The sequence below is a fragment of the Sphingosinicella sp. LHD-64 genome (assembly GCF_031157375.1).
GTDB lineage: Bacteria > Pseudomonadota > Alphaproteobacteria > Sphingomonadales > Sphingomonadaceae > Allosphingosinicella.
Map to the genome: position 1 here is coordinate 570001 of NZ_JAVIFV010000003.1, position 217937 is coordinate 787937.

Genomic DNA, 217937 nt, shown 5'->3' on the forward strand with positions numbered 1-217937 from the left:
GACGCGCGCCGACGTGGCGGATCCGGTCCATCTCGAGCCCTGGATCCAGTGGTATTCGCTCCATACCGGTCTGTCGTTCGACCAGCACCGCGTCTTCCACCTGACCGAGGGGGCGAAGGCCGGTCATGACGATCTCTGGCGCGTCGCACACCGCGGCGGCCGCACCGTCGGCAGCTTCGCCAGCATGAACACCCGTCCCTTCGATTTCGCGGGCGGCTTCTATGTCGCCGACCCCTGGTCGGAGGACGGCAATGCGGCACCGGCCGAGCTCGACATCTACAGCCGGTTCGTCGGCAGCAACGTCCGGGAATATTCGAATCCGAACCGGCGCCTGACCCTGGGCGACAAGGCGCGCTTCCTCGCCTTCATGCTGCGCCGGGGCCTCAGCGCCGGCACGGTCGCGCGGATCGTGGCCCAGCTCACCGCCGAGCGGCTGAAGGACCGGCGCCTGTCCTGGCGCCGCGCCGCCCTGCTCGACCGGCTGCAGTTTGACGTCTTCCGCCACTACCAGAGGACCCGCCGGCCGGACTTCTCGACCTTCTTCATCAACAGCACCGCCCATTTCCAGCACAGCTACTGGCGCCACTTCCAGCCCGAGGCGTTCACGGTGAAGCCGCCGGCCGCGGACCTGGCGCTCTACGGCGACGCGATCCTGTTCGGGTACCAGGCGATGGACGCGCTGCTGGGCGCGTTCATGGCGCTGGCCGAGGAGACGGGCGCCATGCTCGTCTTCATGACCGCGCTCAGCCAGCAGCCCTATCTCGACGCCGAGGAGAGCGGCGGACGGCACTTCTACCGCCTGCTCGACGTCGAAGGCCTGTTCCGGCGGCTGGACCTGCCCTTCGCCAATATCGACCCGACGATGACCCACCAGTATCTGGCGACCTTCGCGCGCGACGCCGATCTGGAACGGGCCCGCGCGGCCCTCGGCGGCTTCCGCATGGCGGACGGCCGGGTGCTGTTCGATTTCAACGCGCGCACCGAAGGCGGGCTCTATTTCTCCTGCGACCTGCGCAGCGAGGTGGCCCCCGACGCCCGCATCGTCGCCGGGTCCGGCGAGACGCTGCGGTTCGGCGACCTCCTCTACAGGATCGACGCGACCAAGAGCGGGCGGCACCATCCGGCCGGCGCGCTCTGGTTCGCGACCGGCCGGCACCGGCGCTTCGCCGATCCCGTCTCGATCCTCGACATCTTCCCGACCGCGCTCGACCTCATGGGCGTCGACCGTTCCGGCGCCGAGGGCCGGACCGGTACCTCCTTGGTCGGGCTGCTGCGCTAGACGCTCTGGATATAGTCGAGCATGGCCGCGGCCTCCTGCTCGATCTTGTCCATCCGGTATTTGACGAGGTCGCCGATCGAGACGATGCCGACGATCCGGCCGGCCTCGACGACCGGCAGGTGGCGGATGCGCCGCCGCGTGATCAGCGAGAGCGCCCCCATCACCTCCTTGTCGGGCTCGACGGTGATCGCCGGCGCGGTCATGATCTGCTCGACGGTGAAGTCCAGCGCCGCCGCGCCTTCCTTCTGCAGGCTGTAGATGATGTCGCGCTCCGACATGATGCCGACGACCGCGCCGTCGCGAATCACCGGCAGCGCGCCGATTCGCCGCTCGGCGAGGATCACGATCGCATCGCGCACCGGCGTCGTGCAGCTGACGGTGAGGACCTCGGGTCCCTTGGTGCGGAGAATCGCGGCGATGGTCATGGGCGCGGTTCCTCTTCGTCCCGGCGGCCGGACATGCTCCCGACTCGCCTCTTGATGATCCCACGAGGCGGGGCCAAAGGGAAGCCATGCCCCGCCATGACCCCGTGCCGCCCCGCCGCGGGCCCGACTACGAGCGCGCCGCGGTCGCCTGGGCGAAGTACCGCAAGTTCATGGCCCGGATGATCCTGCTCTCGGTGATCGTCGCCGGCCTCGCGATCGCCTGGCTGGCGCTGAGCGGCGAGCCGCTCAGGCTCCATATGGTGATCGCGACCTTTGCCGGCGTGGCGCTGATGGTGCTGGTCGGGACCGGCCTGATGGGCCTGGTGTTCCTGTCGAACCGCACCGGCCATGACGAAGACGCCGCCCATGGAGGACAGGATGACGACCGGCACATCTAGGCGCGACCCGATTCTGCGCGTCGCCCCCCGGCCCGGCGACATCAACGCCAACGGCCACATCTTCGGCGGCTGGGTCCTCAGCCAGATGGACATCGCCTCGGGCATCGTCGCCGCGCGCGAGGCGGAAGGCGCGGTCGCGACCGTCGCGATCGATTCGATGGAGTTCATCGCCCCGATCCTCCTCCACGACCTCATCTCGGTCTATGCCGAGGTCGAGCGGATCGGCCGCACCTCGATCGCGATCCGCATCGAGGTGATCGCCACCCGCGACCGCGGCCGCGAGGAGGTCAAGGTAACGGAAGGCCTGTTCACCTTCGTCGCGCTCGACGAGAATCACCGGCCCCGGCCGGTCAAGCGCGACGCCTAGGGCCGCGGCGCGCTGAAGCGCAGCTCGGCGCTGCCGTTGGCCGGGACCTGGACCGTCCAGAGCGGGCGGCCGTTGCGCCGGCCGAGCCGCGTGCGCGACTCCACCTCTGCTCCGTCCGCCATGACCTCCGCTTCGAACGCGATCGGCGCGGCCAGGTCGTTGGTGACGGTCACGACATAGTCGCGCATCGCGCGGCCGCCGGCCTTGCGCAGGGTCAGCACCGATTCGGTCCTGACACCCGGCGCCTCGCCGAGGTCGATCTCGACATCCTCTCCCACCGCGCGGTCGGCGAGTGTCCCCTGCCCGATCAGGATCGGCCGCGCACCGCGATCGGCGAACAGGCGAATCCGGCCGGCGGGAAGGGGAAGGCCGAGGCCCTCCTGGGTCCGGTTACGCGTCACCAATGTCCGCCGGGCGGCGCCGGCCCGGTTGCTGTCGTGAAGAGAGAGACTTTGGCGGTAGACGGTGCGGACCTGCACGCCGCCGCGCTGGAGCAGGGCGACCTGCTTCTGGCTGCGTGCCGCGACGGTGACCGGCTCGGGGATGCGATAGAGTTTGAGGTCGCCCAGCTCCTCCTGCTGTGCCTGCATTACCGCCCTTGCGGCGGGCGCGGGCGGCGGCGGCGGTGGGGGCGCCATGGCGTAGGCCGCATCCACGGGAATCCGCGACCCGGTGACCACGATATCCTCGCGATCGAACGCCTCTTCCGGAATGTCGCTGGTCGTCCCCTGGGGCCAGCACTGCAGGTTGAGCGGCGGGCCTTCGGAGGGCGGCACGCGCACGTCGGTGCGGTTGAGGCGACCGGCGACCGCCTGGGTATCCGCCGCGACGAAGCTGGTCTCGTCGGTGCTCGCCAGGGTCAGCCAGGCGAAGAGGTCGATCCGGCTGCCGTCCTCCGAGAGACTGGCGACATAATCGGCCTGCCAGTCGAAGCCCGAGGCGAGATAGGAGAGCGTGACCGTCGCGGTGACCGGCCGGGCCGAGCGTGCGCGGACCGAGAGGGTGGGACGGACCGACAATTCGGCGGGAATGGACTCGTAGACCGGCGTCTCGTTGAGGCCGGTGCAGCGCAAGGTCTCGATCCCGCTCTCGGTTTCCAGCATCACGGCGCCGGCGGCGCCCGAGCGCACGATCGCCTCCTGCTCGCGCACCGCGCCGGTGGCGCGCGAGGTCCGGCGCAGGTGGACCCGGCGGCCCAGCGAGCGATCGAGCAGGGTCGCCGGGGAGAGCAGGTAGGCGTCGCGGTTGCGTTCGACGATGCCTTCGGGAAGGCCGGTGACGATCGCGCTCTGCGGCAGGATGCCGCCGGCGACGCCCTCGAAGCGGATGTTCGATTCGCCGGCGGGGATCGCGACCCGGCGGGTCTCGCTGACCAGGGCGAAGCCGTTCAGCCATTGGAGGTCGGGATCGCGATCCGCCGGCCGGCCGGGATCGCGATAGACCGTGACGTCGACGCTGTCCGGCATCGGCGAGGCGACGATGCCCTGCCCTGCTGCGGACGCCCCGAGCATCAGCAGCGAGAGAAATCCCAGATCGCGGAGCGCCCGCACGCGAAGCCTCAGAATCGCGTGTCGAAGGTCGCGGTGACGGTCGCCTCGCCATTGGCGGGGATGGCGACGCGCCAGAGCGCCTCGTCGGCGGAACGGCGCTGGCTGGCCTGGCTCTCCTCGGCGATGCGGGTGTCGCCCCAGAGGCCCGCCTGCAACAGGTCGACGGTGACCGCGTCGGGCCGGGCATTGGTGAGGGTGTAGCGCATCGTGGTGCGCCAGCGGCTGGCGTTCACCCGTTCGCGCCGTTCGACCACCGGCTGGACCTTCACGTCGAAGGCCTGGCCGGTGACGAGACCGAGCTCGGAACCCATCGGCGTGTGGCCGATCGGGCTTTCGCCGACGAACTGGGGATTGCCGCGCGCGTCGCGCTGGTAGACGCGGACCGTGCCGGCCGGCAGCGCGTCGCCGAGCCCCTGGTCGCGCGACGAGGAGAAGCGCAGCACGGTGTTCGCGCTCTGCGCCTCGTCGAACGTGCCGAGCCAGGCATTGCGGAACTCGTAGGCGCGGCTGGCCGGCGTGTTGGCGACGTCGAGGAAGCTCACCTGCTTGGTCTGGCGGTTGGCGATCGTGGTGCGCTCGGGCAGCGGATAGAGATAATAGTCGCCGAGCCGCTCGCGCTCCGACGTCTCGGTGCCCGGCTGGCGGATCGGCCCGGCGCCGCGGCGCCGCGGCACAGCGCCGCTCCCACCGCCCGGCTGACCGGCGACGAGCAGCACGTCGGCATTGGTGTAGGGCGTGCCGCTGGTGTTGGTGAGGGTGATCCAGCCCTGCACGTCCATCCGCCCGGCCGTCTCGTCGAACAGGGCGACATAGTCGGCCTGCCAGCCGAGGCCGGGGGTCAGATAGGTGAGCGTGACCGGGCGGCGCCCGCCGCGCTCGCTCTGCACCGTGACCGAGAGGGTCGGGCGCGCGCGCAGATTCTCCGGCACCCGATCGAAGATCACGCGGACCGGCAGGCCGTCGTCGCGCAGCACTTCGATCCGCTCGCCGATCTGGAGGACGACGCCGCCGTTCGCGGCGAGCACCCGCGCCCGCTCGCGCGTCTCCTGGCCGTTGGCCGGGTTGGTGCGCACCAGCGTGATGGTCTCGCCGACTGCCTTCTGCATCAACGCGGCGGGCGAGAGCAGGTCGAAGTCGAAATTCTGCTCGACGATGCCAAGCCCCTCGCCAGTCAGCGTGACCGTCTGCGGCTGGATCTGGGCCGAGACGTCGGGAAATTCCTGGCGCGAGCGGCCGGCGCCGATGGCGAGCTGGCGGGTGTCCTGCACCAGCGCGAGATCGCCATTGTAGATGGTGACCGAGACGTCGCCCTGCGCGGTCTCGGACGGCGGCGGGATTTCGGCCCGGATCTGGGCGAAGGCCGGCCCGGCGGCCAGCAGGGTCGAAAGCAGCAACGCGACACGCATAAAGCAACGCTCCCCCGGATCAGTGTCCGGATGGAGCGTCCTACAGTCTCGCTTGCGGGTCAATGAACGAGATGGCGTTTCTCAACAGCCACTCCGTCACCCTGAACTTGTTTCAGGGTCCAGCACTCCAACCGCGCCGCTGTCTCGGAACTGGATGCTGAAACAAGTTCAGCATGACAGCCTGAGACAATTAGGCGGCGGGGGCGATCTCGTCCTCGCCGCGCGGGCGCCGGGGACGGCGGGTCCGCGCCGGGCGCGGCGCCTCTTCGGCCGCCTCGTTCTCGTCATGGCTGGCGCCGTTGGTCGCCGAGATCGCCGGCGGCAGGACGTCGAGCGCGATCCGCTCGCCCCCACCGTCATTGGCGTCGCCATGCTCCTGGCCAGCCGCCTCGCCCTCCTCGCGGCGGCCGCGGCCGCGGCGGGCGCGATACTCGCCGTTGCGGGGCCCGCGCTCCTCGCGGCGCGGCGGCGCCTCGCGGCGGGGCTCGTCGCCCTCGTCGGAGTCCTCCGCGGCCTCGGACGTATCGGCAGCGTTCAGCTCCTCCTCGCCCTCGTCCTCGTCGCCATAATCGTCGCGCTGCCGGCGCTGCTCCTCGAAGCGCGCGCGGTTCTCGTTGAGGACGCGGAAATAATGGTCGGCAAACTGGAGGAAATATTCGGTCTGGACGCGATCGCCCTGCATCTGCGCGTCGCGGGCCAGGCCCTTGTACTTCTCGAGCAGCTGGGCGGCGTTGCCGCGCTGACGATTGTCCTGGCGGTTGCCGGGATTGGGATTGCTGCCGGGCGGACGACCGCCGCCCCCGCGACCGCGCCTGCGGCCGCCCTGACGATTGTTGATCAAACGAAAATCCTCACCAAGGGTGGTTTCACTCTCACCTCGGCCGGGCCCTTCCCGGCCAGCTTCACTTGCACGACCCCAGAGGGCTGAACCCGCACCTCGAGGGGCACGAGTCCGGACACCTCACCAAATCGCCCTGCCAAGCGACCAAGCAATCGGGGGTCGGCGACGTCAGGCCCTCACGCATCCTGCTGTGGTTGGCCCCGTCCCTGGACCCCTATGTAGTCAGGCCGACGGCCAAATCCAAGGGGAAAAACGCCTCACTCCCGGTTCGCCACCAGAATGAGGCAACGGATCACCCCATTAAGGTCTCCAAGTGACGAAACCGTGAATCTACGGTAGCCGAAAATCGCCGTCACGGCCGCCTCCTGCCCGGCCCCGATTTCGACGCAGGCGACGCCGCCGGGCGCGAGCAGGCGGGCGATCTCGGGCGCGAGGCGGCGATAGTCGTCGAGGCCATCGGGGCCTGCATAGAGCGCCTCGGGCGGTTCCCAGTCCGCCACGCCGGCCGGCAGCGGCGCCGCCGATTCGATATAGGGCGGGTTGCACAGGATAAGGTCGAAAGGGCCGTCGATCCCTTCGCCCCAGTCACCCAGGTGCAGATCGGCACGATCTGCAAGGCCGAGGCGCTCCGCATTGCGCCGGGCGTAGGCCAGCGCGGTCTCGGACCGGTCGATGCCGAGACCGCGCGCATCGGGCCATTGGTCGAGCGCGGCGAGCAGCAAGGTGCCCGGTCCGGTGCCGAGATCGAGGATCGTGGCCGGGCGGCCGGTGCCGAAATGGTCGATCGCCGCCGCGATCAGCGTCTCGCTGTCCGGCCGCGGCACGAGCACGCCCGGGCCGACCTCCAGCTCGATCGTCCAGAAGGCGCGCCGGCCGAGGATGTAGGCGACGGGTTCGTGGGCAAGGCGTCGTTCGAGCAGGGGGCCGAATCCGGCAGGCGCCTCGGCCCGTGTGTGAGCCAGCAGCAGCACCTCGCGCGCCACGCCCAGCGCGTGCGCCATCAGCAGCTCGGCATCGAGCCGCGGCGTCGCGGACACGCTTTCGAGCCGCCGGGCGGCGTCGCGAAGCGCATCCTGGACGGTCATTGCGCCGGGCGGATCAGCTGCGATAGCGCGCGGCGATCTCGGCAAGGCGCGCCCGGATCTGCGCCTCGGCGAGCCAGCGGCCGTTCACCATCACCCCGGCGCGGCGCCGGACGTTGGCGACGTCGGCGAGCGGATCGGCCTCGAGCAGGATGAGGTCGGCGCGCTGTCCCGCCGCGACGGTCCCGGCCTGGCCCTCTTCGCCGAGGAAGACGGCAACGTTGCGGGTGCCGGTGGCGAGCGCCTGATAGGGCGTCAGGCCGGCCGCGACGAGGACGCGCAGCTCGTGATGGATGGAGAAGCCCGGCACCTGGAAGATCTGCGGCGCGTCCGAGCCGAGCAGCAGGCCGGCGCCGGCGTCGTGCAACGCACGGATCACCCGCCCGCGCAGCTCGGTGAAGCGCTGCGCGGTCGCGGCATCGTAGGCGGGCTGGGCCTGCTGGCTGTTGCGCGCCTGGACCCATTGGGCGCGCATCGGGGGCGGGACATAGGCCGTTTCCGGGCGCGCCAGCAGCTCTTCGGTGGTCGGGCTGGCGAGCAGCACATGATGGATGAGGCTTTCGGTCGGCACGTTCCAGACGCCCGCGGCGCGGATGCGCTGGGCCAGCGCGGGGATGCGCGCCGCGTCGACCGCCCCGGCATGATAGATGCCGAAGAAGCCGCCGGGCCCGGCCGGTGCCGCGCCTTCGGGCAGCAGCGCGGTCACGAAGTCGTCGAGATGGTCGACGGTCGCCTGACGGACCTCCAGCGCGCGCGCCAGGCCCACATCGACGGGGACGTGGCCGCCGAACGGGATGCCCGCCGTGCGCGCCGCCTCGGCGATCGCGTCGTAGCGCGCCCGGTCGAGACCGGGGTGGATCTTCAGGAAATCGTAGCCCGCCGCCTTCTGCTCGGCGACCATCCGGCGTCCGTCCGCGGGCGTCGCGACGCTGTTGCCGTTGAGCGAGGGGCCGGACGTGTAGATGCGGGGCGATACGATTTCGCCGCGCGCGGCGCGCTCACGCAGGGCGAGGTGGTGCGGGGCGCCGAGCATCGAGCGGGCGAAGGTGATGCCGTTGGCCGCGTAGAGGAACAGCACGTCCTCGGTCCATTGCGCCTGATCCGCCTGGGGCGGGACGTGCGCGTGCATCTCGGCGAGGCCGGGCATCAGGTAGCGGCCCCGGCCCTCGATCCGCGTCGCGCCGTCCGGCACGGGGGTGCTCGCCGCGGGGCCCATCGCCGCGATCCGGCCGTCGCGGACGACCACCGTCTGGTCCGGCAGATGCCGTTCGCGGTCCATCGGCACGACGGTGACGTTGGTGATGGCATAGGTGCCGGCCGATTGCGCCATGGCCGGCGGGTCCGGCAGCAGGCCGAGCACCGACAGGATTGCGATGATCGCGTATTTCAGCACCGGCCCTCTCCTCTTGCTTCCCGGCCAACCTGCCACGGACGGCCCGCGGCGGCAATCGGTGCCCAGGCTCCAGGGCGCGATCATCTTAAGCTGCATCGTCATTGCGAGCGCAGCGAAGCAATCCAGTGCGGCCTTCGAGTCAGGCTGGATTGCTTCGTCGCTTCGCTCCTCGCAATGACGAGATGTTTCAGGCTAAGCTGATCATGCTCTAAGGCACCCTAGGTGTCGTCGAGGCTCGCCAGCCGCTCCGCCTCGTCCTCGGCGATGAGGGCGGCAACCAGCTCGTCCATCTGGCCTTCGAGGATCTCGGGGAGGCGGTGGAGGGTGAGGTTGATCCGGTGGTCGGTCACCCGGCCCTGCGGGAAATTGTAGGTGCGGATGCGCTCGGAGCGGTCGCCCGAGCCGACCATCGAGCGCCGCGCGCCGGTCCGCTCGGCGTTCAGCCGCTCGCGCTCGGCCTCGTAGAGGCGGGTGCGCAGCACCTTCATCGCCTTGGCGCGGTTCTTGTGCTGCGAGCGCTCGTCCTGCTGGATGACGACGATTCCCGACGGAATATGCGTGATCCGCACCGCGCTGTCGGTCGTGTTCACGCCCTGCCCGCCCGGACCGGACGAACGATAGATGTCGATGCGCAGGTCCTTTTCGTCGATCTGGACGTCGACCTCCTCGGCCTCGGGCAGCACCGCGACGGTCGCCGCGGACGTGTGGATGCGCCCGCCGCTCTCGGTGACCGGCACGCGCTGGACACGGTGGACGCCGCTCTCGAACTTCAATCGCGCGAACACGCCCTGGCCGGTGACCGAGGCGATCGCCTCCTTGAAGCCGCCCAGCTCGGCCGCGGTCGCCGAGACCATCTCGAAGCGCCAGCCGCGGATTTCGGCATAACGCTGGTACATGCGCAGCAGATCGCCGGCGAACAAAGCCGCCTCGTCGCCGCCGGTGCCGGCGCGGACCTCGAGCATCGCCGGGCGCTCGTCGGCGGCGTCGCGCGGCAGCAGCTTCAGCGCCAGCGCCCGCTCGGCCGCCTCGAGCTGCACCTTGTTCTCGACCAGCTCCTCGGCGGCCATCGCGCGGAGCTCCTCGTCCGCCTCGTGCGTCATCTCGGCGAGCGACGCCGCCTCGTCGCGCAGCCGCCTGACCTCGCGCGCCGCCTCGGCGACCGGCTCGATCTCGGCATAATCCTTGGAGAGCTTCACGAACGACTGCGGATCGAGATCGCCCGCGGCCATCGCCGTCTGCAATTCCTCCTTGCGCGCCTCGATGGCGGCAATGCGTTCGGCGGAGATGCGGGTCATCGCTTGTCGTCGCCGAGCAGCGGGATGTCGTTGAGTGTGTCGCCCATGCCCTCTTCGTACATTTCGACGGCCTGCTGGGCAGCCTCCGCCACCCATTGCAAGTCGTCCACAGCTGCGACTTCCTGGCGGCCGGTCGCCATTTCCCTGATCGTGACCGTGCGGTTCGCGACCTCGTCACCGCCGACGATCGCGACCAGGAAGGCGCCATCAGCGTCGGCGCGCGTCATGCGCCGCTTGAGATTGCCACGAAACGCCATGTCGGCGCGCGCACCTTTGGCCCGAAGACGCGTCAGCACGGTGCGGGCGTAGGATTCATACTCGGCGCCGACCGGGACGACGGCGACGCCCAGCCGCGTCTTCAACGGCGTCTCAATCATCATCGCCAGCCGCTCGATCCCCGCCGCCCAGCCGATCGCCGGCGTGTGCGGGCCGCCGAGGCTTTCGACGAGGCCGTCATAGCGGCCGCCGGCGAGAACCGTGCCCTGTGCACCGAGGCGATCGGTGACGAATTCGAAGGCAGTGTGGCGGTAATAATCGAGGCCGCGCACGAGGCGGGCGTTGCGCGTCCAGGCGACGCCGGCGGCATCGAGGCCGGCGGTCACCGCGGCGAAGAAGTCGCTCGCCTCCGCCGTCAGGAAGGCGTCGATGTCCGGCGCACTGTCGGCGATCGGGCGGTCCCGCGGGTCCTTGCTGTCGAGGATGCGCAGCGGGTTCTTGTCGAGCCGGGCGAGGCTGTCCTCGGAAAGATCGCCGCGATGCGCCTCGAAATGCGCGACCAGGGCGGCACGCCACGCCTCGCGCGTCGCCGCGTCGCCCAACGTGTTGAGCTGGAGCGTGATGCCCCCATCCTCTTTGGCGCCGATGCCGAGCTCGTTGAGGAGCTGGTCGGCGAGGACGAGCAATTCCACGTCCGCCGCCGGAGCGTCGGTGCCGATGATCTCGGCGTCGAGCTGGTGGAATTGGCGGTAGCGGCCCTTCTGCGGCCGCTCGTAGCGGAACACCGGGCCCCAGGTGGCGAGCTTCAGCGGCGCGTGCTGCTGCCAGCCTTCGGAGAGATAGGCGCGGCACAGGCCCGCGGTGAATTCGGGGCGCAGCGTGATCGAATCCCCGCCTTTGTCCTCGAACGTGTACATCTCCTTGGAGACGACGTCGGTGGTCTCGCCGATCGAGCGGGCGAAGACTTGCGTGTCCTCGAACACCGGAATCTCGACCCGCTGGAACGCGTAGAGCCGGCGCACGCGATCGAAGACCGCGGTGACCGCGTGAAAGCGGTCGGCCTCCTCTCCCCAAATGTCCTGGGTACCCCTGATCCGTTGCGGACCCTTGCTCATCGGCGCGCCCTTTAGCAGTTTTGCGCGCCGCGGGAAGACCTGCATGATTTTTGTGCAGGTGCGAAGAAACGGGGTTCGACTCCCGCCGTTCCGGGCGTATAGGCGCGCCCATCATGAACATCGACCTCATCCCCGTCGGCGACAATCCGCCCGAATCGATCAACGTCATCATCGAGGTGCCGACCGGCGGCGAGCCGGTGAAGTACGAGTTCGACAAGAAATCGGGCGCCCTGTTCGTCGACCGCATCCTGCACACGCCGATGCGCTATCCGGCCAATTACGGCTTCGTGCCGCACACCTTGTCGCCGGACGGCGACCCGCTCGACGCGCTGGTGATCGCGCGCTCGCCCTTCGTGCCGGGCTGCGTCGTGCGCGCCCGCCCGATCGGCGTGCTGAAGCTCGAGGACGAGCATGGCGGCGACGAGAAGCTCATCTGCGTGCCGGTCGACAGCACCTTCCCTTATTATTCGGACGTCGGCGAGCGGCAGGACCTGCCCTCGATCGTGCTCCAGCAGATCGAGCACTTCTTCAAGCACTACAAGGACCTCGAAGAAGAGAAGTGGGTCCGCATCGGCCAGTGGGGCGACGCCGCCGAGGCGCGGGCGATCCTCATCGAGGCGATCGAGCGGGCGAAGGGGAAGGCAGCGGCCTAGCCCGTTGCCTCTTCCGTCATGCTGAACTTGTTTCAGCATCCAGCGTCGAGCCACCGTACGGATGGAGAGCTGGACCCTGAAACAAGTTCAGGGTGACCTAGGAACGTAAGAGCGTGGATGGACTGGACGATTTTCGTCCGTCTTATATGACTAAGGCTCCCGCACTCCGACGGAGCCCCTGATGCGCAGCCTTCTCCTCGCCGCGACCGCCATTGCCCTCGCCGTTCCCGCTTTCGCCCAGGTCGAGACGAGCCGGCCGCAGCCGCTGCCGGTCGCGCAATCGGTGCCCGAGGCGCGGGATATCGCCTATCCGGGAACGATCCGGCTGGAGGTCGACGCGACCGACACGGCGCGGGGCATCTACCGCGTCACCGAGACAATTCCCGTGGAATCGGGCCGCGTCACCCTGCTCTATCCGCAATGGCTGCCCGGCAATCACGCGCCGCGCGGGCCGATCAACAGTATCGCCGGGATCACCATCACCGCGGGCAACCGTACGCTCGCCTGGCGGCGCGACCCGCGCGACGTCTACGCCTTCCATGTCGACGTGCCCGAGGGTGTGCGCTCGATCCGCGTCCAGTTCCAGCACCTGTCGCCGACCGCCGGCAATCAGGGCCGGATCACAATGACGCCCAACCTGCTGAACCTGCAATGGGAGAAGATGTCGCTCTACCCGGCCGGCTATTACACGCGGAACATCCCGGTCGAGGCGAGCGTGACGATCCCCGAAGGCTGGACGGCGGCGACCTCGCTCGACGTCGCCGCGCGCCGCGCGAACCGGATCAGCTACCGCAGCGTCCCCTACGAGACCCTGGTCGATTCCCCGATCTTCGCCGGCCGCTACAGCCGGCGCGAGCGGCTCGCCGAGGGGATCAACCTCAACCTCTTCGCCGACCGGCCGGGCGACCTCGCCGCGACCGAGCCGCAGCTCGCCGCCCACCGCCGCCTCGCCGAGCAGACCCTCCGCCTGTTCGGCGCGCGCCACTATGACGAATATGAGTTCCTCGTCGCACTGACCGACGATCTCGGCGGCATCGGACTCGAGCATCTGCGCTCGTCCGAGAACAGTCATCCACGCACCTATTTCACCGAGTGGGACAAGGGCTCGGCCGGCCGCGACCTGCTCGCGCACGAATTCACCCACAGCTGGAACGGCAAGTATCGCCGCCCGGCCGACCTGTGGACGCCGACCTACAACGTGCCGATGCAGGACAGCCTGCTCTGGCTCTACGAGGGCCAGACCCAGTTCTGGGGCTATGTCCTCTCCGCCCGCTCGGGCATGATGCCGGCCGAGGACGTGCTCGCCGACTTCGCCCGCACCGCGGCCTTCTACGACACCGTCCCCGGGCGCAGTTGGCGGCCGCTGCTCGACACCACCAACGATCCCATCGTCCAGTCGCGCCGGCCGCAGCCCTGGTCGAGCTGGATGCGCGGCGAGGACTATTATTCCGAAGGGATGCTGATCTGGCTGGAGGTCGACGCGCGGTTGCGCCAGCTCTCCGGCGGACGCCGCTCGATCGACGATTTCGCCCGCGCCTTCTTCGGCCAGCGCGACGGCGACGAGGGCATTTCGACCTACAGGTTCGAGGACATCGTGCGGACGCTCAACGGAATCGCGCCCTACGACTGGGCGACGTACCTGCGCCAGCGGGTCGAGCAGACCGGCCCCGCGCCACTCGCCTGGATCGAGGCGGCCGGCTACCGCCTCGTCTACCGCGACACGCCGCCGCCCTATTTCACCGCACGGGAGCGCGACCGGAAGATCCTCGACCTCACCTTCACCATCGGCATCACCGTCGGCGAGGGCGGCGTGATCGGCGGCGTCGCGTGGGATTCGCCCCTGTTCAACCAGGGCGTCACCACCGGCTCGACCATCTTGGCGGTGAACGGCGAGGCCTATTCGAACGACCTCTTCAAGGAGGCCATCACCGCGGCGCGGGGCGGCCGCACGCCGATCCGCCTGCTGATCAAGCGCGACGACCGCTACCGCGAGGTCGCGCTCGATTACCATGACGGCCTGCGCTACCCGGCGCTGGAGCGGACCGGCTCCGGCCCCTCGACGCTCGACGCGCTGCTGGCGCCTTTGCCTTGAGCGATATGTCAAAAACCCTCGCTCATCCTGAGTAGGGACTGAGCTTGGCGAAGGCCCGTATCGAAGGACCTGTTGGATGCGCCCTGCGTCCTTCGATAATGAGCAGGCCGGATTGTCCCCCGGACAATCCTGAAGCATGCGGGGCATGCTTCACCTGCTCATGGTTCGACAAGCTCAACGGCTACTCAGGATGAGCGGAGGGAAGATTTCACCGCAGCGCCTCCAGCTACCCAGCGATCCCAGCCCAGCATCGCGCCGCGCGCGACCGCCTCGAGCGCCTCGCGGCGGGCACCGTCGCGGGCCAGCACCGACATGCCGGTCTGCACGCTGAGATAGAAGGCGGCCGCGCCGGCCGCGTCGAAATCCGCCGGCAGCTCGCCCTCGGTGACGGCGCGGCGGAGACGGTTTGCGAGCTGATCGAGATTCTCCCGCCGCCGCGCCCTCAGCTCGCGATGGACCGCATCCCCGTCGTCGCAGCCATGCTGCGCGCCCAGCACGATCAGGCAACCGGGCGGATCGGCGGGATCGGAAAAGGCAGCGGCCGTCGCCAGCAGCAGATGCTCAACCGCGGTCCGGGCATCTGGAATCTCGTCCAGTTCTTTCCAGAAGCCGCCGCCCGCGCGGTCCGAGTAATGGGCCAGCGCTTCACGGAACAGGCCTTCCTTGCTGCCGAACGCCGCGTAGAGGCTGGGCGCGTTTATCCCCATCGCCTCGGTCAGCTCCGCGAGCGAGGTGCCTTCATAGGTCTTCGTCCAGAACAGCCGCATCGCCCGTTCCAGCGCCTCGGTGCGGTCGAACCCGCGCGGCCGGCCACGTTCCGCCATCTGCGATCCTTTCTGTAGTGTTCGTTATATATTCCTCTTGACCCGCGGGACAAGCCACCGATATCTGTAGCGAACACTACAGATATGGAGATTCGCATGACTCGTCTGACTGGCAAGCGCGCCCTCGTGACCGGGGGCAGCCGCGGCATCGGTGCCGCCATCGCGCGGCGGCTGGCGGCGGAGGGCGCCGACGTCGCGCTCACCTACACCGCCTCGGCCGACGCCGCCGAACAGGTGGCCGCACAGATCGTGAAGGGCGGCCGCAAGGCGCTCGCGATCCGCGCCGACAACCGCGACGCCGCCGCGGTCGAAGCGGCCGTCAACCAGGCCGCCGAGGCGCTCGGCGGCCTCGACATCCTCGTCAACAATGCCGGCATCTGGGCGGCCGCGCCGGGCGAAACGCTGAGCCTCGAGGCGTTCGACGAGACGATCGCGGTCAATCTGCGCGCCGCCTTCGTCGCGGTCCGCGCCGCCCTTCCGCACATGGGCGAAGGCGGGCGGATCGTCGCGATCGGCAGCAACCTCGCGATCCGCGCCCCGCATGAAGGCCTCGCCGCTTATGCCGCCAGCAAGGCCGGGCTCGCCGCGATGAGCCAGGCGCTGGCCCGCGACCTCGGCCCGCGCGGCATCACCGTCAACACCGTCCACCCGGGCTCGACCGACACCGACATGAACCCCGCCAACGGCGAGCATGCCGGCCCGCAGGTCGCCCTGATGGCGCGCAAGCACTATGCCGATCCGGCCGAGGTCGCCGCCGCCGTCGCCTTCCTCGCCGCGCCCGAGGCGCAGTCTATCACCGGCGCGGCGCTCACCATCGACAATGGCCAGAACGCGTGACCGGCACGAAGCCGGGCGCCGCGCTCGCGCTCGGCTTCGGGGCGGCAGTGGTCGTGGCGGCGGAGTTCGTCGTCATCGGCCTGCTGCCCGCGATGAGCGCCGATCTCGGCCTCTCGCCCGCCGAGGCAGGTTGGCTCGTTACCCTGTTCGCGCTGGCCTCGGCGCTGCTCGGGCCGATGCTGGTCGCCGCGACCGTGCGCCTCAGGCCGGCGCTCGTCATGGCCGCCGCGCTCATCCCGTTCGCCGGCAGCCTGCTGCTCCTGCTCTTTCCCGATTTCCTGTTCGTCGCAGCGTTGCGCGTGGCCCAGGGCGCGACGCTGCCGCTGTTCATGAGCATCGCGACGGCACAATTGGCGGCCGCGCAGGGCACCGGGCGCGGCGTGGCCCTCACCTATATCGGCGTGACGATCGGCGGCACGCTCGCCCCGCCGCTGGGCGCGTTCGCCGCCGATCGCATCGGCTGGGAGATGGCGATCGCCGCGATCGGTGCGCTGGCGCTGGGCGCCGCCGCGGCCTCCTTCGCCGTCGGGGGCGACACGCCGACGGACCGGCCCGGCGCATCCTGGCGATTGCTCGCCCGGCCGGCGATGCGCGCGCACCTCCTGCTGTCGGCCTTGCTGTTCGCGACGATGTTCTGCGGCTTCAGCTACAGCGCGCTGCTGCTGGCGCGCCACAGCCTCGATCCGGCCGGCGTCGCCATCGCCCTGTCCGGCTTCGGCCTGGCCGGCCTCGCGGGCAACTGGCTTGCCGGACTGGCGGCGCGCTGGTCGCTGGGCGCGAGCCACATCGTGGCGGCCGCGACGGCCGGCGCCGCCATATGGCTTGCCCTGTCCGCCGCATCGAGCCCGCCGGCGCTCGCTTCCCTGATGCTGCTGTGGGGCGCGGCGCACGCCGCCGGCTTCGTGTCCTGCCAGGTGCGCGTGATGGCGGCCGCACCCGAGGCGCCGGGCTTCGCCGGCGCGCTCAACATCTCGGCCGCCAATCTCGGCATCGCGGCGGGCAGCTTCCTCGGCGGCCTGGCGCTCACGCAGGCCGGACCCGAAGCGCTCGCCGCCACCTGTCTCGCGCTCGCGCTGCTCTCGATCGCGACGGTGCTGTGGCTTCAGCGCGCCGCGGCCAGCGCTTCCAGCGCGGCGCCGTCGACCCGCTGCACCGTCCATTCGTCCATCGGCCGCGCGCCGAGCGATCGGCAGAAGTCGATCGCCAGCTGGTTCCAATCAAGCACCGCCCATTCCAGCCGTGCGCAGCTCCGCTCGACAGCCAGCTGGGCCAAACGAGCCAGCAGCGCCCTGCCCGCGCCGCGCCCCCGTGCCTCGGGCGTCACGAACAGGTCCTCGAGATAGAGGCCCGGCTTTCCCTCGAAGGTCGAGAAGGTGTGGAAGAACAGCGCGAAGCCGACCGGCGCGCCGTCGGCTTCCGCGATCAGCACCTCCGCCTTCGGCCGGTCGCCGAACAGGTGGGCCGCCAGCGTGGCGCGATCCGCGCGGACCTCGTGGGCGAGCTTCTCATAGTCGGCGAGCGCCAGGATGAAGCCGTGGACGAGATCGAGATCGGCCGGAACCGCCTCGCGGATGCTGAATGTGCCGGTCATCTTCCCTCATCCACGGAAATTGCGCGCCATCACCCGCGCGATCGCCGGATTCGCGAGGGCCGCATCGGCCGCAGCGGCGACCCGCGGCGTCTGGGCGTCGAACCACTCCCGCCGCGGCCGCCAGTGGACCATCGCCGCGACATAGATGTCGAGGGCGGACAGCCGCGCGCCCAGCACATGCGGGGCGCCGACCTCCGGCTCGAACTGGCGCCAGAGCTGCTTGCGCCAGGCCAGCGTCGATTCGACCAGGCCGGCCGCGTCCTTCGACCAGCGCGCCGGATAGTCGCCATAGGTGAAGGTCGGATAGACGTTCGCCACCATCCAGACGAGCCAGCGCAGGAAGCGCGGCCGCTCCGGCGCGCCCGGCGGGGGCGCGAGCGGCGCCTCCGGCACGATGTCGGCGAGGTGGAGCGCGATCGCCGCCGTCTCGGTCATCACCGTCCCGTCGGCGAGCAGGAGCGCCGGCACCTGCGCCAGCGGATTGACCTCGATCAGCCGCGCGCGCGCCGGCCCCGGCTGGTCGAAGCCGGCCACATCGACGAAATCATAGGGCTGTCCCGCCACCTCCAGCATCGCCTCGGCGATGGTCGAGCCCCAGCCGGGCACGCCGAAGAGGGTCATGCGGGTCACTGGCCGATCTCCACCGCGGGGGCCTGCGCGCCGCCGCCACGGCGCGCGGCGGCAAGGCAGGCGGCGACGATCATCGCGGCGCCGAGCAGGGTGAGCGGCTGCACCGGCTCGGCGAAGACGAGGAAGCCGAACAGGCTCGCCCAGACGAAGGCGGTATATTCGACCGGCGCCAGATATTGCGCCTCGGCCCGCGCATAGGCCCAGGACAGGCACATCAGCGAGAAGAAGGCGAGGGCGGCGGCACCCATCACCGCCGGCAGCTCGGCGACCGGCGGCATTTCGGCGAGGACGGGCGAGGCGAGGAGGAAGCAGCTCGTCATGATCGCGCTCATGAAGAAGGCGACCTCCATCGGCTCGGCGACCTGCGCCTGCTGGCGCATCAGGATGATGTTGTAGGCATAGAGCGCTGCCGAGGCGAGGATGGCGAGGGCGCCGTGCAGCGCCTCGGGGCCCAGCTCCGCCTCCGCCTGGCCGGCGAGGATGACGAGCACGCCGGCGAACCCGAACAGCGAGGCGAACACGGCCCGGCGCGCGATCTTCTCCTTGAGGATGACGGCGGCGAGATAGAGCGCGATCAGCGGCGCGACGAAGGCGAGCGCCACGCCCTGCGCCAGCGGCACGCGCGCCAGCCCCCAGAAGAAAAGCAGGGCCATCACCGCCGAGAGCACGCCGCGGATGAGATGGAGGCGCAGCACCGCCCGAGCCGGCCAGCCCTTGCCCAGCGCGAAGAACACGGCGCCGCCGAGCACCGCGCCGGCCATCGTCCGCCACAGCAGCGCATTGTAGGTGCCGATCGCCAGCACGAGATGCTTCATCACCGCGTCCATCGTCGAGAAGAGCGCGATGCCGAGCGTGGCGACCGCGAACGGGATGGCGACGGACGCAGGCGGCGGGGCGGGCATGGACGGCCCATAGCCAGGCCGCCCTGGCCTGGCGAGCCGCATTCGGCGCGCGGGGCTATTCGGCCGGCTGGGGCGCGCCGCGCCGGAACTGCGGCCAGGCCTCCCTCAGCACCCGCACCGCCGAACGCAGAAACAGAAAGGCAATCACCCCCGCCACCGCGATGTCGGGCCAGGCCGCGCCGGTCCAGGCCACGCCGCCGGCTGCGACCAGCACGCCGACATTGGCGATCACGTCGTTGCGCGAGCATTCGAAGGTGCTCGACAGGTTCACGTCGTCGGCCCGGAACCGCCAGAGCAGCCGCAGGCAGGCGAGATTGGCGACGAGCGCGATGCCGCCGAAGACGAGCATCAGCGTCGTCTCGGGCGGAACCCCGTAGGCCAGCTTGACGCCGATCTGTCCGAGGACCGCAAGGCCGAGGACCAGGATGAACCCGCCTTTCGCCAGCGCCGCGCCGGCCCGCCAGCGCGCCGAGCGGTCGAGCGCGTAGAGGCTGAACGCGTAGACGAGCGCGTCGCCGAACATGTCGGCCGAATCGGCCATCAGCGCGGCCGAACCGGCGACGAGGCCAGCGGTGAACTCGACGACGAACATCGCGGCGTTGATCGCGAGGACGACGATCAGGACCTTGCGGACGTCCGCACGCCGCGCCGCGGCCGCGGCGACCTCGGCCTCCTTGGCATGGCAGCAATGGGCGCTCATTCCGCCGCGGCGGCGATCCCGGCGTCCGCCGCCTCGATCTCCGCCGCCTTCGCCTCGACCAGCCTGACGATATGGTCGATCATGTCGGCGTCCTGGACATGATGGTCGGTGACGCCGGAGAGGTAGACCATATGCTTGCCGTTGCCGCCGCCGGTGATGCCGATGTCGGTCTCGCGCGCCTCGCCCGGGCCGTTGACGACGCAGCCGAGCACCGAAAGCGACATCGGCGTGCGGATATGCTGGAGTCGCTCCTCCAGCTTCTCGACGGTGCGGATCACGTCGAAGCCCTGCCGCGCGCAGGACGGGCAGGAAACGACGCGGACGCCCCGGTTGCGGATGCCGAGCGCTTTGAGGATCTCGAAGCCGACGCGGACCTCCTCCTCGGGCTCGGCGGAGAGCGAGACGCGGATCGTGTCGCCGATCCCGAACCAGAGCAAGGAGCCGATGCCGATCGCGCTCTTGACCGTGCCGCCGCGCTGGCCGCCCGCCTCGGTGATGCCGAGGTGAAGCGGGCAATCGACCGCCTCGGCGAGCTGCTGGTAGGCGGCGACGGCGAGGAACTGGTCGGACGCCTTCACCGCGACCTTGAATTCGTGGAAGTCGTGATCCTGGAGCAGCTTGATATGGTCGAGCGCGCTCTCGACCAAAGCCTCCGGGCAGGGCTCGCCATATTTCTCGAGCAGGTCCCTCTCGAGACTTCCGGCGTTGACGCCGATCCGCATCGAGCAGCCGTTCGCCTTGGCCGCGCGCACCACCTCGGCGACCCGCTCGGACGAACCGATATTGCCGGGGTTGATCCGGAGGCAGGCCGCGCCGGCGTCGGCTGCTTCCAGCGCGCGCTTGTAGTGGAAATGGATGTCGGCGACGACCGGCACGTTCGCGGCGCGGGTGATCTCGCGCATCGCCGTGGTCGATTCGACGTCCGGGCAGGAGACCCGGATGATGTCGACCCCCACCTCCTCGCACCGCCGGATCTGGTCGATCGTCGCCTTCGCGTCGGAGGTCGGCGTGTTGGTCATCGTCTGGACGGTGACCGGCGCGTCGCCGCCGACCGGCACATGGCCGACCATGATCTGGCGGGACGGGCGGCGCGTGATGTCGCGCCAGGGGCGAATGGACATGGCGCGCATATAGAGGGTTGACGTGCCGAGGCCAAGCAAGGGACATTCGGCGCTCGCCATGCGTTGCCCTGTCCCAGGCCACGGGAGATGCCGTCATATGCGCCCCTCGTTCCGAATCGCCGCCCTCGCCCTTACCGCCTTGCCGGCCGCTGCGATCGCCCATCATGGCTGGAGCAGCTATGACGCGACCCGCACGATCACGCTTACCGCGCCGCTGACCGACGTCGCGTGGCGCAACCCGCACGGCACCGCGCGGGTCGCCTACCGGAATCAGCAATGGGACGTGGTCCTCGCCCCGGTTGCCCGGATGGAAGCGCGCGGACTGACCCGGGAGATGGTCGCGCCCGGCAACCGCGTCACTTTGGTCGGCTATCCGCGGCGCGACGGCACGCGCGAGATGCGGATCGAGCGGGTGATCGTAGGGCGGACGACGGTCGAGCTGCGCTGAGCGATAGACCGGCCGGTGGACTGGCTTGCCGCGCTCGCCGAGGCTGTCCAGGCCTCCCAGTTGGGAATCTGGGCGGGGGAATCGCCGCGCGCCTATCCGCTCGCCAATCTCGTCCATATCCTCGGCCTCGTCATGCTGGTCGGCGGGATCGGCCTGGTCGATCTCAGACTGGCCGGGCTCTTCCGGGCGCTGCCGCCCGAGGCGCTGTCGCGGGCGCTGACGCCGGTCGCGCTGACCGGCCTCGTACTGATGATCGGCAGCGGCACCGTGCTGTTCGCGGCGGACACGGCGGTCGCCCAGTCGCCGGTGTTCCGCTGGAAGCTGCTCCTCATCGCCGCCGCGCTCGTCAACGCCGTCGCGTTCCGCCTCCTGTGGCGACGCCGGATCGGGACCTGGGCGGAGCGGCCGCCGATTGCGGGACGCGCGATGGCGACACTGTCCTTGATGCTGTGGCTCTCGGTCGGCACCTGCGGCCGGATGATCGCCTACAGCTGACGCCGCGGCCGACACTTGCCGGACCATCCCCTTCCTGTAGGGAGGACGGATGATCCGTTCCGCCCTGCGCACCGCCGCCCTCGCCGTCCTTCTCGTTCTCGGCCCGATCCCCGCGTTCGCCGGGCAGGCGCAGCAAGACACCGAAAGCCGGATCGCCGCCGAGACGTATCCGATGGCGGTCTTCGTCACCGGCGCCGGCGTGGAAACGCCGCACGGCTTCGCCGCCGGGATGGCCGATGCGCGGGCCGGGGGCGCGCTCACCGTCGACACGCCGATGCGGATCGCGAGCAACACCAAGACCTTCGTCGCCGCGACCGTGCTGCGCCTCTGGGAGCAGGGACGGATCGATCTCGACGCCGCGATCGGCCCGCTGCTGACCCCGGCGCTCGACGCGCTGCTCCGCGCCGACGGCTTCGCCACCGACCGGATCGCCGTCCGCCAGCTCTTGAGCCACAGCGCCGGCCTCTACGACCATGGCAGCGATCCGCGCTTCATCGAGGCGGTGCTGGCCGATCCCGCCCATGTCTGGACGCGCGAGGAGCAGGTCCGCGCCTCGATGACCTGGGCTGATCCCCAGAGCCAGCCCGGTACCGAGTTCCGCTATTCGGACACCGGCTACATCCTGCTCGGCGACATCGTCGAGCGGATCACCGGCAAGAGCCTGGCGCAGTCGGTGCGCGAGCAGCTCCATTTCGACCGGCTTGGCCTCGCGACGACCTGGTGGGAGATCGCCGAGCCGGCGCCCGCCACTGCGACCCCGCGCTCCCGGCAGGCGCTGGGCGAGACCGACGCGACCGACGTCCACGCCTCGATGGACCTCTATGGCGGCGGCGGCCTCTTGATGTCGCCGCGTGACCTCGCGACCTTCTTCGCCGCCCTGTTCGAGGACCGGGTGTTCGACCGGCCGGAGACGCTGCGCGAAATGCTGTGGCAGGGGCCGCATCGCGGCGCCGAGGGGTACCGGCTCGGCATCTTCGTCAAGCAGATCGGCGGCCGCGACGTCTACTGGCACAGCGGCTTCTGGGGCACGCTCGCTTATTACGACCCAGCCACCCGCACCGCGATCGCCGGCATGAGCGCCAACCAGCAGGGCTTCCGCCCGCTCCGCACGATCGTCGAGGACATGATCGCCGCGCAGGCCGTGATGCCGGTTCCGGCGCCCTAAACTAGCGAGCATCCGAACCAGCATCAGAGTCGTCATTGCGAGGAGCGGAGCGACGAAGCAATCCAGACCGGCTCAAAAGCTGTACTGGATTGCTTCGCTTCGCTCGCAATGACGGACAACTTGGATCGACCGTCCCTTACGACCAATCGACATTCAGCATGAAACTCCCTCTCCCCAGCGGGGAGAGGGTTGGGGTGAGGGGGTTCTGCCTCCGAGAATGGTCCCAAATGCCCGACACCCTCACCCTGCCCTCTCCCTCAAGGGAGAGGGTACAAAACTGAATGTCGATCCGTCCTAGTCGAACGGCCGGTCGATCGAGGGCGGCGGCACGCTGAACCAGCGCGGGCCGCCGTCGGTCATGTAGAAGCAGTCCTCGAGCCGGATGCCGAACTGGCCGGGAATGTAGATGCCGGGCTCGTTCGAGAAGCACATACCCGTCGCAAGCGGCGTCGTCTCGCCATGGACGAGGTTGATCGGCTCGTGCCCTTCCATGCCGATGCCGTGGCCGGTACGGTGCGAGGTGCCGGGAAGCCGGTAGCCCGGCCCGTAGCCCCAACGCTCGTATTGCGCGCGCACCGCATCGTCGACGCTTCCCGCCGGGCGGCCGATCTGCGCCGCGGCGAAGGCGATCTCCTGGCCCTGATGGACCTGATCCCAGACCCGGCGCTGCGCCGCGGTCGGCTCTCCGTAGACGAAGGTGCGCGAGATATCGGAGGCATAGCCCTCGACGTTGCAGCCGCTGTCGAGCAGCACCACCTCGCTGTCGCGCACCGCCTGCGGCTGGCCGGAGCCGTGCGGATAGGCGGCCGCCTCGCCGAGCAGGATCAGGGCGCCGGGGCCACGACCGCCGAGCGCGGTGACGGCGGCGACATACATCGCCTCGATCTGCGCCGGGTTCATCCCCCGCTCGATCCGCGGGTGGATGTGGCGGTAGGCGGCGACAGTGATGTCCGACGCATTCTGCATCAGCGCCAGCTCGGGCGCGGTCTTGATCATCCGACAGGAACGCACGACCGGCGCGCCGGCGCGGATCTCGACGTTCGGCATGACCTGCCGCAGGCCGTCGACCGCGAAGAAGCGCACCGTCTCCTCGATTCCCACAGGCCCGGTGAGGCGGCGATCGCGCAGGAACTGGGCGACCCGTTCCAGCGGATTCTCGTGCTCGTTCCAGACGCGGACCTCGGCCGGCACCTTCAGGCTCTCGCGGACCGACGGCTCCTCGAAATGCGGGGTGACGACGCAGGGCTCGCCCTCGCGGGGGATGATGAGCGCGGTGAGGCGTTCGCTGCGCCACCATTGCACGCCGGAGAAATAGGTCATCGACGCACCCGGCTCGATCAGGATCGCGGCGAAGCCCTGCTCGCCCATCAGCCGCTGCGCCTTGGCGAGCCGACGGGCGAACTCCTCGCGGCCGATCGGCACGACGTCGCCGGTCATCGGCTGCAGGCTGGCGGCGGTTTCCTGCGCGAAGGCCCGATAGTCCCTTAGCAGACCCACACCGATCGCGGCCGCGCCCATTGCCATGAAGCTCCGCCTGCCGATCCGCATACCGCTCCTCCTCAATCCGTTCGGGCGCGTTGGTAGGGCGGCGGCATCGCGCTTGGCAAGGCGCCGCGACTGTCCCGTTCCGGTTCGGTTCGATGTTAACCTCGATCAGGCCTTCGAAAGCCGACGGCGCCCGTCTAGCGCTCGGGCGTGACCGACGATCCCGCCGGACTGCGCCCCGTGCCCCGCCATTACGGCCTGGACTGGCTGCGCATCGGCGCGTTCCTGGCGCTCATCCTCTACCATTGCGGATGGCGTGGCTCCGGCCGCTCATCGGCCTGCGCGCATTGCCCCGGCCGGCCCGCGAGGATCAGCGCCCGGCCAGCGCCTGCTGAACCCGCCGCCGGTCGAGCAGCCCGAGCGCATCGGCCTGGAGGCGCGCGAGCAGTCCCGGGTCCAGCGCGTAAAGCCGCGCGAGCAGGGCGCCACGCGCGCCGACGGGCGCCGACGCGATCGCGCCATTGAGGCCGCGCAGGGCCTCGCGCTTCTTCCACAGCGTGCGCGCCTGCGCCTCGAACAGGTCGTGCAGCGCCGGTCCGGCAAAGTCCCGCTGCCGGGTCAGCAGCAGCGCGGTGCGCGCGGCATCGGCGACGGTGCGGCCGGTGACCGGATGAAGGAAGCCGCCGCGCAGCCCGGCCTTCGCCACCCGCGCCCCGCCGATCCGCCAGAAGGCCGCGAAATCCCCGCCATAGGGCAGCGGCCGCGCCACCATCCGCTCCGCTTCGACCTCGGCCCCGGCCCAGCCGCGCTTGGAAAGATAGCGCTCCAGCCGGCCTTCGGCCTGGGCATCGGGCTGGCTGTGCTCGGCCACCACGACGTCGCCAACGGTCAGCCGGTCCGGCGCCAGCGGGATGCACTGGGTAAAGCCGAGTCCGTCGACAGGCTCGCCGGTCGCGTCGACCAGCACCGGCCGGTCCACCTTGTGCGGCGCCGCCATCCGGCAGTCGCGCTCGAGCCGGGTCTCGTAGAGCAGCTCGAGCATCGACAGATTCGCGGCGCCGCGCGCATCGATCGCGCCTTCGGCCTTGATCGTCTCGCCGCCGTCGAGCACCAGCGCGTCCTCGCGCACCGCCACCACTTTGGTGCCGAGCCGGTACTGGTCCGGCTGCAGCGTCTCGATCATCGCGCGGTGCAGCGCCGCGGCGCCGAACGCCATGAGGTCGCCCTTCAGCTTCCGGCTGAATCCCGGAAAGGCGACGTAGAAGCCCGGCCAGCGCCGCGCGGCCAGCGGCGCGACCAGCTCCGCCTCGTCGGTCGCCAGCTCGACATCGAACAGCAGCCGCTCCCGCGACCCGCCGAACGTGTCGCGTTCCTCGACGATCAGGATCGGCACGTCGGGACGCAGCCGCGCCATCGCGAGCGCGGCCAGGCAGCCGGCCGTACCGCCGCCCGCGATCAGGATGCCGTCCCGTTTCCCCCTCGGCATAATCCTCCGTCCTTAGCCCAGTCCGGTGTCATGACGCCATGCCATGCCGCGAACCGCGCCATTTTGGGACTGTGCGGCCCCGCGGCTTCGCGTATAAGCACAAAGCGTGAACGACGCACCCGACGATCCCCTGCCCGCGCCCGACGCGATCCGCAAGATCATCCATGTCGACATGGATGCCTTCTATGCGTCGGTCGAGCAGCGCGACAATCCGGAGCTCAGGGGTAGGCCGGTCGCGGTCGGCGGCCAGCATCGCGGCGTCGTCGCGGCGGCAAGCTACGAGGCGCGGAAGTTCGGCGTGAAGTCGGCCATGCCTTCGGTCACCGCCAAGCGCCGCTGCCCGGACCTGATCTTCGTCAAGCCGCGCTTCGAGGCCTATCGCGAGGTCAGCCACCGGATCCGCGCGATCTTCGCCGATTACACGCCGCTGATCGAACCGCTCAGCCTCGACGAGGCCTATCTCGACGTGACCGAGGACCTCAAGGGCATCGGCATCGCCACCGAGATCGCGAAGGAAATCCGCGCCCGCATCAGGGCCGAGACCGGCCTCACCGCCTCGGCCGGCGTCTCCTACAACAAGTTCCTCGCCAAGCTCGCCAGCGACCAGAACAAGCCCGACGGCCTTTGCGTCATCCCGCCCGGCAAGGGCGAGGCGTTCGTCGCTGGCCTCCCGGTCCGCCGCTTCCACGGCGTCGGCCCGCGCACCGCCGAGCGGATGGCGGCGCTCGGCATCTCGACCGGCGCCGATCTCCACGCCCAGAGCATCGCCTTCCTCGCCCACAATTTCGGCTCCAGCGGGCAATATTATTACAATCTCGCCCGCGGCATCTGCCATCGCCAGGTGAAGCCCGACCGCCCGTGGAAGTCGATCGGCGCCGAGGACACCTTCTTCGACGACCTGCGTGAGGAAGCCGCCCTGGTCGCCGAGCTCGACCGGATCAGCCACACCGTCTGGCGCCGCATCGCCGAGAGAGGAATTACCGGCCGCACCGTTACTTTAAAGGTGAAATATCAGGACTTCCGCATCAAGACCCGCGCCCGCAGCCTCGACCGCCCCGTCGCCGGCCGCGAGGAATTCCTGGAAATCGGCTGCGCCCTGCTCCGTACCCTCCTGCCCCCCGAAAAAGGCATCCGCCTGCTCGGCCTGACGCTCTCGAACCTCAGCGAGGGCGAGTCGTCCGATGGGCCGCGTGCGATGGAGCTTCCCCTGCCGCTGCTGACCGGCTAGAAGCGATCCATTCCCCGGGGGACCGCGCGAAGCGGTTGAGAGGCAGCTAGTCCGCTGCGACCCGCCGAACCTGATCCGGCTGACACCGGCGTAGGGAGGGAGCGGCTGCAAACGCTCTCCCCCGCATTTGGAGAGACGACACATGGCCGACATTCCCGCCCGCACCGAATTGAAGGTCACCACCGGCCCGATCCGCGGCTCCCGGAAAATCCATGTCGGCGAGCACCGCGTCGCGATGCGCGAGATCGACCTCGAGCCCTCGTCGGGCGAGCCGCCGCTGCGGGTCTACGACTGCTCCGGCCCCTATACCGATCCCGCCGCGAAGATCGACATCATGGCCGGCCTGCCCGAGCTGCGCCGCGACTGGATCAGGTCGCGCGGCGACGTCGAGGAAGTCACCCAGCGCGAGGTCCGACCCGAGGACAACGGCCAGCTCGGCCCCGACCGCTCCGGCGGCGTCCAGCCCTTCCCCAACGTCCGCCGCAAGGTGCTCCGCGCAAAGCCCGGCGCCAACGTCAGCCAGATGCACTACGCCCGGCGCGGCATCATCACGCCCGAGATGGAATATGTCGCCGTCCGCGAGAATCTCGGCCGCGCCCAACTGGCCGAGGCGTTTCCGCGTGATGGCCAGGATTTCGGCGCCGCCATCCCCGATTACGTCACCCCCGAATTCGTCCGCGACGAGGTCGCCCGCGGCCGCGCCATCATCCCCAACAACATCAACCATCCGGAATCCGAGCCGATGGCGATCGGCCGCAATTTCCTGGTCAAGATCAACGCCAATATCGGCAATTCCGCCGTCGCCTCCGACGTCGCGCAGGAGGTCGACAAGATGGTCTGGGCGATCCGCTGGGGCGCGGACACGGTCATGGACCTCTCGACGGGCCGCAACATCCACGACACGCGCGAATGGATCATTCGCAACTCCCCTGTCCCGATCGGCACCGTCCCCATCTACCAGGCGCTGGAAAAGGTCGGCGGCATCGCCGAGGACCTGACCTGGGAAATCTTCCGCGACACCCTGATCGAGCAGGCCGAGCAGGGCGTCGACTATTTCACCATCCACGCGGGCGTTCGCCTCCCCTACATCCCGATGACCGCGAAGCGCGTCACCGGCATCGTCTCCCGCGGCGGCTCGATCATGGCGAAATGGTGCCTCGCCCATCACCGGGAGAGCTTCCTCTACGACCGCTTCGAGGAGATCTGCGAGATCATGAAGGCGTATGACATCGCCTTCAGCCTCGGCGACGGCCTGCGCCCCGGCAGCATCGCCGACGCCAATGACGAGGCCCAGTTCGCCGAGCTCGCCACCCTGGGCGAACTCACCCAGATCGCCTGGCGCCACGACGTCCAGGTGATGATCGAGGGCCCCGGCCATGTGCCGATGCACAAGATCAAGGCCAATATGGACAAGCAGCTCGAGGCCTGCGGCGAGGCGCCCTTCTACACTTTAGGCCCGCTCACCACCGACATCGCGCCGGGCTACGACCATATCACCAGCGCGATCGGCGCGGCGATGATCGGCTGGTTCGGCACGGCGATGCTCTGCTACGTGACGCCCAAGGAGCATCTCGGCCTCCCCGACCGCGACGACGTCAAGGTCGGCGTCGTCACCTACAAGCTCGCCGCCCATGCCGCCGATCTCGCCAAGGGCCACCCCGCCGCCAAACTGCGCGACGACGCCCTCTCCCGCGCCCGCTTCGAGTTCCGCTGGCGCGACCAGTTCAACCTGTCGCTCGATCCCGACACCGCCGAGCAATATCACGACCAGACCCTCCCCGCGGAAGGCGCCAAGACCGCCCACTTCTGCTCGATGTGCGGCCCGAAATTCTGCTCGATGAAGATCACCCAGGAGGTCCGCGACTTTGCGGCGAAACAGAATCAGCCGGCGGACGCTTTCCTCGCCGCAACGCCGCTCCCGGAAGCCGAAGCGGAGGCGGGCATGGCCGAGATGAGCAAGGTGTTCCGGGAAACCGGCAGCGAGCTCTACATGGGCGCCGGCGGGCGGGAGCACGACTGATCTGGCAGGAGGGCCGGAATGAGCGGGAAATTCCGCGAGAAGGGCGGCGAAATCTACCTGCCGGCGACGCAATGACGTCGGCCAGCGTCCTTGAAGCCATCGGCAATACGCCGCTTGTGCAGCTCCAAAGGGTTGTGCCGTCGGGCTGCGCACGTGTTCTGGTCAAGCTGGAAGGAGCGAACCCGACCGGGAACATGAAAGACCGGATGGCGAAAGCCGCCATCGAGGCGGCGGAAGCCGACGGAAGGCTCCGGCCGGGCGACACGGTCGTCGAGTATACGGGTGGCTCGACGGGCGCGTCGCTGGCGCTGGTCTGCGCGGCCAAAGGCTACCGGCTCAAGATCGTCACTTCGGACGCGTTCAGTGAAGAGAAGACGCAGACCACCCGGGCGCTCGGCGCCGAGATCATCCTCATTCCGAGCGACAACAGGAAGATCACCGAGCCGCTGATCAGGCGGATGATCGACACGGCGAGGCAGATCAGCCAGGAGCCCGGACATTGGTGGTTCGACCAGCTGAACAACAGGGATGCCGCGACCGGCTATCATGCGATGGGCGAAGAAATCTGGAAGCAAGCTGGCGGAACGGTTGACGCCTTCGTGCAGTCGGTGGGTTCCGCGCATTCGCTCAACGGCGTGACCAAAGTGCTGCGCGCGCACAATCCCGGTCTCCACGTCGTCGCCGCCGAGCCGGCGGAATCAGCCGTGTTGTCCGGCGGAGCGAAGGGCTCGCACCAGATCGAAGGAATCGGCATCGGGTTCGTTCCGCCGCATTGGAGGCCGGAAGACGTCAACGAACGGGAATCGGCGACGACCGAGCAAGCTGTCCGGATGTGTCGTCGCCTGGCCCGCGAGGAAGGCATCTTCGCCGGCACGTCGTCGGGGCTCAACGCCATTGCCGCGCTTCGCCTTGCCGAACGTCTCGGCTCCGAGGCGACCGTTGCAACCATCATGATCGATTCCGGGCTCAGATATATGAGCACGGACCTCTACCGGGTTGAGCGATAACGACCGGCGCCAGTTTGGAGGCACGGCCTGGGGTGCGCCACTCCTGTACCGCCTCACCTTGGTGTGTGATAGTTCACTGGTGAACGCGAAAGAGGCTCTGGCGAAAGCGGAGACCGGCATGGCCGCGATGAGCAGGGTGTTCGGGGAAACCGGCAGCGAGCTCTACATGGGCGCCGGCGGGCGGGAGCACGATTGAGCGACAACCGGAACGGAGAGAGCAACATGGCCAAGATCACCATCGGCAGGCCGGAAGACAAAGCGCGGCTGCTGCAGACCATCGTGCTCGGCTTTTCCGCCGATCCGATGGCGCGCTGGGCCTCGCCGGACCCGGCGGTCTATCTCGACCGGCGCGTCGAGTTCTTCGACGCCTTCGGCGGCGCGGCCTTCGATCACGGCACCGCCTTCGTCGCCGACGACGGCGCGGCGGTCGCCACCTGGCTGCCCCCCGGCGTGGAGGCGGACGGCGAGCGCATGGCCGCGATCATGGACGAACAGACGCCGGAACACCGCAAGGCCGAGATGGACGCCCTCTTCGCCAAGATGGCGGAATTCCACCTCGAGGAGCCGCACTGGTATCTGCCCCTGATCGCCGCCGATCCCGCCCGTCAGGGCGAGGGCCTCGGCACCGCCTTGATGGAAGCCGCTATTCGCCGCATCGACGCGGACGGCCGCCCCGCCTATCTGGAAAGCTCGAACCCGCGCAACATCTCGCTCTACGAACGCTTCGGCTTCCAGCGCATCGGCGAGATCAGGACCGAGACGTCGCCGGTGCAGACGCCGATGGTCCGGCGGGGGAGGGCGTGACGCGCTGAGCCGAGCGCAGCTCAAGGAACCGGCAGCGAACTCTACATGGCGCCGGCGTGCGGGAGCATAATTGGGGCTTTCGAGATGCCGGAGATGAGCGGGAAGTCCACGAAAACGGCGGGAGATTGCCAGCCGCCGATCAAATGATCAAACATGGGAGTTATGTCAAAAACCGGACTCATCAAAACCATCCTTGTTGAACTCCGAAAAGCCCAGCGTGAGCCTTGGGTGCCTCCTCCAGCCGGACCTGTAAAGAAGATCAGATTCCCTCCGGGGCTGCCGTTGGAAGGTGGGAAGCACCTCCGCGCGACTGACAAACTACTGAAGGCCGCCGCAGCCTACTCGGCTATCCATGTGGCATCTAAGCCCGACCTACGCCTTCGCTTCAAAATCGAAGAATTCGAGCAACTCGTTTGCCGCGCATTCGGTAGCGTTCTAGCGAGCTTAGACCTCGACCTCACTGATGAAGCGCTATGCTCTCTGATCAAGGAAGGTGTGGACCAATATATTCGGGATCTGATCGAAAAAAGGGGAGAGCGGATCGAGTTCACCGCGGGATGTCACCTCTTCCAGCCCTGCGAAGTGTACCCGATCCGAGTCGGGCCGGTCTCCTTTGAAACAAGGGATCAATGGGTCGAGCGTGCACTTCAAGATCATAAGATTTCTGCAGTCACAGCTCGACGACTCCGCGTCACGTGGTCGCCCCGGCGCTTGAGCAAGCGCAAGGCTTCTCTAGATTTCCATGCGGAGAAATCTGTTCTGGGAGCTATTGGGCCGTGCGATATCATTTGTTCGGTAGCCACCCACGGTCTTTCGGCAAAGATGATACGTGAAAAGGCACTTCTGGCATCACGACTAGCTATGACGGCCATCGCCACGATGTGGGCGCGTCCCTCGCAGGGTCTAGAATGGATGAACCTGCTCTATGACCGGCACCTACCTCATAGGCAGTACGTTCTTTTTGCGGAAAATCGCTACGCAGGCTCAAGCTCCTCCATTTCGCAGATGCCGTCTGGCCGCTGGACGGACGCAGAACTAGTCGATGAGGTGCGTAGATATCAGACTCTGTTTGATCAGTTCGGTGAAGCTCTGTTCAACTACGTCCAGCCCGCTAGGGGGGTAACGCGACCTACGATGATGAACGCGCTATTCCTAAGTTTATGGTGGCATCACGAGGCTTGTCGAGAGTCATCAGATCAAATGGCTACTACTAAATTTGCAGCCAGCATGGACGCGCTTGTTTCTGGGCAAGATGCTCAAGCAATCATGATATTTATTGAGGCACAGCTAGGCTTCAAGCCAAAAGACCCGATGATGAAGGATGGTCAGTCTACAAGGGCGATTATTAATGAAATATATAACAGTCGAAGAAGTAGGCTGATTCACGGATCAAGCTCAGACTTCGCACATGATTGGTCCTCTGTACGATCTGCGGCCGAATCCATTAGCAGGCTGTGCTTGGTTAGCGCCGCCGACTGGATGAGATCAAACTCCGAAATTGATGATCTCAAGCTAATGTCTTCTATAGAGATTACTATGTCATGTTGACCAATCACGTCGCTGTTTACCAGAAATGTATATTTTCTCCAGTTTATATCCCTCGTACACATGCACTACGCGATCTACCACAAAAATATGGTGATCTTCTCCATCTATAAAATCTACAACCTCGCCAATGCGAGGGATGATTTCCATTTCAATTTTCAAATCGTGCGAAATGCCGCTGTGCCTCATCTCGACATACGTCATCGTAGAACTCCTTAGCAGAATCCCAGCTTGCCGGCGAAATAGGAGCTGTCAATCCATTCCGGGAATGCAGTCATTCAGGGGACACCATTCAGGGGACACGACACTTAATTGCCGAATCACAAAGCTGCTCCGTTGCAACCTCACTACCGAGTAGACGTTCTCTCTAGGCCCACCCGGAGTCACCCAAATGAACCTCCAGAGATTCTACCCCTCCCTGCTCGTCGCCGACATGGCGGCGGCGGAAGGCTGGTACACGAAGCTGCTCGGCCGCGGGCCGGATGTCCGGCCGATGCCGACCCTGCTGCACTGGGAGCTCAGCGACGCGGGCGGCCTCATGGTCTCCAGCAGCGAGGAGATCGCCGCCCGCGGCACGATCTTCCTCTACGTCGCCGATCTCGCGGCCGAACGCCGCCGGCTGGCGGGCTTGGGGCTCGAACTGGGCGACGACATAACCGGCGACTATTCGACTTTGGCCCAGGTCCGCGATCCCGACGGCAACCGCGTCACCCTCGCCTCGCCGCCCCGCAACGCCTTCCCGAAGGCCTGAGCGCGTCGGCGAGGGCCGCCGCGGCTACTGATCCATCGCCGCGTGCATGCGCTTTTCGATGACGTCGTGCCCCAGCTCCTCCTGGAACTCGGCGACCTGCCAGGAGAAGCCGAACGGATCGGTCAGGATGCCGGACCGCTCGCCGAAATAGCGGTCCGCGACCGGCTCGTTCTCCACCGCGCCCTGCTCCAGGGCGGCGGCAAAGGCGCGGTCGGCGTCGGCGACGTAGAGCTTCAGCATCAGGCCGTTGCCGCGCGGATCGCCGCCGGTCGCCTGATCCGGATCGCTGGCGCCGTCGAAGACCATGATCCGGCTGTCGCCGATCTTCATCACCGCGAGCAGCAGCCGGCCCTTCGCCTCGCGCCGGAAATCCTCGGTCGCGCCGAACGCGTCGGTGAAGAAACCCATTGCCGCCGCCGCGTCGTCGACGCGCAGGATCGGCATGATCGCATGATAGCCTTCGGGATAGATCGACTTGTCCATGGGCCACCTCCTTGCGGCGCCAAGGAAAACGGATCGGCCGACGAGAGGTTTCCCCGCCGAGGTCACCCGCTCGAGCCGAGCGGGAGCCGCGAGGGGATCGACCGACGGCGGCCCGTGCCGAAGACCGCCTATCCCGCGTCACAATCGGCGGTTAGGGGAGCGCCATGCATTTCGATCTGATCCAGTCGCTCAGCCTCGCCGGCGATGCGGGCACGCCCAATGACGACCGCGCCGGCGCCGGTCACGCTCGTGCCTGGGTGATCGACGGCGCGACCGATCTCGGCCCGCCGGGGCTGATGGGCGCGCGCGGCGGGGCGGCCTGGCTGGCGAGCGCGGCGCACACCGCCTTCACCGCCGCCGGAGACGCGCCGGTCGCGGCGATGTGCGAGACGGTCGCGACCCGCGTCGCCGAGGCCTATGAAGCGGCGCGCACGCGCGATCCGCTCGGCCGCTGGGAACTGCCGATGGCCGCCTTCCTGGCCGCCCGCCTCGCCGGAGACAGGCTGGAAGCCGCCTGGCTCGGCGACTGCGTCGGCCTGCTGCGCAGCGGCGACCGGATCGCGCGCCTGGGTCCGGCGCGCGCGGCGAAGGACGCGGAGGCCGCGCAGGCTGCCGGCATGGCCGAACACGGGCTGGGCGCCGTCAAGCGCAGCCCGCCGATCCTCGAGGCGCTGCGCACCGCGCGCAGCCGCCCCGGCATCGCGGTGCTCGGCATCGAGCCGGAGGCGCTCCGCCGGCTCGAAACCGCGCATATGCCCTGCGCACCCGGCGACGAGCTGCTGTTGATGACCGACGGTTTCTCGGCGCTGATCGACGCCTATGGCGCATTCGACGCGGTGGCGCTCATGAATGGGCTGGCCGAACAGGGCCTTGCGGCGCTCGGCGTCCGCCTGCGCGGGATCGAGGCCGCCGATGCCGCCTGCACGCGCTTCCCGCGTTTCAAGGTCTCGGACGACGCGACGGCCCTGTGGCTGCGGATCGGCGGCTAGCCATGGCTTGCGCCCGGCGATGCTTGCAGCTTGGTGCGAACCGCACTAGGCAGCCCGACCCCCGGACAATCGAGGAGCGCCCATGACCGCGACCGACACCCCCGTCACGCACGAAGCCGGCCCCTTCTACCACGGCACCCGCGCCGACCTCGAGGTGGGCGGTCTGCTCAGCGCGGGCTTCACCTCCAACTATGCCGAGCGCAAGCTCTCCTGGATCTACTTCTCCGCCACCCTCGACGCCGCGATCTGGGGCTGCGAGCTGGCCAGGGGCAGCGGCTGCGAGCGGATCTACATCGTCGAGCCGACCGGCGACTATTTCAACGACCCCAATCTCACCGACAAGAGGTTCCCCGGCAACCCGACCAGATCCTACCGCTCGCGCGCGCCCCTGCGCATCGTCGGCGAGGTCGCCGAATGGGAGGGCCACGCGCCCGAGGTGCTCCAGCACATGAAGGACAGTCTCGCGCGGATGGAGGCCGAGGGCGGCGCCGAGATCATCGACTGACGCGCCTGCCGGTGGGTCGGCCCGGCAGCACGGGGATCGCCTTGTTGGCGGATCGCCGCCAATCACCCTTTTGGGCGATACCCGCGCCCCTGCTTTCGGCCTAGGCTCCTCCCGAAACGGCGATGGGAGCACGCCATGCCCGGCAGGGCGCGCCGACCGCCGCGCGAAAGGGGGAAACATATGCGCTACGCACTGACCTACGGCACCCTGTCGGGCCTCGCGATCCTCGCGACGATCCTGCTCGGCCTCACCATCGCGCCGCGCGACGGCTTCTTCACCTCCGAATATTTCGGCTATCTCGTCATGCTGATCGGGCTCAGCATGATCTTCATCGGCATCAAGCGCTACCGCGACGTCGAGCAGGGCGGCGTGATCCGCTTCTGGCCCGCGCTCAAGGTGGGGCTCGCCATCGCGGTGGTGGCGGCGCTCATCTACGTGCTGTGCTGGGAAATCTATCTCGCCTCGACCGGCTACCGGTTCATGGACGATTATGTCACCGGGCTTGCCGCCGACCGGCGGACCGCGGGCGCTTCGGAAGCGGAGATCGCCCAGTATCTCGCCTCGATGGAGTCGATGCGCGAGCTCTACCGCAACCCGGCGGCGCGGATCGGCATCACCTTCCTGGAGATCTTCCCGGTCGGCCTGATCGTGGCGCTCTTCTCCGCCGCGGTGCTGCGCTTCCCGAAGGTGCTGCCGGCGCGGCAAGCAGCCTAAGGCCACTTATCGTCATTGCGAGCGTAGCGAAGCAATCCAGTACAGCCTCTGACGCAGTCTGGATTGCTTCGTCGCTCCGCTCCTCGCAATGACGAGGAAGGCCAGCAGGCGCTATCGCGTGCCCTCTCGCGCCCGCGCCTCGGCAACCATCTGCGCCACGCTTTCGAGCAGGGCGCGGGCGTCGTAGACGATGCCGTCCTTGATCGTCCAGCGCACCCCGCCGACCCGTTCGACCTGCTGGGTTTCGGGGTTCAGCCGCATGTGGCCGGTGCCGTAGAGCAGCTTCAGATTCTCCAGCGGATTGCCAGGGACGATGACCAAGTCGGCGAGCATGCCTTCGCGGACCATGCCGAAGGGCGGCGCCTCGCCTCTGGGCTCGTAGATTTCGCGGGCGCCCTCGATCGTCGCCGAGCGGATCACCTCGAGCGGGGCGAAGCCGGCCTCCTGCAGCATCTCCAGCTCAGCCACATAGGAGAAGCCCCAGGTCTGGTAGATGAAGCCGGGATCGGAGCCGACCGTGACCCGCCCGCCCATGTTCTTGTAATCGTTCATCAACCGCATGAAGGGCGAATAGAAACGGCGCCAGGCGACCTCGTCCGCCGTCGTCCAGTCCCAGAAATAGGAGCCGTGATTGACCCGGCTCGGCTGAAAGAAACGCTGCAGCGACGGCAAGGTGTAGCGCTCGTGCCACTCGGCGGTACGGGCGCGCATCACGTCGCGGCCGGCCGAATAGATATTGAGCGTCGGCGAGAAGGTGACGCCGCGATCGAGCTGGCGCTGGAGATAGGCCTGCCATTCCGGTCCGCCCGGCGCGGCGATCTGGTCGGCGAGGCGGGCGACCTGGCTGAACCGCCATTGCTCGTCGAACATGTTGTAGGCGTTGGGATAGGAGGGGAGCCGCCGGTCGCGGAGCAGCGATTCGAAATGGCCGTAGAAGTGGGTGATGCCGCCCATCCCCATCTCGCCGGCGACCTCCGCATTGACCTCGGCAACGCCGCCCTGGCTGAGGTGCGTGACGGTGCCGAGATGGAGCCGGCGCGCCTCCTCGAGCGCGGCGCGCATGACGGCGGGCGGATGGTTGAAGAACTTGATGCCGTCATAGCCCTGCCCGGCGGCCCAGCGGACATAGGCGCGGGCCTGCTCGGCGGTGTTGGCCTCGCCCCGGTCCCAGCCCTGGCCGAGCACGATATAGGCGAAAAGGCGGGGGGCGAGGATCGTGTTGTCGCGGCTGCGCTGGCGGTCGGAGAGCGCCATGCCGTGCGGGTGGCCGTAGAAGCCGACACCGCGCACCGTGGTGACGCCATGGGCGAGCCAGAGGCGGTAGCCATAGGTCGCGTTCGGCGCCTTGTCGGGGTCGCCATTGTGGCCGTGCGTGTCGACGAAACCGGGGAGGACGTACATGCCGGTCGCGTCGATCTCGTGATCGGCATCGCGCGGCGCGCGATTCTGCGCGAGCGGTAGGCCGGGCGTGCCGGCGCCGCGGATGCTCTCGATCCGGTTGCCGGCGACGACGATGTCGACCGGACCCATGGGCGGCGCGCCCGAGCCGTCGATCAGCATCGCGCCGCGGATGACCAGGCGGCGGAACGGGCCGGCGCCCTCGCCCGGCTGGCGGTCCGCCACCCGCTCCATCTGTGCTTCGGCCTGCTCCTGCGCCTGCAGCGCCGGCGACAGCAGCATGGCGGCCGCCGCGAGCGCGAGCGCGATCCTTCCCGGTTTCATGGCAACTCCCCTGTTCGTCTGATCTCTTCGTTAAGCCGAGCCTACAGCGGCATTCATGGCCTATTCAATGCCGTCTGCTATTGCGCTTGCAGGTTTTTCCGGGAAGATCGAGTTCACGAAGTCATGCGTTTTCTGCTCCTTATCCTGGCCGCGGGCCTGACCCTTTCTGCGCCCGCCGATGCGCAGCGGCGCCTCAGCGCGCAGCGCGGCGGCGAGCAGGATGCGGCCTATCGCGCCACCCAGCAGGGCGAGATCCTCTCTCTGCCCGAGATCCGTTCGCGCGTGCGGATTCCCGGCGCCGACTTCATCGGCGCGGAGTTCGACGGGCGCGTCTACCGCCTCAAATATATGCGCGGCGGCGAGGTGATCTGGATCGACGTCGACGCGCGCACCGGCCGCGTCATCGGCCGGCAATAGCCGATTCGGCGCCCCATGGCCTTGGCGTAGCCGCGCTGCTATTCCCATATCCGAAAGATGAACGACGACGACCGTGCCGCCATGCGGCGCGGCCGGCCGGGGAAGGAAAGAGCATGCGGGTACTGATCGTCGAGGACGAGCCGAATCTCGGCCGGCAGCTGCGCGCCACGCTGGAGGGCGCGGGCTATGCCATCGACCTCGCCACCGACGGCGAGGACGGCCATTATCTCGGCTCGACCGAGACCTATGACGCGATCATTCTCGACCTCGGCCTGCCGGAAGTGGACGGCCTCACTGTGCTCGACCGCTGGCGCAAGGACGGGATGAAGGTCCCGGTGCTGGTCCTGACCGCGCGCGACAGCTGGTCGGACAAGGTGGCGGGGCTCGATGCCGGCGCCGACGACTATCTCGCCAAGCCGTTTCAGACCGAGGAGCTGATCGCACGGCTGCGCGCGCTCATCCGCCGCGCCTCGGGCAATGCGAGCTCCGAGCTCATCGCCGGCGACGTGCGGCTCGACACGCGCTCGGGCAAGGTGACGCTGAACGGCGAGCCGGTGAAGCTGACCGCGCAAGAGTACAAGCTCCTCTCCTATCTCATGCACCACAAGGGCAAGGTGGTGAGCCGCACCGAGCTGATCGAGCATATCTACGACCAGGATTTCGACCGCGATTCGAACACGATCGAGGTGTTCGTGACGCGCATCCGCAAGAAGCTCGGCCCCGACGTCATCACCACCATCCGCGGCCTCGGCTACAGCCTCGAAGAGCCGAGGGGCTAAGGCTCCATTCATGGCCGAAGCGTCAGGGCCGCGTCGGCAATGAAGCTTATCGAAACCCTCCGCCGATGGTGGCTGCGGCGCTCGGCGCGGCGCACCACCGGCTCGCTGACCCGCCGGATGATCGGCATCGCCTCGCTCTGGGTCGCGCTGCTGCTCTGCGTCGGCGGGCTCGCGCTCGACCGGGTGCTGACCGCGGCGATCACCGACAATTTCGACGCGCAGCTCGATTATGTGCTGACCTCGATGATCGCCTCGTCCGAGATCGGCCCGGAAGGCGAGGTGCTGTTCAACCGGCCACCCGCCGACCAGCGTTTCCTCGAGCCCTATTCTGGTCTCTACTACCAGATCAGCGGCGAGGGCTTCGATCCGTTCCCGTCGCGCTCGCTGTGGGACCGGCGGCTGCGGGTCGGCCCGGCCTACAGCGACAGCGGCATCCATCTCTACGACAGCAGCGAGTTCCCGATGGAACGGTTGCGCGTCATCGAGCGCGACGTGCGGCTGCCGGGCTCCACGGTGCGCTGGCGCTTCCAGGTCGCGCAGAACCGGGACGTACTCGACGACCAGATCGGCGTGCTGCGCAAGACGCTGGTGCGCTCGTTCGGCATATTGGGCCTGGGCCTGATCGCGCTCGGCGTCCTGCAGGCGATCTACGGCCTGTGGCCGCTCCGGCGGATGCGGCGTGCGATCATCGCGATCCGCTCCGGCCAGAAGGCGCGGATCGACGAGCCGCTGCCGAGCGAGCTTACCCCGGTGACCGAGGAGCTCAACGCGCTGCTCGACCACAACGAGAAGCAGGCCGAGGAGGCGCGGCGCCATGCCGGCAATCTCGCCCATGCGCTGAAGACGCCGCTTACCGTCATCACCAACGACGCCACCGCCCACGCCCCGAACCTCGCCAATACGGTGATTCGCGAGGCGCGCACGATGCGCCGTCAGGTCGACCACCATCTCGCCCGCGCCCGCGCGATCGGCCGGCGCGCCAATGCCCAAGCCCGCACCGAGGTCTGGCCGAGCCTCGAATCGGTCGAGCGCGCGGTGAGCCGGCTCTACGAGAACGTCACCATCGACATCAGCGGCGACCGGCACGCGATGGTCCGGGTCGAGCGGCAGGACCTCGACGAGATGCTCGGCAACCTCATCGAGAATGCCGCGAAATATGGCGGCGGCCGCGTCTTCGTGACGGTGAAGACAGCGCCCGACGGCATCGAGATCGAGGTCGAGGACGACGGCCCCGGCATCCCCGAGGCCAAGCGCACGGCGATCTTCGACCGCGGCGCCCGCCTCGACACGGACAAGCCGGGCACCGGCCTCGGCCTCGCCATCGTCCGCGACGTGGCGGAAATCTACGACGGCTCGGTCGCGCTGGAGGAGAGCGAGGACCTGGGCGGGCTGATGGCGCGCCTTCGCCTGCCGATCGCGGAGATGACGGCGCTGATCCTGCCGGGCGGGCGGCGGTAGGCTCGTCTTGCATTGTCTGTCGGTAAGACGTATCTTACCGACATGAACGCGCAAACGAAGATGTCTGCCAAAGGCCAGATCGTTATCCCGAAAGAGCTGAGGGAACGCCTTGATTGGGCCACGGGCACCGAACTCGAAATCGAGGAAAGTGCCGGCGGACTCATCCTGCGGGCCGCCCGCAAGGACCGGAAGAGGCTCTCTCTCGAAGAGTTTCGCGCCCGGCGCCCGAAATATGAGGGACCGCCGCTGACGCTCGAGGAGATCGATCGGCGAGTGGAACAGGCGATGGCTGAGCATTTCAAAAAGGAGTATCGGATCAAGCGATGATCGCCGCCGATACCAACGTCGTGCTGCGGCTGGTTCTTGGTGATGATCCGGGCCAAACGGTTTGTGCCGAGACATTGCTTGCACGAGGGATATTCGTCCCGCACGGCGTGCTTATGGAGGCCGAATGGGTCCTGCGCAGCGCCTATGCGCTGGAGCCGGAGGTCATTGCCGACGCGCTCGCCGATCTCATCGATCTCGCCAGTGTCCATGTCGACCGTCCTCATGATCTTGCGTGGGCGCTGGACCGCTATCGGCGCGGCGCCGATTGGCCGGACATGCTCCACCTGATCGCATCCCGCGGCATGGACGGCTTCGCGACGTTTGATCGAGAACTTCCGAAGCGGGCCGGTGCGAGTCCGCCGGTCCCGATCGAGTTGCTCAGCGCCTGATCCCTTGCCTTTCCGGGTCGCCCGGCGCACAGCGCGCCCGTCATGAGTGCCAGCGTCCATCCGCTCGTTCCCGGCCGCGTCCCGTCGCTTGATCCGATGATCCAGCTCGTCGCCGCCGATCTCAACCATGTGAACGCGGTGATCCTCGATCGCATGCAGAGCGAGGTCGCACTGATCCCGGAGCTTGCCGGCCATCTCATCGTCGGCGGCGGCAAGCGGATGCGGCCGATGCTGACCTTGGCCTGCGCCCGGCTGCTCGACTATGGCGGCGCCCGCCATCACAAGCTCGCCGCCGCGGTCGAGTTCATCCACACCGCCACCCTGCTCCACGACGACGTCGTCGACGGATCGGGCCTGCGGCGCGGGCGCCGCACCGCGAACATCATCTGGGGCAATCCGGCGAGCGTGCTGGTCGGCGACTTCCTGTTCTCGCGCAGCTTCGAGCTGATGGTCGAGGACGGCAGCCTCAAGGTGCTGAAGATCCTGAGCCGCGCGTCCAGCGTGATCGCGGAAGGCGAGGTCAATCAGCTCACCGCCCAGCGCCAGATCGAGACCGACGAGGATCATTATCTCGAGATCATCGCCGCCAAGACCGCCGCCTTGTTTGCCGCCGCCTGCCGGATCGCCGCAGTGGTCGCCGAGCGCGACGAGGCGACCGAAGAGGCGCTCGATGCCTATGGCCGCAACCTCGGCGTCGCCTTCCAGCTGGTCGACGATGCGATCGACTATGCCTCCGACGCCGCCACGATGGGGAAGGGCGTCGGCGACGACTTCCGCGACGGCAAGGTGACGCTGCCGGTGATCCTCGCCTATGCGCGCGGCACCGACGCCGATCGCGCCTTCTGGCGCGAGGCGGTCGGCGGCCGGCGCACGACCGACGAGGACCTCGCGCACGCGACCCGGCTGCTGCGCGGCTGCGGTGCGCTCGACGATACGCTCGAACGCGCCCGCCATTACGGCCAGCGCGCGATCGACGCGCTGGGGCCGTTCCCCACCGGCCGGGCGAAATCGGCACTGGTCGAGGCGGTGCAGTTCGCGATCCAGCGCGCCTACTGATGAAGCGCGTGCCGCCCCGCGCGCCGATGAAGAACGGCTTCGACCGGATCGGGCCGTTCCACCCCTATGTCGCCTTCGGCGCGATCCTGCTGCTCGACCTCGCCGCCGCGATCCTCATCTTCCTCGCCCTTGCCTGGGTCGCCGACCGGATCGAGGAGACATTCTGGCCGGGCGGCACCGACTGGGTGCAATTCGACCTGTGACGCGATAGGGGAGCGGCGGTGAGCGCCCTCCCGATCCACGACGTCCTGCCCGATCTGCTCACCGCGCTGCGCGACGGCAGCAACGCGGTGCTCGTCGCCCCGCCGGGGGCCGGCAAGACCACCGCGGTCGCGCCGGCGCTGCTGGGCGAGCCGTGGTGCAGCGGCGAAATCCTGCTGCTCTCGCCGCGCCGGCTCGCGGCCCGCGCCGCCGCGGAGCGCATGGCTGCGCTGGCGGGAGGGCCGGTCGGGGACACGATCGGCTACGCGACCCGGCTCGACACGAAGCGGTCGGCGAGGACGCGGATCACGGTCCTGACCGAAGGCATCTTCCTCAAGCGCATCCAGGCCGATCCCGAGCTCGCCGGGGTCTCGGCGGTGCTGTTCGACGAGGTGCACGAGCGCAGCCTCGACAGCGACTTCGGCCTGGCGCTGGCGCTGGACGCGCAGGCGGCGCTGCGCCCGGATTTGAGGCTCGCCGCGATGTCGGCGACGCTCGACGGCGCCCGCTTCGGCGCGCTGATGGGCGATGCGCCCGTGATCGAGAGCGAGGGTCGCAGCTTTCCGGTCGAGCTGATCCACATCGGGCGGACGGCCGAAAGACGGATCGAGGATGAGATGGCCGCCGCGATCCGGCGCGCGCTGGCCGAGAGCGTGGGCGGCCTGCTCGCCTTCCTCCCCGGCGTCGCCGAGATCGAACGCACCGCCGAGCGGCTCGAGCCGCTGCCGGCGGGCGTCGACCTGCATCGCCTCCACGGCAGCCTCGATCCGGCCGCCCAGCGCGCCGCGATTGCGCCGGCGCCGGCCGGCACGCGCAAGCTCGTCCTCGCCACCTCGATCGCCGAGACCAGCCTGACGCTCGACGGCCTCCAGGTGGTCGTCGATTCCGGTCTTGCCCGCCGCCCCCGTTACGACCGCGCCGCCGGCCTCTCCCGGCTCGTCACCGAGCGCGCCAGCCAGGCCGCCGTCACCCAGCGTGCCGGCCGCGCCGGGCGGCAGGGGCCAGGGCGGGCCTATCGGCTGTGGGAGGAAGCGGCAACGCAGAGCCTGCCGCGCTTCGACCCGCCGGAAATCCTGGAGGCGGATCTCTCGGCACTGCTGCTCGACTGCGCGATCTGGGGCGTGTCCGACCCGCGCCAGCTGCGCTGGCTCGACCCGCCAGGCGCCGCCGCAATCGACGAGGCGCGCAGCCGGCTGACCAGCCTCGGCGCGCTGGACGAGAACGGGCGGCCGACAGCGCTTGGTCAGGCGATTGCGGATTTGCCGCTTCCGCCACGTCTATCCCATATGTTGATCGAAGCCGCAGCACGGGGCTGGGGAGAAACGGCGGCGCAGGCGGCGGTGCTGCTCTCGGAGCGCGGCCTCGGCGGGACCGACGCGGACCTGGACCTGCGGATCAGGCGGTGGCGCGGCGAAAGAGGGAAGCGCGCCGAGGCGGCAAGAGGGTTGGCGCGGAATTGGCTCAACTTTGTCCGTTCGTCCCGAGCGCAGTCGAGGGGCGCCGGCACCGACTCAGAGAAACGCCCCTCGACTTCGCTCGGGACGAGCGAGGTGGGTGGATGCATCGCCCTCGCCTTTCCGGACCGACTCTCGAAACGCCGCGATTCCTCCGGGGCCGACTGGATCAGCGTCGGCGGGCGGGGGTTCCGGCTCGACCCGGCCTCGCCACTGGCGCGCGAGGACTGGCTGGCGGTGGCCGAAGTCGGCGGCGTGGCGTCAGGCGCGCGCATCCTTTCCGCCGCAGCGATCGACCAGGCGACGGTTGAAACCCTCTTTGCCGATCGCATCCGGACCGGCGCCGACGTCACCTTCGATCCCGCGACCGGCGGTGTCCGTGCCAGCCATGGCCGGCGGTTGGGCGCGATCCTGCTCTCCGGCGGACAGGACAGCCGTGCCGATCCGGCCGCGGTCGAGGCCGCCTTGCTCGACGGCGTGCGGACCCACGGCCTCGGTCTCCTGCCCTGGAGCGAGGGCGCGCGGTCGCTGCGCCGCCGCGCCGGCTTCGCCCGGCGCACCGATCCGGCGATCCCGGATATCTCCGACGCGGCGCTTGTCACGAGCCTCGACGACTGGCTTCCGCTGCTCCTGCCGGGGCGGCGGCGTCTCGCCGACATCGATCCCTCGGCGCTGTCCGGCGCGCTCGATGCGTTGCTCGGCTGGGAGGGCCGCAAGGCCGTCGACCGGCTCGCACCCGGCCATTTCGAAACCCCGGCGGGGAGCAGCCATGCGATCGACTATGAGGCGGAAGCCGGCCCGACCGTCACCGCCCGCGTCCAGGCCTTCTTCGGTCTGTCCGAACATCCGCGAGCGGGCGACACGCCGCTCGTCCTCGCCCTCACCTCGCCCGCCGGCCGGCCGATCCAGACAACCCGCGACCTGCCCGGCTTCTGGCGCGGCAGCTGGGCGGCGGTCGCGAAAGAGATGCGCGGCCGCTACCCCAAGCATCCCTGGCCGGACGATCCCGCCGCCGCCGATCCGACGCTCAAAACAAAAAAAGCAATGCGGCGTTCAGGAACCGGCGATCATCAGGGCTGAAGACATGTCCATTCCCCGCATCCTCTGCGTCCTTGCAGCCCTGCTAGCGACCTCGCCGGCGCTCGCGCAACGCGTGGAGACGGGCAGCCCGCCCGAACGCGAATCGACGCTGGTCGTCTATGGCGACGATCCCTGCCCGCAGTCGTCGGAGGAGGAGATCGTGATCTGCGCGCGCCGTCCGGAGGAGGAGCGCTATCGCATCCCCGCGCCGCTCAGGCAGACCGAGCCGACCGAGGTCGCCTGGGGCGCCCGCGTCGAGGACCTCGAAAATGCCTCGCGGGTCGGGCGGCCGAACAGCTGTTCGGTCGTCGGCGTCTACGGCCAGGGTGGCTGCACCCAGCAGATGATCCGCGACTGGTATGCGGAACGGCGGAGCCGGCGCTCGCAGCCCTGAGCGTGAGGGATGCCGCGGCCCTGAAAAGCGCGCTAGAAGGCCGGCGTGGCCAAGCTCTATTTCTACTATGCCTCGATGAACGCCGGGAAATCGACCACGCTCCTGCAGGCCGATTTCAACTATCGCGAGCGGGGCATGCAGACGATGCTGTATACAGCCGCGCTCGATGATCGCGCCGGACACGGGATCATCGCCTCGCGGATCGGGCTGGAGACGGAAGCGCATTCCTATGAGCGCACCACCGACATCCGCCGCGAGGTGGAGGAAGAGCTGAAGAAGCGCGAGCTCAACTGCATCCTGATCGACGAGGCGCAGTTCCTCACCCGCGCGCAGGTCGTGCAGCTCGCCTCGATCTGCGACGAACTCGGCATCCCGGTCCTCGCCTACGGGCTCAGGACCGATTTCCAGGCGAACCTGTTCGAGGGGTCCGCCCACCTGCTGGCGCTCGCCGACACGCTCGTCGAGTTGAAGGCCGTTTGCGATTGCGGGCGCAAGGCGACGATGAACCTGCGTGTCGATGCGGATGGCCGCGCGGTGAAGAGCGGTGCGCAGACCGAGATCGGCGGCAACGACCGCTACGTGTCGCTCTGCCGGCGCCATTATATGGAGCGGATCGCCGAGGTGGACGGCGAGCAGATGCGGCTGACCCTGACCCGCGCCGCGGCGGAATAGAGATGCACGGCTGGCTGGTGATCGACAAGCCGGTGGGGATCGGCTCGACCCAGGCGGTCGGCGCGGTCAAACGCGCGCTGCGCGAGGGCGGCTATCCGAAGGTGAAGGTCGGCCATGGCGGGACGCTCGATCCGCTGGCGAGCGGCGTGCTGCCGGTGGCGCTGGGCGAGGCGACCAAGCTTTCGGGCCGGATGCTGGATGCCGACAAGGTCTATGACTTCACGATCCGGTTTGGCGCAGAGACGGATACGCTCGATCTGGAGGGCAAGGTAATCGCCACCTCCGACGTGCGACCGACGGTCGCCGAGGTCGAAGCCGTGCTGCCGCGCTTCACCGGCCCGATCACGCAGGTGCCGCCGGCCTATTCGGCGCTGAAGGTGGATGGTCAGCGCGCCTACGATCTCGCCCGGGCAGGCAAGAACGTGACGCTCGCCAGCCGCGACGTCACCATTCACCAGCTCTCCATCAGTCATTCCAGCGAAAGCTGGAATCTCACTTCGCCTTCGACGGCTTCAGATAGAGAAAAGAGAGATTCCAGCTTTCGCTGGAATGACGACAGGTTGAATGAGATCACTCTCTCCGCCCGTGTCTCCAAGGGCACCTATATCCGTTCCCTCGCCCGCGACATCGCCCAGGCCTTGGAAACCGTCGGCCACGTCACCATGTTGCGACGGACCAAGGCCGGCCCCTTCACCCTCGGTGCGGCGATTTCACTGGACAAATTGAGTGAAGCCGCTAAGGGCCGCACCCTTGAACAACACCTCCTGCCGCTGACGGCAGGGCTGGACGACATCCCGGCTCTTCCCGTCACCCCCGATCAGGCAGGGGCGCTCCGTCAGGGGCGGACATTGATCGGGATCGCCGCCAAGCCAGGGCTTCATCTTGCGACGGACCGGGGCATTCCGGTCGCGCTGGTTGAGCTTAGCGAAGAGGGTCTTCGCGTGGTGCGCGGCTTCAACCTGTGACTTATGAAGGAGTGAAACGATGTCGGTGACCGCCGCGCGCAAGCAGGAAATCATCAAGGACAACGCCCAGAACAAGGGCGACACGGGCAGCCCCGAGGTGCAGGTCGCGATCCTCACCGAGCGGATCGCCAACCTCACCGAGCATTTCAAGACCCACGCGAAGGACAACCATTCGCGCCGCGGCCTGCTGATGCTCGTCAACAAGCGCCGCTCGCTGCTCGACTATCTGAAGCGGGAAGACGAAGCGCGCTACACCGCACTCATCGCGAAGCTGGGCCTTCGCAAGTGACGCAATCGTTCGGCCCGCCTCGGCGGGCCGTTTACGTATTGCGTCATCCCGGCCCTTCGGCTGCCTGCAAGCAGGCGCTCAGGGTAAACTCCAGCGAAGCTGGAAGCCGGGATCCAGTCAAATGACCAGCGCGAGAGCGCTGTACTGACTGGGAACTGGACCCCGGCCTTCGCCGGGGTGACGGAGGAGAGGCAATCCGGCCGAACCTCCCGGGCCAAAACCGGCCCGTACACAGGCACCGGGGCGCATACGGCGCGCCGGATGAAGGAAACCACATGTTCGACATGAAGAAAGTAGACATCGAGTGGGGCGGCAAGACCCTCTCCCTCGAAACGGGCCGCGTTGCCCGCCAGGCCGACGGCGCGGTGCTCGCGACCCTCGGCGAGACGGTCGTCCTGTGCGCGGTGACCGCCGCACGCAGCGTCAAGGAAGGGCAGGACTTCTTCCCGCTGACCGTCCACTATCAGGAGAAATTCTCGTCGGCCGGGCGCATCCCGGGCGGCTTCTTCAAGCGGGAGCGCGGCGCCACCGAAAAGGAAACGCTGACCAGCCGCCTCATCGACCGCCCGATCCGTCCCCTCTTCCCCGAGGGTTTTTATAATGAAGTCAACGTGATCGCCCAGGTTCTCTCTTATGACGGGGAGAACGAGCCGGACATCCTGGCGATGGTCGCGGCCTCGGCGGCGCTGACCATTTCGGGCGTGCCCTTCATGGGCCCGATCGGTGCCGCGCGGGTTGGCTACAAGGACGGCGACTATATCCTCAACCCGACGCTGGACGAGGTGAAGGAAGGCGATCTCGACCTCGTCGTCGCGGCGACCAACGAAGCGGTGATGATGGTCGAATCCGAAGCGAAGGAGCTGTCGGAAGAGGTCATGCTGGGCGCGGTCATGTTCGCCCACCGCGAGAGCCAGAAGGTGATCGACGCGATCATCGACCTCGCCGAGCAGGCCGCCAAGGACCCGTGGGAGCTGGCAGCTCCGGAGGACCAGAGCGCCGCCAAGCAGCGCCTCCGCGACCTCATCGGCGCCGATCTCGCCGCGGCCTACAAGCTCACCGACAAGCAGGCCCGCCAGAACGCGATCAACGAGGCCCGTACCAAGGCGCGCGAAAGCCTCGCCGACCTCGCCGAGAGCGATCCGGCCGCCTATCTCGGCACGCTGAAGCTGGTGAAGAAACTTGAGGCCGAAATCGTCCGCACCGCCATCCTGAAGGACGGCCAGCGGATCGACGGGCGCACCACCACCCAGATCCGCCCGATCGAGGCGATCGTCGGCTTCCTGCCGCGCACCCACGGCTCCGCTTTGTTCACGCGCGGCGAGACCCAGTCGATCTGCACGACGACGCTCGGCACCAAGGACAGCGAGCAGATGATCGACGGCCTGACCGGCCTCTCCTACGAGCGCTTCATGCTCCACTACAACTTCCCGCCCTATTCGGTCGGCGAAGTCGGCCGCTTCGGCGCGCCGGGCCGGCGTGAAGTGGGTCACGGCAAGCTGGCGTGGCGGGCGCTCCATCCGGTGCTCCCGACCCATGACGAATTCCCCTACACGATCCGCGTCCTCAGCGACATCACGGAGTCGAACGGCTCTTCCTCGATGGCGACCGTCTGCGGCGGCTCACTCTCGATGATGGACGCCGGCGTGCCGCTGAAGCGGCCGGTCTCCGGCATCGCGATGGGCCTGATCCTTGAAGGGCAGGACTTCGCGGTGATCAGCGACATCCTCGGCGACGAGGACCATCTTGGCGACATGGACTTCAAGGTTGCCGGCACGTCCGAAGGCATCACCACGATGCAGATGGACATCAAGGTCGCCGGCATCACCCAGGAGATTTTCGAAAAGGCGCTGCACCAGGCCAAGGCCGGCCGCGCCCACATCCTGGGCGAGATGGCCAAGGCGCTCGACCACACCCGCGAGGAGCTTTCCGCCCACGCGCCGCGGATCGAGACGATGCAGATCGACAAGGCGAAGATCCGCGACGTGATCGGCACCGGCGGCAAGGTGATCCGCGAGATCGTCGCGACCACCGGCGCCAAGGTCGACATCGACGACGAGGGCGTGATCAAGATCTCGTCGTCCGACCTCAGCCAGATCGAGGCGGCCCGCAAGTGGATCGCCGGGATCGTCGAGGAGGCGGAAGTCGGCAAGATCTATTCGGGCAAGGTGGTCAACATCGTCGATTTCGGCGCGTTCGTGAACTTCATGGGCGGCAAGGACGGCCTCGTCCACGTCTCCGAGATGAAGAACGAGCGGGTCGAGAAGCCGACCGACGTCGTCGCCGAAGGCCAGGAAGTGAAGGTCAAGGTCCTCGAGATCGATCCGCGCGGCAAGGTCCGCCTGTCGATGCGCGTCGTCGACCAGGAGACCGGCGAGGAGCTGGAAGACACCCGCCCGCCCCGCGAACCGCGCGAGCGCGGCGAGCGTGGCGACCGTGGTCCCCGGCGTGACGGTGAAGGCCGTGGCGATCGTGGCGGCCGTGGCGGCGACCGCGGCCGTGGTGGCCGGGATCGCGGGCCGCGTCGTGACGGCGAAGGCCGTGGCGGCGAACGCGGCGAAGGTCGTGGCGATCGGGGCAGCGACCGTCCCCGCCGCGACAATGACGGCGGCGACAACGGGCCCGAGCCTGAGTTCGCGCCGGCGTTTTTGACGCGCGACGACGACTGAGAGTGGCGGCCATAAGGCCGCTTCTTGGAGTGACTGAAACGAGAGGCCCCGCGAGCGATCGCGGGGCTTCTGCGTTTGCTCAGGCGGGACGCTGTCCCCGTATCGCCTCGCGCGCTCGTACGCTGCGCCTCACCTGCGCCAGCGCGTCCGCGAGATTGGAGTAGCGATAGCCCTCGACCCAGTAATGATGGCTCGTCGTTCGCGTGATGCCGTTGCGCTCCATCACCGCGCGGTCGGGATCGGTTTCCGGCACCTCGGCCGCGAGGGCTCGGCTGCCCATGGTCGTTCGCGCTGCCATCCTTCGTCTCCCTTTCATTGCTGCCCCGTCGGCGGACGCGCCGCCTCGCGGCGGTCGGCGGCGCGGATATCGACATCGGCCTGCGTCCGGCCGCGCTGTTCCGCGGACGCCCTCAGCGCCGCGTCGTCATTCCGGTTACCGATGTTGTCGAGCGACGCCCCGGTCGCCGGCTCCGGTTGCACTGGCGCCGTGCCGCAGGCGGCAAGCCCGGCCAGCGCGAGGGCCACCATGCCGGCGCGGCGCAGGCGGGCGGCCGGACCGGGGCGGGCCGCGACGGCGGTCATGGACTTTCGAAGCCGCGGTCCGGATTCTCGCTGAACAGGCGATCGCGCTCGGCGCGGGCCTCGCGCTTGCGCAGCGCGACGACGGCGGCACCCATCCTGGTGCGGCTGTTCCGCGCCTCGCGGCGCTCCGCGGCGAGCGCCTCTTCGCCCCAGGCGATGGCGGCATTGGTCGCGATCGCCCTCACATTGGCGAGCTCGGCGACCGCGGCCCGGTCGCGATGATAGGCCTCCTGGGTGCGGCACAGGCTGGCGGACGGATACATGCGAATCTCCTCTCGAACGGGTGGAAAAGCGCGTCGCGGCAGGCGATCAGCCCTTCGCCGGATTGGGCATGATCCCCTTGAGCGACGGCTTCGAGACGTTCGACTTGGGAACCGCCTTTTTCGGCTTGCGAGCTTCCTTGTTGCCGCGTTGCTGGCCCTTCGCCATGTCGTTGCTCCTCATTGCTGTGGGGTATGTCGGTCCGGCCGGACGGGGGCGGCAGCGGCTAGCGCCGCGGCTCGCCGGCTGCGCGCCGCGATGCGTCGGTCTGCTGGCGCAGGACGCGGGCGCGATGCTGGTAGGTGTTATGGTGCTGGCCCATCAATCCGCCGCTGAAATCGGCGACGAACCTGGCGCGCATGGCGGCAAGATCATCGCTCTCCACCCGATCACGGGCGACCGGCGAGACATCGCTGGGGGTGATGACGCCGCGCGCCGGGGCGGCGGCGAGCGTATTTTCGGGAGTCGCTGTCACGATTCTGCTCCAACTTCAGGCGGGAGCACGCGCATCTCTCAGCCGCTCCGACGCCTAAGGCCAAGAGGAGCGATTGTCCTCATATGGGGGTGGCACGATGGATTTACCAGCTGGGCGCCGCAGAAACCGCCGGAGGCACAGTTGCGTCACTCCTGCAGCCGCCAGGGGAGGCCCGGGAGCTTGACCATGGCCCGGCCGCACTGCGTGCAGCGGCTGACGAAATAGCCGCCTTCCCAATGGCTATGGGCGGTATCGGGCAGGTGCCGCCCGAGCCAGTCGTGCAGGCTCATGCGTCGTTGCCGACGACGGGGACGCGCTTCGTCGCGGCGACGGCTTCGGGCAGGCTCTCATAGCGGAAGGGCCCGACCAGATAGTGCGTCGTCGTCACGGGCGTGATGCCGAGCCGCGCCAGCTCCGCATCGTCCAGGACGAGGGTCAGTTTGGGAGGCGGGTCCATCGGATATTCGTCTCTCCGGTTTGGAAGATCGGGCGATCGGCAACCCTAGGGCGCAGCGTCCTGCGGCACCGGCGGCTCGCCGGCGCCCGCGTCCTCGAGGCGGCGGCTTTCCACGAGGAGCGCGCCCTCGACCGCGATCAGCCCGACGTCGCTGGCGATCGCGAGATCGAGCGGGCGGGCGCGGAGCAGATCGTGGTGGGTGTTGAGGAAAGTGCGCACCGCGTCCGTCCCCGGCAGTGCAGACTGTGCCGCCTTCACCACGCGGCCCTGCCGTTCCTGCTGCGCCGGCGACAGCCGCGGAATGGCGCGGGCGCTCTTGAAGCGCATGGTCATGCGCCCTCCCGCACGGCCTGGTCCCGGCCCTGGGGCGGCGGCGCCCATGGCCCGCGGAAGATCGAGCCTGGCCGGGCCGGCTTCGACGGGGGTTTGTCGCGGGGTCCCTCCTTCGCTTCAACGACCGATCCGTTCTCGACCATCAGGAAGGGGCGGCATTGCGCCGCTGCGATGGCGCAGCGGCCGGCGCGATCATAATGGGCGAGACGCGCCTCCGACGTCGCCGCGCCCCGCGCCATTGCCAGCGCCGCCCGCTTGCGGCCGATCCAATATGCCTTATCCATGAAATTCACCTGTACCGGTGCAAGCGAGAGTACGTCGCATCTCTCTGTCACGGGGCGCTTGCGGAAAATTGCTCAGGTGATGCTCGCTGCCTACCAAATATCCGGAAAAATAGCGACACAAATCAGGGTAAGGGGTTTCGGGTCTACGACTGGCGGCATCTGCCCGTATTTTTCGGAGACCCATCCCATGAACGCCTCTCGAGAGGCGAGCAACGATCGAAGTGGCCGACAATTTCATTGAAATTACACACATATCTATCTGTATCGTGAGAGCTGACGTCGCCTGCGAGCGAAACTGAAGCCCCCGGCCCTTTCCCTTCGAGCTTTATTGGCCCCGTGCCTCTCACGCGGGGCAATTCTGACATGCGAAAAGGCCGATCATGACTATCGGCACCGCGAAATTCTTCGACACCGACCGGGGCTTCGGCTTCTGGATTCGGTCCGAGGACGACCTGCTGAGCCGGCACGCCAAGGTTCTTCGCGCGGGTTGACGTTGCCGCGCAACGTCGGCTTCGCCTCGGCGGCGGCGCCTTGCACTCCGCACTCCCGGCCCTATCTTGCCCACCACCATGAAATTCATCGCTTTCCATTTCGCGGCGGCGTTTCCGCTGGCCTGACCGGCCCGAGCGGAACCCTTTTGCCACGAGACGCTGCCGCGTCGGCGCGAGGCCGGACGCGGGCGGCGCGACATATGGAAAGCATAATCATGCACGATGCACATGAAACGCGCGCGCTGAGCGCGGCCGAGATCGAGTCCTTCATCGCCGACGGCTTCGTCCGGATCGACGACGCCTTTCCGGAGGCCCTGGCCGGGGAGGCGCGGGCGATCCTCTGGCGGGACATGGGGCTGGACGCGGACGATCCCGCAGGCTGGACCCGGCCGGTCGTCCGGCTCGGCCATTACAGCCAGGAGCCGTTCCGCGCAGCCGCCAATACGCTCACGCTCCACGCCGCCTTCGACCAGCTCGTCGGCGCGGGGCGCTGGCTGCCGCCGGGGGCGATCGGCACCTTTCCAGTGCGCTTCCCCTCGCCGGACGATCCCGGCGACACCGGCTGGCACGTCGACATGAGCTTCGGGACCGACACACCCGACTTCATGGACTGGCGCGCCAACGTGGCGAGCCGCGGCCGGGCGCTCTTGATGCTGTTCCTGTTCTCCGACGTGGGCCCGGACGATGCCCCGACGCGCATCCGTGCCGGATCGCATCTCGACATCGCCCGGCAGCTGGCGCCGGCCGGGGAGGAAGGGCTGACCCTGCGCGAACTGGCCGCGGACGGCTTCGCGTCGTCCGCCTGGCGGCCGGAGGCGCTGGCGACCGGGGCGGCGGGGACGGCGTATCTGTGCCACCCCTTCCTGGTCCATAGCGCGCAGTCGCACCGGGGGTCGCGGCCGCGCTTCATGGCGCAGCCGCCGCTCTTGCCGCGGGAGCCGTTCGTGCTGGACCGGGCCGACGGGGGCTATTGTCCTGTCGAGCGGGCAATCCTGAAAGGCATTCGGGAAGGCTGACACGGGAGGGGCCCCGCGCGCGATCTCGAGCCCTTCTTGCGTTCCCCGGGGAACGCGGGGCCCTGACCGCGCGTGAGGCCCGTTGGGGTCTGGGCGGCGGGCCCGTCCGGCGGTAAGATGCGGCCATGACCAGCCTCATTTCCGTCGATCGCAACACCATTCGCCACGATGCCGCGCGCGGCGGCGTCGGATTCCGCTATTCGGACGGCGCGCGGGCGCGCAGGGCCTTCGTCTCCGATGCCACGGTGGCCGGCCTGCTCCGCGTCCGGGCCCTCACTGCCGCGCAGGCCGAGGGCTTCATCCGCAACATCGCGCTCAAGCTCGCCCTGTTTCTCGCCAACCGGCGCGAGTCCAGGCCGAACGAGGAGGTGCAGCTGAGCCTGGACGACCTCAGGCAGATACGCTGAGGGCGTTGCCGCCCGCTCAATGTTTCCGCAGCAGGCCCTCGAGCAGGGCCTTGAAGGCGGGAATCGCCTTGCGCGAGGCGGCCGCCGGATCCTCGGCATTGGCGATCCACAAAGCGGCGTCGGTCGAGGCGCCGGAGACCAGGCGGGCGGTGACGTCCGCGTCGATGTCGCGGCGGACCACGCCGTCCGCCTGGAGCTGCTCGAGATTGGCCCGGATGCCGGCGATGCAGCCCGCAGCGCTCGGCCAGATCGACGGATCGCCGAGCACGGCGGGGCCGTCGCGCAGCAGGATGCGCTGCACCTCCGGATCGAGCGCCATCCCGACATAGCCGATATTCTCCTCGACGAAGCCGTTCCAGCGGGTCGGCGCGGCGGTGGCGATCGCCGCGAGACGGGCCGCCATCTCCGCGTCGATCTCGCGTACCACCGCTTCGAACAGGCCCTTCTTGTCGCCGAAATGGTGGTAGAGTGCGCCGCGCGTCAGGCCCGCGGCAGCGGTGAAGTCGTCCATCGAGGCAGCGGCATAGCCCTCTTCGCCGAACGCCTTGCGCGCCGCGGCGATCAGCTTCGCGCGGGTCTCGGCGATCATTTCGGGGCGCGTCCTGCGGGACATTCGATCCTCCAAAAAATTGCGAAGCTCGATTGACATACGCGGCGTATGTCACCATCTCACTCGCATACATGATGTATGTATGTTGTCAGGACGAAAGGTCAAATCCATGACCAATCCCTATCGCGAGATCTTCCGGGCGCCGGGCACCAAGGGCTTCGCCGCCGCCGGCTTCGTGGCGCGCCTGCCCATCGCCATGGCGCCGATCGGCATCGTCACCATGCTGGCCCAGGCGCGGGGCGAATATTGGCTCGCCGGCGCGGTCGCCGCCGCCTTCACCCTCACCAACGCCGTCGCCGCGCCCCAGATCTCGCGGCTCGTCGACCGGTTCGGACAGAGCCGGCTGCTGATCCCGACCGCATCGGTCTCCGTTCTCGCCTTCATCGCCCTGATGCTCGCCATCCGGTTCGACGGGCCGATCTGGACCTTGTTCGTCTCGGCGTTCCTCGCCGCCGCCATGCCGAGCATCCCCGCGATGGTGCGGGCGCGGTGGACCGAGATCTTCCGCGACCGGCCCGAGCTCAACACCGCCTTCGCGTTCGAATCCGCCGCGGACGAGCTGGTCTACATCGCCGGCGCCTCGCTGTCCGTCGGCCTCAGCGTCGCCTTGTTCCCCGAGGCCGGGGTGCTGGCCTCCACCCTCTTCCTCGCCGGCGGGATGAGCGCGTTCGTGGTCCAGCGCGGCACCGAGCCCAGGGCGCGCACCGCGGATCTGAGCGCGCACCGATCGGCCATCACTCTCCGGTCCGTCCAGCTGGTCACCGCTGCCCTGATCTTCGTCGGCGCGATCTTCGCGACGGCGGAGGTGACGACGGTCGCCCTCACCCGCGAGCTCGGCCAGCCGGGCGCGGCCAGCCTGGTGATCGGCGTCTACGCCGCCGGCTCGTTCATCGTCGGCCTGATCCTCGGCGCGCTCAATCTCAAGGCACCGCTGCACCGCCAGCTGCTGATCGCGCTCGGCGTGCTGCTGGTGACGACGCTGCCGCTGCTGCTGGTCGGCAGCGTGCCGGCGCTGACCGCGGCGATCTTCCTGAGCGGCGTCGCGGTCTCGCCGACCTTCATCACCGCCTTCGGCCTGATCGAGCGGCGGGTGCCGGCCGAGGTGCTGACCGAGGGCGTGACCTGGGTGATGACCGGGATCGGCATCGGCATGGCGCTCGGCGCCTTCCTCGCCGGCTGGGTGGTCGACACGTTCGGACCGCAGAGCGGCTTCTGGGTCTCGGTGGCGGCGGCGAGCCTTGCGCTTCTCATCGCCCTGCTCGGCCAGCGCGAGCTAGCCGGGGCGCGGGCTGTCTAGACCAGCTCCAGCGACGCATTGACCAAGTTGAACGACGCGACCAGCAGGAGCGCCCCGAACAGCAGCTCGATCGCCGGCCGCTGCCGCTCGTACCAGCGGCGGCTGGCGGGCGCGGCGAGCAGCGCGGTCACGACCGCATACCAGCCGAGCGAGACCACTCCGACGATCGCGACCAAGGCGGCGATCAGGGTGCCGCCGAGGACCGGCGGGAACATCGTGGTCAGCACGCTCGCGAAGAACAGGCCGGCCTGCGGGCTTGCGATCGCGGTCAGATAGCCGGCGCGGAAAGCGGTGAGCGCGTCCGTGCCGGTCGCCCTGGATGGGCGGCGACGCAGCGCGCGGTGGATCAGCTGGTAGCCATAGGCCGCGAAATAGAGCGCGCCGGCGATCCGCATGGCCGGCCCGAAGACGCGATCCTGAGCGAGGACGGCCGCGCCGGCGATGGCGATCAGGCACCATGTGCAGTTGGCCGCAGCCGTGCCCGCCGCCGTCCTCATCGCGATGGCACGCGAATGCGCGAACGTCGCCTCGCTGATCCGGACGAAATTGGGGCCCGGGATCGCCACCTGCATCAGCCAGAAGCCCGCAAAGACGAGCAGCAAGGCAGGGATGGACTCCATGCCGGCGCTCTCGCATGGGCATCCGGACAAGGAAAACGCGGCTTTCTGCCCTCCCCCATAAGCATTACTAATGGGGCATGGCCTTGCCCTCCGCCTATCCGCCCATGGCGGCGCTGCGCGCGATCGAAGCGGCGGTGCGGCTGGAAAGCTTCACGGCTGCGGCGCGCGAGCTGAACCTCACCCAGTCGGCGATCAGCCAGGCGGTGAGGCAGTTCGAGGACCGGGCCGGCATTGCCCTGTTCCGCCGGACGCCGGAGGGCCTGCGCGCCACCCCCGGCGCGAAAGCCTATGGCGCGGCCCTCGCACAGGCGCTGGCGGCGATCCGCCAGGCCGGCGAGGCTCTCATGTCGACGCCGCGGCCGCTGGTCGTGGGCTTCGTCCGCTCGCTGCTGCACAGCTGGCTCACGCCGCGTCTCCCGGATTTCATCGCACGCCATCCGGACGTGGTGACGTCGATCATCGGGCTGGGGCGCGACCTCGACGAGGCGCGCCAGTGCGACGTCGCCCTGGTCATCGCCGATGACGGCGCGGCGCCGGAGGACGCGATACGGTTCGCGCGGGAGACGCTGGTCGCGGTTGCGGATGCCACGTTGGCGCAACGGCTCGGCGGGTTCCTGGAGGATCGACCCGATATCGATATCCCGTTGCTGGGCACGACATGGCCGCTCTGGCGGCAGGCGGCAGGCATCGGTTCCGCGGCGCCGGGAAAGATCGTCCAGTTCCGGGAGATCTCCGCGGTCCTGAACGCGGTCCGGATGGGACAGGGCATCGGCCTGCTCCCGCATCTCGTCTGCGACGATGCGATCCGGCGCGGCGACCTGGTGGAGGTGTCGAGAATCGCAGTGGATCGCGGCCGATCCTACTGGCTGCTCGCGTCGGATCACCCGGCAAGTGCAACCTTTGTCGGGTGGCTGACCTCAGCCCGCTTGACCGGGCCGCTGTGACGTGGCGCGCGCCCCGCTTCTCGGGCATGATGTAGGTCTCGTCCCGGCTCGGGACCGAATGATGTTCATGCGTGATCAGCCATTCACCGTCGCGCTTTACGAGGCCGACGGTCAGTCGGAAACGGAACGAGCCGCCGGTCGTCCCATCGCAATGGACGATGCAGCTGGAAGGCGACGCGGTAGCGCATTCCGGCGCGCTATTGAGCCCGCTCGCGCGCCGCGGCGCGGCGACGCTTCCAGGCGCTGTAGCCGAGCCGGCTCGGGAACATGACGATGCCGGTGAGGATCACGACCAGCGCCAGCGCGGTGGAGATGATCAGCAGCGGCGTGTTGAAATCCTCGCGGTTCTTGAAGTCCATGATGTGGAGCGACCAGAGGAAGTCGAACGCCCGCCACAGGGTGGAGCGCCGCGCGGTCACCGTGCCGGTGTCGGCGGCGACGTAGAGCGCCCGGTTGGCGCCATCGTCGAAACGGACCCGCCAGGCCGGGAGCGCGCCGCGATATTCCGTGGAGTTCTCGGTGACCGGCTCGACGCCGGCGGCGCGTGCATCGCCGGCATGGTCCGCCTCCGCGATCGCGACGGCGAGCCGGGCCGGAACCGGCGAGAGCTGGCGCCCGCTGGCGAGATCGTAGAGGCGAGGACGGGCCTCGCCGGCGGTGACCAGCGCGACCGGCCGGCCGAGCATGGTTCGAAGCTCGATCCGCTCGCCGGGCGCGGCATTGGCGGCGGCGACGCGCTGCAGGCCATCGGCGGCCGCGCCGATCGGGATCGGCACCGGCCGCTGCTCGGCGATCATATGCTCGCTGCGCACCCGTTCGATCGGCGCGACCGCGAAGAACAGGCCGCTCGCGAACCAGAACAGGATCTGGATCGCCATCAGGAGCGCCAGCCATTTATGCACCTTGCCTGCGATCCGCACGGCTGCCGACATAGGAATATTCCCCCTGATGATCGTTTAGTGCGAGGCGAAGACGCGCCGTTGCCCGTCCCGCCGGAAGAGCAATGTCTGGTAGGGCTCGCGGCGGTCGCCCATCTCCATGCCCGGCGAGCCGATCGGCATGCCGGGGACGGCGATGCCGGCGGCGTCGGGCCGCTCGGCGAGCAGGCGGCGGATGTCCTCGACCGGAACATGGCCCTCGACCGCATAGCCGCCGACGCTGGCGGTGTGGCAGGACCTCAAGTCGTCCGGCACGCCGAGCTCGCGCGCCGTCGGGGTGACGTCCTCGACGTCGGTCACCGTTACCTCGAAGCCGGCGGCGCGCAGATGCTCGACCCAGGCGCCGCAGCAGCCGCAGGTCGGCGTCTTCACGACGGTCACGGTTTGCGCGGCCGCCGCCTCGGCGCAGGCCGCCAGCACGAACGGCGCGAGCGGCGCCAGCAGCATCGCGCGTCTGGAGATACGCATCGGTTCGTCTCCCTATTGGTGGTTCATGCTGTTCATGTCGTGCCCGGCATGGGGGTCCGGCTCCTGCCTCGCAGGCGCGGGCGGGGCCGGCCGTTCGGCGACGGGGGCCGCGTCGGTCGGTGCGCCGGGGCCGGCGGGCGCCGGTTCGACCGTGTCGAGGGTGGTCGCATTGACCTCGGCGGCGCCGGCATTGGTCTCGTCCGGCAGGTCGCTGACGAGGTTCACCTCGGGCGGTTCGATCATCATGTCGTTGAGCTGCGTGTTGTCGGCGCCGCTTTCCCAGCAGCCGGCGAGGGCCGCGGCGAACGTCGCGACAAGGAGGATGTTGAGGTTCTTCATTCTCTGTCTCCCGGGAAAATCGGTTTTTCGGTTCAGAAACGCATATGCTCGAGGCCGTGGGTGAGGATGCCGCCCAACCCGCCCTGAATGAAGATGGCAAGGCTGATCGCGCCGGTCAGTGTCACCATCGCGCCGCCGCTGACTGTATCGCGCCGCCGCCAGGCCCAGAGCGCGGCGATCAAGCCGGCGGCGGCGATCGCTGTGCCGATCCAGCGGTGCCAGGCCTGCACCGGATCGGTGTCGCCGATCGTAAAGCCGGCGGAAATCCAGCCCATCAGCGCGGCGCCCGCCGCGGCGATACCGGCGAAGACGATGAGGCCCCGCGCGACCGCCGCGACGCCCTCGCGCCGGCGGGCGAAGCCGAGCAGCACGAACGCGGCCGGGAACAGGGCGATCGGGAAATGGACGGCGGCGGGGTGCATCTTGCCGAGCCAGGCGACGGCGCGTTCCGGCATCGTGCCGGGCAGCGCCTCGGCCATCTCCATCCCGCCATGATCTGCCATCGCCGCGGGCGGCGTGGCCTGACTGGCGGTCGAAGCGTTCTGCGCGGCCTCCACCTTGTTGTGATTCTTGTGCGCTTCGCCCGTTCCGGCCAGGCCGAAGAGGACGGACATGGCGGCGAACGCGACGAGAAGGGCGCGGATCAGAACCATGCGCGGAGGCCCAGCAGGAGGCTCCAGCCGCCGGCCTCCTCCCCGGTCAGCCGGCGGAAATCCGCGGTGTCGCCGAAGGCGCGCTCATACTGGACGCCGACATAGGGAGCGAATTCGGGGACGAACTCGTAGCGCAGGCGCAGGCCCGCCTCGACGGTCGAGAGGCCGGCGCCGAGCCGCAGCTCGGGCACGTCCTGAAGGTTGAACTCGAGCTCGGCGCTCGGCTGCAGGATCAGCCGCTGGGTGATCCTGAGATCGTACTCCGCCTCGAACCGGGCGGAGACGTCGCCCTTGTCCGAAACGAAGGCGGCACCGTCCAGCTCGAACCAGTAAGGGGCGAGGCCCTGGATGCCGAGCACGAGATAGGTGCGGTCGGGGCCGGGGTTGAAATCGGCGCGCACGCCCGCCTGCAGATCGAACCAGGGATTGAGCGCCCGGCTGTAGAGCGCCTGGACCTCGGCGCTTTCGACGCCCTCGCCGAATTCGCCTTCACCCGAGCTCTTGAGCCAGAACCGCTCGGTCGGCGAGCCGTACCAGAACTGCACGTCGTCCCAGGCAAAGCCGTCGCGGCCGTCGCGGATCTGCGCCTCCAGCCGGTCGATGGTGAAGCGCCAGGTGCGCCCGCCGCCATGCTCCGCCGCCACCGCCGCGCGGACCCGTTCCATGTCGGCGGGATCGAAAACGGTGTCGGCGGCATGGGCGGGGCCGCTGAGTGCGCCGGGCGGGGGAGGGGCTACCGGCGGGGCCGGAACCGCCGCCGGCATCTGGTGCCCCGCGTGGGGGTCGGCGGTTTGCGGTTGGGCCTGACCGGGCATTTGATGACCGGCATGCGGGTCGGATGCGGGCTGCTCGGCTGGCATCTGGTGCCCGGCATGGGGGTCCGAAGCCGGTTGCTGCGGCGATATTGGATGTCCGGCGTGCGGATCGACGGCTGGCGGCGATGCAGGCATCTGGTGCCCCGTATGCGGGTTCGCTTGCGCAGGCTGCTGCAGTTGCGGCTGCTCCGGGATATTGTGGCCGGCATGCGGGTCCGTCCGGGCCGGTTGCGCGGGTGGCATCCTGTGCCCCTCATGCTGCGCGAGCGCCGGGGCGGCGGTCGCAGCGAGGAGCAGGGCGACGAGGGGAGTGAGCCGGGTCATGCCGCGCCTCCGTCCAGCGGGCGGACGGTGACGGTGCGCATCATCCCCGCATGCATATGAAAGAGCAGGTGGCAGTGGAACGCCCAGTCGCCGGGTGCGTCCGCGGTCAGGTCGAAATCGACCGTGCCGCCGGGCAGCACGTTCACCGTGTGCTTGTGGGGATGGAAACCGGTGTGGCCGTTCACCAGCTCGAAGAAATGGCCATGGATGTGGATCGGGTGGGCCATCATCGTGTCGTTGATCAACCGCACCCGCACCCGCTCGTTGCGTTCGAACCGGAGCGGCTCCGGATTCTCGCTGAACCGCCGGCCGTCGAACGACCACATGAACCGCTCCATATTGCCGGTGAGATGGACCTCGACGGTGCGCGTCGGGGCGCGGGTGTCGCTGTTCGGCGCGACCGCCATGAGATCGCGATAGGTGAGCACCCGGTGGCCGACATTCTCGAGGCCGAGGCCGGGCTCGCCGGTGCGGTCCTTCGGCATCGGCGCGATCATGTCGACGCCGGGGTTGAGATCGACCTGCGGCGCGTTGGCGCCGTCGCGCATGTCGTGGCTCATCGCCGGGGCCTGGCCGGCGGCATCGCCGCCCGTCCCGTGGCCCATCGCGGCGTGATCCATGCCACCCATGCCCATGTCGGTCATGGTGAGGACCGGCCGCTCGCGCAAAGGCGGCACGGCGGCGCTCATGCCCAAGCGTGGCGCCAGCGTGGCCCGGCCGAAGCCGGAGCGGTCCATCGCCTCGGCGACGAAGGTATAGGCCTCCGGCCCATTTGGCTGGACGATCACGTCGTAGGTTTCGGCGACGGAGATCTGGAACTCGTCGACCGTCACCGGCCGCACGTCGATGCCGTCGGCCGCGACGACGCGCATCGGCAGGCCGGGGATGCGGACGTTGAAGATCGTCATCGCACTGGCGTTGATGATGCGGAGGCGCACCCGCTCGCCCGGATTGAACAGGCCCGTCCAGTTCTCGTCCGGTCCGTGGCCGTTGATCAGATAGGTGTAGGTCGTGCCGTTGACGTCGAGGATGTCGGTCGGGTCCATCCGCATGTTCGCCCACATCGCGCGGTCGGCGGCGGACATCTGCTGGTCGCGGCGCCCGGAGGCACGGCCGGCGAGGGTCATCCGGTTGCGGTTGAAATAGCCGCCCTCCTGCCAGAGCTTGGCCATGATTTGATGGGGGTGGAGGAAGCTCCAGTCGCTGAGCACGATCACATGCTCGCGGTCGTAGCCGACGGGATCGACGCCGGCGGGATCGATGACGATCGGGCCGTAATGGCCGGACTGCTCCTGCAGGCCGGAATGGCTGTGATACCAGTAGGTGCCCGACTGGCGGACGGGGAATTCGTAGGTGAAGGTTTCGCGCGGACGGATGCCGGGGAAGCTGATCCCCGGCACGCCGTCCATCTGGAACGGCAGCAGCAGCCCGTGCCAATGGATCGACGTGTCCTCGTCCAGCGTGTTGGTGACATGGAGGCGGACGTTTTGGCCCTCGCGGAGACGGACCAGCGGGGCGGGCAGGGTGCCGTTGACCGTGATCGCATGGCCGGTGCGCCCGCCGACGGTGAAGGCGCTGTGGCCGACGGTCAGGCGGATGTCGTCCCCGGAGAGAGACGGCAGGTCGGCGCGCAGGCCCGGCGAGCCGCTCTGCGCCCAGACGGGGAACAGGCCGGCGGCGCCGAGGCCGAGCGCGCCGCCGAGGAAGGCGCGGCGCGGGAGCAGGGGTTGGCGGGTCATCTTGCGTCCCCCGCCAGGCCTTCGAGGATCGGGCAGTCGGGGCGGTTGTCGCCCCGGCATGCGCTGACCAAAGTCGTCAATGTCTTCTCCATGTCCCTGAGTTCGCGGATCTTGGTGCGGATTTCGGCGATATGCGCCTGGGCGGCGGCGCGGACGTCGGCATTGGCGCGATCGGCGTCGCGGTAGAGCGCCAAGAGGTGCCGGCACTGGTCGATGCTGAAGCCGAGGCTGCGGGCGCGCGCGATGAAGCGCAGCTCGTGCGCTTCCCTGTCGCCATAGTCGCGATAGTCGTTGTCGCGACGCCCGGGCGCGACGAGGCCGATCTGCTCGTAATAGCGGATCGTCTTGGGCGGCAGGCCCGTGCGCCGCGATACCTGGCCGATGTTCATGGGGCTCTCTCCAGATCGAGGGTGCGGAGCCTCAGCGCGTTGCCGATCACCGAGACCGACGAGAGGCTCATCGCCAGTGCCGCCAGCATCGGGCTCAGCAGCAGGCCGGTGACGGGATAGAGTATGCCGGCCGCGATCGGCACGCCGAGCGCATTGTAGCCGAAGGCGAAGATGAGGTTCTGGCGAATGTTGGCGGTGACCGCGCGCGACAGGCGGCGGGCGCGGACGAGGCCGGTGAGATTGCCCTTCACCAAAGTCACGCCGGCGCTCTCCATCGCGACGTCGGCGCCGGTGCCCATGGCGATGCCGATGTCGGCGCGGGCGAGGGCGGGGGCGTCGTTCACGCCGTCGCCGGCCATGGCGACGGTGCGGCCCTCGGACTTGAGGCGCGCGACCGCGGCGTCCTTGTCCTCAGGCAACACATCAGCGATCACCTCGTCGAGGCCGAGCCGCCTGGCGACCGCCTCGGCGGTGCGGCGGTTGTCGCCGGTCAGCATGATGATCCTGAGGCCCTCGGCATGGAGCGCGTCGATCGCGGCGCGGGCCGAGGGCTTCACCGGATCGGCGACCGCGACGAGGCCGGCGGCCCTGCCGTCGACGGCGACGAACATGGCGGTGGCACCGTCGTCGCGATGCGCGTCGGCGCGGGCCTCGATGGCAGCGATCTCTGCGCCTTCCAGTGCCATCATCGCGGCATTGCCGATCGCGACGCGCCGTCCGCCGATCATGCCGACGATGCCCTTGCCGCTCACCGATTCGAAGTCCTCGACCGGTCGTAGGGCGAGGCCAGCCGCTTCGGCGCCGGTGACGATCGCATGGGCGAGCGGGTGTGCGCTCGATCCTTCGAGCGATGCGGCGAGGCTCAGGAGTTCGGCCTCGGCGAAGCCTTCGGCGGGCGCGACCGCGACGAGCGCCGGCCTGCCCTCGGTCAGCGTGCCGGTCTTGTCGACGACGATCGTGTCGACCGACGCGAACCGCTCCAGCGCTTCGGCATTCTTGATGAGCACCCCGTTCTGCGCGCCCTTGCCGACCCCGACCATGATCGACATCGGCGTCGCGAGGCCGAGCGCGCAGGGGCAGGCGATGATCAGCACCGACACGGCGGCGATCAGCGCGAAGGGGATGGCCGGCGCCGGCCCGAAGATCGACCAGAGGGCGAAGGCCGCGACCGCGACGAGCAGCACCGCCGGCACGAAGACCGCCGACACCTGATCGACCTTGCGCTGGATCGGCGCCTGGCTGCGCTGCGCCTCGGCGACCATCTGGACGATCTTCGCCAGCATCGTCTCGGCGCCGATCCGCTCGGCGGTCATGACGAAGGCGCCGTCGCCGTTGATCGCGCCGCCGGTCACGGCATCGCCGACGCCTTTCTCGACCGGGATCGGCTCGCCGGTCAGCATCGATTCGTCGAGCGCGGACCGCCCTTCGGCGATCGTGCCGTCCACCGGCACCGCCTCGCCCGGCTTGACGCGCAGACGGTCGCCGACCCGGACGAGATCGAGCGGCACGGTGCGCTCGCCTCTGGCGTCGATGAGATGCGCGGTCTTGGGGGCGAGGTTAAGCAGAGCGCGGATCGCCGACCCGGTCTGCTCGCGGGCGCTGAGTTCCAGCACCTGGCCGAGCAGGACCAGTGTCACGATCACCGCCGCCGCCTCGAAATAGAGGCCGACTCCGCCGTGCATGGTACGGAAGGCGACGGGGAAGATCTCCGGCGCCAGCGCGCCCACCACCGAATAGGCCCAGGCGATGCCGGTGCCGATCGCGATCAGGGTGAACATGTTGAGATGGCGGGTGACGAGGCTGCGCCAGCCCCGCGCGAAGAAGGGCGCGCCGCCCCACAGGACGACCGGGGTCGCGACCGCCAGCTCGAACCAGTCGAGCGTGCGGGGCGGAACGCCGTGCATCGTCTCGGGCCAGATATGGCGGAGCATCACGACGACGAAGAGCGGCACGGTGAGGATCGCCGACACGATAAAGCGCCGCCACATGTCGACATATTCCCCGGACGGGCCCTCGCTCAGGCTGAACGCCTTGGGCTCCAACGCCATGCCGCAGATCGGGCAGAGGCCCGGGCCGATCTGCTCGATCTCCGGGTGCATCGGGCAGGTGTAGACGGCCTCGTCGTCGCCCTTGGGGGCGGCTGCGCCGTGATGGCCGTGGCCGGCATGGGCGTCTTCGAGAAACAGCTCCGGCCGCGCCGAGAAGCGTTCGACGCATCTGGCCGAGCAGAAATGATAGTCCGTGCCGTCGTGATGGGCGTGATGCGGCGTCGCCCCCGGATCGACGCGCATCCCGCACACGGGATCGATCGCCGTCCCGCCCGCATCCGGGGCATGACAGAAGGAGGCGCCGGAAGGCGCGGCTGTGGCCGGCGTGCAGCAGGCCTTGGGGATGTGATTCGTGCTCATGCCAGCCCTGCTGGGCCTTCCAGTTACTGGAAGGTCAAGCCTGGTGACGCGCATGGCGGGCGGCGGGCCGAGGCACCGCCGCCCGGGGTCAGCGCGGCCTAGTGGCTCTGGTGCGCGGCGTCGCCGTCGCGGGCGGCGCAGCATTCGGCGGTGCGGCCGTCATGCTGGCCGGGCTGGTGCTGGCCGGGCTGGCTGTGGTCGCCCTGCCGGTGCTGGCCGTGGCCCTGATGCTGGCCCTGCTGGTGCTGGCTATGGTCGGCCGGCGGCTGGGCGGGGGCGGTCTGCGCCATGGCAGGCGCGGCGATCGCAAGCGCGACCGCGACAACGAAGAACTTCATGTCGAATCTCCTGAAAAACGATGTCGGTCCGGGATCGTTCAGGAGCGGGGCGGCGGGTCCGCGGCCTCGGGCTGGATGCCGTGCAGGGAGAGGAGCGGGCGCGGCACCACGGCGACCGGATCGGGCGACGCGAAGGCGATCTCGACGGCGCTTTCGGTCGCCACCGCGGCGCAGGCGACCATGCAGTCGATCGCCGACTTGCTCGGCTTGCCGGGCTCGGGCGCCGGCATGTCGGCGCAATGGCCGGACATCGCCATCGGCGCCGCAGGATGCGGCATCGCCGCCTCCGCCATGCCCATCCGCCCGAACGGCGCGGCGAGCAGCGCAAGGAAGACGAGCAGCGGCACAAGGCTTCGCAAAGTCACGTCCTCAACCTAGCGGCATCCGCGTGTCCGCGCAAATCAGGGGCCGATGTCGCGGCTACGCTCCCGCGCCGGGCGAGGCGGCCGGCTGGCGAGGCCGAGCGCGCGGGCGACGGCATCGTCCCAGCCGTAATAATCGAGCCGGTAGCGCACCCTGTCCCCCTCGACGAAGGCGGTCTGGTACATGAGCCGGACCGGGATCGGGCGGGGCAGCGGCACGAAGGCCTCGTCACCGCCGGCGCGGGCGCGGTCCCATTCGGTGCGCACGCCCTCCTGGTCCGCGATCATCTGGGCGAAGCCGAGCGCATCCTCGACGCGCACGCAGCCATGGCTGGCATGGCGGTCGTCCTCGGCGAAGAGCGGCTTGGCCGGGGTGTCGTGGAGATAGATGGCATGGTCGTTGCGCATGTCGAACTTGACCAGCCCGAGCGAGTTGGTCGGCCCGGAGCGCTGGACGATCCAGCCGTCACGCCATTCCATGTTGTTGCGGCGCAAATAGCCGGCGCCCTTCGGCGCGATCTCCTCGGCCTGGATCGAGCGCGGCACCGTCCAGGTCGGGTTGGCGACGAGGCGGTAGAGCGGCGAGCCGAGTTCGGGCGTCTCGTTGCCGGGCTCGCCGACGACGACGCGGCGGCGATCGGCGGCCCGGCCGTCGCGCCAGTAGGTGAGCATCGCGCTCGCCGTGTTGACGTCGATCCGGGTCGCCGGCGCCTCGCGCGAAAGCCAGCGGCGCCGTTCCAGGTTGATCGCCAGCGTGCGGGCGCGCTCGAACGCGCCCTCGTTGATCGCGGCGAGCGTGTCGCCGGCGATCACGCCATCGGCCGCCAGCCCGTAATCCTCCTGGACCCGTTTCACCGCCGCGGCCAGCTCCGGCGTCAGGCGGGTCACGGTCGGCTGACCCTCGGGCGGCTGGTAATAGCCGTCGGCGGCCAGGGCGGCGGCAATGTCGGGCAGGCGCCGGTCTGCTCGACCGGCGCGGATTTCGAGGCCGTCCGGAATCGGCGTGCGCCGCCGCGCGGTCCTGGCTTGCCGGTCGGCCGCGACATAGGCCTCGGACAGGCGGCGATACTCCTCGTCCCGCGGGGCCAGGCCGGCGAGCCAGGCGCGCACGCCGTTCGGGAGTACATGATTGAGGCCGGCCACGATGTCGGTGTCCGGACGGGGCAGCGCGTAGACCTCCTGCAGCCGGGTCGGATCGGCCCGCCCGCGTGCCAAAGCTTCGGCATAGCCGAGCGCGGCGAGGCTGAGCGCCGCCTCGCGCGCCGCCGGCGTTTCCGCGCGCCGGGCCTCGGCCAGGAACAAGCGGGGATCGAGTCCGTGGCGCGGCGCCTCGCCGATCGCCGCGACGAGCGCCTCCGCGGCGGTCACGGTCCAGGCGGGCTGCCAGTCGCGCGCCTCGTAGAAGCGGCGCACCTGCCGGTCCCGGACCGCCGCGCGCAGCGCGCCGGGGGCAATCTGGCTCGGCTGCACCGCCGCCACGCCATTGCCCCCGTCGCCATTGTTCTGACTGGCGCAGCCGCTCAGGACGAGCAGCGCCGCGATCCACGATCCACGCCTCACACACGCTCCACATACGCAACGAACATCAGGGCGGGAACGCGCGGGCCGGCGGAACGCTCCGATGGGCGGACTTAAGCCTTGCTTAGCCATTGCCGCGCATAGTCGCGGCACAAAGGAGAATTCCGTGACGAAGGCGCAGCTTGCGATCATTCCGGCCGCCGATGGTCGCAAGGCGGAACGACGCATCGTCAACCTCGCCGCGCGCTTGCGCGACCGTGGCACCAGCCTGATCGACATCGAGGTGATGAACCTCTCCACCGATGGCTTCATGGCGCACATATCGGCCGCCCTCGAAGTGGGCAGCCATGCCTGGCTGAAGCTCACCGGTCTCGAGCCCCAGAACAGCCGTGTCGCCTGGGTCGAGGAGGGCAAGGCGGGCTTCGAGTTCGTGAGCCCGCTCCATCCCGCGACGGTGCAGCTCGTCGTCGCCCTCGGCCGCAAATCCGCACCACAAAACCATTTCGGACCCCGCGGCCGCCGCTGAGGCACGAGTTGCGCGAGGCGGACGGACGAGTCCCACCACCTGGCATGATCCAGCATTTGAGGAAATGGTGCCCAGAAGAGGACTCGAACCTCCACGACCTTGCGATCGCCAGCACCTGAAGCTGGTGCGTCTACCAATTCCGCCATCTGGGCACGGGGTAGGCCGCGCGAGTTAGGGGGCGGCGGCGCGCTTGTCAACGCGCCTCGCACGCTTGCCAAGGCGGCGCGGACCCGGCAAGGAATCCGCGAACCGATCCCTTTCAAGGCTGCACCCATGACGGCAAAGACCGACCGGCTGGTCACCCTCTTCGGCGGCGGCGGATTCATCGGCCGCTACGTCGCCCAGGCGCTCTATGCCGAGGGCGCACGCGTGCGCATCGCCGCGCGCGAGCCGAAACGCGCCTATTTCCTGAAACCCCTGGGCGGGCTCGGCCAGACCCAGTTCGTGCGCGCCGACATCACCGACCCGGCCTCGGTCGCGGCGGCCGTGACGGGGGCCGACGCGGTGGTGAACCTGGTCGGCGTGTTCAAGGGCGACCTGAAGCGGGTGCATGTCGACGGCGCCCGCAATGTCGCAGAGGCCGCGGCCGCCGCGGGCGCACGCGCGCTGGTCCACATCTCGGCGATCGGCGCCGATCCGAAGAGCGAAAGCCATTACGGCCGGACCAAGGGCGAAGGCGAGGCGGCGGTGAAGGCCGCCTTCCCGACCGCGACCGTCGTCCGTCCCTCGATCGCGTTCGGGCCGGAGGACGATTTCGTCAACAAGTTCGCCCGCATGGCGCAGCTCATGCCGGCGATTCCGGTGCTGCGCGGATCCTGGCAGGTGCAGCCCCTGTTCGTCGCCGATCTCGGCAAGGCGATCGCCGCGGCGACATCGAATGCCGGCACGCATGGCGGCAAGATCTACGAGCTCGCCGGCCCGCAGGTCATGACCATGCACCAGCTCAACGAATGGATCGTGCGAGCGACCGGACGCAACCGGGCGGTGTTCGACATTCCCGACGCGATCGGCAGCATGATCGCCCGCCTGGGTTTCCTGCCGGGCGCGCCGATCTCCTGGGACCAGTGGCTGATGCTGCGGCAGGACAGCGTCGCGAGCGGCGCGCTGCCGGGCTTCGAGGCGTTCGGCCTGAAGCCCGCGCCGCTCTCCGCGGTCGCCGAAAACTGGCTCGCCATCTATCGCCGCCACGGCCGGTTCGCGGCGCCATCGGCGCCCTAGTTCATTCCGGCAGGAAGCGGCGGACGACGTCCCGCGCCAGCCGCGCGGGACGGAGCGTATCGGCGTCGAGGCAGCACCAGCTCGACTTCACCTCGGCCAGCACCTCCTCGCCGCGCTGGATCAGCGTGCTGAAGAAGGCACGGGCGCCCTGCACACCCTCGGCGACCACGGTCGCGACGATCGCATCGTCGAGAAAGGCGGGGCGGCAGTAGGTGATCTCGTGCTTGAGCGCGACCCACAGATGCTGGGCGACCGCCTCGGCCGGCGCCATGCGCTGCCAATAGGCGATCACCGCCTCCTGCACCCATTCCAGGTACACCGCATTGTTGACGTGGCCCATGAAGTCGATGTCCCCGGGCTCGATCGCCAGGGCATGGATGTGGGTCGGGGCGGGGGCGGCACTCATCGTCGTCATTGTCATCTAGCTGACAATCATGTCAATAATACGACGCTAGAACCAGATGAGCAGGGCGACTCCCAGGCCCACCCGATAGAGCACGAAGACCAGCATCGAGGCATGCCGTAGGAATCGCATCAGGAAAGCCATGGTCGCGAAGGCGGCGACGAAGGTCATCGCACCGGCGAGAAAGGCGTCCCACTGCATTTCGGCCGTCGCGCCGGCGAGGTCGAGCACCGCCAGCGTCCCGGCACCGGCAACGGCGGGGATGGAGAGGAGGAAGGAGAAGCGGGCCGCCTCGACCCGCTCGTAGCCGAGGAAGCGCGCCGCGGTCATCGTGACGCCCGAGCGGCTGGTGCCGGGTATCAGCGCCAGCGCCTGGGCGAGGCCGACGATCAGCGCGTCCTTGAGGCTCATATCCTCATAGGTCTTGTGCCGCGGGCCGATCCGGTCGGCGAGGCCGAGCAGGAGGCCGTAGGCGATGAGGTTGCACGCCACCAGCGTGGTCGAGCGGAACGTGTCCAGATAGCCGCCCTGTTTCAGGAAATAGCCCAGGGCGACGGCCGGGATCGTGCCGAGGATCAGCCACCAGAACAGCCGACGCTGCGCCGGGGCCTGGCCGATCCCCACGGTCGCGAGCCCGCCCCGGGCGAGCCCGATCACCTCGCGAAAGAAGAAGAGAATGATCGCCAGCAGCGATCCCACATGGACCGCGACGTCGATCATCGGCCCCTGATCCGGCATGTGGGTGAAGAAGGGAATCAGGATCAGATGTCCGGAGGACGAGATCGGCAGGAATTCGGTGACGCCCTGAACGATGGCGATGATCAGCAACTGCAGGAACGTCATGAAGGCGCCTTTTCCGGTTCCCGGCGGGTCTTAGCAGGGCGGGCGGCCGAGGCAACATGACAGATCGGCGTTCAGGTCGAGGTCATGGAAGCGCGACCAGAAAGGCGCTATATTCGGCGCGTTGCGTGCACGGCGCGCCGGTTCCGCGTTAAGGAGACCATCGTGAACAAGCTCCTCATCGCCTGCGTCTTCGCCGCGCTCGCCGCGCCGGCGTCCGCGCAGGACCTCCATGACGGCGATCTCACCCGCAATCTGCCCTCGTCGCGCGACGTCGAGGCGATGGCGCCGGCAATTGACCGGATGGCCGGCGCGCTGATGACCGTCGATGTCGGACCGATGATGGACGCGGTGGACCCGCTCGCGCGCCACCCGGGCTACGGCGTGCCCGGCCGCACGCTCGGCGCGCTTGGCCGGCACAACGATCCCTATTTCGACGAGCGCGTGCGCGGCGCCATCTATGGCGGCACGGCGCAGGCCGGCGCGATGATGGACGCCTTCGCGGCGATGCTGCCGGCGCTCCAGCGCTCGCTCGACGAGGTGCAGCGCGGGATCGGCGACGCGGTCGACCAGTATCACCGCCGCGGATATGCGTCCGATCGCGGTTACGATGATGACGGGCCCTGGTACGAGGACTGATCGTCCGCAAATGACCGGTGGACTGGCGCGGCGTCTCCGCTAAGAAGCGCCGCATCCATGTGGCAGCTTTACCAATTCCCCCTCTGTCCGTTCTCGCGCAAGGTCCGGCTGATGCTGGCCGAAAAGGGCGTCGCGCATGATCTGGTGCGCGTCTCGCCCTGGCTGCAGGACGACGAGTTCACCGATCTCAATCCGGCCGGCGAGACGCCGGTGCTGGTCGAGGCGTCGAAGGGCGTGGTGCTGATCGATTCGGGCGCGATCTGCGACTATTTCGAGGAGACGCTCGACAAGGCGCCGATGATCCCGGGCACCGCGCTCAACCGCGCCGAGATCCGCCGGCTGGTCGCCTGGTTCGACGGACGGATGCACCGCGAGGTCGTCGCGCCGCTGATGGAGGAGCGGATGAAGAAGCGGCTCGTCCACCGTGCCTCGCCGGACACGGCCGAGCTCCGCAAGGCGATGACCGCCTGCAACGGCCATCTCGACTATCTCGATTATCTGCTCGACCATCGCCGCTGGCTCGCCGGCCCGGCGCTGACGCTGGCCGATCTCGCCGCGGCGGCGCAGCTTTCGGCCGCCGACTATCTGGGCGGCGTCGACTGGCGCGGCCACAAGCAGACCGCCGACTGGTACGCGGTGATGAAGTCGCGCCCCAGCTTCCGCCCGCTCCTCGCCGAGCGGATGGAGGTGATCCAGCCGCCGGCGCATTACGACAAGCCGGATTTCTAGCGACCTTTTCAGAGTTTCGGGCCCGATGGTCGTGGTCGCCGCCGAGCTCAGTGGCGCGCCAGGATGCGCTGCATCTGATCGATCTCCTCGCGCTGCGCGCGGATGATCTGCCGGCAGAGCGCAATGATCTCCGGATCGCCGAGTGAGGCCTCCCGGCACATCAGGATCGCGCCGGAATGGTGCGGGATCATCGAGCGCAGGAACTGCGCGTCGCCGATCCCGGCCTGACCACGGATGCCGAGAAAGGCGAGCATGAACAGCAGGGTGAAGCCGGCATGAAGGGCGAGATTGAGCCCGGTGTTCCTGTACATCTGTCGCATCATCACCAGCATCAGCACGGCCATCGGCGCGACCATCATCAGCGCCATATAGAACATGTTGAGATTGTTGTATAAATCGCCCGCACCATCGACCATCGCGAACATCACGAGGTACATGATCGCAGTGCTGAGAACGAGGTTGAGCGCCAGCATGGCGTAGTGCGACTTCATCTTCCTCTCCGGGTTGCGATGAGGCCCCGCCGTCCGGACAAGCGCTTGGGGCGCAGCGACGGTTCCGCGGGTCGCCCCTTCCGGCTATGCAGGCGCCATGACCAAGCCCGTTCTCTACGACTACTGGCGCTCCTCGGCGAGCTACCGGGTCCGCATCGCGCTCAACCTCAAGGGCGTCGATTACGACCGCGTGCCCATCAACCTGCTGGAGAACGAGCAGCAGGCGGACGACTATCGTGCCCGCAACCCGCAGGGCCTCGTTCCGACGCTGGAGATGGATGGGCAGCGGCTGACCCAGAGCCTCGCCGTCGCCGACTGGCTCGACGCGACGATTCCCCAGCCGCGCCTCCTCCCCGCCGACCCGGCCGACCGCGCCCATGTCCTCGCCCTCGCGCTGACGATCGCGGCGGACATCCATCCGGTGAACAACTTGAGAATCCTCAAATATCTCACGAAGCTGGGGATCGATCAGGGCGCACGCGACAACTGGTACCGTCACTGGGTCGCCGAAGGCTTCGAGGCTCTCGAGGCGCTGGCCACGCCACACGCCGGCACCTTCCTGTTCGGCGACACGCCGACCCTGGCCGACATCTGCCTGGTCCCGCAGATGTACAATGCCCGCCGGTTCGAACAGGATCTTGCGCCTTATCCGACCCTGGTCCGCGTCGATGCGGCGGCGACCGCGCTGGAGGCCTTTGCCGCCGCGCACCCTGACAGGGTGGCGCCAGCATCCTAGGCCAGCTCGATCGCCCCCTCGAGCGAGGCCGCGACGGCCTGCGTGAACGCCGCCACGCGCGGGGTGCGGCGGAAATCGGCGTGGGTCAGCACCCAGACCTCGGAGGCGATCTCCGGAATCGGCGGCGACAGCGGCGCGAGGCCGTCGGCCAGATAGGTCGGCAGCACGGCACGGCCGGCGCCGGCGCGGCAGAGGTCCGCCGCCGCGCGCATACTGTCGGCGCGGATCGCGACCGGCTGGCCGATGGCGTGCTGCGCCAGCCAGCGCGCGGAGGGAATCGCCGACAGGCTGCGGTCGAGCCCGATCCAGCGGTCGGGCGCGCCCGGCGTGGCATAGATGCGATAGTCGAACCGCGCCGCCCGCCGCCCGACCAGCGTTTCGGGCGGGCTGACTGTTGGCCGGATCGCGACCTCCGCCTCGTGCCGGCCGATGTCGGCGAAGCTGTTTGATAGGGAAAGCTGGAGCGTCACTTCGGGATGCGCCTCGACGAAGGCCGCCATGGCGGCGCTGACGATCGCGCTCAATGAATCCGTCGTCGTCACCCGCACCAGCCCGGCCATGCGGACATCGGCGCCGCCGACCCGCCGGTTGAGCTCGGCGAGCCGCGCCCGCCCTTCCGCCGCCGCCTCGGCAATCTCGCGCCCGATCTCGGTCGGGCGGTAGCGCCCGTCGATCCGCTCGAACGCCGGCGCGCCGAGCCGGCGCTGCAGGTCGCCGAGCTGACGGTAGATCGTGGCGGGATGTGCGCCGGTGGCCGCCGCCGCGCTCCGGACGCTGCCGGCGGTCGCCACGGTCAGCACCAGATCGAGATCGGTCTCGTCAGCATGTCGCATGAGCGCGAATCATGATCGCATTTCTATCCATTTCGTCGCTTTAGCGCGACATCTATCTGAGCCCTCGAAGGAGGACCCCACATGCCCAGACTGCTTTTCATCGAAGCCTCGCCACGCGGCGGGCGCTCGTCGTCCACGGCGGTTGCAGCCCGTCTGATCGAACGCCTTGTCGCGACACAGCCGGAGCTTGAGGTCGACCACCTCGCCTTGTGGGACGAGGCCTTGCCCGAATTCGACGGCGCCACTCTCGCCGCCAAATATGCCCGCCTCGCCGGCCAGCCGCACGACGCCGCGCAGGCCGAGGCCTGGGCGGTCATCGAGCGGATGGTCGCGCGCCTCGCGGTGGCGGACCATGTCGTCATCGCGACGCCGATGTGGAATTTCTCGATCCCCTACCGGCTGAAACACTATATCGATCTCGTCACGCAGCCGGGCCTCAGCTTCACCTTCGATCCGGCGACCGGTTACAGTCCCCTGCTCGCGCCGCGACCCCTGCACATCGTCCTGTCGAGCGCCGGCGACTACCGTTTCGGCCCCAGCCGCGGGCGGCCCGACCTCGCCACCCCCTATCTCGCAGCGGCGCTCGATTTCATCGGCCTCAGCGATCCGGTGTTCGTCCCCGTCGGCCCGACGATCGGCGCACCGGACGAGGTAGCAGAGGGGCATGCCCGCGCGCTGCGCCAGGTCGACCTCGTAGGCGGGGAGGGCTGAGCCATGTCCAATGCCCTTGCCTGGACCATGCTCGTCGCGTCCGGCCTCATCGACGTCGCCTGGGCGATCGCGACCAAGAAGGCGGACGGCTTCCGCAACCCGGAATGGACGATCGTCTCGCTCGTCCTGCTCGCCGCCTTCGTCGTGCTGCTCACCAAGGCGCTCTCCGCCCTGCCGCTCGGCGTCGCCTACACCGCCTGGGTCGGGATCGGCGCGGTCGGGACGATCGCGGCGGGCATCATGCTGTTCGGCGAGCCGCTCCAGCCCGCCCGCCTCGCCTTTGCCGGCCTCGTCGTCATCGGCGTGATCGGCCTCAAGGTCGCGTCCACGTGACTCGCGTCGGCGCGCCCGAATCGCTAGACTGCCGGCAAAACCGGGAGAGCGAGATGGGACGGATCGACACCATGGCCCGCAGCATGGCCGAGGCGCATGCCTTGGCGACGGTCGAGATCCCGCCGATGCAGGACAAGGTGAGCCCCGAGGAATGGAAGGTCCGCGTCGATCTCGCCGCCGCCTACCGGCTCGTGGCCTATTTCGGCTGGGACGACCTTATCTTCACCCATTTGTCGGCGCGGGTGCCGGGGCCGGAACATCATTTCCTGCTCAATCCCTACCAGCTGATGTTCGAGGAGGTGACCGCCTCCAGCCTGGTCAAGGTCGACATGAACGGCGCGCCCGTGGAGCCGACGCCGTTCATCACCAATGCGGCGGGCTTCACCATCCATTCGGCGCTGCACATGGCGCGCGAGGACGCCCAGGCGGTGATGCACCTGCACACGCCCAACGGCCAGGCGGTGGCGGCACATGCCGAAGGCCTGCTGCCGCTCACCCAGACCGCGATGGTGATCCGGAGCGAGATCGCCTATCATGATTATGAGGGGATCGCGGTCGATCTCTCGGAACGGGAGCGGATCATCGCCGATCTGGGCGACAAGAGCGCGATGATCTTCCGCAACCACGGCACGCTGACCGTCGGCGAGACTGTCGGGGAGGCCTTCCTCAAGCTCTACTTCCTCGAACGCGCCTGCGAGGCGCAGGTGCTCGCGCTCTCCGCCGGTGAGGCCAATCTCAACAACCCGCCGCAGGGATCACCGGAAGTCGCCGCCGAGCAGGGCAAGGCGAGCCTCAAGGTCGGCGCCAACCTGCTCGCCTGGCCGGCGCTGCTCCGCAAGGCCTACCGGCTCGACCCGGGTTTCGCGACCTAGGGTCCAGGCGTCAGCGCGCGGCCTCGACCAGCGGCCGCTCCGTATGGAAGCGCGGCCGCCATTGGCGCAGTTCGCCCGCGAACACGCCGTTGACGATGGCCGGGTCGGCCGCCAGGATCGCCTGCGCCTCGGCAAGGTCGACGGCGCGAACGATCGCCATGCCGCCGTCCATCCCGACATAGCCGCCGCCGGCGAAGCCACGCCCCTCGCGCACCAGCCGGTCGTGATAGGCGGCGTGTTCGCGCAGGTCCTGCTGGCGCATCGGCACGCCCGGCCGCCAGGACGGGCCCGGGCTGAACAGGATCAGGAACAGTTCGCGCGACGGCGTCGCGGTCGCCTGGCCGGGGGACTGGGCCGCAGCCGGAAAGGCGGCCAAGGTCATTGCGAGTGCAAACAGAACGGCCTTCATCATTCCGCCTCCCACTTTTTGCCCGCCCTTGGGCACAAGGGCGGCATATTGCAATCGAAGTCCGGCCAAAATGCATCCGGACCCTGTCAAACGTCGGACTCCCTGGCCTGTTAGGACCCCCGGTACCGCTCCAGCCAAGCGATCCGGCGGATCACCTCGCGCTGGACGCAGCCGTCGGTGTTGAGGAGGTCGGCGGTCCCGCCGGTCCCACCCTCCCTGCAATGATCGAAGCGGACCCTCAGCCATGCGCGCTGCGCGTCGCGGAGGCGAATGCGGGCCGGCGCCGCGAGCCGCGTCATCCGGTCGCGATAGACCTGGTTCAGCCGCCGATCGAGCCGGGTATATTCCTGCGACGAACAGTCTCGCATGTCGACGGTGCTCACCGCCCGGTCGATGCAGACCGTCCAGGCGCGCGACAGGTAGCGATCGGCCTCGGCATCGCTGATCCGGAAGCCGGCATAGCCGCTGTCGGAGGACGCGACGGCTGCTCCCGCAAGACCGAACAACGCGACTGCGCCTGCGACGCCGAGCCTCGCACTATTCCGAAAGGGATGCCTCATGGCCATACCAGTCCTTCCTCAACCGCCGCGAGGCGACAAAGTAGAGCAAGGCGCTGAGCAGGTAAAAGCCCAAACCGTAGAGGATCGAATATCTGAGCGCGTCCTCGCCATAGGTCGCGGTCATCGCGTCCGACATAAACCCCAGGAAGAAGATGCCGAAGCCGATCCCGATCAGGTTGTTGATGAAGAGGAAGCTGGCCGAAGCGGTCGCCCGCATGTTGGGCGGGACGATATGCTGGACGGCGGCGATGACCGGGCCGAGCCAGGCGAGCGCCAGCATCTGGCCGATCACGAACAACACCCAGCCGATGGCGAGCGACCCGGCGAACAGGCCGGCGGCGAAGACCGGCGCGGTGATCAGGAAGCAGATGGCGGGAATGCGGGCATAGGAGCCGGGGTCCGACGGACCGGTACGGTCGCCGAGCCAGCCGCCGAGCCAGGTGCCGGCGACGCCGCCGACAAGCACGATCGAGCCGTAGAACCAGCCGACTTCCGAGAGCTCCAGATCGTAGCTGCGGGAAAAGAAGCTCGGCAGCCAGAAGATCAGTCCGTAGCCGAGGATCGAGCCGGAGGCGGCGCCGAAGGAGAGCAGCCAGAAGCTGGGCGTCCGGGCCAGCCGGGTGGCGACCTCGGCGAAGGGCGGCGCCGGATCGCTGGGGGCGCCGTCAACGCTGTCGAAGCCGCCGCGCACGGGCTCCTTGATACCGAACCGCACCAGCAGCGCCGCTGGGAGACCGGCTAGGCCGACGATGATGAAGGCCGAGCGCCAGTCGAGATTGCTGGCGATCCAGCCGCCGAAGAACACGCCGAGCGCCGATCCGATCGGGATGCCGAGCGAGAACAGCGCCAGGGCCCGCGCCCGCTTCTCCTTCGGGAAATAGTCGGAGACGAGCGCATAAGAGGGGGCCACGCCGCCCGCTTCGCCGATGCCGACGCCCATGCGGGCAAGGAACAGGTGCCAGAAATTCTGGGCGAAACCGCAAAGTGCGGTGAAGCCGCTCCACAAGGCCACCGACAAGGCGATGATCTTCACCCGGCTCCTGCGGTCCGCCAACCAGGCGATCGGAATGGCGAGGCCCGAATAGAAGAGCGCGAAGGCGATGCCGCCCATCAGGCCGAGCTGGCGATCGCTGAGAATCAACTCCGCCTTGATCGGCACCGCCAGCACGCCGATGATCTGACGGTCGATGAAGTTGAAGATGTAGGCGAGGACGAGGATGAGGAGGACGCGTCCGCCCGGGCTCGCCGCTTTCCTCGTCCCCGCCATATGAAGACTCCCAGGTGTTTGGATTGCGCCTCGCCCGTCATTGCGAGGAGCGAAGCGACGAAGCAATCCAGGAACCGCCGCGTCCGATGGATTGCTTCGCTGCGCTCGCAATGACGAAGCTAGAAGTTCATGCCGATCGACAGATAGACCTGTCGCGGGTTGCCGTAATAGGCGGTGAGCACGCCTTCCGCACCCAGTGTCGGATCGAAGCCCGGCACGTTGGCGGGCAAGCCGGCGCCCACGCCGTTGCCTTCAAAAGCACCCGTGTCCGGATCCTGATTGAGGAAATTGTAGCCGGACACGATATAGCGCTTGTCGGTGAGGTTGCGGCCATGGAGGCCGATCGACCAGCGGTCGTCATCCGAACGCCACACCAGGCTCGCATCCCACAGCGCATAGCCGGGCTGGTCGAGCCCCGGCGTGCGCAGCTCGAATTGCTGGCTGGCGCTGCGGTACGAGAGGGTGGTGATGAAGTTCAGCAGGCCCGGACCGACCGGCACGCCATAGTTGAGCGTGCCGCTCGCCGTCCATTCCGGCGTGTTCTGGATCGCCCGCCGATCGGCGACATCAATGCCGCGGGCATCGATGAACTCGCGATATTCGGCATCCAGATAACCGAGCGACCAGGAGAAGTTCAGCGAATCGCCCTCGCTGCCGAAATCGCGCGCGACGATCGCATTGCCCTCGAACTCGACGCCGCGAAAGCGCGCCTTGCCGGCATTGGTGGTGACACCAATGAAGGTCTGCTGCCCGCCGACCGTGGTGCCGATCGAGCCCGGCACCTGCACGTCGCGGTAATCGGCATGGAACAGCGCCAGGCTGAAGTTCACCCGCCGGTCCCAGAGCGACGCGCGATAGCCGAGCTCGTAGCTGGTTACCGTCTCCGGATCGAACGAGATGAAGTCGAAGATCTCCTGCGGGGTGCAGAGACCGCCGGTCGCGTTCCGGCACGCGGAGGTCTGGCCGCGCGGATCGAAGCCGCCGCCCTTGAAGCCGCGCGAATAGCTCGCATAGATCGTCTGGTTCTCGGCGGGCTTGAAGCTCACCGAGGCACGCGGCGTGAACTCCTCGAAGTCCGCCGTGCCGGTAAAGTCCGAAGTCGTGGCGAACAGCATCCCGCCGCCGCCGAAGAAAGGCGAACCGCCGCCAAGGAAGGTCTGCCTGAGGATGTCCGACGTGCGCTTGTCCCAGGTGTAGCGGCCGCCGACCGAGACGCTGAACTGCGGCGAGAGATCATAGGTGAAATCACCGAAGATCGCCGAGGTCTGGGTTTCCACGTCGCCGAAGGTCAGCGCGGTGACCCCGCCCGGCAGGCGCACGTCGAAGATCGTCTCCGCATTGGCGTCGAGATAGTAGAAGCCGATCAGGCCGTTGAAGGGCCCGCGATTGTAGAGGACCTGCAGCTCCTGGCTGGTCTGGCTGTTGCGATAGACCGCCGGCACGTCGACGTCGACCGCGGGCAGCGCGTCGAAGTCGATCGGCGTGTTGCTGCGGTCGCGGCGATAGGCGGTGATCGAGCGCAGCGTCCAGCCGTCGGCCGGCTGCACCTCCGCGAACAGGCTGACGCCCCAGGCACGCACGTCCTGCTCCGGATCGAGCAGCCCGCCACGGCTGTCATAGACGTCCTCCAGCACCGGCGTGCCGCTGACCAGGCCGGGGATCAGCCGGTGGCCGCCGCGCGGCTCGCTATTGTCCTGGGTGAGATCGCCCTGGATGCGGACGAAGAGGTTGTCGTCATTGTTGACCTCGACCGCCAGGCGCCCGGCCCAGATGTCGCGGTTGTAGTTTTCGAGGCCGGTGGTGAGATTGTCGCCGAACCCGCCGCGTGACAGGCGCGCGGCCGACCCGCCGATCCGCAGGAGCCCGTCGCCGACCGGGGTGCTGCCGGTCAGAACGAGGTCGGCCTGGTCATAGGTCCCGACGGTGGCGCGCACCCGAAGCTCCGGATCGCGCGGCATCCGGCGCGTCACATATTTGATCGCGCCGCCGATCGTGTTGCGACCGTAGAGCGTGCCCTGCGGACCGCGCAGGATCTCGATCCGCTCGACATTGTAGATGTCGAGGAGCGCGGCTTGCGGGCGATTGAGATAGACGTCGTCGACATAGATGCCGACCCCAGCCTCGAAGCCCGCGACCGGGTCCTGCTGGCCGACGCCGCGGATGAAGGCGGTGAGCGTCGAATTGGTGCCGCGCGAGGCCTCCAGCGTCACGTTCGGCGTGGTGTCGGCGATGTCGGTGATGTCGAGCGCGCCCTGCGCCTCGAGCTGTTCGCCGGAATAGACCGAGAGCGCGATCGGCACGTCGAGCAGGCTTTCCGCCCGGCGCCGCGCGGTGACCACGATCTCGCCCTCGTCGCTGTTCGACAGCGCGTCGCCGGCCGGCGGCGGCACATCCTGGGCACAGAGCGGGGTCGCGGCAGCGAGCGCGATCAGGGCGCTGCCGAGCTTCAGGCTGGAAAATCTGCGGGACATGATGCTCCTCCTCATCAATTCGTCGTTTCGGGGTTGCGGGCGCAGGACAGGCGCGCCGCGAAATCTCGCAAGGTACGGTTGAAGGCCTCGGGCGCCTCCAGATGCGGGGCATGGCCGGACGCGTCGAAGCGAACGGACCGCGCATCGGGCAAGGCCGCGACCAGATGGTCGGCGGTGTCGTCGCCATAGAGCCGGCTCTGGCCGCCATGGACGATCAGGGTCGGGTGGGCGATGCGGCTCAGGAGCGTCCGCACGTCCTGGCGGACGAGCGACGCCCAGACCGCGGCGATCGCCTCGGGATCGCTGCGGGCGAATTCGACGCCGGCCCATTCGGCGGCATCCTGAAGGTGCGCCGGCACCGGCTGGGCGAAGATGCCCTGCCCGGCGCCCCGCGCGAAGCTGTCGAAATCGTCGCGGATCGCGGCGCTGCGCGCCTCGCAGGCCTCGGGCGAGAGGCCGAGATCCCATTCGGCGTCGTTGCGCACCCGCGCGGTCATGTCGATCACCACCGATCCGACGAATCGCGCCGCCGCCGGCCCGGCGAGCACATGCCAGAGCACGGTGGCGCCGAGCGACCAGCCGACCCCGATCGCGTCCTTGAGATCGAGCGCGATCACCAGCTCGGCGACGTCGGCCGCCATCCGCTCGACCGTCGCAGTCGCGGCACCGGCGGCCGAATCGCCATGGCCGCGCAGGTCGAGCGTGACCAGCCGGAAGCCGTCGGCGAGCGGCGCCTGCTCCCGGAAGAAGCCGCCATGCGCCATCAGCCCGTGCAGCAGCACGAGCGGCGTGCCGGCTCCCCCTGAAGGTGCCGTGTCGCGATAGGCGATCCACGCCCCGTCCGATGCGGTGAAACCTGGCAAACACCCTCCCCCCGCCAGCGCGCCCCGGTTCGGAGTTCTTCGGCGTTCGGCGGACAGGTGGCGCGCCCTGAAAACTGAGTCAATATTCAAGTTGAAATCTGATTCAGTTTTCTGAAAAGTGTGGCAAGAAGGTTTCACTCCACATCTGTCCCCTTGAGGCACAGCCCGAATCCGCCGCTTGCATCGCGCCCGCGCCCGGCGTGAAAGCCTGGGCGATGCCGCTCGACCGACTCTGGATCGCCGCCAAGCTGGGCTTGTTCGCCGCGTTCGCCGGCGGCTTGATGCTCGCCGCCCCGCCCCTCGTGTCGGCCGACGCGCCGTCGGCGCCCACGGCCCGCCCGGCCCCGGAGCGCGCCGCCGCCCAGGCACCCGCGCCGGCGCAGCCCGCCAATCCGCGGTTCGGTGGCATGGAGATCGTCAGCGAGCTGGACATCCCCCACTGGCTGCGCCCGGGCGAATATGCCTGGAACCCCGAGGGCGCGCCGCAACGGGGCCCGACCGTCATCGTCGTCAACATCCGCGGCCGCGTCCTCTCCGTCTACCGCGCCGGCGTCGAGATCGGCCGCTCCAGCCTGATCTACGGCGCCGACAACAAGCCCACCCCGCACGGCACCTTCCCGATCCTGGAGAAGGACGAGGACCACTGGTCCAACCTTTACGACGCGCCGATGCCGCACATGCTGCGCCTCACCTGGGACGGCGTCGCCATCCACGGCTCGCCGGAACTCGCCGACGACATCGGCACCCACGGCTGCATCGGCCTCCCCCGCGAATTCGCGGCGTTGCTGTTCGATGTGGCGCGGGTGGGTGACCGGGTCTTGGTCTGGAACGGGACGAACCGCTCCCAGCCTATCTGACGCTATCCCGGACGCGGCACCGCGCCGGCGAGCTGGCCGATCAGCAGCACCACGCCGACCGCATAGCAGATCATCGCCGGCGTCGCGGTCAGCACCATGCCGAAGGCGCGGGCGGCCGCCCCTTCCGGATAGGCGCGGTAAAAAAGCAAGCGGCCGGCGGGGAACAGCAACGCGGCGGCGAGGGACAGGGCCAGCCAAGCGCCGCCGACCACTGCCGCGAGAACCAGATTGGCGCCGACCCCCAGGAAGGCCTGTTCGAGCGTGTTCTGGAGGAAGGCGGCACGGCGCGCGAGCTGCGGGCTGGGCGGCGCGATGGCGGCCCCGCCGATGTCGGCGGCGGAATGGAAGCGCCCGCTCGCGACCAGGCGGAAGGCGACGAGGACCGCCAGGAACTGCGGCAGGCTCGCCTGGAGCGCGAAGGCGATGCGGTCGGCCGTCCCGGTGGGAAGGGCGATGAGTCCGGGAAGCAGCGCGACCGCTGCCGTGCATGAGCCGAGGCTCAGCAGGATGGCCAGGCCGGCGCGACGCCGGATCGTCCGCTGTTCCGTTGCGAGGTCCATCCATGCCCCCTTCGGTCTGGATGCGCCCCGCCGGCTTCAGCCGTCAAGCGGCTTCACCGGCGTTCCTGCGCTGCGATCGGCGGAAGCAGGAACCGCAGCGGAATGTCGACCCGGGCACGCCAGGCTTCCTCGTTGTGCGCGGCGCCGGGGAAGTTGCGGCTGATCCAGTCGCGGTCCCGGACCCAGCTCCGCGCGGCGACGAGGCGGTCGATCCGGCCCTGATAGGCCGCATAATGGCGGTCGAGCGTCTCGCTGCCATGGTCGAAATAGAGACGGTGACGACCCGGACGGGGCAGCGCGGCGCGCAGATAGGTCTCGAAGGCGGTGGCGACGGCGTTCACGTCCGCGTCGCCGAGGCTTTCGCCGTCGGGCGGGAGGATCAGCGGCCAGTGGGTCGAGACCGCGCCCGCCGCGCCGAACACCTCGGGATATTCGGTAAGAGCATAGAGCGAGATGAGGCCGCCCATGCTTGAGCCCATGATCGCGGTGTTCGCGCGGTCGGGCGCGGTGTTGTAGCTGCGGTCGATGAACGGCTTCAGCGCGCGCACGATGAAGCGCAGATAGCCATCCGACAGCGGATCGCCGCCATAGAGGCCGCGCACCCGGTCCATGTAACCGGCAGGGAGGCGATCGAACGCCTTGGCGGGGACATATTCGCGCAGCCGCAGCGGTGTGTTCCAGATGCCGACGATGATCGTCCGGCGCATCGCGCCTTCCGCCATGAGGCGTGCAGCGGCCCCGTCCACGCCCCATTCCTGTCCGCCATAGCCGGTGCGGCCCTCGAACAGGTTCTGGCCGTCGTGCATGTAGAGCACGGCATAGGGCGGGCCGTCCGGATCATAGGTCGGCGGCAGCCAGACGGTCACGTTGCGCGGTGCCGCAAAGGACGACGGGAAGTTGCGATACTGCTGCAGCTGCCCGGTCACCTGGGCGGAGGCCGGCGCCATGGCCGCGAGCAGCGCGACGAGGAGGGCGATGAGCCGGCTCATCGGCCGAGCGCCACGAGCCGGATCGCCTGGCCGCCGCCCGGGGCGAGGCGCAGGGTCAGCGTGTCGGTGCTGGTGACGATCCGCTCCTCGATAGCTATGTCGCCCGGGTTGGCGCGGTAGTCCGCGTTCGGGCCGTCACGGTAGATCTGGGCGCGGTATCGCCGGCCCGGCGTGAGGAAGCCGAGCGAGGCGTTCAGGACGCGGCCCTCCTCGTCGGTGACGGCGCCGAGATACCAGTTTTCGCTGGCCCGGTCCTTGCGGGCGATCGTGACATAGTCCCCGATCTCGCCATTGAGGACAAGGCTTTCGGACCAGTCGACCGGCACGTCGCGGATGAACTGGAAGGGCCGCGGATTGGCCTCGTAATTCTCGAGCAGGTCGGCGGCCATCTGCAGCGGCGAATAGATGATGACATAGAGGGCGAGCTGCTTCGCCCAAGTCGTCTGGACGCCTTGCGGCGAGCGGGTCCGCATGCCGAAAATGCCGGGCGTATAGTCCATCGGCCCGGCCAGCATCCGGGTGAAGACCAGGTTCGCTTCATGCTCGGGCGGGTTGGAGGGATTGCCCCAGGCCGAATATTCCATGCCGCGGGCACCCTCGCGCGCGATGATGTTGGGATATGTGCGCCTGAGGCCGGTATCCTTGGTCGGCTCGTGGGCGTTGACCGAGATACGGTGGCGCGCCGCCGCCTCGATCACCCGCATGTGATGCTGGTTCATCGCCTGGCCCTCGTGCCAGGCGTAGAGGATGCGCCCGTCGGCTCCGCGCACTTTCGCCTGGCCGGCGTCGGCCACATATCCCGTCTTGACCGCATGGACACCGAGCCGCTGGTAGAGGCTGAACGCATCCTCCATCTGGTCCTCGTAATGAGCGGCGAAGCCCGAGGTCTCGTGATGGCCGATCAGCTGGACGCCGCGCCGGCGGGCATAAGCGGCGAGGCCCTCCAGGTCGAAATCCGGATAAGGCCGGGTGAAGCTGAACTCCTGGCCGTTGCCGAACCAGTCTCCGTCCCAGCCGACATTCCAGCCTTCGACCAGCACGCCGTCGAAGCCGTTCGCGGCGGCGAAATCGACATGGCGGCGGACATTGGCGGTGGTGGCGCCATGGCGGTCGCCCGAGGCCCAGGTCGCGCGGTCGAGATGCATCTCCCACCACACGCCGACATATTTCATCGGCCGCACCCAGGAGACGTCGCCGAGCCGGTTCGGCTCGTTGAGGTTGAGGATGAGGTTGCTCATCGCCAGCCCGCCGGCGCTGTCGGCGACCTGCAGCGTCCGCCACGGCGTCGGAAAGGGCGCCTGGCGCCGCACCTTGGCGCCGTCCGTCCCCGGCGTGAGCGCGGCGCGGAACCGGCCGTGGCCCATCGATGCGAGGTTCATCCCCGAATAGTCGATCAGCGCCGCTTCGTGGAAGGCGATATGGAGGCCGTTGTCGGTCCTGACCGTCATCGGGGTCTGGGCGGTGCCGACCGCGGAAATCGGGGTGCGGTTGTAGAGATATTCCTCGCGGTTCCATTCGAAGGCGGGGATCCACCAGGCGGTGCCCGGATCGGCGACGGCGAACTCGGTCAGCTCGTCCTGGATCTCGACATTGGCCAGGTTCGGCTGCTCGGGGAATTCGTAGCGGAAGCCGATGCCGTCGTCGAAGACGCGGAACACCACGTCCAGGCTGCGCGCGAGGCCGGTCCGCTCGGTGAAGCGGACGCGCAGCTCATTGTAGTGGTTGCGCACGAAACGGCGCTCGCCCCAGGGCTGCTCCCAGGTCTCGTCGAAGCTGCGGGTCGATTGCGAGTCGAGCGCGAAATTGCGTTCGAGCTTCGGCGCGTTGAGCAGCAGGAAGCCGAGCCGCGACGGGGCGATGATCTCGCGGCCGAGACGCTGGACCGAATAGCTCGGCCGCCCTTCGGGATCGAGCTGGAGCTCGGCGCTCAGCACCCCGCCGGGCGAGGCGATCCGCGCGACCGTCTCGGCCGAGGCCGGCGCCGCGAGCAGCAGCGTCAGGAGCGCAATCAGGCGTCCGATCATCAAAGGCCTCCATCCGGCTTGCAAAGGCGCGCGCCCTGCCCAAGAGTGCTGCAAATTTTGCAGCAAAGTTTGCGGGAATGAACGGGCGCACGACCAGGCTTCAGGACATCGCGGCGCTCGCCGGCGTCTCCATCTCGACCGCGTCGCGGGCGCTGAACGACAGCCCGTCGATCAACGCGCGCACCAAGCAGCTGATCTGGAAGCTGGCGCGCGAGCACGATTATCCGTTCCGCCGCTACATGCCGGCGGGGCCGATCGGCGCCAACGGCACGATCGCGGTGGTGGTGCCGCCGCCGCAGGGGCGCGAGGGGCAGCTCGACGATCCCTTCTTCCTGGAGCTGTTCGCCGGGGTCAGCGACGCGGCGCGCGAGCGCGGCTGCGACCTCCTGGTCAGCCATCTCCTGCCGGCCAGCTTCGCCGACCTGTCGGCCGCGATGACGACCAGCCGGGCCGACGGCGTCATTTTCCTGGGTCAAAGCTCGCTTCACCATGCGCTCAACCGGCTCGCCGAGAGCGAGGGGAGGTTCGCGGTCTGGGGCGCGCAGCTGCCGGAGCAGGCCTATTGCTCGGTGGGATCGGACAATCTCGCCGGCGGCCGCCGGGCGACGGCGCACCTCGTCCGGCTGGGGCGGCGGCGCATCGTCTATCTCGGCGACACCGAAGCACCGGAGGTGACCCAGCGGGTGCGCGGCCATGTCGAGGCGCTGGAGCAGGCGGGGATCGCCCACGATCCGGCGCTGATGGTGCCGGCCCATTTCACCGTCGAATCGTCCGAAGCATCGGTCGACGCCCTGCTGGCGCGCGGGGTGAAGTTCGACGGCATCGTCGCCGCGAGCGACCTGATCGCGCTGGGCGCCATCCGGGCGCTGCTTCATGCCGGGATCAGCGTCCCCGAGGACGTGTCGGTGATCGGCTATGACGACGTGCCGTTCGCCCGCTACAGCCGCCCGGCGCTCACCACCTTGCGACAGGACACGGCACGCGCGGGCCGCCTGCTGGTTTCCAAACTGCTCGACACCGGCGGAGGCGAGATGCGCTCGGAACGGCTGCCGACCGAGCTGATCGTGCGGGAAAGCTGCGGCGGCTGAGCGCCCCGTCATGACGCCTTGGCGATGAAGCCGCCGAGCGGCGTCAGCCGTTCCCCGGCGCCGGTGGATTCGATGGTCCGCCAGCGGGCCGGCAGCGGGTAATCGGCCGACTCATCGCCGAGGTTGAACACGCAGAGCAGACGGTCGTCGCCCGCTCCGCGATCGAACGCGACCAGCGGCGCCGGTACGTCCAGCATATGGGCGATGCCGGTCCTGAGCGCCGGCTCCTGCTTGCGCAGTGCGATGATCCGTCGGGCGAAATGGAGCATCGAGCCCGGATCTGCCTCCTGCCGGTCGACCGCGCGGGCGACGTGCGCGGCGTCGATCGGCAGCCAGGGCTCGACGATCGAGAAGCCGGCATGGGCTTCTCCCGCCCGCCACGGCATCGGCGTGCGCGCGCCGTCGCGGCCGTGCGTCTCGGGCCAGTTGGCGATCGCCTCCGGGTCCTGGAGCCGGTCGAACGGCACCTCGGCCTGGGGCAGGCCGAGCTCCTCGCCCTGGTAGAGGAAGATGTTGCCGCGCAGCGCGACGAGCAGCAGCATGGTGAGCCGCGCGACGGCTTCGGGGTCGCGGCCGGCCGCCCAGCGCGAGATGTGGCGCGGCGCGTCATGGTTGGAGAAGGCCCAGCTCGGCCAGCCCTCCCCGGCCTCGCCCGGCCAGAGCGTCATCGTCTCGCGGATCAGGGCAGGGGTCAGGCTGTCGGCGTAGAGATAGTTGAAGCCGTAGGCGCTGTGCAGCCGATCCGGTTCTTGGGTGAACAGCTTCATCTCGCGGTTCGCTTGCTCGCCGCCGACCTCGGCGACCATGAAGCGGCCGCCATAGCTGTCGGTGAGCGCGCGCACCCGGGCGAGGAAGGCCGGGATGTCGGCATGCGACTGGTTGTGGAGATGGTGCTGGAAGTCGAACGGCTTGCGGCGTTTGCCCGTGCCCGGCACGACCGGCGGATTGTCGGTCAGGGCAGGATCGTGCATCGCGAAGTTGATCGCATCGAGGCGGAAACCGTCGACGCCGCGGTCGAGCCAGAAGCGGGTGACGTCGAGGATCGCCGCCTGAACCTCGGGGTTGTGGAGATTGAGGTCGGGCTGGCTCGACAGAAAATTGTGCAGATAATATTGGCCGCGCCGCGCGTCCCAGGTCCAGGTCGGGCCGTAGAAGACGGACTGCCAGTTGTTCGGCGGCGATCCGTCCGGCTTCGCGTCCGCCCAGACGTACCAGTCGGCCTTGGGATTGTCGCGGCTCGCCCGGCTCTCGCGGAACCAGGCATGCGCGTCCGACGTGTGCGAATAGACCTGGTCGATGACGACCTTGAGGCCGAGCTGGTGGGCACGCGCCAGCAGCCGATCGAAATCCTCGAGCGTCCCGAAGATCGGATCGACCGCCCGATAATCGGAGATATCATAGCCGAAGTCGCGCATCGGCGAAGCGAAGAAGGGAGACAGCCAGATCGCGTCGACGCCCAGCGACGCGACATGATCGAGCCGCGCCGCGATGCCCGGCAGGTCGCCGACGCCGTCGCCGTTGGAATCGGCGAAGCTGCGCGGATAGATCTGGTAGATGACGGCGCCCCGCCACCAGTCTTCGGCGGCCGCTTCGGTGGACGGGATGGACTGAAGCTGATTCAACGCGCGTCTCCGGGCCGCAGCGAGCGGCAGATCACGAAATCGAGGGGCGGGATGTCGACCCGATAGCTGCCGGGGGCGCTCACGCGCGGGGCGCAGGTACCGTGCACCGCTTCGAAGCGGTCGAGCCCGGCCGAGACCCAGAGGTTGGCAGCGAGCGGAGTCGTGCCGGTGTTGAAGACGATCAGCGTCTCGCCGCCGCCGTCGGGCGCGCGGCGCGAGATCGCGAACAGGCCGGGGCCCTCGGTCGAGGTGTTGAGCACCCGCTGGGCGCCGCGGCGCAGCGCCGGATCGGCGGCGCGGATCGCGGCCATGCGGGAGATCGCGCGGTAGAGCGGGGCATCGGTGTCGAAATTGGCCTGCGCGGTGGTCGCGTTCGAGCCGACCAGCCGATTGTCGTTGTAGGAGGCGACGCGGCTCGCGAACATGTCCTCGCGCGCGTCCTGGTCGCCACCGTCGCCGGCGAAGCCCTGCTCGTCGCCATAATAGAGGGTCGGCACGCCGCGCGCGAACATGAGAAGCGCGTGACCGAGCGTGACGCGCTTCAGCACTTCGTCCTCGCTGGCCTCCGGATTGGCCTGGCGGACGAAATGGGCGAAGCGGCCCATGTCGTGATTGCCGAGGAAGGTCGGCAGGCGCCCCGCTGTCGCCACGCCGCCTTCGTAAAGGATGTCGGCCTGGAACAGGCGGGCGAGCCGCTCGGTCGGCGCGCGCCGCGCCACGACGTCGCTCACCGCCGACTGGAAGGCGAAATCGAGCACCGCGGGGAAGCGGTCGACCCGGATGAAGGTGGCGAGCGCCCCAGGGTCCGGATCATAGACCTCGCCGAAAATATGGAAGTTCGGAATACCCCGGGCGCGGGCCCGCTCGAGCATCGCCGGCACGAAGGCCTGCCAGAATTCCGGATTGACGTGACGCGCGGTGTCGATGCGGAAGCCGTCGACGCCGAAATCGTCGATCCACTGCCCAAAGATGTCGATCATGCCCTGAACGACGCGGGGATTCTCGGTGAACAGATCGTCGAGGCCGGCGAAGTCGCCGAAGCGGCTCGATTCCCCCTGGAAGGTGGTGTTGCCGCGATTGTGGTAGAAGATCGGGTCGTTCAGCCAGGCCGGCGATTTCGCGTGCTCCTCGCCGGCCGGGACATAGGGCTGCCAGGCGAAATCGGGCCGGGTCAGGCGGGCGAAATTCTCCGCCGTCTGCTGATCGACGCCGGCAAAGCCGTCATTGATCGCCGCGCCGTCCGGCCCGCCGCGCCGCGCATAGGGATAGTCGGCATGGCTGCGATAGGGGCAGTCGTGGGTGGCGCAGTCGCGGTAGCGGATGACGTCGGCGGTGTGATTGGTGATGATGTCGAGATAGACCTTCATGCCACGCGCATGGGCGGCCTCGACGAAGCGCCGAAGCTCCTCGCGCGTGCCGAGATGCGGGTCGACGTCGAGGAAGTCGGTGATCCAGTAGCCGTGATAGCCCGCCGACTCCTGTCCCGGCGGACCCTGGACCGGCTTGTTGCGATAGATCGGCCCGAGCCAGATCGCGGTCGCGCCGAGGCCCTGGATATAGTCGAGCCGGCGGGTGAGGCCGGCGAGATCGCCGCCATGATAGAAGCCCTTGTGGGCTGGATCGAAGCCGTGTTCGAGGCGCCCGCCGGCGATGCCGCCGCGGTCGTTCGACGGGTCGCCGTTCTCGAACCGGTCGGGCAGGACGAAATAGATGAACTCGTCCTCGGGCAAGCGCGCGCGGAACGACTCGGGCGCGGCCGGCTGGGCGCAGGCGGCCCCGGCGCAGCCGATCAGGCCCGCGAGCGCGAGGATGAGCGTCCGGCCTGTCCTGCCTCTCCGGTTTCGCGACTCGCCGATCACGCGTCCCCTCTCTCGCCTTCATCGCGCCGGACGGGGCCGGCTGGAAGATTTGCCGTTGTTTGCGATTATTTGCAATCGCTGTTCGCTCGTCAAGCCCGAACAGGGCCAGTTTAGGCATCCAGCGTATTATTAATTATATTTCAGTATGTTAGATCTAACCTGCAACATGAAGAACGCGATGATCTGGCGGCTGATCCAGCCCGTCTGTAATTTTTCACTTGCGAAATGTGTCATTCATTTGCAGTAATTTGCGAAACAGAGACCGCGAAGCCGACGCGGCGGTGAGGGAGGGCGGATGGCGGAAGCTGCACCCCTCGACAGTTTCAACGATGTCCGTGGCCGCGCGTGGTGAGGTGGCGCCGGACGACGAGACCAAACCGGCTGCGCCGGGCCAGTCGCCTGTCAGCCGCGAAAGGAGAGGGGGAGATGATGAATCCGTCCGAGTCGCGCCGGGCCCGCCTGCTGCGCAGCACTGCCGCTTTGACCATGCTGATCGGCGCGGCGACGCCGGCCTTCGCCCAGCAGGAGGCGCAGGATCCGACCCCGGCCGACGCCGTCGCGGCCCAGGGCGAGGACAGCGCGATCGTCGTCACCGGCTTCCGCGCCAGCCTCCAGAACTCGATCGCCGCCCGGCGCAACGCCGACATCATCCTCGACGCCGTTTCGGCCGAAGACATTGCCGGCCTCCCCGATGTCTCGATCGCCGAGGCGCTCGCCCGCCTGCCCGGTGTCACCTCGCAACGCACCGGCGGGCAGGCGAGCGCGATCAACGTGCGCGGCCTCAGCCAGGACCTCGTCTCGGCGACCCTCAATGGCCGCGAGCAGGTCTCGACCAGCGGCCTGCGCACGATCGAGTTCGACCAATATCCATCCGAACTGCTCAGTCAGGCGGCGGTCTACAAGTCGCCGATGGCCTCGCTGATCGAGGGCGGAATCGCCGGCAAGGTCGAACTCCAGACGGCGCGCCCGCTCGACCAGCGCGATCCGTTCACCGTCTCGGTCAACCTGCGCGGCAGCTGGAACGACCGGGCAGGCCAGAGCCCCGATGCCGACGAGTTCGGCTACCGCGCCTCCATCTCGTTCCAGGCCAAGCTGCTCGACGACACGCTCGGCATCGCGCTCGGCTATGCCCGGCTCGTCCAGCCCAATGTCGCGACCCGCTTCGTCGGCTTCGACTATACGCGCACCGGCACCAATGGCGGCGGCAACGCCGTCGACCTCGACAATGACGGGGTCCGCGACGGCATCCCGTTCGGCTTCGAGCTGATCCAGTTCGGCGGCCGCGAGACCCGCGATGGCGTGCTCGGCGTCATCCAGTACGAGCCGACCGAAAGCACCCGCCTGCTCATCGACGGCTATTATTCGCGCTTCCGCTCCGACGTGCGCCGCCGCGGCGTGCGCGCCTTCGGCACCCAGAACGGCAACACCGCGCTGGGCACGCTGCAGAATCCGATCGTCGAGAACAGCGCGATTATCGGCGGCCGCTACGTCAGCGGCAACGGCGTCGACGTCGAGCTGGTCAACCAGGACGAGAGCGACCGCGACGAACTCTACACGATCGGCGCCAACTTCCAGCAGGACTTCGGCGACCGGGTGACGCTGAGCCTCGATGCGAGCTATTCGCGCGCGAACAGCTACTTCGTCGACACCGGCGTCAACATCAACCCGTACCGGCGCAATCCGGACGGCACCTTCACCCGCCTGGGCGCGATTCCCGGCGCGCTGATCGTCGATTACCGGCTCAACGGGCTCAGCCTGCCCGATGTCGCGATCAATCACGATTTCACCGACCCGGAGCTCAACCGCTTCCAGGGCTTCTTCATCGTGCCGCGCGAGGACGATGACGAGCTGATCGCCTTCGCTGCCAACCTGCAGGTCGATCTCAACGGCTTCTTCCGCTCGCTCCAGGTCGGGGCGCGCTATTCGACCCGCAACGCCGAGCGAATCCGCACCTCGTTCAACTCGTTCGGGATCGCCAACAATGTCGCTATCCCCTCCGATCTGTTCCAGATCGCGGGCTTCCGGGGGCCGTTCGCCAATGCCGGCTTCCCGGACTTCCTCGTCGCCGACATCGATGGCCTGCTCGACGAGTTCGTCGGGCCGGACCGGGTGGCGGACCAGAGCTTCGGCTTCACCCGGGACCAGAGCTTCATCGTCGAGGAAGATGTCTGGGCGGGCTACGCCCAGCTCAATTTCAACTCGGTGGTCGGCGGCCTCAACTTCCGCGGCAATTTCGGCCTGCGCGTCGTCCACACCGACCAGAGTTCGACCACCTCGCTCGTCGATCCCTCCGTGCCGGGCGGCCAGACCCGGTACACGCTGACCACCGGCGACAGCTATCTGGACTTCCTGCCGTCGGCGAACCTGATCCTCGAGCTCGGCGAGGCGGACCGCCTGCGGCTCAGCATCTCGCGCCAGATCAGCCGGCCGCGCTTCTTCGATCTCGGCGGCGGCATCGGCATCAATCTGATCAACATCGGCGGCGGGGTTTTCCAACCGAGCGGCAGTGGCGGCAATCCGCGGCTCCGTCCGTTCCGCGCGAACATGTTCGACTTCGCCTACGAGCATTATTTCGGCAACAGTGGCATCCTCGTCCTCAGCGCCTTCTACAAGGATCTGAAGAGCTTCATCGTCGGCGGCACCGTCGACGAGTTCAATTTCCGCGAGGCCGGCTTCACCTTCCCGCCGCTCCCGACCAATGCGCCGCCCGGCGCGACGATCCTGGACAGCGGGCCGCTGTTCGCGCCGATCAACGGCGACGGCGGCTATGTCTACGGTTTCGAGGCCCAGTTCACCAAGACCTTCACCGAGCTTCCGGCGCCCTTCGACGGTCTTGGCGTCACGATGAACTATGCCTATTCGCAGAGCAGCCTCGACATTACCAACAACCTGTCCGGCAATACGTTGACGATACCCTTGCCGGGCCTCTCGAAGCACGTCTTCAACCCGACGATCTTCTACGACCGCAACGGCTTCGCGGCCCGCGTCGGCATCCGCTACCGGAGCGGCTTCGTCGCGCCGCAGTTCGGGCTCAACGAGCAGATTACCGACAATGCGCCGGAAACCGTCGTCGATGCGCAGCTCTCCTACACCTTCCAGGAGAACAGCGCGCTGCGCGGCCTGACCCTGTACCTGCAGGGCAACAACCTCACCGACGCGCCGACCCGCTCCTATTTCGGTCAGGAGGCACAGACCGGGACGTTGCAATATTTTGGCCGCCAGTTCTACGCCGGGGCGACCTACCGGTTCTGACAGCGATGAGCCGGGGTGGATAGCGATCACACAAAGCCGCTCATCCTGAGTAGGGACTGAGCAAAGTCGAAGTCCCGTATCGAAGGACCATTGGATAGGCCGTTCGTCCTTCGATACGCCGCGCCAAAGCTCAACGGCTACTCAGGATGAGTGGCCTAGTGTGACTGCATGTGAGAGGAGGTTCGATGGCCGGCAGCCAGGCTGCGCCCGCACCGAGGAAGCCCCTGCTCGGCTTCCTCGGGCTGTGGAACATCTCCTTCGGCTTCTTCGGGATCCAGATCGGCTTCGCGCTGCAGAGCGCCAATGTGAGCCGCATCTTCCAGACGCTCGGCGCGTCGATCGACGACCTGCCGATCCTGTGGGTGGCGGGGCCGGTGACCGGCCTGCTCGTCCAACCGGTGATCGGCTATCTGAGCGACCGCACCTGGGGCCCGCTCGGCCGGCGGCGGCCCTATTTCCTTGCCGGCGCGGTCCTCGCCTCGCTGGCGCTCATCGCCATGCCGCACGCCTCGGTCCTGTGGATCGCGGCCGGCCTGCTCTGGATGCTCGACGCCTCGATCAACGTCGCAATGGAGCCGTTCCGCGCCTTCGTCGGCGACATGCTCGACGAACGGCAGCGCACCAGGGGCTACGCCTTCCAGACCGCCTTCATCGGCGCCGGCGCGGTGGTTGCCTCCCTGACCCCGGCGATCCTCACCAACCTGTTCGGCGTCGACAACACCGCACCGGCCGGCGCGATTCCCGACGCGGTGCGCTACGCCTTCTACGGCGGCGCGGTCGCCTTTCTGGGCGCGGTGCTCTGGACGGTGCTGTCGACCCGCGAATATTCGCCTGAGCAGCTCGCCGCATTCGGCGAGACGGTCGAGCCCGCGCCCGTGCACGCCGATGCCGCGCCGCCGATCGGCTTCGCGCTGGCCTGCATCGTCGTCGGTGCGGCCAATGTCGCGCTCGTCGCCTGGCTGGGGCTCGACAAGCCGCTCTACATCCTGGGCTTCGGCCTCGCCGCTTTCGGACTGGCGCAGATCTACAGCAGCTGGCGGATGCGGCGGCACGCGACTCCGACCATGCTCGGCCAGATCCTCGGCGACCTGTGGACCATGCCGCCGACGATGCGGCAGCTGGCGCTGATCCAGTTCCTCTCCTGGTTCGCCTTGTTCGTGATGTGGATCTATGCGACGCCGGTCGTCACCCGCTACCAGTTCGGCTCGGCCGACCCGGCGACGCAGGGCTATAACGACGGCGCCGACTGGGTCGGCGTGCTGTTCGCCGTCTATAACGGCGTCGCTGCGTTCTATGCCTTCGTCCTGCCGGGGCTGGCGGCGCGATGGGGCCTCACCCGGCTGCACCTCGTAAACCTCGCCGTGGGCGGCCTGGCGCTGGCCTCCTTCGCGGTGATCCGCAGCCCCGATCTGCTGCTTCTGCCGATGGTCGGCATCGGCATGGCCTGGGCGTCGATCCTCACCGTCCCCTACGCGATCCTCTGCGGCGCGCTGCCGCAGGCGAAGCTTGGCATCTATATGGGGCTGTTCAACCTCTTCATCGTCCTGCCCCAGCTCGTCGTCTCCGCGGTGATGGGCTCGCTCTCCCGTCACCTCTACCCCGACGCGCCGATCGTCTCGTTCCTGATCGCCGGCGGCTTCATGGTCGCGGCCGGCCTGGCAAGCTTGCGGCTGCCGACCCAGAGGTCATGAATCCGACAGTTTTTCCACGTCTGCACGACAGCCTGTCACGGTGAACCCACAACGCTGGCGTGCTAGATTGGACAGGAAAGCAATCGTCGTCGCGCCACCGGAATGGCGCGGGGAGAGGACAGATGACCATTGATCTCGACCGCCCCTATGCGGTGTCCGAAGCGCAGATCGCCGCCTTCCGGCGCGATGGCTTCGTCCGCCTCAAGAATGTCTTCAACGCCGAGGAGCTCGCCCATTACGGCGCGGAGATCGCCCGGCTCACCATCGCGCTCAACACCCAGACGGTGCCGCTCGAGGAGCGTTCGACCTACGACAGGGCATTCCTCCAGATCATGAACCTGTGGGAGCAGGGCGGCCTCGCGCGCGAGTTCGTGTTCGGCAAGCGCCTCGCCCGGATCGCCGCCGACCTGCTCGGCACCAAGGGCGTCCGCCTCTATCATGACCAGTCGCTCTACAAGGAGCCCGGCGGCGGCATCACGCCGGCCCATGCCGACCAATATTACTGGCCGCTGGAGACCGACCGCACCGTCACCGCCTGGGTGCCGCTCCAGGCCGTGCCGCAGGAGATGGGGCCGCTCGGCTTCTTCGCCGAAAGCCAGCGGGTAGAGTTCGGCCGCGATCTCGGCATCTCGGACGAGAGCGAGCGCGCCATCACTGCGGATATGGAACGCCACGGCTTCCGTCTCGTCGACGCGCCGTTCGACCTCGGCGAGGTCAGCTTCCATCTCGGCTGGACCTTTCACCGCGCCGGCGCCAACCGCACCGATCGGCCCCGTTCGGTGATGACCGTGATCTACATGGACCGCGAGATGCGCCTGAAGGCGCCGAGCAACCATATGCAGCAGGCCGACTGGGAGCGCTGGTGCCCCGGCGCGAGGATCGGCGAAGTGATCGACACGCCGATCAATCCGGTCCTCTTCGAGCGCGCCGCGTGACGGCAGCGCCCGTCTCCGGCCTTGCCGCGCTCTCCGACGGCCGGGGCGGGTTCGTGCTCGACGAGATCGAGGTCGGGCCGCCGGGACCGGGCGAGGTCCGGGTGCGCATCGCCGCGGCGGGCCTGTGCCATACCGACCATGCCTCGCTCGGCTGGCCGGGGCCGCTGGTCCTGGGCCATGAGGGCGCGGGCCATGTCGAAGCGGTGGGCGAAGGCGTCGTTCATCTGACGCCTGGGCAACCGGTGCTGCTCAACTGGGCGATCCCCTGCGGCGCCTGCCCGCAATGCGCGGAGGGCGCCGCCGCCCTGTGCGACCGCACCCACGAGACCGATCCGTCCCGCTACGGCACCAGCCGCGCCCACAACGGCGCGACGCGCTGGCGGGGCGAGTCGGTCGCGCGGTCCTTCCACCTCGGCACCTTCTCGCAGCACACCGTCGTCCGCGCCGAAGCGGTGACGCCGCTGCCCGACGGCCTGTTGCCGGAACGGGCCTGCATCCTCGGCTGCGCGGTGATGACCGGGGTCGGCTCGGTCCTCAACGTCGCACAGGTGAAGCCGGGCGAGACGGTGGCCGTGATCGGTTGCGGCGGCGTCGGGCTCAACGTGATCCAGGGTGCCCGGCTCGCCGGCGCCGGCAGGATCGTCGCGATCGACCGGCGGACGGAAGCCCTCGAGCATGCCCGAGCCTTCGGGGCAACCGATGTCGTGGTCGCCCGCGAGAGCGATGCGGATCACGAGCAGGTGATTGCTGCGATGCGCGCGCTCACCGGCGGCCGCGGTGCGGATCATGCCTTCGAGGCGACCGGCGTCGCAGCGCTCGCCTTCCTGCCGCTCCGGCTCGCACGCAACGGCGGCAACGCGCTGCAGGTCAGCGGCGCACATGGCGAGGTCGCGGTCGCGATGCCGGATTTCTTCTGGAACAAGCGGTATATGGCGCCTCTCTATGGCGCCTGCGTGCCCGAGCGCGACTTTCCCCGCCTGTTCCGCTGGGCGGCCGACGGCCAGCTCCAGATCGACGCCCTCATCACACGCGAATATCCGCTGGAAGAGCTGGCAAGGGCGATGGACGACATGCTCGCCGGCCGCACCGCCAAGAGCGTGATCCGGATCGGATGAGCGCCGCGCCGTTCCGCACGATCGAATGCTCCGATCCCGCGATCGGCGCGGATGGCCTCACCTTCGTCACGGTCAAGAGCGCCGCGCTCGGCCAGCGGGCCGACATCACGTTCTTCGTGCCGCCCGAAGCGGAAGGGATCGCCGACGTGCCGCTCGTGCTGCTGCTCCACGGCGTCTACGGCTCGCATTGGGCCTGGGCGCTGAAAGGCGGCGCGCACCGGACCGCCGCGCGGCTGATCGCGGAGGGCGTGCTGCCGCCCGTCGTGCTCGCGATGCCGTCGGACGGCCTGTGGGGCGACGGCTCGGGCTACGTCGCCCATCTCTCGCAGGATTTCGAAAGCTGGATCCTCGACGAGGTGCCGGCCGCGGCCAGCCAAGTCTGCGCCGGCTGCACCGGACGGTCGCCGTTGTTCGTCGCCGGGCTCAGCATGGGCGGTTTCGGCGCGCTGCGACTGGCCGGCAAGCATCCCGGCCGCATCGCCGCGGCGGCCGGCCATTCCTCGATCACCGACATCGCCGAGCTCGACGCGCTGATCGAGGAGGATCGCCGCGGCTGGAGCGATGCGCCCGCCGACCGGACGGTGCTGACCGCCCTGCTCGACGCACCCGGGCCGCTGCCGCCGCTGCGTTTCGACTGCGGCCTCGACGATCCGTTCCTCGCCGGCAACCGCTGGCTGCACCATGCGCTCAAGGAAGCCGGCATCGCCCACACGTACAAGGAATCCGAAGGCGGCCACGACTGGCCCTACTGGTCGCGCACCCTGGCCGACACGCTGGCCTTCTTCGGCAGGATACTCAGAGGGGAGAAAGAGGCATGAGGATGAAGGCCTGGATCGCGGCGGCCTGCGTGGCGCTGGCGGCGGCTCCGTCCGGCGCTCCGGCGCAGGACCAGCCGGCGCCCGCCCGTGCCGCGGCGGGCGATGAGGTGTTCTACCACATCTTCATGCGCAGCTTCCGCGACGCCAATGGCGACCGGCAGGGCGATTTGAGGGGCCTGACCGGGCGGCTCGACTATCTCGTCTCGCTCGGCGTCACCTCGATCCTGCTGACGCCGCTCCAGCCCTCCCCCTTCTACCACAATTATTTCGCGACCGATTTCGAGGGCATCGATCCGGACTTCGGCACGATGCAGGACTATCTCGCCTTCATCCGGGCGGCGCACCAGCGCGGGCTCAAGGTCTATCTCGACCAGGAGATCCAGTATGTCGCGGAGGGCCATCCCTGGTTGACCGAGGCGCGCGGCAACCCCTCCTCCCCCTACAGCCGCAACATCCTGTGGAACCGCCCCGGCAATCTCGAGCCGGAGCCCTTCCTCAGCTACCCGGCCTGGGAAGGCTATGACGGCCGCTATATCGGCATCGCCATGGTCGACATGCGCCGCCCCGAGGTCCGGCGCTATTTCGAGCGGTTGTTCCTGTTCTGGCTCGATCCCCATGGCGACGGCAGCCTGCGCGACGGCGTCGACGGCTTCCGCATCGACCATATGATGGACGACCTCGACAACAAGGGCCGGCTCACCAACCTGTTCGCCGATTTCTGGCAGCCGATCTTCCGCGCCGTCCGGGCCCGCAACCCCCGGGCGCGGATCATCGCCGAACAGGCCGACTGGGGCTATGGCGACGACTGGCTGAGGCGCGGCGACGCCGATCTCGTCTTCGCCTTTCCGCTGCGCGGCGCGCTCACCCATCTCGACAAACGCGAGATCGTGACGGCGCTCGGCGAGATGGCGCGCCGCACGCCCGGGGGGCGGAGCCAGATCCTGTTTCTCGAGAACCACGACACCGACCGCTTCATGACGCTGGTCGACAGCGATCCGGCGCGCGCGCGCATGGGCGCCGCCCTCAGCCTGCTGCTGCATGGCGAGCCCTTGCTCTATTACGGCCAAGAGCTGGGGATGCGCGGCCGGACCCGCGAGGGCGGTTTTTCGGACGGGAACCACGTTCCGCTGCGCGAGGCGATGCGCTGGGCGCGCGACCTCGAGGCGCCGGGCTCGGCCATCTGGTATGCCGGCGACCGGCCCTGGTGGACCCGGCGCTACAATCGCAGCGAAGACGGCGTGTCGGTCGAGGAGCAGGCGGAGGCGCCGGACTCGCTGCTGAACTGGTATCGGACGCTGCTCGCCTTGCGGGCGCGGCGGCCGGAGCTGCGGTCGGGCGGTCAGCGCGTCCTGTGCGACGACGAGACGGCGATGCTGTGCATCGTCCGCGAAGCGGGCGCGGCGCGAACGCTGGTCCTCGCCAATCTCGGCCCCTCCCCGGCCCGGGCACGGCTGCCGGCCGATCTCGGCGGCGGCTGGACCGACCTTTTGCATGCGGGCGAGGCGATCGAGCCGGCGGCGCTGACGCTCGCGCCGATGGAAGTGCGTATCCTCGGCACCCGCTAGCCGCTGCGGCGTGCTAGACGGGCGGCATGACGGAGTCGCTGCCGATACGGCCGATCTGCGAGCCGGTGGAACTCGCGCCCGGCGCGACCGTGCTGGCCGAGCGCGTCGCCCACGGCACCGGTGCGACCGAGACGGATCCGTTTCCGCACTATCATGACGTGAGCGAGCTGGTCGTGTTCGGAAAGGTCGGCGGCATCTTCATCGCCGACGGCCGGCGCTACCCGCTCGCGCCCGGCTGCGTCGCCTACGTCCCCTCGATGCACCAGCATGATTTCGCCCTGGCGCCGGGCGCGCGCGACTGGGTGCTGATCCAGATCGATCCGGTCGCCGGCGAGGAGCTGGCGCGGCGGCCCGGGCTGGAGCGCCTGGCGCACCCCTTCTGCGCCCGCCCCGATCCGCAGCTCGGCGCCCGGATCGCGACCCTCGCGAGTTGGCTCGCCGATCTCGACACGACCGATCCGATGGTCCCCGGCCTGGTCGCGCTGCTCGCGGCCGCCGTGGTCCGCTCGCCGGCGATCGACGGCGAGCCGATGCCGGCTCGCGATGCCGGCTTCGAGCGGCTCCGCCCGGCGATCGAACGGCTGCGTGCCGATCCCGCCCGCCCGCCGTCGCTCGAGGAGGCGGCGCGCCTCTGCGGGCTTTCCGCCGCCTATTTCAGCCGCCGCTTCGGCCGGCAGCTCGGCATGTCCTGGGGCGACTATCTGCGCACCTATCGGCTCCATATGGCCGCCCGCCGCCTGCTCTCCGGCGACGCGGGTATCGCCGAGATCGGCTATGGCCTCGGCTTCGCCACGCCGTCCCATTTCGCCGCCACGTTCCATGCGCGTTTCGGGGTTAGCCCGCGCGCGTATCGGCGGGCGCACCGACGGCGGCGCTGAATGGCGCGCTATTGCAGGTTGACGCTGAGCAGGAAGCGGGCGCGGCTCTCGGCGGACTTGCGGCGAAGCTCGATCAGCTCGCGCTCCTCGGTCGCGTCGAGCATGGCTTCCAAAAGCCTGTTGAAATGGCGCCGCATGGCGAGGCGGGCGCCCTGGGCGTCGCGGTTGCGAAGCGCCCGGACGATCGCGCCATGCTCCTCGGCGCGGGCCTCGGCGTCGTGGCTGCACACCGCCTCGTGCGTCGCGCGGACCTGCGGCAGCTCGTCGCGCATCCGCCACAGCGTCTCAATCACATGGATGATCGCCTTGTTGCCCGAGGCGGACGCGATGGTGAGGTGGAACTCGCGGTCGGCCGCGCCCGATCGGTCGCTGTCGCCGTCATCCTCCTCGGCCATCACCCGGAGCAGCTCGTCCAGCCGCGCGAGGGAGTCCTCGGGGATGATCGGTGCGGCGATGGCGGCCGCCTCGGCCTCGAACAGCGAGCGCGCCTCGGTGAGCTCGAAGGCGCTGACATTCGGCAGCGCAGCATCACGGGCCCGCTCCGACTCGGTGATGTAGACGCCGGCCCCGGTCTTGATCTTGACCCGGCCCATCGCCTGGAGAGCGATCTCGGCCTCGCGGATGGTGACGCGGCTGACCCCGAACTTCTCGGCCAGCTCGCGTTCGCCGGGCAGGCGCGAGCCGGGCGGATAGGCGCCTTCGTCGATCAGACCGACGATCTGCTCCACGATGTCCTGAAACAGCCGCCGGTCAGCCATGATCCTCGTTCGTCCCTCGCCTCACGCCGGGATGATTAGCCTCTTGGCGGTCGAGTGCAAGGCTCGCAGGCCACGCATCAGATCCGCACGCGCACGCCCAGGAAGTAGCGCGGCCCGTAATAATGGTATTGGCGAATGCTGCCCGGCACCGGCATGTCGGTGACCTTCGGCTCGTCGAAGATGTTCACCGCCTCGAAGCTCAGCGAGACGTTGGGGGTGAACTGGTAGGACGCACGCAGATCGAACGTGTCGTTGCTGCGGACGTAGCGCAGCTGGTTGTTGCCGCCGACGAAGTCCTGATAATAGTCCGAGCGGTAGTTGTAGACTGCCTGCAGCGAGATCGGGCCCTTCTGGTAATAGGCCTGGGCGGAGACGACGTTCTCCGAGAAGCCGCTGAGATTGGCCGGCGGGATGATCCCCGGCGTCGTCACCCCGGTGACCGGGTTGAAGATCTCCCCGAGGCGGATGTCCTGGTTCTCGAAGTTCGAATTGGCGTAGGTGTAGACGAGCCGCGCGCCCAGTCCGTCGAACGGCGCCGGCAGCCAGGCGAAGCGGTGCGTGAGGGTCAGCTCGAGGCCGTAGATGCGGCTGCGCTCGGAGCTGTTGGCGGTCTGGACGACGGGAATGGTGACATCCTGGCCGCCAATGTTGAATAGTTCGTCGGTCACGATCGGGATGAAGCCGCCGTTGAACTGCTTGTAGTAGACCGCCGCCGAGAACAGCGAATCCCGGTTGAGATAATATTCGAGCGAGGCGTCGTAGTTCCACGACATCAGCGGCTCAAGCCGCGGGCTGCCGTTGGCGCGGATCTCGCGGATCGCATCCTCGATCGAATCGAAATCGGTGCCGTCGGCCAGCGTGATCGTGCGGCCGGCGCCGAGGCTGCTGGGCGCCGGGCGCGACATCGCCTTGTAGACGGCGAAGCGCAGCAGCAGGTCGTTCTGCAGGTGGAAGGTGACGTTCGCGCTGGGCAGGAAGCGGGTGGTCGAATTCTCGATCGTCACCGTATCGAAATCGCCGCTCTCGACCAGCCGGATCGAGCCGTCGGGATTGGTGACGACGTCGAGCGCCGAGCGCAGGCCGTTCGAGGTGACGCTGGTGTTGACGACGCGCAGGCCGACATTGCCGGAAACGGGCAGCGGAACGTCCCCGTCGGTGGCGTAGGAGGCCATGACATAGCCGGCCCAGACCTCTTCCGTGACGTCGCGGCTGGCAACCGAGCGGACGTCCGCGTTGGGGCCGGGATCGGTGGTGCCGAGATGCTGCTCGAACAGGCAGAGCGGGTCGAAGGTCGCCCAGCTGTGGAGCGCGCCGTCCACAGCGTCCAGATAGTCGCGCTGCTGGAAGGGCACGCGGCAGGCGAGGTTCGCCGCGCGCTCCTGCGCCGGATTCTCGACGTTGATTTCGACCCGGTCGTCATAGTCGTTGTAGGTCTGGCGCGCGTAGCGGACCCCCGCATGGAGGCTGCGCAGCACCGGCCCGTCGAACGAATGGACGGCGTCGAACCGCCCGGCGATGATCTCGTTCTCGCGGAAATTCTCGTCGCGGCGGATGCGGGTATCGTCGCTGAACAGATCCCAGTTGCTGATGTCGAAGCGCGGATCGATCGTGATGATCGGCGCGAAGCCTTCGCCCAGCTCGTAGCTGTAGGGAATGCGCTGGTTGTTGATCGGCGTCACGTTGCCGAAAATGTCGCGCGGGTCGGTGCGCAGCCGCGCGGACCGCTCGGTCTCCCGGCGGCGGGTGCGCGAGTAGGAGAAGTCGGCGCGCAGGGTCAGCCGCTCGGTCGGCTCATATTCGACGTTGAGTCCGCCGCCGAGATACTCCTCGGCGCGGGTGAGCAGGGTCGAGACCGTCTCGATCGAGGACTGGCCGGTATAGGAGGTAAGGAAACCCGCCGGATCGATCACCCGGTTGGCGATCGCCCGCTGGCCTTCCGACAGGTTGAGGTCGTTGCGCTGCTCGTTGAACGTGCGGTCGGAATATTGGAAGTCGAGGTTGATATCGAGGCTCGGGTCCGGCCGCCACTGCAGCGCGCCGAAGAAGGCGTCGCGCCGGTCGTCCTCCGAAATCTGCCGGTAGGTCAGGGCATTCGGGGCGAGGTAGAAAGGCGTGCCGTCGGCGACCTGCTGGGCGGTCACCTGCGGGCAATTGCCGTTGAGGACGGTGCGGGTCGCGTCGCAGGCGACCCAGGTCGTGCTCGCCGCGAACGTGTCCTCGGGATTGTTGGTGTCGTTGCGCTGGAAGCCGAGCGCGATGCCGAACTCGCCGGCGCGGCCCAGCTCGAACTGATCGACATAGGAGATCGTTCCGCGCCAGCCGAGGCCGTCGTCACCGGACACATTGTCCTGTTGCCGGCTGTAATTGGCCTTGAACTCGGCCTGGATGCGGCGGCGGCCGAAGGCGAGAGGTCTGATCGTACCGAGCTCGATCGTGCCGGCAACACCGCCCTCGACGAGGTCGGCCTGCTGGCTCTTGTAGATCATGATCTCGTTGATCAGCTCGGACGGGAACTGGTTGAAGTTGACCGCCCGGTCGCCGCTGCCATTGGTCGCGTCACGGCCGTTGAAGGTGGAGTTGGAGAGGAACGGGCCGAGGCCGCGCAGCGCGATCTCGGAGGCGCCGCCCTTCTCGCGGTGGGTGGTGGCGCCGGCGATGGTCTGGATCGCCTCGCCGACCGACAGCGCCGGGATGTTGCCGATCTCCTGCGAGGAGAGCGCATCGACGATCGCGGTCTGGTCGCGCTTGGTGCGGATCGAGGTCTGGATCGTCTCGCGCAGGCCCGTGACGACGATGCCCTCCTCTTCGGCGGCGACGGCCTGAATGCCGACCGGGGGAGCGGGGTCAGGCTGAGCATCTTGCGCGAAAGCCGGGGAAGCGAGCAGCAGCGGCAGCGCCGCAGTGGCCAGCAAGGCGGCGCGACGACCCGAATGAACGAATTGGCTGCGCCCGTGACGCATCAGTCCTCTCCCAAAATTCTGTTGTGTTGTCGGATTCGACCTTGACCAGTCCAGGGTCTTTCGTCAACCTTTTTTACATACCAATTGTCGCAACCAATATTCAGACCAATGGGTCAGGGCACGATCTGGCCGCCGAGCGCCGACACGGCGCGGGCCAGGCTCTGGGCGATCATGCGCGCGAAGAGCTCGGCGCCGACCGGCCCGACATGGGTGTAGTCGAACTTGCGCATGACCCGGCCGCGCGGACCAGGGGGCGGGGTGCGCTGCTCCACAGGCGCGGCGGGTGCCGGGCGTGGCGGTAAGGTGGTCCCGCTGCGCGCGGCTTCCAGTTCTTCCGGCCGCGGCGGGACCTGTGCGAGCTGCGTCGCGGTCTCCGCGCCCATGCGCTGGACGGCCGCCGCGCTCTCGGCATTGAGATCGATCAACGGCACGTCCATGGCGGCCGCAACGGCGCGGATCTCGGCCGCCCAGGGCTCGAGCGTGTTGGCAAGCCGGCCCGCGCGGAACTCGCGCCGGGTGAGCGGGGTCAGCAGCACCGGGACCGCGCCGGCCGCGCGCATCTCGGTCACGAAGCGGCGCAGGTTCCCGGGGAACTCCGTCCGCATCTCGGTCCAGCGTTCCGGCCGGGTCGACTGGTCGTTGTGGCCGAACTGGATCAGGACATAGGTGGCGCGATAGCCCGCGACCCGCGCCTCGCCGAGCGCGATGTCCCACGCGCCTTCGGCGCGGTAGCTGCGGGTGCTGCGCCCGCCCCGGCCGAGATTGAGGCAGGCGACCGAGGATTTCACGTGATTGGCGCAGAAGGCCGAAGCCCAGCCGCTGTGCGGCGCCATCGTCGAATCGCCGACCAGGATGATCTTGAAAGGCTCAAGGGGCGGCGCGTCAGCACGCTCCAGCCCATTGCGATCCTGAGCCAGCGCGGGTGCAGCAAGCAGCATCGCGCCGGCCAGGGCAAGAGCGCGCACCGTTTTCACGAGAAGAAGGTGCCGCCGTTCACGTCGAGGCCGATGCCGGTCACGAATGCGCCGTCGCCGGAGGCGAGGAAGGCGACCACCGCGGCCACGTCCTCGGAAGCGCCCTCGCGTCGGAGCGGTGTCGCGCCGGCGACATTCTTGCGCACCTCGGGCTTGGTGAAGGTGTCGTGGAACGTCGTCGCGATCATGCCGGGGCAGACCGCGTTCACCCGGATGCCATGCGGCCCGAGCTCCTTGGCGAGCGCCCGCGTCATGGTGAGCAGCGCGCCCTTCGAGGTCGCATAGGCGGTGGCGCCCGGCCCGCCGCCGTCACGGCCGGCCTGGGAAGAGAAATTGATGATGGCGCTCCCCGCCGGCATCAGCGGCCGCACCGCCTTGGTCACCAGGAAGGCGGACTTCAGATTGAGGTCCATCACCGTGTCGAAGAAGGCCTCGTCCATCTCCTCGAGCGTCTTGCGCGCCACCATGCCGCCGGCGAGATTGACGAGGACGTGGACCTGATCGCCGAACGCGGCGCGCGCGGCGGCAACCAGGCCGTCCACCTCGGCCGCCCTGGAGACGTCGGCACGGTGCACGAGCACCTTGCCGCCGGCAGCGCGGATCTCGTCCGCGGTCGCCTCGGCCGAGGTCGCATCGTTCAGATAGTTGAGGACGATCTTCGCGCCCTCGCCGGCGAGGCGCAGCGAGACCGCGCGCCCGATGTCCCGTCCGCCGCCGGTGACGATGGCGACCTTGTCCGCAAAACGCATAAACACCCTTTCGTTGTTCTTGTTTGTCAGGAGGCGCGGCCGACCGGCGCCCGGTCCCGGGCGAGGAGCCAGATCGCGAGGAGCGAGAGCGGCACGATCGCCGCGGCGAGCGCGAAGATCGGCGCGTAGGAGGTGCGGGTCATGACCGGCACCAGCCAGGTCGTGATCAGGGTGCCGGCGACCGCCGCTGTGCCGCCGAGGCCGGCGAGCGAGCCGACCGCGCCGCCGCCGAAATAGTCGGCCGGCAGCGTCTGGATGTTGCCGATCGCGACCTGGAAGCCGAACAGGATCACGGCGATCAGCAGCACCGCATAGAGCGGCGTCGCCGCGCCCATGGTGAGCAGGAGCGCCGGCAGCATGATGACCGCGCCGAGCGTGATCGCCGCCTTGCGCGCCCGGATCACCGGCCAGCCGCGCCGGATCAGGGCGCCGGACAGCCAGCCGCCACCGAGGCTGCCCAGCATCGCGCCGACGAACGGCACCCACGCGAACAGGCCGATCTGGGCTACGTTGAAGCCGAAGGTCTCGGCAAGATAGATCGGCAGCCATGAGACGAACAGCCACCAGACCGGATCGAGGAAGAAGCGGCTGATCAGCACCGCCCAGCTCTCGCGGTGTTTGAGCAATCCGCCCCAGCCGGGGGAATAGGCCGGTTCCGCGTCGCTGGTTCTGGCGTCAGTTCCGCCCTGAATGTGGGTGCGCTCGGCTTCGGTGAGCCAGGGATGGCGGTCCGGGTCGGAGCGGTAGAGCCAGAACCAGGGCAGCAGCCAGAGGAAGCCGAGGATGCCGACCAGCACGAAGGTCATGCGCCAGCCGACGCCCACATAGATGAGCGCGATCAACGGCGCCGAGACGATCGCGCCCACTGAGGCGCCGGAGTTGAAGATGCCCTGCGCGAAGGCGCGCTCGCCCGGCGGGAACCAGAGCGCGTTGGCCTTGACCGCGCCGGGCCAGTTGCCCGCCTCGCTGACGCCCAGGGTCGCGCGCAGTACGCCCAGCAGCGGCAGCGAGCGGACCAGCGCGTGGAGGCCGATCGAGATCGACCACACAATGATCGACAGGGCGAAGCCGAGCCGCGTCCCGATCACGTCGAAAATCTTGCCGAACAGCGCCTGGCCGAATGCGTAGGAGATCATGAAGATGGTGACGAGGAGGGCGTAATCCTCCTTGGTCGCGCCGATCTCGGCCGAGACCGCCGGCCACATCACGGCGAGCGCGTTGCGGTCGATATAGTTGATGACGGTGGCGAGCGCGATCAGGCCGATCACGCTCCAGCGCAGATTGTTCTTGAGCGTCACTGGCCGCTTCCCGTCCGGTCGAAGCGGCCGAAATGGCCGGTCCATTCGAGCATCCGCCCGTCGAGCGCGGCGCGATGCCGGACGGTCGCGGAGGTGTCGTCGGCGATGGCGAGGATCACGGTGCGGCCGGCGTCGGTCTCGAACGCGACAAGGTCGGCGCCGTCGGCGCGGACATGGCGAAGACCGCGAATCCGGCTGCGGCTGGCGACGGTGGTCTCGGCCGCCGCGTCATAGGCGCCGTGCGGCTCGATCAGGCTGACGAAGCTCGTGTCGGTCTGGTTGTCGGCGCGCAGGATCAGCACCGGCTCGCGGCGCAGGTTGAAGCGCGGGTCGTTGGCGCCGCTCTCGGCGAAGATCATCTGCGCGCCGGCCGGCGGCAGGGTGTGAAACGTGTAGAAGCGACCGCCGTTGATCCAGGTGACGCGGCCATTGTCCGCCCGCGGCGTGCCGATCGCGTCCACCCAGAGATGCTGGTAGCCGTTGGCCTCGCCCAGCGCCGGCCGGGTCGTCACATTCGACTGTAACGGGAAGCCGGTCTCGATCAGATGGCCGGCATAATGGAGCGGCAGATCGTAGCGCGCCGGCCGCTCGCCGTCGACGCGCAGCAGATCAACCACGATCGGGCTGGCGAACCCCTCGACTGTCAGTTGCGCCAGCGTGCGGCGGAAGCGGACGCCCGGATAGGCGTGGGCCTCTTCGGCGGTGCTGAGCCTGGTGTCGCCCTCGCCCTGGAAGAAGAGCTGAGTTGGCGCGCTCGCTTCGGCCGGGCGGAGCCGGGCGCCGAAATGGCTCGCCTCGTTCACGACCAATGTGTTGTGCGCGATGGTCTGCTGCGCCCAGCTGTCATTCTCGGGGAGGTAGCGGCCGCCGTCCTTCGCCTCGATGTTGAGGAAGCGGGCGGCGCCATAGTCGGTCACGATCGCATTGCCGTTGTCGTAGAGCAGCCAGTTCAGCCGGTCGAAATGGCCATGGCCCATCCCCTGCGAGGTGCTCTTCATCACCAGGGTCTGGCTGCGCTGGCCGGGATCGGAGCGCAGCACCGCGAGCGCCCCCCGGTCGCCCTCCGGCCCGTCGCGGAAGAGGGCGGACTGGAACGGGAAGGGCCGCGCCCGGCCGGCGGCGAGATCGCGCGAGAGCGCGAGGCCGTCGCCAGAGAGGATGGTGCGGCCCTGCTCTTGCGCGATCGAAAGGAAGGCGGGATCGCGGGTGACGCCATAGGCGATGGCGACGCCCTGGACGAGCTCCTCGGTGTCCAGCCCCTTGTCGCGCATCGCGTCGTTCACGGGGAAGAAATAGCCGCCGTAGCTGAGCTGGATGGTGGTGCGGACCGCCTTCAAGAGCAGGCCGTCGCGGCGCTCGAAGATATGGCGTTCCGTCTCGTTCGTCTCGATCGCCCGGGCGAAGACGACGAAAGGGAGGAGGGCGTAGCGCTGGTAATAGGGTCCTTCCGCATAATAGCCGTCGGGCGAGAAGAGCAGGTCGATCTGGCGCAGGAACCCGCCCTGGCCGCTGCGGTCGGTACCGAGCAGCGCCTTCTCGACCAGCGCGCGGTCGCCGAGCACATAGCCGGTCATGCCGACACCGGCGGTGGCCCAGGTGGCGTGGTTGTGGATGCGGTCGAAGGCCTGTGGGTTCTCGTCCGACAGGAAGCGCGCCATGCGGCGGAAGACACTGTGGTCGATGGTCCGCCGGTCGGCCTCGCTCAGCGTGTCGCGGATCGCGTCATAGCCCTGGATCGCATAGACCAGCCAGACGGAGTCGTTGAGGCTCTGCCAGAACAGCCGTCCGGGCACCTGGTTCGCCGCCGCGGGATGCGGACCGAGGCGGGGATAGAGCTCGGCATAAGCGAGCAGCAATTGGCGGACATGATCGGCGTAACGCTGCTCGCCGGTGATCGCGTAGAGCAGGCCGGCGCCGTAGATGGTGAGATAGTTGCGCTTGTGCTGCTCGTGGGTGAGCCCGCCGCCGGGATCGCGCGGCACCGGCACATTGATGCCGCCCTGCATCGCCCGGTCGACCGCAGCGCGAGTGCGCTCAAGCTCGGCCTGGAACAGCGGGTGGCGCGTGGCCTCCGCAACCATGGCGGCACGGTCGGCCTGGGGGATCAGCGCCTGCGCGCCAGCCTGCCCGGAAAACAGCAGCACGGCGAGGAGGAACGCGGCGCGCTTCATTGCGAGTTGCCCGTCAGCACGGCGCGGGCCGGGCCCTGCCAATAGAGCTCGGTGACCTGTGGCAGCGGCGTGTCTTCGAAGACATTGTTCGCGATCCGCGTATCGGGCGAGCCGACGCTGTGCGTCACCGAGATCGGTCCGCTGCCCCGGAAGCGATTGTCGTCAATCTCGGTCCGCTGCACGCCCGACAGGAGCAGCGCAGGCGCATCGGGTGCGCCGCTCCCCTCGACCGTCGAGTTCGCCATCGTGAAGCGTGGTCCGAAGGTGCTTTCGTCCCGACCGCCGCGAAACACGTCGGCGATCCGCCCGACACGGCGGAAATCGGAGCGGTCGATCTCGATCTCCTCAGCATTGTAGAGGCCGGCGCCGCCCGTCTCCGAATGGGCGGCAATCACGGTGCCGCGGACATTCTCGAACCGGCTGGCCCGGATCCGGATGTCGTCGGCAAAGGTCGCCGCGGTGGTCGCGATCACGTCGCCGGGCAGGTTCGACACCGCTATATCGGACAGCTCAATGGCATAATTGGCGATCATCGGCTGCGCGCTGGTCCGGATCGCGGCCGCGCCGGTGCCGGTGATGGCAAGGCCAGAGAGACTGAGCCGCCCCCCTTCCTCGATCCGGAACAGGCTATCGCCCGAGAAGGCGATCCGCGTCTGCCGGTCGCCCGCCCCGGAGAGGTGGACGGGCCGGTCGATCACGATCGGCGTGCTCACCCGATAGTCGCCGGCCGCGAGCCGGAAGGTGCCGCCCTCGCCAACAGCATCGAGCGCACTTCCGGCCGGAATATCGACAGCGGCGCCTGCAGGCGTTTCCGCCATAGGCCCGGGCTTGAGGTACCAGCTAACGCCGGTCTCCTCGCGCGTGGTCGGGCTGAGGTCGCGCGGCGCACCGACCTCGGCGAGCGCCGGGTCGGCTGGGTAGAGCAATCCATTAGGAGCGCGCACCATCTCGATCGGGCGCCGTTCTACCCCCCGGTCAAGGCGCGGTTCGGCGACCTCGCCCTGGACATTACCTGTGAAAGCAATACCGGCGATGTCGCCATCGATGCGGAACGGGTCGGTGCGTTCAGTGCCGGCGATCAGGTTGCGCTCGAAATAGCTATCGATGGGCGGCGCGGAGCGTTCGGCATCGGCGCCGGCCGCCAGGGTGATCCGCCGGCTCTCGATCACGCTGTTGCGCTCGATCCGGGCATTGGCGACCTGATGGTAGCGGTTGATCGCCGAGTTCGGCACGCCGTTCATCACCGTGACCGCGCTGGCGAAGCCGGTGCCGGCGAGGCCTTCCATATGGTTGAGGCGGACAGTCTGGTCGCGGTTGATGATCCGCACGCCGCCGGTGTTCGCCTTGCCGTTGCCGAGAAAGACGTTGCGCTCGACGAGGTTGCCGTTGCCGTGGCGCAGGACGACTGCGCCTTGGGATTCGAAGAAGGTGTTGCCGCGGATAATGTTCGCGCCGGACTTCACCGAGACGATCTCGACCTCGCCGTCGCAGCGATCGAAATAGTTGTTCTCGACGATCGTGGCGGAGTCGGAGAGCGATTCCTCGCTGGTGCCGATCCGGATCGTCTCACCGCCGTTCGAGCCGAGCGGCGGGCGTGGCCCGAAATAATTGTGGTCGATCCGGTGACGGTTCGGCTGCGGCTGACCTTCCGGCCGGATCACGGCGAGCGTCACGCCCGCATTGCCCTTGCCCACGAAATGGGAGTGATCGACCCGGTTGTCCTGGCCGTAGATCGACACCCAGCGGTCCTCGCGGCGGCGATCGGGCTGGTTGAAATGGTCGATGACGACCTCGGTCACCCGCGAGTTGCTGGCCGTCCGTCGCGAATCGCGGCGGAAGGCGATCACCTCCTCGGTCGGGGAATGGCCGTCGCGGAAGACCAGGCCGGAGACGACGAGATGCGTGCCGGAGAGCCTGAGGTTGGACTGGCCGGAGAGGATGACCTGGCCGGGCGTCTCGGCGCTCAGCGTGATCGGCCGCCCGGCCGTGCCCTGCCCTTCGAACAGGATCTGGAAATCGCGCCACGTGCCGTTCGCGAGGACGATCTCGTCGCCGGGGGACAACGCGCGGGTCGCCGCGCGATATGCCGCCGGGTCGCGGACGAGAATGCGTTCCGCCCCCGCCGGGGAGGCGGGCAGAAGCAGGAGGGCCGCAGAAGCTGCAATGAAAAAGGCCTGTCGCATCTCGCTCCCTGAACTTGAGGACCTTCTTGCGAGCCCTGAGACCTGGCTAACAAACCAGGCCAGATCGATCAACCTGTCTTTCGTACCAATAAAAATTAATTGGTATGAACACCGACAACCAGGCCCCGAGACCGGATCGCACAAGGCGCATATCCGCAGGATGGTGTATAGGAAGACCAGACACGTGAGATGTGAGTATGGCGCTTCGGGCACCGAGTGACACGCGTGAGAAGATCGGCGCCGGTGCGGCCGTCGCACTGGTGCACGGGCTGGTCGGGCTGGCCCTGATCTGGGGCCTTGGCGTCCCGGCGACCCGCGTGGTCGAGCGCTCGCTCGATGTCTTCGACGTGACCCTGCCACCGCCCGAGGCCGAGCCCGTCCCGCCGCCGCCGCCACGCCGGGTCGAGCCGAGTCCCCAGCAGCGTCAGAGCCCCGGCCGGGAGGGTGCGGCCTCGCCGCCCAATCTCCACTCGGAGGCGACGCAGATCGTGGCGCCCCCGCCGGTCGTGCGCCTGCCCGTCCCGCCGCCGATCACCGCTGCGCCGGTTTCCGGCCAGGGGTCCGATCCCTCTCAGGGGGCGGCCGACGTGCGCGGGCCCGGCTTCGGCGCAGGGGGCGATGGCGACGGGCGCGGCGCGGGCGGCGATGGTGACGGCGAGGGCGGCGGCGGGATGCCGCCGCGCCACCTGCGCGGGCGGATGACCGATGCCGACTATCCGCGCGCGGCGCTGGAAATCGGCGCAGGCGGCACCGTGTCCGTCCGCTTCACGGTCGCGCTGAACGGCCGGGCGGTGAACTGCCGGATCGTCGAATCGAGCGGCAATCGCGACCTCGACGCCAACACCTGCCGGCTGATCGAGCGGCGCTACCGGTTCGCGCCGTCGCGCGACTGGCGCGGGCGGCCGGTCCTCGCCGACGTGGTCGAGGACCATAGCTGGGTCGCCCGCCCGCGCGAGGGCTGGTGAGCCGTCAGGGCGCGGCGGTGGCGGGACGCCAGGGCGTGTCGCGGTAGCGCTGGAACCAGGCGAGGATCGCCGAGGCCTTGGCGGCGCTCTGCGAGGGCCGGGCGGCAAGCCCGCCATGACTGGCGCCGGGCACCTTCACCAGGGCGGTCGGCACGCCGCGCAGCTGCAGCGCGGTGTAATATTGCTCCGACTCGCTGACCGGGGTGCGATAATCCTCACTGCCGACGACGACGAGGGTCGGCGTCTGGACGTTGCCGACCAGGCTCAGCGGCGAGCGCTGCCAGAAGGCCTGCGGGTCCTCCCACGGATATTCGCCGAACCAGTAGCGCGAGAAGAAGGACGGGTTGTCGGCGGTGAGCACGAAGCTCGCCCAGTCGATCACCGGCTTCTGGGTCGCGGCGGCACGGAAGCGGTTGGTCTTGCCGACGATCCACGAGGTCAGCACGCCGCCGCCCGAGCCGCCGGTGACGAACAGCCGCTCCGGATCGACCACGCCCTGGGCGATGACGGCGTCGACCGCGCTCATCAGGTCGTCATAGTCGTTGCCGGGATAGGCATGGTGGATGAGATTGGCGAACGCCTCGCCATAGGAGGTGGAGCCGCGCGGATTGACCGACAGCACGGCATAGCCGGCGGCGGCGTAGAGCTGGTTGTCGGTCGAGAAACTGGGGCCATAGGCGGCGAACGGGCCGCCGTGGATCTCGAGGATCAGCGGATAACGCTGGCCTTCCGTGTAGTTGGCCGGCAGCGTCAGCCAGGCCTCGATCGGCCGCTGGTCGAAGGAGGAGGACGTCTCGATCCGCCGCACCTCGCCCAGCGCCTTGCCGCCCAGCATCTCGTCGTTGAGCCGGGTGAGTTGGCGCGACTGCCCGCCGCGCACCAGCACGACATCCGACGGGCGGGTCGCTGTGCCGCGGGTGACCGCGAGCGCGCCGTCGCGCGACACGCTGAACTCCCCGCCCGCATAGGGGCGGTCCAGGCTGCTCCCGGTGAGCCGTTCCACCACGGTCCGGCGCGACCCGTCGAGTCCGACGCGGGCGACGGTGATCGTGCCATGGTCCTCGTAGGAGACGTAGATCCCGCGCCCGTCGGCCGCCCAGACCGCGCTGTCGATGCTGCGATCGAGCGAGTCGGTGAGTGACCGGCCGTTCGATCCGTCGCGGTCCATCACGTAGAGCCGGGCGTTCTCGTAGCCGCGGCGCTGATCGTCGAAGCCGAGATAGGCGATCGAGCGGCCGTCCGGCGACACGATCGGCGACGCGTCCGGCCCGTCGCGGGTGGTGAGCGCCGTGATCCGGTGGGTGGCGATGTCGAGCGCATAGACCTCGCTGTTGTTGCCGTCGCGCTCCCACGTATCGGAGCGGTTGGCGCTGAAATAGAGCGTCCGCCCGTCGGGCGCCCAGGAGACCTGCCCGTCATTGTTGTACGGGCCGTAGCTCAGCTGGCGCGGCGCGCCGCCCTCGGCGGAGACGACGAAGATCTGCTCGTAACCGGGCTTCAGATAGCCCTGGCCGTCGGCGCGATAGGTGACCGCGGTGATCACCTCCAGCGGCGGCGCCCATTGCGCGCCTTCGGGGCGCGGCTGCGACGCGCTGCCGAGGCGCTGGCCCTCGTCCGGCACGAACATCGTGTAGGCGATCTGGCGGCCGTCCGGCGACCAGGCGAGGCTGCCCGGCGAATCCGGGAGGCCGGTGATCCGCACCGCCTCGCCGCTCTCCATCCAGCGCACGAAGAGCTGCGGCGTGCCGCCCTCGGCCGACGAGACGTAGGCGATCCGGTCGCCGGCCGGCGACCAGCGCGGCTGGCTGTGCGCGCCGGGCCCGGCGGCGAGCGGAACCTGACGCCCGGTCGCGGTGTCGATCAGCCAGATGGTCGGGCGGAATCGGTCGGTCATGATGTCGCCGGAGCGGCGGACATAGGCGATCTGGCGGCCGTCGGGGCTGATCTGCGGATCGGCGGCAACCTCGAGGCTGAACAGGTCGCGACCGGTGAACAGCCGCTCCGGCCCCTGCGGCACCTCGGCCGCCGCCGGCGCTGCGGCCACGAACACCAGCATCCATGCCCAAAGCCACAGCCGCATCGCCCCGTCTCCTGTCGATTTTTCGGCCGGGATCATAGGCGGTTGCCGGCCATCGGCAAGCGGGGTGGGCGCCGAAAGTTTCAGCGGAAGTTTCATAAGTTTCAGCTTCCCTGAGCGAAAAAATCCGCACCGCACGTGAAACTTCGAAGCGATGGGGACCGGCTTGCCCGACGCGTTGCAAGGTGGAGCCGTCATGCCGTGAGCGTGACAGGCCAAATCCTATTTGTATCCAACAATCGGAATGCCGGCGCTTTCGACCCGTTGCGGATCGGGAAACCGGGTTTGCGCGGGCTAACGCTCGGCCAGGGTGAGCATGATGCGGCAGTCGGCGACCTGTCCGCCCCGACACTGCCGGAGCATCCGGACAAGTTCCTGCTGCAGCTGTTCGAGTTGCCGGAGCTTGTTCTCGACGGACACGAGGTGGCTGGTGGCGATTTGATCGACCTCGCAGCAATCCCGCTCCGGATGCTCACCGAGATCGAGGAGGGAGCGGATATCGGCAATGTCGAACCCGAGCCCGCGCGCATGGCGGATGAATTTGAGGCGGTCGACATCCTGGGCTGCATAGCTGCGGTAGTTTCCGCCGGTGCGGCTCGGCTTGGGCAGGAGGCCGATCCGCTCATAATAGCGGACGGTCTCCACGTTCGTTCCGGTGATCCTGGAGACCTCTCCGATCTTCATCGCAATGCCTTGACCCTGTAGTCGCTACAGACCCCATAGCGCCGCCTTCCCGATTCGGTCGAGGATCCATGGCGCGCTCCAGTTTTACATCCCTGACCGGCATGCCGGCCGTGCTCGTTCTGACGCTGCTGTCCCCGGCCGCATGGGCGCAGGATGTTTCCGGCGGGAACGACCAGGCTGGAGCGCAGGCGGAGACCGACGAGGAAGATGAGGAGATCGTCGTCCAGGCGACGCGCTCCCGCCGCCGGGTACAGGACGAACCGATCCGGGTGGACGTCCTGAACCGCGACGAGATCGAAGAGAAGCTGCTGATGCGGCCCGGCAACATCGCCATGATGCTGAGCGAAACGGGCGGTGTCCGGGTTCAGGTCACGTCGCCGGCGCTGGGCTCGGCCAATGTGCGCGTGCAGGGCATGAACGGCCGCTACACCCAGCTTCTTGCCGACGGACTGCCACTTTACGGCGGCCAGGCGTCGTCGCTCGGCCTCCTGCAAATCCCCCCGACAGATCTTGGTCAAGTCGAGGTCATCAAGGGGGCAGCCTCGGCGCTTTATGGGCCCTCGGCGCTCGGCGGCGTTATCAACCTGGTCTCGCGGCGCCCGGGCGATGCCCTGGAGATCGAAGCCTTGCTCAACGTCACGAGCCGTGACGGTCAGGATCTCACGGCCTATGCCGCATCGCCGCTCGGCGGGGGCTGGAGCGCCTCGCTGACCGGGGGGCTCCACCGTCAGAGCCGGCAGGACATCGACGATGACGGCTGGATCGACCTGCCCGCCTATGACCGCTGGACCGCCCGGCCGCGCCTGTTCTGGGACGGCGCCGGCGGAGCGTCGATCTTCGCCACGATCGGGGCGATGGGCGAGGATCGGGTGGGTGGCACCGCGCCCGGCCGGACGACGCCCGACGGCCGGCCCTTCCTCCAGACCCAGAACACGGATCGTCTCGATGCGGGCCTGGTCGCCCAGCTGCCGCTGGCAGGGATCGGCACCGCGCATGTCCGCGCCTCGGGAATGCGACAGGATCACCGCCACGTCTTCGGCGACACAGCCGAGGACGACCGGCACGACACGCTCTTCGCCGAGCTGTCGCTGGCCGGAGAGGCGGGGCGCATGTCATGGGTCGCCGGTGTCGCCTATCAGGCGGACGGCTATCGTTCCGAGACATTCCCCCAGTTCGACTATGATTTCACCGTGCCGGGGGTCTTCGTCCAGGCCGAGCACGCGCTGAACGAACAGTTGACCGTGGCGGGCAGCGCCCGGATCGACGCGCACAGCGAATATGGCACCAGGTTCAGCCCGCGCCTGTCGCTGCTCTATCGGCCCGGCTTCTGGACGGTCCGGGCTTCGGTCGGCCGCGGCTTCCATGCGCCGACCCCGTTCGTCGACGAGACCGAGGCGGCGGGCCTGTCGCGGCTGGAGCCGCTGAATGGCCTGAGGGCGGAAACGGCGGAAAGCGCCTCGCTCGACATCGGTTATGCGCGTGGGGGCATCGAAGCGAACCTCACCCTGTTCGGCTCCGACATGCGCAACACCACCCGGCTCGATGTCGTCGATCCGTCACCCGAAGCCGGGCGGGTGCGGCTGGTCAGCGTCGCGGAGACGACGCGCATTCGCGGCGCCGAGCTCCTGCTGCGCTATCGCTGGCAGGCGTTCACCGTCACCGGCAGCTACGTCTTCGTCGACTCTTCGGAACCCGACCCGGACGGGACCGGCCGCCGGCAGGTGCCGCTGACGCCGCGCCACACCGCCGGACTGGTGGCGATGTGGGAGCGGCACGGGGTCGGCCGGATCGGCTTCGAGGCCTATTATACCGGCCGGCAATCGCTGGAAGACAATCCGTTTCGCGCGACAGGCCGACCCTATGTCGAACTCGGCATGATGGGCGAGATCGTGCTCGGCGACGTCCGCCTCTTCCTGAACGCCGAGAACCTGCTGAACGTCCGGCAGACCAGATACGACCCGTTGCTCAGGCCCACGCGGGCGCCGGACGGTCGCTGGACCGTCGACGCCTGGGCACCGACCGACGGATTCACCGTCAACGGCGGCATCCGGCTGACCTTTGGCGCGTGACCATCCGCCTTCCCATTGTGGCCGATCCCGGCAGCGCGCATGAAGACGCCATCGGGATGTGACCCCGTGCGCTAAAGTGTTGCGCGGACAGCATGATAGGGAGGCTCTTTCATGGAGACGGTGCATGTGCCGGGCCGGACGCCGGGCGGGCATTATGCGTTCGCGACGGCACATGACGGCCTCGTCTTCACCGCCGGGCACCTGCCCGTCGTCGCTGGCGGGCATGAGCTGGCGAAGGCGGGCTTCGAGGCGCAGGTCCGCCAGACCTTCCGCAACCTGTTCGACACGCTCGCCGCTGCCAACGCCGGGCCGCAGGATGTGCTGCGCGTCACCGTGTTCGTCGTCGGGATGGACCACTGGGCGCCGTTCAACGCGCTGTTCGCGGAGATCTTCGGGGAGCACCGGCCGGCGCGGACCGTCGTTCCGGTGCCGGAGCTCCATTACGGCTATCTGGTCGAGATCGAGGCGATCGCCGCGCAGCCGCGGGATGGCAATGAGGTTGCGTAGCTGCCTAGCCCGTCTTCCGGAACGGCGTCAGCTCGTCCATGGCTTCGATCTCCCGGGCGACGGCGGCGCGTTCGGCGGCGAGATAGTCGGCGACGGCGCGACGGAAGCCGGGATTGGCGATGTAATGGGCTGACCAGGTCGGGACCGGGCGATAGCCGCGGGCGAGCTTGTGGCCGCCCTGCGCGCCGGCCTCGACCCGATGGAGACCGCGCGCGATCGCGAAGTCGATCGCCTGATAATAGCAGAGCTCGAAATGGAGGTGGGGCACATCCTCGGTGCAGCCCCAGTAGCGACCGTAGAGGGCCTCGGCGCCGATCAGGTTGAGCGCGCCGGCGATGGGGATGCCGTCGCGCAGCGCGAAGACCAGCAGCACCTTGTCGGCGAGCCGTTCGCCGAGCAGCGAGAAGAAGGGGCGGGTGAGATAGGGGCGGCCCCATTTGCGGGCGCCGGTGTCCTGGTAGAAGGTCCAGAAGGCGTCCCAGTGGGTTTCGGTCAGGTCGTCGCCGGTAAGGTGGACGATCTCCAGGCCCTGGCTCGCCGCAGCGCGCTCCTTGCGGATCGCCTTGCGCTTGCGCGAGGTGAGGGAGGCGAGGAAGTCATCGAAGCTTCGATAGCCGTCATTATGCCAGTGGAACTGGTTGTCCTCGCGGATCAGCCAGCCGGCGCGTTCGAAGACCGCGACCTCGTCGCCATGGATGAAGGTGGCGTGGGCGGAGGAGAGGTGGTTCGCCTCGACGATCCGCTCGGCGGCGGCGATCAAGGCGGGAGCGAGCGGCGCGGCGCGGGCGAGCAGGCGGCGGCCCGGCACCGGCGTGAACGGCACGGCGATCTGGAGCTTGGGATAATAGCGCCCGCCGGCCCGCTCGAAGGCGTCGGCCCAGGCGTGGTCGAAGACATATTCGCCCTGACTGTGGCTCTTCACATAGGCGGGGAGTACCGCATCCGGGCGGCCGTCCGGGCCGTCAATGGCGATCGGGACGGGCTGCCAGCCGGTTTCGAGGACCGCGCTGCCGGATTCCTCCAGCGCCGAGAGGAAGGCGTGGCTGAGGAACGGATCGTCGGAGCCGGCGCAGCGGTCCCAGTCTTCGGCGGAAAAGTCCGCGACACCCTGCGCGATGCGGGCGACGACCGCTTCGCCGCTCATGCCGGGACCTCGTAGATGATCTGATCAACGCTCGCCGCAGCGATGGTGCGCTGGGCGTCGGTGCGGACCGTCCAGGTGCCGACCTTCATGCCTTTCGCGCGGACCGCATCGACAAAGCGCGAGGGCAGGTCGCGGATGTCGTAGGCGAGGAAATCGGCCCTCGACCATCTGAGCGAGAGCCAGCGCTTCAGCCACCCGTGCCGGGGCCGACCCTCCTCGGTTACGACGAGGCCGCGCAGCACGTCGGGTGCGCGCTTCGCGAACCAGTGCCCGATCGCCGGATTGAACGACATCACCGCCACCGGGCCGATATAGGAGGCGAGCGCACGGTTCACAGCTTCGCAGAGCGGCGCGACGTCGCGGCCGGGCGATTTCACCTCGATCAGCAGCGGCGCGCGGCCGTCGATCAGCGCCAGTATGTCCGGGAGGATCGGGATCGCCTCTTCGGTGCCGGTCAGCCGGTGCGCGGAGATCGCGGCGGCAGGGAGATCGGCGAGTTTGCCGTCCGCGCCGGCCAGCCGCCTGAGATCGTAGTCGTGGAAGACGATCGCTTCGCCGTCGGCCGAGACCTGGACGTCGAGCTCGATGCCGTGGCCGGCGTCGAGCGCGGCGCGGAACGCCGACGGGCTGTTCTCGACCATGCCGCGGCCATGCAGGCCGCGGTGGGCGAAGGGCTTCGCGAAAAGCTCGCCGAGCCTAGCTGGCCTTGACGGCGATGATGGCATCGATCTCGACCGCGGCGCCGAGCGGCAGCACCGGCACGCCGACGGCGCTGCGGGTATGGCGTCCCGCCTCGCCGAACACCTTCTCCATCAGCTCCGACGCGCCGTTGGCGACCTTGGGCTGGTCGGTGAAGTCGGGGGTCGAGGCGACGAAGGCGCCGAGCTTGACGATCCGCTCGACCCGGTCGAGCGAGCCCAAAGCCTTCTGCATCTGCGCGATCAGCATCAGGCCGCAGCGCTCGGCCGCCTGCTGGCCGGCGGCGACGTCCATGTCCTTGCCGAGCGTCCCGGTGATCCGGCTGCCGTCGGGCGCGAAGGAGATCTGGCCCGAGATGAAGAGCAGGCCGCCCACTTCCAGCGTCGGCACATAGGCGGCGACGGGCGCCGCGGCTTCGGGAAGGGCGAGGCCGAGCTCGGCGATGCGGGCGGAGATGCTGTCGGTCATGCCGCCGCTAAGCACTGCCGACGGGGCGGGGTCAAGCGTGCGTGTGACCGAAATGCTGGCGGTAGCGGGTCGGGGTGACGTCGAGCTGCCGCGCGAAATGGTGGCGGAGCGCCGCGGCGGTGCCGAAGCCGGCGAGACGGGCGATCTCCTCGATCGGCGCGGCGCTGGTCTCGAGCAGCTCGCGGGCGCGACCGATCCGCTCCAGCCGCAGCCATTCGGCGGGCGGCAGGCCGGTCGCCTCGTTGAAGCGGCGGACGAGGGTGCGGCGGCTCATGCCGGCGCGGGCGGCCATGCTTGCGACGGTCCAGGGGTCGTCGAGCCCGGCGCGGACATCGTCCATCAGCCGGCCGAGGCGGCCCGCCTCGTGGTCGCGCGGCAGCGGGCGCTCGACGAACTGGCGCTGGTCGCCGCCGCGATGGGCCGCGACCACCAGCCGCCGTGCCACCATGTTGGCGATGGCGCCGCCATAATCCTGGCGGACGAGATGGAGGCAGAGGTCGACGCCGGAGGCGCCGCCCGCCGAGGTCAGGATCGATCCGTCGTCGAGGTAGAGGACGTCGCGGACCACGCGGATTGCCGGATATTCGGCGACCATGCGGTCCATGTGGCGCCAGTGGGTGGTGGCGCGCCGCCCGTCGAGCAGGCCGGCCGAGGCGAGCAGGAACGAGCCGGTGCAGATCGAGACGAGCCGCGCACCGCGCGCGTGGGCCGCGACCAGCGCGGCGCGGACAGGGTGTTCGCGATCCTCGGGCGGCCAGCCGGGGATGATGATCGTGTCGGCCTCGGCGAGCAATTCGATGCCGCCGTCGGTGGTGATCGTGACGCCGCCGGGGGCGCGGACCGGGCGCGGCTGGATGTTGGCGGCCGAGAAACGGTACCAGTGCGGGCTGATGTCGTAGCGCACCTCGCCGAAAATCTCCGCCGCCATGCCGAATTCGAACAGGGCGAGCCCCTCATAGGCGACGACCACGACGTGATGACGCGGGCGCGGGGGCATATCCTTTGGCACGATATCGATCATAGATGGCAAATGCGCCACTGGCGAGTCCGGCCGGGCGCGCGTGATTCTCCCGTTCCAAGGCAGGAGAATGAGAGATGAAACGGGTCGTTTCAGCTGGTCTTGCTGTGATCGTGCTGGCGCTTTCCGCACCCACGCTCGCCCAGCGGCAGCGGGAGATGGCGGCAACGGCGCGGGTCGCACCCGCCTTCCGCGGGTCCGAGCGGGTGGCGGTCGACGGCCGCGTCTGGCGCTGCCAAGGCGAGACGTGCACGGGCCGGGTGCCCGCCGACGCGCGCGGCCAGGAACGGGCCTGCACGCGGCTCGGGCTCCAGCTCGAACGGATTCTCGCCTTCGAGGTCGCCGGCACGCCGCTGTCGCAAGAGACGCTGACGCGCTGCAACCGGGGGCGGCAGCCCGGCTAGGAAGCGGTTCCGTCCGCGAACTTGCCCCGGATCCAGGGCAGCGCCTTGCCCCAATCGTCGATGCGCGCATGAGCATGGGCAGCCGGTGGCGTCGTCGCGGCGAGGCGCGGCTCGGCGATCATGTGCAGGCGCCACACGTCAGGCGCGTGCTTGGCGACCGATTCATGGTGGACGGCGAGGTCGTCGACGAACACGGTGACGCTCGGCCGCATCGCCTCGATCAGCTCGCGGACCGGCCGGCCCTTGCCGCCCTGGTTGCACAGCACGCGGTGGCGGATGTCGAACGCCTCCAATTGGGCGACGCGGTTCGCCTGATAGTCGTCGCCGATATTGGTCAGGATCACGATGTCGGCCGCGTCCTCGATCGCGCGCAGCGCCTCCACCGCCCCCGGGACGAGGTTCTGCCGGTGCATCTCGCCTTCGAAGAACATGTCGAGCAGCGGCCAGACCCGCTCCTCCGGCACGATCCGCCCGTCCTTGTGCCGGAGCGCGCCGGCGAAGCCGGGTGCGTCGAGGGCGAAATGGAGATCGGCCGCCTCGTCGACCCATTCGGCGAAATGGGTGACGAAATGGAGCAGCACCTCATCGCAGTCGGTGATGAGCAGCGGCCTGCCCTGAGCGTGTCGAACGGGGCGGCTCATGCCTCCAGCCTGCGCCGCGTTTCGGGCAGGTCGGCGGGCGCGACGCCGATCGCCTCGGCACAGGCGACGAGATCCGGCTCGTGCGCCTCGAGGAAGCGGATCGCCGCGGCCAGCGTCGCCGGCTCCGCGAGGCGCGTGCGCAGATCGTCGGGGGTCAGTCCGGTCAGCGCCAGGAACCGGTCGGCCCGTGCATCGTCGCCCAGCGTCCAGCCGAGCGCCGACAACGCGATCGCCTCATCGTTATTTGTTTGTTTGCCGTTCATCGCCTACGAGTGGCCAAGTGGGACAAAAAATCCTGGTTGTCGAGGACAACGAGCTCAATCTGAAGCTGTTCTGCGACCTGCTCCGCGCCCATGGTCACGAGGCCGAGCCGGTGCGCGACGGCCGCGAGGCGATGGAACGCGCCCGCACCTTCGCGCCCGATCTGGTCGTGATGGACATCCAGATGCCGCATGTCAGCGGCCTCGAGCTGATCGAGCAGATGAAGATCGACGCGGAGCTCATGACCACGCCGATCATGGCGGTGACGGCCTATGCCGCAAAGGGCGACGAGGAACGCATCCGCGACGCCGGCGCCGAGGGCTATGTCTCCAAGCCGATCTCGGTGCTGAAGTTCGTCGAGGCGGTGAACGAGCTGCTGGCGGCCGGCGCCGAACGCACGGCCGAGGCAGCGGACGTCAGCACGGCGCCCGAAACGCCGGAAGCGGCCGAACTCGAGGATCCGGCCGCTTCCGAAGGGATTAAATGATGGAGTCCGAAACTCCCTTCAATCGTCATCCTGACGAAAGTCAGGATCCATGAACGCCAGCCTGGTCCAATTTCGTACCGTGGTGTTCATGGGTCCCGGATCAAGTCCGGGATGACGAGCCGCGGGCATTCGCCCGCAGGCGCGTCATTTGATCTTGGCTTCCTTGAACTCGACGTGCTTGCGCGCGACGGGATCATATTTGCGGAAGGTCATCTTCTCCGTGATGTTCCGCGGATTCTTCTTGGTCACGTAGAAGAACCCCGTGTCGGCGGAGCTGACGAGCTTGATCTTGACCGTGGTCGGCTTGGCCATGACAGCCTCTTTCTCGAATGCGGGTGCCTGAAATAAAGAAAGCGGCGAAACCGCCGCCCTCGCTGCGTCGCGCCTCCTGCCGATCCGAACCGATTCTGTCAAGTGTGCGGAGGCTTAACGGGCCGGTAACCATGATGCGCGCATGCTGGGGCCGGACGCCCAACAAGCGGGAGCGCGGGCATGCAGTGGGACGAGGACGGGGTGAACGTGGTGCGGGCCGATCTGCATGACCGGCTCGACATGCTGCAGAAGGCCGGTGCGAAGCTGACCATGCGCGACTTCGTGTCGCAGCTGGCGACGATCCGCACCATCGCCGGCGCCTACGGCATGATCCCGGTCGTCTGCCTTGCCGAGGCGCTGGAGCGGGCGGTGCGCAACCAGCCGCGCGGCTGCCCGGCCGACATCTATTTCGAGCGGCTGCGTGACGCGGTCGGCTGCGGCCCGACCGCGGCCACGGTGAGCGAGCCGATGCTCGCCACCATCTCGCTCCGCATGCGCGCCTGATCCTCAGGCGATGGACGCGCTCGTCACCGCCTTCGTCGCGGCCTTCCTCGCCGGATGGGGCGATCCGACCCAGCGCGTGACAGCGCGTCTCTCGGCACGGACCGGGCGCCCCGGGCTCGTCATCCTCGGCCTGCTCGCGGCCATCGTCGCCAGCAGCGTCGTCGCGGGAGCGGCCGGCGTGCTGGTCGCCGGCACCGTCCCGGTCCGCGCGATGAGCCTGATGGTTGCACTGGCGCTGCTGTACAGCGGCGTTGCCGGCCTGATCCCTCGCCGCGACCCGTCGCTTGGCTCGATGACGCTTCCCGCCGTCCTCATCGCGGCGATCCTCTCCCTCGCGGCCGAGATGGGCGAGCGCGCCCAGTTCCTGACCTTCGCACTGGCCGGCCGGTTCGACAGCCTCCCGCTCACGGCGGCCGGCGCGGCGGCGGGAACGCTGGCTGCCTGCCTTCCCGCGGCCCTCCTCGGCGACGCGTTCTTCGGGGCCGTGCCGCTGCGCGCCATCCGCTACGCCGTCGCCGGCCTGTTCCTGATCGCGGGCTTCATCGTCGCCGTCGGCGCGCTCGGGCTTGCCTGATCGAAGCCTGGTGGCATGGTGCCGCAATGCGGGCGGCGAAACCGGTCCTTGCAGTGCTGGCGCTCAGCGCCCTCGTTCTGGCGGGGACGTGGACGGCGGGCTGGTTCTTCGCCCGTCCGATCAACCATCCGGTGCCGCCGCCGGATCCGCCCGGCCGGGTCGTGCACCTGACCGCCAGCGACGGGGTGCGGATCGAAGGCAGCTACTGGCCGGGCGAGCGGGAGGAAGGCCCGGCGATCCTCCTTCTCCATGGCATCAATGCGTCGCGCGAGATGTTCGACGCCCATGCGCGCTGGCTCAACGGTCTAGGTTATGCCGTCCTGGCGATCGACTTCCGCGGGCAAGGCGGGTCCGACGCCGTGCCGCGCACCTTCGGCTGGAACGAGACCCGCGATGCGCGGGCCGCGCTCGATTTCCTGCGGCGCCTGCATCCCGCGCGCAGGGTCGGGATCATCGGGGTCTCGATGGGCGGTGCGGCGGCGTTGATGGGCGAGGAGGGGCCGCTGCCGGTCGAGGCGATGGTGCTGCAGGCCGTCTATCCGAACCTGCGCACGGCGGTCGCCAATCGCGCCAACCGTGCCGGATCGCCGGTCCTCACTTTCTTCGCGGAGCCATTGCTCAGCTACCAGTCCTGGCCCCGCCACGGCGTCCGGCCGGAAGCGATCTCGCCGATCGGAGGCCTTGCACGCTATCCGGGCGACGTCCTCGTCATCGGCGGCGAAACCGATCTCAGCACGCTCCCGGTCGACACCGTCGCGATGTACCGGGCGGCGCCGGGGCGCAAGGCGCTGTGGCTGGTCGACGGCGCCAGCCATGTCGAAACCTCGAACCTCTGGTCGGAACCCTATCGCCGCCATGTCCGCTGCCTGTTCGCCCGGACGCTCGGGGAACCTGCCCGGGCCCGGCACCGGCCTGCGGTTGATCAGCGGCGCGGCCCGATCGTCACCAGCCAGAAGTCCGGCACCGCGCCGATCCGGAGCGGCAGGATGCTGGTGCCGAGGCCGGCGCTGACGACGAGCGTACGGCCGTTCTCGTCGATCCGCCCACAGGCATAGCGCTCGCCATAAGCCGACATGGTCGAGATCGCGCCGACCAGGGGCAGCCGGATCTGGCCGCAATGGGTATGGCCAGCGAGCATCAACCCCACATCGCGGGGGAGTTTCGGAAACGGATCAGGGCTGTGGCTGAGCATGACGCGGGCGCCCGGCAGGCGTCGCATCGCCGCGACCGTGGCCGGAAGATCGGCATGATCGGTGAACGCATCGTCCAGCCCGCCGATGACGAGCGGCCCGCGCGCCACAGCGCCGTTGTCCACCACCGTCACGCCGGCCTCCGACAGTGCCGAGCGCATCGCCGCGGCATCGCGCCAATGATCGTGATTGCCGAGCACCGCCGCCGTCCCGAACCGGGCGCGCAAGCCGGCCAAGGGCGCGATGCTCTCGTCAATGGCGTAGAAGCGGGTTGCCGTCCGCTTGTCGCTTACGAAGTCGCCGGCAATCAGCACGATGTCCGGCCGGAGCCGATTCACCGCCTCCACGATCCGTGCCAGCCGCGCCGGCGGCATGTCTGGTCCGGCGACGTGGATGTCGGTCAGCAGCACCGCGCGGACCGGCGGGGCGCCGGCGGGCCAGCCCGCCAGGCCGGCGCGGGTCTCGCGCACGACCGGATCGGCCGTCGCGGTCCGGTAGCCCCAGGCGACCAGACCTACGCCCAGAAGCGCGAGGACGACCATTATGAAGACGATCTTACGAACCATGGCCTTCCGATAGCCGACCGCCGTCATCACCGCATCCGATCACCGAGATCGAAATTTGCCGTCGTAACTTTCCGGTGGTTCGCTCATTGAGGGCTTCCTATCTTCAGCGCTGACCCCGAACGATTCCCCGAGGAGGCAAATATGTCCAGTTCCAAGCTCAGCACGCCCACCGATCTCGCCAGCAACGCCGCCAAGTCGGTCGCCGACGCGCTGAACGGCATCCTCGCCGACAGCTACGCGCTCTATCTCAAGACCAAGAATTTCCACTGGCACGTCTCGGGCCCGCATTTCCGCGACTATCACCTGCTGCTCGACGAGCAGGCGGCGCAGATCCTCGCCAGCACCGACGCGATCGCCGAGCGGGTGCGCAAGACCGGCAACACCACCCTGCGCTCGATCGGCGACATCGCCCGGCGCCAGACGATCAAGGACAACGACCAGGACTTCGTATCGGCCAAGGACATGCTGGCCGAGCTGCGCGAGGACAATCTGAAGCTGGTCGAGCAGCTGCGCGAGGCCAAGGAGATCGTCGACGCGGCGAAGGACAATGCGACCTCCGGCATCCTCGACGACTGGACCGACGAGGCCGAGGAGCGGGCGTGGTTCCTGTTCGAGGCCAGCCGGACCTGATCGCACCCGTCAGGCGTTGGCTGGCCTGACATGCGGGCCTTCTCCCAGCTTCTCGACGCGCTCGTCTATACCCGCTCGCGCACCGCGAAGCTGCGGCTGATCGGCGATTACCTCAGGCGCACGCCCGATCCAGACCGCGGTTATGCGCTGGCGGCGCTGACCGGCGAATTGAACCTGCCGGCGGTGAAGCCCGCGGCGATCCGGGCGATCGCCGAGGAACGGGTCGATCCGGTGCTGCTCTACATGAGCCGCGACTATGTCGGCGACATGGCCGAGACCGTGTCGCTGCTCTGGCCCAAGCCGGAAGGTGGCGGCAGCGATCTCGACGACGGGACGCTGAGGCTCGCCAATGTCGTCGAGCGGCTGGCGAGCCTTGGTCGGGCCGAAGCGCCGGGCGCGCTCGCGGCGATGCTCGATCAGCTCGATCCGAGCGGCCGCTTCGCGCTGCTGAAGCTCGCGACCGGGGCGCTCCGGATCGGCATCTCGGCGCGGCTCGCCAAGGTGGCGCTGGCCGAGGCGTTCGACCTCGATGTCGATGCGGTCGAGGAAGTGTGGCACGGCCTTGCGCCGCCCTACCTTCCGATCTTCGCCTGGGCGGAGGGACGCGGCGTGCAGCCGACCGCGGGCAACGTGCCGGTCTTTCGTCCGTTCATGCTCGCCCATCCGCTCGAGGAGGGCACGGTCTCACTGGACGACTATGCCGCCGAGTGGAAGTGGGACGGCATCCGGGTCCAGCTCGTCCGCGCCGGCGGCGAGACCCGGCTCTACAGCCGCGCCGGCGACGACGTGACCAGGAGCTTCCCCGACGTTGCCGGGGCCTTCGACGTCGAGGGCGTGCTCGACGGCGAGCTGCTGGTGCGGGGCACGGCACAGGGCGGCGAAGCGGGCGGTGCGGCGAGCTTCAACGCGCTCCAGCAGCGCCTTGGACGCAAGCAGGTCTCGGCGAAGATGCGCGCCGATTATCCGGCGTTCGTCCGGCTCTATGACATATTGTTCGATGGGCCCGAGGATCTGCGCGCCCAGACCTGGGCGGCGCGACGGGGCCGGCTGGAGGCATTCGTGCCGCGGCTCGACCCCGTCCGCTTCGACGTCTCCGCGCTGATCGACGCCCCCGACTTCGCGGCCCTTGAAGAAATCCGCACCGGCGCCCGCGACGCGGCGATCGAGGGGATCATGCTGAAGCGGCGCGACAGCCCCTATGTCTCGGGCCGCCGCGCCGGCCTGTGGTACAAATGGAAGCGCGACCCGCTCACCGCCGATTGCGTGCTGATGTATGCCCAGCGCGGCAGCGGCAAGCGCTCCTCCTATTATTCCGACTACACGTTCGGCTGCTGGAGCGGTGCGCCGGATTCGGGCGCCGAGCTGCTTCCGGTCGGCAAGGCCTATTTCGGCTTCACCGACGAGGAGCTGAAATGGCTCGACCGGTTCGTGCGGGGCCACACCATCGCGCGCTTCGGCCCGGTCCGGGAGGTGGAGAAGACGCTGGTGCTCGAAGTCGCCTTCGATTCCATCCACCTGAGCAAACGCCACAAATCGGGCCTCGCCATGCGCTTCCCGCGCATCTCGCGCATCCGCACCGACAAGCCCGCGCACGAGGCGGACACGATCGAGGCGCTGATGCGCCTGGCGACCTGACGGGCATTTCCGGCGCGTTAACCTCCGGGCCGCGGCCATCCCGGTACGGGACGGCCGAAAATCGCGTGATGACAAGACCTTGGCCGGAGATCAAGGAACCGTCGGCGCAAGCCCGTCTTGCGCGAGAAGAGAGATCCAAAATGGCCAAGGCATTGCCGGCCACCGCGCCCGCCAGGGGCCTGTTCTACGATCCGGCACGGCGCGGCTATGCCGCCGTGTACCGCGAGAACGAGCTCAACCACTGCCCCGGCTGCGGCCGGACGCACTGGCATATCGGACGCACCACCGCCGAATGCGGCTTCTGCGCCACCGCGCTGCCGCTCGCCTCCGCGACAAGCCAGGGCATGCGCGGCCTGTTCCGCAGCCACCGCCCGATCGCGGCCTAGGTGGTTGGTCCCGTGGAGTGGTGATACGGGTGATCATCATGCGTGGCGGGAGGAGCTATGGGTCAGGTTCTACACGGGACCAAACAACTAGAGGCTCAGCGTAGTCTGAAACGCAGCCATCAGACTTGCATCGTCGTTGCGAGGAGCGAAGCGACGAAGATGCACAGGTCGCCATGGCCCCCGGACATGGCTGCGGCCTGCGGGGCAGGCCGCACCTGTGCATCTAGCTGACTCGAAGGCCGCACTGGATTGCTTCGCTGTGCTCGCAATGACGAAATGTTCTAGATCGGGCGCCGGTCCAGATAGAGATAGGCGGGACGGAACTCGGCGATGCGCTCGAGCCCGGCGCGGTCGAGCATCGTCACCCGGCCACCCCGGAACTCGACGAGGCGCCGCTCGCGCAGCTGGCGGAGCACGCGGTTGACGTGGACCGAGGTGAGGCCGACGCATTCGGCGATCTCGGTCTGGGTGAACTTGAAGTCGTAGCCGGCCTCCTCCGCCAGGCCGACGATCTCGAGCCGCGCCTGCAGCTCGCAGAACAGGTGCGCGACCCGCGCGATCGCGCTGCGCCGGCCGAGCGAAAGCTCCCATTCGCGATGCATGGCGGCGTCGAGATTGGTCGAGAACCAGAACAGGCGGGTGAGATGCGGCTCCTCCTCGGTCATCGCCTTCAGCCGCTCGTGCGGCACGAGCACGACCTTGCAGCGCGTCATCGCCATCACATTGTGGTCGAGCCGCTTCAGCGTGAAGCTGTGCAGGTCGAGGAAATCGCCGGGGACGTGGATGGCCGAGATCTGCCGACCGCCGTCGCGCAGGTCCTTGTAGCGGCACATCATGCCTTCGAGCAGCAGCGAGGAGAAATCGAGCGGCTCGCCCTCCTGGATCACCGTCTTGTCGGCGGGATAGTCGCGGATCTCGCCGGCGAGGCGCCCGAGGGCAAGTTCCTCCAGATCGGCAATTTCATCTCGCGCGCGCAGCTTGCGCAGGAGGTAGTCGATCATGTCGTGTCGGAGCCCCTCAGCCGTCCAGCCGCAGGTCGAACGCCTCGTGGAACGGCACAGCGAGAAGCGTTTCGCCCGTCGCGTTGCTTATCACGATGGCGCCGGTGAGGTCGATCCGGCCATCCCGCGCCTCCTCCGCCACGATCGAGCGGATGCCCTCGATCGCGCGCTCGCGCGCGTCCGGAATGCCCGAAAGGTCGACCCCTTCCTCGTCCCGCACATCGCCGATGCCGTTCTGGATATGGAGATAGTAGCGCGGCACGACGGTCACCTGACTAGAGGAAGCGCGGGGAAGAACCGTCGCCGCGGGGCGCTGGTTCCGGCACCCTTGATGGAGGTTAGGGTCGGCACGGTCGCGACATGCTAGCGACAGGCGATGCCGTGCTATCAGCTCTATCTCATGGACCCGCATTCGGGGCATATCGACCGGATCGACCAGCTTTATGCGGGGGACGATGTCGAGGCGATCTCCCTCGCCAGGCAGACCAAGCGAAAGGTGCCGGTGGAAGTGTGGCGGGACGGCCGCAAGATCGTGCGGATCGACGCGGCGCCGGGGGTATGGGCACGCTACCAGGCCGGCGACCTGACGCCGTCGCGAACGGACTGACCGCTCAGTCCGGCGGGCGGCACGCGTCGACCCAGCCCCGCGACACCAGGGCGGCGAGCCGGTCGGGCGCGACCTCGACCGAGCTGTTCAAGGAGCCGGCTGCGGGAAAGACCGTGGCGTAGCCCTTGAGCGACACGTCGCAATAGACGGGGAGCGGGCTCGCCAGGCCGAATGGGCAGACGCCACCGACCGGATGGCCGGTGAGCGCCAGCGTCTCCTCCGGCCCCAGCATGCGCGGGCGGCCGCCGAACGCGGCTTTGGCCTTGCCGTTGTCGAGCCGCGCATCGCCGCGGGCGACGAGCAGGAACACCTCACCGTTGACGCGCACCGCCAGCGTCTTGGCGATCCGCGCCGGTTCGACGCCCAGCGCCCCGGCGGCCTCCGCGACCGTCGCGGTGCTGGTTGCGACTTCGATGATCGGGAGGTCGGGCGCATGCGCGGCCAGCCAGGCACGGACGGATTCGAGGCTCATGGAGCCGGCTCTACCGGGGCGCGCCGTCCGCCGCCAAGGGCCGCTTTGAACGCACCGGTCCTTTCATGCTAGGTTCAAGCCGCCGCGGCCAGTCGGCCGGGCGCAAGCAGGAGACGTGGATGGCGTTCGCGCCGCGGACATGGCTGTATCTGACGTGCCTGTGGCTCTCGATCGCCACGGCGCTGGGCCATGCCGTCGCGCCGGTCGGCTCGCCGCTGGCAAGGACCGCCGGCTCCGCCTTCTCCGCCTCGACCACCGACGTCGCGCTCGCGGCACCCCGCATCGGGCTCGCATCCGCGAAGCCGACCGCGATCGACGACGGTGGCCCCTTCGCGGGCGACATGCCGTTCATCGGCAGCCCGGCCGCCGCAGTGCCGGCCCGGTTCGTCGAAGACATCTCCTTCCAGCCGGTACCGGCAGATCCGGTCCCTTCGTTCCCGCGTTCCAAAGGTTTCGACGCCCGCGCCCCGCCGCGCGTCTGAGCCACCACATTCGAACGCAATCTGCGTACGGCGACGGCCCGAGCGCCGCGCCGGCGCAAAGCCATGGAACGAAGACATGAATGCACTGAACCAGACGACAACCCATCACACGCGAATCGTCGACGAGGATCAGATGGCCCGGATGGAGGCGCTGCTGCGCCGCTATCCCGGCCTCACCGACGACGAGACGCACGCGCTGCTCCAGTTCGTCCGCAACGGACCGGCCCTCGAGCTCGGGCTGATCAGCGGCAAGGACGACCTGAAGCCGCAGCTGGATCGTTTCCGGGCCGACCATGCCAAGGCCCTGTCGATCGGCATGCGCGAAATCGCGATCATCGCGGCGCTCGTCATCGCGGTCGTCGTCGCGGTCGTCCTGCTTTGGGATGCCGGCGGCGGCAGGTAGACTCCTGCGGGCGTGCGATGGCCCGGCGCCCGCACGCCCGCCAAAACCAGAAGGGACACGTCAATGCCCCACCACACCCCGCTGATCGGCACGATCGTCGCCGGCCTCGTCATCGCCTTCGCGCTCGGCGCGCTGGCGCACCGCCTCAGGATGCCGCCGATCGTCGGCTACCTGCTCGCCGGCGTCGCCGTCGGGCCGTTCACGCCCGGCTTTGTCGCCGACGCGAACCTGGCGAGCGAGCTGGCCGAGATCGGCGTCATCCTGCTGATGTTCGGCGTCGGCCTGCATTTCTCGCTGCGCGACCTCCTGTCGGTCAAGAACATCGCGGTGCCGGGCGCGCTCGTGCAGATCGCCACGGCGACCCTGATGGGCATGGCGCTGGCCTGGGCGCTCGGCTGGTCGGTGTCGGCGGGGTTCGTGTTCGGCCTGTCGCTGTCGGTCGCCAGCACCGTCGTGCTGCTCCGCGCGCTGCAATCGCGCGACCTGGTCGAGACCGAGCGGGGCCGGATCGCGGTCGGCTGGCTGATCGTCGAGGATCTGGCGATGGTGCTGGCGCTGGTGCTGCTGCCGGCGCTGGCGAACACCGCAGGGCAGGGCGGCACGGAGCTGCTGAGCTCGGTGCTCGGGATCGTGCTCAAGGTCGCCGGCTTCATCGCCTTCATGCTGGTGGTCGGGCGGCGGATCATCCCCTGGCTGCTCCACTGGGTGGTGCACACCGGCTCGCGCGAGCTGTTCCGGCTCGCCGTGCTGGCGATCGCGCTCGGCGTCGCGTTCGGCGCGGCGATCGCGTTCGACGTCTCCTTCGCCTTGGGCGCCTTCTTCGCTGGCATGATCCTGGGCGAGACGCCGCTCAGCCGCCGTGCGACCGAGGAGACGCTGCCGCTGCGCGATGCGTTCGCCGTCCTGTTCTTCGTCTCGGTCGGCATGCTGTTCAATCCGGCGGTGATCACCCAGCAGCCGGGGCCACTGCTCGCCACCGTCGCGATCATCGTCGTCGGCAAGTCGGTTGCCGCCTACCTCATCGTCCGCGCCTTCGGCCATCCGACCCAGACGGCGATGGCGGTGTCGGTCAGCCTCGCCCAGATCGGCGAATTCTCCTTCATCCTCGCCGGGCTCGGCACCGGCCTCGGCATCCTGCCGCCGGAGGGACGCGACCTCATCCTCGCCGGCGCAATCCTCTCGATCCTGGTCAATCCGTTCCTGTTCCGGTTCGTCGGCGGCCGGGGCGAGGGCGACGAGGCGCCGTCGGCCGAGACGCCCGAGCCGGCCAAGCCGCAGGGCCATGTCATCCTGATCGGCTATGGCCGGGTCGGCCGGCTGATCGCTGCGGGCCTGCGCGACCGGGGACGCTCGCTCACCGTGATCGAGGATCAGGGCGACATCGCCAGCGAAGCCGCCGACGCGGGCATCGAGGTGGTGGTCGGCAATGCGACCGAGCCGCGCGTGCTGCGCGAGGCCGGGATCGCCTGCGCGGCGAAGCTGCTGATCGCGATCCCCGAAGGATTCGAAGGCGGCGCGATCGCCGAGAAGGCGCGGGCGCTGAGGCCGGACATCCCGATCATCGCCCGCGCCCATTCGGAGGCGGAGGTGGAGCATCTCGAGAGGCTCGGCGCCGGCCAGGTGGTCATGGCCGAGCGCGAGGCCGCGGCGAAGATGCTCGAACTCGTGGGGACGACGACCTAGGCGGTCGCCGGTTCCCTGAGGGCGGCTTCGATGGTCGCGACGTCAATCTTCTGCATCGTCATCATCGCCTCGAACGCGCGCTTGGCGGCCGCACGGTCCGGATTGTCCAGCGCCTCGATCAGCACGCGCGGGGTGATCTGCCAGGAAAAGCCCCAGCGATCCTTGCACCAGCCGCATTCGCTCTCCGCACCGCCATTCTGGACGATGGCGTTCCAGTAGCGGTCGGTCTCTTCCTGATCCTCGGTGATGACCATGAAGCTGACCGCCTCGTTCGGCTTGAAGTTCGAGCCGCCGTTCAGGCCGACGAAGGCCCGGCCGAGGACGGTGAAATCGACGGTGATCTCGTTGCCCGCGCCGCCGTCGGGATAGTCGGCCGGCGCTTCGTGCCCCGATCCGACGTGGCTGTCGGGGAAGGTCGCCGCATAGAATTCCGCCGCCTCGCGCGCCTTGCCATGGTCGAACCACAGGCAGGTGGTCAGCTTGTCGTAACCCATTTTCTCTCTCCTCACTTGTCCCCGCCCGAAACCAGCCCGAACGACGCGCCCTGCGGGTCGAGGCCGATCAGCACGCGCTCCTTGGTCGGAACGTCCATCGGCCCGAACAGCACCTGCCCGCCGCCCGCCTTGATCCTGTCCGCCGCCGCGTCGACATCCGGCACGCGGACATAGAATTGCCAGACGGTCGGCGCCTCGCTCGACGCCTTCATCACCGCCCCGACGGTCTCGCCGTCGTGGGCAATGAAGCTGTACTCGCCGAGCTCAGGGCCCATGTCCATGGCGCCTTCCTTCGCGTAGTCGAAATGGTCGCGATAGAAGGCCAGCGCCGCCTCGCGGTCGCTGGTCATCAGCTCGTTCCAGGCGACATGGCCCATGCCGCGGCGCTGATAGGCGGTGCTGTCCGCGTCGCTGGCGCCGCGGATCAGGTAGATCGGCACGCCCTGCGGATCGAGGATCATCGCGATCCGGCCGACGCCGGGCGCGTCGAAGGGAGCCATCTGCACCTTCGCGCCGGCGGTTACCGCCTTGGCGACCGCCGCATCGACGTCGTCGACGCCGAGATAGCCGAGCCAGACCGGCCGCGCGCCGCCGTCGCACATCGCCTGCGTCAGGGTCAGCATGCCGCCGGCCGCGCCGTCCGGCGCATCGATCATGCGATATTCGACGTCGCCGGGCACGGGATCGCCGAAGCTCCAGCCGACGACGTCGCCGTAGAAGCGCCTGGCGCCCTCGGGGTCGGTGGTCATCAGCTCGTACCAGACGAAGCTGCCGTGCGAATTGGTCATGCCGGGTCTCCTCGATCGGATTCGCGGGTGGTGAAGATCGGACGGAAGCCGCCATGGATCATCCGCTGGGGATTGAAGGGAACGTCGTCGCTCTTGAGCCGGGGATCGTTCATCAGCTTCGTGTTGCCCGCATCGCGCGCCTCGCGGGAGGGCCAGACGACCCAGGAGAAAACGATGCTCTCGCCTTCCTGTGCCTTCACCGCGCGGCGGAAGTCGGTGACCCGGCCGGCCGGCACGTCGTCCTCCCACGCCTCCATGATCTCCAGTGCGCCCAGCTCCAGAAAGGCGTCGGCCACCCGCGCCGCCATGGCGCGATAGGCCTCCTTCTTCCCCGGCGGCACAGGGATCACGAACCCGTCGACATAGGCCATCGCGTGTCTCCCGCCCCCGGCCGGGCCGAGGCCCGGCCGGGGGCGGCAGCGCCTATTCGTCGACGATCGGGCGGAAGCCGCCCCAGAACATGCGCTGGCCGTCGAACGGCATCTCGCCGTCTGGCTGCATGTCGGGATCGGACATCATCTTCTCCCAGGCCTTGTCACGGGTCTCCTTGTCGGGCCATTCGACGTAAGAATAGACGACGTTCTCGCCTTCCTGGGCCTTCACCGCGCGCTTGTAGTCGGTGACCTTGCCGTCGGGAACATCGTCACCCCACGCCTCGACGACGCGCAGTGCACCATATTCCCGGAACCTGCCGGCGGCCTTCTCGGCCATCGCCTTGTAGGCTTCTTTCTTGTCGTTCGGCACAGGCAGCAGATAGCCGTCGGTATAGCCGGTCGTACCGTCGGCTTTCTGGTCGACGATGGCTTCGAAGCCGCCATAGATCATGCGCTTGCCGTCGAACGGCATCGTCTCGCCCATGCTCTGCATGCGCGGGTCGTTCATGATCTTCTCGTTGGCGGCATCGCGGGTCGCCTTATCGGGATATTCGAACCAGGAGAAGACGACCGTCTCGTCGTCCTTCGCCTGGACCGCGCCCTGGAAGTCGGTGACCTTGCCCTTGGGCACGTCGTCGCCCCAATTCTCGACCATCCGCCGGACGCCGAATTCCTTGAACAGCGGCGCCGCATCGGCGGCATGCTTGCGATAGACCTCCTTGTTCTCGGTCGGCACCGCGGCCACGAACCCTTCCACATAGGTCATCATCTCTCTCCTTGCCTCGTCGGGGGTTGATCCAGGAACGCATATTCAGGCGGCGGGGCGGCGGTGAAGCCCGCCAGCTGGGCGGCAAATGCTCGCTGGAAGGCCGGCCGCGCCTCGCCGCGCGCCACATAAGCGGCGAGATTGTCGTGCGCACGCTCAAGCGGCGACTCCTTCAGCTGCCGCAACACCGCGACCATCAACAAGTCACCGGCCGAAAAGCTGCCGTCGAGCCAATCATTTTCGCCCAGCCGCCGCGACAATTCGTCCAGCCGCTCGGCGATCCGCGCGATGACCGCGGGCAGCCGCGGCTTCGACCAGGGCTGGTCCTCCTCGAACAGGGTTGCGATCACATAGTCCATGATCGGCGGCTCGACCGTGTTCAGCGCGGCGAACATCCATTCGATCGCCCGCGCCCGGCCGCCAGCATCTTCGGGCAGGAGACCGCGATGCGTCTCGGCGATGCGGAGCACGATGGCGCCCGATTCGAACAGTTTCAGCCCATCCAGCTCGTAGGTCGGGATCTGACCGAAGGGCTGAAGAGCGCGGTGCGGCGGGTCCTTCTGGGTGCCCTGGGGCAGATAGCGGACGTCGTAGCTCTGCCCGACCTCCTCCAGCGCCCAGCGCACGCGCAGGTCGCGCACCTGGCCGCGGGCGAACCACGGGACCCAGTCGAAAGCGGTGATGACGGGGTTCGACACGTCTCTCTCCTCCCTTATTGCGGCCAGCCGGCGGGCGCCGCGCCCGTCTGGCCTGCCCTCAGCGCGTCGAGCGCGCGGACGAAGGCGGGCCGCGCCACGCCGCGCGCGACATAGGCGGCGAGGTTCGGATAGGCCCCGATCATGTCCGCCGTGCTCGGGTAGCGGAGCACCGCGACCATGAGCAGGTCGCCGGCGCTGAACGCGCCGTCGAGCCATTCGGCGTCGCCGAGCCGGGCGGACAGCTCCTCCAGCCGTTCGCTGAGGCGCGCCTCCACGCCGGGAAGCCGCGCCTTCGCCCAGTCCTCGCCCTGTTCGAACACGGCGGCGCGCAGATGCTCCCAGACCACCGGCTCGACCGTGTTGAGCGCGGCGAACATCCACTCGATCGCCCGCGCCCGGCCTCTTCGGTCTTCGGGGAAAAGACCCGGCCAAGTCTCCGCGATGTGGAGCACGATGGCGCCCGATTCGAACAGGACGAAATCGTCATCCTCATAGGTCGGCACCTGGCCGAACGGATGGCGGGCGCGGTGCGCCGGCTCCTTCTGCTGACCCCAGGAGAGGTACCGCACGTCATAGGGCTGGCCGACCTCCTCCAGCGCCCAGCGCACGCGTATGTCGCGCACCAGGCCGAGGCCCCGGTCCGGCGACCAGTCGTAGCCGGTGACAAGGGGGTTGGTCATGACGCGCGTCCTCTCCGGCCGGGCTCACGCCGTCGCCGGGGCCGGCTGGCCGCAGGTCGCGTCGAGCGCCGCCGCGCGCAGCTCGGCCTCGCTCATCACCGTGTCGCGCAGCGGATGGGCGATCGACCAGCTGTGGCCGAACGGGTCCTTCACCACGCCGTAGCGATCGCCCCAGAACATGTCGGAGGCGGGCATGACCACCGTGGCGCCGGCCGCTTCGGCCCTGGCGATCGCGGCGTCCGCATCGGTCGCGTGGATGTGCAGCGTCACCGGCGTGCCGCCGAGCGTCTTGGGCGAGAGCGCGCCCATCTCCTTCATCTCGTCCATCAGCATCAGCATCGCGCCGTTGATCGCGACGCAGGCGTGCATCAGCTTGCCGTCCTGGCCGGGGATGCGCATCAGCTCCTCGGCACCGAAGGCCTTTTTGTAGAACTCGATCGCGTCGGCGGCGCCGTCGCAGACGAGATGCGGGGTCAGCGTCGGGGTGATGTTGGAAATCTCGGTCATCGTTCCTCTCCTCTTCATGTAAAGTCAGGTGCGGTGAAGGCGCAGCGGCGATCCGGCGCTGCGGCGGATCTCGCCGCGCGCCTCGAGGTCGAGCTGCACCAGCTTCAGCCACCAGCCGGCGGTGGCGCCGCCCGGGAACAGGCTCTCCGGAAGCCGCGCCACGACCGGCCCCTTCAGCGCCGCGACGGTCAGGCCCGGCGCTTCGACAGGGATGACGGCCAGCATCGCGGCTTCCATCGCCCGATACTTGCCGGCGTCCACCTGCTCGGTCTTGCCGGGATGGTTCGGGTTGCGGACGGTGATCTTCTCGCTGCGCATGACAGGTTCCGGATTCTGGGGCGCTCAGGCGATCAGGCCGCCGACCGCCGGCAGATGCTCGCCGGCAATGGCGATCCCGGTGGCCACGAACGAAACGGCCACGATCACGATGGTGCGAAAGACGGACATCACTTCCTCCTCTGGGTCTCGCCGCCGGAGCGGGGTCTTCGGAAAAACTGGCGGCGCCGGCCCTGGGGGGTGAGGCCGGCGCCGCGGCGGAGGCCTCAGGCGTCCGCGGTCTCGGGCTGCATCGCCTCGGTGGCGGCTTCGAGGTCCATCCACATCGGTTCCCAGATATGGCCGTCGAGATCCTCGAAGCTGCGCGCGTACATGAAGCCGTAATCCTGCCGCTCGCGCGACTCCCGGCCGCCGGCGGCGAGCGCCTTGTCGGCGATCTCGTCGACGCCCTCGCGGCTCTCGGCCGAGAGCGCGATCAGCACCTCGCTCGTCGCATGGGCGTCGGCGATCTTCTTGGGGGTGAACTCCGCGAACTTCTCATGGGTCAGCAGCATCACGAAGATCGTATCGCTGAACACCATGCAGGCGGCGGTCTCGTCGGTGAACTGCGGGTTGTTCACCGCGCCGATCGCCTCGTAGAAGGCCTTGGCGGCGTCGAGATCGGCCACCGGCAGGTTCACGAAAATCATCCTGGACATTGATAGTCTCCCTGGCTTGTTCTGTTGTGTGACGGCGTCAGCGGCCGCCGTCCGCATAGGCGAGCGACGGATACCAGTCGGTCCCGCGACCGGCCGGCGTCATATCGAGGATGTTCCAGAGCGGCGTCGGATCGGGCGCGAGATGCGGGTCGAAGCCGGGATCGGCGGTTTCCGAGCCGCCCTCGGCCGCCCAGAACAGGCGCACGGTGTCGCCGTCACGGGTCCAGACCAGCACTGCGGCGCCCTCCCCGGAGTCGCCGAGCGCGCCGAAGTCACGAGGGAAATCGTCGCCGACGGTCTGATAGAAGTTCAGGTTCCGCCAGCCGCGCTCGCGGGCGAAGGCGAGCTGCCGCGCGACCGGGGAGCGGCCGACGATCGCGACCGACAGGCGCTGCGCGATGTCGGGCGCGGGAATGTCGAGCGAGCCGACGAACGAGGTGCACATCGGGCAGGGCCGCGCGCGCTGGGGCCCGAACATCCAGAAATAGGTGAAGAGCGTGTCGTGCCGGCCGAACAGATCGGCGAGGCCGACCTCGTTGCCCTGCTCGTCGAGGAACCGGTAGTCCTTCGGCGCGGGGCCGGGCGGAAGGGTACGGCGCTGGGCGGCGACGCGCTGGATCTGGCGGCGCAGCGCGATCTCCTCGGCGAGCAGCGCGGTCCGCGCCCGCCGATAGTCCGCGCTTTCACCCAGCTGGCGCGTCGTGCTGGCCTCGGCCAGTTCGGTGGCGGGTCTGAGTTGGGCTTCGGCCGGCATCTCTCTCTCCATTTTTCGGCCCGATTCGCGTCCTTTCCGCGACTCGGGACTTGCATCTAATGCCCTCGTGAGTTATAAAAAGCAACTATGAAGTTACAAAATATAACCGACTCGGAGAACGGCCCGTCGCGACGCCGCTATGAGGACGCCTGCGGCACCGCCCACGCCCTCGATCTGATCGGCGAGCGCTGGGCACTTTTGGTGATGCGCGAGCTGATGATGGGCCCGAAGCGCTTCGGCGACCTACGGGCCGACCTGCCCGGAATCAGCGCCAACGTGCTGACCCAGCGGCTGGAGGGGTTGGAAGCCGCGGGCATTGTGGTGAAGCGGCAGCTGCCGCCGCCCGCGGCCGTCCAGGTCTACGAGCTCACCGAATGGGGCTATCAGTCGAAGCCGATCATGGGGGCGCTCGGTCGCTGGGCGACACGCTCGCCGCTGCACGATCCCACGCTGCATCTGAGCGCGGTGTCGCTGATGCTCTCCTTCCAGGCGATGAACCAGCCGGCGCGGCACAAGGACCTGACCGCGACGATCGGCTTCCGGCTGGGCCGCGAAAGCTATGTGCTGCGGCTGGAGGAGGGCGCGATCGACGCGACGCGCGGCGACCCCGACGGGGCCGATCTCGTCTTCACCGGTGCCGCCCGCGCCGTGGCCGCGGCCGTCTATGGCGGCGTGCCACTCGCAACGCTCGAAGCCGAGGGCGCGCTCGCCATCGCCGGCGACCACATCCTGGCCGAGCGTTTCATCACGTTCTTCCCGCTGCCACCGAAGGCGCCGCAACCGGTCTGAATGACCGGTACGGAGTCTTTTTCGACGAAGCGTCATTTGCCGGGCGAAACGGCTCGGATAGGATGCAGGCCATGCGCTTGCCGACCGGACGACGCACGGGGCTGTGTCTGCTGCCGCTGCTCGCAGCGGCCGCGGGCGGCTGCGCCGTTCCCGGCCGCCCGATGGCGACGGTCGTGGCCGCTGCGCCCGAGCCGGATTGGGACCAGCTGCTGCGCAGCGCGGCGGACCAGGTGCGGCGCTGCTATCGCGGACCGAGGGTCGGCCATGCGGGGCGGCAGATCGTCACCCGCCTGCGGATCTTCCTGACGGCCGAAGGGATGCTCGAAGGGATGCCGACCGTCGTCGCGCAGGAAGGTGTCACACCCGCCAACCGGCTCTACGCGCCGCGGATGGCCGAAGCCGCGATCCGGTCGGTGATGCGCTGCGCGCCGCTCAGGCTGCCTGCCGGCCTGGCCGGAAATGGCACGTTCGAGATCGATCTGACCTTCAGTCCGCTCGCGGCGGTGTGACCAGCACGGGACAGTCTCGCAAAAGCGGCATGAAATTATCGCATTGCGCAGGACGGAAAGATCGTTTTAATCCGCCGTTTCCAACGGGGGTTTCGGAGATTCAAATGCACGTTTCGTTGCTGGCAGCCCTGCTGTTCGTGGCGCAGGCCGACGCGCCTGCCGACGAGGACGCACAGACGGCTGTCGAGAACACCGAGGAAGATGGCGACGATGCGCTGATCTGCCGTCGCCGGGTGGTCGAGAGCGGCCGCGTCGGGGAGCGTATGCGCAGCGTCCGCGTCTGCAAGACGCGCGAGGAGTGGAATTCGGACCGCCGCAACGGGCGCCGCGGGGCCTGAGCCCCGGACGCGTTTCCAGCCTGCAAAGCGACTGTTCGCGCCCGGAATGGGGACCCGGGCGCCATCGCTCGCGCGCAGTGAGATCAACCGGCGGGATCGGCTCCGAGAGCCGGCGCAGCATGGCTGCCCAGCGCGTCCCGGGATGTGCCGGCGCGCGCCATCATGGCTTCCCGTTTTCCGTTGTCGTGAAGCGCGATGGAACCGGCAGGACATCGCTCGACGGGTGCGTGAGTAAAGCAGTGTGATGACGTCAGAGGTAGTTTCGCTCACCGGTTTCTCGCCCCAATGCCAACTTTGGGGGAAATCCGGAATACCACGTCACGCGGGAGTCAGGATGATCGATCGCAGGCAGTTTTCGGTTGGCGCAACAGCGCTATGGGCCGCAGCAAGCGCCCGCGCGGAGACTGCGCCAGCTCCGGGTCTCTGGAGCCGGTCGGAGGGCAGCGGCCGCGACATCGTGTTCGTTCACGGCTGGTCGATGGACCACCGGGACGAAATCCGGATCTACGAGCCGATCTTCGCGCGGCGGACGGGGTGGCGGCGTCACTATGTCGACCTGCCCGGCATGGGCCGTAGCCCGGCCGATCCGCGCATTCGCGACCTCGATGACATGCTCGATGGGCTCGCGCGGTGGATCAGGCACAGGATCGGCGATGGACCGGCGATCCTGGCCGGGACGTCCGCAGGCGCCTATCTCGCGCTCGGCGCGCTCGCGCGGCCCGACATCCGCGTCGACGGCCTGCTGCTGCGCGCGCCCCTGATCGTGCCCGACAATGAGCGGCGCGATGTCGATCCGCCCGCGCCGATCATCACCGATGCCGCGGTGCGGGAGACGATTGCCCCAGCCGAACGCGAGGCAATGGGCGAACTGATGATCCAGACGCTGGCCTATCTTGAGGCGATGCGCGCCAAGATGCGCGAAGCCGTAACACCGGCCATGGCGGCCGCGAACCAGGCGTTCCTGACATCGATCCGCGGCGACCCGAGCCGCTACCGGCTCCGCGCCCTGGCCGGCAGCCTCCCCGGCTTCGAGCGGCCGGCACTGATCGTGACCGGCCGCCTCGACGCGAGCGTGGGCTATCGCGATGCGTGGCGGCTGATGCCGGGCTTCCCGCGAGCGACATTCGTCACGCTCGATCGCGCCGAGCATGGCGTGCCGATCGACCAGCAGCAGGTCTTCGCCGCGCTGGTCGACGACTGGCTGGACCGGCTCGAAGAAGATCGCGCCGCACGTGAGCGCGGCGCGACCTAGACCTACAGCTTCTCGGTCAGCTCCGGGACGATCTTGAAGAGGTCGCCGACCAGGCCGACGTCGGCGACCTGGAAGATCGGGGCGTCCTCGTCCTTGTTGATCGCGACGATCGTCTTCGAATCCTTCATGCCGGCGAGGTGCTGGATCGCGCCGGAAATGCCGATCGCGATATAGACTTCGGGCGCGACGATCTTGCCGGTCTGGCCGACCTGATAGTCGTTCGGCGCATAGCCCGCGTCGACCGCGGCCCGGCTGGCGCCGACGCCCGCCTTCAGCTTGTCGGCGAGCGGATCGAGCAGGCTGTGGAACTGGTCCGACGAGCCGAACGCCCGCCCGCCCGAGACGATGATCTTGGCGCTGGTCAGCTCCGGGCGTTCCGACTTGGAAAGCTCCGCACCGACGAAGCTGGAAATGCCCTTGTCGCCGGCACCCGTCACCGTCTCGACGGTGCCCGAACCGCCGCTCGCGGCCGCCTTCTCGAAAGCAGTTGTGCGCACCGTGATGACCTTCTTCGCATCCGACGACTTCACCGTCGCGATCGCATTGCCGGCATAGATCGGCCGGGTGAAGGTGTCGGCGCCCTCGACCGAGAGGATGTCCGAAATCTGCATCACGTCGAGCAGGGCGGCGACGCGCGGCGCGATGTTCTTGCCGGTGGTGGTCGCGGGCGTGACGAAGGCGTCGTAACTGGCCATCAGTCCGGCGACGAGCGGCGCGACATTCTCGGCGAGATTGTGCGCGAGCGACGCGTCGTCCGCGGCCAGCACCTTGCCGACGCCGGCGATCTTCGCGGCCGCCTCGGTGACGGCGCCGACGCCCTGTCCGGCGACCAGCAGATGGACGTCGCCGAGCTTCGTGGCGGCGGTGACGGTGGCGAGGGTGGCGTCCTTGACCTGTCCGCCCTCATGCTCGACCAGAACCAGGCTCGTCATGCCACCACTCCCAACGTCTTGAGCTTGCCGATCAGTTCATCCACGTCCGCGACCTTGACGCCTGCCGACCGCTTGGGGGGCTCGGCGACCTTGAGGGTCTGGAGCCGCGGCGCGGTGTCGACGCCGTAATCCGCCGGCGCCTTGGTCGCGAGCGGCTTGGACTTCGCCTTCATGATGTTGGGCAGCGACGCGTAGCGCGGCTCGTTGAGCCTGAGGTCGGTGGTGACCACCGCCGGCGTGCTCAGCTTCACCGTCTCGAGGCCGCCGTCGACCTCGCGGGTGACGTCGACCTTGTCGCCGGAAAGTTCGACCTTCGAGGCGAAGGTGCCCTGCGGCCAGCCGAGCAAGGCGGCCAGCATCTGGCCGGTCTGGTTCGAATCGTCGTCGATCGCCTGCTTGCCGAGGATCACCAGTCCCGGCTGCTCCTCTTCCGTCACCTTGGCCAGCAGCTTGGCCACGGCCAGCGGCTCGACCTCGTCGTCAGTCTGGATCAGGATCGCGCGGTCGGCGCCCATGGCCAGCGCGGTGCGCAGCGTCTCCTGCGCCTTGGCCGGGCCGATCGAGACCGCGACGATCTCGGTCGCCGCGCCCTTCTCCTTGAGCCGGATCGCTTCCTCGACCGCGATCTCGTCGAACGGGTTCATGCTCATCTTGACGTTGGCGAGATCGACGCCCGTGCCGTCGGCCTTCACCCGCGGCTTGACGTTGAAATCGATCACCCGCTTCACGGCGACCAGGAGCTTCATTCCCACATCCTTCCCAACTCGTCATTCCAGCGAAAGCTGGAATCTCTCTTCCCTTTCAGGCGCCGCAAAGGCACCGAGATCCCAGCTTTCGCTGGGATGACGCAAACAGCGCGCTACGCGTCGACTGTGCCCTTCACTTCCGCGACGATCTTGCGGGCGGCGTCGCCCAGATCGTTGGCGGGAACGATGGCAAGGCCGGAATCGGCGAGGATGCGCTTGCCCTCCTCGACATTGGTGCCCTCGAGCCGGACGACCAGCGGCACCGAGAGCTGCACCTCCTTCGCCGCCGCGACGATGCCCTCGGCGATGATGTCGCAGCGCATGATCCCGCCGAAGATGTTGACGAGGATGCCCTCGACCGCCGGATCGCTGAGGATGATCTTGAACGCCGCCGTCACCTTCTCCTTGGAGGCGCCGCCGCCGACATCGAGGAAGTTGGCCGGGAAGGCGCCGTTCAGCTTGATGATGTCCATCGTCGCCATGGCGAGGCCGGCGCCGTTCACCATGCAGCCGATATTGCCGTCGAGCTTGATGTAGGCGAGGTCGTGCTTGGACGCCTCCAGCTCCATCGGATCCTCTTCGGTCTCGTCGCGCAGCGCTTCGAGGTCCTTGTGGCGGAACTCGGCGTTGGAATCGAAGCCGACCTTGGCGTCGAGGACGAGCAGCTTTGCCCCGGAATCCCCTGAAGCTTCGGTGACGGCGAGCGGGTTGATCTCGATCTGCGCGGCATCGGTGCCGACGAACGCGTCGTAGAGCAGCTTTGCGACCTTCTGCGCCTGCTTGGCGAGGTCGCCGCCGAGCTCCAGCGCCGCCGCGACGGCGCGGCCGTGATGCGGCATGAAGCCGGTCGCGGGATCGACGTCGAACGTGTGGATCTTTTCCGGCGTGTCGTGCGCCACGTCCTCGATGTTCATGCCGCCCTCGGTCGAGGCGACGAAGGCGATACGGCCCGTGGCGCGGTCGACGAGAAGCGCGAGATAGAATTCCTTGGCGATGTCGACGCCGTCGGTGACGTAGAGGCGGTTGACCTGCTTGCCGGCCTCGCCGGTCTGCACCGTCACCAGCGTGTTGCCGAGCATCTCGCTCGCCGCCGCGCGCACCTCTTCGGTGGTGCGGGCCAGCCGGACGCCGCCCTTGGCGTCGGGGCCAAGTTCCCTGAACTTGCCCTTCCCGCGCCCGCCGGCGTGGATCTGCGCCTTGACGACGTAGAGCGGCCCGGGGAGCTTGCTCGCGGCGGCCACTGCTTCGTCGACGCTCATCGCGGCATGGCCCGCCGGAACGGGGACGCCGAACTTGGCCAGCAATTCCTTGGCCTGATATTCGTGAATGTTCATCGCCCGTCGCCTAAAGCATAGAGTCGGGGCGATGGGAAGCGCTGCGATGCAGCATTCTGCCTAGCCGGCAAAACCACTGGCGCAGAGCCCGGCCGAGCTTGACGCCACCGCCCAGATTTCCGGATCGCGCAGCGCCCGCACACGGCGCAGGAACTGCTCGACCGATGCGGCCTCGCGGGCGGCCGGCAGGTCGGCGAGCCGGCGGAGCTGGATCAGCGACAGCCGGTCGACCATCCGCTCCGCCATGCAGGCGGAGAGGCCGGCGGGCAGACCGGCGTTGACGAGACCCGTGCGCAGCCGGGCCTCGGGCGTCGCGCAGGACAACAGGAACAAGGGTGTCATCAGCCAAGGAAGAGTTCGCACTTGGCGGTTACTATCGCTCACTGAGGCTTTTGCAAGCCCGCAGCCGGTAACCCTCATCCGGTTCAATCACTTGAGTGGTTCGCCAACAAATTGCAAAGTGACGGACATAAATATTGAGGGGAGGGTACTGTGGCTCTTGGCATTGATGACGCGCTTACGGCCGCCGCTTCGGGCGTCAAGTTGACCGATACGATCGTTAAGACAGTGCAAGCTTATAGGAAGAAAGGAAAAGACGTCGATATAGAAAGGCTTATCGAGGAAATTCGGATCACCGCCCTTCAGCGGATCGACGAGGCGGACATCGCCTTGGTACGACTCGAAAGAATGCTGCACGAGAGGGGCGCCGATCTGGACTCCTCTCTCATGGCCATCATAGAAACGACGCGTTGGTGGCAACCTTTTGAGCAGTATCGCCTTAAGCAAATTCACAGGAGATTCAATGAGTTCGCGGACAGCGTCTATTCTGCCACGGACGATATAGCTGCCCTGCTCAGGTGTAGGGATCAGACTGGGGAAATGGGCAGGTCCGTGCTTCAGAGCAGCCAGGACAAGCTGGACCTGAGCAAGGCCTTGCTAGATTCCCCCTCAGTTCGGGTGTCCATAGATCTGCTGAGAACTACTCTCGCCACACAAAAGGCCATGCTCAACGGCTAAGGAACCTAAGCCGCCCGCCCGATCGCCTTCTGCCGCCGCCGTTGGACCGACGAGCCCAGCCCGATCGCCTCGCGATATTTGGCGACCGTGCGCCGGGCGATGTCGAAGCCCTCACCCTTCAGGATGTCGACGAGCTGGTCGTCGGAGAGGATCTTGCTTGCCTCCTCGGCGGCGATCAGCGCCTTGATCCGGCTCTTCACCGCCTCGGCCGACACCGCGTCGCCGCCGTCGGCCGACTGGATGCCCGAGGTGAAGAAATATTTCAGCTCGAACAGGCCGCGCTCGCAGGCGAGATACTTGTTCGAGGTGACGCGGCTCACCGTCGATTCGTGCATGCCGATCGCCTCGGCGACGGCGCGCAGGGTGAGCGGCTTGAGATGGGCGACGCCGTGGCGGAAGAAGCCTTCCTGCCGGGTCACGATCTCGCTCGCCACCTTGACGATGGTGCGGGCGCGCTGGTCGAGCGCCTTCATCAGCCAGTTGGCACTCTGCAGGCACTCGTTGAGCCAGGCCTTCGACTGCCTGTCCTGCGGCCCGCTGGACAGCTCCTGATAGTAGGAGCGGTTGACGAGGAGCCGGGGCAGGGTGGCGCCGTTCAGCTCCACCGCCCAGCCGAGGCCGCGGCGGGCGACGAAGATGTCCGGCGTGATCGCATCGACCCGCTCGGCATCGGCCGAGAAGCGGAGGCCGGGCTTGGGGTCATAGGCGCGCAGCTCGCGGATCATGTCGGCGAGGTCTTCGTCGTCGACCTGGCAGATGCGTTTCAGCGCCGGCAGATTGCCCTTGGCGAGATAATCGAGATTGGCGATCAGCCGCGCCATGCAGGGATCGTAGCGATCGGCATCCTTCGCCTGCAAAGCGAGGCATTCGGCGAGGTTTCGCGCCGCGACACCGGCGGGATCGAGCGTCTGGATCACGCCGAGCACCCGCTCGGCCTCGGCCAGCGGCACGCCGAGCCGCTGCGCGACGTCGAGCAGCGGGCTCAGGAAATAGCCGGTCTCGTCGATCTGCTCGACGATATGGGTGGCGATGACGAGGTCCGTGCCGGAGAGCAACTCGCCGGCCTGGCGCAGCAGATGTTCCTGGAGCGAGACGCCGCCGCTTTCGAACGCGTCGAAATCCGGCCCGTCCTCCGCACTGCCGCCGGTGCCAATTCCCTCCAGACCCAGGCCGCCATCGAGGCCGCGTCCGGAATCGACGGCGCTGTCCTGATGGAAATCCTCGCCGTTCGCGTCGATGTCGAGCGCGCCCTCGCCGCCGCTCGCGTCTACCTCGGGCAGCGGCTCGCCTTCATAGTGGTACTCGTTTCCCTCGAACTCGGCTACGGGCGCAGGTTCAGCTTCCGGCGCAGGCGGCGCATCGGGATCGGCCGCGCCGGTTTCGAGCAGCGGGTTCTTCTCGATCTCCTCGGCGATGAACGCCTCGACTTCGAGGTTCGACAGCGCAAGCAGGCGGATCGCCTGCTGCAGCTGCGGCGTCATCACCAGCGATTGCGATTGTCTGAGATCGAGGCGGGGCCCAAGCGCCATGGTCACGCCACCCCGTCATTGCGAGCGAAGCGAAGCAATCCAGCCTCCGTTCTGCCGGCAATCTGGATTGCTTCGTCGCTACGCTCCTCGCAATGACGAAACCGGAAGATCATCACTACAGCTCGAAGCTCTCGCCGAGATAGAGGCGGCGGACATTCTCGTCGGCCACCAGATCCTCCGGGCTGCCGGCGAACAGGACCTGGCCGCCATAGATGATGCAGGCGCGGTCGACGATCTCCAGCGTCTCGCGGACATTGTGGTCGGTGATGAGGACGCCGATGTTGCGCTTCTTCAATTCGACGATGAGATCGCGGATGTCGGAGATCGAGATCGGATCGATGCCGGCGAAGGGCTCGTCGAGCAGCATGATCGACGGGTTGGCCGCGAGCGCCCGGGCGATCTCGCAGCGCCGCCGCTCGCCGCCCGACAGCGCCATGGCCGGGGCGTCGCGGAGGCGCTCGATATGGAATTCGGCCAGCAGTTGCTCGAGCCGCGCCTGCCGCGCCGCCTTGTCGGGCTCGGCGACCTCGAGCACGGCCATGATGTTCTGGCTGACCGTCAGGCCGCGGAAGATCGAGGTTTCCTGCGGCAGATAGCCGAGGCCGAGGATCGCGCGCCGGTACATGGGGAGGCCGGTAATGTCCTCGCCGTCGAGCAGGATACGGCCGCTGTCCGGCTTCACCAGCCCCATGACCGAGTAGAAGCAGGTCGTCTTGCCGGCGCCGTTCGGCCCCAGCAGGCCGACCACCTCGCCGCGGTCGACGCCGAGGCTGACGTCGGTCAGCACCGCCTTCTTGTCATAGGATTTGGCGATCGAGATGACGGAAAGCCCGCGAGACAGCTCGCCGACCGCCGCCTGGGCGTCGGGCCGTTCGATGGGCAGAGTTTCGTTCATGCAGGCTCCCTGTCGCCGCGCCTAGTTAGGCGTTTGGCCGGAAGGCGACAACCGGCGAGAGTCTTGCATGGCGGTTTTTCGTGGCTTTGGCGGGGTCAGCTGCCCTTGGGCTCCGGCGCCGGGGGTGTCGTCGGGTTGGCGCGCTGCGGCACGGTGAAGCGCCCCGTGACCCGCCCGCTCGACGCGCGGCTCGGCGATCCGGCGGTGCCGCCGTCCATCACCGCCCGGCCGCTGTCGAGATCGAGCACGAGCCGGCCGCCGTTCACGTTGTTGCCGGCCCGGCGCAGCGTCACGTTGCCGATCATCGTCACCACCCGGCGGTTGAGATCGTAGATCGCGACATTGCTGCGCGCATTCTCCGACGGGCTGGTGAGCGTCACGCCGCCGCTCGCCTCCAGCCGCTGGATATCGATGCCGCTGGCATCGGCATAGGTGACGGTGAGGCGCGGCGCGGCAAGGCGCAGATTGCCCTGCCGGACATCGACGTTGCCGGAGAAGATCGCGCGGTCGGCGCGGTCCTGCACCTCGATCCGGTCGGCGGCGACGTCGACCGGCTGGTTGGTGTCGTGGCCCTTGAGCGCCGAGCCGCCGCCCTGCCCGGAGGCCGGCGGCGCCGCCAGCAAGGCGACCGCAACCGAAGCGACGGCAACGCTCCCCAGAGCGAGCCAGCGTGACGTATTCATCGGACTGCCCCCTGCACGATATGAAGCCGCGGTCGGCCGGTGAGCACGACGGTGCGGCTGCCCATGTCGGCTTCGAGCCGGCCGCCGGAAAAGGTCCCCAGCGGCATCTGGCCGTCGACCGCGCCGTCGCTGGCGAGCCGGCGCTGGCGCAGGTCGACGGTGACGTCGCGGGTCTGCATCCGGTAGCCGTCGGCGGTGGTGACGAGGATCGGGCCGAGCACGTCCACCTGGTCGCTGCGCATGTCGTAGCGCGCGCGGTTGGCGCGCAGCTCCGCCGGGCCCTTCTCCAGCCCCATCTCCGCGCGCATGCCGCTCAAGTAGACGACCTGCTCGGCGGCGCTGCGCTGGAGCGCCTGCTGGGCGTCGATCACGAACGGGCGGCCGCGATTGTCGACGCCGCGATACTGGGCGGAATCGACCCGCATCCGGTCGTCGGCATGGTCGACCTTGTTCTTGTCGAGCAGGAAGCTGACCTCCTGCTTCTCCTCGAGCGGGGAGAAGGCGAGGAAGGCGAGCACGACGCCGATCAGCGCCGGCAGGCCGAGCTTCATCGCATGGATGACGCGATCGTGCGAGCCGCCCGGCGCCGCCCACAGCCGCGCCTTCACCCGCTCGCGTTCGGCAAGCTCAGACATGGCAGGGCTCGGGAGTCTGGACCCTAGACATGGGCGAAGATGTCCTGTTCCGCCCAGCCGGCGAGGTCGAGCCGCGCGCGGTGGGGGAGGAAATCGAAGCAGGCCTGGGCGAGCGCGGTGCGGCCCTCGCGGACGAGCCGGATGTCGAGCTGCGCCTTGAGCTCGTGGAGGTAGCGCACGTCGGAGGCGGCATAGTCCTTCTGCGCGTCGCTGAGGTCCGGCGCGCCCCAGTCCGAGGTCTGCTGCTGCTTGGAGATCTCCTGGCCGAGCACCTCCTTGACGAGGTCCTTGAGCCCGTGCCGGTCGGTATAGGTCCTGATCAGCCGCGAGGCGGTCTTGGTGCAATAGACCGGCGCCGCCATCACGCCGAGATAGGCCTGGATCGAGGCGAGGTCGAAGCGGGCGAAATGGTAGAGCTTGAGCCGCGCCGGATCGGAGAGCACCGCCTTCAGATTGGGCGCGGCATAATCGCTGCCCGGGCCGAAGCGGACGAGATGCTCGTCGCCGCCGCCGTCGGCAATCTGCACGACGCACAGGCGGTCGCGGCCGAGCTGGAGGCCCATCGTCTCGGTATCGACGGCGACCGGGCCGGGGCCGAGCACGCCGGCGGGCAGGTCTTCCTCATGGAAATAGACGGTCATCGCCCCCGCATAGGGCCAAGCGCGTGAACGCTCAATGGCCGGGCGCGGGCGCGTGGCGCTACTCGTCCGCCTCCTCGCGCCGCCGCTTCGCCCGCCGCGACCAGATGTTGAGCCCCTCGACCAGCGCCGAGAAGGCCATCGCCGCATAGATATAGCCCTTGGGGACGTGGACGCCGAAGCCGTCGGCGATCAGCACCGCGCCGATCATCAGCAGGAAACCGAGCGCCAGCATCACGACGGTCGGATTGTTGTTGATGAAGTTGGCGAGCGGATCGGCCGCCAGCATCATCGTCCCCACGGCGACCAGCACGGCGATCACCATGATAATCAGATGATCGGTCATGCCGACCGCGGTCAGGATGGAATCGATCGAGAAGACGAGGTCGAGCAGCAGGATCTGGAAGATCGCCGCGCCGAAGCCGAGCGTCGCACGCGACGTGTCGAACACGTCGTCGGCCGGCGACGGATCGACATTGTGGTGAATTTCCTTGGTCGCCTTCCAGACCAGGAACAGGCCGCCGGCGATCAGGATCAGGTCGCGCCAGGAAAAGGCGGTCTCGAAGCTCGGATTACCGTGCGAATCCGGTAGGCCCTGAATGCCGAGATCGAAGACCGGCGTGGTCAGTCCGACCAGCCAGGCGATGCCGGACAGCAGGATCAGGCGCATCACCAGTGCGAGGCTGATGCCGATCCGCCGGGCCCGCTGGCGCTGCCCCTCGGGGAGCTTGTTCGACAGGATCGAGATGAAGATCAGATTGTCGATCCCGAGTACAACCTCCATCACGATCAAGGCGATAAGGGCCGCCCAGACCTCGGGTTGGGCGAAGATCGAAAAGACCTCGAACATGTCGTCTCCGGCAGCGGTTGATCGCTCCGTCCATGCATGAAGTCGCCGGCCCGGGCAACGCAAACGCGGTTTCGCGCGAGCAACGCGGGCAAAACCCCTCGCCCATCTGGGTTTTTTCGGCTATAGGATTCGGTGCCGAGCCGCTTTTCGGCGCGGTAGCCTTTGCGCGTTCTTGCCCGGCGCGGTGGTTTTGACAGGGGATTGGGCGCGGGAAAGTAACTGAATCAGATGGGTTTCGACAAAGGGCGCCGCGGCGAGCGCGGTGGTCGCGGCAGAGACAAGCGCGACAATATTGGCGGCGGCGAAGAATTCGGCGGTTTTGAAAGAAGTTATGGCGGCGGCGGCGATCGCTTCGGCGGCGGTGGCAGCGGCTATGGCGGTGACCGCTTCAGCGGTGGCGGTGGTGGCGGCTATCGCGGCGGCGGCGGCGCCGGTGGGGGCGGCTTTGGCGGTCCGCGCGGCGGCGGTGGCGGCTTCGGCGGTCCCCGCGGCGGTGGCGGCATGCCCCCGCAGGTCGTCGGCGAGGCCAAGGGCGTCGTCAAGTTCTTCAATCCGCACAAGGGCTTCGGCTTCATCGTTCGCGATGATGGCGGCGAGGACGTGTTCGTCCACATCTCCGCCGTCGAGCAGGCAGGCCTGACCGGCCTGGCCGAGGGCCAGCCGCTCGAGTTCACGCTCGTCGATCGCGGCGGGCGCGTGTCGGCGACCGACCTCAAGATCGAGGGCGATCCCCTCCCGGTCGAGGAATCGGCGCCGCGCGAGCGTGGCCCGCAGCGTCAGCTGACCGGCGAGAAGGCTCAGGGCACGGTCAAATTCTTCAATGCGACCAAGGGCTTCGGCTTCATCACCCGCGACGACGGGCAGCCGGACGCCTTCGTCCACATCTCGGCGGTCGAGCGGGCCGGCATGATCTCCCTCAACGAGGGCGACCGGGTCGAGTTCGAGCTCGAGGTCGACCGGCGCGGCAAGACCGCGGCGGTGAACCTGGTGCCGATCCAGTAGGAGTTATCCAAACCCTGTTGACGAAAAGGCCGGCCTCGCGCCGGCCTTTTTTGTGTGTGCCCTAAGTGTTTGGTCCCGTGGAATGGTGATACGGTTTATCGTCATCGCCAGCGGGAGGAGCTATGGGCCGGTTCTACACGGGAGCGCCCGCACGACAGCGGCAGTCCGTCGAGCGATACAGCGGAGTGAAGAGAGCGTAAGGGCGCTGGCGCGGCGGCACGGGATCAGCCCGACGACGGTGCAGAAGTGGCGCAGGCGGGCGGGCGTCACGGATGCCCCGATGGGGCCGAAGGCCATGCACTCGACCGTGCTGACGCTTGAGGAAGAGGCGATGATCATGGCGTTTCGGCGCCACACGCTGCTGCCGCGAAGGTCCCGGACCTGATCCGGGACTGCCTCTACTCGCTCCATCTCTATGTCGCGATCGACCGCACCTCGAAGCTCGCCTGCGCCCAGCTCCACGCCAAAGCCGACCGGCCCACCGCCACCCCACGGGACCAAACACCTAGGCGGGCCGGAAGGTCATCGCGACGCCGTTCATGCAGTAGCGCAGGCCGGTCGGCCGCGGCCCGTCATTGAAGACGTGGCCGAGATGGCCGCCACAGCGCGCGCAATGGACCTCGGTGCGCGCCATCATCAGGCTGCGGTCCTCGCGCGTGCCGACGGCACGCGGCAGCGGCCGCCAGAAGCTCGGCCAGCCGGTGCCGCTGTCGAACTTGGCGCGCGAGGAGAAGAGCGGCTGGCCGCACCCGGCACAGTGGAAGGTGCCGCGCCGATGCTCGTTGTCGAGCGGGCTGGAGCCGGCGCGCTCGGTCGCGTGGCCGCGCAGCACGGAAAATTGCTGCGGATTCAGGCGCTGGCGCCATTGCGCGTCGGTCAAAGTGAAGGCGAAGCGGCGCTGCTCGGCTTCGACCGGCCGCCCTGCGAACATCGTCGCGACGCCGCCGCACAGGGCGGCGCCGCCAAGGCCGAGAAAGGCACGTCGATCGAGTCTCATGGCGGCCCCATAGCCCGGCGCGACTTAACCGGCGCTTGCCAGGACCGCCGGAATCAGGCCGCGCACGGCATTGCCGATGAAGAAGCCACCGGTGAGGTCGGCCTCGGTCAGGTCGGCCTCCCCTGCCCGGCCTTCGGCGATCAGGCGCTCGCGCAGGATGCCGGGGAGAAGGCCGCGCGTGAGCGGCGGGGTCAGCAGGCGCCCCGCGCGCTCGACGAAGAGCGAGGTGAATGATCCTTCGGTGAGGAAGCCGCCGGAATCGCGGAACAGCACGTCGAACCGGCCAGCGCGGACACGCGCCTCGTCGTAGAAGGCGCGATCGGTGGTCTTGTGGCGCAGCCGGAAATCCTCCGACGCGACGGGGCGCGGGACCACCGCGACCGCGACGGCTCCGGCCGGTGCGGCCGGCAGGGGCCGCAGCTCGATCGCCATCGCGCCGGTGCTGGAGGCGAGCAGCCGCACCAGGCTGGGGCCGGCCCGGAAGGTCGCGGCCTGCAGCTCGTTGCGCGCCTCGTGGCGATCGAAGGGGAAGCCGAACGCTTCGGCGCTGCGCTTCATCCGGGCGAGATGACGGTCGAGATCGGCGATGCCGACGTGCGGATCGAAGGCCATTGTCTCGATCAGATCGAACCGTCTCGTCGTCGCCACGAACACCCCTTTTGCCAGACATTCGCGCCATTCCTCGTCGGCGCGGCTGTCGGCCACGATCCCCGAGCCCAGCCCGAGCCGGGCGACCGTCCCGCCTGCCCTCAGCGTCAGCGTCCGGATTGCGACATTGAACGCGGCTTCGCCGTCCGGCGCAACCCGGCCGATCACGCCGGTATAGGCGCCGCGGGGCCCCGCCTCGACGTCGTGGATGATCTCCATCGCCCGGATCTTCGGCGCGCCGGTGATCGAACCGCAGGGGTAGATGGCGTGCAGGAGGTCAATCGGGTCCTTGCCGTCTTCCAGCTCGGCCGTGATAGTGGAGGTCATCTGCAGCACGGTCGGATAGGCCTCGACCGCGAACAGCTCCGGCACCTCGACGGTGCCGGGCTTCGCCAGACGCGACAGGTCGTTGCGCAGCAAATCGACGATCATCAGGTTCTCGGCGCGCTGCTTGGGGTCCGTCCTCAGCGCATCCGGGTTCGACCCTGCCGGTGCCGTGCCCTTCATCGGGCGCGTCGTGACACGGCCCTCCGTCATGGTGAAGAACAGCTCGGGCGAGAAGCTCAGCAGCCAGTGCGTCCCGGTGAAGACGATCCCGCCATGCCCGGCGCGCGCGCGCGACCGGATCGCTGCATAGAGCGCCAGCGGATCGCCCAACACCTTCACCTCCGCCTGGAAGGTGAGATTGGCCTGATAGATATCGCCGGCGGCGATATGCTCCAGCACCCGCGCGATCGCCGCGCGGTAATCGGCCTCGGCGATCAGCGGACGCGCGGACGCTGCATAGGCGCCGGCGGGATCGGGCAGGAGCGCTGCCGCATTCACCGGTTCGGCCCGTTCGAACAGGCCGAACCAGAGCAAGGACGGCGCCTCCCCCGCCGGCGCCTCGGCCAGCGGGCGCAGCTTGTCCTCGAAGGCACAGCCTGCCTCGTAGGAAAGAAATCCCGCCGCATGACGGCCGCGCAGCCGTTCCAGACAGGCGCTTACGTCCGCCAGGTCGCGGGTCTCGACGATCTCGACGGGGTCGCGATAGAGCCACGCCGCGCCACCATCACGGGCGTCGTCGAGCAGGACGAAGGGCGTGCTTGTCATCGCCCCGGCGCCGGTCCATGGGCGCGGGCAAGGAGAGGTGGCTTGGTCTGCAGCACTTTCGATCTGTTCAAGATCGGCGTCGGCCCGTCGAGTTCGCACACGATGGGACCGATGACGGCCGCCTGCGACTTTGTCGAGGGGCTGCGTGACAAGGGACTGTTGAACGAGGTCGTGCGGATCGAGGCCGATCTCTACGGCTCGCTCGCGCTGACCGGCAAGGGTCACGCGACGGATCGCGCCGTGCTGCTCGGCCTGTCCGGCGAACGCCCGGCCACCATCGATCCGGACGAAGCCGAGCGGACTGTCAAGCGCATCCGCGAGACCGGCCGCATTCGCCTCGCCGGCACCCGCGACCTCCCGTTCGACGAGGCGGAGGATGTCCGCTTCCTCCAGCGCGAGCGGCTGCCGCACCATTCCAACGGCATGCGCTTCACCGCAACGACCGCGGCCGGCGACACCGAAAGCAGGGTCTATTATTCGGTCGGCGGCGGCGCGATCGTCGATGAAGCGGCGGTCGCGCGCAACGCGCCGCCCGAGGGCGCGTGGGACGTGCCCCACCGCTTCCGCTCCGGCGCCGAGCTCCTCGAGATCGCCGCGCGCGAAGACCTTCCCATCGCCGCTATCGCCCGGGCCAACGAACAGGCGAGCCTCTCCGACGAAGAGATCGATGCGCGGCTCGATGCGATCGACGCCGCCATGTCGGCCTGCATTGACCGCGGCATGGCGGTCGACGGCATCCTGCCGGGCGGGCTCAACGTGAAGCGCCGCGCGCCGTCTCTCTACAAATTGCTCACCGAGCGCGCCGAACGGGCGCTGCAGGACCCATTGACCGTGATCGACTGGGTCAACCTCTGGGCGCTCGCGGTCAACGAGGAAAACGCGGCCGGGGGCAAGGTCGTCACCGCGCCCACCAATGGCGCCGCCGGCATCGTGCCGGCCGTGCTGCGCTACTATCAGCGCTTCACGCCGCGCGCGACGCAGGAGGGCACCCGTACCTTCCTCCTGACCGCCGCAGCGGTCGGCTCGCTGTTCAAGGAGAATGCCTCGATCTCCGGCGCCGAGGTCGGCTGCCAGGGCGAGGTCGGCGTCGCCTGCTCGATGGCCGCGGCGGGTCTGACCGCCGCGCTGGGCGGGTCGAACGGCCAGATCGAGAATGCCGCCGAGATCGGCATGGAGCACAATCTCGGCCTCACCTGCGATCCGGTCGGCGGCCTCGTCCAGGTCCCGTGCATCGAGCGCAATGCGGTCGGCGCGATCAAGGCGATCGAGGCCTCGCGCCTCGCTTTGGTCGGCGACGGCTCGCACCGGGTCACTCTCGACCAGGTGATCGAGACGATGCGCAAGACCGGCCTGGACATGAACGAGCGCTACAAGGAGACCAGCCTCGGCGGACTTGCCGTCAACGTCGTGGAGTGCTGACGCGCCTTCGTCGCGTCATCCGCCTCTTTCGTAGGGCCGTTGCTTGACTCTCCCGTGCTCCGGGCGTGGGATCGCCGCACGCGTGGAGCCTTCAAGAAGGGGACGGGGCATGGGCGTTTCCACCATCGACGGCACGATCGAGTCGGCCGAATTGAGGCGCAGCGCCGCCAAGATACGCATCTACAAGACGATCGTGTTCCGGCTGGCCAATGGCGAGACCAAGACCATCGCCAAGCCGATCGCCCATGCCGAGCTCGCGCCGCGGCTGGAGCCGGGCGCGACCGGCCGCTTCTACCTGTTCAGCTCGATCGACCATCGCGGCATCGCCGGGGTGCGCACGAGCGACGGGCAGGCGCAGTTCGCCTATCCGCGCAACAACGAGACGATCGGGATGGTGCTCACCATTCTCGCGGCCCTGTGGGTCGGTCTGTCACCTTATTTCGTCGGCGACTTCGGGATTTTCGCGCTGATCGTCCTGATCCTCGGCCCGATCGTCTGGCTGGTGAACCGCAGCCTCAGGAGGCAGGCCGAGCGCCAGTTCCAGGCGGACAATCCGGTCGGTCCGGCGACGGCCGCGGTCGCGGGCTGAGCGGCGGATGGCGGCGCAGGCGCCCGCCTGGCCCTTCCGCTACAACCGGACGGCGGCGCAATGGACGCGCTGGCTGGCCCTCGCGCAGGCGGCTCTCGCCGCCGGTGCCGCGGCATGGGCGTTCGCGGCGCCGGCGGGCCTGAAGCCCGGCGCCGATGATCCGTTCATCCTGCTTGAGACGGTGCAGCTTCTCTTCTTCATCGCCGGCGCGATCGTGGTGGCCCGGTGGCTCTATGTCGCCGGCGCCAATGCGCGGGCGATGGGCGCCACCGACATGATGGGCAGCCCGGCCTGGGCGATCGCCTGGTACATCGTCCCGCTCGCCAACCTCTTCATGCCGTTCGTGGCGATGCGCGAGCTGTGGCGGGCGAGCGCCGATCCGCGCGACTGGCAGGCGGCGTCGGCGCCGGCGATCCTGATCCTCTGGTGGCTCTGCTGGCTGGCCTCGAACATCGCCGGGACGGTCGCCTTCCGCCTCGAATGGGAAGGCGACGCCACGATGCTGGGCGCGGTCGGGACCGCCCAGACGATCTCGAACGCGCTGTTCGTCCCCGCCGCCCTGCTGTTCGCGCACATCGTCGCGCGGGTTCAGGCGATGCAGGACGGGCAGGGACCCGCTCAGCTGTTCCGCTGAGCGCGCCAGGCCGGCTGGGTTCCGCCGGCAGGATCGGGCGTCATCGTGCCGCCGTCGACCAGCGCCCACCAGGTTCGCCCGCCGGCGATGAAGCGCAACTGGGTGCCGCGCAACGTCACGTCGCCCAGCGCGAGGGTCTGCCCGCCACCGCTCAAGGTGCCGCTGACTTCCTGGAAGCGCTGGTCGAGATCGAGCGTCATTACGGACCCGTCGGGATCGGTCAGCGTCCAGCTCCCGGCAACCTCGGCGGGAACCACCCAGAGATAGATGTTGCGGCCGTCGACGACCTCATGGGCGTCGGCCCGCCAGTCGCCCATGTCGAAGGCGTGGCTGACGACGCGCGCGCCGGGACGAAGCTCGGTCAGCAGGCGCGGGCGCAGGCGCAGGTTGATCTCGGGCATCAGGTAGATCGCGACCACGCTCGCATCGCGGATCGGCGTCTGGAACAGGTCCTGCGTCCGGAACAGCGCGCGCGTCTCGAGCTGCGCCATCCGGGCGTTGAGCACCGCCTGCGAGACGCGGCTGGAATCGATGTCGACACCCAGCGCTCTCGCACCGCGCCGGGCGGCGGCGATCGGAATGCGCCCGTCGCCGGAGCCCAGGTCGATCAGCAGGTCGTCGGTGCCGAGCTGGGCGAGATCGAGCATCGCCTCCACCACCTCCGGTGGCGTCGGCACGAAAGGGACTTCGAGATCGCGCTCCGAGACGGGCGCCGGGGCGGGGTTGAACGGGGCGATCCCGGTGCCCTGGAACGTGCAGCCGCAGAGCAGCGCGAGGGCGGCGAGGATAAGTGGGAGGCGCGTCATGCGCCGCTCCTATCAGAAGCCCGGGCGCTTGTATCGACCGCGATGCTGGGCCATCTGCGGCGCATGACCGATCCCTCGACGCCGCCGCTCAAGGCCATGATCATCCCGGTGACGCCGCTGCAGCAGAACAGCTGCCTGATCTGGTGCACCGCGACGATGAAGGGCGCCTTCACCGATCCGGGCGGCGACCTCGACCGGCTGAAGGCCGCCGCGACGCAACAGGGGGTGACGATCGAGAAGATCCTCGTCACCCACGGCCATATCGACCATTGCGGATCGGCCAAGATCCTCGCCGACGAGCTCGGCGTGAAGATCGAGGGACCGCACGAGGACGACCGGTTCTGGATCGCGCGGCTGGAGGATGACGGCCGCAATTACGGGATCCTAGGCAAGCCGTTCGAATCGGACCGCTGGCTGGTCAACGGCGACCAGGTGACGGTCGGCAACCTCGTGTTCGACGTCTATCATTGCCCCGGCCACACCCCCGGCCATGTCGTCTTCCACCACCCGGCCTCGAAGCTCGCGATCGTCGGCGACGTGCTGTTCCAGGGGTCGATCGGCCGCACCGACTTCCCGATGGGCAACCATCAGGACCTGATCGACGCGATCACCGGGCGGCTCTGGCCCTTGGGCGACGACACCGCCTTCGTGCCGGGCCACGGCCCGATGAGCACCTTCGGCCGCGAGCGCCAGTCCAATCCCTTCGTCGCAGATCGGGTGCTGGCCGGGGCCTGAGGGCGTCATTTTCCTACAGCCCCGGTCCTGTGTTAGATCTGAAACTCGGAGGCAGCGGCCTCCCGGCTCATTGAACGGTGCACATGATCTTCCCGGAGGCGGAGCGGCGCTCAGGTGCCGGGCAGTGGCGTTGACCGGACAAACCCTGTCCAGGGCCCGAACCACCCCGAACCAGCCGAATCGGCGGAATTCCGGGCTTTTCGTCCCAAAGGGAGCGGAGATTTTTCCGTTTTTTCGCGAAATCCCCGAACTTCGTCACCTTCCGGCCGACTCGATCACGCTGAATGCCGGTTGGTCCTAGCGGGGCAGGTGCCGCAGCCAGGTAGCAATAGCCGCCAGCACCTCGACCCTGTGGTCGACGCCCTCGGCGTCGATCATGAAGTGATCGTAGCCCTCATATTCGCGAAAGGTGAAGTTCGCCTTCCCCGCCCCGACAACCAGATCGCGCGCGGCGCGGGCGCTCGCGATCGGCGCCGATTGGTCCCGGGTGCCGTGAACCAGAAGCACCGGGACGCGGGTCTGCGCAAGGCTGCGGGCCGGCACCATGTCGAGCGCATCAGCCCACCAGCGATAGCTGGCGCCGCCCCATTGGCGATCGGCGGCCGGATTCGCGCGCGCGTCGAGGAAGACACGGTCGGCTTCGGCCTGCATCTGCGGTGGCAGGGCTGATCGGATCATGGTGCCGATCGGCAGGCCGATCCCCGACGACCAGACGATCACCGCGCGCGTTTCCGGGATCAAAGGCGCCAGCATGGCGGCGACGGCGCCGCCTTCGGAGCCGCCGAAGATCACGAGCTGGCCATTCCACCAACGGGCTTGCCGCAGCTGCGCGATCACATGAGCTGCGTCCGTCACGCGCTGGGACAGCGAATTGCCGCGCCAATAGTCCGCCACGCAGCTTTCCCCGTCCGCGCCAGCTGCAACGCCGTACTTTTCGACGGTCAGCACGACATGGTTCGGTGCCAGCCGCGCGGCCATCCACGGGATGCGGTCGTTGCGCGCCACCGAATCGCAACCCGATCCTTGAAACATGATCAGGATCGGAGCGCGCCCGCGACGTGGCGGCCCGGCAAGGTGATAGACGATGCGACTGCCATCCGCGCGCTCGAGAGACAGCGTTTCGGCATATGCATCACGTTCGAAACTGGCCGTCGCGAGCAGCAACCCGATCAGGATGCCGAGGCGCATGCCTCGCGTCTCGTCAGCTCTGCGGCGCCGGTGTGGCGGCGGCGCGGGCGCCGGGCGAGATCTGGATGCCGGTGGGAATCGGCGGCGCCTGATAGGCGATCAGGATCGCGTGGATGCCGAGGCCCAGCAGGACGAGCCAGCTGATCGCCGCGCCGCCGACGCGCAGCGGATTGGCGCCGGGCCGGTCGAGGCCGAAGGCGTGGGCGATCCGCGCCAGCACGAACAGGATCGCCGCGCCCCACAGCCACAGACTGCCGCCGGTGGCGAGCTCGACGAGGGCGAGCAGGATGAGGAAGAGCGGCACATTCTCGGCGAAATTGCCGTGGGCGCGGATCCGCCTGAGCAGCATCTCGTGGCCGCCGTCGCCGAGATCGGCCTTGAGCGGGCGCCGCAACCGGCTGACCCGGAGGCTCAGCCAGATGTGCAGGATCGCCGCGGCCCCGGCGATGGTGAGCGTGATCGGCAGGATCATGTGGACGTCTCCTCTGGCCCAGCGTTCGCACGGGCCGGCGATGCTTGCAACGGGGCGCGAAATCGCTATAGGCGGCACGCTTCAAGCGAGAGCATGACGGCCGCGAGGCCAGCGGCCGGTCCGGCCGTTGATCCGTTGCCCTGCTGTCGCCACATGATTCACGTGAACGTCAGCGAACAGGAACAGGTGCCACCATGGCCGTCCCCAAGAGAAAAACCTCGCCGTCCCGGCGCAACATGCGCCGCAGCCACGACGCGCTGAAGGCGACCCAGTATCAGGAATGCCCGAATTGCGGCGAGCTCAGGCTCCCGCACAATGTGTGCGCGAGTTGCGGGCATTATAAGGGGCGTGAAATCCTCAAGACCGAGGCGTAAGACGGCCACGGACTTACGAAGGAGACGGTTTTGACGGGCACGGCGCCGCGGATCGCGATCGACGCGATGGGTGGCGACGCCGGGCCGTCGGTCATGATCGCCGGCGCCGCCCACGCCTTCGAGCGGCGCAGCGACCTCTCCTTCCTGCTGTTCGGCGACGAGGCGGCGATTCGCGCCGAAGTCGCCCGGCATCCCGCGCTCGCCGGTCATGTCGAGATCGTCCACACGACCGATGTAATCGCCGGCACCGACAAGCCGAGCCAGGCGATTCGCCGGGCCAAGACAAGCTCGATGGGCCGCGCCATCGCCGCCGTGAAAGAGGGCGAGGCGCATGCCGCGGTCTCCGGCGGCAATACCGGTGCGCTCATGGCGATGGCGAAGCTCGCGCTCAGGACCATGCCGGGCATCGACCGGCCGGCGCTCGCGGCGCTGATCCCGACGCTCGGCGATAACGACGTTGTCATGCTCGACCTCGGCGCCAACACCGAGTGCGACACCAACAACCTCGTCCAGTTCGCCGTGATGGGCGCTGCCTACGCCCGGGTTGTGCTGGAGCTGGAGCGGCCGCGGGTGCAGCTGCTCAACATCGGCACCGAGGAGCTCAAGGGCACCGACGAGCTGCGCGACGCGGCCGCGATCCTGCGCGCGTCCGATCATCTCCATATGCACTTCGACGGCTTCGTCGAGGGCGACAAACTGTCGCGCGGCGATGTCGACGTGATCGTGACCGACGGCTTTTCGGGCAACATCGCGCTGAAATCGCTGGAAGGCACGGCGCGCTTCGTCACCGATCTTTTGCGCCGCGCCTTCACCAGCTCGATCCGCTCCAAGATCGGCTTCCTGATCTCCCGGCCCGCGACCGAGCTGCTCCGCCACCATCTCGACCCCAACAACCACAATGGCGCGGTCTTCCTCGGCCTCAACGGCCTCGTCGTGAAGAGCCACGGCAGCGCCAACGACAAGGGCGTCGCCAATGCGATCCGCGTCGCGGCGCGGATGGTGCGCGAGGACCTCACCCGCAAGATCACGGAGGATCTCGCCAACGTGTCCGCCCGCAATCACGCCGTCGCCGCCAAATGACCCGCCGCGCAACCATCGTCGGCACCGGCGCCGCGCTGCCGCCGCGGCGCGTCACCAATGATGAGCTCGCGGCCCGGGTCGATACGACCAACGAGTGGATCGTCGAGCGCACCGGCATCGAGGCGCGTCACATCGCCGGCGAGGGTGAGACCACGGCGACGCTCGCCACCGAAGCCGCCCGCAAGGCGCTCGCGGCCGCCGGCGTGGCGCCGCAGCAGATCGGCCTGATCGTGCTCGCCACAGCAACCCCCGACCAGACCTTCCCGGCGAGCGCGACGATCGTGCAGACCGCGCTCGGCATCGACGACTGCATCGCCTTCGACGTGCAGGCGGTGTGCACCGGCTTCCTTTATGCGCTCTCCGTCGCCGACAATATGATCAAGGGCGGCATGGCCGATTATGCGATCGTCATCGGCGCCGAGACGTTCAGCCGCATCCTCGACTGGGAGGATCGCGCGACCTGCGTCCTGTTCGGCGACGGCGCGGGCGCCGTGGTGCTGAAGGCCGAGGACGGCGAGCGCGGCATCCTTGCCACCCGGCTCCATGCCGACGGGCGCCACAACGAATTGCTCTATGTCGATGGCGGCCCGTCCACCACCGGCACGGTCGGCAAGCTCAGGATGAAGGGCAAGGAAGTCTTCCGCCATGCCGTCGTCAATCTCGCCGACGTGCTGAGCGAGACGCTCGAAGCCGCCGGCCATCGGCCCGAGGAGGTCGACTGGGTCGTCCCGCACCAGGCCAACAAGCGCATCCTCGACGCCACCGCGAAGAAGCTCGGCCTCGCGCCGGAGAAGGTCATCGTGACGGTCAACGAGCATGCCAACACCTCTGCCGCTTCGGTACCGCTGGCACTCGACGTCGCGGTGCGCGACGGCCGGATCAAGCCGGGCAATCTCCTGGTGCTGGAGGCGATGGGCGGCGGCTTCACCTGGGGTGCCGCGGTCGTCCGGTACTGAGACCGGGTCATCACAAAGCCGCATTGCACGGATAGGCAAGCTGATTTAATGTTGCAGTTTCAAGACCGGAGGGGGGAGAGTTCCATGGCGGACGCAGGAACGATCAGAACGGCGCCGGCGGGCACGCTCACCCGTGCCGACCTCGCCGACATCGTTCACAGTGAAATCGGCCTGTCGCGCGCCGATTCGGCGGGCATCGTCGAGCGGATCCTGCACCATATGTGCGTGGCGCTGGCGGACGGCCAGAACGTCAAGATCTCCGGCTTCGGCAGCTTCATCCTGCGCGACAAGGGCGAGCGGATCGGCCGCAACCCGAAGACCGGCGTCGAGGTGCCGATCGCGCCGCGACGCGTGCTGACCTTCCGGGCGAGTCAGATCATGCGCGAGCGGATCGCCCGCAGCGGCTGACATGGCCCGCCCCGCCGGCAAGAGCGAGAACGCGTTCTGGACGATCGGGGAGCTTTCGGCCGAACTCGGGCTGCCCCAGCACATCCTGCGCTACTGGGAGACGCGTTTCCCGCAGCTGCGTCCGCTGCAGCGGGCGGGCAACCGCCGCTACTATCGCCCGGACGACGTGGCGCTGGCCCGGCGCATCGATCGGCTGCTCAACCAGGAAGGCTATACGATCCGTGGCGTCCAGCAGCTTCTGTCCAGGGGCGGCGGAGCCGCCGAGGAAGCTCCGCCGTCGCCGCCACCCGCCGCCTCCGCTGAGGGGCCATTCCGAACCGAATTGCAGGCGGTGCGCCGCCTTCTCGTGGATGCGCTTTCCGAGGATGACGCCTAGTCCGTCTCCGGCCCCAGTTTCGGGTCGAGATCACGGGGCCGGATGAAGCGGCTGAGTGTGCCGGTGCCCGGCCCGGCATCGCGCCACTGCGCAACCGGCAATTCGATCTCGGCAAGGGCGCCGGTCGGATATTTCTCGGCGAGTTTCCCGCGCGCCTCGGCACCGTCGGCGATGACCAGCGCCAGGGCCAGCAGCTCGAAGCCCGGATTATGGCCGAGCAGGAGCAGCCGGGCATGCGCATCGTCCGTCCCGCGAACGATCTCCAGGAGCGTCTCCACGGACGCCAGATATATGCGCCGATCGTAGTCTGGATGGAGGCGGTTGCCATAGCCTTCGGACAGGCCCTCGACGGTTTCCATCACCCGCATCGCCGGCGACGCCACGACTGCATCGAAATCGAGGCCGAGCGCGCGCATTTCGCGGCCCATGGTGCGCGCGGCGGCGCGGCCGCGGCGGTTGAGCGGGCGATCGAAGTCGCGCATCGACGGATCGTCCCAGCTCGATTTGGCGTGGCGCAGCAGCGTCAGCGTCTTCATGCGTCGGTATCGGCCTCCCCCGCGGGCGCCATAGCGCGCCGGTCCGGCGCCTTTGATGACAGCCGCGCCGCCACCCGCGCAATGGCCTCGTCGAGCGGCAGGCGCGAAACCCTCACGCCCGGCGGAAAGGCGGTGAGCAGCCGCGACGGCGTCGCCGCGGAGAGCAGCACGAACATGCCGCGATCCTTCCGGCGGCGGATCAGCCGGCCGAAGGCTTGGGCAAGGCGGGCGCGCACCACCCGGTCGTCATAGGCGGAACCGCCGCCAGAGGCCCGCCGGGCGCCATGGAGCACGGTCGGCCGCGGCCAGGGCACACCCTCCATCACGACGAGGCGGAGCGACTCGCCGGGCACGTCGACTCCATCCCTGAGCGCGTCGGTGCCGAGCAGGCTGGCGTGGGGATCGTCGCGAAAGATGTCGACGAGTGTGCCGGTGTCGATCGGGTCGACATGCTGGGCGTAGAGCGGCAGGCCCGCGCGGGCGAGCCGGTCCGCAATCCGGGCATGGACGGCGCGCAGGCGCTGGATCGCGGTGAACAGGCCGAGCGTGCCGCCCTCGGCCGCCTCGATCAGCCGGGCATAGGCGCCGGCCAGCGCGGGCGCGTCGCCGCGCTTGATGTCAGTGACGATCAGCACCTCGCTGTTCGCTTCATAGTCGAACGGGCTCGGCGTCGCGAAATGGCCGATCGGGCCGGCGAGATGGGTGGCGCCGGTCCGCGCTTCCGCGCCGGTCCAGTCCTCGGCGCCGCGCAGGGTGGCGGAGGTCACGAGGATGCCGTGGGCGGGCTTCAGCACCGCCTCTGCGAGCGGCCGGGTCGGGTCGAGCCAGCGACGGTGGAGCCCGATGTCGAACTCGCGGCCCTCGATCCGATCGACCGCCAGCCAGTCGACGAACTCCGGGTCGGCGGGTCCCCCGATCCTGGCAGCGAGGGCGATCCAGGCGGACAGCGTCTGGGTGCGCCAGGCGAGGCCGCCGATCGCGCCCTCGATCCGTGCCCGGGCTTGGGCATCGAGCCAGTCGGGCGCCTCCTCGACCACCGCCTCGAGCCGCTTGCCCAGCGCCATCAGCGGCCGAAGCAGCAGCTCCAGCGCCTCAGCGGCCGGCGCCGCCGCTTCCACCAGAACCGCCTCGGGCTCGGCCAGCTCGGTTTCGAGGCCGTAGCCGGCGTCCTGCGCGGTGGCCCGGGCGTAGACGGTGCCGCGCACCGCGCCGAGCAGCGTCTCGATCGGACCGAATGGTGCGCCCTCGGCGAGGCGCTGGAGCCAGCCGTCGCCGGGCAGCGCTCCGGCCATCTGCACTGCCGCCGTCAACGCCGCGGCGCCCGCCTCGTCATAGGAGGCGACGTCCATCAGCCGGGCCGAGAGGCCGCGCCGGCGCCCGCGGCTCTTGCCCTCGGGCCCGACGATCCAGCGCCGCATCTCGATCGCCTCCTGCCCGCTGAGGGCGGCAGCGAAGGTCGAATCGGCGGCGTCGAACAAATGATGGCCCTCGTCGAACACGATCCGGGTCGGCGGATTGCCGGTCTCCCGGCCGCGCGCGGCATTGACCATCACGAGCGCGTGGTTGGCGATCACGAGATCGGCGTCCTGGCTCGCCCGCGCCGCCCGCTCGATGAAGCATTTCCGGTAGTGCGGACAGCCGGCATAGACGCACTCTCCGCGCCGGTCGGTGAGCGCGGTGGCGCCGGCGCGGCGGAACAGGCTGGTCAGCCAGCCGGGCAGGTCGCCGCCGACCATGTCTCCGTCCTTGCTGTAGGCCGCCCAGCGTGCGACGAGCTGCGCGAGGATCGCGGCGCGGCCGGCAAAGCCGCCCTGCAGCGCGTCCTCCAGATTCAGCAGGCAGAGATAATTTTCGCGCCCCTTGCGGATCACGATCTTCTGCCGGCGCTCGGCAGCATCAGGGAACAGTCGCACGCCCTCGCGGTCGAGCTGACGCTGCAGCGCCTTGGTGTAGGTCGATATCCAGACTGCGCCATCCGCCCTTTCCGCCCAGAGCGAGGCGGGGGCGAGATAGCCGAGCGTCTTGCCGATGCCGGTGCCGGCTTCCGCGAGCAGCATGTTCGGACGATCCTCCGCCTTGCGCGGATCGAAGACCGCCGCAGCAGCAGCCGCATAATCGCGCTGGCCGTCCCGAACCTCGGCATTCTGTCCGACTAGGGTTTCGAGCCGCTCGGCGGTGTCGGCGAGATCGAGCCGCACCGGGCGCGGCGGCGCGCGACCGCCTGTCTCTTCCCATTCGGGGAGCCTGGAGAACAGCCAGCGTTCGTCACGCTCGGGCCGCCGCAGCCGCTCCGCCACCGCGCCGGCCCAGGGCCAGCGCAGGCGATAGAGCGATTGTGCGGATGCCCATGCGCCTTCGCGCTCTGACCAAGCGCCCTCCAGCGTGGCGAGCAGCCCGGCCGCCGCCTCGCGCAGGAAGCTGCAGGCCGCCTCGTCGCTCGCCGGCACCTCGAGCCCCAGCGCGTCCGCCATACCCTTCGGCGTCGGCACCGCGAAACGCGCCGGATGGACGAAGGCAAACAGCTCGAGGAGGTCGAGCCCCGACAGGTCCGGATAGCCGAGCCGGTTGCCGACGAGCGGGGCATTCAGCATGATCATCGGCGTCTCGGCCGCCCGCGCCACGGCCGCGCCGCGCCCCACCGCCTCCACCGCGCCATCCGGAAAGGCGATCCAGATGCCGGCATGGGTTGCGTGCAGCGCGGGATAAGGCAAAGAGGCGGCCATCTCCCGCAACCTAAGACCAAGCGGAACGAAAGGGCAACAGTGTCGGTTCCACCCGAATATCGCGAAGCGGCGCGCGCCTCCAAGGCCTGGCCTTATGAGGAGGCGCGCAAGCTGCTGAAACGCTATTCCGAAGGTCCGCCGGCCGAAGGGATCGTCTTCGAGACCGGCTATGGCCCGTCCGGCCTGCCGCATATCGGTACCTTCAACGAGGTGCTGCGCACGACGATGGTGCGCAACGCCTATCGCACGCTGAGCGATGCCCCGACCCGGCTGATCGCCTTTTCGGACGACATGGACGGTCTCAGGAAAGTGCCGGACAATGTCCCCAACCAGGCAATGCTCGCCGAATATCTCGGCAAGCCGCTGACCCGCATCCCCGACCCCTTCGGCACGCACGAGAGCTTCGCCCATCACAACAATGCGATGCTGCGCGACTTCCTCGATCGCTACGGCTTCGACTACGAATTCCTGTCGGCGACCGATTGCTACACATCGGGCCGGTTCGACGAGACGCTGAAGCTGGTGCTGAGGCGCTGGGACGCGATCATGGGCGTGATGCTTCCCACCTTGGGCGAGGAGCGACGCGCGACCTATTCGCCGGTCCTGCCCCTCTCGCCGACCAGCGGCATCGTCCTGCAGGTGCCGGTCGAGGTGGTCGACGCCGAGGCCGGGATCGTCACCTTCATCGACGAGGGCCAGCGGATCGAGCAGTCGATCCTCTCCGGCAAGGCGAAGCTGCAATGGAAGGTCGACTGGGCGATGCGCTGGGTCGCGCTGGGCGTCGACTACGAGATGTCCGGCAAGGACCTGATCGATTCGGTCACCCAGTCGTCCAAGATCGCCCGCGTCCTCGGCGCGCGGCCGCCCGAGGGCTTCAACTACGAGATGTTCCTCGACGAAAAGGGCGAGAAGATCTCCAAGTCCAAGGGCAACGGCCTCTCGATCGATCAGTGGCTGACCTACGGGACGGAAGAGAGCCTCGCCTTTTACATCTACCGCGAGCCGAAGAAGGCCAAATCGCTGCACATGGGCGTGATTCCGCGCGCGGTGGACGAATATTGGCAGTTCCGCGGCAATTACGCCGGCCAGCCGATCGAGCAGAAGCTCGGCAATCCGGTCCATCACATTCATGACGGCAAGGTGCCGGCGCACGTCCCGCCGGTGACGTTCGGGCTGCTGCTCAACCTCGCCAGCCTGCCGGGCTGCGGCGCGCGCGAGACGATCTGGGGTTTCGTCCGCCGCCATGCGCCGGGTGTGACGCCTGAAAGCGATCCCGACCTCGATACGATGATCGGCCTCGCGGTGAATTATGCCCGTGATTTCGTCGCGCCGACCTTGCAGCGCCGTACGCCGGACGCGCAGGAGCGGGCGGCGCTCGGCGCTCTCGATTCGCGGCTTGCGACGCTGAGCGAGAACGCGTCGGCCCAGGCTATCCAGACCGAGGTCTATGAAGTCGGCAAGGCGCATTACGGCAAGGAAGCACTGCGCGACTGGTTCAAGGCGATCTACGAGACGTTGCTCGGCTCCGCCCAAGGCCCGCGCATGGGGAGCTTCATTGCCCTCTACGGCCTCGCGAACAGCCGCAGGCTGATCGCCGAGGCGCTGGCCAAAGCCTAGTCCGCACCGCCATGGCCCGCCGCCTCGCCTTCCAGCCCGCGCTGGCCTTCATCTTCGTGACCGCGGTGCTGGACATCATGGCGATGGGGCTGGTCATCCCCGTCCTGCCGGCGCTGATCGAGGAGTTTGCCGGCTCCAACGCCGCGGCGGGCCTGTGGAACGGCGTGATGGTCGCGCTCTGGGCGGCGATGCAGTTCATCTTCTCGCCGATCATCGGCTCGCTGTCGGATCGCTTCGGGCGGCGGCCCACGATCCTGATCTCGACCGCCGGACTGGCGGCCGACTGGGTGCTGATGGCGCTCGCGCCGAATCTCTGGTGGCTCGCGGTCGGTCGGATCATCGGCGGCATCACCTCGTCGAGCTTCACCGCCGTCTTCGCCTATATGGCCGACATCACCGAGCCCGAGAAACGCGCCCGCGCCTACGGCCTGATCGGTGCGGCGTTCAGCGCCGGCTTCGTCGCCGGCCCGGCGCTGGGCGGCGTGCTCGGCGAGCTGGGCCCGCGCGTCCCCTTCTGGGCGGCGGCGGGCATGAGCGCCCTCGCCTTTCTCTACGGCCTCATCGTGCTGCCCGAATCGCTGCCCAAGGATCGGCGCATGGCCTTCTCCTGGAAACGGGCCAACCCGTTCGGCGCGCTGAAGCTGCTGCAATCGCACCCGGAGCTGTCGGGGCTCGCGATCGTGAACTTCCTGCTCTATTTCGCCCACCACGTCTTCTCGGCGGTGTTCGTTCTCTACGCCGCTGCGCGCTACGGCTGGGGGCCCTTCGAAGTCGGCGTCCTGCTCGCGCTCGTGGGGGCGCTCGACATGATCGTGCAGGGCGTGCTCGTCGGCCCGGCGGTGAAGCGCTTCGGCGACCGCAAGGTGATGGTGTTCGGCCTCACCTTCGGCGCGATCGGGATCACCTGCATGGGCCTCGCGCCGACCGGCCTGCTCTTCACGCTCGCCATGTTTCCCAACGCGCTCTGGGGCCTCGCCATGCCGACATTGCAGTCGCTGATGACCCAGCGCGTCTCGGAACGCGAACAGGGCCAGCTCCAGGGCGCCAACAACAGCGTCGCCAGCATCGCCGGCGTCGCCTCGCCGCTCTTCTTCGGCTGGGTCTACGAGATGTCGGCGGCGGATGCGCCGGGCCTCAGCTTCCTGATCGCCGCCGCAGTGCTTCTCGCCGGCGCGACAATCGGCGCGCTGGTGGCGCGGCGGGCCGGCGCGACACTTGCCTAGGCGCGCTGCGCGGCGATCCAGTCGTCGATCTTGCGCTCCAGCACCGCGAGCGGCAGCGCCCCGGTCATCAACACCTGGGCGTGGAACTCCTTGAGGTCGAAGCGCGACCCAAGCGCCTGCTGGGCGCGGGCGCGCAGCTCCAGGATCTTGAGCTGGCCGGTCTTGTAGGCGAGCGCCTGGCCGGGGATGGCGATGTAGCGCTCGACCTCGGTCGTCGCCTGCGTCTCGCTGACGCCGCTGTTGTCGAGCATGTAGCGGATCGCCTGCTCGCGCGTCCAGCCCATGGCGTGGATGCCGGTGTCGACGACGAGGCGGATCGAGCGGTACATGTCGGCGTTGAGGCCGCCGAAGCGCGCATAGGGATCGGTTTCCATGCCGAGCTCCTCCCAGAGCGTCTCGGCGTAGAGCGCCCAGCCCTCGACGAAGGCGGTGTTGCCGCCGAAGCGCATGAAATTGGGCAGCGCCTCGTTCTCGTTGGCGAGGCTGATCTGGAAATGATGGCCGGGCGCGCCCTCGTGAAGATACAGCGCCTCCATGCCGTGGGTGCGCCGCGACGGCAGGTCATAGGCATTGTAGTAGAAGATGCCGGGCCGCGATCCGTCCGGATTGCCGTTCTGGTAGGAACCGGTCGAGGCGTTGCGCTCGCGGAACTCCTCGACCTCGCGGATTTCGAGCCGGGTGCGCGGCAGGGTCGAGAAGAGCTCGCCGAGCCTCTGGTCGACCCGCCGGCCGATCGCATAATAGCCCTCGCGCATCGCGTCGCGGGTCGGCGCGGCGAACTGCGGATCGGTGCGTAGGAACTCGAGGAACTCGCGCAAAGTGCCGTTGAAGCCGACGCGCTGGCGGACCTGCTCCATCTCCGCGAGATTGCGGGCGACCTCGCGGAGACCGGTCTGATGGACTTCCTGCGGCGTCAGCGGCAAGGTGGTGTTGAGCTCGACGAGCCGGGCGTAAAGCCGCTCGCCGCCCTGCATGTTGAGCAGGCCGACGCCGTCGCGGGCGCGCGGTAGATACTCGTCCTGCAGGAACGTCCGAAGCCGGCGGTAGGCCGGATAGATGTCGTCCCGGATCGCCGCCAGATGCGCCGTGCGTAGCCGGGCGCGCTCCGCCTCCGGCACTGCGTCGGGGAACGTCTGGACGGGACCGAAATAGGGGGACTCCTCCGGCGCCTGGGCGAGCTGGGTGTCGAGCTGGCCGATGACGTTGCGAATGGTGAGCCTGGTGTCGACGACGCCCGAGGCAAGACCCTCGCGGAAGCGGACGATGGCGCGATCGAGCCCCGCGACGAACTGGCGGTGGCGCTTCAGGTTGTTCTCATAATCCTCGACATTGCGGAACGGCGCCGCGCTGCGGCCCGAGGCGAGGACCGGGTAGAAGGTGTGGAAGCCGCTGAAATGGTCGATCGGCCGCACCCGGGTCAGCGCCAGCAGATCGGGCTGGAGGTCCCTGAGATCGCTCTCGCGCTGGAACTTGAAGACATCATAGGCGAGCCGGTCCGTCGCGTTCAGCGAGTCCCGGTCGATCGCCGCCAGTGCGGCCAGCTCCTGCTCCGCCGCCGCCTTCTCGGCCGCATAATAGGCGTCGGTCAGGAAGTCGCCGAGCCGGTCGGCATAGCGATAGTCGCCGCGGAACAGGGCGGAGATCGGGTTGCGCCGGAGGTTCGCCTCGTCGCTGTCGTGGAACAGCGTGTGCAAGCGCTCGTTTCGCCCCGCCTGTCCCGGTGCGGTGCTCCCCGCGGTCTGCGCGAACACGGGCGTGGCCATGGTCGAAGCCAACAGGACAGTCAGGAAAGCGCGGCGATTCATCGTCAAAGTCTCCAATCGAACGGGGGTCAGCTGGCGCGGCGGGCAGCGATCCAGTCGTCGATCTTGCGCTCCAGCACGGGCAACGGCAGCGCCCCGGTCATCAACACCTGGGCGTGGAAGTCCTTGAGGTCGAAGCGCGGCCCGAGCGCCTGCTCGGCGCGGGCGCGCAGCTCCAGGATCTTCATCTGGCCGATCTTGTAGGCGAGCGCCTGGCCGGGAATGGCGATGTAGCGCTCGACCTCGGCGACGACCTCGGTGCGGCTCATGCCACTATTGCTCAGCATGTACTGGATCGCCTGGTCACGGGTCCAGCCCTTGGAATGGATGCCGGTGTCGACGACGAGACGCATCGCGCGCAGCATCTCATCGTTGAGTCCGCCGAAGCGCTGATAGGGATCGGTCTCGACGCCGAGCTCGTCCCAGAGCGTTTCGGCGTAGAGCGCCCAGCCCTCGACGAAGGCGGTGTTGCCGCCGAAGCGCATGAAATTGGGCAGCGCCTCGTTCTCGGCCGCGAGCATGATCTGGAAATGATGGCCGGGCGAGCCCTCGTGCAGGTAGAGCGTCTCCATGCCGGAGGTGCGGCGCGACGGCAGGTCATAGGCATTGTAGTAGAAGATGCCCGGCCGCGCCCCGTCGGGCGTACCGTCCTGGTAGGAGCCGCCCGCTTCGGTCCGCTCGCGGAACGCCTCGACCTCGCGGATCTCGAGCGGCGCGCGCGGGATGGTCGAGAAAATCTCGCGGATGCGCCCGTCGACCCGGCGCCCGATCTCGTAATAATGCTCGCGCAGCCATTCGCGGCTCTGCGGCTCGAAGCGCCGGTCGGTGCGGATGAACTCGAAGAAGGCGGGAAGATCGCCCGAGAAATTGGTGCGGCGGCGGATCGCGTCCATCTCGCCGCGGATGCGCGCGACCTCGCCGAGGCCGATGTTGTGGACCGCGTCGGCGGTGAGCGGCAGAGTCGTATTCTCCTCGACGAGCCGGGCGTAGAGCCGGTCGCCGCCGCGCATCGAGCTGAGGCCGACCTGGTCGCGGGCGCGCGGCAGATATTCGTTGTGCAGGAAGTCGCGCAGCCGCTGGTGCGCCGGATAGATTTCGTCGCGCACGACGGCGAGCAGCTCGGTCCTTAGTCGCGCACGATCGGCCTCGGGGATCGAATCGGCGAAGGTGCGCGCCGGCCCGAGCAGCGGCGATTGCTCCGGCGTCTCGCGCAGCTGGGTGTCGAGCTGGTCGACGACGTTGCGGATGGTGAGCTTGGTCTCGACCACGCCGGAGGCAAGTCCTTCACGGAAGCGGCCGATCGCCCGGTCGATCAGCCGGGCATATTGGTGATGGCGCCGGACATTGTTGTCATAGTCCTGGACGGTCCGGAACGGCGCCGCACCTTGGCCCGAGGCGAAGGTCGGGTAGAAGGTGTGGAAGCCGAAGAAGTGGTTGATCGGCCGCACCCGGGTCAGCGCCAACATGTCGGGTTCGTAGTCGGCGAGGTCCTCGCGCCGCTGATGCTGGAACACATCGTAGGCGAGCTGGTCGGTCGGGCTCAGCATATTGCGATCGATCGCGGCGAGGGCGGCGAGGTCCTGCTCGGCCGCGCCCTTCTCGGCGGCGTCATGCGCATCGGTCAGATAATCGCCGAGCTGATCGGCATAGCGCATGTCGCCGCGGAACAGCGCCGACAGCGGATTGCGCCGGAGATTCGCCTCGTCGCTCTCGTGGAACAGCCGGCGCAGCCGTTCGCCCGCGCTTTCGGACGCTTGCGCAGCGGCGGGCGGCGCGGTCTGGGCCGTCGCGGACAGGGCCGGAACGACGGCGAGGCAGGCGGCAGCGAGAAGAGCGGCGCGACGAGTCATGAGCAAGGACCCCAAACAGGTGTAGGGGTGTCTTAAGACAGCGCAACCCGGTGGGCAATCGCGTTCGCATGGGTCAATAGGTCGGCGCCGACCAGGCGCCCCAGGGGCGTTCGCGGTGCCATTTGGTGATGACGTATTTGACGCCCTCGATCACCGGCAGGCCCTGGTGCAGCGAATAGGGATTGGGCAGGCCATAAGCGTCGAGATTGTTCCAGATCAGCAGGTTGCCCGCCCGCGGCGCGATCTTGAGGTCGAGCGACGGGAAGGCGGTCTGGCCGCCGGCGGCCGGCGTGTTCAGGAACACCATCGCGGTCCAGGTGCGCTGGCCGCCGCTCCGGTCCATCTCTTCCCAATAGGGCTGGTCGGTCAGGAAATAATCGTGGTGCGGCTTGAACTGCTGGCCGACCGCGTAGCGCTGCCCCTGGATCGTCTCGCCATGGGTGGCGGCGATGCCGGTGAGCAGACGGATCCTGGCCTCGACCTGGAGGACCATCCGGTCGCGCGGATCGAGATCGCAGCTCTCGCTGGTGCGGAACTCCGGATCGTCGGTCGGCGAGAGCAACTGCGAGGGCTTGCGCCGGGCGTCGATCTGCCGGACGAGGGCGGCGCATTCCGCCGCGGTCAGGAAGTCGCGGGCGACGAAGATGTCGAGACGGTGCGCCGGCAGCTTGAGCACGCCCGGATCGGCCGCGAGCCGGTCGCGCACCTGGGTGCCGATGTCGATCTTGTAGTCGGGCATGGACAAGCGTGCGCGTCTTGCCGCAGATCGCGCCGGCCTGACAAGCGAAAAGCCCGGAGCGCGTCGCCGCGCCCCGGGCCCTGACCCCTCCCGGAGGAGAGCTGTCGCCTACCAGAAGAAGTCGTGGATCACGTCGATGACTTCGCCGGTATAGGTGTCGACGAGCAGCACGTCGCCATAGTAGCGCACCCACTGCGCCCCGTAAGGGGCCGGTGGCAGGCGGTACTGCCACGGATCGCCGATCCAGTAGCGCTGGTCGTAGAAGAGCGGCTGCAGCAGGAAGCCGATCGACAGGCGGGAATAGTTCCAGCCGCGATAGGGTGCGTAGTAGCGCGGCAGCCGGTAGGCGCCCCGGTTGCGGTAGCGCCAGCCCTGCCAGTCGTAGCGCCGGTCGTTGCGCCAGCCGCGGTTCCAGTCGCGGTCCCGGCGCCGGTCGTTGCGCCAGTCGCGCCGATTGTCCCGACGGTCGTCCCGCCAATCGCGACGGTCGCGGTCGCGGTCCCACTGGCGCCAGTCATTGCCGTCCCGGCGCGCGTCGCGGATCGCGTCTCGGCGCTGCTCGCGCGTGCCGGAGCGGATCGCGTTCTCCTGCGCGCGGCGATTGTAGCGGTCCGCATCGCGCCGGAACTCCGGCGTGTTCGGGCCCTGCCAGCCGCGCTGATAGCCGCTCGGCCGGGTGCCGCGGTCGCCGCGGCGCCCCTCGCCACGCCGGCCTTCGCCTTGGGCCACCTGGGCCGGCGGCTGGGCCGCACGCTGGGCCTGGCGAGCCTCTTGTCGAGCCTCCTGCCGCGCCTGGCGTTGGCCGGAACGCTGCTGGTTGCGCTGTTCGAGCCGCTGATAATGTTCCTGGACGCGCTGGGCGCGGTCGCCGCGCTGCGCTTCGGCCGCAACCGGCGTGATCGCCGTCGCTGCCAAGATCAACCCAATCAATGCCTTTCGCATCGAGCTTACTCCTTGCACGCGGGCGCACCTCGCCCCCGTTATGCCGCCATTTGTGCCAAATCGCCGATGAGCGGCCGCTGAACCGCCCGGTCAGCAAGATGCAAGGAATGCACCATGCTCAGCGCTGCGGCGCCGGCACCGGCACCGGCGGAACGAGCGCCGGCACGGCACGGGCGGCGTCGGCGGGGTCGATGCCGGGCGGCGGGGCGGCGACCGCCGGCTCTGCCCCGGCCTTGATCCGGGCGGCGCGCCGGATCGCCTCGCGCAGCCGTGGATAGACACCGCAGCGGCAGATATTGGTGATTGCCGCGTCGATCTGGGCATCGGTCGGGCTGTCGTTGCGGTCGACCAGGGCCGCGGCGGCCATGATCATGCCGGGGATGCAGTAGCCGCATTGCGGCACCGAGTCGGTGACGTTGCCGTCTTCGTCCGCGACGCCGGCAAAGGCCTGCTGCACCGGATGGGACCGATCGCGCGACAGGCCCTCGATGGTGACGACGAAGCTGCCCTCGATCCCGCCGATCGGCACCCGGCAGCTCCGCACCGCATTGCCGTCGACATGGACGGTGCAGGCCCCGCAATGGCCGGTGCCGCAGCCATATTTGGTGCCGGTGAGATTGGACGCCTCACGGAGCGCCCACAGGAGCGGCGTCTCCGGATCCATCCGATAGTGGACGGGCTGGCCGTTCACGGTAAAGCGGGACATGACGCGCTTCTAGGCGGGGAGAGGATTCATGGGAAGCGAGCGGATCGAGGTCGGGATCGCGGACGGCGTCGCCCATGTCGCGCTCGCCCGGCCGGACAAGTTCAACGCGATGGACCAGGAGATGTTCGCCGCGATCGGCGACGCGTTCCGGGCGCTCGGGCGCGATTCCGCGGTGCGCGCCATCCTGCTTGCCGGCCAGGGCAGGCATTTCACCGCCGGGCTCGACCTCGACTATGCCTCCAGGCAGTTCCCGCCGAGCCAGGATCCCGGCCGCGCGGCCGAGGCGCGCCTCAGGCATATCGAATGGCTGCAGGACGCGTTCAGCGCGGTCGAGGACGCGCGGCCCCCGGTGGTCGCGGCGATCCAGGGCGGCTGCATCGGCGCGGGCGTCGACCTCGCCAGCGCCTGCGACCTCAGGATCGCTGCCCAGGACGCCTTCTTCCAGGTCGCCGAGGTGGACGTGGCGATCACCGCCGACCTCGGCACGCTGCAGCGGCTCGGGCACCTGATCCCGCAGGGGATCTTGCGCGAGCTCACCTATACCGGCCGGCGGATGGGGGCGGAAGAGGCGGCGCGCTTCGGTCTCGTCAACCGGGTCGAGGCGGACGCGGCGGATGCGCTGGCGGCCGGCCTGGAGCTGGCGCGGACGATCGCCGCCAAGTCGCCGCTCGCCGTGGCCGGGGCCAAGCGCAGTCTCAACTACAGCCGCGGCCGGCCGGTCGAGGAGGGCCTGCGCGACGTCGCCACCTGGAACGCGGCGACACTGGTCAGCGCCGATCTCGGCGAGGCGATCCGCGCCCGGCTCGGCAAGACCGAGCCCGGTTTCGGCCCGCTCGCCGATTGAACCGCGCCGCTGGCCGGGAATGGCCGGCGCGTCTATGATCGCCGCCGGCCTCGGGGGGAGGGCAGCATGCGGGGATGGATTCGGTTTGCGCTGGGTCTGGCGGCATTTGCCGCCGGCAATTCGGCGGTGGCGCAAGACAGCGTGGCGGGCACCGCCGGCACCTATATCGTCGAACGGATGGAAACGGCCTCGGCGCTGGAGCTGGGCGAAGACGGTCGGTTCCGCTGGGGATTCAGCTACGGCGCGCTCGATATGATCGCCGAGGGGCGCTGGCGCCGCGACGGCGATGCGGTGGTGCTCGACACCGAGCCGGCAGTCACGCCGCCGCGTTTCGAGATGATCGCGACCGAGGCCGGGCGCGGGCCGCTGACCGTGCGGATCGAGGACGCGAACGGCACGCGGGCGCACTATCTCGACGTCGTCGCCGAATATGAGGGCGGTGAGGGTGATTTCGGATTCCAGGACGGCGATGCCTTCGCCTTCGAGCCATCGGAGCGACGGATCGTCGCGGTCCGGCTCGGCAGCCAGGCGTTCGGCTTTCTGTCGGAACCGTTCCCGGTGCCGGAAGGCACCCGGCGGATGCGGTTCCGTTTCCTGCCCGGCGACCTCGGCCGCGGCGATTTCCGCGGCACCCGCGCGACGATCGAAGGCGACGCATTGCTCCTGCCCGTGCTCGGCGAGCCGCTGCGCTACCGCCGGCTGTCGGCGGAGGAGCTGGCGGCCTCCCAGGGCGTGGTCGACGACATCGCGGCGGAGGCCGGGAGGCTCGCGACGGAGAATTCCGACTGGGCGACGTGCCTCGGCGACGCCGGGCAATATTCGCCCGCGCAGGCGATGGCCGGCTGCACCGCGCTGATCGACGGGGACGCGCTTGCGGCCGACGAGAAGTCCGCGCCGCATTTTTACCGCGGCAACCTGCGGTTCGACAGCGGCGACTATCAGGGCGCGATCGCAGACTTCAGCGCGGTGCTTGTCGCCTATCCGGACTATGCCGGGGCCTATGACGGTCTCGCGGACTCCCATCGGCAGCTCGGCGACTATGCGCGCGCCGCCGCCGAGTCCCGCACGGCCGCCCGGCTGGCGCCCGAGGACCCGGACATCCTCAACGGCCTGTGCTGGCATCTCGCGCTCGCCGGCGAGGAGCTCGACCGGGCACGGGAGGCCTGCGACCGGGGGCTCGCCCTTCGCCCGGACGATCCCGACACGCTCGACAGCCGCGGCTTCGTCGGCCTCGTGCAGCGACGGTTCAACGATGCCTGGACGGACTTCGATGCCGCTGTCCGCTTGGGCGACGGGCATGAGAACCAGGCGAGCTTCCTCTACGGGCGGGGCGTTGCCGCGCTCAGGCTCGGACGCACCGCGGACGGCCAGGCGGACCTGGCGCGCGCGGCGGCAATCGACGCCGAGATCGCCGCTGCTTACGCCCGATATGGCGTGCAGCCCTGAATAAGGTCCGGATCAGAAGCTGATCCGCACGCTGGCGTCGGACCGCTCGTGCGGGCCATGATAGACGACCTCGACATTGTTGCCGTCGGGATCGAAGGCGAAGGCGGCGTAATAGCCCGGATGGTAGGCCCGTTCGCCGGGCGGGCCATTGTCGCGGCCGCCGGCGGCGAGCACGGCGCGGTGGAACGCGTCGACCGCCGCCTGGTCCTTCGCCTGGAAAGCGAAATGGACCGCCGTCTGCGGCTCGCCCCGATCGACCCAGAGCTCGTCCGCGTAGAAATGGCCGTCGCCCGGGACGAGCGGTATGCCGAGCGCCTCCATCGCCGCCTGGTAGAAGCGCCGCGAGGCCTCGAGATCGCGGGCGTGGAGGTGGAGATGGTCGATCAGACGACCGCGGTGGAGCTCCATGTCCTGCATCCTTCCTTTTCCGTTCGCCGGCAAACGCGCCGGGGCCTGATCGGGTTCATGCCGGCGCCTTTGTCGGCCCAAACGGCAGCCCCGTCGAAAAGGCGCCGCCGCGGCTTGCCCGCCGAAAGCGCCCCCGCCAGGGTCCGCGGCCATGACCCATCAGAGTGTCCCCGCCCTCACCATCTCGCCAGAGACCGACGCTACCATCGTCGCCGATCTCATGTCGCCGCCGATCGGCATGTTCACCGCCGACCTCACCGTCGCCGAGACGGTGGCGCGGCTGCGCGATCTCTCGAACGAAGGGGTGATCACCTATTGCTATGTCGTCGACGGCGACGGCCGGCTCGAGGGGCTGGTGGTGATGCGCGACATGCTGCTCGCCGCCCCACAGGCGACATTGGGCGAGATCATGCTTCCCGAACCCTATGCGCTGGCCGAGACCAAGAAGCTCGAAAAGGCGCTGAAGGCGGCGCTCGCCCGCCACTATCCGGTCTATCCGGTGGTCAATGACGCGGGCGTGCTCACCGGCCTCGTGCGCGGCGAGGAGCTGTTTGCAGAGCAGGCGATCGAGATCAGCGCCCAGGCCGGCAAGATGGTCGGCGTCGAGAAGGAGGAGCGGCTGACCACCCCCCTCTCCCGCAGCCTGAAGCTGCGCCATCCCTGGCTCCAGCTCAACCTCGTCACCGCCTTTGTCGCGGCGGCGGTGGTGGGCGTGTTCGAGGAAACGCTGTCGCAGCTCGTGATCCTCGCCGTGTTCCTGCCCGTCATGGCAGGCCAGTCCGGCAATACCGGCTGCCAGGCGCTCGCCGTCACGCTGCGCGGCATGACGCTGGGCGAGCTGAAACCCGATCTCGTCTCCCGCCTCGTCCTCAAGGAAGGGGCGCTCGGCTTCTTCAACGGCCTGTTCGTCGGCGCGACGGCGGGGCTCGGCATGGTCGTCTATGCGGGCATGCAGGGCGAGGCGCAGCCCTGGGCGATGGGCCTGGTCGTGATGGTCGCGATGGTGGTGAGCTGCATCGCCAGCGGGCTCGCCGGCGCGCTCATCCCGCTCACCCTCAAGCGGTTCGGCGCGGATCCGGCGACGGCGTCGGGCATCTTCCTCACCACCGCGAGCGACGTCGCGAGCATGGGCGTGTTCCTGAGCCTCGCGACCTTGCTGCTGCTCTGACGGCCGATCCAAACGTCATCCAAGGCCAGGTCAGGAACGCGAACGTCGCTACAACGCCTGCTTCATCCCGACGATGACTCGCAATCCGGGTTGATCTGTCGCGCCGGGGGCGGAAGCGCAACGCTCTGGGCTGGTCGTGGCCGCGAGACCAAGTGCGCCGCTGCAGGGGTGAATCCCCGGTCGTCGCCCGCCCGAAAGATGTCGACGAACTCAGCCCTTGCCACGTTCGAGGCACCGGCGGTGACGGGAGCGCGCGAATCGCCGTTCACGATATGGGCCGCGCGGCGGAGGGACTGGCTCTGGAACTCGTGCAAGCCCGGTTGCCAGCGAAGCCGGCGCTCGACCTCGTCCGTATCGAGGAGCGCGCAGCGCGCACCAGTCGCGGCCGTGACGAGTCTCTCGTTGCGGCGCACGACCGCCGGCCGGTCTCCGTCCAGGACCGCGACCTCGCCCTCCGCAACCGTGACCTCGACCTCGTCGCCCTTGAAACCCACCGCGAATCTGGTGCCGACGGCGCGCACGATGGTGTCGTCTATGTTGACCAGAAACGGCCTTGGATCGCCATGCCGGACCTCGAACTGGGCTTCCCCGCGGCGCAGCACGACACGCCGCGCGCTGTCGTCATAGCGGACCTGCAACGTCGAATTGCCGTTGAGCACGGCGACCGAGCCGTCGTCGAGCACCAGCCGGCGGACTTCGTCGCGTGAGGTCGTCACCCGGCCGACGAGCTGGTCATGGGCAACGGCGCCGCCGATCACGGCCATCGCGACCGACGCGGCCATCGCGAGCTGCCCCCAGTGGATCGGGAGCGTATGAGCGGCGATATCGCGCCGCGCGCCGTCATCCAGCGCCGCGACACGGCTGGCGTCGGCCCAGATCGCCTGGGCGCGGACATAGGCGCCGAGATGCCGGCTGGAGTCCGCAAGCCACTGATCGAACTGCTGTTGCTCGTCCTCGGTGAGCGGGCGTTCCGCGATACGCACGGCCCAGGACGCGGCGTCGGCCTCAACGTCGTCTTCGCTGCCAGAACCTCCGGTCATCGCGCCCGAAACCTCCGCCTAGTCGGCGGCCGTTTTTCCCAGCCGGCGTCCTCGTCAGGTGCGCCGGCTCGCAAAACGACCGCGATCATCAACCGGGTTATGCAGCGAAATGGCGGCCGTCGACAAGAACTCCATGGGTCGCCATCAACGTGCGGCTGCGCAAGGAATGAGAGGCAATGAGCACGCGAATCTGGCAGGGAGCCTGACGTGCGCACGACTCCTTCCCGCGGCACCACCGGTCTGCGTCAGTTTCTGGACCCGGAGCTGCAGCGCGACTGGCTGGACGGCAAGGCGGATTTGCCCGACGCCGACGAGCGCTCGGAGTCCCTGGAGCTGCGGTTTAAGTACGCCGCGCGCTTCCAGAAGCTGCTGCGTCGTCCGCAGGCCGAGGACGTCCTGGAGATTCTCGGGCGCTACGGCCGGAGCTGCTTGCCCCTGCCGCGCCGGACCGAGCGCCATTACTGGTCGGTGTCCTGCCTGCCGTCGACCTCCGACAAGCCGCTGGTCCGCGTCAATGCGAGCTGGATGGAGCTGTTCACGCTCTATGCGGACGGCGCGGGGCTCCGTGCGCGGTTCATCGTGCATCTTTCGGATTTCACGACGGATCGGTCCATCGAGCAGGACCATCTGGACGAAGCGTTTCTCGAAAGCTGCGTCACGACGCCAGAGGATGTCAGCCACTTCTTCCCGCGCGGTGCGGACATGTTCGGCGTCAATGTCCGGGGCGCCGCCTCGATCCGCAAGTTCCTCTCCTCCCCGCGTGGGCTGCGCGCCATCCGGACGTTCAACCTAACCCACATGAACCGCGGCCGGAACGCTTACCAGGCGAGCCACTGCTACAGCGTGGCGGATCATATGGTGGGAGATTGAGACTTGGGGACGCACCCTAGCCGAACATATCGCGTCGGCGGATGTCGGCTTTCGACCCATTGCGGACGTGGCTCCCCTCCCTGCAAGGGAGAGGAATAAGCGGCTGCTTTCCACCCATTGCGGACATTCTGCGCCGCCGGCCGTCCGGCTTGCCACATGCCTGGCGCCAAACTATCCCCTGTTCCCGTAGCCTCGGGTTCTGGTCCCGCGGACATCGCCACCGAAGACCCATTGTTTCAGCCGAGGCCCGTTCCAGCTATTCCTTCCGACGGTCGGGTCCGCACCGGGTTCGGGCGCCGCGCCCTCGGCCTCGCCCTGACCCTGCTGATCGAAGCGCTGCTGCTGCTCCTGCTGCTCTCGCTGGGGACGGGAAGGCAGCCCGGCGTGAAGGACAGCCGCCCCACCGTGGTCAGCCTGATTCCGGAGGAAGCGCCCGAACCGGCCAGCCCGGAGCCGGAACGGCGGACGCAGGAGCGGCCCGCGACGCAGCGGCCGGAACCCGAGCGACCGCAGCCGCCGCGACCCGTCGAACCCGCCGCCGCACCGCCGCCGGTCGCCATCCTGCCGACGCCCTTTCAACTGCCGCCATCGGCCGGCGTCCCCCGGAGCCCCGACCGGCCGGCACCCCCTGCGCGGCCGGTCTACGGGCCGCCGGATATACGCAGCCCCGCCATGCGCGACACCGAGCGGGTCGGAACGGCACCCAATGGCGAGCCGCTCTATGCGGCGCAATGGTATCGCGAGCCGGACGACGTTGCGATGCGCGCCTATCTGTCGACCGCCCGCGGGCCGGGCTGGGGTCTGATCGCCTGCCGCACGGCGCCGGACTATCGGGTCGAGGATTGCGTCGCGCTCGAGGAATATCCGCAAGGGTCGCAGATCAACCGCTCGGTGCTCGCCGCGGCGTGGGAGTTCAGGGTGCGGCCGCCGCGGCTGGGGGGACGGCCACTGGTGGGCGCCTGGGTCAGGATCAGGATCGATTATGGCATCGAGCGGCGGTAGGGCCGCGGGCCTTCCCTGCTTCAAGGGGATAAACGCCGGGCAGATTGACTTTTTGCACCGCAGCATCCATATGCATCGCCCAGCGAGGCGTCATGCAGCGTGAACTGCTCCGGACCTGATCCGGAACCGGCTCCGCCTCGGTTTTCTTGAAGAGCTTCCCTTTTCACGCGGGTCGTTCAGAACCCGCCGCGTTTGCGCGCGCCGTTTGGGCTGCGCGCAGGCAACGCACGTAAGAAAGTTTAGGACTAAAATGTCTTTCGAAACCCTCGGGCTGTCGCAGCCCGTTCTCCAGGCGCTCGCCTTCAAGGGCTATGCCCAGGCGACGCCGATCCAGATGCAGGCGATCCCGACCGTGCTGACCGGCCGCGACCTGCTCGGCATCGCCCAGACCGGCACCGGCAAGACCGCGGCGTTCATGCTGCCGTCGATCGACCGGCTCGCCGCCGGCAACCGCCGCGCCAGCCCCCGCGCCTGCCGCATGCTCGTGCTCGCGCCGACGCGCGAGCTGGCCGGGCAGATCGCCGAGAGCGCGCGCGCCTATGGCCAGTTCGCCGGCATGCGTGTCGCCACCGTGTTCGGCGGCACCTCATTGGGCAAGAACCGGCAGGACGTGGCGCGCGGCGTCGATGTGCTCGTCGCCACGCCCGGCCGCCTGATCGACCTGGTCGAGCAGGGCGGCCTCACCCTGCGCGAGGTCGAGATCCTCGTCCTCGACGAGGCGGACCAGATGCTCGACCTCGGCTTCATCCACGCGCTGAAACAGATCGTGAAGATGCTGCCCCAAAAGCGCCAGACCCTGTTCTTCTCGGCGACCATGCCGAAGGCGATCAAGGAGCTGGCCGACCGGTTCCTGACCGACCCCGCCTCCGTCTCGGTCGCGCCGGCGGCGACCACCGCCGAACGGGTCGACCAATATGTGACCTTCGTCCAGCAGATGGAGAAGCAGGCGCTGCTCACCATGATGCTGCGCTGGGGCTTCTCCGAGCGCGGCAATATGGACCGCGTGCTGGTCTTCACCCGCACCAAGCATGGCGCCGACCGGGTCGTGAAGCTGCTCGCCGGCAACGGCATCGCGGCCAACGCGATCCACGGCAACAAGAGCCAGCCACAGCGCGAGCGGGCGCTGGCCGAGTTCAAGGCGGGCAAGACGCGCATCCTGGTGGCCACGGACATCGCGGCGCGGGGCATCGACGTCAGCGGCGTCTCCCACGTCATCAATTTCGAGCTGCCCAATGTCGCGGAGCAATATGTCCACCGGATCGGGCGGACAGCGCGCGCCGGCGCGGCGGGCGTCGCCATCGCCTACTGCGCGGACGACGAGAAGGCGTATCTCAAGGACATCGAGAAGCTGACCCGTCAGCGCATCGCGCTCGAGCCGTTGCCGGCCGGCTTCAATGCCGAGGCGGCGCGGATCAAGGCGAGCCGGGTCGCCCCGCCGCCCCCGTCGCGCGAGGAGCGCCGCGAGGAGGAGCAGGGCCGCCGCCGCTTTGCCCCCGCACGGGTCCAGCGCGGCCAGGGCCGTTATGCCTCGCGAGTGAAGCCGATGGGCGGCGGCCGCAGGTCGGCACGCGGCTAAGCCTTGCCTTTGCAGGGCCTGGCTGCTAGGGGCACGCCCCTGCGCCGCGGGGCCCGGGGCCTCCGGCGATTCTTTTTCAGCAATTGAACGGTTAGAACAGGAAGAGTGGCGATCCTTTATGCAAATCATCGTTCGCGATAACAATGTCGACCAGGCGCTGCGGGCGCTCAAGAAGAAGCTGCAGCGCGAAGGTGTCTATCGCGAGATGAAGCTGCGTCGCCACTACGAGAAGCCGTCTGAGAAGCGCGCCCGCGAGCGGGCCGCCGCGATCCGGCGCGCGCGCAAGCTGGAGCGCAAGCGGGCGGAGCGCGACGGCGTCCGTTGATCTCTCCTCGTCACCCCGGCGGAGGCCGGGGTCTCGTTGAGACACGCTGCGACTTCTTGTCCTGAGACCCCAGCCTTCGCTGGGGTGACGGATAGAGAGCTTCACATAATGACCGGGCGGCGATAGACCATCGCCGCCCGTTCTCGTTTGGGGGAAGCGAAGCCCATGTCCGCCGTCACCGCCGTTCCGATCCGCCCGCTCGCCAGGGGCTCGGTCCTGAAGCTCTGGATCGCGGTCGCGGTGCTGTGCGTCGCCGGCATCGCGCTGGCCTGGTTCGGCACCGGCGCGCTGCAGCGCGAGACGACCGAGACCGGCATCCAGTATCAGGTGATCGAGGCGGGCGAGGGACCAGACATCACGCCATCAGACCTCGTCCAGTTCAACATCGTCGGACGGCGCGCCGACGGCTCGCTCGCCTTCTCGACGCTGGGCCGCGAGCCGCTGACCGGCACCTCGGCGTCCGGCGGCCCGCTGCCGGTGGTGAGCCAGGGCCTGTCGATGATGCGCCGCGGCGCGCACTACCGCTTCTGGGCCCCGGCCCGCTTGGCTTTCGCCGAGCCGCCGCCGCCGAGCGAGGGCATCTCGCCGGACGAGGTGCTGAGCTTCGACGTCAATGTCGTCAACGTGCTGCCGGGTCTCGCCGGCATGCAGATGGGCCTGCCGGGCATGGGCATGGGCCCGCCCCCAGGCGCCGGCCCCGCGCCGGGCGGCGATCCGCATGCGGGCCCGCCGCCGGAATCCGGCGCGCCGGTGCTGCCCGAGGGCGGGCCGGCTCAGTAGCTCCTTTTCGTCGTCATGCCAGCGAAGGCTCGCATCCAGGCTGACTCCGAGGTCAATCTCGACTGCATCATGGACCCCAGCCTTCGCTGGGGTGACGAGTTGATGCGGCTGGGTATTTAGGCGGTCGCCCGCTTCGGCCCATCGGCCTGGTCGTCCATCGTCTTTTGCTCCAGCGCGGCCTTGATCATCGCGACGATCGGGTCGGCGAGCGCGAGGCCGAGGATGCCGAACAGGGCGCCGAAGATGAGCTGCGCGCCGAGCACCAGGGCGGGGGCGAGATCGACCGTCTTGCGCGCGACATAAGGGACGATGAGGTAGCCGTCGACCACCTGGACGACGACATAGACCGCGATCGCCCACAGGCCGGTCGGCACGTCGACCGAGAAGCCGATCAGGATGATGAGCAGGCCCGAGATGATCGCGCCGATATTGGGCAGGAAGGCGAGGATGCCGGTCAGGAGGCCGAGCAGCGCCGCCATCGGCACGCCGCCCATCATCAGCAGGAACCAGGTCCCCACGCCCTCCACCGCCATGCCGAGCAGTCGGCCGGCCATCAGGCGCCTGAGCGTGAAGCCCATCCGGTCCGAGGTGCGGAAATAGCGCTCGCGCGTCTCGCCGCTCGGCAGCATCCACGCGATGCCGCGCTCGTAGATGCGCGGCTCGACCGCGATGAACAGGCCGATGACGATGATCATGACCATGTTGGTGACCGCGCCGATCGCGCTGCTGACCGCCGAGGTCAGCCGGCCAAGCGAACTCATCGCCTGGCTGACCAGCTGCTGCGGATCGACCATGCCGACGTTGAGGCCATAGCCGGCGGCAAGCTCCATCAGTCGGGCGAGCTGCGCCATCACCGTCGCCTGGAACGCAGCGGCCTGGGCGGCGAGCTGGACGCCGGCGAACCAGATGGTGAAGACGATGAAGGCGACTGCGGCGAGGCTGACGATGAGCAGGCGCCAGCCGCGCCCGATCGGCAGCACACGGCCAAGCAGGCGGGTGCCGCCGTCGAGGATCGCGGCGAAGACGATGCCGCCGAAGATCAGGAGCAGCGGCTGGGCGAGGAAGATGACGGCAAGGACCGCGAGACCCAGCGAGAACCAGACCGCGGCCTTCTTGAGCTCCTGCCGGATGACGGGATCGCGAAGCTCCGAAGGTCCCGGGCGCTGCACGTCGGCCTGGGACACCTCGTCCTCGGTCACTGCGCGTTCCCCGGTTCGGGCGGGCCTTCGCCGGGCCTGAGCGAGGTGCCGGCGCGGCCGCCGCGCAGGGCGGTGAACCAGCTGATCGGGTTGAAGTAGCTGGAGCTGCCGTCAAGGCTGAAGGTGATGAACTCGGCGCGCCCGCCGATATTCTCCCACGGCACCGGGCCGCCGAGGCCCCGCTCGGGCGGGCCGGCCGGGAAGCGGCTGTCGGCGCTGTGGTCGCGGTTGTCGCCCATCAGGAAGACATGACCCGCCGGCACCGTGATCCGCGCAAAATCGTCCCCCTGCGAATAGCCGGAATCGATCGTGTCATAATAGCGGCCGCTCGGCAAATGCTCGCGGTAGATGGGCAGGCGGCAATAGTCGCCGCCATCCGGGCCGGTGACGCGGAAGTCGCCGAGCAGATCCGGCGCGCAGGGCAGGTTGGCGTCGATCGGCAGCATGATCGGCTCGCGCCGCTCGCGGCGGACCGGGCGGCCGTTGAGGATGAGCTGGCCGTCGATCAGCTCAATCGTGTCGCCGGGCAGGCCGATGACGCGTTTGATATAGTCAGAATTCTCGCCGGGCGGGGTCACGATGACGATGTCGCCGCGCTCGGGCATGCGACCCCACAGGCGCCCCTGCATGCGCGGCAGGATATGGAAGGAGGGCGACACCCAGGACCAGCCATAGGCATATTTGCTGACGACGAGCCGGTCGCCGACGAGCAGGCCCGGCATCATCGATTCGGACGGGATGTAGAAGGGCTTGGCGATGAAGGAGTGGAAGCCGAGCACGGCCAGCACCAGCCAGAAGATCGCCTTGATCTCCCCCCACCAGTCGGTGCCCTTCTTCTTGGGGGCAGCGGCGGGCGCGGCCGGCGCGGCCTCGTCCCGGCTTTCCGGATTCGCTTCGGCCGCGTCGTGGCGGTCGCTGTCGGTCAAAGTGGAGACTCCTCGGGCAGTGCCTCGATGACGACGACGGCCATGGCGAAAGGATGGTCGTCGGTCATCGTCAGATGAATGCGCGCGGCGTGGCCCGGCGGGATGAGCGCGTCAAGCCTCTCCTTCGCGCCGCCGGTCAGCGCCAGCGTCGGCGCGCCGCTGGGGAGATTGACGACGCCGATGTCCTTCATGAACACGCCGCGCCTGAAGCCGGTGCCGACCGCCTTGGAGAAGGCCTCCTTGGCGGCAAAGCGCTTGGCATAGGTGCCGGCGCGGGTGAACGGGCGCCGCTCCGCCCTGGCGCGCTCGGTGTCGGTGAAGACGCGATTCTGGAACCGCTCGCCGAACCGGTCGAGCGAATTCTGGATGCGCTCGATGTTGCACAGGTCGGAGCCGAGGCCGATGATCATGACGGCCCCAACAGGCCGTCATTGCGAGGAGCCGAAGGCGACGCGGCAATCCAGATACGGCAGGCACCCAGTCTGGATTGCTTCGCTTTGCTCGCAATGACGGCGAGGAGGAGGCTGCTCATCCACGCGCCTCGTCCATGAGCGCGCGCATGCGGCGAACGCTGGCGTCGAGGCCGATGAAGATCGCCTCGCCGATCAGGAAATGGCCGATGTTGAGCTCGGCGATCTGAGGGATGGCGGCGATCGGCTGGACATTGTCGTAGGTGAGGCCGTGGCCGGCATGGGGCTCGATGCCGTTCTTGGCCGCGAGCGCAGCCGCATCGGCGATGCGGCGCAGTTCGGCGGCGCGTTCGTCGCCCTCGGCATGGGCGTAGCGGCCGGTGTGGAACTCGACGACGGGGGCGCCGAGGAGCATCGCCGCCTCGATCTGGCGCGGGTCCGGCTCGATGAACAGGCTGACGCGAATGCCGGCGTCCGACAACCGCGAGATAAGCGGCTGGAGATGATTGTGCTGGCGCGCGGCATTGAGGCCGCCTTCCGTGGTCACCTCCTCGCGCCGTTCGGGGACGATGCAGGCGGCTTGGGGGCGGTGCTTGAGCGCGAGCGCCACCATCTCCTCCGTCGCCGCCATCTCCATGTTGAGCGGCAGCGCGATCGCGCCGATCAGATGGGCGATGTCCTCGTCGATGATGTGGCGCCGGTCCTCGCGCAGGTGCGCGGTGATGCCGTCGGCGCCGGCGGCCTGGGCGACTTGGGCGGCGCGAATCGGGTCCGGATAGACGCCGCCGCGCGCGTTCCGGATGGTCGCGACGTGATCGATGTTGACGCCGAGGCGGAGGTGGTTGGTCACGCCGCCCCTTCGGCTGCGCTCAGGACATGCTTGCGGCTCCCCGGTTTCTCGGCGGGAATTGCAGCCAACTCCGGGGGAAGCTCGGCGGGATCGTAGCTCGGCACGTTGAGGGCGACGAGCGGGAAGAAGGGCACGCCCATGTCGGCGGCGCCGGCCGACCGGTCGATCAGGGACGCGGCGGCGATCACCTCGCCGCCCGCCTCGGCGACGGCCTGCATCGCCTCACGTGACGAGAGACCGGTCGTCACCACGTCCTCGACCAGCAGCACCTTCTGCCCCTCGTTCAGGCGGAAGCCGCGCCTGAGCTCGAACCTGCCGGTCGGCCGCTCGACGAAGATCGCCTCGACGCCCAGCGCTCGGCCCATCTCATGGCCGATGATCACGCCGCCCATGGCGGGGGAGACGACGATCCCGATCTGGGAACGCAGCTCGCGCGGGATCCGGGCGGCGAGCGCGCTGGCGAGGCGCGACGCGCGCTCGGGGTCCATCAGCACGCGCGCGCATTGCAGGTAGCGGGGGCTGTGCAGGCCCGATGATAGGATGAAATGCCCCTCCAGGAGCGCGCCGGCGGCGCGGAATTCGGCGAGGACGTCGTCGTCGGTCACGTCGGTTTCCCGTGGATTCCTGCTTGCAGAAGGGTGCGCAATTGATAGGGAGGCGCGGGCGACGCTGCAAGCGTTCCCCTTTGCAACGCAACATGCTTGAGGGACCGGGGTGCCCTGCCTATAAGGCGCGGCGTCACGCCCGGAGACAAGGACCGAATCCAGCCACCCCAGGGGCTGCTACAGGGGTTTCGATGAAGATTCTTTTCAAGGCTCTAGCCATAGGCGCCGCATTCGGCATGGCGCCTGCCGCGATCGCCGCGGTGCCGGCCGCACCCGCTGCCGCGCCGACCGCCAATGCTGCCGCGCCCGCTCCGGGCGCTCCCGCCGGCAATGAGGCGGCCGCCGCCAACGTCTCCGTTCCCGCCCCCGAGGCGACCGCGCCGACGCCGGGCATCGGCCAGCCCGACGGCCGCTACGGCCTGCAGGACCAGGTGACTCCGATCGGCGAGGAAGCGCTTTTCTTCCACGACGTGATCCTGCTGCCGCTCATCACCATCATCTCCCTCTTCGTTCTGTTCCTGCTCGGCTGGGTGATCATCCGCTACCGCCAGGCCGCGAACCCGACGCCCTCGCGCAACACCCACAACACCCTGCTCGAGGTCGTCTGGACGCTGGTGCCGGTGCTGATCCTGGTCGCGATCGCGGTGCCCTCGATCCGCCTGCTCGCCCACCAGTACGATCCGCCGCAGGCCGACATCACGGTGAAGGCGATCGGCAACCAGTGGTACTGGGAATATGAGTATCCCGACCATGGCGTGAACCTCGTCTCCAACATGCTGCCGAACGAGGAGGCCGACGCCCGCGGCGAGCCGCACCAGCTCGCGGTCGACGAGCGCATGGTCGTTCCGGTCGGCGCGACCGTGAAGATGATCGTCACCTCCAACGACGTCATTCACGCCTGGGGCGTCCCCGCCTTCTGGGCGAAGATCGACGCTGTTCCGGGCCGGCTCAACGAGACCTGGTTCCGCACCGACCGGCCGGGCGTCTATTACGGCGTCTGCTACGAGCTGTGCGGCGCCCGCCACGGCTATATGCCGATCGCGGTCGAGGTCGTCAGCCGCGAGCGCTTCGCGCAGTGGGTCGCCTCGAAGGGCGGCACCATGCCCGGCGCCGAGCCCACGGCGGCCGCTCCGGCGGCGCCGGCAGTGGCTCCGGCCGGGACGGAAACCGCCGAGAGCAATACGGCGGCACCCGCCGCCAACAATGCCGCGACGGCCGAAGCGCCGGCGACCACCAACCAAAGCGCTCCTGCGAACTGAGGCGGCGAGAGACATGACCGACACCACTGCACACGCCACCCATTTCGAGGCCGATCACGGCCATGACGCGCATCACGATGCCGACCACAAGCCGGGCTTCTTCGCCCGCTGGTTCATGTCGACAAACCACAAGGACATCGGCACGCTCTACCTGATCTTCGCGATCGTCGCCGGCATCATCGGCGGCGCCATTTCCGGCCTGATGCGCTGGGAGCTCGCGGAGCCGGGCATCCAGCACCTCCAGGGCTGGGCGACCTTCGTCAACTCGCTGACCGGCGGGACCGAGGCGACGTTCGACGAGGGCCTCCACATGTGGAACGTGCTGATCTCCGCGCACGGCCTCATCATGGTCTTCTTCATGGTCATGCCGGCGATGATCGGCGGCTTCGGCAACTGGTTCGTGCCGCTGATGATCGGCGCGCCGGACATGGCCTTCCCGCGGATGAACAACATCAGCTTCTGGCTGCTGCCGCCGGCGTTCATCCTGCTGCTCGGCTCGTCCTTCGTGCCGGGCGGCACCGGCCACGGCGCCGGCGTCGGCTGGACGGTCTATGCGCCGCTCTCGACGTCGGGGTCGGTCGGCCCCTCGGTCGACATGGCGATCTTCGCGCTCCACCTGGCGGGCGCGTCGTCGATCCTCGGCGCGATCAACTTCATCACCACCATCTTCAACATGCGCGCGCCGGGCATGACGCTGCACAAGATGCCGCTCTTCGTCTGGTCGGTGCTGGTGACGGCCTTCCTGCTGCTGCTCGCGCTCCCGGTCCTCGCCGGCGCGATCACGATGCTGCTGACCGACCGCAATTTCGGCACGCACTTCTTCGACGCGGCCGGCGGCGGCGATCCCGTCCTCTACCAGCACCTGTTCTGGTTCTTCGGCCACCCCGAGGTCTACATCATGATCCTGCCGGGCTTCGGCATGGTCAGCCAGGTGGTCGCGACCTTCAGCCGCAAGCCGGTGTTCGGCTATCTCGGCATGGCCTATGCCATGGTCGCGATCGGCGTGATCGGCTTCGTCGTGTGGGCGCATCACATGTTCACCGTCGGCATGGACGTGAACACCAAGATGTACTTCACCGCCGCGACGATGGTGATCGCGGTGCCGACCGGCATCAAGATCTTCTCGTGGATCGCGACGATGTGGGGCGGCAGCCTCACCTTCGAGACGCCGATGCTGTGGGCGCTGGGCTTCATCTTCATGTTCACCGTGGGCGGCGTCACCGGCGTGGTGCTCGCGAACGGCGGTGTCGATACGGTGATGCACGACACCTATTATGTCGTCGCGCACTTCCACTACGTGTTGTCGCTGGGCGCGGTCTTCTCGCTCTTCGCGGGCTGGTACTATTGGTTCGGCAAGATGTGGGGGAAGCAGTATAACGAGTTCCTCGGCAAGGTGCACTTCTGGCTGTTCTTCATCGGCGTGAACGTGCTGTTCTTCCCGATGCACTTCCTGGGCCTCGACGGCTTCCAGCGCCGCGTGCCGGACTACACCCCGGCCTTCGCCGACTGGAACCATCTCGCCTCGATGGGCTATCTGATCATGCTGGCCGGCATGGTGGTGTTCTTCGTGAACACGATCATCTCGCTCGCTGCCGGCAAGAAGGCCCCGGACAATCCGTGGGGCGAAGGCGCGACGACGCTGGAGTGGACACTGTCGAGCCCGCCGCCGTTCCACCAGTTCGAGACGTTGCCGGTGATCGACGACGACAAGCATCATTGATGGCCGAGCGGCAGGCTCCATGACGGGGCCTGCCGCCGGACCCGCCACGGCGGGACACCGAACTTGAATTCTATGACGACGCAGACCCTCTCCTACAGCCTTCCCGCCGAATGGCGCGACTTCCTGGCGCTGACCAAGCCCCGGGTGATGACGCTCGTCGTCTTCACCGGGCTGTGCGGCCTGCTCGTCGCCCCGGGACATCTCCACCCGGTGCTCGGCTTCACCGCCATCCTCTGCATCGCGCTGGGCGCTGGCGCCGCGGCGGCGCTCAACCAATGGTATGAGGCCGATCTCGACGCGGTGATGAAGCGCACGGCGTCCCGCCCCCTCCCCGCCGGCCGCATGGACCGCCAGTCGGCGCTCCATTTCGGCGTTGGCCTCGGCGTCTTCTCGGTGGTGCTGATGGGCGTCGCGACCAACTGGTTCGCCGCAGCGGTGCTCGCCGCCTCGATCCTGTTCTACGTCCTCGTCTACACCGTCTGGCTGAAGCGCCGCACGCCGCAGAACATCGTCATCGGCGGCGCGGCCGGCGCCTTCCCGCCGTTGATCGGCTGGGCCGCGGTGACCGGCGACGCCAGCACGCTGCCGCTGCTGTTGTTCGCGCTCATCTTCCTGTGGACGCCGCCGCATTTTTGGGCGCTCTCGCTGTTCGTCCGCTCGGACTATGCCAAGGCCGGCGTGCCGATGCTCCCGGTCGTCGCGGGCGCGCGGGCGACCCGGGCGCAGATCCTGCTCTACACGGTGCCGATGGCGGCCGCCGCGGTCGCGCCCTGGGCGCTCGGGCTCGCCGGTCTGCTCTACGGCATCGCGGCGGGCGCGCTCAGCCTCCTCTTCCTCGGCCTTGCCGTGCAAGTCTTCGCCAACCAGGCGACCGAACCGGCCCAGATGAAGCCGGAGAAGCGCCTGTTCGCCTTCTCCATCCTCTACCTGTTCGCGCTCTTCGGCGCGCTCGTCGTCGATCACTGGGTGGCGGCATGAGCCCGCGGCCCGACCCCGTCCGGGACGAGATCCGTCGTCGCCAGAAGAGCCGCGCGGTGGTGATGGCGATCGCGCTCTTCGCCTTCGTGATCCTGGTCTACTTCATCAGCATCGCCAAGATGGCGGTCTACGGATGACGACGCTCGCGCAGAAGAACGGCCGCACCGCGCTGATCGCCGCCGCGGTCGTCGCCGCAATGGTCGGCCTCGCCTATGCGAGCGTGCCGCTCTACCGCATCTTCTGCCAGGTGACCGGCTTCGGCGGCACCACCCAGATGAAGGTGGGCGGCGAGGCGCCGGGCGCGGTCGGCCGCCTGATCTCGGTGCGGTTCGACGCGAACGTCTCGCCCGCACTCAGCTGGGAGTTCAAGCCGGTCGACACCCACAGGCGGGTCGCAATCGGCGCGCGCAACATCGCGCTCTACACGGCGCGCAACCGCACCGACCGACCGCTCGTCGGCACCGCGACGTTCAACGTGACGCCCACCCAGGCGGGACAGTATTTCACCAAGGTCCAGTGCTTCTGCTTCACCGAGCAGCGGCTCGAGCCGGGCCAGGAGGTGCGCATGCCGGTGGTCTATTATGTGGATCCGGCGATCCTCGACGATCCCAATGCGCGCGACATCAGCGAGATCACCCTCTCCTACACCTTTTACCCAGTGGACCAGCCGCAAAGCGGAAGTTAGAGACACCCCGTCGCCCGGCGCAGGCCGGGGCCTCAGGGAGAATAGGGCGCGGCCCTGCTCCCCGAGCTCCCGGCCTTCGCCAGGATGACGACAGACGGAAGACAGGGACGGAACATGGCCGGAGCGAAGAACCATCAATATCACATCCTGCCGCCGAGCATCTGGCCGCTGATCGGCTCGATCTCGGCGCTGCTGATGGCCGGCGGCGGCGTCATGTGGCTGCATGACTATAGCGGTGGCGGCTATGTCTTCATCGCCGGCGCGATCGGCGTGCTCTTCACCATGTTCTCCTGGTGGTCGGACGTGATCCGCGAGGCGCATGGCGGCGATCACACGCCGATCGTCCAGCTCCACCTGCGCTACGGCATGATCCTGTTCATCGCCTCGGAGGTGATGTTCTTCGTCGCCTGGTTCTGGGCCTGGTTCGCAGCCTCGCTCTTTCCCTCGACGGTCGATGCCGTCGGCGGCGTCTGGCCGCCCGAGGGCCTGCACGTCCTCGATCCGTTCGGCTGGCCGCTGCTCAACACGCTGATCCTGCTCTGCTCGGGCACCACCGTCACCTGGGCGCACCATGCGCTGATCAACAACGACCGCAACGGCCTCATCAACGGCCTGTGGGCGACGATCGGCCTCGGCCTGCTGTTCACCGGCATCCAGGCCTATGAATATATGCACGCGCCGTTCGGCTTCACCGGCGCCGAGGCGAACATCTACGGCTCGACCTTCATGATGGCGACCGGCTTCCACGGCGCGCACGTCATCATCGGTACGATCTTCCTGATCGTCTGCCTGGTCCGCTCCTACAAGGGCCACTTCAAGCCGGAACAGCACTTCGGCTTCGAGGCGGCCGCCTGGTACTGGCACTTCGTCGACGTCGTCTGGCTGTTCCTGTTCCTGTGCATCTACGTCTGGGGCGGCTGGGGCGCCGAGTATCATTAAGTAGGTGACGGCGCCCACGCCCGCCGACGTCGCGCTGAGGGGGCTCTGCCCCCGGTGCGGCGCGAAGACCCTGTTCGCCGGCCTCGTCACCTTCGCGCCCAGTTGCCGAGCCTGCGGGCTCGACATTGCCGGCTTCAACGTCGGCGACGGGCCCGCGGCCTTCCTGATCTTCATCATCGGGGGCATCGTCACCGGCCTCGCCATCGGCCTCGAACTGAGCGTCGGCCCGCCGTGGTGGGTGCACGCGTTGCTCTGGGTGCCGATCACCGCCGCGCTCACCCTCGGCCTGTTGCGCCTCGCCAAGGCCGCCCTGCTCGCGCTCGAATACCGCCATCGTGCGCGTGAAGGCCGGATTCAGGCCGACGAATGAGACGCCTGCCGCTTCTGCCGACGCTGGTGGTCGCTGCGGCCGTCGCGGTGATGATCGGCCTCGGCATCTGGCAGCTCCAGCGCGCGGCGTGGAAGAACCGGCTGATCGCCGAATACACCGCCGCCGCGACGATGCCTGCGCTCGATCTCGATCCGCTGCTAGGGCGGGACGGAAACCTGCCGCCGCTCGCCTTCCGCCGCGTGCTCGTCACCTGCCATGCCGACAATCTCCTTCCGGAGCAGCGCGGCGGCCGGAACCGCGACACAGGGCAGGGCGGCTACAGCGCGTTCCTGCCCTGCCGGCCCGGCGCCGAGGGTCTTGCCGGCCGGATCGTCGTCAATGCCGGCTGGGCCGCACTGCCGGACAGCGCGCGCCGGCTCTCCCTGAGCGGCATCGTCGCCGGCCAGCTCGGTCCGGTGGAGGGCCGGGACCGTATCGTCCTCACCGCCGCCACGGCCGTGCCGCCGCTCGCGCCGAGCACGCCGCCGTCGATCGAGGACATCCCGAACAACCACATGGCCTACGCCTTCCAGTGGTTCTTCTTCGCCGCGGTGGCCGTGGTCATCTACCTGCTGGCGCTGCGGCGCCGGGCACCGAAGTTGCCGCCGGAGCCCTGAGCGCCTAAATCCCGCGGCGCATGATGAAGCTCACCACCCTCGACAACGGCCTGATGGTCGCTAGCCGGGACATGCCCGGTTTCGAGACCGTCGCGGTCGGCCTCTATGCCGATGTCGGCTCGCGCCACGAGCCGGCGCCACTCAACGGCATCGCCCATCTCTACGAGCATATGGTGTTCAAGGGCGCCGGCAGCCGCACGGCGCGTGAACTGAACGAGGCGGTCGAGGATGTCGGCGGCGATCTCAATGCCGCGACCGACCGCGAGGGGACGAGCTTCACCGCTTCGCTGCTGGCCGAGCACCTCCCGCTCGGCATCGAGCTGCTGTCCGACATGATCCTGAGGCCGCATTTCAAGGCGGCCGACCTCGCCCGCGAGAAGGAGGTCGTCCTGCAGGAGCTGGGCGAGGCGCGCGACACGCCATCGGACATCATCTTCGACGATCTCTGGATGGCGGCGTTTCCCGATCAGCCGCTCGGCCGCTCCGTGCTCGGCGACGAGGCGAGCATCTCGGCGATCACCGCGGACGACCTGCACGGCTGGCGCAGCGAGCGCTACCGTGCCGGCAGCCTCTATCTCGTCGCCGCGGGCAAGGTCGATCACGATGCGCTGGTGCGGCTGGCGGAGGCGCAGTTCCGCGATCTGCCCGAAGGGCGGCTCGATGCAGCCACCCCCGCCAGCTTTGCCGCCGGCCGGCGATCCAGCCGGCCCCGCGCCGATCAGGCGCATCTCACCGCCGCCTATGCCGCGCCCGCGATCCAGGCGCCGAATTATCATGCCGCGCGCCTCTTCAGCGACATCGTCGGCGCGGGTGCCTCGTCGCGGCTGTTCCACGCGGTGCGCGAGGAACGCGGCCTTGCTTATTCGGTCTGGTCGTCGCTCCAGCCCTATCGCGACACTGGCCTGTTCTATTTCTATGCCGCGACCGCGCGCCGCGAGGCGGCGGCGGCGGCGGCGCTGATCGCCGAGACCGTCGCCGGCACCGCGGAGACGGCGACCCAGCGCGAGCTCGACCGCGCCAAGGCGCAGGCCAAGGCCGGCATGCTGATGAGCCTCGAAAGCGCGTGGGGGCAGGCCAATTATGTCGCGCGGCAGCTCTCCCTGTTCGGGCGGCTCGCCGAGCCCGCCGACTATGTGAAGGCGATCGAGGCGGTGACGCTGGACGAGGTCCGCGCCGCGGGTGCGAAGATCCTTTCCGGAGAGCGCGCCGGCGCGACGATCGGCGTCTCGGCCGTCCGCGCCGCATGAGGCTCGATACGCTGATCGGCGAGCCGTGGCGCGACTACGGCCTCGTCGACTCGGGCCATGGCCGGAAGCTCGAGCGCTACGGCCCCTACCGCTTCATCCGCCCCGAACCGCAGGCGATGTGGGCGCCCGCCGCGGCCGGCTGGGACGCGCATGGCGAATTCGTGCCCGGCGCAGATGAAGACGGCGGCGGCCGCTGGCAGTTCGCGAGCCCCGTGCCGCGTGAGGGCTGGGAGCTGGGCTGGGAGGACGTCCGCTTCCGCGCGCAATGCACGCCCTTTCGCCACCTCGCCTTCTTCCCCGACATGGCGCCGCAATGGGCGTGGATGCGGGAACGGCTTGGCGAGGGCGCCGAGGCGCTCAACCTGTTCGGCTATACCGGCGTCGGCACGCTGGCGATGAGCGCCGCGGGCGCGAAGCTCACCCATGTCGACGCCTCGAAGAAATCGGTCGAGCAGGGCAAGGCCAATGCGGCGCTATCCGGCATGGCCGATAAGCCGATCCGCTGGCTGGTCGACGACGCCGGCAAATTCACCGCCCGCGAGGTGCGGCGGGGGCGGCGCTATGACGGCATCATCCTCGATCCGCCCAAGTTCGGTCGCGGGCCGGATGGCGAGGTCTGGCGGCTGGAGGAAAGCCTGCCCGGCCTGATCGCCGACTGTCGCAAGCTGCTCGATGCCGACAGCCGCTTCCTCGTGCTCACCGTCTATGCGGTGCGCATGTCCGCGCTGGCGATCGGCGAGCTGCTCGAGCAGGCGCTCGGCGAGCTGGGTGGCCGGATCGAATGCGGCGACATGGCGGTCCGCGAGGAAGCGCGCGGCCTGCTTCTGCCGACCGCGATCTTCGCGCGCTGGTCGAAAGGCTAATCGCGCGCGGCGCGAAGTGCGGCGCCGGCGACGAATGGGGCGCCGGCGACCAATAGCAGCGACGCCGCGCCGAGCAGCTGCAGCGCGCCGGCGTCCTTGCCCCGCTCGATCAGGCCGGCGCCGAAGATGAGCAGCGGCACTGCGAGCGGCAGCAGCAGCAGGCCGGCCAGGGCGCCGCTGCGCCTGAGGCCGGCGGTCAACGCACCAACGCCCAGGGTCAGCGCCGCGAGGCCAGGCGTTCCGACCAGGAGACCCAGCTCCAGCCGCAGCAGTACCTCGCCCGGCAGCTTCATCAACGCCGCTGCCGGCAGCGCCGCGAGCATCAGTGGCGGACCGAAGCTCAGCCAGTGGCCGGCGAGCTTGGCCAACGCAACGGTCTCCTCGCCGAGGCCGCGCAACGCGAGCTGATCCAGCACCCCCGAACCAAGGTCCGGTGCGAAGAGCCGGTCGACTGGCAGCAACGCGGCGAGAAGCGCCGCCATCCACAGCGCCCCGCCGCCGGTGCGGGCGAGCAGCGGCCCGTCCGGCCCGACCGCAAACGGGAAGAGCGTCGCGACCAGCAAAAAGAAGACGAGCGGCAGGAGCGCCGCGCCGCCGCTCGCCGCCAGCCTGAGCTCGCGCAGGATCAGGGCGGTCATCCCAGCGCCACCGTCTCGGCGTCGGGCAAGGCGAGCTGCTGATGGCTGGCGACGAGCACGCCACCGCCACGGATGCGGTGGGCGGCGATGCCCTTTTCGAGCCGTTCGCACCCCTCGTCGTCGAGACCGTTGGCCGGCTCGTCGAGCAGCCAGAGCGGGGCGTTGGACGCGAGGACTCGCGCCAGCGCCGCACGCTTGCGCTGCCCGGTCGAAAGCATCCGGACCGGCACATCGGCGAGATGACCGATGCCCATCGCCTCCAGACCCGGCGTCGCCGACACATCATCAAAGCTTGCCCAGAAGGCGAGCGCCCGGCCCAGCGTCTGGCGCTCGTCGAGCGCGAGATGCTCGTCGGCGAGCGCCGCGTCCGCCCGTTCCACCGTGCCCGCGGCGGGCGCCAGCAGACCGGCGGCGACGCGCATCAGGCTGGACTTGCCTACACCGTTCGGGCCGGTGAGCAGCGTCGCATGGCCTGGCCGGAGGAGCAGGTTGAAATCCTCAAGCAGCACGCGCCCGCCGCGGCGGACCGTGACCGTATCGAGCTTGAGCAGCCCGTCGCCGCTCATTCCGCCTGCGCCTCGATTGCGTGCATGTCGTCGTCGGAGAAGCCGAAATGATGGCCGACCTCGTGGACGATGACATGGGTGATGAGGTCTTCGAGCGCGACGCCGCTATCCGCCCATTCGTCGAGCAGCGGGCGGCGGTAGAGATGGATCATCGGGGGCAGCTCGCCCGAAACCCAGCTGTCCTGCTTGTCCATGGAGCGGCCGGAATAGAGGCCGGTCAGCTCGAACGCATCCTCGATGCCGAGGCTCGCCAGCACCTCGTCGTCGGCGAACTCCTCGATGCGCAGCACGATATTGGCGAGATGCTTGCGGAAATCCTCCGGCAGCCGCGCGATCGCCGCGTCCGCGAGCCGCTCGATCGCCGCCGCATCGGGCGCATAGGTTTGACCATGGGCCATCCATGGCGACATAGAGACTGATCGTTTGAGGAGGAAGAGATGCCGTTGCTTTCCGAAGCCCAGCGCGAGGATGCGTTGGCCGGCCTGTCGGGCTGGACCTACCGCCAGGACCGCAACGGCATCGCGAAGACCTTCCGGTTCGACGACTTCGGCGAAGCCTTCGCCTTCATGACCCGGGTCGCGCTCGAGGCCGAGAAGGCCGATCACCATCCCGACTGGTCGAACGTCTGGAACCGTGTCGATGTGCTGCTCAACACCCACAGCGAGGGCGGCGTGACCGAAAAGGACGTCGCCCTTGCCCGGACCATGGACGCTATTGCGGGATAGCTTGCTCTCCCCGGATACGCCCACTAGATGGACCGCTTCCAGCGCGATTGGATTGCGGACCCGATTCACGCCCGCCGCTTCGCGGCGAACGATCGGGTCCGATGCGGAGCGGTGGCCGAGTGGTCGAAGGCGCTCGCCTGGAAAGTGAGTATACGGCAAAACCGTATCGAGGGTTCGAATCCCTCCCGCTCCGCCACCTACGTGATATAACGCACTGATATATAATGAGAATGATGGGGCGCTAGGACGCTGGTCCCATTAGCGGTCCCAATTCTACTCGAAGCCGCTTTGGGTTCCCAAGCGGCCGGCTCGGCCATAGGTTCACTACGAGCTCCTAACTCGACATTTGCCACGGGCATCAGGAACGGCAATCGAGCAGCATCAAACCGCGGATGACTCGTACATCCCAATTGCCCTTCGCTCGTTTGTCCTTGGAGAGCAAGACAGTGAAGTAGCAGAGGCATTTAATGAGAATGAGCGGATCGCCGTCGATGGGGATGAATCGCACGTCGACCCTCTCTTCTTTGGCGCTGCGCTGCAGTTCGTTCAATGCATTCGCGGGCGTAGCTTCGACTAAACCGGGCCGCCGATATAACATCAGGCAGTCGACGTCCTTTGGAGAGGGCTTCAGCAGTTCGGTGAAGCTGCCACCGATCACGATGGCGTCTATCACCAGGCTCAGTCGCTCCGCGTGCGACTTGACTCGATCTAGCGCGGCGGCGAGTTCATTTCGCTCAGGCCAATGTGCGGCACGGGTCCGAAAATCTTCGTATCGTATAAGATATGGTGTTGCGTTGACCGGAGAGCTTTCTCTGACCGGACCGACGAAGGCGGGAAATCCCTGACGCTCAGCCTCATCAAAGGTCTGTCGAGAGACCGATGCGAATGGGTTCATACGCGACCTGTCGAGATCGTTCATGTATCTGCCTCGGCCGTGGATCTTTGCCCGGCGATCTCGCGATAGCATTCGATCATGTCGAGCACGAAGCGAAGTAAGGGCTGCCAATCCCCCCGCACCTCGGCGCAGCGAAGGGCGATCTCATACCCTCCGCGGGACTGCCGGGCAATCTCGTAAAAGGGAAAGTAAACGTTGGTGGGCATGCCTCCTTGTCGCAGGGCGTAGTTGAACAATGACCGGCCTACGCGGCCATTGCCGTCGACGAAGGGATGACAGTTCACTAGAAGCGCGAGGGCCATCGTCGCCCTAAAAATAGTCGGCTCCTCATAGTCCTGCACTAGAATCGACCGGATGCTATCTAACTGCTCCGGTATGGCTGCGGCTGCGGGAAAGCGCACACTGTTTCCGTCCCTGTCGCCGTTCAAGCAAATGTCGTCGCGTCGCCATTCGCTGGCTCCGTTCATGAGACGTTTATTGAGCGAGGCCAACTGCGATTTGAACGCGCTCCGGCTTGAGTTCTCAAGGGGGCCAAAGCGCTCGTTAACCCATTTGAGCGCCTCGCATTCGCTATGGGAGCGGTCTGGCTGCGATGGCACGACATTGAGCGCCATGAAATATTCCGACAGCGGATGCTGCAGGCGTAAGAAGTGCGTCTTAGGAGCCTCTCGCAAGATGTCGGTCGGGAGAGGATAAAGGCTTGGAAGCGCCCGCGAAGCCGCGGCTATCTCAAACCTTAGGTCCGGATCCAAGCCGGTGAACTGCGCAAGAACCAGGGGTTCACGAACGAAGATCATGGTTATTAACCCAGTCGGGAGACTATGCTGAGATCGGTCATTGGCCGACGCACTGTGAGTCCTCGCGAAGGGCGGTTGGCTTTTTCGGATGCATGTCCACACCGTCTTTCGGAACAGCGAATATGCTTCCATTGGAGACAAACAATACCCTGTCGGCAGCCGACACTGGGGCCGGTTTATGTGCAGACACGATCCGAGTAATGGGCAGCGCGGAAATGGCTTTGACGACGGATTCCTCTGAAGCTGGGTCGAGATTTGCTGTGCCCTCGTCGATGAAGAGAACTGATGGATTCGGATACAGTGCTCGCGCCAACAAGACCTTTTGCTTCTGACCGCCAGATAGTGCTGATCCCATGTCTCCCACGAGAGTATCGTAGCCCATCGGCAGGGCCTCGATCTCATCGTGAATGCTGGCGAGTTTCGCAACTTCTACAGCGCGTCCGATGTCGATCTCAGGATCGAAGAATGCAATGTTCTCAACGAGCGTGCCGGCGAAGAGCTGGTCGTCCTGGCTGACCACGCCGATCCGCCGGCGCCAGTCTTCCGGCGCCATGCTCGCCAACGAGCGCCCATCGACCAGTACCTCACCGTAGCTCGGCTGGAACAGGCCCGTCATGATCTTGAGCAAGGTTGTCTTTCCGCCCCCGGACGGGCCGATCAGCGCGACCATCTCGCCGATCTCGATTCTTAGGTTTACGCTCCTCAGCACTTCCGGCTCGCTGGCGCCATAGCGGAATGCCACATTCCGGAGTTCGATTGCGCCCTTGAAGCTCTCGGTGCCCTGCGAGCGTTCTGTGTCGCCGCCTTCGGGCTGCGACAGTGCGATGTCGGCAATCCGGTTCAGATGAACGTCGAGCAGCTTATAGTTGATTGCCTGCTCGACCAACCGGGTCGCCGCGTCCAAGAACTGCTGCTTATATGCCTGGAAGGCGAAGATCATGCCCACGGTGAACGCGCCGTCCATCGCCATGCGAACCGCGAGGAAGACGAAAAGCACTTTCTCGACGGCGAGGATGAATTGGCCCAGCGCATCGAAGCCCGCGGTCAGCCGCCCAAGCCTGATCTGTGCGTTGACGGCTTCCGCCTTGAGCTGCTGCCACGTGCGCTGGCGATTGCCCTCCTGTCCGAACGCCTTGACCGCGGCAATGCCCCGCACGCTCTCGATAAAGGCGCTATTCTCCCTTGCCGCCGCGGTGATGGCATCGATGTTGCGCATTCTGAGCGCGTGTAGGAAGCCGATCTTGAGCCCGGCGAACAGAAGCCAGGCGACGAGAGCAATGCTTCCCAGCAACGGGGAATAGACGAACATCAACGCGAGCGTAAGGAACGCCATCATGCCGTCGATGACGGCGGCGGCGAGTCCTTGGCTCAACAGCTGCGAAATTGCCTGTGTGGAGCCGAAGCGCGAGATGATGTCGCCGACATGCCGTTTCTCGAACCATGGCAGCGGCAGGCGCAGCATATGGCGGCTGAGATTTGTGACGATCTGATACGACAGCGCGCTGCCCAGGCTCACGAGGATCAATGAGCGCAGCCAACCGGTCATCATGTTGATCACGGCGAGGCCGCCGAAGCCGATCGCCAGCATTAGCAATAGATCGGTGTCGAAGCTGGGAAATGCGGTGTCGACGGCGAGCTGGAGGTAGAAGGGCGTGGCGAGCGCCACGACCTGAAGGACGACGGAAAGCAGAAGGATGCTGCCAAGCGTGCTCCAAAGCCCCGTCAGTTTCGACCAGAGCTGGCTGATCCTGAGCTTTGAGGCCACGTTGCCGGGCCGGAACTTCTCCGATGGCGTCAATTCGAGCGCTACACCGGTGAAGTGCCTCGAAAACTCGTCCTCCCGCAGGGTGCGGACGCCTCGTGCTGGATCATGGATTTGATAGCGAGAACCACGCAGACGCCGCGTCATTTTTACCAGCACAACGAAGTGGTTCATGTTCCAGTGCAGGATCACGGGCAGCGGGATTTGAGCTAGACCGTCGATGTCACTGCGGAGCGGTCGTGCATGGAAGCCGACCTTTTCGGCAATATCCATCAACGCTTTGAGCGTCGTGCCCTTGAGCGACAGACCGAACCGGCGGCGCAGCGCAGGCATGTCGGTCTTAAGGCCATGATAGTCGGCGACCATTGCTAGGCAGGCGAGACCGCATTCGGTGCCCTCAGCCTGCTGGATCAATGGGGTCGCACGGCGGCCTGTTAGTTTGAGCAGACTGATTGCGGTCATCTCTTCGGCCCCGAAGCTGCAGAACCGCCGCTGGTTTGCCTTTGATCCGGAGTGACGGTTGCATGGACGTGCTCAGCCGGATCGAGGCTCCGCAACGACAATAGTCCCGCAAGGCTCCAGCAGAATTCAGATCTTCTGAATGCGGTCCTCCGGTCATCGCTCATGGCCGGCCTCCATGGTCTGATAGCAGCGGATCGCGCTTCAGATGGGTGCTCGCCTCCCTCCCACTCGACACTTAGAGATCGGGATGAAACCACTGATAGTTGAGCAGTCGCGCGGTATCGCTGGAAACCTGCTGGACAACTCCGAGCTGCCCCGACGGAGCGTCGGCCGCCGGAAAGTAGCCAACGCCCAGGATCGGCGATTGAGATTCCAACAGGGGTTGCGGCGTGCTTGGCTGTTCGCCTGCGGCGCTCTTGAAGCTGGCGACCACCGACTTCCCGCCAACTGTCCAGACACCAACATAGGACGTGACGAGCCGCGCGCCCTCCCGTCTGGCGCCCACTCTGGCCGCGTAGACAAGGGGAGCGCCTTCCAGTCGTGGCCCCTCCTGCGAGGACAGCGCGGAGGGCTCGACTGCTGTTGGACGCTGGCCGACCGTGGACAGCGAACCGTCCTCACCGATCGCCTTCACGCTGCCATCGGCGAACAAAATCTGCCCCATCTCGAAGGACCGCGCCTCGCGCGCGCAGGTGCCCGTCAACGTATGGGAGCGGTCCAGTCTCAATGCCCCCGGCGAGGTGGCCGAGAGCACAGTTGGCGGCCGCTCCAAAGTCTCAACCGAGGCACTGGCTGAAACGGCGCATTGCGGAGTGGCCGTCGCGGCGATGGCGGAATTCGCGTGACTGGCCGAGCAACCTGCCACGGCGATTGCGATTCCGGTCATCTTTAGACCCGCACTATAAAATCTCAATCTATGCATGGGTGATCTCCCAGAGAATGAGGCGAATGACTCCACTGCTTCATTCTGAGATTATTTACGGAATATTGTAATAGCGATTCCAGAACATTCCGGCATAATGATGAGGCAGATCATAGGTATAATAGGTTGTGGTGCTCCCGCCGCCCGAGGAGCCTCCGGAATCAACTTGAAACGTCGACACAGTCGATGAGTAGCTGCTGCCAGGATTTACCAATATCGACAGACCGCCGTTGGCCGCGATGGCGCGCGCTATGTCATTGGCCAGCCGCTCATTGTCGTCGTTCTCGGTTTGCGTGACTTGTCCGTCTGCATTGATAACCGCGTTCAGTGCCCGGCCGGCGGCGGTCATGTGGCCGACTTCATGGAGAATGAGATAGTTCATGCCCCCGGCGAGCGCGTTGTACTGCTGTAGAGTGTCGATATTATAGCTCACAACGGGGTCCCCGCCGTTGTAACTTGCCTCCCCACGGGTTGTCCCATTCGCATAAACGTGGCCCACGTCGTAAATCGCGAAGTCGGTCTTGCTCCAGATCTCCTTCAACTCCGCGCCCGTTATCCTGGTGCCGTCAGCAAGGGTAATGGACGTATTATTCGGAATCGCGTTTATAGCGTTGCTGACCGCCGTAATCTGGGCATTAAGGGCGTCGACGGCCTGCTGCTCCGCCTGAGTAAGCGGTCGGCCGATCATGACCGTTACATCCTGGGAGGCGCTGTCTGGCGGCAGGACGCCACCCCCACCGCTCCCGTAATCACCTGCATACGGGTCTTCGAACATCTGCTCGTACCACCAAGGGTCGCTCCACGGATCATACGGATGCGCGGTGATGGTGATGCTGCCACCCGCAACCAACTCCAATTCTTCATATGTGAGTTCGCGAATATTACGCTGGCATACATTCTCACGCATTTGCTTCCCTCCCATTTGTCGACATAGATTGGTCTTTGGCCAAACACGCTACTACACGCACCGTACTTTACTGGCCCTTCGTAGGTTGCAACTCACCCTCCCCTTCGCATCACCGCGTTGAGCGGTGTTAGCAGCCAGTCGAGGAACGAACGGCGGTCGAGGATGAGGTTGGCCGTCAAGGTCATGCCCGGCTGAAGCGGTAGGCGATCTCCGAAAGCGGATACGGTTTGCGCGTTGGGGGCGACCTCGATTCGATATACTGGCTCTTCAATGCCGAGCGGTGCGGCTATCTGGCGCGGGTCGATCACGGTGCGCGAAACGCTCACCACCCGGCCGGCGAAGCTGCCGAAGCGCTGATAGGGAAAGGCGTCGTAAAGCAGGCGCACCTCCTGTCCCGGCCGCACGAAGCCAATGGCCCGCGTGGGCGCATAGACTTGGACGCTCAGCGCGGAGCCTTCGGGGACGATCTCCATCAGTGGCACTGACGGCTCGGCGGTTCGCCCTGTCGCCGTCTGCAGGGCGGCCACCCGGCCTGAGACGGGTGCGGCGAGCGTATAGGCGCGCTCGCCGCGCAGCCGCGCCCGTTGCTGCGTCAGCGTCTCAGCCGAAGACCGGGCGACGACGACCTCGCTATCCGCGTCGGCCGCCACGCGCGCCAGCTCGGCCGAGGTGCGATTGCTCTCCGCTCCAAGCGAATTGTGCTGCTGGTGCAGGCGCGCCAAATCCTGTCGCGCGAGGATATAGCCCTGCCTGCGCCGTTCGACCTCGATCCGGCTGATGAAGCCGCTTTCAAGCAGTCCCGATACCCGCTCGAACAAGTCGCGCGCGGACGCCACGGCCTCTTCCTGAAGCGCGATTTGGCCAGCGAGGTTTGCACGCTGCTGCACTAAGCCCGCAAGCGTGGCGGCGAGCCTGGCCCGATCGCTGTCTGCTCTGCGCCCAGCCAGTCGAACTTGCTGCTCGGCCAACAGGCGCTGGCTCTCGATCGCGGTCAGGCTCTCGCCGATTGCACTGTCTCCGGCCTCGTCTGTCTGCTCGGTGCGGATGGTGGCTAGTCGCTGACCAACGCGCACCACATCGCCTTCAGAGACGAGCAGCTCCGTCACTTGGCCTGGGCGGATCGCAATGATTTTCGCCGAGGCGGCCTTTGTCGCGAGAATACCGCGCGCGGTCTCTGTGCGGGTATAGGTGCCAAGCGCAAGCCAGAGGCCGATCGCGATTACAATGCCGAAAATCAGCGAGACCAGGACGTAAACCCTTACGGGTTCCGCGAGGACGATTTCGCCCTCGATCCGCCGCCGCGCCTGCTCCACTTCCGAACGGAAGAGAGAATTAAGCGGCTCCGCGTTCATACACCCCCCATCCGAATCGCGTGATGTGCCCGCGCGATACGGTCATAATAGGTTGCCAAGAACGCTGGCGAATTGGAAGAGGAATAATTATCAAGACTCGCGACATATTCTTTAAATTGGCGAGACTAGACTCAACTTATTGCGTATCAGCACTATGTCTAATTGAGCCTACGATCGATTTGCTCTCAATCCATGACAAATACTCGAACCGACATGCGTTCGATCGTCCGCGCCTGCTCTGTGCAATGTATTCCCTACCCACGCTGCATTTCCAGCGACCAGCGCAGGGTCCTGACGACGTCAGCCCGGTGCCATTGTTGCTGACCATCGTGCGCGACTTGCCGCGCTGGGTCGATCAGGCGCTCGCGTACACCGAGCAGCGCGGCACTGCTCGAATGACGGCGTCAGCCGACTCGCATGCCGACCACCTGGGCAAGGATAACCAGGACCATCACCGTCACCATGCCTGCAAGCCAGGCCCATGCTAGCGCATCCCGTTGCTGCTGATCCGTGCGCAGGCGACCGATCATCGCGTCAAGTCGCCGGGCAGCTTCAGCTTGCCCGTGTGCGGCTTCTACCAGCGCAGTGTGATCCGCAAGCCGGTTCGTCACGGCCGCCGCGTCGATCTGCTCGGCAATGTCCTTCGGCGTCAACGATACGCCCGGTCGGCGATTCAGCTCATTGATCGCCTCATGCACCTGGCCCTGCGCCTTGATGAGCCTGGCCAGGTCGGGCGCATAGTCGCGTGCAGCGATTGCTTCCTGCCGCGCTGCGAACCCCTCCACGGCGGACGTAAGCAGCGCGAGCTGGCGCCGCATCGCCTCAAACGCCGCCGCTGCATCGTCCGGCGGCGGCTCCGGCTGCTGGCCTACGGCGATTTCCCTCATCGGCTGAGCCCCCGGCCGCGCCCAAGGGAGTCGATCAGCGCCTGACCGATCGAGCGGCCATGCATCTGATCACCGATGTCACGGCCGATGCCGCCATCTTTGGCGGCGCCCAGGCGCCATTCGGGCGACCAGTGTCGGCCAAGGCCAAGATCGCGAGCATGGCGGCTGAGCGCATTTACCATGGCCGGATCCTTGTCGATCCGGCCCGCAAGCGCCTTCATCCGGCCGACCACCTTTTCGCGGGCTTCTTCGTTCTGCCAGCCAAGGCGGTCATGCTCGGCCTTCAGCCGCTTCCAACTTTCAGCGAACCTCGCGGCGCGAAGGTCGGGGTTGGTGCGCAGCTCCGTTTCGAGCTGCATCGCCCGGATCGCGGCCTGCGTTCGTCCCTTCGCCGCATTCGTGGCGAGCGCGGGGTTGCGATCGAACGCTGCGGCCAGGTCGCTCGAACCGCCGGGCGCCACATGGTCGAGCGCCTCGCCGGCGCGGGCCAGACCGTCGCGCTGATAGGCGAGCGCCGGAAGGCTCTGCACCTTCATCCGCGCCACCTCCTCATGTGCAGCCGCATAGCGTTCGACCGCACGTGACAGCGGTTCATCGTGCGCGCGGACAGGTTCGATCGGCTGCGCATTGAGCCTGAGCCAGTCAAACGGACTGCGAGCGGCAGGCTGCGATTCCGCCTCCCGCGCCAGGTGCGTGCGCAGCGAAGCGAACATATCGCGCTTCGGCATCGGCTCGTGGTGGACGTGGCGTTCGTCCACGAACCTGTTGTGGTCGAGCGCCTCCAGGATTGCGGAGCGATCATAGCCGCGCGTCTCGGCGAACCGCGCGCGGACCTCCTCATAGTCGAGCGTGGTATCCTTCGCCCGCTCGCGGCCCAGCACGCGGGCGAGCTGGCGCATATCGGCGAAGTCGTCCTGGCCATAGTGGAGCTCGACCGCATCGCGATGCCGGGACAGTGCGACATAAGCGCTGTGCTGGTCGATGCCGGGGGTAGCGAGCACATGGGTGCGATCGACGGTGACACCCTGCGCCTTGTGAATGGTGGTCGCATAGCCGTGGTCGATGTCGGCATAGTGCTTGGTGTCGAACGCGACCCGCCGCCCGTCATCCAGGCGCGCATCGATGCGTTCGGGACTCGCCTGTTCGACGGTGGCCAGTGTGCCGTTCTTGACGTCGAGATCGCGCTCATTCCTGAGGAACATGAGCCGATCGCCGGCCCCGAACAAGCGGGTGCCGCGCGCGGTTCTGACGGCAGATTCCTTCGTGATCGTCCCATCCCGCTTCAGGGCATCGCGGGCAAGGTCATTGAGTTCGCGCACATCATCGCGGGTATGCGCCAGGATGACGAGCGAGCGCGCCGGATCGCTGCGCCGATCGGCGTCCCAGCTCTCGATTAGCCCAGCGCGGGCGTGCGCGCGCGTGTCTGCTACGCGAATCGCCCCATGTTCCTCGTACAGGCGCAGCGCCTCGGCGGCACGTCCGGTGGCGAGCTCGCGGGTCGCCTGGCGCTGCCATTCCTCGCGCTGCCGGCGCACCTCGCCGATCTCGGCGGCACCGTGCCGCTCGGCGAGCAGCCGAAACGCGGCCCCGGCCTCGATCGCCTGGAGCTGCGCAACGTCGCCGACCAGCACCACCTTGGCGCCGGCACTGTCGGCCTCGGCCAGCACCCGCTCCATCTGGCGCGAGCCGATCATGCCCGCCTCGTCGATCACCAGCACGTCGCTGGCACTCAGGCGCTCGCGGTCCTGGGTCCATTGATGCTCCAGGCTGGCGATCGTGCGGGAGGCTATGCCCGAGCCGCTTTCCAGGTTCTCGGCCGCAATGCCGGACAATGCCGCGCCCCGCACGCGATAGCCTTCGGTCTCCCAGATTTCGCGCGCGACGCCCAGCATGGTCGACTTGCCGGTGCCGGCATAGCCGACGACCAGCGACAGGTTCTGCTTGCCTGTGATATGGCGGACCGCGTCGCGCTGTTCAGCAGACAACAGGGGGAGCGCGCCGCGCGTCCCGGCGGTATTACCCCCCAAGAATGCCGCCGGGACGCGATGGCGGTCGCGATCCGCCAGCCTCTGCGCGGCGCGGACCATGCTGAGCTCAGTCTCGATCATTCCGCGCGTGGTGAACCGCTCCTCGCCCCGTCCGTCGCGGCCGAGTGCGACCAACTGGTCGCAGCCGCGCATCGCCGCCAGCACGTGGTCGAACTGCTCTTTGCCCTCCGAATGGCGATGCGCCAGCCGCGCCATGTCGCGTATCGTGAACGTCGATTGCTGGTGAGTGATCGCGTCGAGGCCGATGATGGGATCGGCGATGATCCGCTCGCCGTTCCGGCGCGCGATCTCCAGATGCTCGTCGAGTCGCTCGCCCTCGAGACCTTGATCCGGCCGGCGCGATGCTGCCGGACCGATCTTGTGCTGCGGCTCCAGGTCGATGCCCTGATCGTGCAGGGAGCGATGATCGATCCGTGCGTCGATGTCGAGTTCGGCGAGGCGCTGGTTGACTTGGGCAGCCCATGCTTCGCGCCAATGCTGCAGCAGCTCGGTGCGGTTCCAGTCGCGCACCTTGGCGCCGAACCCGTCAGCGTCCACTTCGCGCATGGTCAGCATGACATGGGCGTGAGGCTTCGCCAGCCCGTCCGCGCCCGTGTCCCAATGGATATTGAGGTCGGCGATCATGCCGCGGGATACGAACTCGCGCGCCACGAACTCCCGTGCCAGCCGTATGCCTTCGGCCTGGTCCAGCTCGCGGGGCAGCGCGAACTCGGCCTCGCGCGCGAGTTGCGCATCCTTGCGCACCTCCGCGGCTTCGACCGCATTCCACAGTGTGGCGCGGTCGGCGAACTCGGCCGGCGCAGTATCCGGCAACATCACCTCGGAGTGGATGACGCCGGCCTTGTTGGTGAAGTCGTGATCACGGTCGAGGCGCTGGTCATGCAGCCGCGACGCCGAGCGATAGGCTGCCGAGGCCAAGGCACTTGCTCCGGTCGCCCGCGAGATCACCTTCACGCTGAAGTGGTAGATCGCCATCGCGACCAAACCATCTACACCTCAAGCAGCACGTCGGCACGATGTATAAGCGCGCCCTCACACGAAAAATTCCTGTGAGGGACTGGGCCGTGCCAGACTGTCTCGGCGACTCTACAGCTTTGCGCGTGCCGCTCTATTATCATGCCCGCATCACGCAGCAATGGAGACTGTGATGCGTAAATCCCGTGACTTCGACTTGGAACTCCAGGCTCTGGCCGAGAAGGCGCGGCAACTCAAGGAACGCCGCGTGCGACAGCTCGGCGAGTTGGTCGCGGCAACGGGTGCCGACGCGCTCGATGCCGATCTGCTGGCCGGTGCGCTGCTCGATGCGGCGGGCACGAAGGACGCGGGCATAAAGGAGGGCTGGCGCAAGCGGGGCGCGGCCTTCTTTCTGGGCAAGGCGCGCGGGCCTGTACAAGGAACTGAACGCCAGCCGGGCAGCGCTCCGGCGCGCGAGGGCGGCGCGGCATCGGCTTGAGGCACGAAAGGCGCGAACCGACATGCGCGAGTGGATCGTCAAGCGCCGCGAGCGCACGCGGCATCTGATCGAGCTGGGCGGGCTCGTCGTGAAAGCCGGCTTGGTCGAACTGACCGACGACGATCGGGCAGCGCTCTACGGTGCGTTCCTCGCCACCGCGATGACGCTGCGCGGCGAACAGCGCGAGGAAGCGCTCGTGCGGTGGCGACGGCGCGGCAAGCGCGCATTCGAAGCCGAAGCGCAGGCGAAGAATGCGACTATGAACCTTCACCATCGCCACCAACTGCGGCGTAACGGTCGGCCCTCCATTGCGCAGTGAAGCCCGTAGATCGCACGGGCCATTTCGCGCTCGATCCGACGCACGCTGACCCCGATCCGATCGGCGATCTCGGCATAGCTGAGGTTGTCGATCCGATGGGCCAGGAACACCTCGCGCCGGAAGCGCGGCAGCATTAGCAGCGCGGCTTCCAACCGGGCGAGCTGTTCAGCCGTGGCCGCCTCATCTTGGGCAGCATCCGAGTTTGCCGTGCCGTCGTGAACGGACATAGCGCGTCTCTCCCGACCGGTCACAGGAAGCGCTGCCGCCAGCCGCGCGGGCGCGGATGGCCGGTGACCTCATGCACGCGGTCGAGGAGCGCGCGCGTCAGCGTCCGGACTTCTTGCGCCGTGAACGGGAAATCCGGAGCTATGTCGCGCACGTCTGCGTGACGCCATTTGCTGTAAGGCGAGAGGATCGCCGCCAGCAGTTCCATGTCGGCGGACTCGAAGCCGAGGCCTGTCGCGTTGGCATGGGCGAGTGATCTTGCAACTTGAAGACCGACATGGCGGGCGCACCACGCGTCGGCGAAGCCCACGTCGAGCAGATGCGAGCTGAGCCCGAGCTGGAGCACGATCCCGATCTGATAGAGCTTGTCGGTCGGCTGCCGTACAACGCCCTTCTCTACACCAAGGAAGAAGCTCTCTGCATTGTGGTAGCGGAACCGGCTGAGGCTGCGCCCTTCACGGGTTCGCCACAGAACGACCGGCTCGTCAGCCGCCGGGACGGATTGCGAGGGAACGGAAGCCCAGGCGGACGGCGGGGCAGAGAGCGCCAACGGCGCGATCGTCAACGCGCCCAGCAGTTCGCGGCGCGACGCCAAGGAATTGCTCTGCGTCAGCCGCGAATTGTGCGTCCGTTCGCTAATGCCGCGCCGCGCGTGGTATTCAGATATGATGGATTTGGTCATGACGTGCCTGCATGCCGGCAGTCCCGCCCGCTCATGCGAGCGGAGGTGCAAGCTTATGCCCACTGCGCGCCGCGCGAAGCGGCTTTCGTCAGCGACCGCCCGACCGTTCTGGCCGCGCGTACGTCATGCCCGGCAGGTTCATCCTACAGGACGGCTGCCAGCCAATTCCGTCCTGCATCGCCGACTATGCGGCAAATCGGCCTTAGCGGCAAGGCGGCAGCGCTCCGCTAAGCCGCCGCCCTTTCGAGTTCAGCGATCCGCTCCGAACAGATTTGATGAACGACACGCCCCAGCTCCTCCACACGTTCACCCAGCCAGGCGAGTTCTTCGTTGCTGATGCGGTAATGCTTCGAATAGCGCGCCTTCACATAGGCATCTTTGAGCTTCTGGAACATCGCGCGCTCCTTGCGCGTGCGCTCGGGCCAGATGCCGAACAGCCGGCGATCTTGTCCCTCCGCCAGCGAACGCAGGAAGGCGATATTGTGATTGTAGGGTGTGTAGAAGGTCAGGGTTAGGAGCAGGCCGCTGTAGAGCCGCTCGGTCGCTTGATGAAGGTCAAAAGCGGCCTTCTTGAAGTCTCGATCATCCACCGCATGGCGGAAGCCGCGATAGAAGCTCAGGGAACTCGATAAACTCTCCTCGAAATACTCCTTCGCGGCTGCCAGCGCTTGCACAGGCGTCTTCGGCTTGGGCGTATGCAACTCGCGATCATCGGCTTCGTAAAGCGCGATCCCGTCCTTCGCGACTTCCATGAAGAATACGCGTCCATGCGCGAGGCCGTCGTTCACCTCATGCAGCGAATGCACGATGAAGTTGACGGGCGTCCCGAGCGTCTTCTCGATCGTGTAGGCGCGGATCAGCCGCTCCTCGGCCTTGGTCCAATATGCTGCCCGATCGGCCAGTTCCTTCTGGTTCACAATGATGAGCAGATCATAGTCGGACTTGTATTGATTGGCCGACAATGGCGCATCGATCCAGTCACCGCGCGCATAGCTACCGAACAGGATGATCTTGAGGATGCGCGCGCCCTTGCGCCGCCCGGTCGCGGCTTCGGTCGCCGCGCGGAACTCTTCGAAAATGATCCCGACGAAATGTTCCAGCTCGCGCTGCTTGTTCGCCGGCAGATGATCGAGATCGGTTCTCACCCTGGAATCTTTCCGGAAATCGCCGGCACCTGGCAAGGATAATTAGGTTTCGGCCTTCGGTGGCGGGTACGGAAGCCCACCGGTCCCGTAACAGCGGCGGGCCGCACCCGCAGGGCCGGAACGCCAGTGAAGGACCCCGCGCGCAGCGCGGGGTTGCGGCGCGGCGCTGCGGGACCACAATGGGCGACACCCCGCCCAGAGCTGCCGCGTTGATGGCGAATCACCGCACAAGATTCACTCTGATCTTGGGACGAGATGGCCACGTCTGCGGCACTCGGCAGCCGATCAATCCCTGCCGAGACCGCATGAGAAAAATTGTCTTCATACCCTTTCGACGACTCTGGCCGCCAGGGGACGACATAGGCCGCCACAGCGCACCGGCACTGTTTTCAGCACTCTTGCGCAGCGGTTAGGGACCGCCATTCTGCTCTCAGGGGAGCGCATCAACCACCAGACGATCGAAGAGTGTTCCCATGTCCAACTACGAGAGAATTATCCGCCTCAAGACCGTGCTCGACCGCACCGGGCTTTCACGTGCCACCCTCTACCGCAAGATCGGCGAAGGCACCTTCCCGCGCCAGGTGCGGATCAGCATCCATGGCGCTGGCTGGCACGAGTCCGCAGTCAACCGCTGGATTTCCAATCCGGCAGCCTACCGCGAAGATGACGCGAGGCAGCGCCCTTAAGGGCGCTGCATCAAGCGGCCTGCCGCGCCGGATGCAGGGGCACGACCTTGGCTCCGGCCTTCTTAGCGCAGTAGCCCGCCCAAGCCTCCATGAGCTTGCGGCGCTTGTCGAACAGGTCGCCGCGCCGATAGGCGGCCTCGGCCTTGTTGCCGATGGTATGGGCGAGGGCCATTTCACATACTTCATGGGGAAAGCCGGTCGTCTCCGACGCCCAATCGCGGAAGGTGGAACGGAAGCCGTGAACGGTGATCTCCGCCTTCATTCGTCTAAGCAGCATCGCCATCGCCATGGATGACAGCGGCTTCTTCGGTTTGGGGCCGGGGAACAGATAACCCTCCGTTCCAAGCTTCGACATCGCTGCCACGATCTCCATGGCTCGCGGCGACAGCGGCACGCGATGTTCCCGTCCTGCCTTCATCCGTTCGGCCGGAATGGCCCAGACCTTCTTCTCGGTGTCGATCTCATCCCACTGCGCGCCGAGCACTTCACCTGAACGTGCGGCGGTGAGAATGGTGAACTCCAATGCCCGCGCCGCAACGGCGCTGCGTACCCGCAGGTCCGCCATGAAGTCCGGCATGGCATCGTAGGGCAGCGCCGCGTGGTGCCCGCGCGAAAGCCGCTGGCGCTTGGGCAGGAGCTGGTCGAGATGCCCGCGCCAGCGCGCGGGGTTCTCGCCGGAGCGATGACCCTTGGCCTTCGCCGCGTCCAGCACATTCTCAATCCTGCCGCGCAGCCGCTCTGCGGTTTCCGGCGTGCGCTTCCACAAAGCTTGCAGCACGTCGAGCACGTCCTGCGTGCCAATCGCGTTCACCGGCTTGCCGCGCATGGGTTTGGCATATTTGGTGAGCGTCATCGTCCATTGTGCTGCGTGCTTAGCGTTGCGCCATGACGGCTTCATCGCCTCGACATAGGCGTCGGCGCATTCGCCGAAGGTGGGAATGCGTTCGTCTTTCGCTCGCTCGGTTTTGGGATCGCCGCCCGTGGCCAGTATCTCGCGCAGCTTCGCGGCTTCGGCGCGGGCATTGGCAAGCGACAGGTCGCGTCCGCCGCCAAGGCCAAGCTCGGTACGCTTGCCGTCTCGCGTGTACATGAAAATCCAGCGCCGCCGCCCGTGAGGATCGATGAAGAGATAGAGGCCGCCGCCATCCGAGTGCCGGCCCGGCTTGGTGATCTTCGCCGACTGCGTCGCGCTCAGTTTGTTGAGTGTCCGTCTTGCCATGATCGCGCCTCCCGGCCTCGCCTATGGTCCCATTATCGGTCCCATTTTATAGCTGCGATAGGGAGATATGTCCAGAGACCGCATAGGACTGAGAAATCAGCCTAAGCCTTATAAATCAAGGATAATTGGCAATTTCACAGCATATCATGAAAGCTCACAGATTCCCAAGTTTGGCGGACTCCCGCTCCGCCATTGCACACCGGTCGTCAGATCCGGATCATCAACTCCTGGCCGGACGTGCCGCGTATCCAGGTTTCGGTCACGTTGAACTCGGAATCGAGCACGGCGAAATCGGCGAACGCCCCTGGAGCAACGCGGCCGAGCCGGTCGCCCAGGCGGAGGAAATCGGCGGCGTGGGTGCTCGCCATCCGGAGGGCCGCCTCGGGGCTGACGTCGAGCATCGCGATCGCATTGCGGACAGCCAGCGCCATGTCGAGATCGGAGCCGGCGAGGGTGCCGTCGGCATTGACGCAGACACCGTTCTCGACATGGATCGGCTGGCCCTGCAGCATGAAGCTCTTCTCGGCCATGCCGACGCTCGGCATCGCGTCGGTGACGAGCATGAACCGCTCGACCGGCTTGCAGCGCAGCGCGAGCCGCATCGTCACCGGATCGATATGGCGCCCGTCGACGATGAGCCCGCACCAGCTCGCCTCGTCCTCCAGCGCCGCGCCGACCGCGCCCGGCTCGCGGCTGGTGAGCGGCGACATCGCGTTGAACAGATGGGTGAAGCCGGCGAGCCCGGCGTCGAGCGCGGCGCGGATGTCGGCATAGCGGCCGTTGGTGTGGCCGGCCGAGACGATCACCCCGGCCTCGACCAGCCGCCGGATCATCGCCGGGGTCGTGCGCTCGGGCGCGAGCGTGACGAGGGTGAGGCCGTTGCGAAGGCCGGTCAGCGTCTCGAAGCCCTCGTCGTCCAGCTCGCGGATCTTGGAGGAATCGTGGATGCCTTTGCGACGGCTGTTGAGATAGGGGCCCTCGATATGGATGCCGAGCACGCCCGGCACACCGGCTTCGATCGCGGCATCGACCGCGCGGATCGCCTCGTGCATGACCGACAGATCGTCGCTGATCAGGGTGGGCAGGAAGCCGGTGGTGCCGAAACGGCGATGCGCGGCGCCGATGGTGG

Annotated in this window: 233 protein-coding genes, 2 tRNA genes, 6 pseudogenes and 1 riboswitch (2 of these 242 only partly in view); of the genes and pseudogenes, 109 read left to right on the top strand and 132 right to left on the bottom strand. The window is 68.2% G+C overall.

Going from position 1 to position 217937, the window contains the following annotated elements:
* Nucleotides 1-1279: the 3' portion of a hypothetical protein gene (locus RCO27_RS10670; RefSeq protein ID WP_309002657.1), read on the top strand. It extends 167 nt beyond the left edge of the window; only the last 1279 of its 1446 coding nucleotides appear in the window; its start codon lies off the left edge, out of view; the stop codon is at nucleotides 1277-1279.
* On the opposite strand, the gene RCO27_RS10675 is transcribed toward RCO27_RS10670, so the two are convergent.
* Nucleotides 1276-1704 carry a CBS domain-containing protein gene (locus RCO27_RS10675; protein WP_309002658.1) on the bottom strand — a complete coding sequence of 143 codons (429 nt, stop codon included), beginning with the start codon at nucleotides 1702-1704 and terminating at the stop codon, nucleotides 1276-1278. The genes RCO27_RS10670 and RCO27_RS10675 overlap by 4 nt on opposite strands.
* A gap of 86 nt (nucleotides 1705-1790) precedes the next feature.
* Here RCO27_RS10675 and RCO27_RS10680 point away from each other — a divergent pair, with 86 nt between their 5' ends.
* Entirely contained in the window at nucleotides 1791-2102 is a 312-nt protein-coding gene (locus tag RCO27_RS10680) for a hypothetical protein (RefSeq protein WP_309002659.1), read from the top strand.
* The gene (locus tag RCO27_RS10685; protein ID WP_309002660.1) at nucleotides 2083-2469 is read left to right on the top strand and encodes an acyl-CoA thioesterase; all 387 of its coding nucleotides are present in this window, start codon (nucleotides 2083-2085) and stop codon (nucleotides 2467-2469) included. Before RCO27_RS10680 ends, RCO27_RS10685 begins: the two co-directional genes overlap by 20 nt.
* Here RCO27_RS10685 and RCO27_RS10690 read toward each other — a convergent pair.
* The 7 genes from RCO27_RS10690 to hisS form a co-directional block, all read right to left on the bottom strand.
* Entirely contained in the window at nucleotides 2466-4019 is a 1554-nt protein-coding gene (locus tag RCO27_RS10690) for a hypothetical protein (protein WP_309002661.1), read from the bottom strand. The genes RCO27_RS10685 and RCO27_RS10690 overlap by 4 nt on opposite strands.
* An 8-nt stretch (nucleotides 4020-4027) precedes the next feature.
* Nucleotides 4028-5425, bottom strand: coding sequence for a DUF4139 domain-containing protein (locus tag RCO27_RS10695; protein ID WP_309002662.1), 1398 nt, complete (start codon nucleotides 5423-5425; stop codon nucleotides 4028-4030).
* A 190-nt stretch (nucleotides 5426-5615) separates the two neighbouring features.
* Nucleotides 5616-6266: a DUF4167 domain-containing protein gene (locus tag RCO27_RS10700; RefSeq protein ID WP_309002663.1), complete on the bottom strand. Its 651-nt coding sequence runs from the start codon at nucleotides 6264-6266 to the stop codon at nucleotides 5616-5618.
* A 257-nt stretch (nucleotides 6267-6523) separates the two neighbouring features.
* Nucleotides 6524-7351 carry a peptide chain release factor N(5)-glutamine methyltransferase gene (gene prmC, locus RCO27_RS10705; protein ID WP_309002664.1) on the bottom strand — a complete coding sequence of 276 codons (828 nt, stop codon included), beginning with the start codon at nucleotides 7349-7351 and terminating at the stop codon, nucleotides 6524-6526.
* Between the two features lie 13 nt (nucleotides 7352-7364).
* Nucleotides 7365-8741, bottom strand: a complete 1377-nt coding sequence (locus RCO27_RS10710) for an amidohydrolase family protein (protein WP_309002665.1) — start codon at nucleotides 8739-8741, stop codon at nucleotides 7365-7367.
* A gap of 218 nt (nucleotides 8742-8959) precedes the next feature.
* Nucleotides 8960-10036: a peptide chain release factor 1 gene (prfA, locus tag RCO27_RS10715; protein WP_309002666.1), complete on the bottom strand. Its 1077-nt coding sequence runs from the start codon at nucleotides 10034-10036 to the stop codon at nucleotides 8960-8962.
* A complete protein-coding gene (hisS, locus tag RCO27_RS10720; RefSeq protein ID WP_309002667.1) occupies nucleotides 10033-11367 on the bottom strand; it encodes a histidine--tRNA ligase in 1335 nt (444 codons plus the stop codon). Before hisS ends, prfA begins: the two co-directional genes overlap by 4 nt.
* Nucleotides 11368-11480: 113 nt before the next feature.
* Between hisS and ppa the strand changes: the two genes are divergently transcribed.
* Nucleotides 11481-12020, top strand: a complete 540-nt coding sequence (gene ppa, locus RCO27_RS10725; protein ID WP_309002668.1) for an inorganic diphosphatase — start codon at nucleotides 11481-11483, stop codon at nucleotides 12018-12020.
* Nucleotides 12021-12201: 181 nt separating this feature from the next.
* Nucleotides 12202-14112, top strand: a complete 1911-nt coding sequence (locus tag RCO27_RS10730) for a peptidase M61 (protein WP_309002669.1) — start codon at nucleotides 12202-12204, stop codon at nucleotides 14110-14112.
* 185 nt (nucleotides 14113-14297) lie between these two features.
* Here RCO27_RS10730 and RCO27_RS10735 read toward each other — a convergent pair whose 3' ends face one another.
* Complete coding sequence (locus tag RCO27_RS10735) at nucleotides 14298-14936, bottom strand: TetR/AcrR family transcriptional regulator (RefSeq protein ID WP_309002670.1); 639 nt, start codon at nucleotides 14934-14936, stop codon at nucleotides 14298-14300.
* 96 nt (nucleotides 14937-15032) lie between these two features.
* On the opposite strand from RCO27_RS10735, the gene RCO27_RS10740 reads away from it, so the two are divergent.
* Both RCO27_RS10740 and RCO27_RS10745 read left to right on the top strand, forming a co-directional pair.
* Complete coding sequence (locus RCO27_RS10740) at nucleotides 15033-15773, top strand: SDR family NAD(P)-dependent oxidoreductase (RefSeq protein WP_309002671.1); 741 nt, start codon at nucleotides 15033-15035, stop codon at nucleotides 15771-15773.
* Nucleotides 15770-16525: pseudogene (locus RCO27_RS10745) on the top strand (MFS transporter); the annotation flags it as partial. The gene RCO27_RS10740 and the pseudogene RCO27_RS10745, both read left to right, overlap by 4 nt.
* 350 nt (nucleotides 16526-16875) lie before the next feature.
* Here the strand turns inward: RCO27_RS10745 and RCO27_RS10750 are convergent.
* From RCO27_RS10750 to ispG, 5 genes are read right to left on the bottom strand one after another with little or no spacing between them, the layout of a single operon-like run.
* Nucleotides 16876-17364 (bottom strand): GNAT family N-acetyltransferase, encoded by a 489-nt coding sequence (locus RCO27_RS10750; protein ID WP_309002672.1) that lies wholly within the window; start codon nucleotides 17362-17364, stop codon nucleotides 16876-16878.
* A 6-nt stretch (nucleotides 17365-17370) separates the two neighbouring features.
* Nucleotides 17371-17985 (bottom strand): glutathione S-transferase, encoded by a 615-nt coding sequence (locus RCO27_RS10755; RefSeq protein ID WP_309003199.1) that lies wholly within the window; start codon nucleotides 17983-17985, stop codon nucleotides 17371-17373.
* 5 nt (nucleotides 17986-17990) lie between these two features.
* Nucleotides 17991-18896, bottom strand: coding sequence for a DMT family transporter (locus RCO27_RS10760; protein ID WP_309002673.1), 906 nt, complete (start codon nucleotides 18894-18896; stop codon nucleotides 17991-17993).
* Nucleotides 18897-18951: 55 nt separating this feature from the next.
* Complete coding sequence (locus RCO27_RS10765) at nucleotides 18952-19596, bottom strand: cation transporter (protein ID WP_309002674.1); 645 nt, start codon at nucleotides 19594-19596, stop codon at nucleotides 18952-18954.
* Nucleotides 19593-20717, bottom strand: a complete 1125-nt coding sequence (gene ispG / locus RCO27_RS10770) for a flavodoxin-dependent (E)-4-hydroxy-3-methylbut-2-enyl-diphosphate synthase (RefSeq protein ID WP_309002675.1) — start codon at nucleotides 20715-20717, stop codon at nucleotides 19593-19595. Before ispG ends, RCO27_RS10765 begins: the two co-directional genes overlap by 4 nt.
* Before the next feature lie 97 nt (nucleotides 20718-20814).
* Between ispG and RCO27_RS10775 the strand changes: the two genes are divergently transcribed.
* The 3 genes from RCO27_RS10775 to RCO27_RS10785 are packed head-to-tail and all read left to right on the top strand — an operon-like array spanning nucleotide 20815 to nucleotide 22825.
* Nucleotides 20815-21165, top strand: coding sequence for a DUF6152 family protein (locus tag RCO27_RS10775; protein WP_309002676.1), 351 nt, complete (start codon nucleotides 20815-20817; stop codon nucleotides 21163-21165).
* Nucleotides 21166-21180: 15 nt separating this feature from the next.
* On the top strand, nucleotides 21181-21660 hold the full coding sequence (locus RCO27_RS10780; RefSeq protein WP_309002677.1) for a DUF6644 family protein: 480 nt from the start codon (nucleotides 21181-21183) through the stop codon (nucleotides 21658-21660).
* A 49-nt stretch (nucleotides 21661-21709) separates the two neighbouring features.
* Nucleotides 21710-22825, top strand: coding sequence for a serine hydrolase domain-containing protein (locus tag RCO27_RS10785; RefSeq protein WP_309002678.1), 1116 nt, complete (start codon nucleotides 21710-21712; stop codon nucleotides 22823-22825).
* A 294-nt stretch (nucleotides 22826-23119) separates the two neighbouring features.
* Here RCO27_RS10785 and RCO27_RS10790 read toward each other — a convergent pair whose 3' ends face one another.
* Together RCO27_RS10790 and crtY are read right to left on the bottom strand one after the other, a co-directional pair.
* Nucleotides 23120-24373, bottom strand: a complete 1254-nt coding sequence (locus tag RCO27_RS10790) for a M24 family metallopeptidase (protein ID WP_374990377.1) — start codon at nucleotides 24371-24373, stop codon at nucleotides 23120-23122.
* 307 nt (nucleotides 24374-24680) lie between these two features.
* Nucleotides 24681-25796 (bottom strand): lycopene beta-cyclase CrtY, encoded by a 1116-nt coding sequence (crtY, locus tag RCO27_RS10795; protein ID WP_309002679.1) that lies wholly within the window; start codon nucleotides 25794-25796, stop codon nucleotides 24681-24683.
* Between the two features lie 106 nt (nucleotides 25797-25902).
* On the opposite strand from crtY, the gene dinB reads away from it, so the two are divergent.
* From dinB to RCO27_RS10820, 5 genes are all read left to right on the top strand, one after another.
* Nucleotides 25903-27024 carry a DNA polymerase IV gene (gene dinB / locus RCO27_RS10800; protein ID WP_309002680.1) on the top strand — a complete coding sequence of 374 codons (1122 nt, stop codon included), beginning with the start codon at nucleotides 25903-25905 and terminating at the stop codon, nucleotides 27022-27024.
* 5 nt (nucleotides 27025-27029) lie between these two features.
* Nucleotides 27030-27138, top strand: a riboswitch (TPP riboswitch).
* 28 nt (nucleotides 27139-27166) lie between these two features.
* On the top strand, nucleotides 27167-29044 hold the full coding sequence (thiC, locus tag RCO27_RS10805) for a phosphomethylpyrimidine synthase ThiC (protein ID WP_309002681.1): 1878 nt from the start codon (nucleotides 27167-27169) through the stop codon (nucleotides 29042-29044).
* Nucleotides 29045-29115: 71 nt separating this feature from the next.
* The gene (locus RCO27_RS10810) at nucleotides 29116-30051 is read left to right on the top strand and encodes a cysteine synthase family protein (protein ID WP_309002682.1); all 936 of its coding nucleotides are present in this window, start codon (nucleotides 29116-29118) and stop codon (nucleotides 30049-30051) included.
* A 222-nt stretch (nucleotides 30052-30273) separates the two neighbouring features.
* Complete coding sequence (locus tag RCO27_RS10815; RefSeq protein WP_309002683.1) at nucleotides 30274-30855, top strand: N-acetyltransferase; 582 nt, start codon at nucleotides 30274-30276, stop codon at nucleotides 30853-30855.
* Nucleotides 30856-31017: 162 nt separating this feature from the next.
* Complete coding sequence (locus RCO27_RS10820; protein ID WP_309002684.1) at nucleotides 31018-32403, top strand: hypothetical protein; 1386 nt, start codon at nucleotides 31018-31020, stop codon at nucleotides 32401-32403.
* Here the strand turns inward: RCO27_RS10820 and RCO27_RS10825 are convergent.
* A complete protein-coding gene (locus RCO27_RS10825) occupies nucleotides 32395-32604 on the bottom strand; it encodes a hypothetical protein (protein ID WP_309002685.1) in 210 nt (69 codons plus the stop codon). The two genes, RCO27_RS10820 and RCO27_RS10825, sit on opposite strands and share 9 nt — an antisense overlap.
* A gap of 187 nt (nucleotides 32605-32791) precedes the next feature.
* On the opposite strand from RCO27_RS10825, the gene RCO27_RS10830 reads away from it, so the two are divergent.
* Complete coding sequence (locus RCO27_RS10830; protein WP_309002686.1) at nucleotides 32792-33151, top strand: hypothetical protein; 360 nt, start codon at nucleotides 32792-32794, stop codon at nucleotides 33149-33151.
* Between the two features lie 24 nt (nucleotides 33152-33175).
* On the opposite strand, the gene RCO27_RS10835 is transcribed toward RCO27_RS10830, so the two are convergent.
* Complete coding sequence (locus tag RCO27_RS10835) at nucleotides 33176-33634, bottom strand: VOC family protein (protein WP_309002687.1); 459 nt, start codon at nucleotides 33632-33634, stop codon at nucleotides 33176-33178.
* A 164-nt stretch (nucleotides 33635-33798) separates the two neighbouring features.
* Here RCO27_RS10835 and RCO27_RS10840 point away from each other — a divergent pair, with 164 nt between their 5' ends.
* From RCO27_RS10840 to RCO27_RS10850, 3 genes are all read left to right on the top strand, one after another.
* Nucleotides 33799-34623 (top strand): protein phosphatase 2C domain-containing protein, encoded by an 825-nt coding sequence (locus RCO27_RS10840; protein WP_309002688.1) that lies wholly within the window; start codon nucleotides 33799-33801, stop codon nucleotides 34621-34623.
* Nucleotides 34624-34705: 82 nt separating this feature from the next.
* The gene (arr, locus tag RCO27_RS10845) at nucleotides 34706-35128 is read left to right on the top strand and encodes an NAD(+)--rifampin ADP-ribosyltransferase (RefSeq protein WP_309002689.1); all 423 of its coding nucleotides are present in this window, start codon (nucleotides 34706-34708) and stop codon (nucleotides 35126-35128) included.
* Nucleotides 35129-35308: 180 nt separating this feature from the next.
* Complete coding sequence (locus tag RCO27_RS10850; protein WP_309002690.1) at nucleotides 35309-35842, top strand: DUF4199 domain-containing protein; 534 nt, start codon at nucleotides 35309-35311, stop codon at nucleotides 35840-35842.
* Nucleotides 35843-35953: 111 nt separating this feature from the next.
* Here the strand turns inward: RCO27_RS10850 and RCO27_RS10855 are convergent, their stop codons facing one another.
* Nucleotides 35954-37564, bottom strand: coding sequence for an amidohydrolase (locus RCO27_RS10855; protein WP_309002691.1), 1611 nt, complete (start codon nucleotides 37562-37564; stop codon nucleotides 35954-35956).
* A gap of 123 nt (nucleotides 37565-37687) precedes the next feature.
* Between RCO27_RS10855 and RCO27_RS10860 the strand changes: the two genes are divergently transcribed.
* From RCO27_RS10860 to pnp, 13 genes are all read left to right on the top strand, one after another.
* Nucleotides 37688-37981, top strand: coding sequence for a PepSY domain-containing protein (locus RCO27_RS10860; RefSeq protein WP_309002692.1), 294 nt, complete (start codon nucleotides 37688-37690; stop codon nucleotides 37979-37981).
* Nucleotides 37982-38094: 113 nt separating this feature from the next.
* Complete coding sequence (locus tag RCO27_RS10865) at nucleotides 38095-38760, top strand: response regulator transcription factor (protein ID WP_309002693.1); 666 nt, start codon at nucleotides 38095-38097, stop codon at nucleotides 38758-38760.
* 39 nt (nucleotides 38761-38799) lie between these two features.
* On the top strand, nucleotides 38800-40218 hold the full coding sequence (locus tag RCO27_RS10870) for an ATP-binding protein (protein ID WP_309002694.1): 1419 nt from the start codon (nucleotides 38800-38802) through the stop codon (nucleotides 40216-40218).
* Between the two features lie 42 nt (nucleotides 40219-40260).
* Nucleotides 40261-40545: an AbrB/MazE/SpoVT family DNA-binding domain-containing protein gene (locus tag RCO27_RS10875; RefSeq protein WP_309002695.1), complete on the top strand. Its 285-nt coding sequence runs from the start codon at nucleotides 40261-40263 to the stop codon at nucleotides 40543-40545.
* Nucleotides 40542-40934, top strand: a complete 393-nt coding sequence (locus RCO27_RS10880; RefSeq protein ID WP_309002696.1) for a type II toxin-antitoxin system VapC family toxin — start codon at nucleotides 40542-40544, stop codon at nucleotides 40932-40934. Before RCO27_RS10875 ends, RCO27_RS10880 begins: the two co-directional genes overlap by 4 nt.
* Nucleotides 40935-40976: 42 nt before the next feature.
* The gene (locus RCO27_RS10885) at nucleotides 40977-41990 is read left to right on the top strand and encodes a polyprenyl synthetase family protein (protein WP_309002697.1); all 1014 of its coding nucleotides are present in this window, start codon (nucleotides 40977-40979) and stop codon (nucleotides 41988-41990) included.
* On the top strand, nucleotides 41990-42193 hold the full coding sequence (locus RCO27_RS10890; protein ID WP_309002698.1) for a hypothetical protein: 204 nt from the start codon (nucleotides 41990-41992) through the stop codon (nucleotides 42191-42193). The genes RCO27_RS10885 and RCO27_RS10890 overlap by 1 nt, the downstream gene beginning before the upstream one ends.
* Nucleotides 42194-42211: 18 nt before the next feature.
* Nucleotides 42212-44725 carry an ATP-dependent helicase HrpB gene (hrpB, locus tag RCO27_RS10895; RefSeq protein ID WP_309002699.1) on the top strand — a complete coding sequence of 838 codons (2514 nt, stop codon included), beginning with the start codon at nucleotides 42212-42214 and terminating at the stop codon, nucleotides 44723-44725.
* Nucleotides 44726-44729: 4 nt separating this feature from the next.
* Nucleotides 44730-45119, top strand: coding sequence for a hypothetical protein (locus RCO27_RS10900; protein ID WP_309002700.1), 390 nt, complete (start codon nucleotides 44730-44732; stop codon nucleotides 45117-45119).
* 45 nt (nucleotides 45120-45164) lie between these two features.
* On the top strand, nucleotides 45165-45791 hold the full coding sequence (locus tag RCO27_RS10905; RefSeq protein ID WP_309002701.1) for a thymidine kinase: 627 nt from the start codon (nucleotides 45165-45167) through the stop codon (nucleotides 45789-45791).
* A 2-nt stretch (nucleotides 45792-45793) separates the two neighbouring features.
* On the top strand, nucleotides 45794-46756 hold the full coding sequence (gene truB / locus RCO27_RS10910) for a tRNA pseudouridine(55) synthase TruB (RefSeq protein WP_309002702.1): 963 nt from the start codon (nucleotides 45794-45796) through the stop codon (nucleotides 46754-46756).
* A 19-nt stretch (nucleotides 46757-46775) separates the two neighbouring features.
* Entirely contained in the window at nucleotides 46776-47045 is a 270-nt protein-coding gene (rpsO, locus tag RCO27_RS10915) for a 30S ribosomal protein S15 (protein WP_309002703.1), read from the top strand.
* A 275-nt stretch (nucleotides 47046-47320) separates the two neighbouring features.
* Entirely contained in the window at nucleotides 47321-49711 is a 2391-nt protein-coding gene (gene pnp, locus RCO27_RS10920; protein ID WP_309002704.1) for a polyribonucleotide nucleotidyltransferase, read from the top strand.
* Between the two features lie 79 nt (nucleotides 49712-49790).
* On the opposite strand, the gene RCO27_RS10925 is transcribed toward pnp, so the two are convergent.
* The 8 genes from RCO27_RS10925 to RCO27_RS10960 form a co-directional block, all read right to left on the bottom strand.
* Nucleotides 49791-50009, bottom strand: a complete 219-nt coding sequence (locus tag RCO27_RS10925) for a hypothetical protein (protein WP_309002705.1) — start codon at nucleotides 50007-50009, stop codon at nucleotides 49791-49793.
* Nucleotides 50010-50023: 14 nt separating this feature from the next.
* Nucleotides 50024-50293: a hypothetical protein gene (locus RCO27_RS10930; protein ID WP_309002706.1), complete on the bottom strand. Its 270-nt coding sequence runs from the start codon at nucleotides 50291-50293 to the stop codon at nucleotides 50024-50026.
* A complete protein-coding gene (locus tag RCO27_RS10935) occupies nucleotides 50290-50556 on the bottom strand; it encodes a hypothetical protein (protein WP_309002707.1) in 267 nt (88 codons plus the stop codon). Before RCO27_RS10935 ends, RCO27_RS10930 begins: the two co-directional genes overlap by 4 nt.
* Nucleotides 50557-50780: 224 nt before the next feature.
* Complete coding sequence (locus tag RCO27_RS10940; protein ID WP_309002708.1) at nucleotides 50781-51029, bottom strand: hypothetical protein; 249 nt, start codon at nucleotides 51027-51029, stop codon at nucleotides 50781-50783.
* Between the two features lie 146 nt (nucleotides 51030-51175).
* Nucleotides 51176-51319 carry a hypothetical protein gene (locus RCO27_RS10945; RefSeq protein WP_309002709.1) on the bottom strand — a complete coding sequence of 48 codons (144 nt, stop codon included), beginning with the start codon at nucleotides 51317-51319 and terminating at the stop codon, nucleotides 51176-51178.
* Nucleotides 51316-51486 (bottom strand): hypothetical protein, encoded by a 171-nt coding sequence (locus RCO27_RS10950; RefSeq protein WP_309002710.1) that lies wholly within the window; start codon nucleotides 51484-51486, stop codon nucleotides 51316-51318. The genes RCO27_RS10945 and RCO27_RS10950 overlap by 4 nt, the downstream gene beginning before the upstream one ends.
* A gap of 45 nt (nucleotides 51487-51531) precedes the next feature.
* Complete coding sequence (locus RCO27_RS10955) at nucleotides 51532-51819, bottom strand: hypothetical protein (protein WP_309002711.1); 288 nt, start codon at nucleotides 51817-51819, stop codon at nucleotides 51532-51534.
* Nucleotides 51816-52103 carry a hypothetical protein gene (locus RCO27_RS10960; protein WP_309002712.1) on the bottom strand — a complete coding sequence of 96 codons (288 nt, stop codon included), beginning with the start codon at nucleotides 52101-52103 and terminating at the stop codon, nucleotides 51816-51818. The genes RCO27_RS10955 and RCO27_RS10960 overlap by 4 nt, the downstream gene beginning before the upstream one ends.
* A 706-nt stretch (nucleotides 52104-52809) precedes the next feature.
* Here RCO27_RS10960 and RCO27_RS10965 point away from each other — a divergent pair.
* Nucleotides 52810-53610 carry a phytanoyl-CoA dioxygenase family protein gene (locus tag RCO27_RS10965; RefSeq protein ID WP_309002713.1) on the top strand — a complete coding sequence of 267 codons (801 nt, stop codon included), beginning with the start codon at nucleotides 52810-52812 and terminating at the stop codon, nucleotides 53608-53610.
* Nucleotides 53611-53735: 125 nt separating this feature from the next.
* Nucleotides 53736-54017: a hypothetical protein gene (locus RCO27_RS10970; RefSeq protein ID WP_309002714.1), complete on the top strand. Its 282-nt coding sequence runs from the start codon at nucleotides 53736-53738 to the stop codon at nucleotides 54015-54017.
* A gap of 16 nt (nucleotides 54018-54033) precedes the next feature.
* Here the strand turns inward: RCO27_RS10970 and RCO27_RS10975 are convergent, their stop codons facing one another.
* Nucleotides 54034-54630 (bottom strand): TetR/AcrR family transcriptional regulator, encoded by a 597-nt coding sequence (locus RCO27_RS10975; RefSeq protein WP_309002715.1) that lies wholly within the window; start codon nucleotides 54628-54630, stop codon nucleotides 54034-54036.
* Nucleotides 54631-54736: 106 nt separating this feature from the next.
* On the opposite strand from RCO27_RS10975, the gene RCO27_RS10980 reads away from it, so the two are divergent.
* A complete protein-coding gene (locus RCO27_RS10980; RefSeq protein ID WP_309002716.1) occupies nucleotides 54737-55924 on the top strand; it encodes an MFS transporter in 1188 nt (395 codons plus the stop codon).
* Here the strand turns inward: RCO27_RS10980 and RCO27_RS10985 are convergent.
* A complete protein-coding gene (locus RCO27_RS10985; RefSeq protein WP_309002717.1) occupies nucleotides 55921-56544 on the bottom strand; it encodes a LysE family transporter in 624 nt (207 codons plus the stop codon). The two genes, RCO27_RS10980 and RCO27_RS10985, sit on opposite strands and share 4 nt — an antisense overlap.
* Nucleotides 56545-56621: 77 nt before the next feature.
* Here RCO27_RS10985 and RCO27_RS10990 point away from each other — a divergent pair, with 77 nt between their 5' ends.
* Entirely contained in the window at nucleotides 56622-57488 is an 867-nt protein-coding gene (locus RCO27_RS10990) for a LysR family transcriptional regulator (RefSeq protein WP_309002718.1), read from the top strand.
* Between the two features lie 61 nt (nucleotides 57489-57549).
* Here the strand turns inward: RCO27_RS10990 and RCO27_RS19265 are convergent.
* The 12 genes and pseudogenes from RCO27_RS19265 to RCO27_RS11045 form a co-directional block, all read right to left on the bottom strand.
* Nucleotides 57550-57648: pseudogene (locus tag RCO27_RS19265) on the bottom strand (hypothetical protein); the annotation flags it as partial.
* 37 nt (nucleotides 57649-57685) lie between these two features.
* On the bottom strand, nucleotides 57686-58420 hold the full coding sequence (locus tag RCO27_RS10995; protein ID WP_309002719.1) for a PepSY domain-containing protein: 735 nt from the start codon (nucleotides 58418-58420) through the stop codon (nucleotides 57686-57688).
* 24 nt (nucleotides 58421-58444) lie between these two features.
* Nucleotides 58445-58894 (bottom strand): DUF411 domain-containing protein, encoded by a 450-nt coding sequence (locus RCO27_RS11000; protein ID WP_309002720.1) that lies wholly within the window; start codon nucleotides 58892-58894, stop codon nucleotides 58445-58447.
* A gap of 12 nt (nucleotides 58895-58906) precedes the next feature.
* Nucleotides 58907-59233 carry a hypothetical protein gene (locus tag RCO27_RS11005; protein ID WP_309002721.1) on the bottom strand — a complete coding sequence of 109 codons (327 nt, stop codon included), beginning with the start codon at nucleotides 59231-59233 and terminating at the stop codon, nucleotides 58907-58909.
* A gap of 32 nt (nucleotides 59234-59265) precedes the next feature.
* Complete coding sequence (locus tag RCO27_RS11010; RefSeq protein ID WP_309002722.1) at nucleotides 59266-59886, bottom strand: DUF2231 domain-containing protein; 621 nt, start codon at nucleotides 59884-59886, stop codon at nucleotides 59266-59268.
* Nucleotides 59877-60650: a copper resistance protein B gene (locus tag RCO27_RS11015; RefSeq protein ID WP_309002723.1), complete on the bottom strand. Its 774-nt coding sequence runs from the start codon at nucleotides 60648-60650 to the stop codon at nucleotides 59877-59879. The genes RCO27_RS11010 and RCO27_RS11015 overlap by 10 nt, the downstream gene beginning before the upstream one ends.
* Before the next feature lie 371 nt (nucleotides 60651-61021).
* A complete protein-coding gene (locus RCO27_RS11020; protein ID WP_309002724.1) occupies nucleotides 61022-62764 on the bottom strand; it encodes a copper resistance system multicopper oxidase in 1743 nt (580 codons plus the stop codon).
* Entirely contained in the window at nucleotides 62761-63153 is a 393-nt protein-coding gene (gene cueR, locus RCO27_RS11025) for a Cu(I)-responsive transcriptional regulator (protein ID WP_309002725.1), read from the bottom strand. Before cueR ends, RCO27_RS11020 begins: the two co-directional genes overlap by 4 nt.
* Entirely contained in the window at nucleotides 63150-65561 is a 2412-nt protein-coding gene (locus RCO27_RS11030) for a heavy metal translocating P-type ATPase (RefSeq protein WP_309002726.1), read from the bottom strand. Before RCO27_RS11030 ends, cueR begins: the two co-directional genes overlap by 4 nt.
* A 98-nt stretch (nucleotides 65562-65659) precedes the next feature.
* Nucleotides 65660-65899 carry a hypothetical protein gene (locus RCO27_RS11035; protein ID WP_309002727.1) on the bottom strand — a complete coding sequence of 80 codons (240 nt, stop codon included), beginning with the start codon at nucleotides 65897-65899 and terminating at the stop codon, nucleotides 65660-65662.
* A gap of 38 nt (nucleotides 65900-65937) precedes the next feature.
* Complete coding sequence (locus tag RCO27_RS11040) at nucleotides 65938-66264, bottom strand: hypothetical protein (protein ID WP_309002728.1); 327 nt, start codon at nucleotides 66262-66264, stop codon at nucleotides 65938-65940.
* Nucleotides 66265-66300: 36 nt separating this feature from the next.
* On the bottom strand, nucleotides 66301-67821 hold the full coding sequence (locus RCO27_RS11045) for a L,D-transpeptidase family protein (RefSeq protein ID WP_309002729.1): 1521 nt from the start codon (nucleotides 67819-67821) through the stop codon (nucleotides 66301-66303).
* Nucleotides 67822-67945: 124 nt separating this feature from the next.
* Between RCO27_RS11045 and RCO27_RS11050 the strand changes: the two genes are divergently transcribed.
* Complete coding sequence (locus tag RCO27_RS11050) at nucleotides 67946-68305, top strand: pilus assembly protein PilZ (RefSeq protein WP_309002730.1); 360 nt, start codon at nucleotides 67946-67948, stop codon at nucleotides 68303-68305.
* Between the two features lie 65 nt (nucleotides 68306-68370).
* Here the strand turns inward: RCO27_RS11050 and RCO27_RS11055 are convergent.
* A tRNA-Leu gene (locus RCO27_RS11055) sits at nucleotides 68371-68457 on the bottom strand.
* A 121-nt stretch (nucleotides 68458-68578) separates the two neighbouring features.
* Between RCO27_RS11055 and RCO27_RS11060 the strand changes: the two genes are divergently transcribed.
* Nucleotides 68579-69523 (top strand): complex I NDUFA9 subunit family protein, encoded by a 945-nt coding sequence (locus RCO27_RS11060; RefSeq protein WP_309002731.1) that lies wholly within the window; start codon nucleotides 68579-68581, stop codon nucleotides 69521-69523.
* Nucleotide 69524: 1 nt separating this feature from the next.
* Here the strand turns inward: RCO27_RS11060 and RCO27_RS11065 are convergent, their stop codons facing one another.
* The gene (locus tag RCO27_RS11065) at nucleotides 69525-69929 is read right to left on the bottom strand and encodes a thioesterase family protein (RefSeq protein ID WP_309002732.1); all 405 of its coding nucleotides are present in this window, start codon (nucleotides 69927-69929) and stop codon (nucleotides 69525-69527) included.
* A gap of 45 nt (nucleotides 69930-69974) precedes the next feature.
* The gene (locus RCO27_RS11070; RefSeq protein WP_309002733.1) at nucleotides 69975-70769 is read right to left on the bottom strand and encodes an undecaprenyl-diphosphate phosphatase; all 795 of its coding nucleotides are present in this window, start codon (nucleotides 70767-70769) and stop codon (nucleotides 69975-69977) included.
* A gap of 162 nt (nucleotides 70770-70931) precedes the next feature.
* Here RCO27_RS11070 and RCO27_RS11075 point away from each other — a divergent pair, with 162 nt between their 5' ends.
* Nucleotides 70932-71405 (top strand): hypothetical protein, encoded by a 474-nt coding sequence (locus tag RCO27_RS11075; RefSeq protein WP_309002734.1) that lies wholly within the window; start codon nucleotides 70932-70934, stop codon nucleotides 71403-71405.
* 57 nt (nucleotides 71406-71462) lie between these two features.
* Complete coding sequence (locus tag RCO27_RS11080; RefSeq protein WP_309002735.1) at nucleotides 71463-72134, top strand: glutathione S-transferase family protein; 672 nt, start codon at nucleotides 71463-71465, stop codon at nucleotides 72132-72134.
* Nucleotides 72135-72181: 47 nt separating this feature from the next.
* Here RCO27_RS11080 and RCO27_RS11085 read toward each other — a convergent pair whose 3' ends face one another.
* On the bottom strand, nucleotides 72182-72625 hold the full coding sequence (locus tag RCO27_RS11085) for a DUF305 domain-containing protein (protein ID WP_309002736.1): 444 nt from the start codon (nucleotides 72623-72625) through the stop codon (nucleotides 72182-72184).
* 97 nt (nucleotides 72626-72722) lie between these two features.
* Between RCO27_RS11085 and maiA the strand changes: the two genes are divergently transcribed.
* A complete protein-coding gene (maiA, locus tag RCO27_RS11090) occupies nucleotides 72723-73361 on the top strand; it encodes a maleylacetoacetate isomerase (RefSeq protein WP_309002737.1) in 639 nt (212 codons plus the stop codon).
* On the opposite strand, the gene RCO27_RS11095 is transcribed toward maiA, so the two are convergent.
* Nucleotides 73358-74194 carry a LysR substrate-binding domain-containing protein gene (locus tag RCO27_RS11095; protein WP_309002738.1) on the bottom strand — a complete coding sequence of 279 codons (837 nt, stop codon included), beginning with the start codon at nucleotides 74192-74194 and terminating at the stop codon, nucleotides 73358-73360. The genes maiA and RCO27_RS11095 overlap by 4 nt on opposite strands.
* Nucleotides 74195-74275: 81 nt before the next feature.
* On the opposite strand from RCO27_RS11095, the gene RCO27_RS11100 reads away from it, so the two are divergent.
* The 3 genes from RCO27_RS11100 (at nucleotide 74276) to RCO27_RS11110 (ending at nucleotide 76110) form a co-directional block, all read left to right on the top strand.
* A complete protein-coding gene (locus RCO27_RS11100; protein ID WP_309002739.1) occupies nucleotides 74276-74905 on the top strand; it encodes an NAD(P)H-dependent oxidoreductase in 630 nt (209 codons plus the stop codon).
* 3 nt (nucleotides 74906-74908) lie between these two features.
* Complete coding sequence (locus RCO27_RS11105) at nucleotides 74909-75238, top strand: multidrug efflux SMR transporter (protein ID WP_309002740.1); 330 nt, start codon at nucleotides 74909-74911, stop codon at nucleotides 75236-75238.
* 125 nt (nucleotides 75239-75363) lie between these two features.
* Nucleotides 75364-76110 carry a class II aldolase/adducin family protein gene (locus tag RCO27_RS11110; protein WP_309003201.1) on the top strand — a complete coding sequence of 249 codons (747 nt, stop codon included), beginning with the start codon at nucleotides 75364-75366 and terminating at the stop codon, nucleotides 76108-76110.
* A gap of 10 nt (nucleotides 76111-76120) precedes the next feature.
* Here RCO27_RS11110 and RCO27_RS11115 read toward each other — a convergent pair whose 3' ends face one another.
* From RCO27_RS11115 to RCO27_RS11135, 5 genes are all read right to left on the bottom strand, one after another.
* A complete protein-coding gene (locus RCO27_RS11115; protein ID WP_309002741.1) occupies nucleotides 76121-76522 on the bottom strand; it encodes a YciI family protein in 402 nt (133 codons plus the stop codon).
* Between the two features lie 107 nt (nucleotides 76523-76629).
* Nucleotides 76630-77025 (bottom strand): lysozyme inhibitor LprI family protein, encoded by a 396-nt coding sequence (locus RCO27_RS11120; RefSeq protein WP_309002742.1) that lies wholly within the window; start codon nucleotides 77023-77025, stop codon nucleotides 76630-76632.
* Between the two features lie 31 nt (nucleotides 77026-77056).
* A complete protein-coding gene (locus RCO27_RS11125) occupies nucleotides 77057-78346 on the bottom strand; it encodes an MFS transporter (RefSeq protein WP_309002743.1) in 1290 nt (429 codons plus the stop codon).
* A gap of 119 nt (nucleotides 78347-78465) precedes the next feature.
* A complete protein-coding gene (locus RCO27_RS11130) occupies nucleotides 78466-80817 on the bottom strand; it encodes a TonB-dependent receptor (protein WP_309002744.1) in 2352 nt (783 codons plus the stop codon).
* Nucleotides 80818-80831: 14 nt separating this feature from the next.
* Complete coding sequence (locus RCO27_RS11135) at nucleotides 80832-81680, bottom strand: alpha/beta hydrolase (RefSeq protein ID WP_309002745.1); 849 nt, start codon at nucleotides 81678-81680, stop codon at nucleotides 80832-80834.
* Nucleotides 81681-81895: 215 nt separating this feature from the next.
* On the opposite strand from RCO27_RS11135, the gene RCO27_RS11140 reads away from it, so the two are divergent.
* Nucleotides 81896-82537, top strand: a complete 642-nt coding sequence (locus RCO27_RS11140) for a L,D-transpeptidase family protein (RefSeq protein WP_309002746.1) — start codon at nucleotides 81896-81898, stop codon at nucleotides 82535-82537.
* Between the two features lie 2 nt (nucleotides 82538-82539).
* Here RCO27_RS11140 and RCO27_RS11145 read toward each other — a convergent pair whose 3' ends face one another.
* Genes RCO27_RS11145 through RCO27_RS11155 form a run of 3 tightly spaced genes read right to left on the bottom strand, consistent with a single transcriptional unit; the run spans nucleotide 82540 to nucleotide 86110 of the window.
* Nucleotides 82540-83097, bottom strand: a complete 558-nt coding sequence (locus RCO27_RS11145; RefSeq protein ID WP_309002747.1) for an MAPEG family protein — start codon at nucleotides 83095-83097, stop codon at nucleotides 82540-82542.
* Between the two features lie 53 nt (nucleotides 83098-83150).
* Entirely contained in the window at nucleotides 83151-84086 is a 936-nt protein-coding gene (locus RCO27_RS11150; RefSeq protein WP_309002748.1) for an alpha/beta hydrolase-fold protein, read from the bottom strand.
* Entirely contained in the window at nucleotides 84083-86110 is a 2028-nt protein-coding gene (locus RCO27_RS11155) for a glycoside hydrolase family 97 protein (protein ID WP_309002749.1), read from the bottom strand. Before RCO27_RS11155 ends, RCO27_RS11150 begins: the two co-directional genes overlap by 4 nt.
* A gap of 77 nt (nucleotides 86111-86187) precedes the next feature.
* Here RCO27_RS11155 and RCO27_RS11160 point away from each other — a divergent pair, with 77 nt between their 5' ends.
* Nucleotides 86188-87198 (top strand): LacI family DNA-binding transcriptional regulator, encoded by a 1011-nt coding sequence (locus tag RCO27_RS11160; protein ID WP_309002750.1) that lies wholly within the window; start codon nucleotides 86188-86190, stop codon nucleotides 87196-87198.
* Between the two features lie 8 nt (nucleotides 87199-87206).
* Here RCO27_RS11160 and RCO27_RS11165 read toward each other — a convergent pair whose 3' ends face one another.
* Together RCO27_RS11165 and RCO27_RS11170 are read right to left on the bottom strand one after the other, a co-directional pair.
* Entirely contained in the window at nucleotides 87207-88820 is a 1614-nt protein-coding gene (locus tag RCO27_RS11165) for an alpha-amylase family glycosyl hydrolase (RefSeq protein ID WP_309002751.1), read from the bottom strand.
* Complete coding sequence (locus tag RCO27_RS11170; RefSeq protein ID WP_374990385.1) at nucleotides 88817-90631, bottom strand: alpha-amylase family glycosyl hydrolase; 1815 nt, start codon at nucleotides 90629-90631, stop codon at nucleotides 88817-88819. The genes RCO27_RS11165 and RCO27_RS11170 overlap by 4 nt, the downstream gene beginning before the upstream one ends.
* A 474-nt stretch (nucleotides 90632-91105) precedes the next feature.
* Between RCO27_RS11170 and RCO27_RS11175 the strand changes: the two genes are divergently transcribed.
* The 7 genes from RCO27_RS11175 to RCO27_RS11205 all read left to right on the top strand — a co-directional run bounded on the left by RCO27_RS11175 (nucleotide 91106) and on the right by RCO27_RS11205 (nucleotide 100933).
* Nucleotides 91106-93931, top strand: coding sequence for a TonB-dependent receptor (locus RCO27_RS11175; RefSeq protein WP_309002752.1), 2826 nt, complete (start codon nucleotides 91106-91108; stop codon nucleotides 93929-93931).
* Between the two features lie 185 nt (nucleotides 93932-94116).
* Complete coding sequence (locus tag RCO27_RS11180; protein ID WP_309002753.1) at nucleotides 94117-95622, top strand: MFS transporter; 1506 nt, start codon at nucleotides 94117-94119, stop codon at nucleotides 95620-95622.
* A gap of 122 nt (nucleotides 95623-95744) precedes the next feature.
* Nucleotides 95745-96557: a phytanoyl-CoA dioxygenase family protein gene (locus tag RCO27_RS11185; protein ID WP_309002754.1), complete on the top strand. Its 813-nt coding sequence runs from the start codon at nucleotides 95745-95747 to the stop codon at nucleotides 96555-96557.
* Nucleotides 96554-97672 (top strand): alcohol dehydrogenase catalytic domain-containing protein, encoded by a 1119-nt coding sequence (locus RCO27_RS11190; RefSeq protein WP_309002755.1) that lies wholly within the window; start codon nucleotides 96554-96556, stop codon nucleotides 97670-97672. The genes RCO27_RS11185 and RCO27_RS11190 overlap by 4 nt, the downstream gene beginning before the upstream one ends.
* Nucleotides 97669-98490: an alpha/beta hydrolase-fold protein gene (locus RCO27_RS11195; protein ID WP_309002756.1), complete on the top strand. Its 822-nt coding sequence runs from the start codon at nucleotides 97669-97671 to the stop codon at nucleotides 98488-98490. The genes RCO27_RS11190 and RCO27_RS11195 overlap by 4 nt, the downstream gene beginning before the upstream one ends.
* 2 nt (nucleotides 98491-98492) lie before the next feature.
* The gene (locus tag RCO27_RS11200; RefSeq protein ID WP_309002757.1) at nucleotides 98493-100055 is read left to right on the top strand and encodes an alpha-amylase family glycosyl hydrolase; all 1563 of its coding nucleotides are present in this window, start codon (nucleotides 98493-98495) and stop codon (nucleotides 100053-100055) included.
* Between the two features lie 26 nt (nucleotides 100056-100081).
* Nucleotides 100082-100933 carry an AraC family transcriptional regulator gene (locus RCO27_RS11205; protein ID WP_309002758.1) on the top strand — a complete coding sequence of 284 codons (852 nt, stop codon included), beginning with the start codon at nucleotides 100082-100084 and terminating at the stop codon, nucleotides 100931-100933.
* A gap of 8 nt (nucleotides 100934-100941) precedes the next feature.
* Here RCO27_RS11205 and RCO27_RS11210 read toward each other — a convergent pair whose 3' ends face one another.
* The 7 genes from RCO27_RS11210 to RCO27_RS11240 form a co-directional block, all read right to left on the bottom strand.
* Nucleotides 100942-101691 carry an FCD domain-containing protein gene (locus RCO27_RS11210; RefSeq protein WP_309002759.1) on the bottom strand — a complete coding sequence of 250 codons (750 nt, stop codon included), beginning with the start codon at nucleotides 101689-101691 and terminating at the stop codon, nucleotides 100942-100944.
* Between the two features lie 77 nt (nucleotides 101692-101768).
* Complete coding sequence (locus RCO27_RS11215; RefSeq protein ID WP_309002760.1) at nucleotides 101769-104651, bottom strand: TonB-dependent receptor; 2883 nt, start codon at nucleotides 104649-104651, stop codon at nucleotides 101769-101771.
* 113 nt (nucleotides 104652-104764) lie between these two features.
* On the bottom strand, nucleotides 104765-105616 hold the full coding sequence (locus tag RCO27_RS11220) for a rhamnogalacturonan acetylesterase (RefSeq protein ID WP_309002761.1): 852 nt from the start codon (nucleotides 105614-105616) through the stop codon (nucleotides 104765-104767).
* A gap of 5 nt (nucleotides 105617-105621) precedes the next feature.
* Entirely contained in the window at nucleotides 105622-106374 is a 753-nt protein-coding gene (locus RCO27_RS11225; RefSeq protein ID WP_309002762.1) for a glucose 1-dehydrogenase, read from the bottom strand.
* Between the two features lie 26 nt (nucleotides 106375-106400).
* On the bottom strand, nucleotides 106401-107672 hold the full coding sequence (locus RCO27_RS11230) for an MFS transporter (protein ID WP_309002763.1): 1272 nt from the start codon (nucleotides 107670-107672) through the stop codon (nucleotides 106401-106403).
* Nucleotides 107669-109843 (bottom strand): heparinase II/III family protein, encoded by a 2175-nt coding sequence (locus tag RCO27_RS11235; RefSeq protein ID WP_309002764.1) that lies wholly within the window; start codon nucleotides 109841-109843, stop codon nucleotides 107669-107671. Before RCO27_RS11235 ends, RCO27_RS11230 begins: the two co-directional genes overlap by 4 nt.
* Nucleotides 109840-112026, bottom strand: coding sequence for a polysaccharide lyase 6 family protein (locus RCO27_RS11240; protein WP_309002765.1), 2187 nt, complete (start codon nucleotides 112024-112026; stop codon nucleotides 109840-109842). The genes RCO27_RS11235 and RCO27_RS11240 overlap by 4 nt, the downstream gene beginning before the upstream one ends.
* Before the next feature lie 197 nt (nucleotides 112027-112223).
* Here RCO27_RS11240 and RCO27_RS11245 point away from each other — a divergent pair, with 197 nt between their 5' ends.
* Nucleotides 112224-112991: an energy transducer TonB gene (locus RCO27_RS11245; protein WP_309002766.1), complete on the top strand. Its 768-nt coding sequence runs from the start codon at nucleotides 112224-112226 to the stop codon at nucleotides 112989-112991.
* A gap of 4 nt (nucleotides 112992-112995) precedes the next feature.
* Here the strand turns inward: RCO27_RS11245 and RCO27_RS11250 are convergent, their stop codons facing one another.
* On the bottom strand, nucleotides 112996-115071 hold the full coding sequence (locus RCO27_RS11250; protein ID WP_309002767.1) for a S9 family peptidase: 2076 nt from the start codon (nucleotides 115069-115071) through the stop codon (nucleotides 112996-112998).
* Between the two features lie 291 nt (nucleotides 115072-115362).
* Complete coding sequence (locus tag RCO27_RS11255; protein WP_309002768.1) at nucleotides 115363-115752, bottom strand: helix-turn-helix domain-containing protein; 390 nt, start codon at nucleotides 115750-115752, stop codon at nucleotides 115363-115365.
* A 101-nt stretch (nucleotides 115753-115853) separates the two neighbouring features.
* Here RCO27_RS11255 and RCO27_RS11260 point away from each other — a divergent pair, with 101 nt between their 5' ends.
* Both RCO27_RS11260 and RCO27_RS11265 read left to right on the top strand, forming a co-directional pair.
* Entirely contained in the window at nucleotides 115854-117821 is a 1968-nt protein-coding gene (locus RCO27_RS11260; protein WP_309002769.1) for a TonB-dependent receptor domain-containing protein, read from the top strand.
* Between the two features lie 111 nt (nucleotides 117822-117932).
* Complete coding sequence (locus RCO27_RS11265) at nucleotides 117933-118328, top strand: RidA family protein (protein ID WP_309002770.1); 396 nt, start codon at nucleotides 117933-117935, stop codon at nucleotides 118326-118328.
* A 4-nt stretch (nucleotides 118329-118332) separates the two neighbouring features.
* On the opposite strand, the gene RCO27_RS11270 is transcribed toward RCO27_RS11265, so the two are convergent.
* From RCO27_RS11270 to ftrA, 4 genes are read right to left on the bottom strand one after another with little or no spacing between them, the layout of a single operon-like run.
* Nucleotides 118333-119472, bottom strand: coding sequence for a GNAT family N-acetyltransferase (locus RCO27_RS11270; RefSeq protein WP_309002771.1), 1140 nt, complete (start codon nucleotides 119470-119472; stop codon nucleotides 118333-118335).
* Nucleotides 119469-120197 carry a glycerophosphodiester phosphodiesterase family protein gene (locus tag RCO27_RS11275; protein ID WP_309002772.1) on the bottom strand — a complete coding sequence of 243 codons (729 nt, stop codon included), beginning with the start codon at nucleotides 120195-120197 and terminating at the stop codon, nucleotides 119469-119471. Before RCO27_RS11275 ends, RCO27_RS11270 begins: the two co-directional genes overlap by 4 nt.
* Complete coding sequence (locus RCO27_RS11280; protein WP_309002773.1) at nucleotides 120169-120639, bottom strand: RidA family protein; 471 nt, start codon at nucleotides 120637-120639, stop codon at nucleotides 120169-120171. Before RCO27_RS11280 ends, RCO27_RS11275 begins: the two co-directional genes overlap by 29 nt.
* Nucleotides 120640-120670: 31 nt before the next feature.
* A complete protein-coding gene (ftrA, locus tag RCO27_RS11285) occupies nucleotides 120671-121636 on the bottom strand; it encodes a transcriptional regulator FtrA (protein WP_309002774.1) in 966 nt (321 codons plus the stop codon).
* 98 nt (nucleotides 121637-121734) lie between these two features.
* On the opposite strand from ftrA, the gene RCO27_RS11290 reads away from it, so the two are divergent.
* Nucleotides 121735-122061, top strand: coding sequence for a hypothetical protein (locus RCO27_RS11290; protein WP_309002775.1), 327 nt, complete (start codon nucleotides 121735-121737; stop codon nucleotides 122059-122061).
* Here the strand turns inward: RCO27_RS11290 and RCO27_RS11295 are convergent.
* Both RCO27_RS11295 and RCO27_RS11300 read right to left on the bottom strand, forming a co-directional pair.
* Nucleotides 122058-122702, bottom strand: coding sequence for an HAD family hydrolase (locus RCO27_RS11295; protein ID WP_309002776.1), 645 nt, complete (start codon nucleotides 122700-122702; stop codon nucleotides 122058-122060). The genes RCO27_RS11290 and RCO27_RS11295 overlap by 4 nt on opposite strands.
* Nucleotides 122699-122965 (bottom strand): DUF3572 domain-containing protein, encoded by a 267-nt coding sequence (locus tag RCO27_RS11300; RefSeq protein WP_309002777.1) that lies wholly within the window; start codon nucleotides 122963-122965, stop codon nucleotides 122699-122701. Before RCO27_RS11300 ends, RCO27_RS11295 begins: the two co-directional genes overlap by 4 nt.
* Nucleotides 122966-122982: 17 nt before the next feature.
* On the opposite strand from RCO27_RS11300, the pseudogene RCO27_RS11305 reads away from it, so the two are divergent.
* Nucleotides 122983-123342, top strand: a pseudogene (locus RCO27_RS11305) (response regulator); the annotation flags it as partial.
* A 252-nt stretch (nucleotides 123343-123594) separates the two neighbouring features.
* Here the strand turns inward: RCO27_RS11305 and rpmG are convergent.
* Nucleotides 123595-123762 carry a 50S ribosomal protein L33 gene (rpmG, locus tag RCO27_RS11310; protein ID WP_309002778.1) on the bottom strand — a complete coding sequence of 56 codons (168 nt, stop codon included), beginning with the start codon at nucleotides 123760-123762 and terminating at the stop codon, nucleotides 123595-123597.
* A 180-nt stretch (nucleotides 123763-123942) separates the two neighbouring features.
* Between rpmG and RCO27_RS11315 the strand changes: the two genes are divergently transcribed.
* From RCO27_RS11315 to RCO27_RS11325, 3 genes and pseudogenes are all read left to right on the top strand, one after another.
* Complete coding sequence (locus tag RCO27_RS11315; protein WP_309002779.1) at nucleotides 123943-124266, top strand: hypothetical protein; 324 nt, start codon at nucleotides 123943-123945, stop codon at nucleotides 124264-124266.
* A 10-nt stretch (nucleotides 124267-124276) separates the two neighbouring features.
* Complete coding sequence (locus RCO27_RS11320; protein WP_309002780.1) at nucleotides 124277-124840, top strand: TMEM165/GDT1 family protein; 564 nt, start codon at nucleotides 124277-124279, stop codon at nucleotides 124838-124840.
* A gap of 26 nt (nucleotides 124841-124866) precedes the next feature.
* Nucleotides 124867-125409: pseudogene (locus RCO27_RS11325) on the top strand (alpha/beta hydrolase); the annotation flags it as partial.
* A 353-nt stretch (nucleotides 125410-125762) separates the two neighbouring features.
* On the opposite strand, the gene RCO27_RS11330 reads toward RCO27_RS11325, so the two are convergent.
* Complete coding sequence (locus RCO27_RS11330; RefSeq protein WP_309002781.1) at nucleotides 125763-126596, bottom strand: metallophosphoesterase; 834 nt, start codon at nucleotides 126594-126596, stop codon at nucleotides 125763-125765.
* Nucleotides 126597-126737: 141 nt separating this feature from the next.
* Here RCO27_RS11330 and RCO27_RS11335 point away from each other — a divergent pair, with 141 nt between their 5' ends.
* The 3 genes from RCO27_RS11335 (at nucleotide 126738) to RCO27_RS11345 (ending at nucleotide 129247) form a co-directional block, all read left to right on the top strand.
* Nucleotides 126738-127226 carry a DNA starvation/stationary phase protection protein gene (locus RCO27_RS11335; protein ID WP_309002782.1) on the top strand — a complete coding sequence of 163 codons (489 nt, stop codon included), beginning with the start codon at nucleotides 126738-126740 and terminating at the stop codon, nucleotides 127224-127226.
* Nucleotides 127227-127256: 30 nt separating this feature from the next.
* Complete coding sequence (locus RCO27_RS11340; RefSeq protein WP_309002783.1) at nucleotides 127257-128861, top strand: cisplatin damage response ATP-dependent DNA ligase; 1605 nt, start codon at nucleotides 127257-127259, stop codon at nucleotides 128859-128861.
* Between the two features lie 140 nt (nucleotides 128862-129001).
* Nucleotides 129002-129247, top strand: a complete 246-nt coding sequence (locus tag RCO27_RS11345; protein ID WP_309002784.1) for a hypothetical protein — start codon at nucleotides 129002-129004, stop codon at nucleotides 129245-129247.
* 281 nt (nucleotides 129248-129528) lie between these two features.
* Here RCO27_RS11345 and RCO27_RS11350 read toward each other — a convergent pair whose 3' ends face one another.
* Together RCO27_RS11350 and RCO27_RS11355 are read right to left on the bottom strand one after the other, a co-directional pair.
* Complete coding sequence (locus RCO27_RS11350) at nucleotides 129529-130248, bottom strand: Crp/Fnr family transcriptional regulator (RefSeq protein WP_309002785.1); 720 nt, start codon at nucleotides 130246-130248, stop codon at nucleotides 129529-129531.
* 16 nt (nucleotides 130249-130264) lie between these two features.
* Nucleotides 130265-130519 carry a DUF6894 family protein gene (locus RCO27_RS11355; RefSeq protein WP_309002786.1) on the bottom strand — a complete coding sequence of 85 codons (255 nt, stop codon included), beginning with the start codon at nucleotides 130517-130519 and terminating at the stop codon, nucleotides 130265-130267.
* Nucleotides 130520-130648: 129 nt separating this feature from the next.
* On the opposite strand from RCO27_RS11355, the gene RCO27_RS11360 reads away from it, so the two are divergent.
* On the top strand, nucleotides 130649-130855 hold the full coding sequence (locus RCO27_RS11360; RefSeq protein ID WP_309002787.1) for a hypothetical protein: 207 nt from the start codon (nucleotides 130649-130651) through the stop codon (nucleotides 130853-130855).
* Nucleotides 130856-130859: 4 nt separating this feature from the next.
* Here the strand turns inward: RCO27_RS11360 and RCO27_RS11365 are convergent, their stop codons facing one another.
* Nucleotides 130860-131327: a YbaK/EbsC family protein gene (locus RCO27_RS11365; RefSeq protein WP_309002788.1), complete on the bottom strand. Its 468-nt coding sequence runs from the start codon at nucleotides 131325-131327 to the stop codon at nucleotides 130860-130862.
* Between the two features lie 119 nt (nucleotides 131328-131446).
* Between RCO27_RS11365 and RCO27_RS11370 the strand changes: the two genes are divergently transcribed.
* The 3 genes from RCO27_RS11370 (at nucleotide 131447) to ybaL (ending at nucleotide 133895) form a co-directional block, all read left to right on the top strand.
* Nucleotides 131447-131809: a hypothetical protein gene (locus RCO27_RS11370; protein ID WP_309002789.1), complete on the top strand. Its 363-nt coding sequence runs from the start codon at nucleotides 131447-131449 to the stop codon at nucleotides 131807-131809.
* 76 nt (nucleotides 131810-131885) lie between these two features.
* On the top strand, nucleotides 131886-132212 hold the full coding sequence (locus RCO27_RS11375; protein ID WP_309002790.1) for a hypothetical protein: 327 nt from the start codon (nucleotides 131886-131888) through the stop codon (nucleotides 132210-132212).
* 63 nt (nucleotides 132213-132275) lie between these two features.
* Complete coding sequence (ybaL, locus tag RCO27_RS11380; protein WP_309002791.1) at nucleotides 132276-133895, top strand: YbaL family putative K(+) efflux transporter; 1620 nt, start codon at nucleotides 132276-132278, stop codon at nucleotides 133893-133895.
* Here ybaL and RCO27_RS11385 read toward each other — a convergent pair.
* The 11 genes and pseudogenes from RCO27_RS11385 to RCO27_RS11435 form a co-directional block, all read right to left on the bottom strand.
* The gene (locus RCO27_RS11385) at nucleotides 133892-134389 is read right to left on the bottom strand and encodes a VOC family protein (RefSeq protein ID WP_309002792.1); all 498 of its coding nucleotides are present in this window, start codon (nucleotides 134387-134389) and stop codon (nucleotides 133892-133894) included. The genes ybaL and RCO27_RS11385 overlap by 4 nt on opposite strands.
* A gap of 11 nt (nucleotides 134390-134400) precedes the next feature.
* Nucleotides 134401-135177, bottom strand: a complete 777-nt coding sequence (locus tag RCO27_RS11390; RefSeq protein ID WP_309002793.1) for a VOC family protein — start codon at nucleotides 135175-135177, stop codon at nucleotides 134401-134403.
* Nucleotides 135174-135548 (bottom strand): DUF1428 domain-containing protein, encoded by a 375-nt coding sequence (locus RCO27_RS11395; RefSeq protein WP_309002794.1) that lies wholly within the window; start codon nucleotides 135546-135548, stop codon nucleotides 135174-135176. Before RCO27_RS11395 ends, RCO27_RS11390 begins: the two co-directional genes overlap by 4 nt.
* Nucleotides 135549-135600: 52 nt before the next feature.
* Nucleotides 135601-135978 carry a DUF1428 domain-containing protein gene (locus tag RCO27_RS11400; protein ID WP_374990386.1) on the bottom strand — a complete coding sequence of 126 codons (378 nt, stop codon included), beginning with the start codon at nucleotides 135976-135978 and terminating at the stop codon, nucleotides 135601-135603.
* Nucleotides 135970-136317 (bottom strand): annotated as a pseudogene (locus RCO27_RS11405) (DUF1428 domain-containing protein); the annotation flags it as partial. The gene RCO27_RS11400 and the pseudogene RCO27_RS11405, both read right to left, overlap by 9 nt.
* Complete coding sequence (locus tag RCO27_RS11410) at nucleotides 136317-137015, bottom strand: glutathione S-transferase family protein (RefSeq protein WP_309002795.1); 699 nt, start codon at nucleotides 137013-137015, stop codon at nucleotides 136317-136319. The pseudogene RCO27_RS11405 and the gene RCO27_RS11410, both read right to left, overlap by 1 nt.
* Before the next feature lie 14 nt (nucleotides 137016-137029).
* The gene (locus RCO27_RS11415; RefSeq protein ID WP_309002796.1) at nucleotides 137030-137695 is read right to left on the bottom strand and encodes a glutathione S-transferase family protein; all 666 of its coding nucleotides are present in this window, start codon (nucleotides 137693-137695) and stop codon (nucleotides 137030-137032) included.
* 24 nt (nucleotides 137696-137719) lie between these two features.
* Entirely contained in the window at nucleotides 137720-138202 is a 483-nt protein-coding gene (locus RCO27_RS11420; protein ID WP_309002797.1) for a VOC family protein, read from the bottom strand.
* Nucleotides 138203-138226: 24 nt separating this feature from the next.
* Entirely contained in the window at nucleotides 138227-138520 is a 294-nt protein-coding gene (locus RCO27_RS11425) for a DUF6958 family protein (protein ID WP_309002798.1), read from the bottom strand.
* Nucleotides 138521-138744: 224 nt separating this feature from the next.
* Nucleotides 138745-139176, bottom strand: a complete 432-nt coding sequence (locus tag RCO27_RS11430) for a VOC family protein (protein ID WP_309002799.1) — start codon at nucleotides 139174-139176, stop codon at nucleotides 138745-138747.
* 37 nt (nucleotides 139177-139213) lie between these two features.
* Complete coding sequence (locus tag RCO27_RS11435; RefSeq protein WP_309002800.1) at nucleotides 139214-139930, bottom strand: DUF899 family protein; 717 nt, start codon at nucleotides 139928-139930, stop codon at nucleotides 139214-139216.
* 87 nt (nucleotides 139931-140017) lie between these two features.
* On the opposite strand from RCO27_RS11435, the gene RCO27_RS11440 reads away from it, so the two are divergent.
* The 4 genes from RCO27_RS11440 to RCO27_RS11455 all read left to right on the top strand — a co-directional run bounded on the left by RCO27_RS11440 (nucleotide 140018) and on the right by RCO27_RS11455 (nucleotide 142818).
* Entirely contained in the window at nucleotides 140018-140719 is a 702-nt protein-coding gene (locus RCO27_RS11440; RefSeq protein WP_309002801.1) for a helix-turn-helix domain-containing protein, read from the top strand.
* Nucleotides 140720-140790: 71 nt separating this feature from the next.
* Nucleotides 140791-141228 carry a hypothetical protein gene (locus tag RCO27_RS11445; RefSeq protein ID WP_309002802.1) on the top strand — a complete coding sequence of 146 codons (438 nt, stop codon included), beginning with the start codon at nucleotides 140791-140793 and terminating at the stop codon, nucleotides 141226-141228.
* A 104-nt stretch (nucleotides 141229-141332) separates the two neighbouring features.
* A complete protein-coding gene (locus tag RCO27_RS11450; protein ID WP_309002803.1) occupies nucleotides 141333-141566 on the top strand; it encodes a hypothetical protein in 234 nt (77 codons plus the stop codon).
* 334 nt (nucleotides 141567-141900) lie between these two features.
* Nucleotides 141901-142818 carry an alpha/beta hydrolase gene (locus RCO27_RS11455; RefSeq protein ID WP_309002804.1) on the top strand — a complete coding sequence of 306 codons (918 nt, stop codon included), beginning with the start codon at nucleotides 141901-141903 and terminating at the stop codon, nucleotides 142816-142818.
* 2 nt (nucleotides 142819-142820) lie between these two features.
* On the opposite strand, the gene RCO27_RS11460 is transcribed toward RCO27_RS11455, so the two are convergent.
* The 4 genes from RCO27_RS11460 to RCO27_RS11475 form a co-directional block, all read right to left on the bottom strand.
* Nucleotides 142821-143750: an electron transfer flavoprotein subunit alpha/FixB family protein gene (locus tag RCO27_RS11460; protein WP_309002805.1), complete on the bottom strand. Its 930-nt coding sequence runs from the start codon at nucleotides 143748-143750 to the stop codon at nucleotides 142821-142823.
* Nucleotides 143747-144496 (bottom strand): electron transfer flavoprotein subunit beta/FixA family protein, encoded by a 750-nt coding sequence (locus tag RCO27_RS11465; RefSeq protein ID WP_309002806.1) that lies wholly within the window; start codon nucleotides 144494-144496, stop codon nucleotides 143747-143749. The genes RCO27_RS11460 and RCO27_RS11465 overlap by 4 nt, the downstream gene beginning before the upstream one ends.
* A gap of 113 nt (nucleotides 144497-144609) precedes the next feature.
* Nucleotides 144610-145830 carry an ADP-forming succinate--CoA ligase subunit beta gene (sucC, locus tag RCO27_RS11470; protein WP_309002807.1) on the bottom strand — a complete coding sequence of 407 codons (1221 nt, stop codon included), beginning with the start codon at nucleotides 145828-145830 and terminating at the stop codon, nucleotides 144610-144612.
* Nucleotides 145831-145890: 60 nt separating this feature from the next.
* A complete protein-coding gene (locus RCO27_RS11475; protein WP_309003204.1) occupies nucleotides 145891-146172 on the bottom strand; it encodes a hypothetical protein in 282 nt (93 codons plus the stop codon).
* 150 nt (nucleotides 146173-146322) lie between these two features.
* Here RCO27_RS11475 and RCO27_RS11480 point away from each other — a divergent pair, with 150 nt between their 5' ends.
* Entirely contained in the window at nucleotides 146323-146847 is a 525-nt protein-coding gene (locus RCO27_RS11480; RefSeq protein ID WP_309002808.1) for a hypothetical protein, read from the top strand.
* 5 nt (nucleotides 146848-146852) lie between these two features.
* Here the strand turns inward: RCO27_RS11480 and rpoN are convergent, their stop codons facing one another.
* From rpoN to RCO27_RS11510, 6 genes are all read right to left on the bottom strand, one after another.
* Nucleotides 146853-148376, bottom strand: coding sequence for an RNA polymerase factor sigma-54 (gene rpoN / locus RCO27_RS11485; RefSeq protein ID WP_309002809.1), 1524 nt, complete (start codon nucleotides 148374-148376; stop codon nucleotides 146853-146855).
* Nucleotides 148377-148491: 115 nt separating this feature from the next.
* Complete coding sequence (gene lptB, locus RCO27_RS11490; protein ID WP_309002810.1) at nucleotides 148492-149271, bottom strand: LPS export ABC transporter ATP-binding protein; 780 nt, start codon at nucleotides 149269-149271, stop codon at nucleotides 148492-148494.
* Between the two features lie 95 nt (nucleotides 149272-149366).
* Complete coding sequence (gene lptA / locus RCO27_RS11495) at nucleotides 149367-149954, bottom strand: lipopolysaccharide transport periplasmic protein LptA (protein WP_309002811.1); 588 nt, start codon at nucleotides 149952-149954, stop codon at nucleotides 149367-149369.
* Nucleotides 149951-150589 (bottom strand): LPS export ABC transporter periplasmic protein LptC, encoded by a 639-nt coding sequence (gene lptC, locus RCO27_RS11500; RefSeq protein ID WP_309002812.1) that lies wholly within the window; start codon nucleotides 150587-150589, stop codon nucleotides 149951-149953. Before lptC ends, lptA begins: the two co-directional genes overlap by 4 nt.
* A gap of 23 nt (nucleotides 150590-150612) precedes the next feature.
* Nucleotides 150613-151230: a ribonuclease D gene (locus RCO27_RS11505; RefSeq protein WP_309002813.1), complete on the bottom strand. Its 618-nt coding sequence runs from the start codon at nucleotides 151228-151230 to the stop codon at nucleotides 150613-150615.
* Between the two features lie 58 nt (nucleotides 151231-151288).
* Nucleotides 151289-152077, bottom strand: coding sequence for a TerC family protein (locus tag RCO27_RS11510; RefSeq protein WP_309002814.1), 789 nt, complete (start codon nucleotides 152075-152077; stop codon nucleotides 151289-151291).
* Between the two features lie 228 nt (nucleotides 152078-152305).
* Between RCO27_RS11510 and RCO27_RS11515 the strand changes: the two genes are divergently transcribed.
* Both RCO27_RS11515 and RCO27_RS11520 read left to right on the top strand, forming a co-directional pair.
* The gene (locus RCO27_RS11515) at nucleotides 152306-153079 is read left to right on the top strand and encodes a cold-shock protein (RefSeq protein WP_309002815.1); all 774 of its coding nucleotides are present in this window, start codon (nucleotides 152306-152308) and stop codon (nucleotides 153077-153079) included.
* Between the two features lie 82 nt (nucleotides 153080-153161).
* Nucleotides 153162-153446 (top strand): annotated as a pseudogene (locus tag RCO27_RS11520) (helix-turn-helix domain-containing protein); the annotation flags it as partial.
* Between the two features lie 138 nt (nucleotides 153447-153584).
* On the opposite strand, the gene msrB reads toward RCO27_RS11520, so the two are convergent.
* Both msrB and pabB read right to left on the bottom strand, forming a co-directional pair.
* On the bottom strand, nucleotides 153585-154076 hold the full coding sequence (gene msrB, locus RCO27_RS11525) for a peptide-methionine (R)-S-oxide reductase MsrB (RefSeq protein WP_374990378.1): 492 nt from the start codon (nucleotides 154074-154076) through the stop codon (nucleotides 153585-153587).
* Between the two features lie 24 nt (nucleotides 154077-154100).
* Nucleotides 154101-155816, bottom strand: a complete 1716-nt coding sequence (pabB, locus tag RCO27_RS11530) for an aminodeoxychorismate synthase component I (RefSeq protein ID WP_309002816.1) — start codon at nucleotides 155814-155816, stop codon at nucleotides 154101-154103.
* 42 nt (nucleotides 155817-155858) lie between these two features.
* Between pabB and RCO27_RS11535 the strand changes: the two genes are divergently transcribed.
* From RCO27_RS11535 to RCO27_RS11545, 3 genes are all read left to right on the top strand, one after another.
* Entirely contained in the window at nucleotides 155859-157235 is a 1377-nt protein-coding gene (locus RCO27_RS11535) for an L-serine ammonia-lyase (protein ID WP_309002817.1), read from the top strand.
* 109 nt (nucleotides 157236-157344) lie between these two features.
* Nucleotides 157345-157824, top strand: a complete 480-nt coding sequence (locus tag RCO27_RS11540; protein ID WP_309002818.1) for a hypothetical protein — start codon at nucleotides 157345-157347, stop codon at nucleotides 157822-157824.
* A gap of 7 nt (nucleotides 157825-157831) precedes the next feature.
* Nucleotides 157832-158458 carry a DUF4328 domain-containing protein gene (locus tag RCO27_RS11545; protein WP_309002819.1) on the top strand — a complete coding sequence of 209 codons (627 nt, stop codon included), beginning with the start codon at nucleotides 157832-157834 and terminating at the stop codon, nucleotides 158456-158458.
* On the opposite strand, the gene RCO27_RS11550 is transcribed toward RCO27_RS11545, so the two are convergent.
* Nucleotides 158443-159264, bottom strand: a complete 822-nt coding sequence (locus tag RCO27_RS11550) for a class I SAM-dependent methyltransferase (protein WP_309002820.1) — start codon at nucleotides 159262-159264, stop codon at nucleotides 158443-158445. The genes RCO27_RS11545 and RCO27_RS11550 overlap by 16 nt on opposite strands.
* A 63-nt stretch (nucleotides 159265-159327) precedes the next feature.
* On the opposite strand from RCO27_RS11550, the gene RCO27_RS11555 reads away from it, so the two are divergent.
* Nucleotides 159328-159999 carry an MBL fold metallo-hydrolase gene (locus RCO27_RS11555; RefSeq protein ID WP_309002821.1) on the top strand — a complete coding sequence of 224 codons (672 nt, stop codon included), beginning with the start codon at nucleotides 159328-159330 and terminating at the stop codon, nucleotides 159997-159999.
* A 297-nt stretch (nucleotides 160000-160296) separates the two neighbouring features.
* Here RCO27_RS11555 and RCO27_RS11560 read toward each other — a convergent pair whose 3' ends face one another.
* Nucleotides 160297-161187, bottom strand: coding sequence for a serine aminopeptidase domain-containing protein (locus RCO27_RS11560; RefSeq protein ID WP_309002822.1), 891 nt, complete (start codon nucleotides 161185-161187; stop codon nucleotides 160297-160299).
* Nucleotides 161188-161200: 13 nt separating this feature from the next.
* Nucleotides 161201-161659, bottom strand: coding sequence for an MAPEG family protein (locus RCO27_RS11565; RefSeq protein ID WP_309002823.1), 459 nt, complete (start codon nucleotides 161657-161659; stop codon nucleotides 161201-161203).
* A gap of 194 nt (nucleotides 161660-161853) precedes the next feature.
* On the opposite strand from RCO27_RS11565, the gene rpmF reads away from it, so the two are divergent.
* The 5 genes from rpmF to RCO27_RS11590 all read left to right on the top strand — a co-directional run bounded on the left by rpmF (nucleotide 161854) and on the right by RCO27_RS11590 (nucleotide 164853).
* Nucleotides 161854-162033, top strand: a complete 180-nt coding sequence (gene rpmF / locus RCO27_RS11570; RefSeq protein ID WP_309002824.1) for a 50S ribosomal protein L32 — start codon at nucleotides 161854-161856, stop codon at nucleotides 162031-162033.
* Between the two features lie 30 nt (nucleotides 162034-162063).
* Nucleotides 162064-163113, top strand: coding sequence for a phosphate acyltransferase PlsX (gene plsX, locus RCO27_RS11575; RefSeq protein ID WP_309002825.1), 1050 nt, complete (start codon nucleotides 162064-162066; stop codon nucleotides 163111-163113).
* Nucleotides 163110-164069, top strand: coding sequence for a beta-ketoacyl-ACP synthase III (locus RCO27_RS11580; RefSeq protein WP_309002826.1), 960 nt, complete (start codon nucleotides 163110-163112; stop codon nucleotides 164067-164069). Before plsX ends, RCO27_RS11580 begins: the two co-directional genes overlap by 4 nt.
* Before the next feature lie 84 nt (nucleotides 164070-164153).
* Complete coding sequence (locus RCO27_RS11585) at nucleotides 164154-164477, top strand: integration host factor subunit alpha (RefSeq protein ID WP_309002827.1); 324 nt, start codon at nucleotides 164154-164156, stop codon at nucleotides 164475-164477.
* Nucleotide 164478: 1 nt separating this feature from the next.
* Complete coding sequence (locus tag RCO27_RS11590; protein ID WP_309002828.1) at nucleotides 164479-164853, top strand: MerR family transcriptional regulator; 375 nt, start codon at nucleotides 164479-164481, stop codon at nucleotides 164851-164853.
* On the opposite strand, the gene RCO27_RS11595 is transcribed toward RCO27_RS11590, so the two are convergent.
* Both RCO27_RS11595 and RCO27_RS11600 read right to left on the bottom strand, forming a co-directional pair.
* Nucleotides 164850-165389 carry a histidine phosphatase family protein gene (locus RCO27_RS11595; RefSeq protein WP_309002829.1) on the bottom strand — a complete coding sequence of 180 codons (540 nt, stop codon included), beginning with the start codon at nucleotides 165387-165389 and terminating at the stop codon, nucleotides 164850-164852. The two genes, RCO27_RS11590 and RCO27_RS11595, sit on opposite strands and share 4 nt — an antisense overlap.
* Entirely contained in the window at nucleotides 165386-168112 is a 2727-nt protein-coding gene (locus tag RCO27_RS11600) for an ATP-dependent DNA helicase (protein ID WP_309002830.1), read from the bottom strand. The genes RCO27_RS11595 and RCO27_RS11600 overlap by 4 nt, the downstream gene beginning before the upstream one ends.
* 39 nt (nucleotides 168113-168151) lie before the next feature.
* Between RCO27_RS11600 and RCO27_RS11605 the strand changes: the two genes are divergently transcribed.
* Nucleotides 168152-169729, top strand: a complete 1578-nt coding sequence (locus tag RCO27_RS11605; RefSeq protein ID WP_309002831.1) for a lysine--tRNA ligase — start codon at nucleotides 168152-168154, stop codon at nucleotides 169727-169729.
* An 11-nt stretch (nucleotides 169730-169740) separates the two neighbouring features.
* Nucleotides 169741-170952 (top strand): TCR/Tet family MFS transporter, encoded by a 1212-nt coding sequence (locus tag RCO27_RS11610; protein WP_309002832.1) that lies wholly within the window; start codon nucleotides 169741-169743, stop codon nucleotides 170950-170952.
* On the opposite strand, the gene RCO27_RS11615 is transcribed toward RCO27_RS11610, so the two are convergent.
* The 5 genes from RCO27_RS11615 to RCO27_RS11635 form a co-directional block, all read right to left on the bottom strand.
* Nucleotides 170949-172715, bottom strand: coding sequence for a DUF885 domain-containing protein (locus tag RCO27_RS11615; protein WP_309002833.1), 1767 nt, complete (start codon nucleotides 172713-172715; stop codon nucleotides 170949-170951). The genes RCO27_RS11610 and RCO27_RS11615 overlap by 4 nt on opposite strands.
* A 68-nt stretch (nucleotides 172716-172783) precedes the next feature.
* Nucleotides 172784-174604: a DUF885 domain-containing protein gene (locus tag RCO27_RS11620; protein ID WP_309002834.1), complete on the bottom strand. Its 1821-nt coding sequence runs from the start codon at nucleotides 174602-174604 to the stop codon at nucleotides 172784-172786.
* 73 nt (nucleotides 174605-174677) lie between these two features.
* On the bottom strand, nucleotides 174678-175343 hold the full coding sequence (locus RCO27_RS11625; protein ID WP_309003206.1) for a 2OG-Fe(II) oxygenase: 666 nt from the start codon (nucleotides 175341-175343) through the stop codon (nucleotides 174678-174680).
* A gap of 108 nt (nucleotides 175344-175451) precedes the next feature.
* A complete protein-coding gene (locus RCO27_RS11630; RefSeq protein ID WP_309002835.1) occupies nucleotides 175452-176285 on the bottom strand; it encodes an RcnB family protein in 834 nt (277 codons plus the stop codon).
* 118 nt (nucleotides 176286-176403) lie between these two features.
* Nucleotides 176404-176991, bottom strand: a complete 588-nt coding sequence (locus tag RCO27_RS11635) for a 2Fe-2S iron-sulfur cluster-binding protein (protein WP_309002836.1) — start codon at nucleotides 176989-176991, stop codon at nucleotides 176404-176406.
* A 28-nt stretch (nucleotides 176992-177019) separates the two neighbouring features.
* Here RCO27_RS11635 and RCO27_RS11640 point away from each other — a divergent pair, with 28 nt between their 5' ends.
* Together RCO27_RS11640 and RCO27_RS11645 are read left to right on the top strand one after the other, a co-directional pair.
* Nucleotides 177020-177835 carry a crotonase/enoyl-CoA hydratase family protein gene (locus RCO27_RS11640; protein ID WP_309002837.1) on the top strand — a complete coding sequence of 272 codons (816 nt, stop codon included), beginning with the start codon at nucleotides 177020-177022 and terminating at the stop codon, nucleotides 177833-177835.
* A gap of 66 nt (nucleotides 177836-177901) precedes the next feature.
* Nucleotides 177902-179281, top strand: coding sequence for a tetratricopeptide repeat protein (locus RCO27_RS11645; RefSeq protein ID WP_309002838.1), 1380 nt, complete (start codon nucleotides 177902-177904; stop codon nucleotides 179279-179281).
* Between the two features lie 12 nt (nucleotides 179282-179293).
* Here the strand turns inward: RCO27_RS11645 and RCO27_RS11650 are convergent, their stop codons facing one another.
* Nucleotides 179294-179689: a VOC family protein gene (locus RCO27_RS11650; RefSeq protein ID WP_309002839.1), complete on the bottom strand. Its 396-nt coding sequence runs from the start codon at nucleotides 179687-179689 to the stop codon at nucleotides 179294-179296.
* Nucleotides 179690-179840: 151 nt separating this feature from the next.
* On the opposite strand from RCO27_RS11650, the gene RCO27_RS11655 reads away from it, so the two are divergent.
* Complete coding sequence (locus RCO27_RS11655) at nucleotides 179841-180857, top strand: magnesium transporter (RefSeq protein ID WP_309002840.1); 1017 nt, start codon at nucleotides 179841-179843, stop codon at nucleotides 180855-180857.
* Nucleotides 180858-180919: 62 nt separating this feature from the next.
* On the opposite strand, the gene RCO27_RS11660 is transcribed toward RCO27_RS11655, so the two are convergent.
* Nucleotides 180920-181897 (bottom strand): FecR domain-containing protein, encoded by a 978-nt coding sequence (locus RCO27_RS11660; RefSeq protein WP_309002841.1) that lies wholly within the window; start codon nucleotides 181895-181897, stop codon nucleotides 180920-180922.
* Between the two features lie 207 nt (nucleotides 181898-182104).
* Between RCO27_RS11660 and RCO27_RS11665 the strand changes: the two genes are divergently transcribed.
* The 5 genes from RCO27_RS11665 (at nucleotide 182105) to RCO27_RS11685 (ending at nucleotide 186450) form a co-directional block, all read left to right on the top strand.
* Nucleotides 182105-182767, top strand: coding sequence for a hypothetical protein (locus tag RCO27_RS11665; protein WP_309002842.1), 663 nt, complete (start codon nucleotides 182105-182107; stop codon nucleotides 182765-182767).
* A 231-nt stretch (nucleotides 182768-182998) separates the two neighbouring features.
* On the top strand, nucleotides 182999-183769 hold the full coding sequence (locus RCO27_RS11670) for a hypothetical protein (RefSeq protein WP_309002843.1): 771 nt from the start codon (nucleotides 182999-183001) through the stop codon (nucleotides 183767-183769).
* A gap of 250 nt (nucleotides 183770-184019) precedes the next feature.
* On the top strand, nucleotides 184020-185345 hold the full coding sequence (locus RCO27_RS11675) for a DEAD/DEAH box helicase (RefSeq protein ID WP_309002844.1): 1326 nt from the start codon (nucleotides 184020-184022) through the stop codon (nucleotides 185343-185345).
* Nucleotides 185346-185463: 118 nt separating this feature from the next.
* Nucleotides 185464-185670 carry a 30S ribosomal protein S21 gene (gene rpsU / locus RCO27_RS11680; protein ID WP_010126124.1) on the top strand — a complete coding sequence of 69 codons (207 nt, stop codon included), beginning with the start codon at nucleotides 185464-185466 and terminating at the stop codon, nucleotides 185668-185670.
* Between the two features lie 165 nt (nucleotides 185671-185835).
* Nucleotides 185836-186450, top strand: coding sequence for an FKBP-type peptidyl-prolyl cis-trans isomerase (locus RCO27_RS11685; protein ID WP_309002845.1), 615 nt, complete (start codon nucleotides 185836-185838; stop codon nucleotides 186448-186450).
* A 116-nt stretch (nucleotides 186451-186566) separates the two neighbouring features.
* On the opposite strand, the gene RCO27_RS11690 is transcribed toward RCO27_RS11685, so the two are convergent.
* The 5 genes from RCO27_RS11690 to pyrE all read right to left on the bottom strand — a co-directional run bounded on the left by RCO27_RS11690 (nucleotide 186567) and on the right by pyrE (nucleotide 190440).
* The gene (locus RCO27_RS11690) at nucleotides 186567-187649 is read right to left on the bottom strand and encodes an AI-2E family transporter (protein WP_309002846.1); all 1083 of its coding nucleotides are present in this window, start codon (nucleotides 187647-187649) and stop codon (nucleotides 186567-186569) included.
* Complete coding sequence (gene lepB / locus RCO27_RS11695; RefSeq protein WP_309002847.1) at nucleotides 187646-188575, bottom strand: signal peptidase I; 930 nt, start codon at nucleotides 188573-188575, stop codon at nucleotides 187646-187648. The genes RCO27_RS11690 and lepB overlap by 4 nt, the downstream gene beginning before the upstream one ends.
* Complete coding sequence (gene acpS / locus RCO27_RS11700) at nucleotides 188572-188985, bottom strand: holo-ACP synthase (protein ID WP_309002848.1); 414 nt, start codon at nucleotides 188983-188985, stop codon at nucleotides 188572-188574. The genes lepB and acpS overlap by 4 nt, the downstream gene beginning before the upstream one ends.
* A 118-nt stretch (nucleotides 188986-189103) precedes the next feature.
* Nucleotides 189104-189835: a pyridoxine 5'-phosphate synthase gene (locus tag RCO27_RS11705; RefSeq protein ID WP_309002849.1), complete on the bottom strand. Its 732-nt coding sequence runs from the start codon at nucleotides 189833-189835 to the stop codon at nucleotides 189104-189106.
* Entirely contained in the window at nucleotides 189832-190440 is a 609-nt protein-coding gene (gene pyrE, locus RCO27_RS11710; RefSeq protein WP_309002850.1) for an orotate phosphoribosyltransferase, read from the bottom strand. The genes RCO27_RS11705 and pyrE overlap by 4 nt, the downstream gene beginning before the upstream one ends.
* Before the next feature lie 236 nt (nucleotides 190441-190676).
* On the opposite strand from pyrE, the gene coxB reads away from it, so the two are divergent.
* From coxB to RCO27_RS11760, 10 genes are all read left to right on the top strand, one after another.
* Complete coding sequence (coxB, locus tag RCO27_RS11715) at nucleotides 190677-191699, top strand: cytochrome c oxidase subunit II (protein WP_309002851.1); 1023 nt, start codon at nucleotides 190677-190679, stop codon at nucleotides 191697-191699.
* Nucleotides 191700-191712: 13 nt separating this feature from the next.
* Nucleotides 191713-193419, top strand: coding sequence for a cytochrome c oxidase subunit I (gene ctaD, locus RCO27_RS11720; RefSeq protein WP_309002852.1), 1707 nt, complete (start codon nucleotides 191713-191715; stop codon nucleotides 193417-193419).
* 72 nt (nucleotides 193420-193491) lie between these two features.
* Nucleotides 193492-194397 (top strand): heme o synthase, encoded by a 906-nt coding sequence (locus RCO27_RS11725; protein ID WP_309002853.1) that lies wholly within the window; start codon nucleotides 193492-193494, stop codon nucleotides 194395-194397.
* Nucleotides 194394-194534: a hypothetical protein gene (locus RCO27_RS11730; RefSeq protein WP_309002854.1), complete on the top strand. Its 141-nt coding sequence runs from the start codon at nucleotides 194394-194396 to the stop codon at nucleotides 194532-194534. The genes RCO27_RS11725 and RCO27_RS11730 overlap by 4 nt, the downstream gene beginning before the upstream one ends.
* On the top strand, nucleotides 194531-195082 hold the full coding sequence (locus RCO27_RS11735) for a cytochrome c oxidase assembly protein (RefSeq protein WP_309002855.1): 552 nt from the start codon (nucleotides 194531-194533) through the stop codon (nucleotides 195080-195082). Before RCO27_RS11730 ends, RCO27_RS11735 begins: the two co-directional genes overlap by 4 nt.
* Nucleotides 195083-195196: 114 nt before the next feature.
* On the top strand, nucleotides 195197-196021 hold the full coding sequence (locus RCO27_RS11740; protein WP_309002856.1) for a cytochrome c oxidase subunit 3: 825 nt from the start codon (nucleotides 195197-195199) through the stop codon (nucleotides 196019-196021).
* A gap of 4 nt (nucleotides 196022-196025) precedes the next feature.
* Nucleotides 196026-196391 (top strand): DUF983 domain-containing protein, encoded by a 366-nt coding sequence (locus RCO27_RS11745; RefSeq protein WP_309002857.1) that lies wholly within the window; start codon nucleotides 196026-196028, stop codon nucleotides 196389-196391.
* Nucleotides 196388-197008, top strand: coding sequence for an SURF1 family protein (locus RCO27_RS11750; RefSeq protein WP_309002858.1), 621 nt, complete (start codon nucleotides 196388-196390; stop codon nucleotides 197006-197008). Before RCO27_RS11745 ends, RCO27_RS11750 begins: the two co-directional genes overlap by 4 nt.
* Before the next feature lie 20 nt (nucleotides 197009-197028).
* Nucleotides 197029-198255, top strand: coding sequence for a pitrilysin family protein (locus RCO27_RS11755; protein WP_309002859.1), 1227 nt, complete (start codon nucleotides 197029-197031; stop codon nucleotides 198253-198255).
* Complete coding sequence (locus RCO27_RS11760; protein WP_309002860.1) at nucleotides 198252-199118, top strand: class I SAM-dependent methyltransferase; 867 nt, start codon at nucleotides 198252-198254, stop codon at nucleotides 199116-199118. The genes RCO27_RS11755 and RCO27_RS11760 overlap by 4 nt, the downstream gene beginning before the upstream one ends.
* Here RCO27_RS11760 and RCO27_RS11765 read toward each other — a convergent pair.
* From RCO27_RS11765 to RCO27_RS11775, 3 genes are read right to left on the bottom strand one after another with little or no spacing between them, the layout of a single operon-like run.
* Nucleotides 199115-199756, bottom strand: coding sequence for a heme exporter protein CcmB (locus tag RCO27_RS11765; RefSeq protein ID WP_309002861.1), 642 nt, complete (start codon nucleotides 199754-199756; stop codon nucleotides 199115-199117). The two genes, RCO27_RS11760 and RCO27_RS11765, sit on opposite strands and share 4 nt — an antisense overlap.
* Nucleotides 199753-200322, bottom strand: coding sequence for a heme ABC exporter ATP-binding protein CcmA (gene ccmA, locus RCO27_RS11770; protein ID WP_309002862.1), 570 nt, complete (start codon nucleotides 200320-200322; stop codon nucleotides 199753-199755). Before ccmA ends, RCO27_RS11765 begins: the two co-directional genes overlap by 4 nt.
* Nucleotides 200319-200720: a metallopeptidase family protein gene (locus tag RCO27_RS11775; RefSeq protein ID WP_309002863.1), complete on the bottom strand. Its 402-nt coding sequence runs from the start codon at nucleotides 200718-200720 to the stop codon at nucleotides 200319-200321. The genes ccmA and RCO27_RS11775 overlap by 4 nt, the downstream gene beginning before the upstream one ends.
* A gap of 39 nt (nucleotides 200721-200759) precedes the next feature.
* Here RCO27_RS11775 and RCO27_RS11780 point away from each other — a divergent pair, with 39 nt between their 5' ends.
* Nucleotides 200760-201047: a 4a-hydroxytetrahydrobiopterin dehydratase gene (locus RCO27_RS11780; RefSeq protein WP_309002864.1), complete on the top strand. Its 288-nt coding sequence runs from the start codon at nucleotides 200760-200762 to the stop codon at nucleotides 201045-201047.
* Between the two features lie 105 nt (nucleotides 201048-201152).
* Nucleotides 201153-201243 (top strand) — tRNA-Ser (locus RCO27_RS11785).
* A 162-nt stretch (nucleotides 201244-201405) separates the two neighbouring features.
* On the opposite strand, the gene RCO27_RS11790 is transcribed toward RCO27_RS11785, so the two are convergent.
* The 8 genes from RCO27_RS11790 to traA all read right to left on the bottom strand — a co-directional run bounded on the left by RCO27_RS11790 (nucleotide 201406) and on the right by traA (nucleotide 212054).
* A complete protein-coding gene (locus RCO27_RS11790; protein ID WP_309002865.1) occupies nucleotides 201406-201966 on the bottom strand; it encodes a DUF6932 family protein in 561 nt (186 codons plus the stop codon).
* Nucleotides 201963-202739: a Fic family protein gene (locus RCO27_RS11795; RefSeq protein WP_309002866.1), complete on the bottom strand. Its 777-nt coding sequence runs from the start codon at nucleotides 202737-202739 to the stop codon at nucleotides 201963-201965. Before RCO27_RS11795 ends, RCO27_RS11790 begins: the two co-directional genes overlap by 4 nt.
* Nucleotides 202740-202776: 37 nt before the next feature.
* The gene (locus RCO27_RS11800) at nucleotides 202777-204963 is read right to left on the bottom strand and encodes a peptidase domain-containing ABC transporter (RefSeq protein WP_309002867.1); all 2187 of its coding nucleotides are present in this window, start codon (nucleotides 204961-204963) and stop codon (nucleotides 202777-202779) included.
* A gap of 235 nt (nucleotides 204964-205198) precedes the next feature.
* Nucleotides 205199-205849, bottom strand: coding sequence for a hypothetical protein (locus RCO27_RS11805; protein ID WP_309002868.1), 651 nt, complete (start codon nucleotides 205847-205849; stop codon nucleotides 205199-205201).
* Between the two features lie 91 nt (nucleotides 205850-205940).
* Nucleotides 205941-206792, bottom strand: a complete 852-nt coding sequence (locus RCO27_RS11810) for a hypothetical protein (RefSeq protein WP_309002869.1) — start codon at nucleotides 206790-206792, stop codon at nucleotides 205941-205943.
* A gap of 92 nt (nucleotides 206793-206884) precedes the next feature.
* Nucleotides 206885-208144, bottom strand: a complete 1260-nt coding sequence (locus RCO27_RS11815) for an HlyD family efflux transporter periplasmic adaptor subunit (protein ID WP_309002870.1) — start codon at nucleotides 208142-208144, stop codon at nucleotides 206885-206887.
* Between the two features lie 404 nt (nucleotides 208145-208548).
* Entirely contained in the window at nucleotides 208549-209031 is a 483-nt protein-coding gene (locus tag RCO27_RS11820) for a hypothetical protein (protein WP_309002871.1), read from the bottom strand.
* Nucleotides 209028-212054: a Ti-type conjugative transfer relaxase TraA gene (gene traA, locus RCO27_RS11825; protein WP_309003207.1), complete on the bottom strand. Its 3027-nt coding sequence runs from the start codon at nucleotides 212052-212054 to the stop codon at nucleotides 209028-209030. The genes RCO27_RS11820 and traA overlap by 4 nt, the downstream gene beginning before the upstream one ends.
* A 172-nt stretch (nucleotides 212055-212226) precedes the next feature.
* Between traA and traD the strand changes: the two genes are divergently transcribed.
* Complete coding sequence (traD, locus tag RCO27_RS11830) at nucleotides 212227-212532, top strand: conjugal transfer protein TraD (RefSeq protein ID WP_309002872.1); 306 nt, start codon at nucleotides 212227-212229, stop codon at nucleotides 212530-212532.
* 22 nt (nucleotides 212533-212554) lie between these two features.
* Nucleotides 212555-212851, top strand: a complete 297-nt coding sequence (locus tag RCO27_RS11835; RefSeq protein ID WP_309002873.1) for a conjugal transfer protein TraD — start codon at nucleotides 212555-212557, stop codon at nucleotides 212849-212851.
* Here the strand turns inward: RCO27_RS11835 and RCO27_RS11840 are convergent.
* From RCO27_RS11840 to RCO27_RS11850, 3 genes are all read right to left on the bottom strand, one after another.
* Nucleotides 212800-213078, bottom strand: a complete 279-nt coding sequence (locus RCO27_RS11840; RefSeq protein ID WP_309002874.1) for a sigma-70 family RNA polymerase sigma factor — start codon at nucleotides 213076-213078, stop codon at nucleotides 212800-212802. The two genes, RCO27_RS11835 and RCO27_RS11840, sit on opposite strands and share 52 nt — an antisense overlap.
* Nucleotides 213079-213098: 20 nt before the next feature.
* Nucleotides 213099-213758 (bottom strand): hypothetical protein, encoded by a 660-nt coding sequence (locus tag RCO27_RS11845; RefSeq protein ID WP_309002875.1) that lies wholly within the window; start codon nucleotides 213756-213758, stop codon nucleotides 213099-213101.
* Nucleotides 213759-213985: 227 nt separating this feature from the next.
* The gene (locus RCO27_RS11850) at nucleotides 213986-214903 is read right to left on the bottom strand and encodes a HEPN domain-containing protein (RefSeq protein WP_309002876.1); all 918 of its coding nucleotides are present in this window, start codon (nucleotides 214901-214903) and stop codon (nucleotides 213986-213988) included.
* Nucleotides 214904-215376: 473 nt separating this feature from the next.
* Between RCO27_RS11850 and RCO27_RS11855 the strand changes: the two genes are divergently transcribed.
* Complete coding sequence (locus tag RCO27_RS11855; protein ID WP_309002877.1) at nucleotides 215377-215589, top strand: AlpA family phage regulatory protein; 213 nt, start codon at nucleotides 215377-215379, stop codon at nucleotides 215587-215589.
* Nucleotides 215590-215599: 10 nt separating this feature from the next.
* Here RCO27_RS11855 and RCO27_RS11860 read toward each other — a convergent pair whose 3' ends face one another.
* Together RCO27_RS11860 and nagA are read right to left on the bottom strand one after the other, a co-directional pair.
* Nucleotides 215600-216808, bottom strand: a complete 1209-nt coding sequence (locus RCO27_RS11860) for an integrase arm-type DNA-binding domain-containing protein (RefSeq protein ID WP_309002878.1) — start codon at nucleotides 216806-216808, stop codon at nucleotides 215600-215602.
* A 206-nt stretch (nucleotides 216809-217014) separates the two neighbouring features.
* A protein-coding gene (gene nagA / locus RCO27_RS11865; protein WP_309002879.1) for an N-acetylglucosamine-6-phosphate deacetylase crosses the window boundary here: on the bottom strand, nucleotides 217015-217937 show its 3' portion. 238 nt of this gene lie beyond the right edge of the window; only the last 923 of its 1161 coding nucleotides appear in the window; its start codon lies off the right edge, out of view — the gene reads right to left on this strand; it ends in the stop codon at nucleotides 217015-217017.

What these genes read in the sequence shown, in the direction of transcription:
- RCO27_RS11420 (WP_309002797.1), bottom strand. Translation starts at nt 138,202, where the DNA reads ATGACCGAGATTTCCAACATCACCCCGACGCTGACCCCGCATCTCGTC.
- RCO27_RS10870 (WP_309002694.1), top strand. Translation starts at nt 38,800, where the DNA reads ATGAAGCTTATCGAAACCCTCCGCCGATGGTGGCTGCGGCGCTCGGCG.
- pabB (WP_309002816.1), bottom strand. Translation starts at nt 155,816, where the DNA reads ATGACAAGCACGCCCTTCGTCCTGCTCGACGACGCCCGTGATGGTGGC.
- arr (WP_309002689.1), top strand. Translation starts at nt 34,706, where the DNA reads ATGACCGCGACCGACACCCCCGTCACGCACGAAGCCGGCCCCTTCTAC.
- RCO27_RS10970 (WP_309002714.1), top strand. Translation starts at nt 53,736, where the DNA reads ATGACCAGCCTCATTTCCGTCGATCGCAACACCATTCGCCACGATGCC.
- RCO27_RS11155 (WP_309002749.1), bottom strand. Translation starts at nt 86,110, where the DNA reads ATGATCGGACGCCTGATTGCGCTCCTGACGCTGCTGCTCGCGGCGCCG.
- RCO27_RS11295 (WP_309002776.1), bottom strand. Translation starts at nt 122,702, where the DNA reads ATGAGCCGCCCCGTTCGACACGCTCAGGGCAGGCCGCTGCTCATCACC.
- RCO27_RS11565 (WP_309002823.1), bottom strand. Translation starts at nt 161,659, where the DNA reads ATGATCCTGCCGATCACGCTCACCATCGCCGGGGCCGCGGCGATCCTG.
- RCO27_RS11800 (WP_309002867.1), bottom strand. Translation starts at nt 204,963, where the DNA reads ATGACCGCAATCAGTCTGCTCAAACTAACAGGCCGCCGTGCGACCCCA.
- RCO27_RS11070 (WP_309002733.1), bottom strand. Translation starts at nt 70,769, where the DNA reads ATGACGTTCCTGCAGTTGCTGATCATCGCCATCGTTCAGGGCGTCACC.
- RCO27_RS10925 (WP_309002705.1), bottom strand. Translation starts at nt 50,009, where the DNA reads ATGGCAGCGCGAACGACCATGGGCAGCCGAGCCCTCGCGGCCGAGGTG.
- RCO27_RS10675 (WP_309002658.1), bottom strand. Translation starts at nt 1,704, where the DNA reads ATGACCATCGCCGCGATTCTCCGCACCAAGGGACCCGAGGTCCTCACC.
- RCO27_RS11335 (WP_309002782.1), top strand. Translation starts at nt 126,738, where the DNA reads ATGTCCAGTTCCAAGCTCAGCACGCCCACCGATCTCGCCAGCAACGCC.
- RCO27_RS11660 (WP_309002841.1), bottom strand. Translation starts at nt 181,897, where the DNA reads ATGACCGGAGGTTCTGGCAGCGAAGACGACGTTGAGGCCGACGCCGCG.
- lptC (WP_309002812.1), bottom strand. Translation starts at nt 150,589, where the DNA reads ATGTCTGAGCTTGCCGAACGCGAGCGGGTGAAGGCGCGGCTGTGGGCG.
- RCO27_RS11275 (WP_309002772.1), bottom strand. Translation starts at nt 120,197, where the DNA reads ATGCCATCATCGCCGTCAAGGCCAGCTAGGCTCGGCGAGCTTTTCGCG.
- RCO27_RS11260 (WP_309002769.1), top strand. Translation starts at nt 115,854, where the DNA reads ATGCCGGCCGTGCTCGTTCTGACGCTGCTGTCCCCGGCCGCATGGGCG.
- RCO27_RS11645 (WP_309002838.1), top strand. Translation starts at nt 177,902, where the DNA reads ATGCGGGGATGGATTCGGTTTGCGCTGGGTCTGGCGGCATTTGCCGCC.
- RCO27_RS11360 (WP_309002787.1), top strand. Translation starts at nt 130,649, where the DNA reads ATGGACCCGCATTCGGGGCATATCGACCGGATCGACCAGCTTTATGCG.
- RCO27_RS11625 (WP_309003206.1), bottom strand. Translation starts at nt 175,343, where the DNA reads ATGCCCGACTACAAGATCGACATCGGCACCCAGGTGCGCGACCGGCTC.
- RCO27_RS11145 (WP_309002747.1), bottom strand. Translation starts at nt 83,097, where the DNA reads ATGGACCTCGCAACGGAACAGCGGACGATCCGGCGTCGCGCCGGCCTG.
- traD (WP_309002872.1), top strand. Translation starts at nt 212,227, where the DNA reads ATGCGTAAATCCCGTGACTTCGACTTGGAACTCCAGGCTCTGGCCGAG.
- RCO27_RS11790 (WP_309002865.1), bottom strand. Translation starts at nt 201,966, where the DNA reads ATGAACGATCTCGACAGGTCGCGTATGAACCCATTCGCATCGGTCTCT.
- RCO27_RS11810 (WP_309002869.1), bottom strand. Translation starts at nt 206,792, where the DNA reads ATGCGTGAGAATGTATGCCAGCGTAATATTCGCGAACTCACATATGAA.
- sucC (WP_309002807.1), bottom strand. Translation starts at nt 145,830, where the DNA reads ATGAACATTCACGAATATCAGGCCAAGGAATTGCTGGCCAAGTTCGGC.
- RCO27_RS11140 (WP_309002746.1), top strand. Translation starts at nt 81,896, where the DNA reads ATGCCGCTCGACCGACTCTGGATCGCCGCCAAGCTGGGCTTGTTCGCC.
- RCO27_RS11635 (WP_309002836.1), bottom strand. Translation starts at nt 176,991, where the DNA reads ATGTCCCGCTTTACCGTGAACGGCCAGCCCGTCCACTATCGGATGGAT.
- RCO27_RS11595 (WP_309002829.1), bottom strand. Translation starts at nt 165,389, where the DNA reads ATGAAGACGCTGACGCTGCTGCGCCACGCCAAATCGAGCTGGGACGAT.
- RCO27_RS11600 (WP_309002830.1), bottom strand. Translation starts at nt 168,112, where the DNA reads ATGGCCGCCTCTTTGCCTTATCCCGCGCTGCACGCAACCCATGCCGGC.
- RCO27_RS11415 (WP_309002796.1), bottom strand. Translation starts at nt 137,695, where the DNA reads ATGACCAACCCCCTTGTCACCGGCTACGACTGGTCGCCGGACCGGGGC.
- RCO27_RS11730 (WP_309002854.1), top strand. Translation starts at nt 194,394, where the DNA reads ATGAGCCCGCGGCCCGACCCCGTCCGGGACGAGATCCGTCGTCGCCAG.
- RCO27_RS11655 (WP_309002840.1), top strand. Translation starts at nt 179,841, where the DNA reads ATGACCCATCAGAGTGTCCCCGCCCTCACCATCTCGCCAGAGACCGAC.
- RCO27_RS11345 (WP_309002784.1), top strand. Translation starts at nt 129,002, where the DNA reads ATGGCCAAGGCATTGCCGGCCACCGCGCCCGCCAGGGGCCTGTTCTAC.
- RCO27_RS11795 (WP_309002866.1), bottom strand. Translation starts at nt 202,739, where the DNA reads ATGATCTTCGTTCGTGAACCCCTGGTTCTTGCGCAGTTCACCGGCTTG.
- RCO27_RS10740 (WP_309002671.1), top strand. Translation starts at nt 15,033, where the DNA reads ATGACTCGTCTGACTGGCAAGCGCGCCCTCGTGACCGGGGGCAGCCGC.
- RCO27_RS10965 (WP_309002713.1), top strand. Translation starts at nt 52,810, where the DNA reads ATGCACGATGCACATGAAACGCGCGCGCTGAGCGCGGCCGAGATCGAG.
- RCO27_RS10950 (WP_309002710.1), bottom strand. Translation starts at nt 51,486, where the DNA reads ATGGACCCGCCTCCCAAACTGACCCTCGTCCTGGACGATGCGGAGCTG.
- truB (WP_309002702.1), top strand. Translation starts at nt 45,794, where the DNA reads ATGCACGGCTGGCTGGTGATCGACAAGCCGGTGGGGATCGGCTCGACC.
- RCO27_RS10750 (WP_309002672.1), bottom strand. Translation starts at nt 17,364, where the DNA reads ATGACCGGCACATTCAGCATCCGCGAGGCGGTTCCGGCCGATCTCGAT.
- msrB (WP_374990378.1), bottom strand. Translation starts at nt 154,076, where the DNA reads ATGAGACTCGATCGACGTGCCTTTCTCGGCCTTGGCGGCGCCGCCCTG.
- RCO27_RS11105 (WP_309002740.1), top strand. Translation starts at nt 74,909, where the DNA reads ATGTCCAATGCCCTTGCCTGGACCATGCTCGTCGCGTCCGGCCTCATC.
- RCO27_RS11395 (WP_309002794.1), bottom strand. Translation starts at nt 135,548, where the DNA reads ATGGCCTATGTCGACGGGTTCGTGATCCCTGTGCCGCCGGGGAAGAAG.
- traA (WP_309003207.1), bottom strand. Translation starts at nt 212,054, where the DNA reads ATGGCGATCTACCACTTCAGCGTGAAGGTGATCTCGCGGGCGACCGGA.
- cueR (WP_309002725.1), bottom strand. Translation starts at nt 63,153, where the DNA reads ATGAACATCGGCCAGGTATCGCGGCGCACGGGCCTGCCGCCCAAGACG.
- RCO27_RS11110 (WP_309003201.1), top strand. Translation starts at nt 75,364, where the DNA reads ATGCAGGACAAGGTGAGCCCCGAGGAATGGAAGGTCCGCGTCGATCTC.
- RCO27_RS11465 (WP_309002806.1), bottom strand. Translation starts at nt 144,496, where the DNA reads ATGAAGCTCCTGGTCGCCGTGAAGCGGGTGATCGATTTCAACGTCAAG.
- ybaL (WP_309002791.1), top strand. Translation starts at nt 132,276, where the DNA reads ATGCCCCACCACACCCCGCTGATCGGCACGATCGTCGCCGGCCTCGTC.
- RCO27_RS11315 (WP_309002779.1), top strand. Translation starts at nt 123,943, where the DNA reads ATGCAGTGGGACGAGGACGGGGTGAACGTGGTGCGGGCCGATCTGCAT.
- RCO27_RS10985 (WP_309002717.1), bottom strand. Translation starts at nt 56,544, where the DNA reads ATGGAGTCCATCCCTGCCTTGCTGCTCGTCTTTGCGGGCTTCTGGCTG.
- RCO27_RS11835 (WP_309002873.1), top strand. Translation starts at nt 212,555, where the DNA reads ATGCGCGAGTGGATCGTCAAGCGCCGCGAGCGCACGCGGCATCTGATC.
- RCO27_RS10790 (WP_374990377.1), bottom strand. Translation starts at nt 24,373, where the DNA reads ATGCGGATCGGCAGGCGGAGCTTCATGGCAATGGGCGCGGCCGCGATC.
- RCO27_RS11005 (WP_309002721.1), bottom strand. Translation starts at nt 59,233, where the DNA reads ATGAAGAACCTCAACATCCTCCTTGTCGCGACGTTCGCCGCGGCCCTC.
- RCO27_RS11560 (WP_309002822.1), bottom strand. Translation starts at nt 161,187, where the DNA reads ATGCGCCTCGGCATCCTGATCGGGTTGCTGCTCGCGACGGCCAGTTTC.
- RCO27_RS10835 (WP_309002687.1), bottom strand. Translation starts at nt 33,634, where the DNA reads ATGGACAAGTCGATCTATCCCGAAGGCTATCATGCGATCATGCCGATC.
- RCO27_RS11760 (WP_309002860.1), top strand. Translation starts at nt 198,252, where the DNA reads ATGAGGCTCGATACGCTGATCGGCGAGCCGTGGCGCGACTACGGCCTC.
- RCO27_RS10990 (WP_309002718.1), top strand. Translation starts at nt 56,622, where the DNA reads ATGGCCTTGCCCTCCGCCTATCCGCCCATGGCGGCGCTGCGCGCGATC.
- RCO27_RS11390 (WP_309002793.1), bottom strand. Translation starts at nt 135,177, where the DNA reads ATGACCAATTCGCACGGCAGCTTCGTCTGGTACGAGCTGATGACCACC.
- RCO27_RS11095 (WP_309002738.1), bottom strand. Translation starts at nt 74,194, where the DNA reads ATGCGACATGCTGACGAGACCGATCTCGATCTGGTGCTGACCGTGGCG.
- RCO27_RS10945 (WP_309002709.1), bottom strand. Translation starts at nt 51,319, where the DNA reads ATGAGCCTGCACGACTGGCTCGGGCGGCACCTGCCCGATACCGCCCAT.
- RCO27_RS11860 (WP_309002878.1), bottom strand. Translation starts at nt 216,808, where the DNA reads ATGGCAAGACGGACACTCAACAAACTGAGCGCGACGCAGTCGGCGAAG.
- RCO27_RS11060 (WP_309002731.1), top strand. Translation starts at nt 68,579, where the DNA reads ATGACGGCAAAGACCGACCGGCTGGTCACCCTCTTCGGCGGCGGCGGA.
- pnp (WP_309002704.1), top strand. Translation starts at nt 47,321, where the DNA reads ATGTTCGACATGAAGAAAGTAGACATCGAGTGGGGCGGCAAGACCCTC.
- RCO27_RS11440 (WP_309002801.1), top strand. Translation starts at nt 140,018, where the DNA reads ATGAAGTTACAAAATATAACCGACTCGGAGAACGGCCCGTCGCGACGC.
- rpmF (WP_309002824.1), top strand. Translation starts at nt 161,854, where the DNA reads ATGGCCGTCCCCAAGAGAAAAACCTCGCCGTCCCGGCGCAACATGCGC.
- RCO27_RS11805 (WP_309002868.1), bottom strand. Translation starts at nt 205,849, where the DNA reads ATGACCGGAATCGCAATCGCCGTGGCAGGTTGCTCGGCCAGTCACGCG.
- RCO27_RS10975 (WP_309002715.1), bottom strand. Translation starts at nt 54,630, where the DNA reads ATGTCCCGCAGGACGCGCCCCGAAATGATCGCCGAGACCCGCGCGAAG.
- RCO27_RS11610 (WP_309002832.1), top strand. Translation starts at nt 169,741, where the DNA reads ATGGCCCGCCGCCTCGCCTTCCAGCCCGCGCTGGCCTTCATCTTCGTG.
- RCO27_RS11210 (WP_309002759.1), bottom strand. Translation starts at nt 101,691, where the DNA reads ATGGCTGACCGGCGGCTGTTTCAGGACATCGTGGAGCAGATCGTCGGT.
- RCO27_RS11340 (WP_309002783.1), top strand. Translation starts at nt 127,257, where the DNA reads ATGCGGGCCTTCTCCCAGCTTCTCGACGCGCTCGTCTATACCCGCTCG.
- RCO27_RS11425 (WP_309002798.1), bottom strand. Translation starts at nt 138,520, where the DNA reads ATGCGCAGCGAGAAGATCACCGTCCGCAACCCGAACCATCCCGGCAAG.
- RCO27_RS11460 (WP_309002805.1), bottom strand. Translation starts at nt 143,750, where the DNA reads ATGACGAGCCTGGTTCTGGTCGAGCATGAGGGCGGACAGGTCAAGGAC.
- RCO27_RS11010 (WP_309002722.1), bottom strand. Translation starts at nt 59,886, where the DNA reads ATGGTTCTGATCCGCGCCCTTCTCGTCGCGTTCGCCGCCATGTCCGTC.
- ctaD (WP_309002852.1), top strand. Translation starts at nt 191,713, where the DNA reads ATGACCGACACCACTGCACACGCCACCCATTTCGAGGCCGATCACGGC.
- prmC (WP_309002664.1), bottom strand. Translation starts at nt 7,351, where the DNA reads ATGACCGTCCAGGATGCGCTTCGCGACGCCGCCCGGCGGCTCGAAAGC.
- RCO27_RS10810 (WP_309002682.1), top strand. Translation starts at nt 29,116, where the DNA reads ATGACGTCGGCCAGCGTCCTTGAAGCCATCGGCAATACGCCGCTTGTG.
- RCO27_RS10685 (WP_309002660.1), top strand. Translation starts at nt 2,083, where the DNA reads ATGACGACCGGCACATCTAGGCGCGACCCGATTCTGCGCGTCGCCCCC.
- RCO27_RS10695 (WP_309002662.1), bottom strand. Translation starts at nt 5,425, where the DNA reads ATGCGTGTCGCGTTGCTGCTTTCGACCCTGCTGGCCGCCGGGCCGGCC.
- RCO27_RS10825 (WP_309002685.1), bottom strand. Translation starts at nt 32,604, where the DNA reads ATGACGTATGTCGAGATGAGGCACAGCGGCATTTCGCACGATTTGAAA.
- RCO27_RS11200 (WP_309002757.1), top strand. Translation starts at nt 98,493, where the DNA reads ATGAAGGCCTGGATCGCGGCGGCCTGCGTGGCGCTGGCGGCGGCTCCG.
- RCO27_RS11555 (WP_309002821.1), top strand. Translation starts at nt 159,328, where the DNA reads ATGACCGATCCCTCGACGCCGCCGCTCAAGGCCATGATCATCCCGGTG.
- RCO27_RS11100 (WP_309002739.1), top strand. Translation starts at nt 74,276, where the DNA reads ATGCCCAGACTGCTTTTCATCGAAGCCTCGCCACGCGGCGGGCGCTCG.
- RCO27_RS11065 (WP_309002732.1), bottom strand. Translation starts at nt 69,929, where the DNA reads ATGAGTGCCGCCCCCGCCCCGACCCACATCCATGCCCTGGCGATCGAG.
- RCO27_RS11385 (WP_309002792.1), bottom strand. Translation starts at nt 134,389, where the DNA reads ATGGGTTACGACAAGCTGACCACCTGCCTGTGGTTCGACCATGGCAAG.
- RCO27_RS10765 (WP_309002674.1), bottom strand. Translation starts at nt 19,596, where the DNA reads ATGAGCGCCCATTGCTGCCATGCCAAGGAGGCCGAGGTCGCCGCGGCC.
- RCO27_RS11250 (WP_309002767.1), bottom strand. Translation starts at nt 115,071, where the DNA reads ATGCGGCTGTGGCTTTGGGCATGGATGCTGGTGTTCGTGGCCGCAGCG.
- RCO27_RS11130 (WP_309002744.1), bottom strand. Translation starts at nt 80,817, where the DNA reads ATGTCCCGCAGATTTTCCAGCCTGAAGCTCGGCAGCGCCCTGATCGCG.
- RCO27_RS11085 (WP_309002736.1), bottom strand. Translation starts at nt 72,625, where the DNA reads ATGAAGTCGCACTACGCCATGCTGGCGCTCAACCTCGTTCTCAGCACT.
- RCO27_RS10980 (WP_309002716.1), top strand. Translation starts at nt 54,737, where the DNA reads ATGACCAATCCCTATCGCGAGATCTTCCGGGCGCCGGGCACCAAGGGC.
- RCO27_RS10735 (WP_309002670.1), bottom strand. Translation starts at nt 14,936, where the DNA reads ATGGCGGAACGTGGCCGGCCGCGCGGGTTCGACCGCACCGAGGCGCTG.
- RCO27_RS11015 (WP_309002723.1), bottom strand. Translation starts at nt 60,650, where the DNA reads ATGCCGGCGGCGGTTCCGGCCCCGCCGGTAGCCCCTCCCCCGCCCGGC.
- RCO27_RS11240 (WP_309002765.1), bottom strand. Translation starts at nt 112,026, where the DNA reads ATGCGACAGGCCTTTTTCATTGCAGCTTCTGCGGCCCTCCTGCTTCTG.
- RCO27_RS11000 (WP_309002720.1), bottom strand. Translation starts at nt 58,894, where the DNA reads ATGCGTATCTCCAGACGCGCGATGCTGCTGGCGCCGCTCGCGCCGTTC.
- RCO27_RS11225 (WP_309002762.1), bottom strand. Translation starts at nt 106,374, where the DNA reads ATGCGTTTTGCGGACAAGGTCGCCATCGTCACCGGCGGCGGACGGGAC.
- RCO27_RS11320 (WP_309002780.1), top strand. Translation starts at nt 124,277, where the DNA reads ATGGACGCGCTCGTCACCGCCTTCGTCGCGGCCTTCCTCGCCGGATGG.
- RCO27_RS11580 (WP_309002826.1), top strand. Translation starts at nt 163,110, where the DNA reads ATGACCCGCCGCGCAACCATCGTCGGCACCGGCGCCGCGCTGCCGCCG.
- RCO27_RS11175 (WP_309002752.1), top strand. Translation starts at nt 91,106, where the DNA reads ATGATGAATCCGTCCGAGTCGCGCCGGGCCCGCCTGCTGCGCAGCACT.
- RCO27_RS11640 (WP_309002837.1), top strand. Translation starts at nt 177,020, where the DNA reads ATGGGAAGCGAGCGGATCGAGGTCGGGATCGCGGACGGCGTCGCCCAT.
- acpS (WP_309002848.1), bottom strand. Translation starts at nt 188,985, where the DNA reads ATGATCATCGGCCTCGGCTCCGACCTGTGCAACATCGAGCGCATCCAG.
- RCO27_RS11035 (WP_309002727.1), bottom strand. Translation starts at nt 65,899, where the DNA reads ATGAAGTTCTTCGTTGTCGCGGTCGCGCTTGCGATCGCCGCGCCTGCC.
- RCO27_RS11630 (WP_309002835.1), bottom strand. Translation starts at nt 176,285, where the DNA reads ATGCGAAAGGCATTGATTGGGTTGATCTTGGCAGCGACGGCGATCACG.
- RCO27_RS11650 (WP_309002839.1), bottom strand. Translation starts at nt 179,689, where the DNA reads ATGGAGCTCCACCGCGGTCGTCTGATCGACCATCTCCACCTCCACGCC.
- RCO27_RS11215 (WP_309002760.1), bottom strand. Translation starts at nt 104,651, where the DNA reads ATGCGTCACGGGCGCAGCCAATTCGTTCATTCGGGTCGTCGCGCCGCC.
- RCO27_RS11205 (WP_309002758.1), top strand. Translation starts at nt 100,082, where the DNA reads ATGACGGAGTCGCTGCCGATACGGCCGATCTGCGAGCCGGTGGAACTC.
- RCO27_RS10930 (WP_309002706.1), bottom strand. Translation starts at nt 50,293, where the DNA reads ATGACCGCCGTCGCGGCCCGCCCCGGTCCGGCCGCCCGCCTGCGCCGC.
- RCO27_RS11740 (WP_309002856.1), top strand. Translation starts at nt 195,197, where the DNA reads ATGGCCGGAGCGAAGAACCATCAATATCACATCCTGCCGCCGAGCATC.
- RCO27_RS11815 (WP_309002870.1), bottom strand. Translation starts at nt 208,144, where the DNA reads ATGAACGCGGAGCCGCTTAATTCTCTCTTCCGTTCGGAAGTGGAGCAG.
- RCO27_RS11450 (WP_309002803.1), top strand. Translation starts at nt 141,333, where the DNA reads ATGCACGTTTCGTTGCTGGCAGCCCTGCTGTTCGTGGCGCAGGCCGAC.
- RCO27_RS10850 (WP_309002690.1), top strand. Translation starts at nt 35,309, where the DNA reads ATGCGCTACGCACTGACCTACGGCACCCTGTCGGGCCTCGCGATCCTC.
- ccmA (WP_309002862.1), bottom strand. Translation starts at nt 200,322, where the DNA reads ATGAGCGGCGACGGGCTGCTCAAGCTCGATACGGTCACGGTCCGCCGC.
- coxB (WP_309002851.1), top strand. Translation starts at nt 190,677, where the DNA reads ATGGCGCCTGCCGCGATCGCCGCGGTGCCGGCCGCACCCGCTGCCGCG.
- RCO27_RS11475 (WP_309003204.1), bottom strand. Translation starts at nt 146,172, where the DNA reads ATGACACCCTTGTTCCTGTTGTCCTGCGCGACGCCCGAGGCCCGGCTG.
- RCO27_RS10760 (WP_309002673.1), bottom strand. Translation starts at nt 18,896, where the DNA reads ATGCCCGCCCCGCCGCCTGCGTCCGTCGCCATCCCGTTCGCGGTCGCC.
- RCO27_RS11590 (WP_309002828.1), top strand. Translation starts at nt 164,479, where the DNA reads ATGGCCCGCCCCGCCGGCAAGAGCGAGAACGCGTTCTGGACGATCGGG.
- RCO27_RS11685 (WP_309002845.1), top strand. Translation starts at nt 185,836, where the DNA reads ATGTCCGCCGTCACCGCCGTTCCGATCCGCCCGCTCGCCAGGGGCTCG.
- RCO27_RS11725 (WP_309002853.1), top strand. Translation starts at nt 193,492, where the DNA reads ATGACGACGCAGACCCTCTCCTACAGCCTTCCCGCCGAATGGCGCGAC.
- rpsO (WP_309002703.1), top strand. Translation starts at nt 46,776, where the DNA reads ATGTCGGTGACCGCCGCGCGCAAGCAGGAAATCATCAAGGACAACGCC.
- RCO27_RS10815 (WP_309002683.1), top strand. Translation starts at nt 30,274, where the DNA reads ATGGCCAAGATCACCATCGGCAGGCCGGAAGACAAAGCGCGGCTGCTG.
- RCO27_RS10960 (WP_309002712.1), bottom strand. Translation starts at nt 52,103, where the DNA reads ATGGATAAGGCATATTGGATCGGCCGCAAGCGGGCGGCGCTGGCAATG.
- crtY (WP_309002679.1), bottom strand. Translation starts at nt 25,796, where the DNA reads ATGCCGAGGGGGAAACGGGACGGCATCCTGATCGCGGGCGGCGGTACG.
- RCO27_RS11330 (WP_309002781.1), bottom strand. Translation starts at nt 126,596, where the DNA reads ATGGTTCGTAAGATCGTCTTCATAATGGTCGTCCTCGCGCTTCTGGGC.
- RCO27_RS10880 (WP_309002696.1), top strand. Translation starts at nt 40,542, where the DNA reads ATGATCGCCGCCGATACCAACGTCGTGCTGCGGCTGGTTCTTGGTGAT.
- RCO27_RS11245 (WP_309002766.1), top strand. Translation starts at nt 112,224, where the DNA reads ATGGCGCTTCGGGCACCGAGTGACACGCGTGAGAAGATCGGCGCCGGT.
- RCO27_RS10775 (WP_309002676.1), top strand. Translation starts at nt 20,815, where the DNA reads ATGCGCCCCTCGTTCCGAATCGCCGCCCTCGCCCTTACCGCCTTGCCG.
- rpoN (WP_309002809.1), bottom strand. Translation starts at nt 148,376, where the DNA reads ATGGCGCTTGGGCCCCGCCTCGATCTCAGACAATCGCAATCGCTGGTG.
- RCO27_RS10900 (WP_309002700.1), top strand. Translation starts at nt 44,730, where the DNA reads ATGTCCATTCCCCGCATCCTCTGCGTCCTTGCAGCCCTGCTAGCGACC.
- RCO27_RS10875 (WP_309002695.1), top strand. Translation starts at nt 40,261, where the DNA reads ATGAACGCGCAAACGAAGATGTCTGCCAAAGGCCAGATCGTTATCCCG.
- ftrA (WP_309002774.1), bottom strand. Translation starts at nt 121,636, where the DNA reads ATGCCCCCGCGCCCGCGTCATCACGTCGTGGTCGTCGCCTATGAGGGG.
- RCO27_RS10820 (WP_309002684.1), top strand. Translation starts at nt 31,018, where the DNA reads ATGTCAAAAACCGGACTCATCAAAACCATCCTTGTTGAACTCCGAAAA.
- RCO27_RS11750 (WP_309002858.1), top strand. Translation starts at nt 196,388, where the DNA reads ATGAGACGCCTGCCGCTTCTGCCGACGCTGGTGGTCGCTGCGGCCGTC.
- RCO27_RS11845 (WP_309002875.1), bottom strand. Translation starts at nt 213,758, where the DNA reads ATGACCAAATCCATCATATCTGAATACCACGCGCGGCGCGGCATTAGC.
- RCO27_RS11375 (WP_309002790.1), top strand. Translation starts at nt 131,886, where the DNA reads ATGAATGCACTGAACCAGACGACAACCCATCACACGCGAATCGTCGAC.
- RCO27_RS10995 (WP_309002719.1), bottom strand. Translation starts at nt 58,420, where the DNA reads ATGTCGGCAGCCGTGCGGATCGCAGGCAAGGTGCATAAATGGCTGGCG.
- RCO27_RS11270 (WP_309002771.1), bottom strand. Translation starts at nt 119,472, where the DNA reads ATGAGCGGCGAAGCGGTCGTCGCCCGCATCGCGCAGGGTGTCGCGGAC.
- RCO27_RS11185 (WP_309002754.1), top strand. Translation starts at nt 95,745, where the DNA reads ATGACCATTGATCTCGACCGCCCCTATGCGGTGTCCGAAGCGCAGATC.
- RCO27_RS11435 (WP_309002800.1), bottom strand. Translation starts at nt 139,930, where the DNA reads ATGCCGGCCGAAGCCCAACTCAGACCCGCCACCGAACTGGCCGAGGCC.
- RCO27_RS11540 (WP_309002818.1), top strand. Translation starts at nt 157,345, where the DNA reads ATGGGCGTTTCCACCATCGACGGCACGATCGAGTCGGCCGAATTGAGG.
- ppa (WP_309002668.1), top strand. Translation starts at nt 11,481, where the DNA reads ATGAACATCGACCTCATCCCCGTCGGCGACAATCCGCCCGAATCGATC.
- RCO27_RS11150 (WP_309002748.1), bottom strand. Translation starts at nt 84,086, where the DNA reads ATGAGCCGGCTCATCGCCCTCCTCGTCGCGCTGCTCGCGGCCATGGCG.
- RCO27_RS11445 (WP_309002802.1), top strand. Translation starts at nt 140,791, where the DNA reads ATGCGCTTGCCGACCGGACGACGCACGGGGCTGTGTCTGCTGCCGCTG.
- RCO27_RS10680 (WP_309002659.1), top strand. Translation starts at nt 1,791, where the DNA reads ATGCCCCGCCATGACCCCGTGCCGCCCCGCCGCGGGCCCGACTACGAG.
- rpmG (WP_309002778.1), bottom strand. Translation starts at nt 123,762, where the DNA reads ATGGCCAAGCCGACCACGGTCAAGATCAAGCTCGTCAGCTCCGCCGAC.
- RCO27_RS10885 (WP_309002697.1), top strand. Translation starts at nt 40,977, where the DNA reads ATGAGTGCCAGCGTCCATCCGCTCGTTCCCGGCCGCGTCCCGTCGCTT.
- RCO27_RS11615 (WP_309002833.1), bottom strand. Translation starts at nt 172,715, where the DNA reads ATGGCCACGCCCGTGTTCGCGCAGACCGCGGGGAGCACCGCACCGGGA.
- RCO27_RS11550 (WP_309002820.1), bottom strand. Translation starts at nt 159,264, where the DNA reads ATGACGCGCCTCCCACTTATCCTCGCCGCCCTCGCGCTGCTCTGCGGC.
- RCO27_RS11160 (WP_309002750.1), top strand. Translation starts at nt 86,188, where the DNA reads ATGAACGGGCGCACGACCAGGCTTCAGGACATCGCGGCGCTCGCCGGC.
- RCO27_RS11840 (WP_309002874.1), bottom strand. Translation starts at nt 213,078, where the DNA reads ATGTCCGTTCACGACGGCACGGCAAACTCGGATGCTGCCCAAGATGAG.
- RCO27_RS10730 (WP_309002669.1), top strand. Translation starts at nt 12,202, where the DNA reads ATGCGCAGCCTTCTCCTCGCCGCGACCGCCATTGCCCTCGCCGTTCCC.
- RCO27_RS10955 (WP_309002711.1), bottom strand. Translation starts at nt 51,819, where the DNA reads ATGACCATGCGCTTCAAGAGCGCCCGCGCCATTCCGCGGCTGTCGCCG.
- RCO27_RS11020 (WP_309002724.1), bottom strand. Translation starts at nt 62,764, where the DNA reads ATGACCCGCCAACCCCTGCTCCCGCGCCGCGCCTTCCTCGGCGGCGCG.
- RCO27_RS10785 (WP_309002678.1), top strand. Translation starts at nt 21,710, where the DNA reads ATGATCCGTTCCGCCCTGCGCACCGCCGCCCTCGCCGTCCTTCTCGTT.
- RCO27_RS11370 (WP_309002789.1), top strand. Translation starts at nt 131,447, where the DNA reads ATGGCGTTCGCGCCGCGGACATGGCTGTATCTGACGTGCCTGTGGCTC.
- RCO27_RS11300 (WP_309002777.1), bottom strand. Translation starts at nt 122,965, where the DNA reads ATGAACGGCAAACAAACAAATAACGATGAGGCGATCGCGTTGTCGGCG.
- RCO27_RS11780 (WP_309002864.1), top strand. Translation starts at nt 200,760, where the DNA reads ATGCCGTTGCTTTCCGAAGCCCAGCGCGAGGATGCGTTGGCCGGCCTG.
- RCO27_RS11820 (WP_309002871.1), bottom strand. Translation starts at nt 209,031, where the DNA reads ATGAGGGAAATCGCCGTAGGCCAGCAGCCGGAGCCGCCGCCGGACGAT.
- maiA (WP_309002737.1), top strand. Translation starts at nt 72,723, where the DNA reads ATGACCAAGCCCGTTCTCTACGACTACTGGCGCTCCTCGGCGAGCTAC.
- lptB (WP_309002810.1), bottom strand. Translation starts at nt 149,271, where the DNA reads ATGAACGAAACTCTGCCCATCGAACGGCCCGACGCCCAGGCGGCGGTC.
- RCO27_RS11115 (WP_309002741.1), bottom strand. Translation starts at nt 76,522, where the DNA reads ATGATGAAGGCCGTTCTGTTTGCACTCGCAATGACCTTGGCCGCCTTT.
- RCO27_RS11510 (WP_309002814.1), bottom strand. Translation starts at nt 152,077, where the DNA reads ATGTTCGAGGTCTTTTCGATCTTCGCCCAACCCGAGGTCTGGGCGGCC.
- RCO27_RS11235 (WP_309002764.1), bottom strand. Translation starts at nt 109,843, where the DNA reads ATGAAGCGCGCCGCGTTCCTCCTCGCCGTGCTGCTGTTTTCCGGGCAG.
- ispG (WP_309002675.1), bottom strand. Translation starts at nt 20,717, where the DNA reads ATGTCCATTCGCCCCTGGCGCGACATCACGCGCCGCCCGTCCCGCCAG.
- RCO27_RS11585 (WP_309002827.1), top strand. Translation starts at nt 164,154, where the DNA reads ATGGCGGACGCAGGAACGATCAGAACGGCGCCGGCGGGCACGCTCACC.
- RCO27_RS11855 (WP_309002877.1), top strand. Translation starts at nt 215,377, where the DNA reads ATGTCCAACTACGAGAGAATTATCCGCCTCAAGACCGTGCTCGACCGC.
- RCO27_RS10830 (WP_309002686.1), top strand. Translation starts at nt 32,792, where the DNA reads ATGAACCTCCAGAGATTCTACCCCTCCCTGCTCGTCGCCGACATGGCG.
- RCO27_RS10935 (WP_309002707.1), bottom strand. Translation starts at nt 50,556, where the DNA reads ATGTATCCGTCCGCCAGCCTGTGCCGCACCCAGGAGGCCTATCATCGC.
- RCO27_RS11505 (WP_309002813.1), bottom strand. Translation starts at nt 151,230, where the DNA reads ATGACCGTCTATTTCCATGAGGAAGACCTGCCCGCCGGCGTGCTCGGC.
- RCO27_RS11755 (WP_309002859.1), top strand. Translation starts at nt 197,029, where the DNA reads ATGATGAAGCTCACCACCCTCGACAACGGCCTGATGGTCGCTAGCCGG.
- RCO27_RS11515 (WP_309002815.1), top strand. Translation starts at nt 152,306, where the DNA reads ATGGGTTTCGACAAAGGGCGCCGCGGCGAGCGCGGTGGTCGCGGCAGA.
- thiC (WP_309002681.1), top strand. Translation starts at nt 27,167, where the DNA reads ATGGCCGACATTCCCGCCCGCACCGAATTGAAGGTCACCACCGGCCCG.
- RCO27_RS11675 (WP_309002844.1), top strand. Translation starts at nt 184,020, where the DNA reads ATGTCTTTCGAAACCCTCGGGCTGTCGCAGCCCGTTCTCCAGGCGCTC.
- RCO27_RS11290 (WP_309002775.1), top strand. Translation starts at nt 121,735, where the DNA reads ATGAAACGGGTCGTTTCAGCTGGTCTTGCTGTGATCGTGCTGGCGCTT.
- RCO27_RS10840 (WP_309002688.1), top strand. Translation starts at nt 33,799, where the DNA reads ATGCATTTCGATCTGATCCAGTCGCTCAGCCTCGCCGGCGATGCGGGC.
- RCO27_RS10890 (WP_309002698.1), top strand. Translation starts at nt 41,990, where the DNA reads ATGAAGCGCGTGCCGCCCCGCGCGCCGATGAAGAACGGCTTCGACCGG.
- RCO27_RS11735 (WP_309002855.1), top strand. Translation starts at nt 194,531, where the DNA reads ATGACGACGCTCGCGCAGAAGAACGGCCGCACCGCGCTGATCGCCGCC.
- RCO27_RS11265 (WP_309002770.1), top strand. Translation starts at nt 117,933, where the DNA reads ATGGAGACGGTGCATGTGCCGGGCCGGACGCCGGGCGGGCATTATGCG.
- RCO27_RS11195 (WP_309002756.1), top strand. Translation starts at nt 97,669, where the DNA reads ATGAGCGCCGCGCCGTTCCGCACGATCGAATGCTCCGATCCCGCGATC.
- RCO27_RS11765 (WP_309002861.1), bottom strand. Translation starts at nt 199,756, where the DNA reads ATGACCGCCCTGATCCTGCGCGAGCTCAGGCTGGCGGCGAGCGGCGGC.
- RCO27_RS11080 (WP_309002735.1), top strand. Translation starts at nt 71,463, where the DNA reads ATGTGGCAGCTTTACCAATTCCCCCTCTGTCCGTTCTCGCGCAAGGTC.
- RCO27_RS11030 (WP_309002726.1), bottom strand. Translation starts at nt 65,561, where the DNA reads ATGAGCACGAATCACATCCCCAAGGCCTGCTGCACGCCGGCCACAGCC.
- RCO27_RS11180 (WP_309002753.1), top strand. Translation starts at nt 94,117, where the DNA reads ATGGCCGGCAGCCAGGCTGCGCCCGCACCGAGGAAGCCCCTGCTCGGC.
- rpsU (WP_010126124.1), top strand. Translation starts at nt 185,464, where the DNA reads ATGCAAATCATCGTTCGCGATAACAATGTCGACCAGGCGCTGCGGGCG.
- hisS (WP_309002667.1), bottom strand. Translation starts at nt 11,367, where the DNA reads ATGAGCAAGGGTCCGCAACGGATCAGGGGTACCCAGGACATTTGGGGA.
- RCO27_RS11430 (WP_309002799.1), bottom strand. Translation starts at nt 139,176, where the DNA reads ATGTCCAGGATGATTTTCGTGAACCTGCCGGTGGCCGATCTCGACGCC.
- RCO27_RS11455 (WP_309002804.1), top strand. Translation starts at nt 141,901, where the DNA reads ATGATCGATCGCAGGCAGTTTTCGGTTGGCGCAACAGCGCTATGGGCC.
- RCO27_RS11545 (WP_309002819.1), top strand. Translation starts at nt 157,832, where the DNA reads ATGGCGGCGCAGGCGCCCGCCTGGCCCTTCCGCTACAACCGGACGGCG.
- prfA (WP_309002666.1), bottom strand. Translation starts at nt 10,036, where the DNA reads ATGACCCGCATCTCCGCCGAACGCATTGCCGCCATCGAGGCGCGCAAG.
- RCO27_RS10860 (WP_309002692.1), top strand. Translation starts at nt 37,688, where the DNA reads ATGCGTTTTCTGCTCCTTATCCTGGCCGCGGGCCTGACCCTTTCTGCG.
- RCO27_RS11620 (WP_309002834.1), bottom strand. Translation starts at nt 174,604, where the DNA reads ATGACTCGTCGCGCCGCTCTTCTCGCTGCCGCCTGCCTCGCCGTCGTT.
- RCO27_RS11280 (WP_309002773.1), bottom strand. Translation starts at nt 120,639, where the DNA reads ATGACCGACAGCATCTCCGCCCGCATCGCCGAGCTCGGCCTCGCCCTT.
- lptA (WP_309002811.1), bottom strand. Translation starts at nt 149,954, where the DNA reads ATGAATACGTCACGCTGGCTCGCTCTGGGGAGCGTTGCCGTCGCTTCG.
- RCO27_RS11365 (WP_309002788.1), bottom strand. Translation starts at nt 131,327, where the DNA reads ATGAGCCTCGAATCCGTCCGTGCCTGGCTGGCCGCGCATGCGCCCGAC.
- RCO27_RS10865 (WP_309002693.1), top strand. Translation starts at nt 38,095, where the DNA reads ATGCGGGTACTGATCGTCGAGGACGAGCCGAATCTCGGCCGGCAGCTG.
- RCO27_RS11775 (WP_309002863.1), bottom strand. Translation starts at nt 200,720, where the DNA reads ATGGCCCATGGTCAAACCTATGCGCCCGATGCGGCGGCGATCGAGCGG.
- RCO27_RS11255 (WP_309002768.1), bottom strand. Translation starts at nt 115,752, where the DNA reads ATGAAGATCGGAGAGGTCTCCAGGATCACCGGAACGAACGTGGAGACC.
- RCO27_RS11125 (WP_309002743.1), bottom strand. Translation starts at nt 78,346, where the DNA reads ATGGCGGGGACGAGGAAAGCGGCGAGCCCGGGCGGACGCGTCCTCCTC.
- RCO27_RS10755 (WP_309003199.1), bottom strand. Translation starts at nt 17,985, where the DNA reads ATGACCCTCTTCGGCGTGCCCGGCTGGGGCTCGACCATCGCCGAGGCG.
- RCO27_RS11350 (WP_309002785.1), bottom strand. Translation starts at nt 130,248, where the DNA reads ATGATCGACTACCTCCTGCGCAAGCTGCGCGCGCGAGATGAAATTGCC.
- RCO27_RS10855 (WP_309002691.1), bottom strand. Translation starts at nt 37,564, where the DNA reads ATGAAACCGGGAAGGATCGCGCTCGCGCTCGCGGCGGCCGCCATGCTG.